Origin of the sequence: Lutimonas saemankumensis (assembly GCF_020171465.1) — a bacterium.
GTDB lineage: Bacteria > Bacteroidota > Bacteroidia > Flavobacteriales > Flavobacteriaceae > Lutimonas > Lutimonas saemankumensis.
This window is the reverse complement of sequence record NZ_JAIUZR010000004.1, coordinates 57,672-288,357: the sequence shown is the minus strand read 5'-3', so window position 1 is coordinate 288,357 and position 230,686 is coordinate 57,672. Positions and strand designations below refer to the sequence as shown.

Sequence of the window (230,686 nt, the reverse complement as noted above, 5' to 3'; positions counted from 1 at the left end):
GAATGAATTGAGAAGAGCAGAATTAAGTATTCTGGCCAGCCAGTATCAGTTGGACAAAATCAAGGATGATGTATCATTAAATGTTATTAATGCCTATCTGGAGGTATTGTTCAGTAAAGAAGCAGTTAATGTTGCAGTTCCGCAGGTAGAAATTACTCAGGAGCAGTTGGAACGAACCAAACAGCTGGTTGAAGCCGGAACACTGCCACGAGGAGATTTACTCGATGTTGAAGCTACACTTGCCAACGATGAGCAGAATCTTATTGTGACTGAAAACAGGGTACAGCTGGCCTTGATTGCCCTTGCGCAATTATTGCAATTGGAAGAATATGAAAACTTTGATATTGCCGATGAAGAAATAGAAACCTTGCCTTTGATCAATCTGGCTGATTATTCCGTGGATAAAATATATGCGAAAGCCCTGGAAACAAGAAATGAGATTAAGGTGGCTCAGGCCAATATAGAAATTGCCGAGAAAGATATCAAATTGGCAAAAGGAGCCATGCATCCAACATTATCGGGGTTCTTTAACTGGAATTCAAGATATTCCAACAGGGATATAATTACAGGCTCGGAAATTGACCCTAACAACCCGACACGTGTCATCGGGGTTGTTGAAACAACGGGTGATAATGTTATTGCTCCAAATTTTACTCCTGTTACTGGCCCTCCTCTTGATTTCTTCGATCAATTTGATCAAAATAAAGGTAGTTCTTTTGGATTGTCGTTGCAGATTCCGATTTTAAACGGCTTTAATGCTTCGAACAACGTTAGAAAAGCAAAAATCAATTACGATCAGCAAAAGTATCAACTTGAGCAGGAAGAACTTGATCTTGAAAGAATTATACATCAGGTATATGCGGATGCTGTTGGTGCCTTAAAATTGTATGAGGCCACAAAAAGATCCCTTGAAGCCAGAGAAATATCATTTACATATGCCCAGGAAAGGTTTGATGTGGGTGTTTTGAATTCATTTGATTTCAGTCAGATCAAAAACAGGCTGGTTACCGCAAATTCAGATTTTCTAAGAGCAAAATATGATTTTATCTTTAGGGTCAAGCTTCTTGAATATTATTACGGTATACCGGTTGAAAACTTATAATTAATTAGACGGAGCTTTATTGGAAACTATCCTCAACATAGAAACTGCAACCAAAAACTGTTCTGTAAGTTTATCACAAGGGGATAACATACTTGCAATAAAGGAATTAAATGAAGGAAAGTTTTCTCATTCTGAGAAATTACATTCCTTCATTTTGGATGTTATGCGCTCAATCGAAATCAGTATGAAGGATCTGGATGCCATTGCAATAAGCAAAGGGCCTGGTTCTTATACAGGTTTAAGAATTGGAGTTTCTGCCGCAAAAGGATTGTGTTACGCTTTGGATCTTCCCCTTATTTCAGTTCCAACCCTTGAAATTGTTGCCCGGCAGGTCAGTCTGGACCCGGATGAACTTGTGGTACCCTTGCTGGATGCCAGAAGGATGGAGGTTTACAGCGGTGTTTTTGACCATAATTACGATCAGATCCGTCAAACCGAAGCGGAGATCATCGATGCTTCCTCATTTGGTTCTTTTTTAGAAAAAGGAAAAGTCTATTTTGCCGGGGATGGTGCTGCTAAGTGCAAAAGCGTTTTAAAACACGTCAATGCCCGATTTGTGGATAGCATTTACCCGTCCGCTAAAGAAATGCCTCTTGTTTCCAGCAAAAAATTCCGGTCCCGTGAGTTTGAGGATCTTGCCTATTTTGAGCCTTTTTATCTCAAAGATTTTATTGCCGGAAAGCCTAAGCAGTATTTTAAATAATCAGAAAGAGCTATTGATTTGATCCAGGGCTTTTGCGGCTTCAGAAACGGGAAGTTTACAGGCACCGTTTATGCATACGTAAATAGTGGTTTCATTCTCATTGAACTTGTATTCCAAAAGCGGAAGTTTACTTTCGCCCTGACTGCCTATGATCATTTTATTTGGAATATATACCTGATTCAGGGCTTTTAGTTTATCAAGTGCCTTGGGCCCAACAATGGCTACTTCATAATATTCCCCGATATAATTACTGTAAAGATTCAACCAGTTCGAGGCTCCGGCACCATAATTAATTGTCATTTCTTTTACGTTGTTCAACATGGTCATGGCGTTATCCGAATAATATTTATTTGCATAATAATGCCCCAGCTTAAAAAGGTTATTCGCCATAATTGAATTCGAAGAAGGAATCACATTATCGTCTGTTTCCACTTTTCTTGTGATCAGGCCGGTCTCCAGGTCAGAAGTAAAAAAGAACATTTTACTCTCCTCATTATAAAAGTGGTCAAAGCTGTAATCGATAAGTTGTTTTGCATTGTGTAACCATTTCTCATCAAGGGTTACCTCATATAAGCTTATAAAAGCATCGGTAACAGTGGCGTAGTCTTCCAGGTAAGCCTCTATATTGCTCTGATCATTTTTATAATTTCTGTACAGTCCACCGTCTTCTTTTGTCATTTTAGTCTGCAGAAAACGAGCATTTTTAAGTGCAACCTCTAAGAATCGGTCTTCCTGAAAAACGCTGTAGGCGTCAATATATCCTTTGAGCATAAGAGCGTTCCATGAGGTAAGTGTTTTGTCATCAAGCCGGGGACGTTCTCTTTTATTTCGTTCCTCAGAAAGAATCTTCTGCCATTGCCTGAGTTTGATTTTAAGTTCATCTTCCTCAATTTCATTTTCCACACAAAATTCTGTGTTTGATATGGAACGGATCAAATGGTATTTATCATCTTCCCACTTTCCATAACCATTAATATTGTAGTATTTGGAAAACAGCTCAAAATCATCATTTAAAAGGTTTTGCAGATCAATTTTGTTCCAAACATAAAAGGCGCCTTCTTCCAATTCACCCATTTCATTGTAGCTGTCTGCATCAAGGGAAGAGTAAAATGCTCCAATATCTTTATATAACTCAGCCTCAACAAAATCAATGGTTCTGTATACAACCTCTTTGTATAACGGGTTTTTTGTAACCAGGAAGGCTTTTGAATAAAGGGAGACCATCTGGGCATTATCATAAAGCATTTTTTCAAAATGAGGTACATGCCAGTGGTCATCAACAGAATATCTTGCAAACCCTCCTCCCACGTGATCAAAAATTCCCCCATAGGCGATCTGGGTAAGTGAAGTGTTGACATAGTCCATCATTTCCTTATCATTGTTCTGAACGGCATATCGTAAAAGAAATGAAAGGTTCCCGGGCATAGGAAATTTGGGAGCGCCTTTCCGACCGCCATTTTTCTGGTCCATGGTTGGAAGCCAATTCTCTATGGCCAGTTCTAATCCTGATATATCAAAAACAGCTTCTTCCTCATTGAGTTCTATAAGTCCGGTTTGTTTTACTCCCTCGGTTAGTTTGGCTGCGTAATCTTCAGCTTTTTCAGGTTCATTTTTATAAAGATCGGCAAGCTGAGTCAAGGCATTGATCCAGTTTTCTTTCGGAAAATAAGTGCCTCCCCAAATAGGCCTGCCATCCGGTAAAGCCACACAATTTAAGGGCCAGCCCCCGCTACCTGTAAGTAATTGTACGGCATTCATATAAATTTGATCGACATCGGGTCTTTCCTCGCGATCTACTTTAATGTTGATAAAATTTTCGTTCATCAATGCAGCCACTTCGGGATCTTCAAAACTTTCTCTTTCCATGACATGGCACCAGTGACAGGCGGCGTACCCCACAGATATTAACAGTAATTTGTTTTCCTTTTTTGCCATCTCCAGGGTTTGATCGTTCCAGGGGTACCAGTCAACCGGATTATGGGCATGCTGCAACAAATAGGGGCTAGTCTCATTGACAAGAGCGTTGGTATATTGATAGTTGTTTTCCATGTTGGGTTCTTTTGTATTCTTACAGCCAGATAACAGTGTAAATACTGAAATTAAAGTAAACAGTGTCTTATACATAAAGCAAATTTTGACAAATATAAGACCATTTCAAGGATATTAATTGTTAAAGTTACAGGGTTATAGTAAGGGATGGGACTTTTGGAACCAACCTGTGCGGTTTAAGTGAACTAAAAGTTAAATAAAGGTTACGGATATTTTTAAAATGGTAACATTAAGTTAACATTGAAACCTCTTTTGTATTATAGCTTTGCAAAATAAAATTACATATTTAAGTATGGAAAATATCTATGTTTTAATGTTGTTTGCTTTGGTTGCACTTGCGGCCATTGACCTTGTTGTTGGGGTAAGTAATGATGCAGTAAATTTCCTTAATTCTGCCATCGGATCAAAGGTAGTTTCGATGAGAACCATTATGATCGTGGCCAGCATTGGTATTGCCGTTGGAGCCATTTTTTCCAGTGGTATGATGGAGGTGGCCCGTAAAGGAATTTTTAATCCGGGAGAGTTTTATTTTAATGAGATCATGATCATCTTTATGGCTGTAATGATCACAGATGTCCTGCTGCTGGATTTTTTCAATACCCTTGGAATGCCGACGTCCACAACGGTCTCCATTGTTTTTGAACTTTTAGGAGCGGCGGTTGCCATGGCCCTGATAAAAATAGCATTGGCCGATGATCAGACCGTTGCTAATCTTTCACAGTATATCAATACGGAAAAAGCGGTACTTATAATTTCTGGAATATTCCTGTCGGTAATTGTGGCTTTTTCTATAGGTGCCATTGTACAGTATTTGTCAAGATTGTTCCTCACTTTTAATTTTGAACAAAAGCCCAAAATGTACGGGGCATTGTTTAGCGGAATCGCCTTGACGTCAATTACCTATTTTATCTTTATGAAGGGACTAAAAGGAACTGCCTATTATAATGATATCAAGGGACTTCTGGAAGGAAACGAAATGTATATCATCGGTGTTGCCTTTATCATCTGGACCTCTTTGTCTTATATCCTGACAAAGTTTATGAATATCAATTTATACAAGATAATAATCACTGTTGGTACTTTTGCCCTTGCACTGGCCTTCGCCGGTAATGACCTTGTAAATTTCATTGGGGTTCCTATGGCGGCCTGGAACTCGTATGAGGCGTGGTCAGCTTCGGGAGTAACGGCAAATGAGTTTAGTATGGAAGTATTGGCCGGTAAGGTACCGACGCCTGCCTTGTTCTTATTTATTGCAGGAATGATCATGGTGGTAACGTTGTGGTTCTCTTCAAAAGCAAAGAAAGTAGCGGCAACCGAGGTAAATCTTGCGAGACAAAGTGAGGGCCATGAACGGTTCCAGCCCAATACGCTGTCAAGAATAATTGTACGTTCATCACTGGGAATGATCAGTGGACTAAGCTTTATTTTACCAAAATCTTTCCAGCAGGGTGTCGAGAACCGATTTGAAAAGCCGGTTGTGAACCTTCCAAAGAAGAAGGTTTATGAGTTACCTGCATTTGATGCTGTTCGAGCGTCCACCAACCTTATGGTTGCAGGTATCCTGATCTCCATTGCGACCTCTTATAAATTACCTCTTTCAACTACCTATGTTACTTTTATGGTAGCCATGGGTACCTCACTTGCCGACAGGGCCTGGGACAGAGAAAGTGCGGTGTATCGAGTGGCAGGGGTGTTAAATGTGATTGGAGGATGGTTCTTTACCGCTTTTATTGCTTTTGTGACTGCAGCGATTTTTACCTATCTGATCCACCTTGGAGGCATTACTGCTGTTAGCCTCTTATTGTTGCTTGTGTTGTTCATTTTGGTAAGAAATTTTTTGAGACACAAGAAAGAGGAGAAGGAAAAAGCCGAGCAAAGAGTGATCAAGAGAGAAGAGTTGATCACTGCAAAAGAAGTAATTGAAGAAACCTCGGACCATATATCGGAAGTGGTTACCAGGGTGGATAAACTATATACTAATGTTGTCAACAATCTTACTTTACAGGATCTTGGGAAATTAAAAAAGACGGATAAACATGTATTGAAACTAAACGGAGAGGTTGATTCGCTAAAGGATGAAGCTTTTTACTTTATAAAATCCCTTGACGATTCATCGGTTGAGGCCAGTAGATTTTATTTGTTGGTTCTGGGTTATTTGCAGGATATATCTCAATCCATAAGTTATATATCCAAGGCGAGTTACAAGCATGTGAACAATAACCACAAGAAGCTTAAAAAAGGTCAGATCAAGGACCTTAAAATCATTGATGAGCAGTTATCAACAATGCTGAAACAGATAGCGGTGATTTTCCACGAAAGAAAGTTTGATGATATTTTTGAGGTCATTGAAGAAAAGCATGAGCTTTTTGATCATGTTTCAAAATCAATTGAAAAGCAAATCAACAGAATTCGATCAGAGGAATCAAGTGCTAAGAATACAACCTTGTACTTTGGGAATTTACTTGAAACAAAAGATCTGATCACTGCAATTATGAATTTGCTGGAGCTTTATCAGGAATTCCACTTGAGCATGAAAAAAGCAAAAATCAAAATGTAAGTTTTCATTAAAAACCCGATCAAACGATCGGGTTTTTTGTTTTTATCAATGTAACATTAGTGACCGACATTATGTCAAAATATCCGTCACTTTGTACACGTTTAAGAAGCGGTACAGATATTGCTATTAAATTGAAAAACAATATTTAACATATAAAATATGTATTATGACTGAATTGTTGACCAAAGAAACATTTTTACAGAAAGTGTTCAATTTTGAAAATAATAAGGAATGGAAATTTGAAGGTGATAAGCCTTGTATTATAGATTTTTATGCGGATTGGTGTGGGCCTTGTAAAATGGTGGCCCCCATCTTGGAGGAATTGTCTGAGGAATACAAAGATAAAATTGATATTTATAAGGTTGATACGGAGGCAGAACAAGAACTTTCTGCTGCCTTTGGAATCAGAAGTATTCCATCAATGTTATTCTGTCCCTCAGATGAACAACCTCAAATGGCTCAGGGTGCTTTGCCAAAACATAATCTTGAGCAGATTATTCAAGAGGTATTGAAAGTTGAAAAATAAAATTTTTCGTAAGGGTGTAAAAAAAGCTGTTTTCAATGAAAACAGCTTTTTTTTGAGATTGAATTTGAAAAATCAAACAAGCTCTTCCTCAATAAGATATTCTGCTATTTGAATCGTATTTGTGGCTGCTCCTTTTCTTAGATTATCACTAACAACCCACATATTCAAGGAATTTGGCTGGGATTCATCTCTTCTGATTCTCCCTACGAAAACATCGTCCTTACCTTCCGCATAAATAGGCATAGGATAGGTATTGGTGTCCAGGTTGTCCTTAACCACGACTCCTTCTGTTTCATGCAATATCTGCCTTACTTCATCCACATCAAATTCCTTTTCAAATTCAATGTTGATGCTTTCTGAATGGCCTCCGGCAACAGGTATTCGCACTGCTGTTGCAGTTACGGCAATACTGTCATCACTTAGTATTTTTCTTGTTTCATTGACAAGTTTCATTTCTTCCTTTGTATATCCGTTTTCCTCGAAAACATCGCAATGAGGCAAAGCATTTCTGTGAATAGGATATGGATAAGCCATTTCTCCTTTAATACCCTGATATTCATTTTCCAGTTGCTGAACGGCTTTTACTCCCGTCCCTGATATAGACTGATAGGTTGAAATTACCAGTCTTTTTATTCCATATTTTTTATGCAAAGGAGCCAGGGCCACCACCATCTGAATGGTAGAACAATTTGGGTTGGCAATGATCTTATCGTCTGAGGTCAGATCACCGGCGTTAATTTCCGGAACAACTAATTTCTTATCAGGGTCCATTCGCCAGGCTGATGAATTATCCACTACCGTTGTTCCAACAGCAGCAAACTTTGGTGCCCATTCCAGAGAAGTGCCCCCTCCGGCTGAAAATAAAGCAATGTCCGGCCTTTGCGATACAGCTTCTTCAAGTCCGATTACGGTCAATTCCTCTCCCTTGTAAGTCATCTTTTTCCCAACTGATCTCTCAGAGGCCACTAATAACAATTCAGTTACAGGAAAATTTCTTTCTTCCAGAACTTCTAACATAACGTTTCCTACCATTCCGGTAGCTCCTACTAATGCAATTTTCATTTTCTTAATGTATAAATAATCAATTTTTAAAATGCAAAGATGCTAAATAATTACCGATGATTACAGTTCATTAATCACTTAAATAACAATTTGTTTAAATTCTATCAAATTTAGAGCCAGTCACTTAATTTTTAACAGATATTAATTGATTAAATAATAAATTGTAATTTTGCAGCGCTAAAAAACTAAGAAAATCGATATGGTATTGAACGGAAAGAATAAAATCGAATTGATGGCACCTGCGGGAAATTTTGAGTCTTTGCAAGCTGCCCTCGATAATGGAGCAGATTCTGTTTATTTTGGTGTAGAGCAGCTCAATATGAGGGCAAGAGCCTCTATCAATTTTACACTTGAAGACTTGGAAGAGATCTCTAAAAGGTGTAAGGAAAAAAATGTCAGGACCTACCTGACGCTGAATACCATAATTTATGATCACGATCTTAGTATTGTTAAAACATTACTGAAAAAAGCAAAAGAGGCTGATATTTCCGCCGTTATTGCCATGGATCAGGCTGTTATCGCCATGGCCAGGCAGGAGGGAATGGAAGTTCATATTTCTACCCAGATCAATATTACGAATATTGAAACCGTAAAATTCTATGCCATGTTCGCGGATACCATCGTGTTGAGCAGGGAACTTAGCTTGCGTCAGGTCAAGAAAATAACGGAGCAAATTCAAAAGGAAGAGATCAAAGGGCCGTCGGGACGTTTACTTGAGATTGAAATCTTTGGTCATGGGGCACTTTGTATGGCGGTATCAGGTAAATGTTATATGAGTCTGCACTCACATAATTCTTCTGCCAATCGTGGAGCCTGCAAGCAGAATTGCAGAAAAAAATATACGGTGATCGATCAGGAAACAGGTTTCGAGATGGAACTGGATAATGAGTATATCATGTCTCCCAAAGATCTTTGTACCATCGATTTTCTGGATCAGGTGGCTGATGCCGGAATAAGTGTGTTAAAAATTGAAGGAAGAGGGAGAGCTCCTGAATATGTTGCAAAAGTTATAAAGTCCTACCGACAGGCCATAGACTCCCTTACAGAGGGTACTTATGACAAGGAGAAAGTGATTGGCTGGATGCTTGAGCTGGAAAAGGTGTACAACAGAGGCTTCTGGAACGGATATTACCTGGGTCAGAAGCTGGGTGAATGGAGCAAAGGCTCAGGTTCTCATGCGACTCAAAAGAAAGTTTATATAGGGAAAGGTGTGCACTTTTTTCCAAAGGCAAATATTGGAGAATTCAAACTGGAGGCCTTTGATTTGAAAATTGGGGACCAGATTTTAATTACAGGGCCTACAACCGGCGCCAAGGAGTTGGTCATTAAAGAAATGTTTGTTAATGATGAAAAGGGTGATTTTGCGAAAAGAGGTGACAACATTACTATTCCTTTGGAATTTCGTATCAGGCCAAGTGACAAATTATACAAGATCGTTGCCGTTGAAAAACCCGTGGAGATCATTTAAGCAAGGCAGGACCATTGTTTTTAGTGAAGCCAAAAGGTAAGAGTAGCAAAAAGAGCTATTACAGCTATAATACCCAGGGCTACCAGCCATACCTTATTGTAATAGATCTTATGGAGTTTTATATCTTTTCTGTAACTCCAGATCATGATCAACACAAAAGAAAGGGCAAAAAAGGCGGCAAAAATAAGTTGTCCTCTGCTAAACATTTTATTTATATTTAAGGCTGCAAAGTTAAGATAATATGAGCAAACATGCGATCGTTTTTGGTGCCACTTCAGGTATTGGAAGGGCATTGACAAAAATCCTGGTCAATGACGGCTATTCAGTGCTGGTTACGGGAAGGCGCAAGGAGCGATTAGAATCATTAAAGAAAGAATACCCTGAATCCATATTCATCAGGCAGCATGACATAACGCATTTAGAAGATACGGATAGATTTTTTCATGAAATCCTTGATATTTTTGATCATGTGGACCTGATTATCCATAATTCAGGGATCGGAGAAAATAATTTTGACCTTGAGTGGGACAAAGATCATCCTACGCTGGAGACTAATGTTTTGGGTGCTGCTAAGGTGTACCAGCTCTCTTATAATTATTTTAAGAATCAGGGCAGGGGCCATCTTGTAAGCATCACTTCCATAGCTTCCCTTGTCGGTAACAGGCACGTTCCGGCTTACCATGCCTCAAAGGCGTTTCAGTCGAACTACATGGAGTCCTTATGGATGAAGGCAAGAAAGACAAAGAAGGCTAAAATTTCGATAACCAACATATTACCCGGATATGTGGATACAGACATCATAACGGGCCCTACTTTTTGGATGGCTCCTCTTGATAAAGCCTCCAAACAGATTTATTCCGCAATTAAAAGAAAAAAAAGAAAGGCATATATTACCAGAAGGTGGAGGCTGGTTGCCTTGATGATGAAAGTTGTTCCTCCCCATATTCTAATTAAATTTTTATAAATAAACATGAAGAGAAAAATTAAAGCGGTTCAGGAGTTCCATGAATCTTTTGGTCTGGGGGTTCAGCACAGCCCTGTTGCAAGGTTGTCAGCTGAAAAATTAAAGTTGAGATTTGACCTTATGGATGAAGAGAACAGGGAATATCTTGAAGCAGCAGAAAATGGAGATCTGGTTGAGGTTGCTGATGCACTTGGTGACATGCTTTATATTTTATGCGGAACCATTCTTGAGCATGGAATGCAATATAAAATAGAGGAAGTCTTTGAAGAAATTCAAAGAAGCAACATGAGCAAACTTGGTGAGGATGGCAAACCGATTTATCGTGAAGACGGAAAAGTTTTAAAGGGGCCTAATTATTTCAAGCCAGATATTGCCAATATTTTTGAAAAAGGGCCTCACGTTGAGTAAGGCCCTCATCGCTTTTATTTTACAAGCTGTCTCCAGCCGAACTTATCTTCCGATCTGTTGTATTGGATATCAGTAATCTGCTTCTTTAGATTAGCAGCATAAGTTTCTTCAAGTTTAGGAAGAATATAGTCTTTATCGTCGAAGCCAAATCCATCAATGGGAGAAATCACAGCAGCGGTACCGGCACCGAACATTTCCTTAAGGCTGCCATTTTTGGAAGCCTCCACCAGTTCTTTAACGGAAATTCTTCTTACTTCTACTGAAATTCCCTGATCACGGGCTATATCGATAATACTTTTTCTTGTGATACCGTCTAAAATCCGGTCGCTTGTCGGGGCGGTCACAAGGGTATCATTAATTCGGATAAATATATTCATTGCTCCTGCCTCCTCGATAAATTCATGTGAGGTATCGTCTGTCCAGATAACCTGTTGATATCCTTTTTCAATTGCCAGGTTGGTAGGGTAAAACTGACCGGCATAGTTACCACCTGCTTTTGCATATCCTACTCCGCCGTTGGCAGATCTGGAATATTTTTGTTCTATCAGAACTTTCAGTTCACCGCCAAAATAAGGGCCCGAAGGCGAGCAGGCAATGATAAACGTATATTTATCAGAAGGAGAGGCATGGAAGCCATTTCCCGAGGCAAACATAAATGGCCTGATGTATAGTGAGCTGTTCGGAGCAGTGGGAATCCAGTCCTTGTCCAATAACAACAGCGCTTCAAGGCCTTCCATAAAATAGGACTCGGGCAGTTCAGGCATAGCCAGTCTCTTTGCCGAAATATTCATTCTCTTTTGATTCTCGATTGGCCTGAAAAGAAAGACATCATTATTTTCATCTTTGTAAGCTTTCATACCTTCAAATACCGACTGTCCGTAATGAAAAATTTTGGCAGAAGGATCAAGATGCAGATTTTGATAAGGAACAATTTTGGGCAGTTCCCATTTTCCATTCTCGTACTCACAAATCAGCATATGATCGGTATAAACCTGACCAAAAGGAAGATTATTAAAATCGACCTGTTCAATTTTAGAATTCTTTGTTTTTTCAATCGTAATCTTTTGACTTACTTCTAAACTCATAGTTCTGATATTTTAAACAAAAGTAATTATTATCCCTTAAATAAGAGGCCCCAATGAGGTTTTTATCAAGAGGCACCCAAGGTTCTGAGAAATAATTTTTCATAATTATGTAAAGCATTTTAATTCTTTACCTTTGTCCCGATTTAGCAATATGGAAAGAAAGATCATTAAAACTTCTGACGGCTCCTACAGTGTTTATTTACCTGAATGGGATGAAAATTATCATTCCAGGCACGGTGCCATTCAAGAAGCTTATCATGTTTTTATCAAACATGGATTGGATTTGTTTCCGGATCATAGCAAGGTAAGGATCCTTGAAATGGGATTTGGCACCGGTTTAAATTGTATGATTACTTATCTTGAGGCAAAGAAGAGAAATTTGACGATAGATTATTTGGGATTGGAAGGTTTTCCGCTTGAGCCAGAGCTCATTTGGGAGTTGAATCATCTCGATCAGCTCGGTGCCGAAAACTTTAAGGATGACTATAAAAAACTCATTGCTTCCTCCTGGGAAATTCCGATTGATTTAAATGGCAAGTTCAAATTATTAAAACAAGAGTTAATGTTTGCAGATTTTACAGGGAAATCTGTTTCTGATCTCATTTATTTTGATGCGTTTGGAGCCAGGGTTCAACCGGAGTTATGGACAGAGGAAATTTTTAAGAAAATGTATGAAGCCCTGGATGCAAACGGGGTTCTTGTGACCTATTCGGCAAAGGGAAGTGTAAGGAGAGCCATGCAGGCTGTAGGGTTTACCGTAGAGCGTTTGCCGGGCCCTCCTGGAAAAAGGGAAATGCTGAGAGGAATAAAAGCGCAGAAATGAAGGAAAAAAGCCAAAAGTTTGAATTAATTTACATGATAAAAGAAGTTTGTAAATTTTAATCTATTTTGCCGGATAAGGTCTGTATAAAACATTTAAAAAATTGAAGTATTTAAAACAGTTATTAAAAGAAAAAAGTATTTGGTTCTTAATGATTCCGTTTTTGGCCTGGATGTTGTTTATGATCGTCAAATACGGAAAGGGGCCTTCGCACTTAATGGTGAATCAATGGCATTCGGAATGGGCAGATCAATTTTTTAAATATATCACTCATTTGGGTGATGGCGCTATTTTTGCCGTAGTCATAGTAATCCTGGCTTTTTACAGGCTAAGATGGTCCCTTTACCTGCTTTTTGCATCGTTATTTACACTTCTTTTCGTTTTTATAACCAAGCAAATTATTTTTAACGGAATGCCAAGACCGACAAAGTATTTTGAAAACCAGGAGGTATTGCATCTTGTAGCAGGTGTTAAAATGCATTCCTGGAATACTTTCCCATCAGGTCATACCATTACCGCTTTTGCTATTTTTATGATTCTGGTACTCGTAACAAAAAAGGAATATTTCAAATATGTTTTTGTTCTTGCGGCCATATTTGCGGGATATTCAAGAGTATATTTATCACAGCATTTTTTGGGGGATGTTCTTTCCGGTGCCATCATCGGGACCGCCATAGCGGTGATAAGTTGTGCTCTTGTTGATAACTGGTCCTTGTTAAATAAAGGGCAGTGGATGGACAAAGACATAACTCAACTATTTGCAAGGACAAATGAGCAATAAACAGAAACTCTTTTTACTCATTTCGGTCTCTACGCTGATAAGGCTTATTGCAGGAGGCAGTATACAATTGGGTAACGATGAGGTGTATTACTGGACATATGCCATGTATCCGGACTGGAGTCATTTTGACCATCCCCCTATGGTTGGTTTTTTTGAACAGATTTTTTCCCTTAACCTCTTTTTTGACTCGGAACTCGCCTTGCGTCTGGGGTTTATCGTTTCAGGTAGTTTGAGTACCTGGTTGTTGTTTCTGATTGGTAAAGAGGTGAAGGATGAAAGAACAGGACTTTTGGCTGCTATACTCTATAACACCAGTATTTATGGTTTCGTTATAGCAGGGCTTTTTATTATGCCTGATGGTCCCCTGGTTTTGTTTTGGATGATGTCTTTATTGTTCTTTATAAAATATCAGAAGGCCACAAATAAATTTCATGTGAACCTTTATCTGAGCCTTTCAATTTTGGCGGCATCCCTGGGTGTTTATTCAAAATACCAGGCCGCTTTTCTTATAGCTGGCTATGGTATGTATTGGTTATTTTACAAAAGGGATCAGCTTAGAAACCCTGTGTTATATCTCAACCTTGGCTTTACGGCTCTAATTGTTTTTATTATAGTATACTGGAATTACCTAAACAGTTTCAGCGGGGTAAGTTATCACTCTGAACGCGTCACGGTATTTGAACCTGCCTTTAATCCGGACTCTTTTCTAAGAGAAATTGTAGGACAGATTGCCTATAACAATCCCTATAATTATATAGTGATTCTGTTGGCCCTGGTAGGGTACAGAAAAAAAAGATTTATATCATCTGATTATTTTAATCTGATACTATTGATTAGCCTCCCACTGATTGGTATAACCCTATTTTTTTCCATCTTCAGGGACACACTGCCTCACTGGTCAGGGGTATCATTTTTGTCTCTGGCGATCATTGCGGCAGCCCGTTTAGCGGACCGTACTAAAAACAGGGGCATAACCATTACAATGATCATTATTTTTTCATTGATGCTGACTGGTATTGGGATTGTAAACAAAGGATGGGGGCAGGGCTCTGAACCCGGGCAATACGAAAATACCAAGTTGGGTAAAAATGACCCCACGCTGGATATGTATGGATGGGATCAGGTTTATGATCATTATCGATTTCTTGAAGAAAAGAATGAAAGGCTGAATGGTCTTCCTGTAGTTTCTAATAAATGGTACCCGGGTTCGCATTTATTTTATTACCTGGCCAATCCATTGGGGAAATCAGTCTATGTATTGGGTGAGATGAAAGATATGCACAAGTACTTTCTAATTAATCAATCCATGCCAGATCTTGTTGAGGGGCAGAGTGCTATTTATTTTACGCACAGCAGGAATTTTAAGGCACCGGAAATAACAATGCCGTCCTTTTTTAAGAAGTATACCTTACTGAGTGAATTTCCCATAATACGCGGTGGAATAACGGCAGAGTTTGGTTATTTTTATTTGCTTGAAGGATACAAAATCACTAACTTAGAGCAACAAGTTAAAGACCTCAGCAATGAGTGAAACAAAGTTTATCAAACGAAAAAAGCCAAATTACAAAAGAATCATTATCCTTCTTGTTATTTTGGTGATCGTTGCCTTTATTTTCTATAATATAGAAACCTTACTGACAGGATTGTTTGAAGTTAGAGATTAAAGTTTAGATAAAGGGAGTGTAGTGATCCCTGATTTTTTCTTTCTTTCCTTAAGGTTCTTTAGAGGGAGAATTGAGAGTTAAGGTCCTGATTTTATTTTGGATCAAGATGGGTATTTTCGTTTAACAAGGCCCATAATTTATCTTTCAGTTCCGTTATTCCTGTTTGTTCCAAAGAAGATATAAAAATGTGTGGCAGATCCTTAGGGATTTCTTTCTCGAGTTCAGATTTTAATTCTTCATCCAGCATATCGGATTTTGAAATTGCCAGTAGGCGGTCTTTGTCAAGTAACTCAGGGTTATGTTTACGAAGTTCATTGAGCAGAATATCATATTCCTTTTGAATATTGTCGCTATCGGCAGGTATCAGGAACAGAAGGCTCGAATTTCGTTCAATGTGCCTTAAAAATCGATGTCCTAACCCTTTTCCCTCAGCGGCACCTTCAATGATTCCGGGAATGTCTGCCATTACAAAACTTTTGAAGTCTCTGTACTCGACGATCCCTAGGTTTGGTTTCAGGGTTGTAAATTCGTAATCGGCTATTTTAGGCTTAGCTGAAGTCATAACAGACAACAAAGTTGATTTTCCCGCATTTGGAAATCCTACCAGTCCCACATCAGCTAAAAGCTTAAGTTCAAGCTGGAACCAGCCTTCAGTTCCTTCGAGCCCAGGCTGTGCATATCTTGGGGTTTGATTCGTGGCTGATTTGAAATGCCAGTTCCCCCGGCCACCTTTTCCTCCTTCACAAAGAATAATTTCTTGCCGGTCTTCAGTGATCTCAAAAAGAATTTCCTGGGTTTCACCATCTCTGACAACTGTACCCAAAGGAACATTGACATAGATGTCTTCTCCATCTTTTCCTGTGCTTCTGTTTTTACTTCCGGCACCACCATGTTCGGCCTTAAAATGTTTTTTGAACTTAAGGTGAAATAAGGTCCACATGTTCTTGTCCCCTCGGAGGATCACATGTCCCCCACGGCCGCCATCACCACCATCCGGACCTCCTTTTGAAATATACTTTTCTCTGTGCAAATGCACAGATCCCTTACCACCCTTGCCGGATGCCGCAAATATCTTAATATAATCTACAAAGTTTCCTTCCGTCATTTTTGGTGGAATAAGGGGATTAGTGTTTTTCTTGCAAATTAATAAGGTCTTTCTCCGATTTTTTACATGAGCAAAGCCTCATTATCATCATTTTAAAAATGAATCAATTTTTATAATGAATCGATTACCTTCTCCAGTTTTGAAGTAATTTCATCTATAGAACCCACTCCGTCAACTCCGTAGTATTTATCTTGTTTCTGGTAGTAGTCCTTTAGAATCGCTGTTTTAGATTCATATTCATTGAACCGGTTCCTGATCTTTGATTCATCCTGATCATCTGACCTGCCGCTTGTTTTTCCTCTGTTCAGTAATCGTTCAACCAAGAGGTCTTCTGGCACTTCCAGGGCAACCATTCCATCAATACCAGTATTTTTTTCCTTTAGAAAAGCATCCAGGGATGCTGCCTGGGACTCCGTTCTTGGGAAACCATCAAAAATAAACCCTTTGGCCTCCGGATTATTATTTACTTCTGCCTTTAACATATCAATCGTTACCTCATCGGGAACAAGGTCTCCTTGATCCATATACGATTTAGCCAGCATTCCCAGTTCTGTTTGGTTTTTGATATTGAACCTAAAGACATCTCCCGTTGAAATGTGTACAAGATCGTATTTACTTTTTAACAATTCAGCCTGAGTACCTTTTCCAGCACCCGGAGGTCCGAACAATACTATATTTTTCATTTCAATAATTTATTTTAGTTTTTCTGATTAAACTTTTAACTGATAAATATCGGGAAGATTTCTTCCCAGGCCATCATAATCGAGCCCGTATCCAACTACGAACTTATCTTCTATGGACTTGCCGATGTAGTCAATAGGCAATTCCTTTCTAAATACATCCGGTTTAAAGAACAAGGTGGCTATTTTAAGCGTCTTCACCTGTTTATCTCGAAAAATTTCATAGATCTCCGCCAGGGTATTACCGGTGTCAATAATATCCTCAAGAATAATTACCGTTTTACCTTTCAGGTCTTCATTTATTCCAACGAGATGCTTGATCTTCCCTGTTGAATTAACTCCTTCATAAGAGGCCATTTTGACAAAAGTTATATGGCAGTCTCCTTTAAATTTCTTTAAAAAATCAGCTGCAAACATAAAAGAACCGTTTAGGATTCCTATGAAAATAGGAACATCACCATCTTCAAGGTCAGCGGTAATTTGATTTGCAAGAAACTCAACGTATTTATCAATTCTTTCACTGCTTATGAAGGGAACAAAATGTTTATCGTGAATTTGAATACTGTCCATTTTTAACAAGCTGAGAATTACAGAATATTATTATTTCTTTCAATGCTTAAAAGAAAATGCAAAAATAGGTAAAAAGTAAAAACCTTTTAGGAAATATCTCCTAAAAGGTTTTTAAATTATTTATCAAAGATACCAGGGTTCTTAGCTCTTCTTTTTCTTGTTCAATTTTTCCGTTGTATCGTACATAATCGGTGATGCAATGAACAATGACGAGTAAGTACCAACGATGACCCCGACAATCAGTGCAAACATAAATCCTTTGATCGAGTCACCTCCAAAAATAAAGATGGCCATTAAAACAATAAGCGTCGTTAAAGACGTATTAACTGTACGTCCCAGGGTACTGCTCAAGGCCGTATTTACGGTTCTTGAATATTTCCACATCGGATGTTTGTTGTCAAATTCCCTGATACGGTCAAAAATAACCACAGTATCATTAAGCGAGTAACCTACCACGGTTAGTATGGCAGCAATAAAAGACTGTCCGATCTCCATGTCAAACGGAAGGATTTTGTAGAACAATGAAAAGATCGAAAGAACAATTAAAACATCATGGAACACCGCCGCAACTGCTCCAAGGCTGAACTGCCATTTTCTAAACCTGATCAGGATATAGATAAATACAACGATGAGGGAACCAATGATCGCCCAGAACGCTGCCTGTTTGATGTCATCGGCAATCGTCGGTCCAACCATATAGAATTCCATGATCCCTAAATTAACTTCTTTATCTCCGGGTTTGAATTGCTCATAACTCAAACTTTCAGGGAAATAAGCACCTAATCCATTATAAAGCAACTGCTGAATTTCGTCTTCAACTTCTACTCCGTAGTCATCTATTTTATATTTTGTTGTGATTTTCAACTGATTTGCCGATCCAAAAGTTTTCACCTCAGGAGAACTTTCAAAAGCATCTTTTAAACTGCTTGCAATTTCAGGTGGACTTACATTATCCTCGAAACGAACTGTATAAGTTCGGCCTCCTTTGAAGTCAACCCCGTAGTTTAATCCGTTGGTAAACAATGATCCCAGGCCAATAATAAGGATGATACCTGAAATGATAAAGGACATCTTTCTTTTTTGAAGGAAGTCAATATCAATTTCCTTAAACCAGTTTTTTGTAATATTTGTATTGAAGGTCAGTTTTCTGTCTTTGTTGTTTACGTACCATTCAATCAGCAATCTTGTTATGAATATTGCCGAGAACAGTGAAGTAACTATACCTATCATTAATGTAGTAGCGAATCCTTTTACAGGCCCCGTACCAAATACATATAATATGATACCCGTTAACAAGGTAGTTATATTCGCATCGAGAATTGATGATAACGCTCCTCCGAAACCATCATTTATGGATTCCTTGAGCCCTTTTCCCTTATTCAATTCTTCTTTGATTCTCTCGTAAATAAGCACGTTGGCATCAACCGACATACCAATGGTCAAAACGATACCAGCAATACCCGGTAAGGTCAGAACCGCACCAAACGAGGTTAGGACACCGAATATGAAAAGTATGTTAAGAGCCAGCGCAATATCCGAGAAAATACCTGCTTTTCCATAGTAAAATACCATCCAGATCAGAACAATGATCAAAGCTATGATAAATGAGTAGGTACCGCTGTCAATAGCTTCCTGACCAAGTGACGGGCCAACTACATCAGATTGGATTATTCTCGCCGCTGCCGGAAGTTTACCAGATTTCAAGGCGTTGGCAAGATCCTGGGCCTCATCAATCGTGAACTGGCCCATGATAGAAGTTCTTCCTGTGGTGATTGCATCATTGACACGAGGTGCTGAATAAACATAATCATCAAGCACAACAGCAACAAATTTTCCAACGTTGGCCGTGGTCATTTTGGCCCATTGTTTGGTCCCTTTACTGTTCATGGTCATACTCACCTCAGGATTAGCACCTAACTGGTCAAAAACCTGACTTGCATCAGAAATAACATCTCCCTGTATAGGAGCTTCGTCGTTTCTGTTTGATTTTAAAGCATATAAACTAATAAAGTCATTATTGGATTTAGCATCCCAGGCAAACTTCGCGTATTTCTGTTCAGCAGGCAACAAGGCTCTTATCTCTTTCATTGCCAGATACTGATTGATCTCAGCCGTATCTTTTACACTGGCCGTTGCAATTGCAGAGCTTATGTCATTTTGAGTCTGTGGAAAACGTGGGAAAAGTTTACTAAATAGTGGATTTGCAGTTTCGAAATCTACTGAATCCTTTACCTCTCCAAGCAGGTCATCTATTTCATCCTCTTCACTTTGGGCAGTATCCTTTGCTTCTTCAACGTCTTCTTCTACTTTTAGGATTTCAGCCAGTTTCGTATTGGCAGACAGGAAGAACTGAGAAAGTTCCTGATTGGTAAATACTTCCCAAAACTGCAATTCAGCAGTACTTTGCAATAGTTTTCTGACACGATCAATATCTTTTGCCCCGGGCAGTTCAATTAAGATTCTTCCCGATTCTCCTATTCTTTGAATATTTGGTTGCGTAACTCCAAAACGGTCAATACGACTTCTTAAAACCTCAAAGGCAGTGTTGATGGACCCTTTTACCTCTTCCTGAAGGATCGGCTTCACCTCATCGTCGGTCATTTTAAAGTTGATCTTATCTTTTAGGGATTTGTTTCCAAAGATTGATGGATCACTCAGCTTTACAGAACCCTGGCTTGCCTTATCGAACTCTTCGTAAAACAACTGTAAATAATCTTTATCACTGTTCTTCTGAGCCTTTGCAGCATTGTTCAATGCCTCATTGAAAACAGGATTTTTTGATTCATTGGAAAGACCGAAAAGAATATCTTTTACAGAAACCTCTAGGATCGCATTGATTCCTCCTTTAAGGTCAAGCCCCAGATTGATCTCTTTTTCTTTTACCTCGTTATAAGTAAATTCAGCAAAACCCAGATTCACAACAGGGGTATTTGCAACCGAATCCAAGTATTCTCTCTCCATTTTGACCAACCCTTCCGAATCAGTGCTTTCTGCTTTTGACTCTGCATAGATAACAGCATCTTTCTCAACATTTTTTGCAAACCATGTGAATGACAACTGGTACAAACATACCACACTCAAAATGACAGCAAATAATCTAATAAGTCCCTTGTTTTGCATTCCTTATTCTATTTAAATAATCTTATTTTTGATTTAATCGGGCAAATATACTCAAAAGATTTAGCTTTAAAAGAAATAAGCCCTATAATTTTCAGCCAATTGGGACATATGTCCAAGACATTTTTTTTGCTACCTTAGACAACCAAAAATCAGGAAAATGAAATACAAATCAGACATTGAAATTGCTCAGGAAGCATCATTGGTTCACATAAAAGAAATAGCAGCAAAACTTAACGTTGATGAGGATGATCTGGAGTTATTCGGAAAGTATAAAGCCAAACTGCCACTTGACCTGATTGACGAGGAAAAAGTGAATAAAAATAACCTGGTACTGGTAACAGCAATTACACCTACTCCTGCGGGAGAAGGTAAAACAACGGTTTCAATTGGTTTGACAGAAGGATTGAACAAGATAGGTGAAAAAGCAGCCGTTGTTTTGAGAGAGCCTTCACTGGGCCCGGTTTTCGGTATCAAGGGAGGTGCGGCTGGAGGGGGTTATTCTCAGGTTGTCCCCATGGAAGACATTAATCTGCATTTTACCGGGGACTTCAATGCTGTGGAGAAGGCAAATAATTTACTCTCGGCCCTAATCGATAACAACCTTCAGGCTCCAGATAATTTAAACCTGGATCCAAGGACCATATTTTGGAAAAGAGTCATCGATATGAATGACAGATCCCTAAGACAAATCACTATTGGCCTGGGCGGAACTGCCAACGGCGTGCCAAGAGAAGATGGTTTCAATATTACACCGGCATCAGAGGTCATGGCTATTCTCTGTATGGCGACAGGTTTTGAGGATCTGAAAAAAAGATTAGGCGACATTTTTGTAGGATTTACATATGACAAAAAACCGGTTTTTGCCAGGGATCTGAAGGCAGAAAATGCCATGGCGATACTTTTAAAGGACGCCATTAAACCGAACCTTGTTCAAACCCTGGAGCAAAACCCAGCGATTATCCATGGGGGCCCTTTTGCGAACATTGCTCAGGGGACAAATACTATTCTGGCGACGAAAATGGGTTTATCCCTGTCTGATTATGTTGTAACCGAGGCTGGTTTTGGAGCGGATCTTGGGGCAGAAAAGTTTTTAAATATCAAATGTGCAGCTTCAGGATTGAACCCTAAGTCCGTTGTTTTAGTGGCTACGATCAGAGCCCTTCGTCATCATGGAGGATCTGCCAAGGACAAGGTTAATGAACCAGACCCATCGCTGGTTTCCAAGGGGTTGGCAAATCTTGAAAAGCATATAGAAAATGTCAGAAAATTCAGAATTCAACCCGTGGTTGCCATCAATTCTTTCATGAACGACACAGAGGAAGAGATTAATCTGGTGATAGAAGCCTGTAAGGATTTGGGGGTCAAGGCCGTGGTTTCTAATGGATGGGCAAAAGGAGGAGAAGGAACAACCCAACTCGCAAAGGTGGTTAAGGAAACTGTTGAAAATGCAGATTCAGAGTTTCAGCCATTATATAACTGGAAGTCACCGGTAAAGGAGAAAATTGAAACCATTGCAAGAGAGATATACGGGGCGACAAGTGTTTCCTATGACAAAAAGGCTAAGCTCAATTTAAGAAGGATCGAACGATTGGGATTTAATGATTTTGCTGTTTGCATGGCCAAAACACAAAAGTCCTTTTCAGATGTTGAGAGTCTTGTGGGAAGACCCGAGGATTTCGAAATTACAGTTCGTGAGATCGAAATAGCAGCAGGTGCCGGATTTATCATTCCAATATTAGGAAAAATGATGCGAATGCCTGGTTTACCCTCCCGACCTGCTTCAGAAAATATGTCAATCGATGCTGAGGGTCTTATTTCAGGATTGTCCTGATGATGAATATTAACATTTTTTTAAGTATTAGAAATGTATCAATAGTTGATTTTTGGCACTTATAAGCAAATTATTAAACCAAAATCAAAGTATATGAAACATTTTTTACTTATTTGTTTTAGTATGGCCTTAGTGCTTGCAAGTTGCGGCCCTGCTAAATCAACAGGAAATGATCTCGCCGTTAACAATCCAATCGAAACCAGTATCAACTTAACAGAAGTTAAAGATGATAAAGTTCCTGTAATGATCAATCCGGGTAGAATTACCTTGGATACAGTGGTTTTCAGGCTTCCAAGAGTGGTACAGGGAACTTATGCAATAAGTGATTTCGGAAGTTTTATCGAGGACTTTCAAGCCATTGATTATGATGGAAAAGAACTGAGATCAAAAAAAATAGACACAAATACCTGGGTGATCTATGAAGCCGCGAATCTGGAAAAGATTCATTATTGGGTCAATGATACATTTGATGTTGAAAGTACTGGCCAGGCTGCACCATTTTCTCCCTCGGGCACCAATATAGAAGAAGACAATTATGTTTTAAACCTGCACGGATTCATTGGTTATTTTGATTCTCTAAAGTCAAATTCCTATGTTTTGGATGTTACCGCAGCAGCCGAATTTGATAGAACTTCTGCGCTTCAGCAAGTTGAGGAGGTAGTTTCAGAGGACGGTAAAGTGGTAACGACAAGATACCAGGCTACGAGGTATTTTGACATCACTGATAACCCTATGATGTATGGAAAACTGGATGTAGAAGAATTTATGGTGGGTGACATCAAAATAGTTCTAAGTGTTTATTCTCCTAACAAGATTCACTCCGCAACAAGTTTAAAAGAAACGATGTTTAAGATGATGGAGGCCCAAAAGAATTACCTGGGAGATCTAAACAGTACAGAACGCTATGACATTTATGTTTATCTCGCGGGGAAAAATGCAGGAGCACCAACTGGATTTGGGGCTTTGGAACATCATACTTCAACCGTTGTTGTCATGCCGGAATCTATGCCGAAAGAAGGGTTGGAAAAACAGCTGATCGATATTGTATCGCATGAATTCTTTCACATATTATCTCCACTTTCGGTTCATTCAGAAGATGTTCATTATTTTGACTATAATCAGCCAACTTTCTCTAAGCACTTATGGATGTATGAGGGCCTGACGGAATATTTTGCAAATATATTCCAGATCGATCAGGGACTTATATCTGAAGAGGAATTCTATAATAAGATGATGAATAAGATTAATACGGCCTCTTCTTTAGATGATACAATGAGCTTTACCGAAATGAGTGAAAACATTCTGGAACAGCCCTATGCCAGGAATTATTATAATGTTTATCAGAAAGGAGCCTTGATAGGCATGTGCCTTGATATAATTTTAAGAGAAGAAAGCAATGGTGAAGTCGGCATCCTTTCTGTAATGAAAGAATTATCAGCAAAGTACGGAACTGATCAGCCATTTGATGATGATAAAATTATAGAGGAGATCGTGGCCATGACCTACCCTTCCGTAGGAGAATTTTTTGATAATCACGTAATTGGTGGGACACCAATTAATTATTCAAAATACTTCGAGAAAGTAGGATTAGGGATCAATGAATCAAAGATCGAAACCAATTACGTGCAGAACGCGGGAAAAATGATTGTTCGAGGTGACCGTGAAGCAGGTGTAGTCAAGTTTAATGATCAGGTTGTCAATAACAGTTTCTGGAATGAGGCAGGTGCACAACCTAACGATATCATAAAGAATATAGATGGCGAAGAGGTAAGCATGGAAAATGCCAATGCTGTTTTTGGTCAGGTATTTGGATGGAAGCCAGGCCGTGATATACGTGTAATCCTGCTTCGTGATGGAGAAGAGGTGTTAATCGAGAAAACCTTGACTACATCGTATACCATGGGTGAGCTATTAGGAAGAAATTCCGATATAACTGAAGCTCAGCAGGCATTATTGGAAAAATGGCTCAAGGGATAAGATTAAAATCTCGTGTAAATTTTTAGTATATAAAAAAAGCCGTGTTTGTTAAAACACGGCTTTTTCTTTTAAAAGAACCTGAAGAAATTAGCTTACAACTTCTTCCAGTAAACTGTTCGTTTTACTTACGGCATCTGCACTTGACTGAAGTTTTTCTTTTTCAGCTTCATCAAGATCAAGCTCTACAATGGATTCAATGCCGTTTTTACCAATGATACATGGAACACCGATAGAAATATCATTAAGTCCGTACTCACCTTCTAATAAAGCTGAACATGGGAACATTTTTTTGTGATCGCATGCAATGGCTTGTACCAAAGCTGATACCGCTGCTCCAGGAGCGTACCACGCACTCGTTCCTAACATCTTGGTCAAAGTAGCTCCACCCACTTTGGTTGCTTCTGCAACTTCAGAGATTTTTTCTTCGGATAAGAATTTACTTACCGGAACACTGTTTCTTACAGCAAGCCTTGTTAGCGGGATCATACCTGTATCACTATGGCCTCCGATTACCATACCTTCCACGTCAGACGCCGGGCATTCCAAAGCTTCTGCAAGACGGTATTTGAATCGTGCACTGTCTAAAGCTCCACCCATACCAATGATTCTGTTCTTTGGTAACCCTAAAGCTTTATGTGTTAAGTAAGCCATAGTATCCATAGGGTTACTCACCACGATAAAGATCACATTAGGAGAGTGTTCAAGAACATTCTTTGCCACCGTTTTAACGATTCCTGCATTGATCCCGATCAATTCTTCTCTTGTCATACCCGGTTTACGCGGAATACCACTTGTGATAACAGCAATATCACTATTCGCTGTCTTGGAATAGTCATTTGTGCTTCCTGTTATCAAAGTGTCAAACCCGTTTAAGGATGCACATTGCATAAGATCCATAGCTTTACCTTCAGCATAATTTTCTTTAATGTCGACAATGACAACCTCTGAGGCGAAATCTTTAATTGCGATGTATTCGGCACAGCTTGCTCCAACCGCTCCTGCACCAACTATAGTTACTTTCATAATTCTAGAATTTATAATTAATTAATATGTTTGTTCAAAAATCTATAAGACCCAAGTTCCTGTGAGAATCTTGGGTCTTTCTGTTATATGTCAATATTGGCGTAAACAGCATGTTTTTCAATGAATTCACGACGGGGAGGAACATCATCTCCCATTAACATCGAAAACACTCTGTCCGCTTCCGTTCCGTTTTCAATTGACACCTGTCTCATGGTCCTGTACTCCGGATTCATGGTAGTGTCCCAAAGTTGTTCCGCGTTCATTTCTCCAAGACCTTTATACCTCTGGATACTCCCTCCTCCAAATTTCTCAATGATCGCATCTCTTTCCGCGTCGGACCAGGCATACTCTTTTTTTGCTCCTTTCTTTATGAGATAAAGTGGTGGAGCCGCAATATAAATATTGCCATTCTCCACAAGTTCTCTCATATAGCGAAAGAAAAATGTAAGTATAAGTGTAGCAATGTGGCTTCCATCGACATCCGCATCACACATGATCACAATTTTATGGTATCTTAACTTACTTAAGTTAAGTGCTCTTGGATCTTCTTCGGTTCCAATGGTTACTCCTAATGCAGTATACATGTTTTTGATCTCTTCATTCTCAAAAACCTTGTGCTGCATAGCTTTTTCAACATTAAGAATTTTACCTCTTAAAGGAAGTATAGCCTGAAAATTTCTGTCACGACCCTGTTTTGCAGTTCCGCCTGCAGAATCACCCTCAACCAGGAAGATCTCACATCTTTCAGGGTCATTCCAGGCACAGTCTGATAGTTTTCCCGGTAAACCACCACCTGACATTACAGTTTTCCGCTGAACCATTTCTCTGGCTTTGGTTGCCGCATGTCTGGCTTGAGCCGCCAGGATAACTTTTTGAACTATTGTTTTTGCGTCATCAGGATTTTCTTCAAGATAATTGGTAAGCATTTCAGAAACTGCCTGGCTAACTGCAGCACTCACTTCCCGGTTGCCCAGTTTTGTTTTGGTCTGTCCTTCAAACTGTGGTTCGGCAACTTTTACCGAGATAATGGCGGTTAGTCCTTCTCTGAAATCATCACCTGCTATATCAAACTTCAGCTTGCTTAACATACCTGAATTTTCGGCATATTTCTTTAAAGTATGTGTTAAACCTCTTCGGAACCCGGATAAATGGGTTCCACCTTCGTGCGTGTTGATGTTATTTACATAGGAGTGAAGATTTTCGGTATAAGAGGTGTTATAAACCATTGCCACTTCTACAGGTATACCATTTTTTTCACCTTCCATGCTTATCACATCTGCCGTAAGCTGCTCCCTGGTGGCATCCAGGTACTTTACAAACTCTCTTAAACCATCTTCACTGTAATACTCTTCATGGATATTGTTACCTTCTTCGTCCTTGGTTCTTCTATCTGTAATCGTAATTGTCACCCCCTGGTTCAAGTAGGCAAGTTCTCTTAACCTGGCTGAAAGAATCTCGTAACTGTAAACTATTTCAGTCTGAAAAATAGTATCATCAGCCAAAAAAGTAACTTCAGTACCATTTTCCGCTGAGTCCCCAACGGTTTTTACAGGATACAACGTTTTTCCTTTTTCATATTCCTGCTGCCAAATCTTGCCTTCTCTGAAAACGGTTGCCTTCAGATGATTGGAAAGGGCATTTACAACAGATACACCTACACCGTGCAGCCCTCCGGATACCTTGTACGAGTCTTTATCAAATTTTCCTCCCGCACCGATTTTGGTCATAACGACCTCCAAAGCTGAAACACCTTCTTTTTTATGAGTCCCAACAGGTATCCCACGGCCATTATCCCGAACAGTAATTGAATTATTTTCATTAATAAAAACATCTATTCGATCACAATGCCCTGCCATGGCCTCATCAATGGAATTGTCAACTACCTCATAGACCAAATGATGAAGGCCTCTCGAGCTGACGTCTCCGATGTACATGGAAGGCCTCATTCTGACGTGTTCCATGCCTTCTAAAGCCTGAATACTATCTGCTGAATATTGATTTTTGTTAGTTTCTTCACTCATATTTTTCAGTTCTCTTTTTGTGCTAAAATTTAAAACGTACAAATATAAGAAAACCCTGAATTTTAAGCCTGTTTTTTATGCTTTTTAAAGGGTCAAGTTATCAACATTCCGGTACTTTTTTAAAGCGAAGAAAAAAGAGTTTGAGAAGGAAACAAAATCATAAAAAAAACCTGTCTGAATAGCTCAAACAGGTTTCTTTTTTCGTGCAAATTAAAATAGCTTAATATTTGTTTATTTGCCCTCGTCAATCCTTTTTAATATCATTCCCCTCAGTCCAATATCAAAAATAAGATCAACTATATAATAAACTAAAAGTTTACTTTGTTACTATGAAATTAACTCAAGCTCAGAACTTGAGTTTAAAATCCTGGTAAAAATAGAAATCAATTCTGAAGAAAATCTGAAGTTTTGCTCAGAATTGAAGTAAATATTATGAAAGGCCCGTAAAATATAGCCTTTACAGGCCTTTTAAAGTTAATCAAAACAGCTTAATGTTTCAATTGAATGCTTTTATCTTTAAAAAGGGTCCTATTCCCCTCAAAATATATCCTTTTTAAAAGATAAAGCTGATATCTTCTTCATATTTCAGTATTCATAGCATGAATTTTTGAACGTTCCGAAATAGTTATAAATCTATAACAGTCAGATAACGCAGCAAATGTATGGGGTCATTCTAAAGAAAATCTGAAGAATCAGAAAAGAATTCCAATTATGAATTTTCCGCTAAAAGTATATTGAGATATTGTGCTGATCTTCAATGAAGGAGTGCGTTATTTTCCATCCATAATTATCGCATATTTTTTTTACAATAGCCAGACCCAGACCGAAAGAGTTTGAGGCCGAGCTTTCTTTTTTAAATCGTTCAAATAAAGATTCCGAAGATAATTTCGGGGGTTCTCCAGTATTTGAGACGCTGATGAATAAATCATTCGTTTGAATCACGATCTTTCCTTTTTCTTTATTGTGTTTGATTGCATTGGATATCAAGTTAGATATAACCATATCAAAAAGCAGCGGATTGGCCTCGATCTTTGTATCAGCTGTTGATTCAAATTCAACTTCCAGGTCTTTGTTTAGAATAAAATCATCGAAGATCTCAAGCTGCCTTTCAAGTACTTCTTTGATATAAATGACCTCAAGGTCCTTGAATTGCTGATTTTCAATTTTAGACAGTAAAAGAAGTGTTTTGTTGAGTTTGGAAAGTCTTTGAACGGACTGATATATGGCCTTGATCTGCGAAATCTGGTTATTGTTAAGGTTCTCAGATTGCAGCAACAATTCAGATTTGGACTGCATTATGGCCAGGGGAGTCTGCATTTCATGAGAAGCGTTTTCAGTGAATTCTTTAAGGTTGTTAAAATCAGCATGGATTTTACTTGTCAGTTTAGATAATGAACTGTTCAGCTGCTGGAACTCATCAATATCAGAATCTCTTAACTGAAGCGGTGTATTATTTTCAACTGAAAAGTTCTTTAGCAATTCAAGGTTTTTATAAAATGGAAGCCATACACTTCGCATTGATATTGTGTTTACAATATAAACCGCTATAATTAGCAACATAACAACGATACCAACTGAAACGGTAATCGCCAGAATAAAATCTTTACTTCGAACCAAAGAAGTCCTCGTTATGATCTTATAAGTTTTTCCCTGTAAAGTTTCAATGGAAGTAAGCTGCCTGTACAACTCATATTTTTCCTTGTTGTTGACAACATGATACATTAATGTATCTTTAAAGTAAAGTGTGTCTTTCGGGGGATTCTTGTACCTGAGATCCTCGACGTCAAAAATGGGTAAAGGGTTTTCGTATTTGATTTTTTTTTCGATCAGTTCCTTGTCCCAAAGAAGCTTCTCATCCTGTTTTTTTGAAACAACACGCATGAGGGTGTAGTAAATTACAATACTCGATATTACAAAAATAATAGCTGAGTAAATCAGGTAGGTCCTACGCGTTTTTTCAAATAACTTCATGTACTGGAAAATTCACTTTAAACTTTCTCAAAGGTATATTAATCAAAACAGATATTTGCAGAAAATGATTTGAGACTTATTCACCAAACTTATAACCAAGGCCGTAGATGGTTTGTAAATAGTCATTTGCTCCGCTTTTTTTGAGCTTTTTTCGTAAATTCCTCATATGGGTATAGATAAAGTCAAAATTATCAACCATATCTATATTATCACCCCAAAGATGCTCAGCAATTGCCTCTTTTGTGAGAACACGGTCCTTATTTGTGATAAAATACAACAATAAGAAATATTCCTTTTTAGTCAGGTCAAGGACAACCTCATTCGCTTTTGCCCTTTTAGCAACCGGATCAATTTCAATTTCCTTGAATATAATGTTCTTATTTCCTTTATATTTCTGTCTTCTTAAAAGAGAGTTTACCCGGGAATTGAGTTCTGCAAGATGAAAGGGTTTCGTAATGTAGTCATCGGCGCCAAGGTCAAGGCCTTTTAACTTATCATCCAGAGAATCTTTAGCCGAAACAATTAGAACTCCCGTTTCAGGGCTTTTCTCTTTTACGAATTTTAAGAGGTCCAAACCATTGCCATCCGGCAGATTGATGTCCAGTATGACTACATCGTAGTTATAAGAAATCAACTTGTCTTCAGCTTCAAAAAAATTTGGGGCCGTTTCGCAAACGAAATCCTCGTTCTCCAGATAATCGCTTGTGGCATTTAACAGCTCCAATTCATCTTCAACAATTAATAGTTTCATATTGAACTTTGTTTAAGTACAAAAATAATATTTAAATGACATATGAAACTAATAAAACCGGTTTTAACACATTCTTAGGAGAATAAATTTTAGTATTAAATCCCTGTGCTTAGATCTTGTTTTGAATTTCGGAATGAATTTTATGTCATTGATTATATAATAAATCTCTCGGATTTACGTTAGTATACCGAATGATTATTATTTAATTATTTGTTGCTATGAAAAATAAAATAATTACCTCAGTGATTTTCTGTGTATTGCTGTCAACAGGATTTGGTTATGCTCAAATCTTTGATAAACTCGATAAAGCACCTGTTGATATTTCCTATTTAACTCATAGAAAAGCTTCAAAACCTTTAGTCAAAGTTGTTTACGGGAGACCGCAAAAAGAAGCCGATCAGGTATTTGGAGATCAGGTTCCTTATGGAGAAATATGGCGTACCGGAGCTAATGAGGCTACAGAAGTGAAGTTTTTTACTGATATGTCTTTTGGCAGAAAACTGGTAAAAGCAGGAACCTATGTAATGCATACCATTCCCGGAGAAAAAGAATGGATCGTCATTTTAAACAGCAAAACTGATACCTGGGGGTCATTCTTCTATGACGCAACAAAAGATGTTGTCAGAATCAAGGTACCTTCCAGAGAATCAGAAGAGATTGATGTATTTTCCATCGGATTCAAAGAACAATTTAACAATACATTTATGGTCTTGGGATGGGACTCGACACGAGTTGATATTCCACTGGCAGCTCATGATGTTATTTTGGCTAAATTATAAATGCTATGAAAAGGATTAATATTTTGTTAACGATAGGGTGTTTTTTTACTTTATTCCTGATTCAGGAGAGTTATTCTCAGGAATTTAAAACCCTGGACGTAAGTCCTCATGACATTGTATATTTCAGGACAAATAAGGTGACACCACCTAAGATAAAGGTTCTCTACGGGCGACCAAAAAAAAATGGAAGGGAAATATTTGGAGAGGTCGTTCCCTATGGGAAAATTTGGAGAGTTGGAGCTAATGAGGCCACTGAAGTTGTTTTTTATAATGATGTAGTTTTTGGAGATTCAGAAGTGAAAGCGGGTACTTATGTGCTTTATGCAATACCTGATCAAGACCAATGGACTTTGATTCTAAGCTCAAATACAGATGTTTGGGGGACCTATGAATACGAAGAAAAATACGATGTAGCAAGAGCAACTGCAAAAGTCAGCAAAGCAGAATTCATGGAGTCTTTCTCAATTGGATTCAAGGACAAAGGCAAGCATGTTAATATGGTTCTCGCATGGGATACTACCCGTGTAACCACTCCTATTAAGATACTTTTATAATTAATACACTTTCTCCCCGTTTATATAAGTTCCATTTATCTTGATATTTGGAACTTCATCTATTTCAATGGTCATAATATCCTGATCCAGAATCACAAAGTCAGCTTTTTTACCAGTTTGGATGCTGCCTTTCTCATTTTCTTCAAAATTTGCATATGCGGGCCAGATCGTCATACCCTTAAGCGCTTCTTCCTTGTTTAGTTTATTTTCAATTTCAAATCCTTCCTCAGGGAAGCCGGAAAGATCTTTTCTTGCCACAGCGGCATAAAAAGTAAGCATGGGATTCACTTTTTCAACCGGGAAATCGGTTCCGAGAACAATTCTGCCATTGGTTTCTAAAAGGTTTTTGTATGCGTAGGCATAATTGATTCTTTCATCTCCTAACCTGTCTTTTGCCCAATACATGTCACTTGTTGCATGCGTGGGCTGAACGGAAGGAATGATTTCTCTGAAATAATCCCAGTCATCAGGATCCACAATCTGAGCATGCTCAATTCTCCATCGCCTGTTTGTCTGACTTTTCAACTCTTTTGCATAAGTTTTTAAAACATAGGAATTGGCTGAATCTCCAATGGCATGAGTGTTCATTTGAAATTTTGATTTGGCAAGTGTTCTCGCAATATCATCCAGATCTTTTAAGCTCGTTACCATAGCTCCAAAATGGTTCTCCCGGTCAGAATAGGGCTGTTTTAAAACGGCTCCTCTTGATCCTAAGGCGCCATCTGCATAAATTTTAAAAGACCTTACATTGAGCCGATCCGTTTTGTAGATCCCTTTTTTGAGATAGTGGCTCAGGTTTTCTTCACTCACAGAGATCATTGCATACACCTTCATTTTTAATTCGCCATTTTGCTGCAGGGTATCAATCAGATCGATTACATCCCTGCTCAGCCCGGCATCTGCTACAGTAGTCAAACCTAAAGCAAGACAATACTTGTCAGCATCTTTAAGGGCCTGTATTTTTTCCGAAACACTGGGTTCCGGCAAGGCATTTCTGACAAGGGACATTGCATTGTCAATTAAAACCCCGGTGATTTGACCATTTTCTTTGATGATCTCTCCTCCTTGGACAATGGTCATTCCGTCAATTTCTGCCAGATCAAGTGCAGCCTGATTGACCAGCATCGCGTGTCCGTCTATTCTCGAAAGTGCAACGGGTATTTTTGGAAACAGTATGTCCAGTTCTTTTTTTGTAGGATATGTTTTAACCTTCCAGTCATTTTGATCCCATCCTCTGCCAATTATAAAATTCAAATCTTTTCCATTTGCATATGTGGTAAGTCTCTGTAAGATTTCTTCATAACTATTCGTACCTACCAGATCCACATTTTGCATAGATATGCCAAGATTATAAAAGTGGCAGTGCCCGTCTATAAGACCTGGTAAGATGGTTTTTCCAGGAAGGTCAAGAATTTTTTCCGATTCAAATTGATCAAGAATTTCCTTGTTGCTTCCAACGGCAATAAAATTTCCATTCCTGACTGCAAAAGCTTCTGCAGAAGTAACTTTTTCATCTACAGTATAAATTTTGGCATTTGTAACAAGTAGATCTGCTTTTTGTTTCTGGGGAACACAGGTAATAAGCACCATGATGCTTATCAGGTATATGAGGGGTTTATACATGACGCTTTGGTTAAGTAGTAATTGGTTATAAAGATAAAAAAATTAAGATACAACGAGTTCTTTGCTCTTTCCTTCTTTAAATGTAACTTTGCAGGCTCGTAGATTTTTTTTTTAATCCCTGCTTGTTTTTTGAGGTTAATCAATTTATCTACAGTAATTTAAATTATTATAGAATCCTATATTTTTTAAGCTGAGACTTATTGAATTTGACTGGAAAAAATTTATAACGGAATATGAAATATTATTTTAACGAAATTGAGGCCAAATGGCAAAAATTTTGGAGTGAAAATCAAACATTCAGAGCGGAAAATGAAAGTGATAAAGAAAAATTTTATGTACTTGATATGTTTCCCTATCCATCAGGTGCCGGTTTGCATGTTGGACATCCGCTTGGATATATTGCCTCTGATATATACGCTCGTTATAAAAGGCATAAAGGGTTCAATGTTTTACACCCTCAGGGATATGATTCTTTTGGACTCCCTGCCGAGCAGTATGCCATTCAGACGGGTCAGCATCCGGCCAAAACAACAAAAGAAAATATTGAGACTTACCGAAGGCAGTTGGATCAGATCGGATTTAGTTTTGATTGGAGCCGTGAAGTAAGAACCTCAGACCCTTCATATTACAAATGGACACAATGGATCTTTATTCAGTTGTTCAATTCATATTACTCCTTGGATGAAAATAAGGCCAAAGATATTCAGGAACTCGAGGAAAGATTTGAAAAAGAAGGGAATGGCAATGTGAATGCCGCTTCTGATGAAAAGGTGGAATTATTCAGCTCGGAACAATGGAATGGATTTACGCGTAAAGAGAAAGATATTATCCTGTCTAAATATCGATTGACTTATTTGTCAGATACCGAGGTGAACTGGTGCCCTGAACTGGGAACGGTTCTCGCCAATGATGAAATTGTAAACGGGGTTTCAGAAAGGGGAGGTTTTCCTGTGGTCAGAAAAAAAATGAAACAATGGTCCATGAGGATCACGGCATATGCTCAAAGATTGTTGGATGGCCTTGATACAATAGATTGGCCGCAGCCATTAAAAGATTCACAGACCAACTGGATCGGAAGGTCAGAGGGAGCCATGGTGGAGTTTAAAGTTGAAGGACATGATGCGTTGATCGAGGTGTTCACAACAAGACCGGATACGATCTTTGGTGTGTCTTTTATGACTTTGGCTCCGGAGCATGAACTGGTTTCCAGAATAACTACCCAGGAACAGAAAACCTTGGTAGATGATTATGTTTTGTCGGCTTCGAAAAAAAGTGAGAGGGACAGGATGTCAGATGTCAAAAGTATATCGGGAGTATTTACCGGTGCATATGCGGTTCATCCTTTTAGCGGAGAGCAAATTCCTATCTGGATAGGCGATTATGTACTTGCAAGTTATGGAACTGGGGCCGTAATGGCCGTGCCTTGCGGTGATCAAAGAGACTATGATTTTGCAAAATACTTTGGTATTGAAATTCCGAATATTTTTAAGGATATTGATATTTCGGAAACAGCCTGCGAGGATAAGAATGCTGAAATTGCCAACTCAGATTTTATAAGCGGACTTGGGGTCAAAGAAGCGATTTCAAAGGTGATCACGGAGCTTGAAAACCGTGGAATAGGACAAGGTAAAATCAATTACAGATTAAGAGATGCCGTTTTTTCAAGGCAGCGTTACTGGGGAGAACCTTTTCCTGTTTATTACAAGGACGGAAATCCTCAAATGATTGATGAGCAGCACCTGCCTATAACCCTGCCTGAGGTGGAAAAATACCTTCCTACTTCAGATGGAAAACCACCACTGGGCAATGCAAACGTATGGGCCTGGGACACCAGAACCAATGCTATTGTTGCAAATGAACTCATCGATGAGGAGTATGTTTTTCCTCTGGAACTGAATACCATGCCGGGTTGGGCAGGGAGTTCCTGGTATTTCAACCGATATATGGACGCAGCAAATGACAAGGAGTTTTGCGGTAAATCCGCGATTAATTACTGGAAAGATGTTGATCTTTATATTGGAGGAAGTGAACATGCAACCGGTCATTTGCTTTATTCAAGGTTCTGGCAAAAGTTTTTATTTGACAAAGGGTATGTGCCTGTTGAGGAGTATGCCAAAAAGCTGATCAATCAGGGAATGATCCTGGGGACCTCTGCTTTTGTCTACAGGAAGGATGGAGAAAATGTTTTTATTTCCAAGGGTCTGATCAAAGATGAGAAAGTACAACCGATTCACGTGGATGTTTCTTTGGTAAACGCGTCCAATGAGCTGGATTTGGAAGCCTTTAAAAAGAATACTTTCCATAAGGATCTTAAAGATGCTGAATTTATACTTGAAGATGGGAAATATATCGTAGGCCGAGATGTCGAAAAAATGTCTAAGTCAAAATATAATGTCGTTAATCCGGATGATATCTGCAGGGATTATGGTGCCGATACCTTAAGGATGTATGAAATGTTTTTAGGTCCACTTGAGCAGGCTAAACCCTGGAATACAGCGGGTATTACAGGAGTTCACGGATTTTTAAAGCGATTTTGGAAATTGTTTCATGCCGGGGGTGATTTTGCCGTAAGTGATCAGGCTCCGAAACCTGAAGAATTAAAGGTCCTGCACAAAACGATTAAAAAAGTGGACGAAGACATTGCCAATTTTTCTTTTAATACTTCAGTAAGTTCATTTATGATCGCAGTTAATGAGTTGACGGCCTTAAAGTGTTCGAAAAGAAGCATTCTAGAGCCGCTAACTATATTGATTTCCCCGTATGCACCCCATATAGCAGAGGAGTTGTGGAGTAAGTTTGGTCATAAAGAATCTATCGCTACGGCAACTTATCCTGAGTTCGAGTCAAAATATTTGATCGAAAGCGTAAAGACCTACCCTATTTCATTCAATGGAAAGATGAGGTTTACCAAGGAACTTTCTCTTGATCTGGATAAGTCAGAAATTGAAAAAGCCGTTTTGGAGGATGAAAGGACTTTGAAGCAACTTGATGGGAGAACACCGAAAAAAGTGATTGTTGTCCCGGGTAAGATCGTCAATATTGTGGGTTGACAGATTTTGAATTAAAAGATAAATTTAAAAGCTTCTGATTAGGGCATTTGATTCATGAATTTGCTTAGAGTTGGTATTCACCAAGTATTTTAAATATACCAATGAAATACGGTTTCCCGTATTGATTATAAAATATTTTTAATAGTTTTATGCTAAATTTAAGCGTATGAAGTTAAAATTACGATTTCCTTTTATTTATCGATTTTTACTGGTGCAGCTGACAATGTTGATTTGTGTTCCATCCATTGAGGCACAACAATTATATGTCGGGTCCGAAGGTTTATTTTATCTTCCCAATAATGTAATTTTTACGACCAGCAACACCATTGTGGAGGTAGACGATAATGGCAATTTTATTGTAGGGGCTGGTTCCAACTGGGGATCATCCCTGCAATATGTTAACGGAAAGGTGAAGGCCTTAGGGTCGGGTACCAGTGTTCTTCCTGTAGGGGATAACGGAGTTTATGCCCCGGTTTCCATGGAGCACACAACAGACGTAACGGCTCGTTATTTTAATAGTGCTCCGACATCAGGGACCAATGGTACCGATGTTGATGCAGTTTCAGATGTAGAATACTGGAAACTCTCCGGAACAGCCGTTGTAACTCTTCCTTATAATGAAAATAGCGACATTACTTCTTTGGTTAATAACAACGGAGGATCTCTGAATTCACTTTCTATAGTTGGGATCAAGGATGGTATCTGGAATTTAATCAGTGACTCTAATACTTCGGTAGTTTCAGGTGACCTTTTAAACGGAGATGTATCGAGTGATGTGAGTGTCCCTGTGGTTTTAGAGGGCTTTGAAGAGTTTACATTCGGGATCGACCATCAAATTGTACTTGCCGTTGACGATCTGTTTGATACTACCGGAATCTCTATCCGATCTAACCCCATTTTATCGGGGAAAGAAGCCATTGAATTCACAACCTCGGGGGATCTGTTAAATCTTAAAGCCAGCATTTTTGACATTAACGGAAGGCTGTTGAAACATTACGATCAGATCGAATTGTTTGGCAATCAGGGAAGCCTGTCAAAGTCTGGACTTGGATCAGGGCTTTATTTCTTGAAGTTTGAACATGAGGGAAAACAGGGAGTTAAAAAAATAATCATAGAATAATATAAATTAATTATGAATAGAATTAAGACATTTTTAATAGCAGTAGTAGCAGGAATCTTCACAATTCAGGCTCAGGTGGGGATTGGAACGAATTCCCCGGAAGCCTCTTCGGCTTTGGAAATTTCCTCGTCAGATAAGGGATTGCTTATTCCAAGAATGACTACTGCACAAAGATCAGCTATTTCCAACCCTGCAAATAGTTTGATGGTTTTTGATACGGATACCAATTCATACTGGTCCTACATTGAAAACGTCTGGCAGGAGAGTAAGCCTGGGGTTGGCAAATTTGTCGATGGGGCCGCAGATGATATTGCTTATTATGAAGGAAGAGTAGGGATTGGTAAAAATGCATTCTCAACTGCACATCGACTTTATGTTGAAAATATAAAGAGTGATAATTCTACAAATACTTCAGGAGTTATCAGGGGAGTTTACGATGGAGATGGGGATGGAGGTGTTACTTATGGCCTGGTAGGGGTTTCCAGAAATAATTCATCGGGAACAGTCCCTTATGCTATTGGAGCTCAGGGAATTATAGAAAATCCCAATAATGGAGCATCCATTACTACTGCCGTTGGTTCATATCCTCAGGTTTATAACGGAGGAACAGTTAATTACGCTTCGAGTACAATCACAGAGATCTATAACAATGCAGGAACGGTGAACACTGCCAGAGGGATGGATGTTGGAGTGATTAATGCTGCCGGAGCCAACTTGGGAACAACTTCTTTAACATCATTTTATGCAACCAATAACGGGACTGTTACAAATGATGCTTATGGAATATTTATTGGGGGCCAGGGAGGTGGCACTGTTGGAGGAAATTCTTACGCTCTGTATATATCAACTCCCTATTCAAACGTTGCAGGTAATGCTTTTGCCCTGTATTCTGATAACCTTAATGACTCCTACATTGCGGGTGATGTTGGAATAGGCACCACGGATCCTGAGCAAAAGGTCCATATCAATGGTGTAATGCGTTTAGAACCTCAGGATTCTGCTCCTACCGGAGGTCTGGGAGATCTTTATGTAAATTCAGACGGGACCCTGTTTTTCCACGATGGTAATGATTGGAAAGCAGTGCAGTTGGCTCCTTAAGGTATTATGTTGAGATAAGTGCAGTTAAGATGAAAGTTTTTTAGAAATAAAGCATATTTTCTTTGAAAATTAAAAAAAGTTTATAAATTTGCTGGATCGAAATGAGAAATAATACAATTCATACATGGTGGTGGTCTTTACAAAACAAGAATTTGTGAAGGAATACCTAGTATGTAAAAGAAATATAAATCAGGCTTGTCTTCACGACAGGCCTTTTTTTTTAATAAGAATTGAATGAAGTATAAATTAAACACAAACTATAAAAAAATACTCGCTGATACCATTACACCAGTAAGTATTTATCTAAAGATCAGAGATACATTTCCTAACAGTATACTTTTGGAGAGTTCTGATTATCACGGGAACGAAAACAGTTTTTCTTATGTGTGCTGTAATCCTATCGCGCATATCAGCGTTAAGGATCAGGCTGTTTCAGAATTCTATCCGGACGGAAGCAGCACTGAAATATCCGTGGAAGAGGCTCATATGATTCCGGGAATGATTCATGACTTTAGTCAAAGGTTTGAAACAGAAAACCAGAAGTTTAAGTTTATTAACAACGGCCTTTTTGGTTATATTGGTTATGACGCGGTAAAATATTTTGAGGATATAGAAATCGATAAAAAGGAGGGCGACCTGGATATCCCGGACATTTATTATGCGGTTTATCAAAATATAATTGCCATAAATCATTTTAAGAATGAGGCTTATATTTTTTCTCATTCGTACGACCAGAAAAATAATATTGAAGAGATCCATCAATTGATCGGAAACCGAAATTTTGCTTCCTATTCCTATCGCAATGAACAGGATGAAACGTCTAGTCTCTCGGACGAGGAATTTATGGAGCATGTTGAGCTTGCAAAAAAGCACTGTTTCCGGGGAGATGTATTTCAACTGGTTTTGTCAAGAAGGTTTTCTCAGGGTTTTCAAGGCGATGAATTTAATGTTTACAGAGCTTTAAGGTCAGTGAACCCGTCACCTTATCTGTTTTATTTTGATTACGGAAACTTTAAAATTTTCGGTTCCTCGCCCGAGGCACAGTTGGTTGTTAACAAAGGCAAAGCAGAGATACACCCTATAGCAGGTACTTTTAAAAGGACCGGCGATGATGAAAAAGATCTTCAAGTTGCGAAATCCCTGGCCCAGGATGAAAAAGAAAATGCAGAACATGTGATGCTCGTGGATCTTGCACGCAATGATCTGAGTAGAAACGGAGAGCATGTTCAGGTTGAAAAGTATAAGGAAATTCAGTTCTTTTCCCATGTGATACATTTGGTGTCAAAAGTGGTCGGCCGTAAATATGAAGATGCCATTACTTTTCAGGTGGTTGCGGATACTTTCCCTGCAGGGACCTTGTCCGGGGCTCCAAAACACAAGGCCATGCAGTTAATTGAAAAATATGAAAAGGAAAACAGAACCTTTTATGGCGGAGCCATTGGTTTTATGGATTTTGAAGGAAACTTTAACCATGCTATCATTATCCGATCATTTTTAAGTAAGAATCACCGATTGCATTATCAGGCCGGAGCCGGGATAGTGTCAAAGTCAAGCGCAGAGGATGAATTGCAGGAAGTGTATAATAAGCTCGGGGCTCTAAAATCAGCCATGCAACTGGCGGAAAACATATAAGAAATGAAAAATATATTAGTCATAGATAATTACGATTCCTTTACCTACAACCTGGTTCATTATTTGCATGACCTGGATTGTGAGGTAACCGTTAAACGTAATGACAAACTTACCCTGGAGGAGGTGGAGGAATTTGATAAAATCCTTTTGTCTCCGGGCCCTGGTATTCCTGATGAAGCAGGTCTGTTGAAGCCAATCATAAAAAGATATGGCTCAAAAAAGAGTATACTGGGAATATGCCTTGGCCAGCAAGCCATAGCTGAAGTGTACGGGGGAAGTATCGAGAATTTGAACAAGGTATATCACGGGGTGTCTACCTCAATTCAAAGAGTAAACGAGGATGAGGTTTTGTACAAGGATATTCCGGAAGAACTTGAAGTAGGCAGGTATCATTCCTGGGTGGTTTCGAAGGATCTGCCCGAGGAATTGGTTGTTACTTCAGTTGACAAGAACGGGGAAATCATGTCATTAAGACATTTGAAAGACAATGTCAGGGGGGTGCAATATCATCCTGAATCCATTTTGACTCCGGAAGGAAAAAAGATGTTAAAAAACTGGGTCGAATCCTAAAGAATAAAAAGGAATGAAAGAAATTTTGAATCGTCTCATCAATCATGAGACCATATCTAAGAAAGAGGCAAAGGGCGTCTTGGTAAACATATCTAAAGGGATATACAATACCAGTCAGATTGCTTCATTTCTAACTGTTTATATGATGCGAAGCGTTTCCGTGGAGGAGCTTGATGGATTCAGAGAAGCATTGCTTGAATTGTGCCGTCCGGTAAATCTATCGGACTTTAACGCCATTGATCTTTGTGGAACCGGGGGTGATGGAAAGGATACCTTCAATATCTCTACACTTTCTTCCTTTGTCACTGCCGGTGCCGGAGTGAAAGTGGCGAAACATGGAAATTATGGGGTGTCATCTTCCTGTGGCTCTTCGAATGTTCTTGAACATTTAGGGATAAGATTTTCAAATGAGGAAGCATTTTTACAAAGATCGATCGATCAGGCAGGGATATGTATATTGCATGCACCTCTTTTTCATCCTGCTATGAAAAATGTTGCCCCGATTCGAAAAGAATTAGGAGTTAAAACATTTTTCAATATGCTGGGGCCAATGGTCAATCCTTCATTTCCGAAGAATCAGATGGTAGGGGTGTTTAGCCTTGAACTGGCAAGAATGTATGGATATTTGTATCAGACAACTGATAAAAATTATGCCATATTGCATGATCTGGCGGGTTATGATGAAATTTCGTTAACAAGCCGAACCAAGATGATCAGCAATAAAGAAGAAAGAATTATCAGCCCAACAGATCTGGGAATTTCTTCTTTGAATCAGGAGGATATTTATGGGGGAACAGGCGTAAGGGACAGTGCGGAAATATTTTTAAAAGTGTTAAACGGGGAAGGAACTGAGGCCCAGAATAATGTGGTCTGCGCGAATGCCGGGCTGGCAATATCGGTAGTAAACAAGGTAGGTCACAGGGAAGGATTTGAGATGGCGAAAGAATCCCTGCTTTCAAAAGAGGCTTTAAATTCTTTTAAGAAGCTTCATGATTTAAGTAAATTAAATTGAACAAGGTGAATATTCTGGATAAAATAGTCAAGGACAAGTTAATTGAGGTTGAGGCGAAAAAGAAGCTGCTGCCTTTATCATTTCTGGCCACATCTCCCTTAATGGAAAGAGATACTTATTCGATGTCGGAAAATATTGTTGAAGGAAGCGGTATAATTACAGAATTTAAAAGAAGAAGTCCTTCAAAACAGGTAATCAATCAAACCAGCGGAATTATAGATGTGGTGACCGGGTATCAAAAAGCAGGTGCTTCAGGAATTTCCGTGTTGACAGATACCAAGTATTTTGGAGGTTCCTTGGATGATCTGATCCAGGCAAGGTCGGCCTTGACAATTCCGGTTCTTCGAAAGGAGTTTATCATAGATCCTTATCAGGTTTATGAGGCCAAAGCGTTTGGCGCTGATACCATTCTGCTCATTGCAGCAATACTTACAACTGAAGAAATTGGTATACTTTCTCAATTGGCGTATCAGCTCGAACTCGAGGTTCTTCTCGAGGTACATAATCAGGAGGAGCTGGAAAAATCAGATCTTGCAAATGTGCAAATGGTAGGGGTGAACAACCGGAATCTAAAAACATTTGATGTCAGCCTCGAGACCAGTAAGAGCCTGGCTAAACTGATTCCCGAGGACAAAGTTAAAATTTCTGAAAGCGGGATAAGTTCAGTCGAAGCGATCAGCAGTTTAAAGAAATATGGATACAAGGGGTTTTTAATAGGTGAGAATTTTATGAAAACTTCGGATCCCGGAGCTGCGGCAAAACAGTTTTTAAAAGAGCTCAATAATGAAAGTTAAGGTTTGTGGAATGAAATATGAGGACAACATTATGTCGGTTTCAGGATTGAAGCCCGACTATATGGGCTTTATATTTTATCAGCGATCGAAAAGAAATTTTGACGGACCCTTGCCATTAATTGACAAAGGAATAAAAAAAGTTGGTGTTTTTGTCAATGAAGATTTTGAGACTTTAAGAGATTGCGTGCATAAATATCAGCTCGATGCCATACAATTGCATGGAGATGAATCTGCAGTTGAATGCGCTCGTATTAAGAGGGAAATGCCGGGTTTAGAATTAATTAAAGCCTTTGCCATGTCTGGTTCTTTTGAATTCGGTCAACTGGAAGCGTATCTGACAAATTGCGATTATTTTTTATTCGATACGAAAGGAAAAGAAAGAGGAGGCAACGGAACATTGTTTGATTGGTCGATTTTAGAGGATTACACATATCAAAAACCATTTTTTTTAAGTGGTGGGATTGGACTGGAGGAGATTGCTGCCTTGAAGAAATTCCTGAAATCAGATTCAGCAGTAAATTGTCAGGTAATTGATGTGAATAGTAAATTTGAAATCGAGCCTGGACTAAAAAATACCGAAGAGTTAAAGACATTTGTAGAATTTATAGAAAAAGAGAAATAGATGAAAAAGACGTATCACGCGGATGAAAAGGGTTATTATGGGAACTTTGGAGGCTCATTTGTACCTGAAATGCTTTACCCCAATATGGAAACACTTCAGAATTCCTATTTGGAGATCATGAATGAACCTTCTTTTAAAGAAGAGTTTAATGCGCTCTTAAAAGATTATGTGGGAAGGCCTTCTCCATTATATTTTGCCAAAAGATTATCCTCCAGATATGGGACCCGAATTTATTTAAAGCGGGAAGACCTGAACCATACAGGGGCCCATAAGATCAATAATACAATTGGTCAGATCCTTCTGGCGAAACGCCTGGGCAAGAAAAGAATAATTGCCGAAACCGGGGCAGGCCAGCATGGTGTTGCCACAGCTACGGTATGTGCTCTTGCAGGTATGGAGTGTACTGTATACATGGGTGAGATCGATATTGCAAGGCAGGCACCAAATGTTGCCAGAATGAAAATGCTGGGAGCCAAGGTGGTTGCTGCTACTTCCGGAAGTAAAACCCTGAAGGATGCTACCAATGAGGCCATCAGGGCATGGATCAATGACCCTGTAGAAATCCATTATATTATTGGTTCCGTTGTTGGTTTCCATCCCTACCCGGATATGGTCGCACGATTTCAGTCCGTGATATCCGAAGAAATGAAATGGCAGCTTATGGAAAAGGAAGGTACCGAGAATCCTGATTATATAATTGCCTGTGTAGGTGGGGGAAGTAATGCTGCAGGAGCTTTTTATCATTATTTAGATAACGAAGATGTGAAGCTGGTAGCCGTTGAGGCCTCAGGTAAAGGAATCGACTCAGGTGAGTCGGCCGCAACAAGTGTTTTGGGAAAAGAGGGAATTATTCATGGAAGTAAAACCTTGTTGATGCAAACCGAGGATGGACAGATCATTGAGCCTTATTCTATTTCGGCAGGATTGGATTACCCGGGAGTGGGTCCTCAGCACGCCTACCTTTTTACTTCTGGAAGAGCTGAATTCCTTAATGCTACGGATGATGAAGCCATGAAGGCTGGGTTAGAATTATCTGAACTTGAGGGAATTATCCCTGCAATAGAGACTTCTCATGCACTTGCAGTTCTCTCTAAAATGAACTTTAAGCCGGATGATATTGTCGTAGTGAACTTGTCAGGTAGAGGGGATAAGGACCTCAACACCTATATCAATTACTTTAATTTATAGAAAAAATACTATTATTTTCGGATTTCACACCGAAAGGAATTGATCCGGAAAATAAAAAGAATAAAATGAACAGAATAGAAGAGAAACTTTCAATTCATGCCAGCAGCGGGAAAGAACCGAAGAAGATGCTTTCCATATACTTTACAGCCGGTTATCCCCAACTTGATGACACCGTCAGTGTAATCAAAACACTTGAGGCGTCGGGTGTAGACATGATTGAGATCGGATTGCCATTTTCAGACCCCCTTGCTGACGGACCCACTATACAAGAGAGCAGTACTCAGGCTTTATCTAACGGAATGACTACAGAAAAGCTTTTTGAACAACTTACTTCGATCCGAAAAGAAGTAGAAATACCATTACTGATCATGGGATATTTTAATCCAATGCTGCAATATGGAATAGAGGAATTTTGTAAGAGGTGTGCAGAAATCGGAATTGACGGCCTTATCATTCCGGACCTTCCGGTTGACGTTTTTCATCGGGAGTACATGGAAACCTTTGATAAATACGGATTGTATAACGTATTCCTGATCACTCCTCAGACTTCTGATGAGAGAATTAAATATATCGACAGTATTTCTAACGGGTTTATTTACATGGTAAGTTCGGCGAGTACCACTGGGGCAAAAAATTCATTTGGTTCCCAACAAGATGCGTACTTTGAACGAATTAACAAACTTCAGCTTAAAACTCCTCAGATTGTTGGATTTGGAATCTCAAATTACGAGACTTTTGTCAAGGCAACAGCTTACGCAAATGGTGCCATTGTGGGATCCGCTTTTGTAAAATTCCTGAAGGAGAATTCCATAGCAAAGATTCCTGATTTTATTTACCAGCTCAAGGAGCCCTCGCATTTGCCGAAAAATTGAGCTCCCAGTTAACAGTTTGGTAATGTATTCTTAATCGTTGTTTAATTGTTTACAGGCATGATAAAATGATGTTTAGATTTAATTTTGCGGAATTAGAATCCCGTAAATTAAACTATCATTTTGATCCTCTTTGGAAAATTAGAATATCGCAAAAAGATCTTCATCTATCTATCACTGATATTCATTGTTTTTACAATTTTTGTATTGTTGTTTCAATACAAGAGGGAACGTGATTTCAAAAGAGATCAGATAGAAATAAGCTTAAACAACATAGCGGAGATCACATATAATTATATCGACAGGAAAGGATTATTTGAAACTGGAAATTATTCTGCTCTTGATTCTCTGTATCTCTATGTGTTAAAAGAGAATACAAGGGTAACGGTTCTTGACAACAAAGGAAAGGTTCTCTATGATTCTGAGGTTAGAGAAGTCTCTGAAATGGAGAATCACCTTCATCGGCCTGAAATCCAGAAGGCCCTGAAATCAGGACAAGGTTCGAATATCCGTGAATCGGCTACAACAGGTTATGAATACTATTATTATGCAAAGAACTACCGGGATTTGTTTGTGCGTGCGGCAGCACATTACGATGTGGAAGTAAAGGATTTCCTGGCTGTTGAAAAACTGTTTTTGTTTTACCTTATAACACTGTTTCTTGTCACATGGCTCTTAATGAGCTTAATTACTAAGAATTTAAGCAGTGCCTTATTTAAGTTAAAGGATTTTGCGACAAAACTGAGCCTTGGTGAGGCAGTCAAAGAAAAGATTGAGTTTCCAAAGGGAGAATTTGGCGAGATCAGTAAGCAGATAGCGGATATATACGACAAACTTACGATTGCAAAGGGTAAAATTGAAATCGAAAAAAACAAGCTGTATTCTCACCTTATTGCGCTCAATGAGGGAATTGCCTTTTTTACACCACAGAAGAAGAGGATTTTAAGAAATAATCATTTTATACAGTACCTGAATATTATCTCAGGCGACAAGAATATTACCGAGGAGGAACTATTTAAGGTTTCAGAGTTTAAAGGCGTCAACAAATTTTTAGAAAAACATCTCAAGTCAAAAACAAATATTGACCAGAATAATCTTCCTCAAATGGAAGAGGTTGTCAGGAAAGATAAAAGGACCTTTAACGTACATACGATTATTTTTTCAGATCGAAGTTTTGAAATAGTGATAAGAGACATCACAAAACTTGAAAAGCAGAAAAAGCTAAAAGAAGAGATTACTTCAAATATTGCCCATGAACTGAAGACTCCAATTACGATTATTTTAGGCTATCTGGAGCTGCTGAAAGAGAATAATATAAAAAAGGAGGATCAGGTCAAATATATTGAGAATGCTTACAGGCAGTCAGAAAGGCTTTCAGATCTCATTAAGGATATTTCCCTTCTGCAAAAAATGTCAGAAGCCAGGGATCTTTTTAAATTTGAAAAGCTGAATTTGAACGAACTGATCTATGAAGTAAAAGATTCCCTTGGATTAAACCTGACAGAGAAGGATATTAAAGTGAATATTCGAATGTCAAAGCCAATATTGATCAAAGGAAACCGTTCGCTTCTTATTTCGGTATTCTTCAATCTTTTTGACAATGCCATCAAATACGGAGGCAACGGCATTGAGATTACAATGAACAATTACCTTGAGGATTCAAACTTTTATTACTTTTCTTTTTCCAATACCGGAAACACCATAGATGAAAAACATTTTTTAAGGGTTTTTGAACGTTTCTACAGGGTAGATGAGGATCGTTCCCGGCCAAAGGGGGGTACGGGTTTAGGCCTTGCAATAGTTAAAAATGCCATTCAACTACATGGGGGTGAGATCACTGTAAGTAATCTGAGTCAAGGAGGAGTAGAGTTCCTTTTTACGCTTGCTAAATCTTCCTGATTTTGGCATAGAAATGCTTTTTTGAATTTACTATCTTTACCGAAAAAGCAATGACCCCAATCAATAAGTTATCACTAAGGACCAGGATCTTTATAGCAATGATCTTTATCGTTGTGATTGCTTCCATTCTCATTGCAGCCGTAACCATTTATCAATTCAATGAACAGGCTGAGGATTACCACATAAAAAGACTTGAACGCAAAGAAGAAGCCATAAAATCTGCAATAGCCTATGAGTTATTGAGAGACTCTATTGATGCTTTTGAAACGGTCTCACTTCCTATAATTCTGGAAAAGAAACTCAATGAAATTTCAGATATTCACAACCTGGATATCAATATTTATAATTTAAAAGGAGAGCTTCTAAAAAGCTCTTTTGGTGAAAATCCAACAGATACGACCGACGCCAACCTTTCCGGTGATATCATGAAGCGGATTATTTTTAATCCTGATCACAGGCTTGTTGTACAGAAGTCCTCGGCTGACGGAACCAAGTTTAAATCTTCCTTTTCTTATCTTATAGGTTCATATGATCAGGAAATTGGAATCATTGGAGTTCCTTATAAACAGGATAATACTTTTCAGGAAAGAGAACTGAAAGAGTTTCTGGAACGGCTTTCAGTAGTTTATCTCTTAATATTTTTAATAGGAATCGTTCTGGCTTATTTTCTGTCTAAATACATTACAAAATCCCTGGAAAACGTAAGTAGAAGGATGAGGCAGACTACTGTGGAAAAAACCAATGAAAAGATAATTCTGAATGATGCAAGTCAGGAGATTCTTAATCTTGTGGATTCCTACAATAGCATGATCGATGAAATTGAAGATTCAGCCGTGAAACTTGCTCAAAGTGAAAGGAAGCATGCCTGGAGGGAAATGGCGAAGCAGGTGGCTCACGAAATAAAGAACCCATTGACTCCTATGCGATTGACAGTGCAGAGTTTTGCCCATAGTTTTGATCCAAATGACCCTGATTTCAAATCCAAATTACAGGAATTCTGTGACACTTTGATCCAGCAGATCGATATCATGAGCGAAATAGCATCGGCTTTTTCAAATTTTGCTGAAATGCCTACGGCTAACAAAGAGAAGCTGAATATTGTGGAAGAGGTAAAAAAGGCCCTGGATATTTTTCATGAACCCTATATTCGTTATCATCCGGAGAAAAAAGAAATTACATCCCGAATGGATAAAATTCAGTTGACAAGAATAGTTACCAATCTGGTAACGAACGCGATACATGCTCTTGAAAATACAGAGGACCCAAAGATAGATGTGCGGGTTTACGAAAATGGTCAGGAAGTGTATATTGAGGTGGAGGACAATGGTAAGGGAATAGGAAAGGAAGATGCATCTAAGATCTTTGAGCCTAAATTCACAACTAAATCAAGTGGGATGGGACTGGGACTACCAATGGTAAAGAACATTGTCGAAGCGTATAATGGGCAAATTTCTTTTACATCGGGCAAAAAAGAAAGGACCGTATTTTCAGTATCTTTACCTAAGGATAATCAGATTTAATTACTTTTTATGGCGTATCAAAATATTACAGCGGAACACGAAGATCATCTTGGTTTTATAACTATTGAAAGACCTAAAAAACTCAATGCTTTGAACAAAGCTACAATTGAAGAATTGAGTGATGCTTTCAAGGTTCTGGAAGCGGATTCAGATATAAGGGCAATTATTATTACCGGAAGCGGAGAGAAAGCATTTGTTGCCGGGGCCGATATTTCAGAATTTTCAGATTTTGATATTGATGAAGGAAAAGAACTTGCTCAAAGAGGTCAAACCATGCTTTTTGACCTTGTTTCGGAACTTTCTACTCCGGTTATAGCTGCTGTAAACGGGTTTGCCCTGGGAGGAGGTCTTGAACTTGCCATGGCTTGTCATATAAGGGTTGGTAGTGAAAATGCAAGAATGGGTCTTCCAGAAGTTTCTCTGGGCCTTATTCCCGGATACGGAGGAACCCAAAGGCTTCCGCAACTCGTCGGTAAGGGAAAAGCCCTTGAGATGATCACTACAGGAGGTATGATTTCGGCCGATGAGGCCTTAAAATGGGGATTGTTAAATCATGTTGTAACCCAGGAAGATCTTATGGAATTTTGCGAAAATCTTGGTAATAAAATTGCCAGGAATTCACCCAATGCCATTAAGGCAGCTATTAAGGCGGTAAATGCCAATGATAAAGAATCTGTTGATGGTTTTAAGGTTGAAATCGAAGAATTTGGTAATTGTTTTGGAACCGAGGATTTTGAAGAAGGGACTACTGCATTTCTGGAAAAGCGAAAACCAAACTTCTGACTTACACAGGGTCAGGTCATTTAATTCCTTTCCATTCCTCATAGAACTGGTCAAGAAATAGTTCCATATACTTATGCCTTTCCCGGGCAAGTTTTCGACCGGATTCTGTATTCATCTTGTCTTTCAACAATAACAGTTTTTCATAAAAATGGTTGATCGTGGGAGCCTTGCTTTTTTTGTAGGTTTCCTTATCCATGTTTAGATTCGGATCTATATCAGGGTCGTAAAGAGGCCTGTTTTTGAACCCTCCATAATTAAATGCCCTTGCTATCCCTATAGCGCCGATTGCGTCAAGACGGTCTGCATCCTGAATGATTCTTAATTCGGGAGATTCGAAGACAGATTTATTTTTTTTATCAAGACTCGATTTGAAAGAGACAAATTTGATAATATTTTTGACATGTTCTATAAGTTCTCTTTCAGCCCCATGAGTTTTCAGGAATTCCTCTGCTTTTTTAGGGCCTACAGTCTCATCACCATCGTAAAATTTGGCATCAGCTATATCATGAAGTAAAGCTCCTAACTCCACAATAAACAGATCTGCATTTTCACCTTTTGCTATTTGCATGGCATTACGACGAACCCTTTCTATATGGAACCAGTCATGGCCGCCTTCAGCATCTTGTAGGGTTTTTTTGACAAAATCTTCTGCAAGCCTGATGAGTAATTTTTTATCCATAATGCAAAATAAAAAAACCTCTCGATTAAAAGAGGTTTTATTAAAAGCTTTTATCTAAATTAATTTTCAAAGACTCCTGTACACTTTCCGTCTATACATTCAATACGGCTTGGAGGCATCGCTAAAAAACAATCCGACTGTATGCTGTATTTCAAGTTGTAAGCTTTCTCCAGTTTATTCAATTCTTCGATTTTGGCCAGGAAATCAACTACGTCTATCGAATTTGAGTAGACAATATATTCCCAAAAACCACCACAGGGTTTGGCACCAATTCCCACACTATAGCATCTGTAATCTCCTGTACAAACTGAGGTATCAGCAAGGGTCTTTATTTGAGATTTTAAATTATCGATTTTTTCTTTTTCTATTTCCTGTTTTGTGATTGCATCAGAATCATCACAGTAAATAACGAAAAAGGCCAAAAATGAAAAAAGCAATTTCATCATCCAATTAACAGTATTCTTCGTAAGCTCCTGCCAAGTTCGCAGCAATCATTTCGGCAGATCTTCCTTCAATATGATGTCTTTCAAGCATGTGAACCAATTGTCCGTCTTTAAACAGTGCAATGGAAGGTGAGGAAGGAGGGAAAGGAACCATCATTTCTCTCGCTTTTTGTGTAGATTCTACATCAACTCCTGCAAATACTGTAGTTAAATGATCAGGACTTTTGTCTAATGCCAATGAAGCAATAGTTCCAGGTCTGGCTGTACCCGCTGCACATCCGCATACCGAGTTTACCATGACCAGTGTTGTTCCCTGTTTTTGTAAGGCCTCTTCAACGTCCTTAGCTGAATATAATTCCTGAAACCCTGCATTAACAAGTTCCTGTCGCATAGGTTTTACCAATTCTTCTGGATACATAGTTTTATTTTTTTTTGTTAAATAATTGTGAGTGCAAAGATAAGCATTGCAACGGAAATAATTTTCACAAAATATTAGGTATACAATATGCCGATTGTTTGACCAGAGATGTATATTTGTTTTTCTAATTGATGCATATGGCAAATTTTTCAAAGTGGCTTGGGGCCGGTCTTGGCTGGACGTTTGCCGGACCGATAGGAGGTATTCTTGGATTTGTCTTAGGGAGTTTTGTAGATGAATTTTCTGAGAGTGATCTGATGGACCTCAACAAGAAATCAGGGGGTCAGCAATCAACTCAGTCAGGAGATTTTGAGATCAGTCTTTTGGTGCTTGCCGCCATAGTGATCAAATCGGATGGAAGTGTCGATAAACGAGAGCTTGATTTTGTGAGATCGTCATTTATAGGGATGTATGGAAAAGAAAGGGCTAATCATGCCTTCAAACTCTTTAAGGGGATCATTCAAAATAATAAAATTTCAACCCGGCAGGTTTGCCTGCAGATCAATAGGCACATGAACCATGCCTCCAGGCTTCAGTTACTTCATTTCTTGTTTGGGGTTGCGAAATCCGACGGAATGGTTACCGAAAAGGAGTTAAATAAAATTAATACCATCGCAGGTTACCTGAATATCAATCAATATGATTTCAATTCGATCAAGGCCATGTTCTACAACGAGGTTGACAGCTCGTATAAGATCCTTGAGATTGATAAAACTGCTTCTGATCAAGAAATAAAAGCAGCTTACAGAAAAATGGTAAAGAAATACCACCCGGATAAATTAAGAAATCTTGGTGAAGAGCATGTCAAGGGTGGTGAAGAAAAATTCCGTCAGGTCCAGAAGGCTTATGAACATATTCAAAAGGAACGAGGCTTGTAATATTAGGCAGAGTCTTATTTTACAAAGTCATTCGAAATCGTATCCTTTTTAGAGAATCGTGGCATAATCACGTTGTCAAGAATGCTCCATTTTTTTGCCTTCTCCTGATGAGGATTCCCAAGTATCCATTGATCATATATCTTGTCAAAGGTTCCGTCCTTTTCCCTGAAGTCGATCCATTTGTCGATATATCCTTTCCATACATTATCCTTCGCAACTGGAAATACCAGTGCATTGTTGATGTGATAAGGCAATGGGTTTACAACCTTATATTCCGGGTTGATAACCGTCATGGAGGCGGCTCTTTCCGCACTTGTCAGATGGGCATCAATTTTGATCGAATCTACTCTTATGGAGTCCAATTGCACAGTATCCTTAACCTTCTCTTTTATTTTGTCCAATTCGAAATAGCTTTTTATATCCGGCACGGGATAGGCTCCTCCCTCCGGAAAATAGGAAAGGAATTCATTGGCAATATCCTTTCTTTCAATATAAGATATTGTAAAAGTGTCAAGCTTGGAAGCTGTTTCAAAACTGTTGAAAATTTTGTTATCCTGTTTGGTTAACAAGGCCAGGGAAACATTCAAATAGGGCTTGGACAGTTCAATATCTTCAGCATATCGACTCGATAAGAAAATATCCGACATCACTATATCATAATGATCCTTGTTCATCCCCTCAATGAGTTTTCCAGGATTTATAGGTACAAATTCAAGTTTTACCTCTAGGTCGGATGCCAGTTGATGGGCAAGGTCAATACCATAACCTACCAGTACACTATCCCTGTTGAAAAATGTAAAAGGCCTTGCATCTTCGTAATATCCTACTCTCAATTTCTTTCTCCTTTTTATCCGGCTCAGGGTGTTTTCTCCTCTCCATTTAGGATTTGGGTTCCTTTTTGACCTGTCAAGAAGGACAAATTCCTGCTGGGGGCTTATCAGTTTAAAAGAATTGACAATTTCCAGGTTTGTAGGAATATTTTTCATACTGGTTTCCAATACATACCTCAATCCAATGACCGACAACAAGGTAGATATTCCTATTACAATAAGACTTCTTGCAATTTTTCTTTTCTTAAACTGTAAAAATCCTCCACTAGCAGCTATGGTCAGGAGGGTCAGTGCAATGAGATGAAAAGCACCCAACACAACGCGGATTCGGTCCGTTAGAACGGTTGAAACAACAAACAGCTGAAAGGTCTCCTTTGGTATTTTAAGAAGGTCCAGACTAAAAGGAAGCCCTGTTATTGGGGCAACAAAACTACTTAGAAAAGTAGAACTGAGAAAAACAGGGTAGTCAGAAAGTTCCATGGACTTGCCTGTGAACCAAGCTGCAAAAGGAACAAAAATAAATATCATGAAGGTTCCAAGATTTGGAAACGGGTAGGCCAGAGGCATGATGATATCAACCCGGTCCTGATTCTCCTCGTTGGAATTCTCATCGGCTCTTATGATCTCCTTGATGTTCTCGATTAACTGAGGATAAACCACAATGATCTTTCCAGTAGCAAAAATTGTGATAAGTGTTGAACGCGTTATCTTAAAAATGGTTTTAGCACTGTAAGGAGTAAATATTGAGATAAGGCTGGGCAGAATCAGAAATGTAAAAAGAATCACCGCCAGAAGATAGACAAGCAAATAACCCTGCAATCGGCTTAGATCAGACCAGCTTAAGGTACTGACTACACCTGCAGCAATACTAAAAACACCTAAAGGTGTTATTTTAATGATCATTTTATTGACCTGATTAAGTCCGTCCGTTAGCACATCCAGAGGCTGTAGCAAAGCCTCTTTATTTGGTAGTTTCATCACTCCAAGGCCGATAAATATACTAAACAATACCACTGCAGGTACTACATTGTCGCTCATTGATTCAAATGGATTGGCCGGGATGTAAAGTTTTACAAAATCAAAGGGCACACTTGGCTGAACAAATTCTGAGCTGTAAAAATTCCCGCTGGACCAGGAAGGAAAACTAAAGGGCAGAATAATAAGGTACACGAGCCCCAAACTCAAGAGTAAAAAGAGGAAAATCAATCCATATCGAATTATTTTTTTTCCTGTATCCAAAGAAAGCCTTCCGATGTTCACAATCAGTGAGAACATGATGTATGGCAGAACCGTCATTTGAAGGAGTCCTATAAAAATATCTCCAATGATTCCCATCCATGCAACATCTTCGCCAAAAAACAATCCTGTCAATGTACCTAAAAGCACACCTAACAGGACCTTGGTTGAAAGTGAAAGGTTTTTCATGGAACAGAAGTAATTGTCTTTATTTTTTTAAGATAATTTTCAGGTTAAATGTAGGAATTTTTACAAGACGTAAAAGGGTGTGCCTCATTTTTATTGGGTATTATCTACTCAAAAAGATGATGAAAAATTTAAATATGAATTATCTTTGCCCCATGTTAGAAGATAAGAACCAAACAAGAACACCGCTTTCCGAGCTGGGAGAGTTTAAGTTAATAGATCGCCTTACCAAACATACCAAAATACATCATGACAGTACTGTGAAGGGAGTCGGGGATGACTGTGCGGTTATCGACACAGGCGATCAGCTGAGTCTGGTTACTACAGACCTGCTTGTTGAAGGCGTCCATTTTGACTTGTCATACATGCCTCTTAAGCATTTAGGGTACAAGGCGGTTATGGTAAACCTTTCAGATGTTTATTCCATGAATGGAAATGCAAAGCAGATCACGGTATCGATAGCAGTGTCGAATCGATTCCCGCTAGAGGCATTGGAAGAGTTGTATTCAGGAATTCACCTGGCTTGTAAAACCTATAATGTAGATCTTGTTGGAGGAGATACCACATCTTCAACCAAAGGGCTTCTGATTAGCATTACAGCCTTAGGTCAGGTAGAGAAGAAAAATATTGCTTATCGCAGCGGTGCAGGTTCTAATGACCTGTTGGTAGTAACCGGCGACCTCGGGGCAGCCTATTTAGGGTTACAGGTTCTGGAACGTGAAAAGCAAGTATTTGAAGTCGACCCAAATGCAGAGCACGAACTCGATAATTATACGTATTTGGTAGAGAGACAGTTAAAACCGGAAGCAAGGAAGGATATTGTAAAATTGCTTACTGATCTTGAAGTGGTGCCAACTTCGATGATTGATATTTCTGATGGACTTTCTTCGGAGACCCTTCATTTGTGCAAGGCTTCAAAAAAGGGTTGCCAACTTTATGAAGATAAGATTCCTTTGGATCAGCAGGTAATATCAACTTGCGAGGAATTCAATATTGACAGCACAATGGTTGCTCTTAGCGGGGGGGAGGATTACGAATTGCTTTTTACGGTTAAACAAGAAGATTTCCCTAAGATCAAAGGCAATCCGAATTTAAGTGTTATTGGTCATATGACCGACGAACCTGAATTGATTCAGTTGGTTACAAGGGGAGGGCAGAAAGTGGATATAACTGCCCAGGGATGGAATGCCCTGGACGATAACTAAGGACTATTCTGGTTTGGGTTTTCGAGTATTTCCTTCGTATTTAATACCTGTTCGATAATTACTGTTTACATTCATAATTGTATTTCCGGCTTTAAATACCGTCATATTGAACTGATATCTTTCATTCTTTGAATTCGCGTTAAACTGAACAACAATTTTTTGCTTTTTGTCGTCGTAAGAAACCTTATAATCTTGCATCAGGCCCGAAAATTCTATTCCGCCATTTGTGGTCATGGCGACCCCTCCTGAGGAGGACTGTCCAAAATAAGGAAGGTATATATTGGCGCTGTCTTTTCTTATCCTCATAAAATTGGCATTGGACGTGAGATTGATTCTTCTGCCTTGAAGCGTGGTTGCCCATTCAGCCTGAAAATCATAGGCCTCTCCAGAGATCACTTCTTTCATCTGTTCATATTCTTTTAATGATTTTGCAGCTTTTTTTTCTTTTTTGGTCTGTCCAAAAGAGATTGAGAATACCATAAAGAAAATTAAAGTTAGAGCAGTATATTTTTTCATGATGGGTCGATTTAAATCTATGGTAATTCTTATAAATTTAAGGATTATTTGGAAAAATTGATCACTCTTCCATCCACTTTAACATCTTTAAAATCCAAATTTTTTCTGATCCATTCAAAGGTTTCTTCCATATAAATAAAGACATGGGTGGGGTCGTTTTTGTAATACCAGCTCTCAAAATCTGTTTTTGAATCATAAACATCTGTTTTGCAGATAAGTTTTCCTTGTGGAGCCAGGATATTTTTTAAGCCTTGGAATTCGCGGTAAGGATAAAAAAAATGTTCTATTACTTCGCAACTTACGATAAAATCATATTGTTGGTTTAAGAGTTCCTTGTCATCCAGAAACAAAGGGTCATAACCAAACATTTTATAGCCATCCTCAGCGAGATATTTCATCAGAACCTGATGTTGCCCGCATCCGTAATCAAGGCCCTTGGACCCTTTAGCAGCAAAAGACCTGACCTCTTCAATGACAGGAAGTATAAATTGATAATATCCCTGGTCAAATTCAGGATTCTCATGTAAAAGGTATCGTCCTAACTCATCAGTTTCAGACAAACGCTGATCTTCAGATCTGAAGACGCCATGGCATTCCCTGCACTTATAAAACAGATGTTTTTCATCTTCAAAGAAAATAGTTGATTTTGCAGTGCATAATGGGCAGGTGGAAGATTGTTTTTTATCAGCCATAAGTTTAAGAAACCTTTTTTGAAAACCATTCCGAGAAGGCAGAGGTAAGATCTCGTTCATTTTCAATATGGCTCATATGGCCATCATCAAAAATAACTGCTGTTACGTTTTTGTGGCGGGATTGATCCAATAAGCTTTGATAGTCAAGAGCAGGATCTTTTTTCCCGATTATCATGAGTACAGGAAGGGATTCCTTAGATATGATATTTGTTCTGTCCGGCCTGACCTTCATACCCTCTAAGGAGGCGATGATTCCCTGAGCGGACATTTTGAGAGCCTGATCGGTGATTTCTTTAATTTCACCCAAAAAAACAGTACGGTTTTCTTCTGAAAACAGATTGGGAATCGCCAGCCTTACAAAAGTTTTATAATTCTGTTTGACTGCTGCAATTCCGCGATCCCTGTTAATTTTTTTTTCTTCAGTATCGGCAAGGGCCGTTGAGTTCATCAAACAGAGTCGATCAACACGTTTGGGAATCAATTCAGAAATAGCAAGTGAAATATATCCTCCCATGCTGTGACCTATCAAACTGAACCGTTCTATTCCTAAATGGCTCAACACAAAAATTACCAGTTTAGCCTGATCTTCCATGGAGTGGATATAACCCAGGTTCTGAGTTTTGCCGTGTCCGAGAAGGTCAATACAGATGATCCTGAAATTTTGCTTTAGAGGTAAAGTTACCTTTTCCCACATCGCAGCGTTTTCCAGAAAACCATGCAGAAAAACAAGTGCCTTGCCATGACCAGTATCAGAGTAGTGAACGTTTAAATTTTTATAAAGTATATCTGGCATATCAAAAGAGATCGTTGACTAAATTACTGTATATTTATCAATTTGAAGAAAAATGAACAGTATCAGGGAAAAATTTATCTTCGGTTTTGCCATCTTCGCATCCTTTTTTGGAGCAGGTAATCTGATACTGCCTCCAATGCTGGGTTTTAAGGCAGGTGAAGACTGGGGCTTGGTTGGGGCCGGCTTTCTCCTTTCCGCTACTGTTTTTCCTATGCTGGCCTTATTGGGTTATGCCAGATTACAAGGTACGATGATTGATTTTGGCAGAAAAGTCTCAACGAGGTTTGCTCTTGTATTCAGTGTGGGTATCTACCTGATGATTCCCATACTTCCCTGCCCGAGAACTGCTGCCGTTACACATGAAATAGCTATTAAACCCTATTTTGAAACCAGCCCCTTATTGACGAGTTTCGTATACTTTTCCTTGGTTTTTGTTTTTGTCATTAACAGAGGGAAAGTGATCGAATTTTTGGGAAAGTTTTTAACGCCTGTTATAGGGATGATTTTGCTGACCATTATTATCCTGGGAATTCTTGGTCCAGCCAATACAATGGTGATGAGTAGTTACGAAAAACCAATTATTAAGGGATTTCTCGAAGGGTATCAGACCTATGACGCCATTGCAGGACTTGTAATGGGAGGTGTAATGGTTGTTACCCTTAACAATTCCAGGGTAAAGATGAGCCTTAAGGAGAAACAAATCATGATCGGTCAGTCAGGACTTATAGCTATGGCCGGATTGTTTATAATTTATATTGGTCTGATTTTTATTGGATCCAAGTTGAATGCCGGCTTTGACCCGAATATCAGCAGGACAGCACTTCTTTCGGGTTTAAGCACTCAGATTATGGGAAGAACAGGTACTGCATTTTTAAGTATTTTGGTCGCCTTATCCTGTTTTACAACTGCAGTGAGTATAATAGTTGGGGTAGCGGACTTTTTTAAGGGAATGTTTGGGGATTCTAAAAAGGTCTATGTGGTTTCAGCCGCGCTTTCCTGTGTCACGGGTATCTTAATGGGGCAGTTTGAGGTAAAATTCATTATTGATATTGCCGTTTCGGTGCTGATGTTACTTTATCCTATTTCCATTGTACTGATCCTTCTGAATCTATTGCCGGAAAAATATGCCGGTCATCAGGTATATCGTGTGCTGGTGGTTCTTGCCATAGTTTTTAGCATACCGAATTTTTTGAGCAGCTTTCTTTCCGAGGAATCCCTAAATTCACTTTATATCATAATTCCATTATCCAGGGATGGACTAGGCTGGGTCATGCCATGTATATTGGCCTTTATCTTGATGAATTTGATTTCTAAGACGAGCAAGAAAGCAAACACCCAAAATTGATTTTACCTGTTGGCAATCCTTAACCTTGCATCAGCTTTTCGATGTCTTCGATTTCAATAGGGATGTTAGCCATTAAATTAATGGGTTCTCCGGATTCCTGTATAACATAATCATCCTCGAGCCTGATCCCCAGATTTTCATCAGGAATATAGATCCCGGGTTCAACCGTAAACACCATTCCGGGCTCCATGGGTTCGGTCAATATACCATAGTCATGCGTGTCAAGGCCCATATGGTGCGAAGTGCCATGCATAAAATACTTTTTATATGCCGGCCAGTCTGGATCTTCCTTATCAACATCTTCCTGACTGATAAGGCCAAGGTTTAAAAGCTCTTTGGTCATTAATTTTCCCACCTCCACATGATAATCTGCCCATATGGTTCCAGGAACCAGTAATTTTGCTGCCTCGTTCTTTACTCTTAAAACCGCATTATATACTTCCTTTTGCCTTTCCGAAAATTTTCCTGAAACCGGAATACAACGTGTCATATCACTTGAATAATTTGCATATTCCGCACCTACATCCATTAAAACCATGTCACCATCCTTACATTCCTGGTTGTTTTCAATATAATGCAATACACAGGCATTGTATCCTGATCCGATAATCGGAGTATAAGCAAATCCTGCAGATCTGTTTCTGATGAATTCATGGATGTATTCCGCTTCTATTTCATATTCCATAACACCCGGTTTCATAAAACCAAGAACTCTTCGAAATCCCTTTTCGGTGATATCACAGGCATTTTGTATCATTTCGATTTCCAGAGGCTCCTTAACCGACCTCAGCCTTTGCATAATTGGCTGACACCTTTTGTAGTTATGAGCAGGATATTTTTCCTTTATCCATTTTATAAATCGTGCATCCCTAGTTTCAGTTTCAACGCTGGCACGGTAGTGTTCATTTGTATTGACATAAACCGTTTCTGCCTGAGTCATTAACTCAAATAATACCTTTTCAAGGTCTTGCAACCAGTAAACTTTTGAAATCCCGGATGTTGTAAAAGCCTTATCTTTATCGAGTTTTTCGCCTTCCCAGACCGCGATATGATCGTTGGTCTCCCTTAAAAACAAAATCTCTCTGTTTTCCTCTTTTGGGCAATCGGGAAAGATCACAAGTACACTCTCTTCCTGATCCACTCCTGATAAATAAAAAATATCCCTTTGCTGAGCAAAAGGCAGGGTACTGTCAGCACTTATGGGATAAATATCATTGGAATTGAATATAGCCATGGAATTTGGCTCCATTTTTTCAACAAATTTTTTTCTGTTTTTTATAAATAGCTGGTTATCGATAGGAAGGTACTTCATCAGATTCTATTTTTAATGAGTTTCATATCAAAAGTAGCGATTTTAGTCAGAATTCCGTGGTGTTTGTAAAAATAAAACGATCTTCGTTTTTCAATTTTAGTAGTTGTGTTAAAGGGAGGAATTATACTTGTTTTTGGATTGTTTTTGAGTTTTGGTTCAGTGGCTCAGAAAAGGAATGGATTCTCGTCATTGAGCGGGCCAGAGAAGTGGTGGGTCATCGGTCATCCGTTCAAGGCAAAAAGGGCCCTGAGCATATCTTTGAGAACGATTGAGGTGAGAGATTCCATAAAAAGAACCGGAATCATTGGCACAGACGATAACGGTGGCAATCTGGATGCATTCAAGCACACACTTTGGATGGCAGCATTGACCCATAAAATAGGACCAAATTCTTCCCTCAAACTTGGGAAGGCCCATGAAAAAGGGAACTACAAATCTTATTTAAAAGGTGATCCTGAAGATGGGATTTTACCTGATAAAGTGGCTTCCGATATGGATTTGTACAATAACCGGCAAGGAATAAGAATTGCCCGTAACAATCCTGATGCGAATGAAACTGAACTTATTACCATCATTCTCAATGAACTGCGAACGGGAACTTTAAGGGTCATCAAAAAAGAAGGAGGAATATTTCTTAACTGTGACGGAAAGCCTATTGCCAAGGAGGATTTAATTGGTACCTGGGAAAACGACAAATGTCTTGTTCCCTCAAATTATTCGAAACCTTAAATAGAGCTGCCTATTAAATTTACTCCAGGGTATCGTAATCTTTGAAAACACTGATCTTGGCATTTTCAACCTCATTTCTATATGTTGTCCACTGTTTCCTGTAAAAATCATTGATGCGTTCAATGACCGGATCTAACTTCTTTTCAGCATTTTCGATCAGCTGTTTTTCTGTAATACCCGGGTAGCTCATCAAATTCCATACATAATTTATTGCATTGTTCAGATAGGAAATATTTGAAGGTTTTTCAGGTGATGTAATTCCCTGCCGTTTATCCTCTTTGCCAAGAACATCATCGATCAGAAGGTCAATGGATCTTTGAATACTGTCGCTGGATTTTATAAGATCCTTGAATTGGCCTCCATCCGTTTTCTTTACCTGCATTTTTATTCCTGAAGCTGTTTTTTTTGATTCTTTCAGTCTTTCTACGGCTCTGAAGGAGAGATCTCTTATTGCATAAAGAGATTGAAGCAACTCGTATTTTTGAACCAAAATATCCTGGGTTATTTCAATTCTTGGGTCATAGGCCACCTCGATTTGAGTAGAATCTGATTGTCCACGATAACTCATTTTAAGGGTATAGGTACCTGGAACAACATAAGCCCCGGCGGGATCATTTTTCGTATTAACCTCTTTTCTTGATGGTGAGAAGACACCTTTTTCCCTTAGATCCCAATACGTTCTGTGAATCCCGCTTTCTTTTGGAATTTTTGGTTTCAGAGTCCTGATTAATTTCTGATCGGAATTCAAAATCTCTAGAATCAGGCTATCTTTGGCTGATTCCTTCATTTCTTCAGAATCATCGTTAGTATCGGAGCTGTTGGAATTATCATTGCTGCCGGAGTCATTGGAATTTTCATCTTTTTTTATGGAATAGCTTATCATGGCCCCGCTTTTTCTGTTTTCTCCGTTAAAGATGGCATTGCCGGCAAACCTTGTACCATTCGCCTGCTGATATTTCGCTAAATAGGCTTTTGGAGGGTCAAAAATCGTTATAGGCCTTTCAAAAAGGCCTGTTCCCTCCGAGGCCAACTGACGAAGTGGACGTATATCGTCTATGATGAAAAATGACCTTCCAAATGTGGCAATGGCAAGGTCGTGTTCTGTAGGATGGATTATCATGTCCATAGTAGGCGTACTTGGATAATTCTCAGTCCATTTATTCCAGTTTTTGCCTTCATCCAGGCTTAGATATAATCCGTATTCGGTTCCCAGAAAAAGAAGGTTTTTATTCACCGGGTCCTGAACCATAGATAAGCTATAGCCAAACTCTTCACTCTTCCCCTGTACCAGATTTTGCCATGTTTTTCCATAGTCTCTTGTCCTAAGTAAATAAGGTTTGAAATCAAAATTCCGATAATTATTCATTACAACATAGGCTTCACCTTTGTTGAATTTCGACGTTTTTATTTGTGCAATCCAGCCATCTTTTGGGATGCCGGCAGCGGAAGGGCTGATATCGGTCCATGAATTTCCTCCATCTCTGGTCAATTGAACCCGGCCATCGTCGGTTCCAACCCATAATTCATCTTTCACCAGTGTACTTGGGCTAATTACTAAAATACTGCAATAATTCTCGGCCCCTGTGGCATCCATGGTCAATCCGCCACTATCGTATTGTTTTTGTTTTTCCGGGTCATTTGTTGTCAGATCAGGGGAGATAATTTCCCATTCATGGCCTTTATTTGAAGATTTATGTACGAACTGACTTCCAAAATAAATTGTTTTTTGATCAAACGGATCTATGGCAATTGCTGAATTCCAGTTAAATCTGAGTTTTATTTCCGGGTTGGGATGGACCGGCCTGATCGATTTGGCAGCCCCTGTTTCTCTGTCATATCGACTCACGTAACCCTGTTGTGACATTCCGTAGCCAAATCTTGTATTTTGTGGATCCGGTATCACATCAAAACCATCCCCGAACAGAATCTCCTGCCAGTAAGAATTTCTTATGCCTTGAGACCGAAGCGCATATGAAGGGCCTACCCAGCTTCCGTTGTCCTGCATTCCGCCATAAACATTATAGGGGAATTCGTTATCAATATTAATATGATAAAACTGCCCCACCGGAAGATTTTCCACAAATCTCCAGGTCTTTCCTTTATCTTTTGTAATATTTAATCCGCCGTCATTACCATCAATCATAAAATCAGGGTTCTCAGGATGTATCCACCAGGCATGATGGTCAGGGTGAATTCCCGAGTTACTGTTATAAGCCGGCATCAACTGCTTAAAACTTTGTCCTCCGTCAATGCTGTAGTTTACATAAGTAAAAATGGTATAAATACGATGTTCATTCTGAGGATCGACAAAAATATCAGAATAGTAAAATGGTCTGTTTCCTATTCCGCTGCTTCCTTCGGAAGTGTTACTGTTGATGAGTTTCCATTTGAAACCGCCATCATCTGATCTGTACAGACCATTTTTTTTAGACTCTATAAGGGCATAGACCACCTTTGGGTTACTCCTGGAAATTGCGAGTCCGATTCTTCCCAGGTCACCTTTTGGAAGACCGTCCTTATCCGTTTTTCGAGTCCAGTTTTCACCTCCGTCAAAACTAATGTACAATCCAGACCCTTTTCCGCCTGACTGAAAAGTATATGGTTTTCTCCTGTGTTCCCACATGGCGGCAATGAGTTTATTTGGGTTATTAGCATCCACCACGAGGTCAGCGGCTCCGGTTTTATTGTTGACAAAAAGAATCTTCTTCCAGGTTTTACCTCCATCTCTGGTTTTAAAAACACCTCTTTCCGGATGTTCACCCCAGGGAGACCCTATAGCAGCCACATATACAATATCAGGATTGTCCCTATCTACAATTATTCGATGAATATTTCTTGTTTTTTCCAGTCCCATCAAACTCCAGGTCACCCCGCCATCGAGGCTTTTGTAAATTCCATATCCTCCATTAGAACTATTCCTTGGATTTCCTTCTCCGGTTCCAACCCATATGACGTCAGGATTACTCTGTTGTATACAAATGGCTCCAATCGACTGTAAGTTTTCTTTGTCAAAAACCGGAGTCCAGTCAATTCCTTCGCTTTCGGACTTCCACACACCACCCGATGCCGATCCTGTATAAATTATATTGGGTTGGTTATTTACCACATCAATTGCGGTTATTCTCCCGCTCATACCGGCGGGCCCAATTGCTCTTGGATTTATACCTTTCAATTTTTGGACATCAAATTCTTGAGAATAACATAAGTTGCTGATAATAAGAAAAATAAATATAATTTTTTTCATATAATAATTGTTAGTACCCCTGGATGGCATTGCCGGTTTTTTGGTATATTGCATGTCAATATTACGAAGAACTTTTCATTAGAATGCAAACCAGAGTCATTAAATATTTTAGCCTGTTCATTTTTTTCTTTTTTGGTACTGTCCAAATATTTTGGGCTCAGGACTATTTACCGGATGTACCTAAAAATCAGACAAGTGTTTATGATCAGGCTCAAATGATGAGTAGTTCAGAAGCTAAGTCCCTTGAAAGAAAACTTATCAATTACAGTGATACCACTTCAACTCAGATCGTGGTCATCACCATCAATTCACTTGAAGGGAACGATATTGCCTTGTACGCCACTGAACTGGCCCACAAATGGGGTATAGGCCAAAAAGGGAAGGATAACGGAATTGTTTTGCTGGTGTCAAAAACCGATCGGAAAATGACGATCAGGACAGGTTACGGAGTTGAACATTTACTTACTGATGCGCTTTCGAAAAGGATCATTGAAAACATTATTACCCCAGAGTTTAAAAGAGGGAATTTTTACAAAGGACTGGATGAGGGAACTGACGCCATTATAACAATTATGAGAGGTGAATATCAAGGTGAAAGGCAATATGAGGAACCCAAAGGTAAATTTTCAGCATTTATAATAGTCATTATTTTTATTATCATCATGATAATACTTTCCAGAAGGAACCGAGGGGGTGGCAGAAACAGAGGAAGAAGATCCGGTGGATTTTCTTTACTTGATGCTATCATTCTTAGCAACGCAGGACGTGGTGGATTTGGCAGCCGAGGTGGATTTGGCGGAGGTTCTGGCGGAGGCTTTGGAGGCGGAGGCTTCGGTGGCGGTTTTGGAGGCGGAGGCTTTGGCGGTGGCGGAGCCAGTGGGGGCTGGTAATCCCGTTAAATATCTTTTTTTGCCAGTGTTGGATGTATTTTATTGATCCCCATTAAAGCTGCTGATCCATACCATTCTTTTAATTCCATAACAAGAACGCCTTCTTTTATTGAGGGATCAGTTGCTGTCAGTGCCCTGGCTTCTTCAATGGATTCAACATCAAAAATGTAAATTCCCCTGAGATCCTTGTTTCCAAAAAAAGGGCCTGCCAACACCAGTTTACCATCCTTGGCAAGTTTGTTGATATTATCCAGATGAGCCCTCTGAAGAATGCTCCTCTTTGCTGAATCGAGGCTTTTATTAGGACCTCTTTTTAAAAATGCAATGACATACTTTTTCATGCCGTATTCATCGGCTCCATACAAAGCGGCAGTTATAGAATCATATTCGGATATTACTTCAAGTTTCTTTTGATTTTCGTTTGATTCTTTTGTTTTATCCTGTATCCTACTCTGGCAATTCAGGAATAGTATTGAACAAGCCAGTGTTATGAACAGTCTCAAATCGAAATGTTTCATGATCAAAAAATTATTGTAAGAACTCAAAGATAATAAATACCACTTTATTCGTTTCGAGTTAGTTTATCACGTTTTTTTTTGATAAACGGCACAAAGAAATTCGCCTCTTTTACCACAGATAACTTTTTCATCACTCATCACTGATTTTAAGGCCACTGAGAGTTTTCTCACAGGAATCCAAAGCGCGTCAATTTTTTTAAGTGAATCTTTTATCCTTGAATTAGAACCAGATTTGCTCTTTCGAAGCAGTTTTCCGTCCTTATCCAGAATTGCAGCTCGTTTTCTTTGGCGCGCCCGCTGAATGTCATAAATCGTTGGTTTTTTCGCGTAGAACTCACTGAAATCAACGAATGAGGTAGAAAGATTCAATTGGTTACCTATACGTTCCATCGAGTTTTCACTCAACCACCAATGATGAACCGGGGGTGATTCTGTATCATAAATAACAGAATCCGGAGCTATTGATCTGTTAGGGGTTGTCACAATAATAAAGCCCGAATCATTTATAAGTTCTGAAATAGCCTTGATAAACTGAACGGGTAAGTTGACATGTTCTATCACCTCTGTGAGTATGGCAACGTCATATTGGCCCTTGTGACTTTTGGCATGATCAAAAAGATCCGCATCAAGATAAAGATTCCCAAAATTTTCTCTTGCTTTCTTTACTGCCTTGCTCGAGACATCCATTCCATGAATATCATATCCTTCCCTTTTCAAAGCGTAAGTCAGGTAGCCAAGGCCACTTCCAATCTCAAGTATTTTAACCTTTGATCTTTCGCTGACGATCCTTGACAATGCTTTTTTAACCGCCCAGTAAGCTTCATTGGACCTTGCAAGATAGTCCAATGGATCCTTTTTGTTTTTTATATTTGAAAAATATCTCCAATACCTGCTGTATCCGGGAACATTCTTTCCATTCATATAGATCGAATCATATATTTCCGAGGCATCCACCCTTGGCAGGCTAAAGGAAGTATTGCACTCCTGACAATGATATATTTTAAATGTTGTCCCCTGTTTATAGCCCTGTAATTTTTCATCTTTCAAGGTTGCTACGGCATCGCAGATATCGCAATGAATATTCCCTGGAATCATAATCTTCGAATTTATTTTTTTCGCATGTAAATAATAACGGGAACACCTGTAAAATTGTAAAGCTCCCTGAGCTTGTTTTCAAGAAAACGTTTATAGGGATCTTTTACATATTGTGGCAAATTGGCAAAAAAGGCGAACTGCGGGGTTGGGGTTGGCAATTGCATGCAATATTTGATTTTGATATACTTCCCTTTGTAAGCTGGCGGAGGGTTATGCTGAATAATTTCCAGCATGGCCTCATTCAGTTTACTTGTCGGAATTTTTTGTTTTCGGTTATTATAAACTTCCACAGCTGTTTCAATGGCCTTAAATATTCTTTGTTTGGTTAAAGCTGATATAAAAACTATTGGAACATCCGTAAAAGGAGCCGTTTCTTTCCTGATTCTTTCTTCGAACTGCTTGGTGGTATAATTATCTTTTTCAACCAGATCCCATTTGTTGACCAGTATGACGATACCTTTTTTATTTTTCTCAGCCAGCCAGAAGATATTTTGATCCTGTCCTTCAAACCCTCTCGTGGCATCAATTACAAGGATACATACGTCACTGTATTCAATGGCGCGAACCGAACGCATAACGGAATAGAATTCCAGATCATCCTTTACTTTGGACTTCTTTCTGATCCCTGCCGTATCCACTAAATTAAAATCAAACCCAAATCTGTTGTATTTGGTATCGTTCGAATCCCTCGTTGTTCCTGCTATATCAGTTACGATATAACGATCTTCCCCAATTAAAGCATTGATAAACGAAGACTTTCCGGCATTGGGCCTACCCACTACCGCAAACCTCGGCAAGTCATCTTCAATTTTATCCTCTTTTTCCGGAAGAGCTTCCACGACGGCATCAAGCAATTCTCCTGTTCCGCTCCCATTTGTACTGGCGATGGTATAATAATCACCGAGTCCTAAGGAATAAAATTCTACCGCATCTGCAGCCCTTTTTGAGTTGTCAACTTTATTAACTGCCAAAAACACCGGTTTTTTAACTTGTCTCAACAACTGTGCAACCTCTTCATCCATACCGGTAACCCCACTTTCCACATCTACCATAAAAATGATGGCGTCCGCTTCGTCTATGGCCAGTTCTACCTGCTTATCAATTTCAGCCTCGAAAATATCGTCACTTCCTACCACATAACCTCCTGTATCAATCACTGAAAACTCTCTTCCGTTCCAGTCCGTTTTTCCGTAATGCCTGTCTCTGGTCACACCACTAACAGCATCGACAATTGCCTCTCTTCTTTGGATCAATCGATTAAAGAGAGTTGATTTGCCCACATTTGGCCTTCCGACAATTGCAACAATGTTTCCCATGTTTTCTTAATGAAATCGCTGCAAAGATAAGCTTATAAACTTGAATCGTAAAACTCAGGCTGAGATAAGAAAAAAAGTATATATTTACTTTAAAACCCTACCAATGAACAATCCCATTCATGATGATGAAATAAACAGGATTCTTTTAAAGCCAAGATTCAGGATAGAATTAGATTCCTCTATGGAGGAGGTAATTCAGCGATTCCGGGACAAGCTGTCCGAAGAGAACTGTATTTATGGAAGCAAGATTGTTGATCATCATATCGTTATAGACGTCCCTTCAAATGAGGAGCATTTCTGGTCTCCACAGCTTCACGTGGAGGTAGAGAGTGAGAAGGAGAAAACCATAGTGAAGGGAATCCTGGGGCCTAAACCAAAAATCTGGACTTTTTTCATCTTTTTACACTTTGCCGTTGCAGTAACTTTTTTCGTTTTTTTTGTTATTTTTTATTCAAGGTGGAGCCTGGACCAGGACTATGAATTTTCTTTGGTCATGTGTTTACTTATGCCTGTATTATGGGTGGTTCTTTACTTTTTCGGCCAGTTGGGCAAGAAATTTGGTTATAAGCAAATGGTAGGGCTTCACAATTTTTTGATCAAGGCATTGCGAGATTCGAAATAAGAGACTGGAAGCAGGTATTTTGAATTAAGAAAACCTAATTAACCAGCTCGGAACCGTTTTTAAATGCTTTGTTAAATATCCTGTAGTAGATACTATTTTCAGTTGAACCTTTTCTCAAGAATTATTTGCATTTCTGACTGTAATTCTTTTGCTTTTTCTCTTGACTTTGATGCAAAGTCCATTTCAGAAGAAGCATAGATGATACCCCTGGAAGAATTGATCAAAAGGCCAATATCTTGATTCAACCCGAACTTACACACGCTTTGTAGATCTCCACCCTGGGCACCAACCCCGGGGACAAGCAAAAAGTGATCGGGAACAATTTTCCTGATTCTTTGAAAGTATTCCGGCCTTGTAGCACCAACAACATACATCAGCTGTTCACTGTTTTTCCATCCCAATGAGGTCTCCAGAACATTTTCATAAAGGGTACTGCCATTTTTATCCTTGTTCACCTGGAAATCCAGGCCTCCCTTATTCGAAGTCAGCGCAAGCATGATCGTGAATTTATTTTCAAAAGCCAGAAAGGGTTCAACGGAATCGCTGCCCATGTAAGGAGCAACCGTAACTGAGTCAAATTCCATGTCCTCAAAAAAAGCCTTGGCGTAGCGGGTCGAAGTATTTCCAATGTCTCCTCTTTTAGCGTCGGCAATGGTAAAGACTGACGGATAGTTTTGGTTTAAATAATCAATTGTTTTTGAAAGGCTTTCCCATCCTTTTAATCCGTATGCTTCATAAAAAGCAGTGTTGGGTTTATAAGCGACCGCCAGGTCATGCGTGGCATCAATAATAGCTTTATTGAATTCAAATATTGGGTCCTCAGTATCGAGTAAATGAGAGGGTATTTTATCGATATCAACATCAAGGCCTATACATAGAAATGATTTTTTAGCTTGGATCTGATAAATAAGCTCTTTTTTCGTCATTTTTTTGAAAATTGATTGCAGCAAAAGTAATCAATTTATCAGTTTAGGTTATCTTTGTGCTTCATTTTAATTTCAATCAAAAATTCAATTTAATGAGAACTAAAATTGTAGCAGGAAACTGGAAAATGAACAAGACCTATCAGGAAACGAAGGCCTTAGTCAAAGAATTAAAACATGCTGTCAAAGAAATTAGTTTAGACAACACACGTGTAATCATAGCACCTACTTTTGTCAATTTACAGAAGGCGTCAAAAATGACAAAGAACGCAGTAATTGAGGTAGCGGCACAAAACATGCATCAGGAATCCAGCGGAGCTTACACTGGAGAAATTTCTGCTCAGATGCTCAAAAGCATCTACGTGGATACCGTAATTTTAGGACACTCAGAAAGAAGAGAATATTTTGGTGAAACAGATGAATTACTTGCGTCCAAGGTAGACGCTGCTCTGGCAAATGATCTGGAAGTAATTTTTTGCTTTGGAGAAGTTCTCGAGGACAGAAAAAGTGGAAATCATTTTAAGGTCGTCGAAAGCCAGATCAAAAATGCGTTATTTCATTTGGAATCCGGGGCATGGTCCAAGATCATTTTGGCCTATGAACCGGTCTGGGCCATTGGAACCGGAGAAACAGCCACACCGGATCAGGCTCAGGAAATGCATGCATTTATCAGAGAACTGGTTGCGGAAAGGTATTTAAGTGATGTATCCGAAGAAGTTTCCATCCTTTACGGAGGTAGTGTTAAGCCTGGTAATGCTGAAGAGATATTTTCAAAGAATGACGTTGATGGAGGATTGATCGGAGGTGCAGCTCTGAATGTTGATGATTTTTCGGCCATCATCAAGGCAATTTAGAACGAATATTTTTATTATAATCAGATCTGTGATGTCTTTTTTAACAAAAGATGTCACAGATTTTTTAACTCCAGCCATATGAACTATATCGGATGCTTTTTTACAATTGAATCGGGTTCCTTAACTGCTGAGACTGCTATAGAAATCCTGATCGCCGAGTTGGGAGCGGTGGGATTTGAGAGCTTTACTGAAAAAAGCAACGGGCTTGTGGCTTATATTCAAAAAGAGCAGTGGGCCCCTGAATTATTAAACGATATTCAGATACTGGATTCAGAAGAGATCGAATTTTCTTATGTGGTCAAAGAAATTGAACAGGTCAATTGGAATGAGGAATGGGAAAAGAACTTTGATCCAATTGTGGTAGACGGGGAGGTTAGTATCAGAGCTCCTTTTCATGAAGATCCGGGATTGAAATATGATATTGTCATCGAACCAAAAATGAGTTTTGGTACGGGCCATCATGAAACGACACATTTAATGATCAAGTTTTTGATGCATCTTGACCTGGAAGGGAAAACTGTTCTGGATATGGGTTGCGGTACGGGAATTTTGGCCATTTTTTCGGAAATGCGTGGAGCAAAATCAGTGGATGCCATTGATATAGACTCATGGTGCTATGAAAATTCTCTGGAGAATACAGCACGTAATAAGTGCATATCTATCTCGGTTTTTGAAGGGGATTCCAGCCTGCTTAAGCCGAATAGTTATGAGGTGATCATCGCCAATATCAACAGGAATATTCTGCTTGAAGATATGAAGGTATACGCCCAAAGTTTGAAGGAAAATGGGGTTTTACTTTTAAGTGGTTTCTATACAGAAGACATAGAAATTATCGACTCGGAGGCTTCTTCTCACGGGCTGGAACTGGTCGAGAAGCTGGAAAGAAACAATTGGGTTGGATTAAAATATGTAAATTAGCGGCGGATTATAATACAAGCATCATGTTATTTTCATCAAAAGAGAAGGTCCAGGAAGCGCTGGACGTCAAAGAACAGGAAGCAAAAAAATATGAAATTGTTCTATTTAATGATGATGTCCATACGTTTGATTTCGTTATTGATTCATTGATAGAAATTTGCGAGCACAGCCTGGAACAGGCTGAACAATGTACTTATCTGGTACATTATAAAGGAAAGTGTGCCGTTAAAACCGGAGAATATGATGAATTAAAACCAAGGTGCACTCGATTACTCCAAAAAGGCTTAAGCGCAGAAATCGTATAATTTTAGCCTAACAGATTCCGATTATTTTAACACAGTTTCTATCTTAGATATACTGTCCTGCCCTATAAGGGTATATTACCGTGTTTCCTTTTCGGCCCTTCGGTTTTTTTGTTTTCCAGCATGGAAAATGCCTTGATCAGTTTTCGCCTGGATTCCTTTGGCAAAATCACCTCATCAATAAAGCCTCTTCTGGCGGCTCGGTAAGGATCGGCAAATTTAAAGGCATATTCGGCCTCTTTTTCTTTCCATTTGGCTTCCGGGTCATCAGCTTCAGCAATTTCTTTTTTAAAGATGATCTCACTTGCACCTTTTGCACCCATAACTGCTATTTCTGCCGTAGGCCATGCAAAATTCATATCTGCCCCTATATGTTTTGAATTCATCACATCATAGGCTCCTCCGTAAGCTTTTCTGGTGATCAGTGTTACACGAGGAACGGTGGCTTCGCTCAAGGCATAAAGAAGTTTGGCCCCATGAACAATAATGCCTCGCCATTCCTGATCAGTTCCGGGTAAAAAACCAGGAACATCTACCAGGACCAGAAGCGGGATATTAAAACAATCACAAAATCTGGTAAATCGAGCTGCCTTTTTTGAACTGTTGACATCCAGCACCCCGGCAAGGCTCATGGGCTGGTTAGCAATGATTCCTATACTTCTTCCGGCCAGCCTGGAAAATCCAACCACGATATTATCCGCATAGTCTTTATGGATCTCATAAAAGGTGTCCCGGTCACAAATACCATGAATTACCTTTCTGATATCGTAGGGTAAATGCGTATCATCCGGGATAATATCCTCGAGTTCCTCCCTTGTTTCATTTTTCAGTTCATAAGGAATCTTTGGGGTTTTCAGCTGGTTATTCTGCGGGATATAGCTCAGCAATTTTTTTATTTCATCTATGCAGGCCAGGTCATTGGGAGCGGTTATATGGGTGACACCCGATTTGGAGGAATGGGTCGAGGCACCGCCAAGTTCCTCGGAACTCACTTCCTCATTGGTTACCGTTTTTACCACGTTTGGACCGGTTACAAACATATAACTTGTTTCTTCCACCATGATGGTAAAATCGGTCATGGCAGGAGAGTAAACCGCACCCCCCGCACAGGGGCCCATGATTGCTGAAATCTGCGGAATCACGCCTGAGGACTGTACGTTGCGATAGAAAATATCGGCATATCCGCCCAAAGATCTTACGCCCTCCTGTATCCTGGCACCACCCGAATCATTTAGTCCGATAACGGGAGCCCCTACTTTTACTGCCAGATCCATGATCTTACATATTTTCTCGGCATGAGTTTCAGAAAGGGCACCGCCAAATACTGTGAAATCCTGGGCAAAAACATAGACCAGTCTTTCATTAACAGTACCGTATCCGGTTACCACCCCATCTCCAAAGAACATTTGCTTCTCCATCCCGAAATCAGTTGACCTGTGAGTGACCAGCATACCCACCTCTTCAAAAGAACCTTCATCTAAAAGCAGCATGATTCTCTCTCTTGCTGTAAGTTTTTTCTTAGCATGTTGTTTTTTAATTCTATGTTCTCCGCCTCCTAGTTTGGCTTCAGCCATTTTCTCAAGGAGATTTTTTTGTTTGTCTTTCATTTTGTGATCAATCAGGGATTCTTAAAATATTCTTTTCTTCATGGTGCAATTTCAAAGCGAGCAGAGCAGCCCATCTGGCCTCTTTATGATGAATTTCTTTTAAAACCTCAGTATTGAAATGTGTTTTTACAAAGTGTGTATCAAAGTTTCCCTGAAGAAAGGCCTCATGCTCACAAACAAATTTACCAAAAGAGAGTGTTGTTTCTACCCCTTCAATTCGATACATATCGATAGCCTTTATCATCAGCTGGATCGCCTCACTCCGGTCTTTTCCATAGGTTATGAGCTTTGAGATCATAGGATCGTAATAAATAGGAATTTCCATGCCTTCACGATAACCATCATCAAGCCGAATACCATCTCCTTCTGGTATTTGATAAACGGAAAGCTTCCCTACATTGGGCAGGAAATCATTTAACGGATCCTCCGCGTAAACTCTTAATTCAATAGAATGACCCTTGAACTCGATCTCGTTTTGGTTCCAGCCAAGTTTTTCTCCCCGGGCAATTTTGATCTGTTCTTTAACCAGGTCGAGCCCTGTAATAAATTCGGTAACCGGATGTTCCACCTGCAAACGCGTATTCATTTCGAGGAAATAAAAATTCTTTTCACCATCGAGAAGGAATTCAACTGTCCCGGCTCCTCTGTAATTACAGGATTTAGCCACCAGAGTTGCAGATTCTCCCATTTTTTTTCTCAAATCCGGGTCAAGAATACAGGACGGAGCTTCTTCAATAACCTTTTGGTGTCTTCTTTGAATACTGCATTCCCTTTCAAATAAGTGAACGATGTTGCCATGATTGTCGGCAAGAATCTGAAATTCAATATGCCTCGGTGAGGTGATGTATTTTTCAATAAATACCGAACCATCTCCAAATGCAGACAAAGCCTCACTGATGGCTCTTTCCATCTGCTCTTCAATGTGATCCTCGGAATCAACAATGCGCATTCCTTTTCCTCCTCCTCCCGCGGCTGCTTTGATTAGGATTGGAAAACCTATTTCCTTAGCGATTTTTTTTGCCTCTTCCACATCAGTAACCGCTTCATCGATTCCCGGAACCATGGGAATATCGTATCTCTTAACCGCCTCTTTTGCTGCGAGTTTATCTCCCATCGTACGTATAGCCTCGTAACCAGGACCTATAAAGATCATTCCGCTTTCTTCTACCGCTTTTGAAAATTCGTCATTCTCACTTAAGAATCCATATCCGGGATGAATACCATCTACATTAAGCTGAAGTGCCTTTTCAATAATTCTTTTACCAATGAGGTAACTTTGATTCGAAGGATTTTCACCTATGTGAACAGCTTCGTCGGCGAATGTGACATGCGGAGCATTTCTATCCACAGTTGAATAAACGGCAACCGTTTTAATTCCCATTTCTTTGACAGATTTCATGATCCGCAGTGCGATTTCACCACGATTGGCAATCAATATTTTTTTCATACTTAATAATTAAGAATACTTATTCGAAGTCAATTAAAAGTTTATTCTTGTCAACGGATTCACCCTCTTTAACAAACAGTTCCTTGATAACTGTATCTTTTGGTGAGGTGATGGCATTTTCCATTTTCATGGCCTCAAGGATAAGCAAGGTTTCCCCTTCCTTGACTTTTTGACCCTCTTTGACCTTAATCTCTATAATACTGCCTGGCATCGGTGCTTTAATGGAGTCAATGATTTTGGACGAACCTGAGGAATATCCCATTTCCTTTATCAGATCATCAAGGGGATGGGGAATTGTAATCTCGTAAAAATTCGAGTCAATCTGAATCTTATATTTTCGTTGTAGAAAATCTTTTTCTATAACTTTTGCAACAACAGATTCATTGTCAAAAATCAGATGGAGCTGGTTTTCTCCATGATCGAAAACATCAAGGTTCTCAATTTCTTTTTGATCAAAACAAAATTCCTGAGTATTGTTAACCAGAGCTTTAGAAGAATTATTCATAGTGGCACTGTTAAAGGAAGATTAAAGGTAATGAATAATTGAATCAAATGAAAAGCTAATAGAAAGATTTTTAGGAAGTTGAGGCTTAAAATCAAACAAAACCAGTAGCTTAGATTTTATGTAGAATTAACCTTCAATTAAATTTTTGCGAAAGGGAGAGTTAAAATAGTATATAAATTGATTAAAAAAGTTGTTCTTTTAATCAAATTCATGCTTTTATTTTGTATGCAAAATATAAAACTACTGTCATGAGTATTAAAAAACAATTTTTAAAAAGCAAACCAGTTTGTAAAGTGACCTTTTCTTTAACTAAAGAAGAAGCTTTAGATGCTGAAAAAGTTCAATTGTTGGGTGATTTTAATGATTGGAATGTTGCAGAGGCGATAGATTTGAAAAAATTCAAAAACGGAACCTATAAAACAACATTGGATCTTGAAACCTCAAAAAGTTATCAGTTTAAATATTTGATTGATGACACAAAATGGGAAAACGATCACGCGGCGGACAGCTACGTGAATAATGGTATAGATTCTCAGGACAACTTTGTTGTTGAGGTATAATAGAAAAACTTACCCCTTTCTTTAGTGAAGTAAGCAATCTAATGCTTAATATTTGCACGAGCGGATTAATGAAGCTTTTCATTGTCCGCTTTTTTTATTAAATAAAACAAAAAGGCCTCTTTTAAAAGAGACCTTTTGAATAACAAATTCATCATTTCCTAAACACTCAACTCAGGTATTTTTTGTCTTTCCTAATTAACCCCTCAATGGAAATTAACCTGACATCTACATTCATGATGAATTTTAAACACTGCCCTGACAATTAACTATCAGCAACTTTTCCTTTCAAAACTGATACTTACTAATTCTCTCAACCAGGTGATTTTCATTTTCGTTCAATGTTGTCCCTTTTAATGAAACCAACAACATGGATAATCTCTCTTTATCCTCAAAGGGAACAACTTCTGCTTCATAATCAATCTGATCTAGAAGAAGTTTCAGTTCTTTAACAGCCTTCAAATTCTTTTCCTCTATATTGATTCTATTCGTTACTTCAATTTCAATTTCATTTAGTACTTTTTGAATCATCTCCTAATTTTTTGACAAAGTTAAGGGGACAAGTAAGAACATCAGACGACATGGAATGTCCGAATTCCATTTGAACGCATTTTTTCATATTTTTACTTCATGCCACATCGAATGAAGAAATACAATACAGTTGGAGAATTGTTAATTGATTACAGAAAGATCAATAAATTATCACAGGCTGAATTTGCTGATAAACTCAATGTTGATATCAGGACGGTTCAGCGATGGGAAAATGGAGCAACTTTAATTAAGCCGGAAAAAGAAGAAGACATCATTAATGAAACCTTACTGCCTTACCAATTAGTGAGAAATTTAAATGCCTCAGTTCCGATCCCTACCTATTACGATTTTAATTTGAGGAAATATTCCTTATCACAACTTACCAACAGACTGCCTGACGCCAAGTGGTTTAAGAGCCATCTCGAAGTGGCTACAAAGAGGATACGCACGCTGGATTATGAGATCGATATAAATTATATCGTAAGATATATGCGATTTCATAAAGAAATAAGTAAATCTTTGAGAGAGGTCATAAGGGAGGCCGCAAGATTACTGCCCGAAATGAACCTCATCATCACCGATGATTCCGGTTATTATTCAGGTCATTCCCTGGTTTTTCCATTAAGACCGGAGGCCTATGAAAGATTAAGGTCACGTGAGATGAATGAACAGGACCTTACGGTTAAGGACCTGATCCATCACAAGAAGCTGGATCGTCCGATTTTTTTTGGTTTTGATATTACTGCAGACAGTAACGATAATATCTACTATATAAGCAGCCAGTTAATGCGGTATGTTCGGGATAAACCGAACCAGGAATATATATTTTGTTCCATCCCGTTCCGTTACGATAATCTGGAGTTAAATGAACAACTTGGCCTGAAGATTATCTGGGAGGGTGAAAGAGGGAAAAATGAATACGGTATTGAAGTTTATCCTCGTTTTCAGGAAGGAAGTTTCAGAAACTATTTGCATGAAGAATAAAGATACGGAAGCATAAAAATAGTCCCAACCTGCCATAATTTGAATGCACTTAACCTAATATCTAGTAAACCTTTTATCCCCCTGATTTACTATTAAACATCAAATCTGACGAGATTGGGACATCCTCAATTGATTACTCTAATTTAAAATGGTGTCTAACCTATTATTTTGGCAAATAAATACTAAATTATAATCAATCTTTGGTTAATATCAATAACTACTAATCTCACTACAAATTTACGCTGATCAGGTCTCAGGCCTTACGACACGGCATGTCTGTTAACAAAGTTTAAGATTCCTCTAACAATTTTTTGATCCTGTCAGCAGGAAAATTTTATCTTTTATTTCAATAACAGTTCAGTAACTTCGTGGTATGGAAAAAAAGACTTTGTCATCAATTGAAAAAGAGTTCAGAAACTATATGGATTTCTGGAGTAAAAATATGCTCAATAAGGAAGGCAGCCTGATCTGTCCAGAAATATCTTTATCAGGGATCTGCAATTGGAAAGCACAAATGGGCAGTATGTATTTGAGCAGGATACTTTATGGGAGCAGTAAGGCTTATCAGCTGCTGGGTAAACGTGAGTATAGGGACCTGGCAAAACTCTCTTTTCAGTTATTGATGGAGTTTAATAACCCGAATGGAGGATATTATTGGGCAAGATCATACAATATGCAATGGCAATCTGACAGGGAAAATGTGAATATGGCCCAGGCATTTGTTCTTTACGGACTTGCAGAATATGAGAAAATTAATAACTCGGCAGCGATCATACAGCTGGTGAATGAGCAGATTTCCTTTATGAATGATAAGTTAATTTCAGGGAATCTTAAGGGTTTTGTCGACGGGCTGAATGATAACTGGGAGAGAGAAGATTCCATCACCAGATCGTTCGCCACCCACTTTCATACGATGGAGGCACTGGTCAAGGTTTATGAAAACAGAAAGGATGAACAAATCAGGCGGCAAATAACAGAGATTTTGCACATCATTCTGGATCATTTTATTGATGATAAAGAGTATTTCTGTATACACCGTTTAAGTGAAGATTGGAAACCAATTCCTGATGAAAACTGGGCAGGACATAATGCGGAATGCAGTTGGGTTATTTGTGAGGCAGCAAAGGCAATCGGGAACAAAGAGTTGATAAAGCGAACTGAATCGATGGCACTTTTAATGATGGAAAGGGTTATTGAGCTGGCAAGAGATGAATTATACGGAGGATATTTTAATATTTTCGATGCTCAGGGAAATCATGAAAAGATGAAATCCTGGTGGCCTCAGGCGGAAGTGGCTCTCGGGCTGATGAATGCGTATAAAATCAGTTCGGATGACACGCACAAGGATCTTGCTGAAGAACAGTTAATATACATTCGATCAAATTTTATTGACAACAGCGGGGAGTGGATTGCATCACTGGATGAAAAAGGAGCGCCTGATCCGGGCACTCCTCTGATATTTTTTTGGAAATCGATGTATCATACCGTAAGATATTACGATTATCTGATGACTTAATGGATTGATAAAGCCTTTGTAATTATTAAGTAGTACTGTTAAATTAGAGGTGAGAGGGGCTTAAACCAGAAAACCCTACTGATTGTTAGGGTTGCTGATCTCGGGGATACCGAGTGATATATGTGGAAATCTGTTTCTGCTTAGAAGCATTTGCTGGGGCTGTAATTAAGATTTAACGGCATAATTTCTGTGCTCTGACCATCTTATTCTTTTGCTGTTTCTGAATATTGTAGTTCTCATGATTTTTGATTTTATATTTTTTTGTGATTAGGTTTTATTTTCAATTAAGATTTAACGGCATAGTTTCTGTGCTCTGACCATCTTATTCTTTTGCTGTTTCTGAATACTGTAGTTCTCATAATTTTTGATTTTATATTTTTTTGTGATTAGGTTTTTTTTTAATTAAGATTTAACGGCATAATTTCTGTGCTCTGACCATCTTATTCTTTTACTGTTTTTAAATATTGTAGTTCTCATAATTTTAATTTTTAAATCGTTGGTTATACTTATAAGACTGCATAACTTCAGAAAGGTTACAGTACTTTGTTTAACATAGTACTATTTTAACAAATTTTTGGCAGCTAAAAAATTTAAAACACAGAAAATCAAGTAGTTAAAAAATGTTAAAAATTTCAAAATATTTAGAATTTTTATAAAAGTTTAAGATTTTATTGATGAAAATCTCGAATTTCGGACCATTTTAGACATCATTTTTGGACCTTGCATAGGGCTTATCAGATTTAATTTTGAAGATTTATGGTTATCTTAATGGAGAAAAAATTTTAAATCTTTTATTGATGTGCCCGTTAAATATGTATAATGGGTTCGTTAATATGGACTATCAAATAAAAAAGACCGTAGAAGCTACGGTCTTTTTTTGATTGTATAACAGGGTCATTAGAATTCAAGGTCGGTAACCAGATCAAATTCATCATAGATGGCTTTGTCTTTCAGATCATCAAAGAAACTAGCCGATCCGTATTTTACGCCATAAAGGGTCCTGTCAATTTTAAGACTGGCCGTAGCCTTGTTCCCATAGACTGATATTTCAAAGGTGACAGGATTGGTTCTGTCCTTTATAGTAAGGTCACCTGTTACCTGATATGAATTTTTACCTGTGCTTTTGACTTTGTTAAATACAAGTTTCGCTGTAGGGTAGGTCGCCACTCCAAAGAAATCATCTGATTTCAAGTGCCCCTCAAGTTTTCCTTTGTATTCCCCTTCAAGATCTGTATTCACAATGGTTGTCATGTCCATGACAAATTCACCACCAATTAAAGCTCCTTCTTTAAATTCAAGTGATCCTTGTTTCAGGGCAATACTTCCTACATGTGAACCGGTTACTTTATATCCCTTCCAGGTCACTGAACTTGTTTCTGTATTGACTGCTTTTTTACCATCTTCGATTGTTGTAAATGCAAATGTGATCGTTGCAATTATAACTGTTGCTATGATTGTTTGTACTCTGTTTTTCATGATTATTAATTTAAAAGGTTACTATATTATTTTTTTTATTTCCGCAATACAATTTTTCTTTGATCACAAGTCCGTCATTCCAGTCATGAACAACTACCTGTGTGTAAATTCTTTCACCGAATTCTTTGTGTCTATCATTTAATTCCCATTCTACCATTGTTGTTTTCTCGCCTATGGTTACCTTTAAGGGTTTGGCACTTTTCAACTCAGTGATATTTTTCTGTTCAAGTTCAAGCAATTTCCTGTTGGCAACTTTACCTTTTACCGGATCCTCATCATTAAATTGCATGACCACTTCCTGATGATAAAATTTATCAAAAGCTTCCAGCTTTTCACCCTGCATGATCATATCGTTGAGATCACTCACTTTCTCGATCAACAAATTCATTTTTTTATATTTAAAAGAACACTACAAAGATCAGGCAGCCTGGTTTGATAGAAAATAAAACAGATTATCAAATCATGTTAAACTAGTTTAATATTCAGGCATAAAAAAACAGAGACTCAAAAGCCTCTGTATTTCAGATGAATTCATGACTGTTTTAGTGTTCAATTAAAATTCCGAATTTACCCATCTGGTAATCTCTCATAGCTTCCAGTATTTCGGTTTGGGAATTCATTACATAAGGCCCGCTTTGGGTAACTTTTTCATCGATAGGTACACCAGACAGTAAAATGAACTGTCCATTTTCCTTAAATGACATTTCTATATGGTCTCCCTCGTGTTCAAATACAGCCAAATGTTCCTCTTCAATCAAACCATATTTCTTCAGGGTCATTGTTCCCTTTACGAGATAGAGCATACTGCTGAAACCTTTCGGAACTTTAAGCTGTTGTGTTCCTCCGGCCTCACCATGCCCCCAGATGACCAACAGTTCCGATTGAGGAATTACCTTTCCTTTTAGATCCCCATAGTTTCCGGAAATCAGATTATTGCTGATCTTTTTATCTTCAGAAGAAAACCGGGTCATCGCCTCCTTAGAAATATAGGAATAGGAGGGCGGGATCATCTTCTTTGAGGCCGGGCTATTGATCCATAACTGCACGATTTCCTGATGTCCCTGTTTTTCGACCAGTGCTTCAGAGGGCCTTTCGCTGTGAACGATACCTGCCCCGGCATGCATCCATTGAACCTCTCCTTCCTTTGCTATCTGATTATTCCCCCAGCTATCTCTGTGATGTACCTCACCTTCGATCACAAAAGTGACAGGTGAAAACCCCCTGTGAGGATGAGGGCCTACCCCCTGGTGCCTGGCCAATCTTCTGTTACTGTATTTTACCCTCGCATGGTGCAATAACAAAAACGGATCCCATTGCTGCACTTTTTGAGTAGGCAAGGCCTGTTTAACAGGGAATCCATCCATATCAATTTGCACGGCAGGCAATAAGTATTTGACTTGTTTTAATTGGTTATTCATGATCAAAGGCTATGATTTAAATTCTTCTTTACCATCTGCATGCAGGGCAAAACGGCCTTTATCCCGGTCATGTACCTGTTCCTGATTGGGCCATGGCCATCCACCAAACTGGGTACGGCGATAGTCTGAAAAAGCCTCCTCAATCTCAGCCTGTGTATTCATAACAAACGGACCGTACTGCGCTACAGGTTCATTGATGGGTTTTCCTTCCAAAATCAATAAATAAGTATCTTCCGTTCCATTTTTCAGGCGGATATTTTCATCTGATTTTAATTTTACCAAATGATCAACTTTGACATCCTGGCCCTCTATGGACAGGGAATCACCCTTATAAAAGTATAAGGTTCTGTTTGTTCCCTGGACTTGAGAGGCAGGCAAGGTCCATACAGCTTCAGGTTCCATTTTTACAGTTAATATGGACACAGCGTTTGCCGGATTTGCTGCCCATGAATCAGGAGTAGGTTCCGGAGCATGGGTATCATTGAGTTGTCCTGCGATCAGATTTATTTCAGTCTTTTTGTTGTTTTCTGTATGTGTGATTACAGGAATCATATCTTCCCATAGCATTTTAAAATGCGGTTCAACAAACTTACTTGCTTTAGGTAAGTTTAGCCAAACCTGAAAAATTTCAAGCGGATTGCCACTGTCTTTATTGAGCAGAGGAAACATTTCAGAATGTTGAACCCCTTTGCCCGCTGTCATCCACTGCACATCTCCTTTCCCAAAACGGCCTGCCGCTCCCAGAGAATCAGTATGGTCCACAAAACCTTCTTTATTGATCGTAACCGTTTCAAAGCCTCTGTGCGGATGATACGGAAAACCAGGAATATGGCGGCCGTGATACATTCTGAATCCATCCTTGACCACAAAGTCCTGCCCTATATTTCTACCTGTTTTATCTTCAGGGCCCAGCCCCATGCTTTCATCACCTTTTGGATATTCATCCCTGTGATAGGCACAGAATAAAAAAGGATCCTGTGTTTCCCATGGAAAACCTAAAGGCTTGATCTGAATTATTTTATTTGCATCCATTTTTTGAGTTTTAGAAATTCTTGACAAAGTTCCGAAACCTATGCTTTCTATAAAATGAAGTAGCTTATCAATAGATGTTAAACTAGATTAACAAACTATTGCTCAAGAATGAGCTGGCTTTTGATTTTACTCAAAAATTCTTTGGTAATCCCTAAATAAGAAGCGATCAGGTATTGCGGTATTCTTTGCTCAATTTTTGGGTATTCATTTCTAAAAAAGAGATATCGATCTTTAGCGCTCATGCTCAGGTTTCTGACAATTCTTTTTTGAGAGGCAACAAGAGCCCTTTGTACGATGATTCTAAAAAACCGTTCCAGTTTTGGGATTTCTTTCATCATTTGTTGCTGGTTCTCATAGGAAAACTGAATCAATTCTGTATTTTCCAGGCACTGCACGTTGAAGTCAGCAGGTTTTTGGGATATATAGCTGCCCATATCTGAGGTCCACCAATCTTCAATAGAGAACATGACAACGTGTTCTTGCCCTTCGTCATCTACATAAAAGGTTTTGGTACAACCGGAAATCACAAACCCGCTAAATTTACAAACGTCACCTTGTTGAAGAAAATATTGGCCTTTAAGCAATTTCCGGGTGGAAATGAATGAAGCAAGGATACCTTCTTCTTCCTCGGTAAGATCAACTATGCGGTTGATATAATCCAGTAAAGGTTGAAATTTATCCATAAAAAGCAGCGTTTTGATCAACTGCTTTCAAAAATACAAATATTTTCCTCGAATTAATTCCTGACTTCTTCCAGGTAACCCAATACGTAAACTGCTGGTGCGTTCCAGTTGATACAAACTTCGTTCGAAGCGAAACTGGGCTCGACATCCATATAGGCCTTGGCAGGAAACTCAGAACTATAGTTTACATCGTGTGCATCCTGACGGTCATCATTGGGGCCTCCAATAATAAATCCAGGAACGGGATCGGCTATTGAGTCTGCCCCGCTCGGCCTGTGGTGGGGGAACATTACCTTTTTAGCGCCAAATCCGGTCATAAAAGAATATCCGGTTGCATTTTTTCCAAAAATATAATCTGTGATCTGTTCTGCACCCAAAAGATATTTCTCTTCTCCGGTCAATCTGTGAGCGACGCAAAGGATCAAGGCCTGATTCAGAATATCACTGTTAGATCCCCATTCAAAACTGTTTAAGCCAATACGGTAAGGATGCTCTTGTATTTTTTGAAGGATATCATCAGCCAGAGCCTTGTGTCCCTGAACAAGTTGATCTGCCATTGCCTGGTCGAGTTTGTCACGATTTTCAAGCAGGGAATGAAAGCCAACATTTCTGACAAAATTCTTCCAGCTGTCAGCGAGCTTGTGTTCATAGGCCGGCTGGTATTTGAGCATTGCTGTTTTATACTGATCTTCCTGGGTCGCCAGGTAAAGTTCCGTACTTGCCCAGAAAAAATCATCCGAAAATTCATCATCACCGTATTCTCCGGTACTTACATCTTCCGGATTTTTAAAGGGAATATTGTTATTTTCCTCAGCCCATTTAAAGGCCTTTTTAGAAGCCTCCAGGGCCTTGGAAGCCCATTTTTCATCGATGTTTTTGTACAACCTTGAAGCCTGGGCCAATACAGCAGCAAAGTCAAGTGTGGAAGCCGTTCCTTTACCAATAATATAGCGGTCAAGGTCATAATCTTCGGGCATCACAAATCCACTGAACCCTTTGGCCGTTAATTTAAAATAAACACCACCATCATCGTCCTGCATGGTTTGGATCCAGTCGAGCTCATACCTCAATTCATCCCAAAGATCGGTGATTCCATTGCCGGTTTCCGGAATATTAAGGCCGATATTGATCATCATTTCCGGGTATTGTTCAAGTATTAACAACATCTGGCCCACAGAAAGCGAAGCATTTACAATGTATTTTCCATAATCTCCGGCGTCGTACCAGCCTCCCGGAGAATTCAAAGTTCCTTCTGTTCTTCCTGATGAGGGATGATACAAACATTTATCATCCAAATGGCCTTCCGCTCTTTGGTAAATGCCACCATACTCTTCAGCAATAGGCATGGAAGCCCTTTGAAAATAATAACTTTTGATGGCCGCTTTTAAGGCAGAACCATAAAGTCCTTTTTTAATCTTGAAAGGGTAAGAAGCGATAGAATCGTTTACCACAATATAATAGGCCCCCGGAGCCGTAAATGAAGAGAAATCACCCAGCAACACCTTTTCCCCTGAAGCCTCCCATGTTCCCTGATCAACCAGTTCTCCGGCATAGACTTTGTTGTTATAAGCATCAACCAGCTTAAAGCTGCTCGCTTCGGTATCAACAACGGTAAATTGTTTGACCGAAGACGGATAAAATCCAATTTGGTTTATTCTGATCTGATCAGAAATTTTTGCTGATTCTTTTTTAGAATCACAACCATAAGTAATTAACAAAATTAAGGCACTCAGTACAATCAGTTTTTTCATTGTCAAAGATTTTTGTTCTATTATAGTCAATCAACCCTCAAATGTACTTGAATATGGGATCAAAACGTAATATTAATTTGTCACAAAACGATTCAAATTATTCAAAAAAATTCTCCATTTTATCCGGTAGCTAATTCGGTTCTTTTCTTATCGATCAAGAAGGGCTGCCATTTTAAATGGGTTCCGCATCGCCAAAGCCATTCCAGAGGACCATATCGGAACTTTTTTAACCAGTATTTGCTAAAAGCGGTTTGAAGGATGATTACTGCTATGGCAATAAGGAGCATATACAGATTCCTGAGCTGCCCGAGCATGCCCAGACCCCATCCAAATAAAATAAAAGTGCCGATCACCGATTGGAAGAAATAATTGGTAAGGGCCATTCTTCCGAAAGGAGCAAAATACAAAAGCCTTTTTTCCCATTTAACCTTCTTGTAGAGCAAAAGGAAACCGCATAGAATAATGGATGCCATGGCTATATTGACCCAATCCATAAAATTCATCCCCAGCATGAAAATAAAAGAACCGGGATCCACCTGCTGGCCGGCAGAAGCAAAAACAGCAAAGGTTATAACCACAGAAACCAGGGCGACCACTATCGACCAAAGCATAAAATCTTTGATTTTTTTTGCGTACTGCTCAATATGCTGAAAGATACCTGTTCTTCCCAGCCAAAGTCCGATCAAAAAGTAAGCAAAAGTGTAATAGAACCTTCCAAAAACAGAAAGCTGGAAATCAATTTTTGTAAGCATTCCGTATCCCGCATTGGCTCTGAATACTTCCCAGATCGTTCCGTTCTCAATGGTATTAAAATAAGCCTGAATTTGAGGATTTTCAGTATCCATCATCGGATGAATTCCGGTAACGCTTTCTCCACCAAAAACGTAAAAGGAAATGATCCGTGGAAATCCAAGAATGATAAATCCGGCTGTAATCAGAATCCATTTTGTGGGAACCCTGTAAAAAGGAATCAAAAAAGGAGCGAGCACGGCGTAAATAGTCAGGATATCACCCCGGTAAAAGAGTTGATGCACATAGCCTATCCCAAAAAGAAGAAGGGCTCTCCAGAGGAAACGACCTCCAAAATTTGTACCCTTTTTTTGTGCTGATTCCATCTGGATAAAAAAACTTAGCCCGAACAAAATGGAAAAGAGGGCAAAAAACTTTCCGGAGAAAAAGATCTGTATCAACCCTCGAAGAATGTTGTCCGGCAGGCTATTTACCCCTTCCATAAAACCAGGAGGAGGAGGCCCCGCTATGTATTGTTCGATCATGTGTACGATAACCACTCCGGCCAGGGCAAAACCTCGGAGTGCATCGATATTGTGAATTCTTTGGGAGCTTGCCTTGACTGTCATGGTCTGATGGAATTTTGGATACAATTACTTGACGCATTGAGTCGAGGAATGTTACGATTATTTTGGTGAAATTTTAGAATGTAATTGGTCATAAATGATTTGTGTTCTAAACGAATAGAACCTATCTTGCATATTGGATATTTGAACAGATTATTATGGCACAGTTTTCAAGATTGGAAGTAGCGGAAGTTATGAAGCAAACAGGATTGGTACCCTTGTTTTACCATCCTGATGTAGAAATTAGTAAAGAAGTGGTCAAAGCCTGTTATGATGGCGGGGCGAGATTGCTGGAATTTACCGCCCGCGGGGATTTTGCGCACGAAGTTTTTGGGGAGCTGGCTAAATATGTGAACCGCGAACTGCCGGGAATGATCTTAGGTGTTGGCTCGGTAACTGATGCCGCAGCTGCTTCTCGATTTATGTCTTTGGGAGCCAATTTTATTGTTACTCCCGTGTTACGCGAGGATATTGCCATTGTCTGTAACCGCAGAAAGGTTCTGTGGTCACCCGGATGCGGAACCCTGACTGAAATTGCACGGGCCGAAGAACTGGGTTGTGAGATCGTCAAACTTTTTCCGGGAGGAGTCTACGGGCCTGAATTTGTTAAAGCTGTAAAAGGCCCTCAACCCTGGACATGCATCATGCCAACAGGAGGGGTCTCTCCCAATGAAAAGAATCTTGGTGCATGGTTCAAAGCGGGGGTTACCTGTGTGGGAATGGGTTCTCAATTGATCAAGAAGAATGGTAAAGGGATCTATGACTTAGCTGAGATAAGCCGATTGGTAACACTTTCGCTGGCCATCATTAAAAGAACAAAAAAAGCTTAGTCCATTTAAAGAGGTTTCAGTTGATATACTCATCTTAAAGAGGTTTCAATTGATATACTCATCATAAGCCAGAATTTTTTCTTCAAGCCTTTTTTCGAGATAATTATTGCCACCTTTTAAGTGCATCAATATCATTCGGGCGGCAAGCTGATAGGCAATACGCTTGTTTTTATCCCAGTTTTCAGGTGGTTCCTGCATGTTTGAAATGCGGTCAGCCAGTTTAACGGCCCAGATCTCTTTGGGCTGAAGGCGTATACGGGCCAGGCTGTCTGGAATCTGTAGTTCCTTATCCAGATCTTCATTTTTTGATAAAGAAAGTACGGCATCAGCAACTTTGAAGCCGAAAACTTCTTTGAGTTCTTCAAAAGATGTGTCAGTATCCTCTAATGTGTCATGTAATATTGCTGCCTGAACCGCAAGTTCTGTATTAAATCCTTCCTCATGCTGACTGGCCAGAAGCACTTCCATGGCCACATTGGAAAGATGTACCAGGTAACTGGCCTGATTTCCCGGCATCTTTTGATCACCGTGTTTTTCACCTGCAAATTTGATAGCCTTTTGATACAGATCTTGTAGTTTCATAAGTTAGCTTGAATGATTAAAGATACCGAAATATCAAAACTTTCGATTTTAAAAAATATCTTTAGCCGATCAAAAAACAAATACAATGAAGCTTTTTAAAGAATTTAAGGATTTTGCGGTTAAGGGTAATATGATGGATATGGCCATTGGTATCATCATTGGAGCCGCGTTTAACAAAGTAATTGATGTTTTGGTGAAGCAGGTTATGTTGCCTCCTTTATCTCTTTTATCAGGGAACATGGATATTCAGGACATGCGTATTGTTTTGAAGAACGCCATTGTTGCAGAAGATGGTACCGTTGCTAAAGAAGAAGTAGCCATAGGTTACGGGGCTCTGATAGAAGCGGCCGTGGATTTTTTCATTATCGGGTTTACCATATTTGTGGTGGTCAAATTTATGAACCGACTGATAAAAAAAGCGGAGGACACCAAAGATAAAACTGTCACAACCCCAAAAAACATAGAACTGTTGACCAGCCTTAACGGGTTGATGAAAGAACAGAACGAATTGTTGAAATCACAAATTCAGGAATAAAAAGCACATGACCAACCTGAAACCATGAAGGCAATCATGAAACTGATGGCTTATCTGCCTCCCTTTCCTTGTGCAGTAAAGATAAGTCGAGCTTTTTGTAATGATCCATGACATGCTGCAAGCCGTCCAGCTTACAAAGATATGCCACAGCCGCATCAAGGCCTTTAAACATCATTTCAGATGTAATGACTTCGGCCGGTTTGAGCAGTTTTTTGGATTTTGTCAATGTATAACCACAGGCTTTTAAAAAAACCGCTTCCGTGATAATCAATTCAGACGGGCTATACCCATTGATCCTGCGGCCTAAATTTTCATTTAAAATACCCAGGTAGTTTAGCCTCATTGAACCATGAACATCTGTAAAATATTTCCAGGAGTCATAATTGTCACAAATATTTCCTACCGCACAATGCTTACAGTCTTCAGGGTTGAGCTCCCCTTTGTAAAATGCCGTGTACATCTTGTCCAGCGCCTTCTCTAATCTTTTTGGTAATAGCATTTTTTCAATTTTTAGTTGCCTTAAGATACAAAAAATTTAAAACTCTATCCAAAAAAGGAATATTTGTATAACCCTTGTGTAAAATAATCCATTAAGAGTTAAACAATCTTTTAAAATAGGGAATCATCAATGGTATACACCCTGATACGCCGGTCATGCTTCGATTTATAACTTGTAATAACGTTTCCGTCTTTACCCAGTAAAGTGGCAATCTTTAAATTGATATCCTTAATTTTCTGGATCTTGATGCGTTCATTGTGAGCAGGGCTGTATTGCTCTTTTTCTACGAGGTTCAGGATCTCACTTGACGGTACTTCTTTTTTCTCGAGAAGTAATTTCAAGATCTCCATTGAATCTGGTTTGAATTCCCGGAATTTATTTCTGTATTTCAAGCCATTGTCCAAGATCTGAAGCTTATTGATTTTTTTTAATCTACTTTTTCCAATCAGGAATACCGTGACAAGAAGCGCAATAGAAAGTACCAATATCAGTATTTGCCTGATCCAAAAGGAATTGTTCCTGTAAAACTTAGCCTGGCTTACAACAGGCCCTAAAAAATCTTCTTCATCAACAATATTCAGATAATGGTTTCCTGACGATCCCATGACCAGGTAAAATTTACCGCTCCAATAGGTACCGTACACAATAGCTCTAACTTGTGCAGACACCGGACCGTGTTTAAAGATGGTTTTGGTATTGTTTTCAATATCAATTTCGATGATCTCGTTCTTATCCACCAATAACAACTTGTTTTTAACCTTTATTTTAATATACCGGACGGTAATATCGAAAGGATCGTGCTTTCCCAGAAACTTCCATTTACCATTTCTAAAGTTATAGCTCCATGCCTCATAGTTCATAATCCTTTCCCTTCTATTCTTAGGATTCACAGATTCACCACCAAAAATATAAACCCTGTCAGATTGCTTGATACCAAAGAGATTCGAAATTCCCGGAGGAATTGGGCCACCCTGATCAGGCTGATATACATCCCATTCATCCTGATTTTTTAAATAATAAGTGAAAAAGTCACGGTCGGACCAAAAACCGTATCCACCATACTTGAATGCTGTTTCATCGTGTTCAAACAGAAAGGAACCATACTGCATTTGATGGTTAAAAGACTTATCAATTCTTTTAATCGTATCATTTTTGATCATGTATACCATTCCTCCTGAATTTGACACAAAATACAAGGTGTCATTCGCTGTGATAATCTGATTTTCAAGATAATTAACATCCTCAGAAAGCCCCTTCTGAAGTGTCAGAGGCCGAACATCCCTTTTAAAATCATTCAGGTTGACCGTTAGCACTCGATCTTTAAAAAATATATAAAATTCCTGTTTGAGAGTATCTAGAGATGAATTTTGATAATCCTTAACATATTCAAGTTTGATTTTCTGAGCATAGCTGCTAAGCCCTATAAATAAAATAAAAAATAATAATCTCATTATTATGCGAGTATCTTATAAGCCCAAATATACGCTTTAATTTTGCATTAAATGATCGATTTCATTTTATCGAAACTGAACAACATTTTTATTCAGCCACTTCCCCTCGAGTATGAATTGCTAATTGGATGTTGCATTCCAGGAATTAATTGATCCACTGCGGGAAACCGTAAAATCAGGAATGCAACATCGATTAGCTTTACGTAACATTTCTAATAGTAAAATGGTATGAAAGGATTTTTAGATATGATTCATACTTTGCTTGAGAATGATATTTCTTTGGAGCAGGAGATTTCTGGTTTTGAGGATCAGAAGATCTTGAGTAATGAATGTTTATACATTTTGGATTTTAATAAAAATGAACTAATCCATAAAAAAGGATTTCAAAGCCTGTTAGGTTATTCCGATGAAGAGATGAATGCTGAGCTGCTCTTTGAAGGATTTCATCCTCAGGATAAAGAAGTCATAATAAAGGTAATTCAGGAAGCCATACTTCATACCTTGAAAAATTCCAGGGAAGGAGACCAGAATTCATTGTTCCTGAAATACAGACGGCGCAAGAAGGACGGAACTTATATTACAGTACTGAGTCAATCATTTATTTACGATCTGGATAAAAACGGGAAGCGTATGAAATCTATTACCCGTATGACAGATGTGAGTTTTACCAGTGAGAAAGACATTGTTAGTTATTCTTTTAAGGCGAAGAATCTTGATCAGGAATCTTTTCAAAGAAAAATTTACGAAGCCTACCAGGATTTTTTTACTTCAAGAGAGGTTGAAGTTATCGTGGAAATGTTTAAGGGTATAACCAACCGTGAAATTGCTGAAAATCTTTTTATCAGTGAACATACAGTGGCTACACACAGGAAGAACATATATAAAAAATCTTCCTGTAGCAGCCCGTATGAACTCAAGGTTTTTTGCGAATCCAAAGGAATCCTCAACCATAATTATAAGCTGAGGTAAAACGTTTCGAGGATTTTAAAACTTATCCCTTATAACCAATACCCACTAAAGTAACTTCGATTCCTCTTTTATTGAATCGTTTGTCTTTGGATGCTTCTTCATCGATATAGATCACCGAGTAGCCTTTTTCAGCAGCCTGTTTTTTTAGTTCCTTCAAACAATTCTTTTTGACCTTTGACTTGGTGCCAAAATTAAGGCTGGTCTTGATGGTTTCTGTCATTTTACTTCCCTGGGTCATCTCTGCCACCTCATTAAGGTCATAGACCACCTGAACTTCTTCCCAATTTATTGTAGTCTTTTGTTCTTCTGAGGTTTGTGCCCATCCCATGCCAAACGTCAAAAACATCAATGCCAGTACCGCGAATTTTTTTGTCATAACCTTATTTTTAATTCTGTTGAAATATTTGATTTAATACAAAAATAATAAAATGTTTTATATATAAAGCAAATATGACAAAATATTAACATAATATTGAGAATATGATAAAAATCATGAAAATTGGTAAAAAGGGTGTAAAATTGCGAGTACAAAAAAAGACTACCATTTGTGTAGTCTTTTTTGATTTTATAGTTGAATGTTTTTATCTGTTTCCGAGGCGTGGAGGCGGGAAGTTAAAATATTTTCCTGATAACTCTCGGCAAGGATCCTGCCAGATCAGCTGGATCAACGCGAAATCTTCATAACCTTCATATTGAAGATCCAAGCCGATTTCATGACCATTTTCATCTAGAAAAACATTATGTCCATTAGGCCCTCCAGCGACACTTGTGGCATTTACTGGTACAGCTACGTATTTGATAACCTGTTTTACGTTACAAATATTCCCGTCTTTGTCTTCATGTGAACCCGTGTATTTGTTGATCAACCAGGCACCTGTTCCTCGGTAGTTATCCTGTCCAAGGGCATAATCCAATCGGTTGTCCCCGTCACAGTCTTTATTGGATAAAAATGCATCGTTCCAGATATCTTCTATAAACCATCCTTCATATAGAGGGTCATCAAAGGTTCCCCTGAAAATTCTTGCCTGATAATTGTATCCATCGGCATTAAACCCGGTTGTGATTACATTACCATCTGCATCGAGAATAGTTCCGTCCTGGATGGTAGCACAATCTTCATTGGCATTTTTCAAAGCGGACTTTCCAGATTTAAGAGAAGCCTCTGTCTCCAGTGCCATGTCCGTATCGATACCTTCTGAGTTATCACATGAGATAACAAGAAGAGAGATAAAAACAATGCATGCACTTAAACATTTGAAATTCTTCATAGCTTGAATTATTTAGATATTACCAGGCAAAACTACAGGATATCAGGATTTTAAGCAAATATTTCAAAAAAAATACCCTGTTCAGGGTACATCGAATTACATCCTATTTATTCGATAAAAATCATGTTTTATTAATCAGTAGCTTATTATATTAGCTTTGTTAAATGTGGGTATGTTGAAACCGATCAAGAGTCTTGTTTTTCTTTTCTTACTTTTTGGGTTGCAGTTTCTTGCGGCGCAGGATTCCCTTAAACTTGAACAAAAGGAGATTCACGTAAAGTGGATGAACAAATTGATCGATATAGACGGTTCTTTGGATGAAGATGTCTGGAATTTAGCTGAAGCGGCAGGAGATTTCTGGCAATATTTTCCAACCGATTCTCTCAAAAGCAGTGATCGGACAGAAATCAGGATGCTTTATGACAACAAATACCTCTATATAGCCATCAAGGTTTTTGCAAAGGGAGAAGATTTTATCGTTCCTTCATTAAAGAGGGATTTTGATGCCCGTGGCAATGATAATATCAACTTGCTTTTTGATACCTATAAAGACGGTGCCAATGCATTTTTCTTTGGCAGTAATTCCCAGGGAGTGCAAAGAGAGGCTTTGATATCCGGAGGTGGAGCCAATTACAGGGACTTTATTAATACCTGGGACGTGAAATGGGAAAATGCATCAAAAATCTACGGTGATTATTATATCGCTGAAATGAAGATTCCCCTGGCATCTTTTAAATTTAAGGATCAGGAAACGGTTTGGCGATTTAATTCTTACCGATTTGATACTCAATCAAATGAAATAAGTTCCTGGTCACGGATCCCCCAAAATCAGACCCTGACCAATCTTGCTTTTATGGGGGATATGATCTTTGAAAGGCCACTGGACAAGGTCAAAACCCAATTTGCCCTGATTCCCTATGTGTCAGGTAATGTGACTAAGGATTTTGATATTGATCAAACGACCACTGATTTTTCGATAGGAGGTGATGCTAAAATTCCTTTTGGGAACAGTTTGAACCTGGATCTTACGATCAATCCGGATTTTTCCCAGGTAGAGGTGGATGAGCTGGTCATTAATTTAACCCGTTTTGAGGTGTTTTTGCCTGAAAAAAGGCAGTTTTTTATCGATAATGCCGACCTGTTCTCTGATTTTGGGAATGCCAGGGCGGCCAATCCGTTTTTTTCGAGACGCATTGGTATTGCTGAGGATCTGGAAGGGGATAACATCGAAAACTCCATTATTGCCGGGGCAAGGTTAAGTGGAAAGATCAATGAGAATTTAAGAATCGGGGTGCTCAATATACAGACGGCTGAAGATGCTGCCAATGAGATTCCGACCAATAACAATACCGTGGTTGCCGTTCAGCAAAAAGTATTTAGCCGCTCAACAGTGGGGTTTATTTTCGTAAACCGGCAGGTGACCAAAATGTCCGATTTTGTTGAGGATGCCGAAGAATTTAACCGTGTGCTCGGACTGGATTTTAATTTAAGGACAGAAGACAATAAATGGATAGGAAGAGCCTATCTGCACAAATCCTTTGCACCAGAAACCGGAGATAAAGACTTTTCTTCAGGGGGCTATCTGGAATACAATACCCGGGAATGGAAGTTCAATCTCGGGAGCACTTATGTGGGAGAGGATTTTCAGGCAGACCTGGGTTTTGTAAGGCGTAATGATATCATCACCGTTGATCCGGTGGCAACCCGCGTTTTTTATCCTGTCGGGTCAAAAGTGAATACACATACCATAGAGGTCAGGGCAAATTCTACCTGGAGCCCGGACCTGGACTTCAAATATACCGATGGGATGGTTGACCTTGAATATCAGATACAACTGAGGAACCAAAGCAGTATAGAGATGGCCCTGAATCATCGTTATACTTATTTGCTCGAAGATTTTGATCCTACTGGTTCTGATGAAGGAGAACCCCTCCCGGCTTTCAGTGAATACAATTACAGCAAATTTGATTTTACCTATGAGTCGGATCGGAGGAAGGATTTTTCCTTTACCGCCCGAACCGACCTTGGTCAGTTTTTTAACGGATACAGATATTCCCTGACCAGCGATTTTAGATTAAGGTTGCAGCCTTATTTTACGGCTTCGTTCAGGTCCAGCTATAATTACATTGATCTGCCAGACCCATATTCCACCGCCTCTATCTGGTTCGTCGGCCCGAAATTTGAATTTACCTTTACAAAGAACCTTTTTTGGTCTACATTTATACAGTATAACAGCCAGGATGAGGATTTTAGTGTCAACTCAAGGCTTCAATGGAGGTTTAAACCTTTATCGGATCTTTATGTGGTTTACAATGACAATTACAAAACAACTCCATTCGCACCCGGAACCAGGGCGCTAATCCTGAAGTTTACCTACTGGATCAATATTTAAAGAAATTAAGAATAAATACTAATCACCATGAAAAAATACATTTTTACCCTACTGTTTATAGTCGCTGGCATGAAATTGACCTCGGCACAGGAACCAGTTTTTGAAGACCTGCTGTACCAGTTACCGGATGTGATTTTTACGGAAATTAAAACGGCCAAGGACTATGAAGCTTCTTATGAACTGAAGATCAAACAACCTTTGGATCATGACGATCCTTCTAAGGGGCACTTTTATCAGCGTGCCTTTTTATCACATAAGGGATATGATCGTCCCACCGTGATCATTACGCAGGGATATACCCGTACGAGAAACTATATCGGTGAGCTTGCTGATTTTCTGGGAGCCAATCAGATCGATGTAGAGCATCGTTTTTTTGGAGAAAGCATGCCTGACACCTTAGATTATAATTACCTGAATTTAAAACAGGCTACCGCTGACCTTCATCATATCCGACAACTTTTTGGAGCCATTTACCAGGCCAAATGGGTGAGCACCGGTATTTCCAAAGGAGGTGCCACCACCATCTATTACCGTTATTTCTATCCCGAGGATGTGGATGTCAGTGTACCTTATGTGGCACCTATCAACCGTGAAGTGGAAGATCAGAGATTATACAGTTTTCTGGAAACAGTCGGGTCGGATGAGTGTAGGCAAGATATCAGGTCATTTCAGGAAAGGATCCTGTCGGCAAGAGAAGAAGTATTACCCCTTATGAAATTTTACAGCCTGGGAGCCAAAGTGGATTTTACCTACCACAGTTTTGAGGAGGCTTTTGAATTTACGGTTTTGGAATATCCGTTTTCTTTTTGGCAGTATGGTCATGACTGCGGGGCTATTCCCGATGAAAGCGCCTCTGCTGAAGAAATGGCAAAATACTTATTGTCCATTTCGGATATCGCTTTTTTTGGCGATGAACAGATTAAGACATACGGGTCCCACTATTATCAGTCGGCTCAGGAAATGGGTTATTATGGTTATGAAACCAGTAAATTTGAAGGCTTTTTAGTGTCGCTGCCAAATGACGAGAACCCCCAGGCTACCTTTGTTCCGAATAAAATGGAGGTAACCTTTGACGGACAACTTTTAAAAGAAGTCAATGCCTGGCTCCAAAAAGGAGTCGACCGAATGGCTTACATCAATGGAGCCATAGACACCTGGTCGGCCACGGCTGTTCCTGAAAGTGAAAATGGAGACGCTGAATGGTTTTTTATGGAGGGAAAACATCATGGAAATGCCAGGATCAAAAACATGACCGAGGAAGAAAAACAGCGATTTACTGCCGCCATGGAGCGATGGCTTTCGATTGAGATTGAAGAATAAATTCATAGGAAAAGAACAAATTAGATTAAACCTTTTATATGGATTCAGGTCAAAGTTTTAATGATAAAGTTATGGCTATGAAAAGAAATCACATTCTTCACTTGTATTTAAGAGCTGGATTTGGAATCGGGTACAGCGATTTGAATGCCCTTGAGCAGCACTCAAAACCTGAGGTCGTATCGTCCCTGTTCAGGCATACTGACCAGTTCGACCCTTTGGTCCTCGATCTTACTGAACTTGAAGCCAAGGTCCAGGCAAATCGTAAGCAGGGTATGGCCAGGATGGATAAGTCAGATTTCAGGGATTTTCAAAAAAAGAGCATGGAAAAAATTAAGGAATTTAATGCTGCCTGGATCGATCGAATGAAAAAGCCGGAAGTTTTGCTTAATGAAAAGATGACTTTGTTCTGGGCCAACGTATTTGTTTGCAGAGACAATAATATCTTCTATGTCCAACATTACAACAATACCCTGAGAAAGTATGCACTTGGGGACTTTAAACAATTTGTCAAAGCAGTTTCCAGAGAAGCGGCCATGACAAAATACTTGAATAACAGGCAAAATGTCAAGGAGAGCCCAAATGAAAATTTCGCAAGAGAATTAATGGAATTGTTTACCCTTGGCGTGGGAAACTACACAGAACAGGACATTAAAGAGGCAGCCAGGGCTTTTACAGGCTGGTCATTTAAGAGAAATGGAGATTTTGTTCTGAGACAGCAACGGCATGACTACGGGAAAAAGACGTTTTTTGGTAAAACAGGAAATTTTGACGGGGATGACATCATTGATATAATCCTTGACCAGGAACAATGTGCACGATTTATTTGTAGCAAAATTTACCGCTACTTTGTAAATCCCGTTATTGATGAAGGGAATCTGGATGAGATCACGGCCGTATTTTATAAAGATTATGACATCAAAAACCTGATGGCACATATTTTCAGTTCTGAATGGTTTTATGACGAACGGAATATTGGTGTAAAGATCAAATCACCCATTGAGCTCCTTGTTGGCATTCAAACCTTTGTGCCTGTTGAATTTGAGCAGAAAAATCAATTGATGTATTTGCAGCGAATGATGGGACAGGTATTATTGTACCCCCCTAATGTTGCAGGATGGAAAGGCGATAGAAACTGGATCGATTCGAATACCTTGATGTTCAGGATGAAGTTGGCTTCCTTACTCTTGAGCAATACCGGTATTGACCTAGATGAAAAAGGAGAGTTTGAAGATTCGTTTGAAAAATACTACCAGAATCAAAACAACCGCAAGCGATTTTTAAAGGTGAGCAGATCATGGGAGGATTTTGACAGGCAGTATGACGACCTCGCTCCAGAGGAATTGAAACAGGCCCTTCTGATTGCTAAAATTGATTCGGATACGGAAAACTTCCTTTCAAAATTAAAAATAAATGACCATCGAATGTATTGTGTGCAATTGATGTCTGTTCCTGAATATCAACTCTGTTAACCTGAATCCAATGAAAAGAAGAGAATTTATAAGACAAAGCAGCTTGACGAGTAGCTTATTCATGGTCCCCGGTTTTTTAAAAGCCTTTGAAGGAATACCTAATGGATCTTTAGGGTTTAAAAAACTTGTGATCATACAGTTATCCGGCGGTAATGACGGGTTGAATACAATCGTTCCTTATCGCAATGATATCTATTATAAAAACAGGCCCGGGATCGCTATTTCAAAAGATGATCTGATCAGGATCAATGACGAAATGGGTTTTCATGCTCATCTGGGCCCCTTGAAAAACCTGTATGATCAGGGATATCTTTCAATAATCAACAATGTGGGGTATCCAAATCCAAACCGATCTCACTTCAGATCCACGGATATCTGGCATACGGCAAGCGACTCCAACGAATATTCAAATACGGGATGGATAGGACGATATATTGATACCTATGGCCAAAACCCGCATGCTGGGATTGAACTGGATGATAGTTTGTCTTTGATGATGAAAGGAGAAACAATTAACGGAATAGCTACCAAAAATCCAGCCGTGCTGTTCAGGAATATGCGAACCCCATACTTTAAAAAGGTTCTGGAACATCAAAGCGACGCCCATTTGAGCGAACATAATCTTGGATATTTGTATAAGACCATGATCGAAGCTGAGTCTTCGGCGAAATACATCTATGAAACCTCCAGGACCTTTACAAGCACAGAGACCTATCCGAACAATCCTTTTGCGAAACAGTTAAAAACAACGGCACAGTTTATCAATTCAGAAGTTGAAAGCAAGGTTTATTATGTGTCTATGCCGGGATTTGATACGCATGCCGGCCAGGAAAACAAGCAAAAAAGATTACTAAAAACCTATGCAGATGCAATGGAAGTCTTTATTAAGGACCTCGAGAAAAATGACAGCTTCAAAGACACCCTGGTGGTAACTTTTTCAGAATTTGGGCGCCGGGTAAAACAGAATGCGGCCGGAGGTACAGATCATGGAACGGCTAACAATCTGTTTATTATTGGAAAAAATCTGAAGAAAAGCGGATTTTATAATGCGGCACCAAACCTTTCAAAGCTTGATGCCAATGGTGATCTGATCTATAAGGTGGATTTCAGGTCAATTTATGCTACCATTCTGGATAAATGGCTCGAGGTAAATGACCAAAAGATCCTAAACAAAGGCTTTGATAAACTGAATTTTATCTAAGCCATGACTTTTTTATTTTCAGTCCTTCAAAAACGATCTTTGTTTGCGAAAGAATCTATTTCTTCTAAAGATCTATTTTTTTGACGGAACCATCCAGTAGGTGTAAAAATAATCCTGATAAGGTAGCATATACTCTTTTCGTGGCAGGGCTCCCCAGCTATTGACACACCCAACACCTGAGGTGTATCCGTCAATATTCAGGTATACTTCATCACGAGGGTTCAATAGCCTGCCGTGCGCTTGAGTGGTCGTTTTGTCTTTACCCGAATCCAGGTCCTCAATTTTAAAGTGAGAAGCCGAAAAATTCAATAATTCAGGTCCAAAAAATCGTACGGATAATCCATCAGCATTAGATAGTTCTACCCATCTGATATCCGTTCTGTTCCCATTTTCCTGAGGCCTGGCATACATGGTAAAAAGATCTTTTACTTCACTTGAATAAAGCCCGATATCGGTTGAGTTTTTACGGTCTATATAGGACTCATCCGGCCCTCTTCCATACCAGTCGGTTTGCGTAAACCCTTGAGGCAGAACAAATTCATTTCCAAATTTATATATATTGGCATGTTCATTCTTTTTATACTTCCCCTTAAATCCGCCAACTGAAATATTACTTTTTCCTTTAACAGCGTTGAGGTCATTTTCAATTTTGACGGCTCCGTTTGATAATACGGTATAGGTCTGGTTGAAAATGGCATCCCCTTCCAACATCTCCTGACTGAAGCGGATCTCTATCTGTTTTTTTGATTTTTTAATCTCGTGAGAAATAGCCTGAGGTTCCTTACCCTGAGCAAACCATTCTCTGTAATGGACAGGTGTTTTTGCACCGTAGTCGTTGTCTACCGGAGCTCTCCAGAAATTGACTTGTGCCCCCTTCGAAATGATGGTCTCTCCTTCAAACTCGAATGTATGGATCGTTCCTGAAGTTTTATTGAACGCAATGCTAAACTTGTCATTTGATACACTGATCAAAGCACCTGTTTCTGAAAGTTTCAGCTCTCCCGAGGTAACTGCTGGTTCAACTACTTTTACCTTACCTGAGTTCAACGGGAACTGTGCCTTTGCAATTTCAAAACCCGCAGCAATCAAGGGTTCCTCCTCAATGAGTTTGACCGAAAAATTGATAAAGTATTCTTTTGAATCATTGATCTGTGCCTTAAATGGAATTCCAACGATACCACTTTGTTGGGGCTCGATATCTAAATCGCTGATCGTACCACGCTCAATTGCTTTTCCATTTTCAACAAGGGTCCAGTCAATCTTATAATTTGAAAGATCTCTAAAGAAATACCAGTTTTTAACTTTGACTTCATTGATTTTGAGCCCCTCTTTATAAAACTTGACATTTTGCATGATCTTTTTAGCCTCAAGGATGTGCGGATTCAAACTTTTGTCTGCCTGAATCAATCCATTGTTCAGAAAATTATGATCACTCGGAGTTCCTTCGGGCCCAAAATCACCCCCGTAGGCAAAGAATTCTCTACCATCTTTTTCTGTTAACAGGCCCTGATCCTGGTAATCCCAGATAAAACCACCCTGTAGCTTGTCATATTTTTCAAACAGGTCCCAGTATTCCTTAAAACCACCTAAGCTATTTCCCATGGCATGGGCATATTCACATGGAATAAACGGCCTTTTTTTACTGTCGTCTTTTGCATATTTCTCAAGATGATCATACGAAGCATACATATGTCCGATCACATCGGTGTTCCACTCTTCAAGGGCACGCTCATAATGCACAAATCTTGTTGGGTCTAGTTCTTTGGCCCTTAAATAAGTCTGGTAAAAGTTGTAACCATTTCCGGCTTCATTACCCAAGGACCAGGCAATAATTGATGGATGGTTCTTGTCTCGGATGACCATGCGTTCAGTTCGCTGCATATGTGCCTCGAGCCAATCCGGATTATTTCCTAAGGTCTCATTTAAATTATACCCGATGCCGTGTGATTCAATATTGGCTTCGTCATAAACATAGATACCATACTGATCGCATAGTTCATACCAGTAAGGATCGTTTGGATAATGACAGGTTCTGACGGCATTGATATTATGGGCCTTAAAGATTCTTATGTCTTCGAGCATGCTTTCACGGCTGATAACGTGCCCTGTAATATGGTCGTGTTCATGTCTGTTGACACCTTTTATCAAGATGGGTTGCCCATTGATAAGCACCTGGCCTCCCTCAATTTTGATATTTCTGAAGCCAACTTTCCTCGATATCGCTTCAAGGGTATTTCCTTTATGATCTGAAAGTTCGATAGAGAGGGAGTAGAGATTTGGTGTTTCTGCGGTCCAGTGCAAAACATTGGCGATACTTCCTGATAAGGATTCTTTTAGCTGCTTGTTTTTGTCAAATACGATAGGTTTGGAGCTTTTAAAAACGGATTTACCTTCCTTTGATAATTCTACATTGAGGTTCCCTTTGAATTTATCCGCATTTACATTGGCAACCTTTAAATCGATCTCAAAAATGCCATTGACAAATTGATTATCGAGGTCTGCTAGAATGGTAAAGTCCTGAATATGTACTTTTGGAGTTGCATAGAGGTATACATCTCTTTCGATTCCTGAAAACCTCCAGAAGTCCTGATCTTCCAGATAACTGCCGTCAGACCATCTGTATACTTCCAAGGCAATAGAATTTTGTCCTGACTTTACATAGGGAGTCAGGTCGAATTCTGCCGGTAATTTTGACCCCTGGCTGTAACCCACTTTTTCGCCGTTGACCCAGATATAAAAGGCCGATTTTACGGCACCTAAATGAATGGTAATTTGCTTTTTGTCCCAGGACGCAGGAATTTCAAAGTTTCTCTTGTAGGATCCCACGGGATTGTAACCGTCCGGGATGTCCGGAGGGCTAGGTTTTTTATCAAAACTAAACGGATAAGGAATATTGGTATAGATCGGGATGCCATATCCTTCCAACTCCCAGTTAGCAGGTACCTTAATGTCATTCCAGTCAGACACATCAAAATCTTCTTTGAAAAAATCTACGGGCCTGTCTTCAGGTGTTCTTACCCAACTGAATTTCCATATCCCGTTCAGGGATTGATAGTTTTTAGAAGCACCTGGGTCATTACCTGATGCCAGTTCAGTTGATTCATAGGCAAAAAAGGTCGCTCGGGGTGGTAATTTATTAATTTCAACTACGGCAGGGTTTTCAATAACAGGGTCCAGAGTTTGTGCAGATCCTGTTAAGCAAACGATGACTATGGCGATATAACTTATGAGTTTTGAATTATTCATTATCTAATTTGATTTTTCCTGATTTTTCTGTGCTTTCTGGTATTCTTTATTCAACTTGCCATATCCGGGTTCTATTCCCTTCTTCATTTTGGCAATAACTTCAGGCCTTTCCTTGTTGAGCCATTCCATGATCTCAACCGATTTAGGAGGCGGGCAATTTTCCCAGATGATCTCTTCCAATCCATAGTCGTGATTTTCAGTGTTCCAATCCTCGTAATAACCCCTCATTTTGTCGGCAACGGCCTGATATTCTGGGTGATCTATCAAATTTACCGTTTCATAGGGGTCATTGATTCGATCATATAATTCTTCTTTGGGCTTGGTTGGTTCGAAAAATTTTGACTGTAACTCCGTCAGTTCGTTTTTCTCATTTAATCCTCTCATGACATGAACGGCGGGCCTGTAAAATTCCAGATAGGCCTGATGTGCGTCATAAGACTGATCTGTAATGTTGTTTTTAATATACCTGTATTCGGTTGTTGTAATCGCTCTGGATTGTTCCAGTATTTCATCCCATAGGTCCCTTGCCGAATAAACATACTCTCTCGGTTCGTTGTCTTCTTTGATAATAGACCTTGCTGTCATATAATCAGGAATTTCCACTCCTGCAGCATGAAGGATCGTTGCTGCCACATCGACTGAAGCGACAAGTCTTTCCTCTTTTTTACCACCTGTCAGGGCAGCCGGCCAGTTCACGATCAGAGGCAGATGTAACCCGGGCTCATACAAATAACCTTTACCTCTTACATTACATCGTCCGTTATCACCTATGAAAATGATGATGGTGTTGTCTCTCATACCTTTGGCTTCAAGATCTTTGAGCAGTAACCCAACTTCATTGTCCATATACTCCATCTGATCCAGGTATTTTGCCCAGTCTTCTCTGATTACAGGGGTATCTGCATAATAAGGTGGTAAGCTAACAGCAGCCGGGTCAACTTTGTGTTTTGACTGAGCCCTAACCCCGTTCCACCAGCCCCCGCGATGGGTTACGTGCAAGGTGACCTGCTGGAAAAAAGGTTGATCTTCCGGAAGGACCTCGTGTTTTTTATCAAACAGTCCAAAGTTGTTTTTACCATCCCATTCCCCAATCATCGTATGCTTGAAGTTGACATCAATCTTTTGACCGTTTTGCCTTACTAAATTACTTCCGATGATGCAGGTATAACCCGCATCTCTGAGATAAGAAGTGATCGGTTTATAGGGCTCCATCAAGGGGATATCACGGTTGGACCTGTGGTGCTGGGTATTGCTGATATTTTGATGGACCCCAACCATCATGTTTGATCGGCTCGGTGAGCAAATGGAATTGTTGCCATAGGCATTCATAAATTGAATACCATCGGAAGCCAACTGATTTAGGACAGGAGTTTTGACTCCCTGCATCCCATAGCACTCAAGATCCGTGCTAATGTCTTCAGCGAGAAGGAACAAAATGTTGGGTTTTATTTTAGCGCTTTGATCGTCTTGGCCTTTTTGACCCTTGGTTGAGCAAGTCGCAAAAAAAATCCCTATTAAAAGGAACGATAACATTGAATATTTTTTCATCAACTTAATTTGTTAGTGCATGTTAGGCTACCGGCAAATATAGGATAAAAATTATATAAACCATACCTGTCCGTACCAGTTTGAATAAAAATTTTTTTGTACAGGAATTTATACGTTTATTTGTCATGAAAATGGTTGTCGGTATTTATGTTCCTGTACTAAATTTTATCCAGTTTCAAATGAAATATATCAACACATTTCAGTTATTCAAGCTACTAATCCTTCTTCTTTTTCTGAGGGATTGCAAGGCACAGTCCGATAATTCTGTCAGGGATCATCCCAATGTGTTGTTTATCATGGTTGATGACCTGAATGATTACCAAGGGGTTTATGGAGGACATCCCCAGGCATTAACTCCAAGTATCGATAATTTTGCAAAATCGGCAACGGTATTCACCAATGCCCATACAAATTCTCCGGTGTGTCAACCTTCACGGAATAGTTTATTTACAGGTGTTTATCCGCATAATTCAAGAGATTTTGGGTGGACACCACACTTTCGACAAGCTGTTTTAAAGCATAATAAAACTTTTATTGAGCTCTTTAAGGAAAACGGTTATCAAACATTGGGAACTGGAAAATTATTACATAAAAATGTGAAGAAGTACTGGGATCAATGGGGAATTCCGGAAGGGATCAATTACGGACCGCATGCCTTTAGCGGTATTGATGAAAAAGGAAAGCGAATCATGGGGCATTCTTCAGTACCGGAACCTTTTAGAAGTATCAATGTGGTTGACGGATCATTTGCACCTTTATCTGATACTCCTGTCATTCCGGATGGAAAGGGAGGATTTAAGAAAACAGGCTGGACCTATGGCAACCGGCCATACCGATACAATAATGACGACGACAGGGATCTGTTACCTGACGAGCGGCATGCGCAGTGGATCTCAGGAAAAATAAAAGAACTTGATGATCAGGGTGGATCGGAACCGTTTTTTATGGGGGTAGGATTTGTGAATCCACACACCCCTTTATATGCACCTCAAAAATACTTTGATTTATTCCCTCTTGAATCGATCCAAATGCCTGTTGTACAAGATGGAGATGTTGATGATATTTTTTATCAGACGGTTTACGCGCAGACAGAAATGGGACTCGCATATTACAGAAAATTAAAACAATCTTATCCTAACGGGGATGAAGGCTTGAGAAGATTCTTGCAGGCTTACCTGGCATGTGTTGCCTTTGTAGATGATCAGATAGGAATCGTACTGGATGCGCTGAATCATAGTCGGTTTAGAGATAACACGATTGTGATTCTTGTCAGTGACCACGGATGGCAAATGGGTGAGAAAGCATATTTGTACAAAAACTCTCCCTGGGATGAGAGTACACGAATTCCTTTTATAATCAGAGACCCAAGGCTATCAGATCCAGTAGAGGAGATCGATCATGCGGTATCCTTGATCGATCTATACCCAACCCTCATAGAACTATGCGAGCTTCAGGCAAACGACAGTGCAGCGTCTCCGTTGCAAATGGACGGGTTCAGTTTAAAACCTTTTTTAGCTGATGCCAAAACTTCTGACTGGGAAGGGCCAAGGGGGGCTCTTACCGTTTTAGGGGCTGGGATCAATAAACCGATTGAGGGAATCGGGGTGAGCAAGAACCCAGGGGCCTTGTGGCATATTGAGATCATCAACGATCTGGATACGTCCTATGTAAAGAAACAGAATTATACCTATCGGACAAAAGACTGGAGGTATATCTTGTATCATAATGGAAAGGAGGAGATGTATTATCACCCGGATGATCCTTATGAATGGGTGAATCTGGCAGGTGAAGAGAAGTTTTCAGACATGAAAATCAGGCTGCGGTCAGAGATGATGGAAATGATAGACTCAGACGGGAGGTAATAAATGAACTATGATTGATAATTGCAAATATTATAGGTGCAAGCCTATGATCTACTTTTAGAATTGCTTAAAAAGCCGATCCCAGATTGGCTGAAAGAATAAAATTATGATCATAGAAAAGGTTGAAACCTTTGTTTTAAAGGACAAACTGTCAAAAAGTTTTTTCTTTTCCCAATGGGAATACTCAGAACGTTCAATATGTGTTGTAAAAATAACAGCATCTGACGGGACCTATGGATGGGGAGAAGGATATGGGCCGGCAAAAATTCTTGAAGAAGGGGTGAATTTTTTAAAACCAATTGTGATTGGTTCGGATCCTTTGAAAAATGAATTAGTATGGCATCAGATGTACAGAAAAACTTTGGATTATGCGAGGAGAGGAATTCTTGTATCCTCCATGAGTGCCATTGATATCGCCATCTGGGACCTGAAAGGTAAAATCCTGGGTGTAGCTGTGTCTGCCCTTTTGGGTGGTGCACATCGTGATAAAGTAAAGCCTTATGCCACTGGTCTTTATTTTAGGAATTATGAGGAGCCTTCAGTAGAATTTGGAGAGGAGATTGAGCGTTATGTAAAACAAGGATTTAAGGCGATTAAAATGAAGGTTGGCCTAGGTGTAGACGAAGATTATGAGAATGTAAAGAAAGTAAGATCCATGATTGGGGATGAGATTGAATTAATGATCGATTCCAATCATGCCTATAGTTTAAAAGAAGCAGTGAGTTTGGCCAGGAAACTTGAACCCTTGAACATATCGTGGTTTGAAGAACCACTGTCTCCTGAATTTTATGATCAGTACAGGGAATTAAGAGAGAAGACCACGATACCGATCGCAGCCGGGGAATGTGAGTATCTAAGGTATGGATTTCATCAGTTGCTCAGAAGTAAATCTGTTGATATCCTGCAACCTGATATTTGTTCAAGTGGCGGGTTAACAGAAGCGAAACGGATTTCAACTCTGGCATCGGTTTACGGGATAGACGTGATTCCGCATACCTGGGGAACTTCAATTGGAATGCACGTGGCGCTTCATTTTATTTCGAATCTTGAATTGATTCCGGGGCGAATGAAACAGCCTGATTTTTTAATGGAGTACGATCAGACCGAAAATGCACTTCGTGAAAAGCTAACCTTCCCAAAGGTTATCATGAAAGATGGGTTTATTAAGGTTCCAAAAGGGCCTGGACTTGGATTGGATGTTAACGAAGATGTGCTCAGGGAGTACGATATTTCTAAAATGAAAGATAAAAGTATCATATGATAAATCATGGTAAAATGGAAACAAAACATTTTGGATACAAGAAATTATATATCAACGGAAAGCTGATCGACGCTGAAGGCAATAAAAAAGCGGATGTGGTTTGCCCGGCAAATGGAGAAGTTATTGCTCAAATTGCAGAGGCAGGGATCTCTGATGCCGAAAAGGCACTTGAAGCTGCTCAGAATGGTTTTAAATACTGGTCCAAATTATCCCTGGCGAAAAGAACTGCCTGGATGATGAAACTGCGATCCGCGGTTCTCGAAAAGGAACATGAATTAAGGACTGCAATGGTTTACGAAATGGGTAAAAACTATGAGGGAGCCTATGAAGACATTGAAGCTGTGGTCAATGCTTTGGAATGGTACCCGGGTGCCATGAAAAATTTACGTGAAGAGCTGATACCTGATTACGAAAATACACATACACATAAGATGATTTCAAAACCTGCGGGGGTGGCTGTGGCGTATCTGGCCTGGAATTTTCCCTTACTTAATGTAGGCTTTAAACTGGGCCCGGCACTGGCGGCTGGATGTTCATTGATCATCAAACCTTCTTCTTTATCACCGTTGTCTGCCTATATCCTTGGTGAGATCCTTTACGAAATCGATTTTCCTGCAGGTGTCGTAAATATACTCACCGGGCCAAGTAAATATGTGGCAAGTACGATGACTAAAAGCAAGATTCCATCGGTATTGACCATGATTGGATCTACTGAAACAGGGAAAAGAGTTATTGCAGATAGTAACACCTCGATCAAGAAGTTGGGTATGGAACTTGGCGGGAATGCTCCTTTTATCATTTTCGATGATGCCGATTTTGAAAAAGCACTAAATTTGGCGGTGACTTTAAGTTTTTGGAATTCCGGTCAGATATGTGTTGCAGCGAATCGAATATTTGTACATAAAAAGATCTATCAGAAATTTTTAAAAGCTTTTGTAGAAAGGACTTCTGAATTGAAATTGGGCCTTGGAACAAAAGAACATCCTGAAGTATTTATGGGGCCCGTTGTGACCCGAGAGGATCGTGACAGGATGTTTGATCTGATCGATGATGCTCTGGACAAAGGAGGGAAATTAGAATACGGAGGGCAAATTCCAAGAGATTTACCTGAAAATGGAAACTGGATAGAACCCACGGTTATTTCGGGTATTACTTCTGAGATGGACCTGTTCCGTAAAGAGACTTTTGGGCCGATTGCGAGTATTTTGAGTTTTGAAACTGATGATGAGGTCCTGCAGTTGGCCAACGATACCGAATACGGATTAGCTTCCTATATTTTTACAAATAACCACAAAAGAATAGAACGTTTTTCAGAAGATCTTGAATTTGGAGAAATTCAGATCAATGGGGTGAAATATGCCATTTATCTCCCTCACGGAGGAATCAAGAATAGTGGTATAGGCTATGACTGTTCTCATCTGGCCCTGGATGATTATTTGGTTAAAAAAAGAATATCAACAGCAATAGATTAGGGTTGCTATTGGGAAAGAAATTATGAAAAGGAATCAATTAAAAGATCATCTTTCAAAGGGGAAAACTGTCTACGGGCCGTTCTGTAAAATCCAGGATGCGACCATGGTAGAAATTGCGGCGTTAAGCGGCTTTGACTTTATCATTTTGGATATGGAACACGGACCCTTTAGTATAGAAACAGTTCAAACCTTGATCCGGACAGCTGAGGCAAGGGGAATAACCCCTGTGGTACGTGTCACGGAGAATTCAGAGACCTTGATTTTGAGAACATTGGATGTTGGGGCCAGATGCATTCAGGTTCCTAAAATTTCCTCAAAATCAGATGCTCAGAAAGTTATTAAGGCCACTAAATTCTATCCACAAGGGGAAAGAGGTATGTGCCGCTATGTAAGGGCGGCCGATTATACTCATGAAGATAAAGCTAAATATTTTGGCAGTGCCAATGAGTCTATTCTCACAATTATCCATATTGAAGGACTTGAGGGACTTGATAATTTAGCTGAGATTCTCGAGGTGGAGGGTATTGATGTGATCTTTTTGGGGCCCTATGATTTGTCTCAATCTTGTGGGGTACCGGGAGAAGTAAATCATGAAAAGGTAGTTTCCAAAATGAAGGACGCCGTTATTTTAGCTCAAAAAAGGGGTAAAAAAATAGGGACCTTCACCGAGAATGTGGAAGATGCCGAAAAATGGAAACAAATAGGGGTTCAATACATAGCCTATTCCGTTGATGTTGGCCTGGTCTTGAATGCTTATCAGGAAATAAGTCACAAACTAAATAATTAACTAATCAGATCTGCATATTATGGATTCAATGTTTTTTCCTTTCTTATTAATCATATTTGCCAGTGTTTTTCAAGGATCTTTTGGACTCGGCATGAAGTATATGGCTCCCCTAAAATGGGAATCGTGGTGGCTGGTGCATGCAACGATCGCAATGCTTATTATTCCTGTCATTTGGGCTTACCTTGTAGTACCGGACCTGTTCGGGGTATTGGCTACGGCTTTTTCTGACCCGGCAATGAACGAAGTTGTTTTTATGGCAATGTTGTTCGGTTTTTTATGGGGTATCGGAGGTATTCTTTTTGGGGTGAGCGTTCCCTATATAGGCCTTTCACTGACCATGGGAATCGTGATGGGTCTTGCAGGATCTGTTGGAGCCCTAATTCCCCTGTTGCTCATGGATGACGCCAGTTCAACTCCTCAGTTTCCCTATGTTATAGCGGGTTTGATCGTTACCCTGTCAGGGGTAGCAATTACAGCAAAAGCTGGAATAAACAAGGATAAACTGGTAAAGGAAGAGGTGTCAGAAAAATCAAACATCGGAAAGGGAATTTTTATTGCTGTAGCCTGCGGGGTCTTATCCGCCTTACTCAATGTGGGATTCGTAAGCGCTGCTCCAATCGCTGAACTGGCTGAAAAGGCGGGTGCTTTGGATAGAAATGCGAGCCTGGCTGCCTGGGTGGTGGTACTCCTTGGAGCTTATATCATGAATGCAGGTTATGCGATATTTTTACTGATCAAAAATAATTCCTGGAACAATTTTAAAGTTGCTGGATCAGCCAAGGCCTATAAGTGGGCAATTATCGCAAGCATATTCTGGTTTGGTGCACTCGGTGTATACGGTCAGGGAGCAGCTTTGATCGGACCAATAGGAGGGGTAATAGGTTGGCCGATGTTACTGGGACTATCTTTGATTGTGAGTAATTTCTGGGCCTATAAAGCCGGAGAATGGAAAGGTGCTAAGAAGCCATTCAAACTCTTGTTGGTTGGTCTCGTGGTTTTGATCTTTGCCAGTATTTTGCTTGGATATTCGAACTCAGTATCCTGATATGCGGAAGCCATAATCATGAATCATCATCGGGGAATCTAATAATTAAGACTCATGTACTTATTTTTGTATTCACTGGCGGAAATACCTTTCATATTCTTGAAAATACGGTTAAAACTGGAAAAGGAATTAAACCCGGTATCATAGCAAATTTCTGCGATACTCTTTTCTCCATTAATAAGCATTTGACAAGCCTTGTTTATCCTGAATTCTCTGATGAACTGGAAGGCCGTCTTACCAGTTCTGTTCTTAAAGAACCTACAAAATGAATTTGTAGTCATATGGGCTACTTCGGCAAGATCTTCCAAGGAAATATCTTTGGTATAATGGTTTGAAATGTAATCAATTATTTTTTGCATCCTATCCTCACCTCTGTCAGAAATTCTGGAAGAAAAGTTTTCACTTGCCAAATACTGGTAGTTACTTTCCTGTGAGAGAATTTGAAGCACAGATATAAGATGAATAATCTTATCGGCGTCTTTGCATTTTGACAATTTGATTAATTCTTTACTTACCTTTTTAGCAGTTTCTTTGGAGAATATGAGCCCCCTGTGAGCAGATTTTAGGAAACGATCGATTTTTGAGAATTCCGGAAGAGAGAAGAGAGGGACATCATTAAATTTCTGACCAAATTTTACTACAATAAAATCAACAGATTTGGATTCGTCCTTTTCGTCATTTTTGAACAGGTGAGGCAATCCTGACCCGAGAAAGACCAATTCCTCACCTTTAAAATGATCCATATTATCTCCAACAATCCTTACTCCCTCGCCCTTGATGGTATACAGGATTTCGAATTCTTCATGATAATGCCAATGAAGCCCGTAATATGGAGACTTTTTTCTTTCTACATAAAAGGATTCAAAATTCGAAATTGTGGATGGATGATATTCTAGTTTCAATGTATACCCGATTTAAATATATCAATGGGGTGTAATTTAAACCATTTCTATCATTATCTGCGCTATTTTAACTGACTTTATGATAAATTACCCTATTTAATGGCAATAAGTGGTTATTCCTTGCCAATTTCCAGAAACAATTTCTTTTTAAGTGTTTGTTTTATTTCTGCATATTTGGGGTCATTAGCAATATTGTTCCATTCGTATTGATCAATCCTATGATCATAAAGCTCTTCGGCCCCGTTAAAATAATGGATGTATCTAAAGTCACGGGATCTAACTGACAAATGCTGGTCTTCCGGTTTATTAGATTTCCAGCTTGCAATAACGGATAGTGCAACATCAGGTCCGTCCCATTGTTCTGCCTCGGGATTTTCGATCAAGGGTTTTAAGCTAAACCCGTCCAATTCGCCCCCCCTTTCGTTTAGCAAAGTGGTACCTTTTAGATTACAAAGATCTTTTAAGGTAGGATATAGGTCTATCAGACTAACCGGAGATTGTACTTTTTTTCCGGCATTTTGCTCATTTTTTGGTATCCTCATGATCAAAGGTACTCGGGTTGACTCTTCCCATAATGAATACTTGAACAGGTAATCTTTTTGGCCCAAATTATAACCATGGTCGCTAAACAGAACAACTATGGTATTCTTTTTAAACCTGCTGTTGTCAAGAACTTTTAGAAGTTTCCCTACCATGTCATCGGCAAAGGCAACGCTTGCAAGATATGCCTGGGTGTATTTCCTTAGGCCCTCTTCCGGGTTTGAATACGATTCAGTTAGCGTTTTAAAAGCAGTCCTGCCTCTGGGTTCTTTTTTAGAATTTTCGGCAAGACGTGTGTCATTTTTGTCATCTTTTAACTGAACAGGTATTTGAATATCTTTAATAGGAAATTTGTCAAAATACTTTTGAGGAACCACAAGGGGTGTATGAGGCCTGATTAAACCGACACTTAAGAAAAAAGGATCTCCTTGTTCGTCCTTTTCCAGTGCTTTTATTTTTGTTTCAAACCATTGAACGCTTTTTTCATCAGTCATCAGATCTCTGTTGTTATTGTCCTCGTAATTGAAGTGGCTATTCGTTTTTCGATGTGTGTTTCTCCATCCCTTATAACCTGGAGAATCTGCATTTGGCTGTACCTCAGGAACATCTGCCAAAGATGCGAAAGTTGCATCCAGAGGCCCTAAGACTCCCATCGCCTCTGGACAGGAAGGGTGGACGACAGCCTTTATACCATTGAAGGCCATGGGCCCATAGTCTGCAACGGCACCCATTTCATCCCATACTCCTTTTTTAGCATTATGAAAAACCTTACCCGTCTGAAAAGTTTGGTAACCATTATCCCTGAAGTATTCGGGAAGTGATTTTGAATTTATCAGCGTTTCATTCTTAAGCCAATTCTCAAATCCCCAATTCCCTGATGATGTTGGCAGTATTCCATTCATAAAACTAGCTCTTGAAGGCATGCAAACCGGAACATTACTATGCGCATTCAGAAAGAGAACTCCCTGAGATGCAAATTTATCTATATGAGGAGTTCTCGCCTGAGGATGTCCTCCCATAACTCCAACAAAATCATTTAGATCATCAAGTACGATCATCAATACGTTTGGTTTTTCCTGAGCTGAATTAGTTTGACCCGTGAACAAAAGAAACAGAATCAAAATTTGGTAAAAAGCTGTTTTCATAGTTTTATGTTTTTTCAGGATCTAAATCGATTTCAAAACAATCAGTTAATCCGATAAGATGTGAAAATAAGGTATAGGAATAGTATTATTTCAAATAAATTATCCACATTTTATCATTAATTACCTTTTTTTTTATATCATGCCATTCCTGAGCGAAGAATTTATTAATTTACTCGATCTAAAAATTACCCGGGGGAGGGTAAATAGTCAGATTTTTTATGACCTTCAGACAAGTATTAACTCATTTTTATCTGCTGCTTGCAGTTTGTCTACATTGTACCAATGTATTGGCGCAAAACAATAATTATGTTATTGACCATTTAGAGCTTCCCGATGAGCTACAATCAGTTACCTCAACGAGTTTTGCTGAAGACGAAAACGGATTCCTTTATCTGGGAATGCGCAATGGTATTTACAGGTATGACGGCCATGAAATAAAAGCAATCACTTATAGAGATGAATTTGGAAGTGAAACCGATTTCTTCTTTGTTGAAAAACTGGCTTTGGATCATGATGGTGAAATTGTGATTGTTTCAAGAGCAGGGGTGTTTATTTATGATCCAAAATCGGATCAAACAAGAAGATTCATTCTTAATGAAAGCGTAGGGGTTGAATACCGAACACTTTATATTACGAGATATAATGAGATTGTTATAGGGACAAATAAAGGACTAAGAATCTATGATAAATATACAGGGAAGTTTGAGTCTTATATTCATGATTCATATAACGACAAATCCATTAGTCACAATGTCATCCGGGTTATTAATGAGGACCATGAAGGAAATCTATGGATCGGGACTTATAATGAACTGAACAAGTTCAACAGGGAGTCTAAAAGTTTTGAATCATTTAATATTAAACCAAAAGAAGCAGAACAGGGGCGAAATAATCTTATTCTAAGTATCCATCCGTTGGAAAACGAGGAGAATAATAAATTATTAATTGGCACGGAAACCGGATTGGTGATTTTTAATACTGATAATTATTCATTTAAGAATATTACAAAGAACAGTACCAAAGGCCAAATTAGCAATGATGTTATAAAGACGGTTTATCCTGTCAATTCAAATGAGATTTGGTTTGGTACTGATTTCGGGTTAAACAGGTACTCTATTGAAACCGGAGAAACATTAAGTTTTTTTCACAATTTTGGAAATATTAACTCAATCAGCCATGACGTAATAAACACGCTCTATCAAGATCGTCAGGGCAACCTTTGGATCGGAACCAATAATGGTGTAAATAAGATTCTTATTTCTGATAACAGTATCCTATTTAATCAAACAGGAAATAACGGAAAACAGCATGCTGAGAGTTTTGAGGTGAATTCGATTTTGGAAGACAGGAAAGGTAATTATTGGTTTGCGTCAAATGAAGGGTTGATCAAGTATGATCCTGATAAAAATAAGTATTCTGAGTTTCATCCTCCGCAAATTCTTCATACGAAAGTTTCGAAAATCTATATTGACGATGAGGATAATATCTGGTTAGCAACACCAGGAGGTATTAATAAATTTGATTCTAATCGAGACAAGTTTGTCAGTTATACGGCACAAGTTGGTAAAAAGGGGTATTTAGGAACAAATTATATGTCGGATATTGCTATCGAATTAAACGGAGATTTATGGGTTTCTACTCTCAATAAAGGACTTTACAAGTCAACAGGGGGTAAGAAGGACAGAAATTTTAACCCTTATCCGGTCCTAAATGAGAATAAGGTTCCTGTAACCCGAATAAAAGAAATTACCTTAGATAGTAGCAATAACCTTTGGATCGACACTTTTATAAGCCTGATCAAATTGAATGTGGAAACAGAGGAAATAATCTCCTTTGGTCCAGAGGAAGATGCTCCAAATGGGGTTGTTTATGATACCTACCTGAACGATAATGAATTTTGGGCTGCTGCCGAAAATGGATTATTTAAGTGGGATGGTGAAGCGAATAATTTTATTAGAATTACCGATCTCGATATGATTGTCAGAGGAATGATAGTAGATGACAATTTTATTTGGTTATCGGATTATTCAAATATCTATCAATTTGATGTAAGCCGTTCTGTTTTAAGAAAAGTTCCAAGTTATCTCATTCGGAATATTAAGTTTAGCCGAAAAGGATACAAGAATAAAGAAGGGAGAATATTCTTTAATAGTCTGGATGGTTATATAAGCTTCGATCCGAACCAAATTACTTTTAACGAATCAGCTCCGGATTTAAGATTTACAAATTTTGAGGTACTGGGCAAAGATGAATCTAAAGATGCTGAGTTTTATAAGGAGCTCTTTTCTGAAAAGCCCTTAAACCAAATTGAAAATATTAATTTATCCTACAACGACAATAGTTTTGATATTTCATTCTCTTCTTTAAACCTGATAGACAATAAAAATATAACCTATAGTTATATGCTCGAGGGATATGACGAAGTCTGGAATATTTTAAATAATGGGAACAATGTGGCTAAATATGTTAAAGTACAACCAGGAAAATATGTCTTTAAGGTTAAAGCGAGCAATGCTTTTGGAATCAGCAGTAACGAAGTAAGGAAGTTTGGAATTTCGATTAAACCACCATTCTATGCATCTAACCTGGCTTATGCGTTTTATGTTATTATTTTGGTTTTGTCTGTAATGATTGGATATCGAGTAATTCTTTCGAGGGAAAAATATAATAACAGAATAAAATTAGAAACATTTCAAAGAAAGAAGACAGAAGAACTAGCTGAGTTAAAAACTAAATTTTTCAGCACAATCACCCATGAGTTGAAAACACCCCTTACCCTTATTAAAGCTCCTCTTGAAAGAATCATTGAAGAGGAAGAAGATGTTGAAATGGTCAGAAAATTGAGCGTAATCGACAGAAATGCAGGCAGACTTATTAAACTTGTTAATCAGATTCTTGACCTGAGAAAATTTGAAAAGGGAGTGGAGAAACTTGAGATACAGGAATATGATATCGTAGAATTCTCCAAAAATATCTTTGACAGGTTTGAAAGCGAAGCCTTGCACAGAGAACTGGATATGACTTTCAAATCAAACAGGAAGTCATTGCATATGTGGTTTGATCTTGAAAAAATGGAAAAAACATTGTTGAATCTTTTGTCGAATGCCTATAAATTCACGCCAGATAGAGGTTCGATCAAACTAAAGCTGGAGTACAAAAAAAAGGTTTCCAAACTATTGATTTCTGTCAAAGATTCAGGAGTTGGTATTAATAATGAAGATCAGGATCAGGTCTTTGAGAGGTTTTCGAATATCGAATCAACAAATTACACAAATCAGGGTGGGAGCGGAATCGGTCTATCGCTCGTAAAGGAGTATGTAAAACTGCATAATGGATTTGTGGAATTTAAAAGTAAATTGAACAAAGGAAGTGAATTCATAATAGAGATACCAACAGAAAAGGAAGCTTTTACGGATTTTGTTGAAAAGACACAGATCAATGGTAGAATAAAGGAAATAGAATCGGTAAGAGGTGAATTTGAAATTCGGGAAAACGGAATTAATGATAAGAAAAGGAAATTACCGGTTTTGTTGATTGTTGAAGACGAAAAGGATATGCGGGAATTTCTTGAAGAAAGTTTCGATAAATTCTACAATGTTATCACGGCGGTTGATGGAGTAGAGGGCTTTGATTCAGCCACCAGAAGGATGCCTGATATCATTATTTCAGACGTCATGATGCCAAGAATGGATGGTTATGAATTATGCAATAAGCTAAAAACGGACATTAGAACCAGTCATATTCCCATAATTCTGTTATCTGCCAAGGGTGATTCAAAAAGTAAATTAACAGGTGTTGAGTACGGGGCTGATGACTATGTAGGAAAGCCTTTCCAGTTCGATTATCTGATAACTAAGTCAAAGAACCTGATCAAACAAAGGGAGAAGCTCAAGAAAACTTTTATCAACCAACGCAGTACAGAGATTAGTAATATTGAGCTAAGTTCTTTGGATGAAAACTTCCTGAGTAAGGTGGTACGAATAATCGAAAAAAATATTGATGACAGCAACTTAAATGTGAAGTCTTTAAGCGATCTTGCCGGAATGAATCATACTAATTTTTACAGAAAAATTAAAGGATTGACGGGTCAGACTGCAAATGATTTTATCCGTTCCATAAGATTAAAAAAGGCCGCTCAATTGATGGAAAGCGGAAAATATAATGTGAAGGAAGTAATGTATAAAGTAGGGTTTTCAAATAGCTCATATTTTAGTAAGAGCTTCAAAAAAATGTTTGGTGTAAGCCCAAAGGATTATGTTTGATTCTCAATCCTGTGTAGTCCACCATCTATCTTGAAGGGTCGGGAAAATCCGATCTTTCAATTCCTTGTTCCACTGATTCCAGTCTGATAGTAATTCTGAATAAACTTTGTCCTTGTTTTTTAGAATCTTGTCTTCAGATTCAGACAGATCCATTTGGTATAGATCAGGAATATATTTTTCTTTGTTTTGGTTGGCCACAAGTTTATAATTTCCTTTCCGGATCGCCATGGCGTTCTGTTCCCATTTTCTCCAAAACAAAATATCATGAGGAAGGCCTTTATTCTTACCTGTTAAAAACGGCATCAGATCTACTCCATCGAGAGTCCTTTTAGGGTTGATCTCAATTTGATTCAGACTTACTATAGTCGCCATGATATCAAGTGAGGATACAGGGTTTTTGTAATTTTGACCTTCAGGAATTGTTCCTTTCCATCGGATGGCAAAGGGCACCCTTATTCCTCCTTCGAAAAGGTCTCCTTTGAGGCCTCTTAAAGGACCGTTATTTGAGGCATTATTTTTTGCTCCTCCATTATCTGATAAAAACACGATGATGGTATTTTCATCCAGACCTTTTTCTTCCAGCTTTTGTAATACGCGACCCACTCCGTCATCAACCGCACTCACCATGGCGGCATAGGTTTTTCTTCTTTTATCCTTTATTTCAGGGAAACGAGATAAATATTTTTCTGTGGCCTGTAAGGGTGTATGAGGAGCATTATAGGCTAAATAAAGCATAAATCTCTGATCACTTTCGGCTTGTTTGTCTATGTATCGGACTGCGGCATCACTGAGTTCATCGGTAAGATAATCATCCGTCTCAATTTTTGTTCTGTTCTCAATGATCTTTGTTCTGTACCACTGCCATTTTTCGGTTACTTCTGAAAGATCATTTAAGGTAAGCTGGTCCGGAAAATAATTATGCCCTCCTGAAAGGAATCCGTAAAAATAATCAAAGCCCCGTTCCAAAGGATGAAAATCTGGGTGGGTCCCCATGTGCCATTTTCCTATGATCGCACTTTTATAATTGGCTTTTCTCAAAACTGTGGCAATCGTTTCTTCTGAAGTAGGAAGCCCTGCGACAGGATTGTTAGGATCAATTGAGGGGTTTGTTGTAAAGCCAAAACGGTCCTGGTACCTTCCTGTCAATAATCCGGCCCTGCTGGGTCCGCAAACAGGAAATGAAACATACCCCTCCTCAAAACGGACACCTTGATTGGCTATCATATCAATATTTGGTGTTGGAATGTCTTTACAACCATTGAATCCCACATCCGCCCATCCCATATCATCAGTCATGATGATGATAAGATTTGGATTTTGCTCAGTTCTGTTCTGGGCGTGAATTATATTCACAATAAACAGTAAAATAATCAATGTTTTTTTCATCATTGTTCGTTGTAATGCTTCAATGTTCAAATAACACGATTGTCATGGATAAAATAGCCATTTATTTTAACAAAATATACTCAGATATTATCCATGTCATGACCAGGCTTTTACTGAGTGTCAGGTTTTGGCATCTAGGAGTTGTTGAAAATTGAAATTTAAATACACTGAAACGGAATAAACTGTTAATGAATGCACTTTAATGGATAATAGTTGGTTCAAAAAGGATGGCTTTTTAAGCTACTTTGGTGTTTTGGTAAATGCCATTTCAAAAAATGAGAAAGAGCAGAAGTGTTTGCTTTTTATTAGGCTTGTTGTTAGTTTCATTTAGCCTTAAAGTGTATGGTCAGAACAGATCAATTAAGGGCCAGGTATTCGATTCCGGCACGAAAGAACCCTTGCCATTTGTTCATACGTTGCTTTTTGCTGCAGACACCACGAACGCAATAAAGGGCAGTACAACAAACCTGGAAGGTTCTTTTCATTTTGAAAATCTCGTCGAAGATTCTTATACGATTAAGTTATTATTTATTGGTTATTCCAGTATCAAAAAGAAAATAGAATTCTCTTCCGAAGAAACTATTAACCTGGGAATAATTTATATGAATGAGAGTGTACAGTCTTTACAGGATATTGAAGTAGTTATTGAAAGAAATACAATCGTACAAAAAAGTAATAAAACGATCTTGAACATCAACGAAGGCTTGAGTCAAAGTACTTCTGTAAGTGAATTATTGGAAAATATCCCGTCAGTTAATGTTGATGATGAGGGCATTGCCATTCAAGGACAAAAGCCAGTTTTATTAATTGACGGCATTGAAAGTACTCGGGACGAATTCAATTCTCTAAGCCCGCAGATTATTTCAAGTATTGAAGTTCAGACCAATGCTTCCGCAAAATATGCCGGCTCGAAAATCATCAATGTAAAGCTCAAATCAAAAGGTGTAAAGCAAAAAAGTTTAAAATTAAGTACACTTGGGGGAAACTACGATTTTTATAACCTACAACTTCATGGTAATTACCGCAAAAACAAGTGGAATTTTGGAGCAGGAGGGTTTATTCAAAATCAGAATTTTTACAGGGAACAAGAACTGGTGAGAACCTTTGATCTAAAAGAGCAGGTTTTATTACAGGAAAAGCTGGACAGCACCAATGTGAAACGAAAAAAGATATTTGCCAATGCCGCATATAAACTAAACAAAAAAAATGTGTTGATGCTTAAAGGTTTTTTGGTAAATAACCAACAGGAACCCGATATATTTCTTAAGAATCAGTATATCTCAAACCCACCTCGAGAAAATTATTCAACAAACGATAATGATTTCAATCAAAATATAAGTAACGTTGTAGCCATTTGGAGGAGAAAATCCGATAGAATAGGAAATTTTGAGTGGACGAATCAGTACCAGAACTTAAGTTCTGTAAGAACTAATAACTCAAATACGTTTGATTTGAGTGAAAATAATTTATGGGGCAATAAGGTAAGGACAGATGAAAGCCTGAATTTTGTTTTATCCAGAGTTGACTATGACAGAGATCTGAGTGAAGTTTTTCATTTGGAGGCAGGCGCTTCCTTTAAGCTTACGGATAACAGCATGGAGTCTTTGGTAGAAAAATTCAGTCAAAGTACGGGGGACTGGGAAATAGATCCCAAAAGAAGTTATACCTATGATTATCTTGAGAACAAGTTTGCAAGTTATCTTTCGGTAACATTTAATCGTAAAAAAGTAGCTGTAAGTTTAGGCTTGAGATTAGAAAACATTACATGGGTATCTTCTATAAAAGAAATAGATTCGAGTTATACAACTCATAATCTTATCCCTTCACCTGTACTGGATATAAATTACAAGGTAAATCAAAATCAAAATATGAGCCTGGGGTTTTCAAGGAGGATCATTGCGCCAAAATACCTTTACCTTAATCCACATGCTATTTATTCAAATCCTGATATTATTAGAAGTGGAAACCCATTTTTAGATATTCCTTCGATCTGGAATGCTGAATTGGTTCACAATTTAAATTCCGGAATATTAAATAATAAGTTTTCTGTTTTTATCAGGAAGGAAGAAAACAAAATTGCCAGAATCATTTCAGAATCCGAAGCAGATGCTGTTCTTTTGAGCAAACCTGAAAATATAGATGAAACCAACTCATATGGCCTCGATCTAACACAGAAATATAAGATCAATAAAAATTTTTCGATCAATACATATCTCTTGGCGTATCATTTAGAAATGAAAGATGACCTGCTGGATCCAAGAGCCAGTAACAAAGGAATATCCGGTTCTGCAAAGATAGGTCTGGCTTATAAAACAAGTTACAAACTGAGATTCAATATCAATTACAATTACCAGGGCAGGAGATATATTCCAAATGCTGAAATTTCTGATTATTCTTTTGTAGATGTGCGAGTCAATAAGTCCTTTTTGAAAAATAAATTTAGCATCAGCTTAAAGGCAAAAGATATTTTTATGGGTAGAAAAAGCATTTATCAAGGCTATTCCAACGCGACGTATAACAATTTCCATAGATCCTACAATTCAAGGAGCGTCATATTGGGAGCCGTTTACAATATTTAGAATACATGATGAACAGAATTCGGGTTAAAGAGATCCGACTATTCAAATTGCTCTAACCAATTCCTGGCAAGTGAGTTCCAATGAGGGGCATTTTCATTGTTTAGACCCAAACCATATCCATGACCTCCATCAGGGAATATATGCATCGTTGTAGCAACATTTTTATTCAGTAAAGCCTTATAATACCTAAGTGAATTTTCTATGGGTACCGCTTTGTCATTACCTGAGTGAATTATAAGACTTGCGGGGGTATTTTCAGTTACATGCAATTCATTGGAAAACTGACGAATCAATTCCTCCTCAGGATGATTACCTAAAAGGTTATTTCTTGAACCCATATGAGTCACACCTTTTTCCATACTTATTACAGGATAAATCAAGATTTGAAAATCAGGCCTTTTATCCTCCAAGTCGATTTCATCTTTCAATGTGTAATAATTTTCTTCGTGAGTTGAGAGGGTTGATGCCAAATGCCCTCCGGCGGACGAACCAAGAACGCCAACTTTATTCTTCTTAATAGTAAACTTTTTGGCATTGTCTCGTATATAGCGGATGGCACGCTGCGCATCCTGAATCGGAGCCTTGTGGGAGGTGATGACAGATTCAGACTGAGGCATTCTGTACTTTAGTACAAAAGCAGCAATACCAATAGAATTCAACCATTTCGCGTAGTCTGTTCCTTCCCAGTCATAGGCTACTCCTGAATATCCTCCTCCGGGAAGAATTAACACCCCGATATTTTTCGAATTCCTTTTCGATGGAAGAAAGATTTCCAGAGCCGGCCTTTGAACTTTTTCAATAAACAGGATGTTTCGGTCCTCCGCAATAAACTCTTGCTCATCACTTAGTTGAAAATTGGGGATGTCCTGATCGCTCCATAGCCTAACTGTTTCCTGCCCGTAGGAACTAACAATGATTAGTGTAAAAATGAGGAATGTTGATAATAATTTATTCATCACTTTAAATATAATTTAAGTCTACAAGGTATTCAAATCCTCGTCAAAACAGAGTTTTTCACCTTTTTTAATTTGAATCGATTTCTGATTTTTCCTGAATTTCAGCTTGATTTCAGCATCTTTTTGAGAAAGAATTTCGAGTTGTTGAAGTTTTCCATTTTTCCAGTCGAGAGCTACCTCAAATCCACCTCTCGCCCTTAAACCTTTCACATGTCCTTTCTCCCATGCAGAAGGAAGGGCCGGAAGTATTTCCAATACCCCGGTATGCGATTGAATCAACATTTCTGCCATTCCTGCTGTACCTCCCATATTGCCATCCAATTGAAAAGGGGGATGTGCACAAAACAGGTTGGGATAAGTTCCACTGCCTTGCCCCATTATCTTTTCACCCTCTATGGAAGCCGGAAATAACAACCTTCGATATAATTTATAAGCACGGTCCCCATCTTTAAACCTGGCCCAAAAGTTTACCTTCCATGCCAGTGACCATCCTGTTCCACCATCTCCACGTGCATTTAGACTTACTTTTGCAGCTTCTGCGAGATCAGGTGTTTTTTCCATGGAGATTTGTTTTCCCGGATGGAAAGCATATAAATGAGATACATGGCGGTGCTTGCTATTTGGGTCGTCCACATCTTCCTTCCATTCCTGGAGCTGTCCCCAGCTACCAATGGTTGGAGGAGAAATCCTGTCTCGAATTCTTTGTGCTTCTGTTTTAAATTCACCATCTATACCTAATATTTTACTGGCTGCAATACAATTGTTTAAAAGGTCCCATGCGATCTGATGATCCATTGACGAACCTCTTGAAATTCCGCCATGCTCAGGAGAATAAGAAGGAGAAGAAACCAAATATCCGTTCTCGTCTTCGATTAAATAATCGATCCAAAACAAGGCTGCTTCCTTCATCAATGGATAAGCGGTCTGTTCTAAGAAATTTCTGTCTTGCGTAAAATCATAATGCTCCCATAGATGCTGACATAACCATGCCGCACCACCCGGGAACGCTCCCCAGGGAAAATTCCAACCCGGTGAAGTATAACCAAATGGGTTGTTCATGGTATTGACCACCCAACCTCTTGTATTGTAAAATTCCTGCGCTGAAACCCTTCCAGGCTCAACCAGGCTCTCCATATGGTCAAATAAAGGTTCATGGCATTCACTAAGATTGGTTATTTCTGCCGGCCAGTACAACATTTGCTGATTGATGTTCATATGATAATCACAAGCCCATGCGGGATTGGTACTATTGTTCCATTTCCCCTGTAAATTCATGGGCATGGTTCCTGGGCGAGAGGATGAAATCATCATGTAACGGCCAAACTGAAAATAAAGTTCTTCCAGCCCTAGATCCGTGGCTCCATTGGCATATTCCAACAATCGCAGGTTGGTGGGAAGGCTGTCTTTTGTTTTATTTCCTAATTTAAAATGAACTCTGTCATAAAGTGATTTATAATCTTTTTGATGTTCGTCTAAAAGGTCGAGGTAGGATTTACCTTCAATGTTTTGAAAGGTTCTTTTGTTTTCAGCCTGATAGTCATTCCCCTTATAATTTGGGTATAGATTGGTATAATCTGTTGCTGCAACATGATAAATATTCAGGTATTTTGCCCCATTGATATTTATTTTTCCGTCTTTATAGTTTATGCTCCCATCAGTATCAACCTTGAAGCGTGTTTCAAACTCCATTCCGTTATCAGCAACTTCTCCCTGATAAGAATAAACAGAATTAGCAAAGGACTCATCGATCTTATTGTGAGGTGATTTAAAACGAAAAGTGTAATCAGTTAATTTATCTGATTCAAAGCGGTAGACGAAGGTATTAGCCGGATAAGAAGCAAAATAAGTACGTTTGTAACGGGTACCATCGATTTTATAGCTTACTCGTCCTTCTGCTTTTGAGATATCCAGCTCCCTTCTATAACCTGTTACTACTCCTTCATTGTGTATATCGATAAAAATATCACCCATGGTTTGCTGTGCTCCGTAGTTGCCAAATTGGGATGTTGATCCTTCAGCTTTATAAATGGACCCGGTTAATTCTCGGTTGGCTAATTCATGAGCTTCTTCCATTTTTCCTTCATCTAATAAACGACGTACTTCAGCAAGGTGTTTCCAGGCATCTTTTTTTATGCCGTAGTTATACTCCTTTCCTGATCCCGGCCCACCGCTCCAAAGGGTACCTTCTGAAAACTGGATCTGCTCATTTTCAATTCCACCAAAAAACATGGCTCCTGAATGGCCATTACCAATAGGAAGCCCTTCTGATTGCCAGTCGGTTGCCGGTTGCTCATACCACAGCTTCAAGGTTGATTCACTTTTGACCGTTGTTTTGTTACAGGCAGTGAACCCTAAAACTACGGATAGTGAAAGGAAGAGTATGTTTATTTTCTTCATATTTTATTTTTTGATTTTTACATCTTCCATTCATCCTGCCATTTAATAATGGGTTTATTGTTTTCAAATTCTATGGGTAACCAAATATATCTTCCGTCAATCGCATTTTCAGGAGTCCATCGATCCGCCATAAAAATATAAGTGTCTTGTTTTCCCTGAACAGGCAATACAAATGTGCTTTGTGAGTAAAATGTCTTAGTTACCTCTTCTTCGGTTCCTCGACAAGGATTACCCAGTTCTTTCCAGGGGCCTAACGGATGGTCAGCAACGGCAGATCTGGCTGCATTTGGTTTCCAACCTGATAGCCCTGAAGTAATCATAAAATATTTTTCGCCTTTCTTAAAAATGGCCGGAGCCTCATTACTCTTGTTGATTAGAACTCTTGTATACTTTCCTGTAAAGTCTAAATAATCATCCGTCAATTCTGCGATATGAAGTGTGGTGTTTTCTTCAGAGGAGTGGATATGATACGCCTTCCCGTCATCATCTACAAAAAGCGTCATATCACGGGCCATTTGTCCACGTTCAAAATCTCTTTTGAGAATTGCCCCATTGATCATTTCTTTGTTCCATTCTTCTGACCACCTTTTAAATCCGTCTAAATTTGGGCTTAACGATTTTAAACTATCGGGATAATTCAAGGGCCATTGACTTTTATTCGGGTTCATGCTTTTTACATAATTGTACGGACCTGTTATTTTATCACTTAATGCTACACCAGTCATAGCGGCATCATATCCCTTCCCTTTTAACTCGTGGTGAAACCACATGACAAATTGCTTGTTTTTGGTATTATAAATTACCTTGGGCCTCTCTACAATACAACCTTTTACGATCAAAGATGAAGAATCATTAGAGACTGATAAAGCAACACCTTCATCTTTCCAATTGTACAAATCCTTAGAGGAATAACAATGAACTCCCACATTGGCTTTATTTCCTGCTTCACCTTCCGTCTTATGCTCACCAAACCAATAATAAGTGTCATTAAAAAAGAGAATCCCACCACCATGGGCATTGATATGGACTCCATTATTATCTAACCAAACTTCTCCAGGTTTAAAAGTATTTTCAGGTATTTCACAAGAAAAGATCAGAAAAGAGCAAATTAGTATTAAAACATACTTTGACTTCATTTTTTAATAAGGTTTTGATATTTTGTTTTATGAGATACATGATTTGGTTTACTCTAAATCCATTATTGAATCATAATAGTTTTTAACTAGTTGACTTGATAAAAAACTAGTTTTTTGGTTGTTCCAATTGATATGATTTATCATAAAGGTCCAATTGATTTCTTCGCCATTTACTTCCTTCCAGAAATAAAATATGAGGCGTTGAAACGTCCCAGTTACCCAATTCCTTTAGCATGCTTTGTACAAGGTCATTATTCTCACTGGCCACATTGTTTTGTTCAGAAGGATCTTTGTCCAAATTATAAAGCAATGGTAAACGATCTGGTAAGCGTACCAGTTTCCAGTTTCCTTTTCTTATCCCGGCGCTAATGGTGAACCTCCACATCAAGGTTTCATGCGGATTTTCAGTTCCTTGATTGATGAGGTAGGGAAAAAGATTTACACCATCAAAATTGTCATTTTTTGTTATTTCACCACCTGCCAGGGCCACAAAAGTCGGAGCCAGGTCCAAAGAAGTAACTGCCTTATCATATACACCGCTTTTTAATTTTTCAGGATAGGACAATACGAAGGGAACCCTTATCCCTCCTTCTAATAAAATACCTTTACGGCCATTAAAAGGAGCATTTATTGAACCGTTGTTGGTATCTGGCCCTCCATTATCACTTAAAAACACGATAACCGTGTTATCATGAATATCCTGGGTTTTTAATTCTTTGATCATTCGTCCGATGTTGACATCCAAGCGGTGAACCATGGCTGCATAGGTACGTCTCTTTTCATCTTTGATATGTGCATACAATTTTAAGTCAGCCTCAGTTGCCTGCATGGGTGCATGAGGTGCATTAAAAGAAGCATATAAAAAGAAGGGTTCGTCTCTATGACGACGAATAAAATCAACACATTCATCTCCTTTGTCATCTGTTAGATAGGTGATGGACTGAGGTTTTTTATAGTTAGAGATAATGGGCCTGTCATATTTTGCACCTTTGAATTCGGTTTGAAAGTAGTTATGGCCTCCGCCGAGATACCCCCAAAATTCATCGAATCCTCTTTCAAGAGGGTGAAATTGTTCTTCTTCACCCAAATGCCACTTTCCTATAATACCATTCACATAGCCAAGCTCTGACAATCGGTCCGCGATGGTTTTTTCTTCTATGGGTAAACCCGAATATTCTTTGTTGAATTGAGGGAGCGGTTCACTAAGATTATTGTCATAACCAAAATTGACCTGGTTCCTTCCCGTAATTAAACCTGCTCTGGATGGTGCGCATACGGGTGCAGAAACATATCCATCAGAAAATACTACGCCACCTGAAGCCAAAGCATCAATATGTGGTGTTTTGATTTGTGTACTGCCTGTAAAACCCACATCTCCATACCCTAAATCGTCGGCCAAAATGATTATGAAATTGGGGTTTTCCGATTTCGATTGAGAATGACCATTTGCAAAGGTCAAAATCAAAAATGTGAATGCTATTGATACTTTTATTTTGTTCATTCCTCTCTATTTTTTTTCTTGTTGACATCACTTTTGACCCTCTTGGCCCAACCTCTTCCATCAAGTGGTAAAACATTATTTTCCTGGGCCCAGTCATCCCATTTTTGCTCAAGGTTAGCAGTAATTTCAGGATAGGTCTCGATGAGGTTATTTTCTTCCGATCGATCAGCGGATAAATCGTATAATTCCCATTTTCCTTTGTAAGGTTTCTTTCCAGCTTTTGTTGCCACCAGTTTCCATTTGCCATCAATTACCGCTCTGTCAGCTTCATGCTCAAAGAACATAGGTCCTCTTTCTGAAGAATTACCTTCTATGGCAGATAATATACTCTTGCCCTGATAGGCTTTGATCTTATTCCCGTTTAACTCTTCAGGATAATTTGCACCGGTAAGTTCCATCAATGTTGGCATCAAGTCAATGACATGCCCCTGCTGATTGGTTACAGAAGCCTCTTTGATTTTCTCGGGCCAATGCACGATTAGTGGGGTGCTGATTCCACCTTCATGATTTGAGCTTTTGTAGAGACGGAAAGGGGTATTGCTCATGTTTGCCCAGTGCCTTCGGTAACTTTGATTGAAATTATTGTCGCCGGGATTTTGAATGGTATCCGCATTAAAATCTTTTCCCTCAGGCTCGGCATTTCCGCCATTGTCTGATAAGAACATGATAATGGTATTATCTAGTTCATTTTTTTCTTCAAGAAGTTGTATGATCTTTCCTATGCCCTGATCCATTCTGTCTATTTGCGCCGCGTATACTTCCATTCGCATTTCCCACATGGCTTTTTCTTTATCAGATAAGCTGTTCCATTCCGGAATATTTGCAGGCCGCTGGCTTAGTGCCCAGGTATTGGCCAAACCATTTTCATTCATGGTCTTAAAACGTTGTTCTCTAAAGTGGTCCCAGCCTTTGCTGAACTTGCCTTTGTATTTCTTGATGTCATCTTCTAATGCATGTAATGGCCTGTGTGGAGCATAATGGGCAACATAGAAAAAGAAAGGCTTCTCCTCTTTGGTTTTAAAATGATCTTCTAATATTTCTATGGTGGAGTTGTTGATCGCTTCCGTAAGGTAGAAATCGTCTGAAGGCTCTATTCTTTCATTGTTTTTGGTAAGGGTAGAGGGGATATAATAACCTCCTCCTCCTGAAAGCACGCCATAGTATTTGTCAAATCCTCTTTGAATGGGCCAGTTGGAATTATCGGCCCCTGCTTCCATGTTAGGGTCATAGGTTAAATGCCATTTTCCGGTCATATAATTTTCATATCCCGCTGATTTGAGGACCTGGGCCAGGGTCACACTATTTTTACTGATAGTTCCTCTGTAACCCGGCCTGCCAAAATCGGAAGCGGTCATCCAGCCTAAGTCTGCATTATGAGCATAGAGACCCGTAAGTAATGAGGCACGGCTCGGGCAGCATCTGCCTGCATTATAGAACTGATTAAATACCATTCCTTTACCAGCCAATCGATCAATATTGGGAGTCTCTATCCCTGAACCCATAAAGCCCAGATCTGAAAAGCCCATATCATCGGCCATGATCAGGATGATGTTGGGTTGATTTTTCTTGATGTTCTTGTCTTGATTTGATGTACTGCATGAGAGCAGTAATAATGCAAAACAAAATGTTATAAGTCGAATCATAGTTATTTAAATAAATGTTTATTCTTTTAATTCTAGTTTATTGATCATTCCATTTTCATCAAATGTGATTTCATCGAAACAAATCGACCGTCGGTAATTGTTTTTAGACAATTCCATGTTGTGATAAAACACATACCACTTCCCTTTAAATTCAACGATAGATCCATGTGACGTCCATGAATCAACAACACTCATCACTTCCCCTTGAAAATCAAAAGGTCCCATAGGATCCTTTGCTGTGGCATATACCAAAGTACTTTCCTTTCCCCATCCATTGGAGTAAAGCAGGTAAAAAGTATCCTTACGTTTGAACACCCAAGGAGCCTCTCCGAAATAGCCTCCAAAATGCTCTTTATCATTTTCGATCCCATGTATCTTTAACACTTTTACTTCTCCCTTGAGGGTCATCATATCATTATTCAGTTTTACCACTTTTGGCTCACGGCATCCGAAATACATAAAAGCCTGACCATCCTCAATAAGTACAGAAGGATCTATAGGTTCCTTTCCAATTTTATCAATCTGACCCGTATTGTCAATAAGTGCTCTGCCCCGTTTGTCCACAAAGGGACCCGTGGGGGAATCACTTACTGCCACTCCTATTTTGGTTCTTTCTACCGGATAATAGAAATAGAACTTTCCATCTCTTTTAATGGCATCAGGGGCCCAGGCCCATTTATCGGCCCATTCAATATCCTCCAAACTTAAAACAGCTCCATGATCAATCCAGTCCACCAGATTATCGGTTGAAAAAACATGCCAGTCAAGCATATCAAAATAGGTTGCCTTATTTTCATCATGAGAGGTATAAACATATAATCTCCCATTAAAAACATGGGCAGAAGGGTCCGCAGTATACATGTGTTTGACCAAAGGGTTTCCTTCATTTTTAAAGTGAAATTCCTTTTGAGCGAAGCCATGAACGGACAGAAGCAATGCAAATACAAGGCAATAATTTTTCATAATTAGGTCATTTAATTTTTATCGCTAATATCAATTCTCAGTACATAGCTTTTATTACAGATGTCTGTAAAATATTTTTCCATCGGTATTGGCCCACAACTGCCATTCCCGAGCGCTCCATGATCAAAATCAACGTTGAGCACGTTAAAAGTATTTGCCTTGAGTTGATAAGGGTGTGTAGCTTCATTTAACTGGGCAGTGGTGTATTTTCTGAATGAGAAATTCAGGGCATTTTTACCGCTTATTTGAATACCATTCTTTGAGGAATCATAAAATCTTGCCCATCGTACCTCGGATTTATTTCCATTTTCCTGAGAACGCGCATAATTTACAAATTGCTCTTCTATTGCTGCTGAATATATTCCCATCTGCATTCCCGTATTTCGGTCTTTATAAGAACTTCCCGGGCCTTTACCATACCAGCTGCTTTGAGCAATGGCCTTATTCAGTTTAAATTCGTAGCCAATTCTGGGGAAGGTAAAGGGAGTTGTGCCACCCAAATAATCTACGTTTAAAGTGATGTCGATAATGCCGTCAGCGTGTACAGCATATCGTTCTGAAGTGATGAATCCATTTGAGCTATTTGCAGCCTGATATTTTTTCTTCACACCGATCAATATGTTTCTCTTTTCTTTTTTTATCTCAACGCTTTGAACCTCTTTTTGTAGATGATGCAGGTCAATCGCATCCCATAATTTTCGCACCTGAGGTTTTTTGTCATTGTCTATATAAGCCCTTACAAATGACAGTGCAACCTCGCCGTTTATAATTGTTTTTTCATCCTTGATGAGCTTTACAATGGCTCCTTTTTTTTTGTCGAATTCTAACACTCCAATTCCGAATTCTATGGCAACAATATTCTTCTTAGAATCCGTTAACTTAATCTTGTTTTTATTAATTATTTCCGGTAATTCATTGTTTCTTTCCTTTAAAACAAACTCTTCCCAGGCTACGAGATGCCCTTTTTTAGACCATTCATTGTCTTGTCTGGTTCTGGCTTTAATTTGTAGGATGTATTCAGAATTGGTTTTAAAGGTATTAAGGTACTCACCTAAGTTATAGGTCATGGAGCTTAATCCCGAAAGATCAATGTTAAATTGCCCCGCTTCTATTTCTTTTCCGTCTTCAAGTAAAGACCATTTAAAATCGAATTCCGAGAGATTTGTATAGAGGAGTTTGTTTTTTATTTCGACTTCATTTTCTGATATTTTTTTGAAGGCAATGTTTTGATAGGCCTTTTTAACTTCCACTGTTTTTGGAGTAGGAGTGAGGTCAGACATCATTATACCATTCATGCAAAAATTCCCATCATTCGGGGTATCACCAAAATCACCGCCATAAGCCCAGAAATAATCGGTTTCGGGCTGTAAACAGGCTGCATGTGCTTCGGCAACATCTTTTATTTTGTTTCCATACGAACCATCAACATGTTTTGTCAACCCTTGGTCCGACCAATCCCAGATGCAGCCACCAATAAGTCCATGATATTTTTCGAATACATCGACGTATTCCTGAAGGTTACCTACACCGTTTCCCATGGCATGGACATATTCGTTTAATAAAAATGGCTTGTCAAGATTCATTTTCCCGATATGTTCCATATCTTCAACGGATTGGTATCTTCCGAATTTGTGCCTTTTTCCACCTTTCCAAATTCCGCCACCGTAAGTGTCAAATGATACTGGCTCTTCAGATGAATGATAGTGCGTAGGTCTTGAATTGTCAATTTCTTTTGTTCGCTCTTGCATGGCCACCATATTAACACCGTTACCTGCTTCATTACCAAAAGACCACTTAATAACACTTGGGTGATTCTTGTCTCGATGAACCATGGCTTCCATACGTTCTACATGTGCTTTTTCCCAGCTTGGGTCTTTGGCTGGAGAAGCCGCACCATACTTCAGTCCATGCGATTCCACATTGGCCTCATCAATAACTAAAATCCCGTATTCATCACAGAGCTTATAAAAATAGGGTGAGGCAGGATAATGTGCGGTTCTGACTGTATTTATATTGTTTTGCTTGAGAAGTTCTATGGTTTTTTCTATTCGCTTTTTCGGGATATATTTTCCGTGAATTGGATCGTGTTCCACGATATTGACCCCTTTGATGATAATTGGTTTTCCGTTAAGCATTAACTCCTGCCTGTCAGAAATTTTGATCTCTCTAAAACCGATTTGTGAATCGATCTTATCTGCGATTTCATCATTCTTCAATAGATGTATTTGTAGATGATAAAGATTCGGATATTCGTGGGACCAAAGTTTTGCATGGTCAACCTTTTCGTAAATGGCCAGGTTTGATTCAGCCCTGAGGGTTTGCTGAATTATTTGATCTCCGTCATGATCCTTCAGTGAGATTTTAACCTGGTAGTCTTTTAAGTCTCGTTCTTTTTGGTTACTCAATTCTAACCGGAGATGGAATCCTGCCACAGATTCTGTGAGGGGTGTCGTAACGAAATAGTCCCTCAGGAAAACTTCATTTTTTTGCACCAGGAAAACATCTCTGAAAATACCACTCATACGCCACCCGTCCTGATCCTCCAAATAGCTGCCGTCACACCAGCGAATCACCTGCATTCGAAGGGTATTTTCTCCTTTTTTCAGATACTTAGTAATGTTGAATTCTGCTGGCGACCAGCTGTCCTGACTGTAGCCTACTTTTTGATTGTTCACCCATAAATAAAAAGCCGAGGAAACGCTTTCGAATCGAAGATATGTTTCCTTACCCTCAATAGTATCCACAACGAACTCTTTCTGATAAATTCCCACAGAATTACCATTATCACCAGAAATATAGGGAGGGTTTTTGTCAAAAGGGTAGATGATATTCGTGTAAATAGGCTTACCGTAGCCTTGCATTTGCCAGGCCCCTGGCACATTTATTTTATCCCAGGCTTGAGGTTTTGCATTTTCCGGAACTTCACTGATGTTTTTAAACCAGGCAAAATCCCAGATTCCATTTAATGAAGTAACATCAACAGAAGAATCATCGTAAAAAAGGGTGGCATGTGGTGACTCTTTATTGATTTGGGTAACATGTTGATTTTCCCAATCGTTCCGGAGGGCTTGGCCAAATCCAAAATTAAGAAACAGCAGGGCAAATAATATTGACATTTTCTTTATTGTCATGCTCTTGGTTTTTTCATTTCTTTAGGTTGTTTTTCCATTTATAATATTCATCGATCCGTTGTGTTTTAGGGCCACTATCATAAAATCGAGCACCATTACCTATAAGATCATGATCTCCTAGTTCGTATCGTCCTTCTTCCAATAACACCATCAATTCTTTTACTTTCTCAGGATACTTTTCAGCAAGGTTGTGTTGTTCTTCTTTGTCATTTTTTAGATTAAAAAGTTGTACTTCTTCAACAGCCTCTACTTTTCGCGCAGCCCATTTCATATATTTTGGCTTGGCTTTACGTGGTAATACCAATTTCCACTCCTTATCTCTTACGGCCTGAAGATGTGTATAGGAGTAATAATAAAAACGATCGTGCCGGCTTTGCTCATTATTCACGATCACTCCACTAAAATCTTTGCCATCAAGGGTAATATCCTGAACTAGTTTAGCATTTGATATTGCTGCAAATGTTGGAAGAAAATCCATTGTGTTGAGCAATTCATCACTAACAACATTCTCTGGGATATGGCCCTTCCATTGCATGATTGCCGGAACGCGTATCCCACCTTCCCAGGTTTGCGTTTTGTTTCCTCTTAGTGGAAAAGCACTTCCGCCATGATCTCCAATTTTTTCTTCAATCCAAGGGCCATTATCTGAAACAAATATTACCAGTGTATTTTCTTCCAGCCCTTCTTCCTTCAAAGTCTTTAGAACTTCTCCCATACTCCAATCCAATTCTTCGATAACGTCTCCATATAATCCTCCTTCAGATTTTTCTCTAAATTTATCTGAAGCGCCTATTGGGACATGTGGCATATTATGCGCCAGGTATAGAAAAAAAGGTTTTGTTTTATTTTGCCTGATGAAATTTGTAGCCTCTTTGGTGTATTTGTTTGTAAGTTGGCCCATTTCTTCAACAGTATTGATAATCATCAAAGTATCATTATTTCTCAATATCGGACTTCGATGAGCGGACTGTTCTATTAGTTTTGAGTTTCCGTTGTATTTAGGTGTCCCGTAATAATAATCAAATCCTTGTTTTAAGGGCATTTGTTCAGTTGTTTCGCCAGCATGCCATTTGCCAATACAGGCGGTTTTATATCCTTCAGATTTTAAAACTTCGGCGATGGTTATTTCTTTTGGGTGTAGTTTTGTATGCAATCCCTTTGTATTATTTGGCTCAGCGACTCTTATTGGATAACTTCCTGTTAATAATGCGGCTCTGGAAGGTCCACAAACGGGTTGTGCATAAAAACTGGTAAATCGAATTCCATTTTTAGCCATTTGATCGAGGTTAGGTGTTTTGATATTTGGGGAACCAAAGCAGCCAACGTCGTTATATCCCTGATCATCAGTTAAAAAAATGATGAAATTTGTTTTATCTGATTGCGAAAACACTTGGATTTGGAAGCCCAACAACCAAATAATAAGTATGGAAACCAGTTTGCTCGTCATTCGTTAAAATTTTATTTCTATCACTTCATGCAAGCCATCAGGACCTGCATCCGGATTCTGAATTTCAAGATTGCCATTTTTTAGGCTATAATCTATTCGCTCACCTGTGCGCAGTAATTTAACTGAAGTTACTTTTGGTACTTCTGTGACACGAATCGGTTTCCCGGGTTCCGTCCCTGTATAATAGATTTTCTTCCATTTCCCCCATGTATTGGCGTCTGATTGTTGTCCTGGACGCGCATGCAAGTACCAAACTTTGTTGTCTTGAGAAGTTGTAATTGGTACATTCGATTTTTCAGGAAAATGGGTTCCTTTTGTATTGTATACTGCTGCTTGTCCCCATTCCATCCATCGTGCCATTTTTTCGAAATCAGTATAAACCGCATCGGGAAGTGTTCCGTCTGCTCGTGGAGATATATTCAAGAGTAAGTTTCCTTGCCAGGATCGTACCCTTGCCAAGGCATACATGATATCTTCAAGCGCTGCAGTTTGATCACCCAATCCATTACGACCGTGGTAAAACCATCCCGAACGCTGAAAGGTCATACAAACTTCCCAGGGCGTATTTGTTTTGATCAATTGTTTTACATGCTTCCACTCCAAAGAATGAAACCCTTCCGGAGTAGCGAAATTTGAGCCCGGGTATTTCCCTTTTAGTTTTCCATCGTGATACCAGTTACCCCGGTTGTTAAAGATCATGTTAGGATTGTATTTCAGGGCCGTTTCTTCATACGTAACAGGTAAGCCTGAATCCCACCACCAAAGATCCGGACGATACCGTTCCATCACCTCAAAGGCCATCTGCTTCTTGTTCTCTACAATTTTCATCGGCAACGGTTTTACAGCATTTTGAGGATAAGGCTTTCCTTGAAAATCCCATCCTTCTTTACCGCGACTGAAATAGTAATTCATATAATCACGGTCCTGCCACCAATCTGCTCCTGAGAAATAGAATCCAACTTTCATATTATTGTCGCGCAAGGCATCCACATAGGGTTGTAACAGATCACGCCCTTGTAAATAGGTACTCACTCCCAGATCAGAAAGTTTGCTTGGCCATAATGCATAACCATCATGATGTTTTGAGGTTAAAACCGAATACTTGAATCCTGCTTTTGCAGCAGCTTCAATCCATTTTTTTGCATCATAATTCTCCGCAGTAAATCCTTCAGGTGCATGATCATAGTAATATTGAGGAGTAACCTTTGGACGCAATGGATCACTGTTTTTCACGGGCTGCCTGATGCGCCAGACATCTTCAATATCGGCAACAGATGCGGGACCCCAGTGAATAAATAATCCCAAACCAGCCTTTTTAAACCATTCTCCTCCTTTAGGAAAAGGGAGGGGTTTTTCTGTTTTATAACGAGTAGGAAGAGGACCGCTTTCATCTCCTCCGCTCATGGCCACGGCCGCTGCAGCAACTTCTTGTAATTCATTTCGTGGTTCATCCTCATCTTTTGATAATTTCAATCCCCAGACATATTGGCCAAATTTCTCATTTGGCAGTTCAACGATCAGGTTATCACCATTTTTGGAAAATTTTAAAGTTCCTTTCCCTCCTAATGGTACGATGTTTTTAGCATTATAATTTCCAGCTATGGGAAGTGTTACTTTTCCATTTTCAGGCCAGGTCACGAACCAGGCATACAGATTTCCGTTTTTTTGTGTGTATCGAACGGCATTTCGGTCATAGTCATTAAGATCCGAGCCTCCCCTTAAAGAATTTAATTTTCCTGCTCCCCAAGTGTTCCAGGGTGTAGATTTAGTAATTCCCTCACCATTTATTGCTAACCATTGACCAAGTTCCAATAACACATTTTCCTGATTTTTATCCAAGGTTCCATCTGGCCTTGGGCCAATATTCAGTAAGAGATTTCCATTGCGACTCACCAGGTCAACAAATGAACGAATGATAGCATTCATCGATGTTGCCGGTTTTTCTCCTACATAAGACCAGCTGCCGTTTACTGTGAAATGTGCCTGCCACGGGCGTTTGGGAATACCGTCTTCTAAAATACCTTCCGTATCATAAACCGCTTCCCCTTTAGTCATGGCATCACGTTTCCAGGAAAGCACTACATCTTGGTTCCATTCTTTACTTTTGTTGTAGTAGTGAGCCACAACCCGATACAAGGCATCTCTAAAATAAGGCTTTTTATATTCGGTATAGCCGTCACATATTCCTCCATCAACAAAAATATAGTCGGGTTGGTAATTATCGATTAATTCATTTAGAACGTGCTCCCACTTTAAAGCATCTTCCGGTCGGGGAGGATCGGTATCTCTACGACGCTTTCCGTAAAGACCTTCGTTCGCTTTATCCCATGTATCGAACTCTGGTCGGAAGGTGTAATACTTCCAGTGGCGCCCATAGTGTGTGGAAACACCGGTTTTAATTCCCTTGTTACGCATGGCATTGGTCAACTCACGAACAACATCGCGTTTTGGCCCCATTTTTTTTGCATTCCATTCTATGACTTTAGAATCCCACATGGCAAAGCCATCATGGTGTACTGCAGGAGCTGCGAAATAAGCCGCGCCAGATTTTTTTACCAAATCGGCATAGTAATCGGCATCGAACTTTTCCAAGGTGAACATGGGTATAAAGTCTTTATATCCAAACTCATTTAATGGGCCATAGGTTTTTTCATGATGATCCCTAAATGATTTAGTCCACTCCTTATGTCTAATATTAGGATTGTCTTCGGCATAGTACATACTTGTTGCGTACCATTCATTTTTAAAAGCTGGAACTGTAAATGCACTTAAATGCATAAATATTCCAAGTTTTCCTTCGCTGTACCAATTCGGAACATCATATGAGGCAATCGACTCATGGCTTGTGTCATACTGGGCAATACTTTTTACTGATACGATGAATAAGAATGTTATAAAAAGCGCTTTTTTCATTAACTGTTTTTTATGATGTTTGATTAATCGTCAAAGGATTTTCCATCCGTGATCCCTTCCCAATCATCTGTTCTAAACGGAGAAGCAGGTAATCCTTCTTTATTGTAAAGATTAAACTCATCAGGATTGCTTGCCCATCCAAACCGCACAGCCACAGGATTTTTTACCTGATCTGACCATACAATAATTTTATCACCATTTACTGTCGCCTTTGCCCAATAGAATTTTTTATCCTCCCCGGCAATTTCAAACTCATTGATATACCCGTGTTTATTCTTAATTAGAAGTCCAGATCCGATGTGGTCAAAACTTATAATGGCCTTCTTCCCTGATATTTGCATTGACTTATAAATCGGACCTGAATGTACAATGTCTTTATCGTATGCCACTTTTAGCGCAGATAGCATCAGCCTATTTCCGACATCCTGTTTGTTTTTTGGATGAATATCAGAGGCTTCACCTATATCAATGGCTACTGCCATACCTGTTTTAGGCAAGTTCAGGGTTTTGGTTTGAGATTCACGCAATTCAGCCCAGTCATCATCCCGAGGAACATTCTTAGCTTTCTTATAATTGGCCAATTGAACAAAAAGGAAAGGAAAATCATCTTGTTGCCAGTCTTTGCGCCAATTCCTAATCATATTTGGAAAGGTGATTTGGTACTCTTTGGAGCGAGATGTATTAGACTCTCCCTGATACCAGATCACACCTTTTATACCATAAGGTATTAGGGGGTTGATCATGGCATTATAAAGTAGGCTGGGTGCATCATTAGGAGACACTCTGAAATTGGCATAAACCGTATCTATTTTAAACTTCCATTCACCGCTAAGAGATATTTTTTTTTGACCGAGTTCAAGAAAGAGTTTTTCCGGTTTACTGCTAAAACCACCTTTATAATAAGTATCTTCAACCCGAATTGTAATGTTGTTTTTCCCTGGTTTCAATTTTTTTTCAGGTATCTTATATACCCGTTCAACGTCAGCTCCCCATTTCATTTTTCCAACTTCTTGCCCATTGAGCCAGGTCATATCATTGTCATCAATTTTACCCAAATGCAATTGTGAATTTTTGACTATTTCACTTTCAGTCAAATTGAAGTCGCGGCTAAACCAGACAACACCATTTAACAAACGGTATCCGGCATTTTCCCATAAAGTTGGTAATTCAATACTTTTCCAGGTACTTTTGTCGGTACTTGGGAGCATCCATTGATCTTCCATGCCATTTTCCTTTTCAGGAAAACCGCCCAAGGCTTTTTTTAGTTCATTCTTTTTCTGATCAATTATTTTTTCCGCATCGTAACGGTCGATTCTTTCTCCCATATTTTCATATTTGGGAACTTTGGTAATTGATGCTTTAGATGTCCAGGTTTCTACACATGTTCCTCCCCAGGAAGAATGTATAAGTCCGATAGGAACGCCAATCTCTTTTTGTAAATCTCTTCCAAAATAATAGCCTACGGCAGAGAAGTTTTTAATGGTTTCAGGGCTGCAGGCCTTCCACGAAGAATTCGGCATCGATTCAAGAGGTACGTTGCTAACCTTCCGTGGTACTTCAAAAAGCCTGATCTCAGGATAGCTGGCATTTTGAATTTCTTTTTCAGGATTCATTGATTTTGAAACCGGCCATTGCATATTGGACTGACCTGAACAAACCCATACGTCGCCGATTAAAATATTATTGAATACAATTTCATTTTTTCCTTGAATGATCATCGAGTAAGGCCCACCGAATTTCATTGGCTCAAGAACAATCAGCCAGTTGCCACTTGCATCTGCTCGGTCCTTCAGTTTTTGACCATTGAATCTGATTGTTATTTTTTCTCCGGGATCTGCTTTTCCCCAAACTTTTACATTCAGATTGCGCTGTAAAACCATATTGTCAGAAAATATATCTGCAACACTTACATCCGCTCTCATAACAAGGCCGGATAATCCTAGTAAAGCTGTGGTAAGTAATAGTCTTAAGTTTTTCATTTTGATATATTTAAAACCTTAGAGATGCACATTCACCTTCACTCAAAAGCTTCCCCCCTTTAAAATTATATGATTTATGTTCTCCCAATTGAAACTTTTTTAGCTCTATTTTACCATGGAGTACCTCAAAGTTAACACTAAAATCATCCCTATCTTTTGAAACCTCACACATTCCCCAAGCGGAACCATTTGACCAAAAATAGCTTCCAGGTTTGTCTTTGAATTTAATGGTTTTATCGACTCCAGAATACAAGAACCCGCCTGCTGCGATAACTGCAGCCCAGGAGGCCATTGCACGCGCATAATGATGTCCGCACTCTGCTTCGTCAAAGGGATTTCTCTTTAACCCGTCATATCGGTCTCTTATATTTTTTATAGTTTCCAGGCCTTCCTGTTCCATACCTTCATACAACATACCAATTCCGGCAGTGTATTCGAAGCCGGTCATCACTTCCGACCAATAGGGGAAAGGAATAGTTGGTCTTCCTCCATTGGGCCAGCTAGCCATTAATAGTGCTTTTTCATCACCCATGGCATAAGAACGCATATTGTTAAAATGCTCGAACATCGTTTCTCTTTTGTTGTATTTCTGTATACTCAACAAGGCTGTTTTGACATTATCTTCATTTACCAGATAGCCCAGTCCCAGAACATGAGCCATATATTGACCTACCAATTGATCAACCAAGCAGCCAGTTTCCAATTGATAATAAGGGTCATTTAAGTCCAATCCTTTTAATCTATGTTCTCCTACCAATCCTTTTGCAATGGCATCTTTGCTTTCTGGTACTTGAATTTTATGTACAAAATATTCGCCATTGAACAAATTATTATCTGTCCATTTAGACCCATAGCTAAATAATTTTTTACATTTTTTGGCAAAGGCCTTGTCATCCATAAAATCAGCCATCTTTTCAGCTGCTATTAAGGCACCTAAATACCATATTTGCATTTGAGGGTTTGGACCATAATATTCCACATCCATGGTATTGTGTTGTACCCCTTCCATAACGCCGTCAGCATCTGCATCCCAACCATTTTCTATCCAGGCATAGGCCAATACTGTTTTTATTTTTGGCCAGTGCTTTTTTAAGAATTCCGAGTCTCCTGAAAGCTGCCATTCACGATAAAATTTCATGATCGTTCCCATTTGTCCGTCTGCGGCTGCCAGATCTATACCTGAGGCTCCTTTTTCAAGAGGAAGTTTCGTCCTGAACCCCATGTGCCCATTTTCTCTTGTAGCATAGTCAAATTCCACTTCCCGCATGGTTTTTGCCAAATCGCTAAAGAGAAAAGGAGTGGCCTGTTCGTAATTCCAAACATGGGTACATGAACCAAAACAAGATCCAAATCGATCCATTACGCCTTCCCAGCCAAACATTTTACCGTCTTCAATTCGGAATACGGTTTGAGAGCGAAGCGTGCTGAGGTTAAATAAAGCAGCTTCCTTGATTTCCTCAGGATAAGAACTGCGGAGGAAATTATTTGAAAATTTTAGTGTCTTATCGGTCAGTTCAGGTAAACGATCTATTTGGTTTTCTATCACATCCCAGGCATCAGCATATTGGGTTGCATAGTAATTGGTTAATCTTTCAGCGGACCAGGCATAGCGATTCGGAAAGTGCCAAGTCAAATAAAAAGTAAAAGTCTTGGTTTCTCCGGGTTTCAGGGTTTTTAAAACAGCCAGTGAAGCCATTGGATCCACATCTTGCTGCTCATCTTTCTCAACCAGCAATCCATCCTCACTAAAATCATCCCAAAAATTTAGTGTTGCATTATACCAATCATTTTTTGTACTGCTTGTACGGTAGGTGATTTTACCTTCTTCACTTTTTGGAGTGGATATTGCAAAAGTACCCCAGGCTGCATCATCTTTGTCCACACTCTCAGAGTACATATAAATACCCTGTAACTTCTCTGTTGATCTGTATTGGTTGATATTACCTTTTTCACCAATCGGTATAAAATCTCCTTTCCAGTCAGATTTATGCTTACTTCCGTCTTTCCCAATAAAATTTCGAATATTTCCGGAGATTGAAACTTCAAGTTCTTGATCACTTGTATTTTTCACCTCATAGGTTAGAATAGCCATAGGTATACCTGAGGCATCCGCATCAGCCGGGATAAATGGGTTGTATCCAATCAGCTTAACCTTAACCGGCATCGTTTTGTCCGACAATTCCACGATTCCAAAAGGATAGGTAGCCTCAAAGAAAGCCTCCCTGAAACGCGGGAAACCATGATGATTTACAGACCTCCCTTCATAGTGCTGATAATCAGCCGGATGAATTGGCCCTAACAGGGCTTTTGTATTTGAAGTTCCATTTTTATTTTTGGTGTAGATGGCGAAGAAAGGAGCATCATTACCCGTTGTAACGGTACTGTATCCCTTTGCGGGAACATTCATTACCTCCCAGTCGCGTAGTTCTCCCGAACCCCCCAGAGAAACTGTTCCGGTTCCAATTCCTCCCAGTGGCAGGGCTATGCGATGCAAATGATCCTTATCGTATCTTTTTAGAATGTTTATTTTTTCACTCAATAACTCAGATTGAGCAAAATGACTTGAACTACTTAGAATGGCACAAAAAATTATTAGTTTTTTAAACATGTCTAATTAACTTTTCTGCTCATTGGATTGTTTTTGATCCTTTCAATCTCAGCTTGCATTTTCTTGACAAGTTTTTCGTTCTTTTCGACGATGTTATTACGTTCTTCAGGATCCTTTGAAAGGTCATAAAGTTGCGGTTTCAGAGAAATTCCAGATTCTATATTTTTTTGATCCTTGATCCAGGAAGCCTTTTTCTTTGTCGGATGTATATATTTGAAGTTTCCATGTCTGATCGATAGCGTTACAGATTCCTCTAGCAGAAATTCTCTTCCTTTTTTTGATTTTCCTGAAAAGGAATCCCACATGCCATAACTGTCTGGAGCTTCTTTTTCATTGAGTTCATGTCCAATCAATTGAGCAAACGAAGCATACAAATCGGTTTGAGTTAATAGCGCATCACTTTCAGTTGAAGCTATTTTTCCCGGCCAGTACACAATCGTAGGGACCCTGGTTCCCGCTTCATAGGCACTGTATTTATTTCCTCGATAAGGCCCGCCTGGTTGGTGAGTACCCAGTAATTCCACCGACTGGTCGGTGTAACCATCATTCAAAACAGGGCCATTGTCGCTTGTAAAAACAATGATGGTATTTTTACTTATTCCTCTTTTCTCAAGGTGATTAACCAGCTCACCGGTTATATAATCCATTTGAACTATGGCATCTCCGCGAACTCCCATCTTAGTGCTGCCAATAAATCTGTTATCAGGTAGTCTTGGAACATGAATATCATGAAAGGAAAAATAAAGGAAGAAGGGTTGTTCCATGTTGTTGTCAATAAATTTTCTGGCCTGATTCAACATTTGATAGGGTACTGTTTCGTCTTTAAATCTTGCAGAATTTCCCCCTGACATATAGCCAATGCGGCTAACACCATTGACTATGGTTTTTCCATGAAACTCATCTGAGGGATATCTTAAAAGCTCAGGATTTTCTATTCCTGTCGGATCATCTCCAATTTTTTTCTTGTAATTGATTTTAATTGGGTCTTCCGGATCGAGATTAAGAACGTAGTGATTTTCAAGCAATACCGACGGAACCCTATCACCTGTTGACGGAATCAAGTAACTGTAATCAAATCCGATTTCCAGGGGCCCGGGACTGACCTTGCCATTCCAGTCCACGTTACCGTTCCCTAGCCCAAGATGCCATTTTCCAACCACCGCAGTTTTATATCCGTTTTCTTGTAACATACCGGGGAGCGTAGGAGTCTTGGTATCTATCAATAGCGGTGCGTCACCAGGAAGTACAGAGGCATTTTTACGAAAGGCATACCTACCTGTTAATAAAGAATATCGAGATGGGGTACAAGTAGCCGCCGAACTATGGGCATCGGTAAATCTGACTCCGTGTGTAGCGAGTTTGTCTACATTTGGGGTTGATACTTCAGTAGCACCATAACAGCCTAAATCCCCATAACCCAGGTCATCAACATATACGATGATAATATTAGGTTTTTCATTTTGTCCTGTCATGATAAAACAGGCAAAGAATAGCATTATTGACAGTATCTTTTTTAGCTTAAAAAACTTCATGTAGTAACGTTTAATTAACGTTATAAAACTAATAAAGCCCTATTCATTAAAAGAACACAAATCGTACAAAGACTAACATAAAATAGACATTTATGCCCAGTTTTGGATATTCGGCACTTGCTATAAGCAATTGACTGAAATGAAAATTATTAATTCACTTCAATCGCGCCCATATCCGGTTTCCCATTAATTTCATTCCCTAAAATATCTTTTTCAACCTTTAATCCATAAATCAATCCTTTTTTATCTCCTGGAACCATAGGTATATCAATTCCTTTGTTTTTGATCAGATTAACATTGATTGGCGTATAATCAGTTATTTTACTTCCACCAGGGTTAAAAAATCCTGGGTTTCCAAAAACTGGGGCCTCATCCTGAATAAGTACACTTTTAGGCCAGTTACTTGCTTTAAGGAAAAGATTGTTTTGAAAAATCACGTTGGGTATATCTGCCTCTCCAGCTTCCTGAGGCTTGTACTGATCGCCCAATACGGCCTTACTATCTCCTTCAATATAAAAGATATTGTTGGTGATCAAAACACCTTCTGCCACTTTTGAAACAGCCATTTTTGCGATAATATCACTCTTTACATAAATGGTATTATTGTAAAAATAGGAGTTGTATGGTCCATGCCTTTGTCTGTCTTTACCAACAAAACCGCTTAACCAGAATATTTTTCCTTCCTGAAATGCAACTCCTTTCTTTTTAATACGATGGCCATCATTGATACTCACATTGTATCTGTAGGCGCAATTCCAGTTATTTCCTAAAATCTCTGCAAATCCACCGGCATTATTTTCACTAAGGTTGTATTGTACTACAATATTTTTGCAATTGAAATCAATATGACAGCCTGCCGAATCTGCAGGTCCATTTGCATTTCTAAATGAGTTATGTTCAATCAGTATACTATCACAACCCCAGGTCCACATACCGCTCCCTCGTCCCCATTTTCTGGTATCATCTTTAGATCCTGAGTAGTTAATGTCATTACCCTTGATATGGCCATTGGTGATACCGCTAAACTGCATGCCGGGACCACCTGTTTTGAAGATTTTGTTTCCAAAGATTCTAAGTTGGTCAATGTTTCCCTTCATTTTTATTCCTGTATGGCTCACATTTTCAATCTCATTCGATTCAATAAGTACATTTTTTAATTTGCTGTTCTTTGAAAGCAAAAAACGAATTCCCCACCCGTAGCTTTGGGTTCCATTTGCCGTTTTCACTTCATCCTTACCACGCTCAAAATTTTCGTTTTCAAAAAATACATCCTTCACCGTACAATTTTTAATGCTAATATCGTTGTAACTACCCCCAGTATTCGTGGTATACAAAATACCGCAGCGCATTCCTCTTTTTGGGTTATTGTTCCCCCCATCAGCTCTTATTGACAAGCCGTTTATTGTGATAAAACTGCAGTTTTCAAGTTTAATTCCATTCAAATGATTTTGAGCGTCGATAATGGGTTTAACATTGCTGTTGCCCACCGTATAGCTCGAAATAATAATTGGCTTTGATTTTTTTCCATATTGATTGTTCCATTGAATGGATCCAAAGAAAATCTGGCCGGTTGCCAGCAGGATTTGATCTCCCGGTTTGAAGTTTTTATCACTAACTTTTTTAAGCGATTTCCAGGCTGTGGCAGGACTGGTACCATTGTTTTTATCACTACCGGTTTCTGCATTCACATAATACTCCTTGGCAAAGGATGATATCGATAACAATACAAAAAAGGCAAAGGTATAAACGGTTTTAAGTGTATTCATTATAGTATACTTATTCATTACCGGTATGTTGGAAAATGAGTTTTAAATTTTAGGTCATCGTCCTGCAAATCTAGGATCCGGATGTGTCATTCTGTGTTTAATAAACTTATGTAATAACTCAAAATCTGAATTGTTCTTGAACATAGGGTGTTCCTTTAGCTGACCCAATACTTTTAATGGATTTTTCTCCTCATAATCAAAATCCGATTGTACATCATTGCCCTGCTCAATTAACCCTGAAGCCTGGTCTCTTTTTAAAATTCCAGAAGGTTCCTGACTACGGATAATATTGTTTGAAAATTGGGTATCAATGGGAAAGGTACCTCCCCAATCACCAAACTCAATCAAGGTATTTTCGATGTCATCAACAGGTTTTTTTGGCATAATGATAATGTTGTGATGAATGTCAGTATTCTCAACGGGTCCTGTAATATGGAATATGGGAGAGAAGAACCTCTTATTGTGCGCCTTGTAAGGACGTAAACCATCATTTATACTTAAATTATAATGAATTTTAGTGTCCTTGGTTCCTATATTATTCGGCTCACCTAATTTGTTGCCATTATTACAGATCAGCATAAATCCTCCCCAGTTGTCATAACTGTAGTTGTATTGAAAGGTTGTACCTATACAATTGAAATCGGCGTCATATGCCTGTCCGTCCCATTTAGCTCTATGGTCACTTACTTCATTAAACTGAATCAATGTGTTGTCTGAACTCCAGGGCCAGATTCCTGCGGCCGCGTCCCCAACGGACATAACATCCAGGCCCTTGCGAATGACATTGTATTCGATCAAAGCCCCGTCACATCCAAGGGGAACGATACCGTCTCCTGGAACGTTTTCTATCAGGTTTCCTCTAATCACAACTCCCAAACTAGGGTGCCAGGCCGTTCGCTGTATGTTTCCTTTTGAATTTATAGCGTTTCTGTCACAATGATGAATATAATTGTTCAGGATCTGTAGATCTATAAACCTGGTTTTTACTCTTTTTCCTTTATTTTCCCATAAAATTCCTGAACCGCCGCCTTTTTTCTTTTCCAATAAACCATTGACATGATGGATTTCGAGTCCTTCTAAAACAATATGATGACAATCACCAAAATCCACCGCTCTAATGATCACACCTCTTCTCCGTGCTTTTCTCTCGGGGCCTTGATTTGTGATCTCTAAGTTTCGGATTTCCCAATATTCAACGTTATAAAGTAGAAGGGTATGGTCCTTCCAGCCGGTGCCATGGATAGCAGGCTTTGGGCCACTTCCGTATTTATCGATAAGGATAGGGCTCTCTGCTGAACCTGATCCTTTTGGTTCCAATGTTCCAAAATAACTTGTCCCGGATGCAAACAAAATTATATCTCCTGGTTCAAACTTTTGTTTGTTAACCCTTGTAAGATCTTTCCAAGGCTTGGCTTCACTTATGCCACTATTACGATTATTTCCAAAACTGGAATTTACATAATAGGTTTCTGCCATCATGGAAAAACAGGTAAAAAAAGAAAGAAATAGAATTAATCTGTAGTTTTTCATTTATTTCGTTTTCTTGTGAGAAGTCCCTTTCTTCTTTTTATAAGCGGCCTTATCCGCTCCTTCAATACTCCATGGAGAAACAAAGTCGCTAACCATTGGTTCTTCAACTGAAGGTAAATAAGCTGAGAGTTCTTGTTTAACGACTTCAAACTTCTCATCTTTTGCAAGATTCTTCCATTCATTCGGATCGTTTTGATGATCGTACAATTCTTCTCCACCATCAAAATAACGAGTATATCGGTGTGTTTTTGATCTGACGGAATAGTTACCTCTTCCCCATGCGATAATGGTTGGGTTTTTCAATTTTTCCGAATGGCCTTTTACGATAGGCACCAAACTTTCGCCATCTACATAATCCGGGATTTGCACACCTGTGTAGTCGGCAATTGTTTTATATACATTGATCAGAGAAACTGCATCTGTATAGTTGTCAGCGTTTTCTTTCCCTTTGGTTCTTGTGTCATAAATGATAAACGGAACCCGAGTTGCTTCTTCCCAAAGTGTAAATTTCTTGAAGGTCTTTTTTTCTCCCAGATGATAACCATGGTCAGACCAAAGGACGACTACCGTATTGTCGGCATAGTCACTTTTTTCAAGAGCATCCAATACTCTGCCAATATTGTAATCTGCCCATGAAATACAGGCTAAATAAGACTTTCTTACCTCATTCCAAACCCCTTTGCTGAGGTAATGATTATATTCGCCTCTTTTTTGCAATGATCGGCCCACTGCAGGAATGTCATCAGAATCATTTTCAAGTACCTCCGGCGGAGTGACCTGATCCGGAAGCGCGTCAAAGAATCGGACAGGTGCATCGAATGGCAAATGAGGCTTTACAATTCCGACAGCTAAAAAGAAGGGCTTATCATGCTTTTCATTTAGTTTTTCAATTCCATACGATGCCACCTGATGGTCAATATGCTCTTCATCAGGGTTAATAGTGGGCCTGAATGAATATTTTTTATTGTTACCTTTAACATAACCTTCACCCTCTTTAAACCTTTTGGGGTTGGCCTTTGTTTTGTGAAATTCTGTCCATTCCCTCGTATCACTGAGATTGCCATGATGTATTTTACCCGCGCCAAAGGTGAGATAACCGTTTTCTTTAAGTAATCTTGGCAAGGAGGTGTATTTCTCCATCAATTCCCTATGAATGTCATGCTCGTAGAAGGGATATAGTCCTGACTTGAAAGGTTGAATACCGTATAACAATGCATTTCGGCTGGGGGAGCAACCCGGAGCCGAGGTATGTGCATTGGTAAAGTTTACTCCTTTTTTTGCCAACTTATCCATATTTGGTGTAATGGTTTCCGGATGCCCTCCCAAAAAGCCCGTCCAGTCATTCATATCGTCAATAGCTATGAATAAGATATTGGGTTGTTTTTCCTGAGCTGAAGTAAAACTTGTACCAAGGCCAAGGCAGATTAAAAGTATAAATGTGTAATCTCGTATTTTCATTTTCATAAATTATTTCGGTTTGTTCCAAACCACTTTTTCTATTCTGGTTTCAAATTCCTGAATTAGTTTTTTATATTTTTTGTTTGAGGCTAAATTGTTCCACTCATGAGGGTCATTTTTAAGATCGTATAATAAATAACCCCCTTTTTCCAATTTGGTAAATCGATAACGGTCTGTTACCAGGCCATAGTTTCCAACAGCGCAGGTAAATGCAATATCCTCCCAATCAACTTTTTTGTTATTCAAAAGAGGTACCAGGCTTTTTCCATGTAATATGACGTCTTCTGGTGCCTCAATGTTTAAAAGATCTAATATCGTTGGGTAAATATCTATATTCTGCACTACATTATTCACTATTTGTGCCTTATTGTTATGAGGTGTTTTAATGATCAAAGGACCCCTTAGTGAGATGTTGTATCCCGTGTTTTTGCGCCACTTACCATGGTCCGTAAGATGGTATCCATGGTCTCCCCAGACGATTATGATGGTGTTGTCATACAGGCCTTCATCTTTCAAGGCCTGAATTACTTTTCCCATCTGGGCATCTGCATATGTGGTGCTTGCCATATAACCCCTTATAAGTTTTTGAGCGGTTTTATCAGAGACACCTTCATTCCATCCGAAGGCCGTACCTCTTCCTTTGAAGGGATCTTTAGTGATATCTTTAACCGTTCCCGACGGTAAGTAGGCCATTTTGCCTGCATCTTCAGGATACATGTCAAAATACTTTTTAGGGGCCACCCATGGCATGTGGGGTCTTGCGAACCCGCAGGAAATCATAAATGGTTTTGATTTATCACGTTGGTTTTTTATAAAATCAATAACGTCCTTCGCGGTTTTCCCGTCATTTAAAATATCATCGGGTCCGTCAACTGCAGCATACATTAATGCGGCAGGTCCGGCATCTTTTTCAAAGTATTCATCAATCTGATCTTGTCTGCCCCCGATGTCAACTATTCTTTTTTCAATTTCGGGACCACCATCTCGGTGTTTAACCTTAGCTTTTCCTGGCACATCCCATGCACTGCTATCAAATTTTGGAACATTTCCGTGATAAATCTTGCCTCTGGTAGCTGTCCAGTATCCGTTCTCTCTTAATACCCTGGGCCAGGTGTCCTGTGTTTGAATCATTTTAGGAAAGGTCCAGACTTTTTTTCCATTTACCCAGTTCTGATTATCAAATCGTATACCCGTTAGCATCGCAGCCCTCGAGGGAGAACAAAGAGGATAACTCACATAGGCTTTTTCAAATATTGTGGCCTGATCGGCCAGAGCATCTATGTTTGGTGTGAGCGGTTCCGGCTCTCCATAGGCTCCTATTAAAGGCCTGAGGTCATCAAATGCTACAAACAATACATTGGGTCTATCCTGTGCATAAAGGGAACCTGCCATTAAAATAAACAGTAATATTAAAAGATGTTGGGCCCGCATCGAAATCATATTCTTTTATCTGATTAAATCCTTCTTCTTTAAAGGCTCTTTAAATTCTTCCATCTGGGCAAAAAGCTCCTCTTCCAGTTCTTGAGCTATCTTTTGATATTTGGGATTCGTGTAAAAGTTGATGAGTTCATCAGGATCTTTTTCCAGATCGAATAACCAGGGTTTACCTTTAGGAGACAAGACAAGTTTGTAGCGATTGTTCACTGCAGCTACCCACCTTTTATTGGCGTTTGTTATATACACGGTTCGGTCATCAATGATTGTCATTTTTTTACTCGTAAAGTCCTTGGAAGCATCTATGCCATGAAATTGATATGCAGAATGTTCAACATCCATCAAACCTAAAACGGTTGGGGCAAAATCCACCATTGTAAAAGCTTTTTGAATTTGTTTTTTAGCTTTTATTTTTTTTGGATATCTAATGAGAAAAGGGACCCTGGCGGACATCTCATAGGGATTCCCTTTGTTTAATTTTTGATGTTCATACAGTAGGTCTCCATGATCGGAGGTGAAGATTACTATTGTATTCTCATCAAGATTATTTTCTTTTAGAAAGGTTAATATTCTTCCCACATTATCATCGATACACTTAACCATTCCAAAATAGTGGGCCATGGCTCTTTGGTTTACTTTCCTTCCTGAATTCTTCTTTCCTGTAATGTTTAACCAACCCGGTGTCTGTTCCGGGGTAGGATGCATCGTTCTCGGATCTTCGAATTTAATATCAGTATACATGGTGTCATAAGGTGCCCTTACCTGATTAGGGCCATGAGGATCGGGTAATGAAAGCATCACGCAAAAAGGTTGCTCACGATCTCTTTTTATGATTTCCAGAGTTCTATCTGTCAGGAAATCTGTAGTAAAGGATTTCTCATTGGCATCTTCCTGTCTCCAGGTTATTTTTTTACCATCAAAATCTTGTCCAAGCTTTAGACCTTCTTCATCCTCTTTCAAAACTTTCCAGTGCCCCCGGTTAAACATGTATCTGTTATCTGAGAAACCAAAACTTCTGTCAGGATGAATCCCTGGCTTGTCATCGCCGTCCAGGTGCCACTTTCCGACATATGACGTGGCGTAACCGTTATCCTTTAATATTTGTGCAAAAGTGACTACATCATCATTCAAAGGCATGTCATTGACAGGAGAACCTGTCGCCACAGGATAGAGTCCACTGACCATAGAAGCCCTTGAAGGTGTGCAGACGGGTGAAGGGGCGTACCAGTTTGTACATAGAACACCTTGTTCTGCCAGCTTATCTATATTCGGGGTGTTAACAACCGCTTCCTTTCCCCACATATAAGCCTGTTCTTCAGACATTGTTTCTCGGTAAGCACCTATGGTTCTTAGGTTATGCTCGTCAGTATGTATGATGATAAGGTTAGGTTTATTTTGTTGCTGAGCATAAGCAAATTTCAAAAGGCTCATCAAACAAAGAGCGAATAATGTTATGGTTTTTTTTACCCTCATACTTCTTCTTATTGTTTTTATTTACTAATTCGATTGGTTCATGAATGTCAGGTAATTTTCCCGAAACTGATTTACGTTTGGAACCCCTGTTAGAAATCCCAGAGAAGTCAGAAAAATATCTGCATCTTTCATGGTTTGAAAATGCATCTCCTGGTTTCTATCCACGTTAAAAAAGGCATGATCCTGATCCTGATACAAAATGAGATCACAACGATCCCCAAAGCTCTCCATTTTTTCCTTGTAATGTTTAGCCTGATCCACTGTGAATAATTTGTCTTTGGTACCTAACATGATCAAAGTAGGGGAGGTGCCTTTCTCTAAATTGTGATAGGGTGAAAATTCTTTCCAATATTCTTTTATACGATCATATCCATAGCCGTCTGGCCCATTGTTAGCCACTGGATTGAATAAGACCAAGGCGTCAGGTTTGCAACTTACAGAAAGGTCTTCACCTGATTCATTAAATCCCTTTAAGACAGCTGTGGCTGCGGCTACATTTCCCCCTGCTGAACCACCTCCAGCAGCTATCTTGTTAGGGTTTATTCCATATATTGAGGCATTACTTCGAATCCATCGCATCGCAGACTTTCCGTCTTTGACGCATTCTGCCGGAGTTGTTTTGTTTGCTTTTTCAGTCCTGTATTGAACACTTACAGCAACCATTCCCCTTGAGGCAAAATACTCGGATTGGTTGTAGAAATGGTTTGGTGCGCCTCCTTTCCATCCTCCGCCATGAAAGAATACTATGGCAGGAACTTGATCCTGATCTGAATGATCCTTCGGGAAAAAGAAATGAAGTGATAATTCAACGCTGTCGATTTTTTTATAGACTACTTTCTCGTCCGGGCTAATCTGGGCGGATAAGGATGCAGTTGTTAAAAAAAACAGGGCATTAAGAATTATTTTTTTCATTGTCGACAACTTTTTCGAATCGATTTAGAGTAGTAGCGCTTCTATTATACTATTTGATTTTCGCCATTTCTTTTTGAACTTTTTCGTAAAATGGTTTTAGTTCCTGATAATTTTTACCAGTTAATTTACTAAAGTATTTTCCAAATTTTTTATTAGGAATTTTCAATTCCTCTTTGGTTATTTCACCTTTTTTGTATTTTTTCTTGGCTTCATACGATTCTTCATATTGCACAACTTTTTTCTCATAAACTTCTTGTTGCTGTTCTTTAGTTAAACCAAATTCCTCGGCTGCCAATTCAGCGTATACTTTTGACCTCTCAAACCTTCCTTCCTGCCAGTTGTTTTTTGATTGTGCGAAACTTGAAACAGAGAATGCCAACAGTGCGATAATTAGAGCTATTTTTTTCATAGTTTAATGGTGTTTTTTATGCTTAACATTGATTGTAAATTAATTACTCAATTTATCGGTATAAGACAAATTGACTTGTTTGGATAGCTTTGCCAGATGCCATTTTAAGAAAATATATGCCATTCTTAATAGAATCTGGTAAACTAATACTCGTATAATATTTGTTGGGAGAAATATCATGAATCAATTTTCCCTGTATGTCAAAAATTTCGATGATTTCAGGTTTAACCTCGGTGTTCATCTGGAAATTTATCTGCCGTGTAACCGGATTTGGATATATTTTAAATATGTTCTTTGTATCACTAACAGGATGCAGTCCCAGAACAAGATTTGAATTGTGCTCATTGCTGGCACCTATATTTGGTGCATACGCCTTAAGGTCAACCTCATTGTTGAAGGTGTCCGTTGAGGCAAATTCAGAAATATGTTCGAATATTCCAGAGCCTGCCATCGGAAACAAAGGCTCGGAAAACATCATACCCTTATTGATCACCGGGCTTTCCGGAAGTATTTTAAAAGCATTTTTATTTATTTCTGAATCTCCTTTAAAATAAGGATCCGCTAAAAGGGTATTTTCATCTAATAAGATGAACTGATCATTTATATTTCCGTGGTATAAATTGTTTGAAAGTGAAAGTTTACTTCCATTTTCAATGGTAATATCTGTATTGGCTGCAATTTCACCATTAAGGGCCGTAAAAATATTGTTGTAAATAAATGTATTTCGGGCCTTTATCTTAATATCAGGAGTGATATTTTTATCCAGGAAGATCGTGTTATTGTAGATGTAATTGTAATCTGATTTAATTCTTGCATTCTTTCCGGCAAAGTCAGAAACCCAGATAGAACTGCCATTTCTTCTGAACCCGTCGTTCACACTTACATTAAATCGATAAGTTGAATTAATATTGTCACCAAGAATTTCACAGAATCCCCCTTCAGTATCCTCGCTGTAGTTGTATTGAAAAATCACATTTTTATTTCCAAAATCAATATGCATACTGTAAGAGTCGGCATATCCTCTGACGCTGTATGACCTGTTGAACTGGGCAATGATATTCCGACAGCTCCATACCCAGGCGCCACTTCCTCTGCCAATTAGTCGAGGTTCTTCAATGTTACTGTATCCTGTATGGTCAAAATCATTGTTCTCAATCAGACCGTTATAGGTTTTCGATAGAATAACTCCTGACCCTCCTGTTTGATAGAAAGTATTGTTTCGTACCACGATATTTTGATTCCTGTTGACAGTGTCATCATCAGGATCTGTATTTCCTTTGTGCACCGCCCAAACGCCCGCTTTACTGATATGGGTAAAATAACAATCCTCAATTAGCACATCATGGATGCCCACCTCTTTCTGATCTTCGTTAGCCTCTGAACTGATGCGGATTCCCGTGACCTTTAAGTCATTAAAAACTTCCGGCAGATTAACACCATAAACGTCGGATACAATTAAGTTCCTGAAAGTTAGGTCTTTCATCACACCTCCCCATTTATTGGCTACCAAATGAATCCCATAACTGATTTCAGATCCCCAGGAATAGCGACTGGTGTTTTTTCTGTTGTTTTTAACGGAAAGATTGGTAACCAGTATATGACTGGCATTGGTAATTTTAATGGCCTCAAAATAATCTCCACCTTCAATATTTCCTGACCCTGAAATAACAGGTTTTTCACCAAGACTATAGCTTGATATTTCTATGGGTCGTTCCTTACTGCCTGATCTGTTGATAAGAAGGTTACCATGGAATTGATCACCTGCTTTAAACAGAATTTTGTCACCGGGAAGAAGGAATCCACCATTTGAGTCATTTGCAAGAGCCTTGTTTGCTTTCTCAATGGTTTTCCATGGAGCCAGCTTACTGCCATTATTTTCATCATTGCCTGAGTTACTCACATAGTAGATGTTTGATGTTTTTTTTGAAGTATTTACCTGTGAGAAACAAAGACTGCTGCTAATCACAAAAAAGATCAAAAAAAGAGTACACCTTTTCATTGTGTTTATTTTACCTTGATATTTGCACTTACAGGCTCTAATCCATTTGAAGTTGCCTTGATAATGATTTCACCAGCCTCATGTCCGGATTGAATCAAAAGGAGGCATTTTCCTTTGAACACTTTACGATGATTAACCTTATGTGGTGAAAGGTCCAGGATATCACCATTTTCTACTCCTATGATTTTACCCTGTCCGGATACTTCAAATTGAATAAGGTTATCGGCGTGAGGAATACAAGTCCCGTTTTTATCCACAACAGAATATTCCAAATAAATAACATCAGTTCCGTTTGCATCAACTTCTTTTCTGTCTATATCAACAGCTAGGGCATGTTCTTCTTCTGCAGTTACAAATTTTTTCTCACAGACTATTTGACCATCATTTTTCGCGACCACCTTGAGCTCCCCTTTTTGATAAGGAACATTCCAGACAAGTTGTCTGCCCTCACCCATTTCTTGTTCTCCCAGGGATTTATCGTTTAAAAAAAGTTCGGCAGTTTCACAGTTGGTATATGCAACCACCGGAATAATTTTTCCTTCTTTGCCAGGATGTGTCCAGTGAGGCAACAAATGGACCATAGGTTTGTCGCTCCAAAGGCTTTGATACAGGTAATAGTGATCTTTCGGGAATCCTGCGAGGTCGATAATGCCAAAATTCGCGGTTCTTGCAGGCCATCCAAAAGATTCTCCCAAATAATCGAAACCAGTCCATCTGAAATTACCGATATAATAGTCATATTTTTGAACACGGTTCCAGTCATGTCTGACACCGATTCTAACAATTGAATTATCATAAGAGGATTGATATTTTTTTGGGATTCCCGGAAATACCTCTTCTTCACTCAAATCAGGAATTTTATACACTTTAGGTTCCATTTTTTTGAATTGCCCTGGCTTTTCCCACGGTGCCGGGTTGTCTTTGGTTCGATACCAAGTTTTAGTTCTGTAAACCCCTCTTGTTTGCAAAGTATGAGTCATTTCAGTACCTATGATGAGTTTGTCAGGGTGAAGTTTATGATAGGATTCAAGACTTCCTTTGTACTCTCCATGACCATTGAAACCTGCTATGTCAATATGCGGTGCCGAGTAGCCCCTACCCTGTGTAAAAGGCCTGGTATTGTCTATTTTCTTTGCAAAAGAAAGAATCTCTTCCTGTTCATCAGATGTAAATCCATGAATTTCATTACCTATGCTCCAGATGACCACAGAAGGATGATTCCGGTCTCTTTTAATAAAATCTTTTAGATCCGTTTTCCACCATTCATTAAAATACAGGCCGTAATCAAAAGTTGCCTTGGTTTTCCACCAGCCATCAAAGGCTTCATTCATCACCATGATTCCTAACGTATCACAGATTTTGTAAAATTCTGGAGAAAAGGGATTATGGGTGGTACGAACCGCATTACATCCCATATCCTTTAATAATTTTAACCTTTTATAAAGAACATCATCGGGAACTGCCGATCCAACAGGACCCGCATCATGATGATTACTCAATCCCTTAAATTTTGTAGGCTCATTATTTAAATAGAATCCTTTACCTGCTTTGAGTTCAATTGATCTGATTCCAAATGGGGTGGTATAGCTGTCTTTTAATTCATTTTTTTCATATACGTTGGTAACGAGATTATACATTGCAGGATTTTCCGGGGACCATAAGTCAGGATTTTTAACTATAAATTCTTGTAGGAAAACACCATCTTTTAGATCGGGATTTGTACTTTTTGAAGTAGCAACCACATTATTCCCAGGATCAGTAATCGTACTTAAAATTTCCAACTGATACTCTTTGCTGGTTTCAAAAACAAGCTTCCCCTTAAGTGTAACCCTGGCTTTGGACTTACTTATATTGCTCGTTGTGACATAAGTTCCCCATTGCGGTATGTAAATATCAGATGTTTTCGTCAACCAAACATGACGGTAAATCCCTGAACCTGTATACCATCTGGCACTTGGACTTTTTGAGTTGTTAACCCTTACTGCTATCTGGTTCTTTCCTGGTTTTAAATAGGGTGTCAGATTGTATGAAAAGCTGATGTATCCATAAGGCCGGTTACCAAGTAACTTACCGTTTATATAAACATCCGAATTCATGTAAACGCCATCAAATTCTATGAAGTACCTTTCGTCCGGGCTTAAGCTTTCAATCACCAGATCTTTGCGGTACCACCCAATTCCTGTGGGCAGAAAACCACCATGAATACCAGATGGATTATTTTGATCATAGTTTCCTTCAATGCTCCAGTCATGAGGTAAATCGAGACTTCTCCAGTTTGAATCATCAAAAAATTCTGTTTCGGCCCCTTCAATGTCTCCCAAATGAAATTTCCAGTCAAAATCAATGGATTCTTTTTGACGTAATGAGGTTGCATTCCGATCTTCGGAATTTATAAACTGAAGACTAATTATTAGAATGAACAAACTACCAAAAAGCGTCAGGATCTTTTTATTTCTTATCATATTTTGCATAGGGCAGTTGTTTTTATTTTATCGCTTTTTTCCGTTCCAGTTTTTTGATGTAATCAGGGTTAGGAGTGACATATTGGGCTTTTACATCTTGCCTCCAAGCCTCTAATTTATCTTTCATTAATTCAAATTCTTCAGGGAATTCTTTGATCACATTAACAGATTCTCCAATATCATTTTGAAGATTGTACAACTCAAAGGTGTCATTCTCAAAGTTCTGAATCAGTTTAAAATCTTTGTATCGAATTGATGAATAAGGCACCCCGCCTTCCTGGTGATAATGAGGGTAGTGCCAATAAACGGCGTCCCGGTCCAAAGGGGTACTCTCATGAATTAAAGAAGCCAGGCTTTTGCCGTCAATGGTTTGTTTCCTGGTTTTATCAGAAGTTATTCCTGCCAGCTCCATTAGCGTAGGGTAATAGTCCATAGAGATGATTGGGTCATCGATCTTTATTCCTTTCACTGAACTATTTGGTGTGTAAATAATCGTAGGTATTCTTACTCCACCTTCATAAATATCTCCCTTTCCTGTTCTCAGTGGGTAATTATTGGTAACCGGATTTTTTGATCTTCCTATAAGCCCGCCATTATCTGAGGAAAATAGGATGATGGTGTTTTCATATAATCCTTTTTCTTTTAACTTATTGATGATTTTGCCCACGGCATCATCGGTATGTTCCACCATGGCAGCATATTTCACATTGCGATGTCTTGTTTCAGCTTTGACTAAATCTTTGTATTTATCAATTTTATCTTGTTTTGCCTGAAGTGGAGTATGTACATTGTACAACCAAAAATTAATAAAAAACGGCTTATCAGCATTTTGGTCTATAAAATTGATTACTTCATTGCTTAATCGTTCCGTCAGATATTCTCCTTCTGGGCCATCCTCAATCCTTGGGTTTCCATATGGAGAAAAATAACCCTTTGTACCTGTTTTCTTATTTAGGTTGGGAGAGCCTTTTTTCCAACCGGCGATATTGACATCAAAACCGTGATTTTCGGGCCAGTTTACTTCTTTTTCGCCAAGATGCCATTTACCAAAATGTGCCGTTTTATATCCTGCATCTTTAAAAGCTTCGGCCATTGTATACTCTTCTTCCGAAAGCGACATGTTCCAATCCGGGACATTAAACTTTGCCCATGGATATTTGTGGCCCTCGATCCAGTCGGTTACATTGTTTCTGGCAGGATATTTACCTGTTACGATCGAAGCTCGGGTAGGAGAACATACCGTACAGGAACTGTAGGAATTTGTAAAACGAACACCTTCGCTGGCCAGGTTATCAATATTGGGACTCTGGTATAGGTCACTGCCATATACACCCAGATCCGTCCATCCAAGATCGTCCACCAAGATGAGTACAACATTTGGTTTGCTCAATTCAGAATGAGATACTGTACTTTTACTACAACCCATCACTAGGACGGTGAGCACGAGTAATGTTATTTTATTGATCATCATCATTATTTGGAATCTAAATATGTAGGTGCTGCAAATTGAAATATGTCTGAAGGTGTTCTCGCCTCTTGCATCAGTGCTGTTAATTCCGCTACAATCTCAGGATGTAAAGAAGCCAAATTCTCGGTCTCCCCGGGGTCAGCTTTCAAGTCGTACAATTCAATGGTTTGTTTTGGTTTTTTCAAGACGTTGTATTTTACTCCTTTCCATTTTCCCTTTCGTATAGCAATTCTCCCCCCTTTTTCATGAAATTCCCAATAAAGGTATTCATGTTGAGCTTGTTTCCCTTGATTGGTCAACGTTGGGAGGAAGGAAATCCCATCAATATTTTCATCCAGATTTTTACCAATAATTTCGGCAAAAGTGGGCATGACATCCCAAAAAGCTGAAATGTGATTTGTAGAAGAACCGGCTTTGATTTTTTGTGGCCATCTAGCGATCATAGGGACGTGTACACCACCTTCATAAAGATCTCGCTTGTATCCTTTGTAAATTCCATTGCTGTCAAAATAATCCGGATCCGCTCCGCCTTCTCTGTGCGGCCCGTTGTCTGAGGTGAAAATCACGATGGTATTTTCCGCAATTCCGAGTTCTTCCAGTTTTTTCATAATTTCACCCACCTGATTATCCAGATGATTGATTATAGCCGCAAATGCAGCATGAGATTCTTTCTGTGAACCATATCCTCCTTTTTTGAAAGTGGGCCCTTCATCAACTCCTTTAAAGTTTAACTCTGGCAGAAGGTCTCCTCGGTATTTTTCCATGTATTTTTCCGGTATCAGTAATTCCGCGTGTGGAAGAGGAGTGGCATAAAGCATGAAGAAAGTAGAATCTTTATTTTGTTCAAGAAATTCCAGTGATTTTTCATGGATCATATCGGGGGCGTAGATTCCCTGTTTCTCATTTACGTTTTCATCAAGGATGATTTTTTCCTGATTGTGCCATAAATGATGAGGGTAATAATTATGAGCCAGTCGCTGGCAATTGTATCCAAAGAATTCATCAAATCCCTGCATGTTCGCATCTCCTTCCGAACCAGGAAAACCTAATCCCCATTTCCCAAATACGGATGTTTTGTACCCGACTTCCTTGAGCATTTCAGCAACAGTATAGGTGTCCGAAGGGATTGGATACTGACCTTCCGGTTGAATTTCTTTATTACCTCTAACAACAGTATGCCCAGTGTGCATGCCTGTTAACAATGCGGATCTGGAGGGTGCACAAACAGTGGCACCGGAGTAATGCTGTGTAAACACGATTCCTTCTGCAGCCAGTTTGTCAATATTTGGTGTCTCAAATTTTTTCTGACCATTTAGGGTCAGGTCACCATAACCAAGATCATCCGCAAGAATATAGATTATATTAGGATTTCTGTGAACAGAATTTGAAGATGCGCTGACAATATGCTTCTTCTTGTTGCATGAAAACAAGGTAAATACGATCAGTGAAAAAATATATAATCTTTTATTGATAGTCATGATTTATTTCGATTGTATAACTGTTTTGATTCCCTTCATATTTTCTGACGAAGCCTGAATCTCAATGCTTCCGTTCTCTCCTTTTTTACTTTTTACAATTAGCATGCACAGGCCATTAAAAGCTTTTCTGTAGTTTGCCTGAAATGGTTCAACTGAGGCCGCATTTCCATTGCCAACTGCTGCAATACTTCCCGGGCCCTCAATTTTGAAATTGATCAAGTTGTCTGCTAAAGGACAGAAATTACCGTCTTTGTCCTCTATTTTAACTGTTATAAAAGAGAGATCATTACCATCGGCATCAATTTCAGTTCTGTCCGGTATCAGTTTAATTTGATAGGGCTGGTTGGCGGTAACAATGGTTTTTTCTGCTATAATTTCACCTTGCTTATATGCCACGACTTTTAATTCTCCTGGTTCGTATTTTACGTTCCAGTTTAACCTGTAAGGTGAATCCCAGGTTGTTTCTGGTTTTTTCCACCAGGCAAACTCGGCAGGAATAGTTGTTTTGTCAATGCCCATTACTTTTTTGCCCAAGGATTTCCCATTGAGAAAAAGTTCAGCTTCATCACCGTTTGTATAGCAGTATACGGGAATCTCTTTATGTCCAGAGTTTTCCCAATTCCAATGTGGTAAAATATGGACCATAGGTTTTTCTGTCCATCTGCTTTGATAGTAATAGTACCTGTCTTTAGGAAACCCTGCCAGGTCCACAATTCCAAAATAAGAACTCCTTGCCGGCCAGTCGCCACCCCATTTGCCATGGGTTTCATTATCTCTTCCGTTGTAAGGCGTAGGTTCTCCCAAATAGTCAAATCCGGTCCATACAAATTCCCCGAGTGAATGCGGCATGGTTTCCTGAGCATAGGTTTCAAAATCTGGAGGATAGGCCCAAGGTGGACTTATGATATCATAGCTTGAAACCTGCAAAGATTCATGTTTATCGTAGTTCTGAACTGGTAGGTGGTAAACTCCCCTTGAGCTAACTGTGGAAGCGGTTTCGGCTCCGTAAACAATGAACTCAGGATTGTTTTTTATAACATTGTCATATTGGGTGGGTTTGTAGTTGAATCCTACTAAATCCAAAGCTCCTGCCAATCCATTTTTAACGGCCTGGGGATAGTTGTTAAATCCAGCTGTTACAGGCCTTGTGGGATCTTCATCGTGACAAATGTCAACCAGGTGCTGAGCCATTTCAGCTCCTTTTTTATTCCTTTGTTCTTTAATTTCATTTCCTATACTCCACATGACCACAGAAGGATGGTTACGATCTCTCCTGATCATATCCCTCAAGTCTTTTTCATGCCATTCGTCCCAGAATTTATGATAACCATTTTCAACTTTGCCATTTTTCCATTCATCAAAAGCCTCAACCTGAACCAGTATTCCCATCTTATCGCAAAGCTCTAATTGCTCCCGGGAAGGAGGATTATGACTTGTTCGAATGGCGTTTACACCAATTTCTTTCATGATTTCCAGCTGCCGCTCAGTAGCCCTGTAGTTTACTGCACTGCCTAAAGGCCCCAGATCATGATGCAGGCAAACTCCCTTAAATTTTATTTGTTTCCCATTTAATTCAAAACCATTTTCCTGGCTGTATGCAATCGATCTTATACCAAAGGTGGATGTATAGTTGTCTATTTGAGTTCCATTTTTCAATAAAGTTGAATTAGCTGTATAGATATGAGGGCTTTCAAGGCTCCATAGTTTTGGATTTTCTACAATGAATTCATTTTGTATGACCTGTTCTTTTTCTGGATCAAATTTCTGGTCGATGCTTGCTACAGTTTTACCCAGGTCGTTTTTAATATCCGTTCTTAAGACATAAGATCCCTTAAGTTGTTTTTTATTCTCAATTGTTGTTTCAATGACAACTTTTCCCTCTTCTGATGAAATTTCAGGAGTAGTAATGTAGGTGCCGTTATAGGCAATATTGACAGGATTTTTAATGTTCAGATATACATTTCTGTATATTCCTGCTCCTGGATACCATCTCGCGGATAATTCTTTAGGATCAACCCTTACGGCTACTACATTCTCTTCTCCAAATTTTATGTGTGGTGTCAAGTCGACTTCAAAGCTGATGTAGCCAAACGGTCTGCCACCAACTTTATGACCGTTTAAATAGATTTCAGCATTATTCATCACTCCGTCAAATTCCAGAGTCACTGTATTACCTTTTGCCGATTCCTCTATTTTAAAGTGTTTTCTGTACCATGCAGTTCCATAGATTGGCAATCCACCGGTTCTTGTGTCATAGTTTTTGTCAAAAGGCCCTTCTATTGCCCAGTCATGAGGCAAGTTTAATTGTCTCCATTGAGAATCGTCAAAATCAGAGGCATACTCATTTGATGTTTCACCTTTGGCAAATCGCCAGGAATCGTTGAATGATTCTCTTATCCTGGATTGAGATCCTGCTTTAGTACACGATCCTGAAAGACCTGACAACATCAAAAAAATAATCATAGTTGTGTAACTATATGAGAGTAGATATTTCATTATATATCAGAATATAAAATGGTCATGAGGACCTGAACTGTTATTGCAGAATATTAATTTGTAGAGCTACCAGCATTGCTCTCATGATCATTGGATCATGAGAACAATATGATAGACAGGTTAATCTGGTAATTTATATATTGAAAGTTATTACCATTCTGGTTTTTGTTCCAGCAAATTGTTGATCAACACTTCTTGTTGCGGATAAGGCAACGATAAATGTTTTGATGGATCAAAGTTTGTGTAACAACGATACCTAAAAGCACTCGCAGGTGTGTAATTAGGATGATAAATTATAGATTCATATAATTCCGTCAGTTTTTCCTCCAATAATCCCCAACGTATTAAATCCATTTTTCTGTGCCCTTCGAAACACAGTTCTCTTAATCGCTCATCAACAATTTCTTCAAAGAAGGCTCCCTTCCCCGCAATTGCATCAGGTTTTACAGAACCCAGGTTCTCTAATCCGGCTCTGTTTCTTACCAGATCCACTGCTGCGATAGCTTCTCCTGTTGGACCGTCTAATTCATTTGAAGCCTCTGCAAACATGAGCAGGACATCAGAAAATCGTAACACTGGGAAGTTAATACCGGTAATATTCTGATTAATTGGCTGAGGAGTTTCCAAAGTTATAATCGGAGTAGCTGATGCATTTGTTCTTTCAATGTCATCAGGGTAAATTGCATCCCATCTTCTAAATTTACCGATGGTATATCCCCATTGCAGGGCATGTAACTCATTTACTTTTCCATTTGGAAAATTTTTGTTTTTGGCTCCATTGTAACTTGGTGTATTCCATGTTTTTCTCTTGTCACCCTCTTCATAGATTTCATCGTGTATCGGAGAAGGAGAAATTTCAGGACTCGCAAAAGGTTCGCCAACTCTTGAACCATTTATCCCGATATGCAGTCCGTTGCTATAGCCAATTCTTCCACCAATATTCAAGCCCAGGTCTGTACCATTTCTATAAACGATTTCAAACAATGTCTCGCTTAAATCGAATCTGTTTTGGATATAATTTAAAAATAGTTCTTTATAATCGGCATTCAATCCATGATTTCCTTCATTCATGACCACGGCGCAATGTTCTTTAGCTGCCTCGTAAGGATTTCTTCCATTAATTTCTGTGGCTCGTAAAGGATATCCAGCCGCCTTTAAATAGGTTTTAGCCAACATGGCGTGGGCTGCCATACTATTGGCATGGCCTGCCACGTAATCACTATCAAATGATCCAGGCAAATGTTCCGCTGCAAAAGTCATATCCTCAATGATCTGTAAATAAATATCCTCTACCGGTGAGGGAGCTACGTGGTTCGAATTTTGATCCACTGAAGGTTCAAGTCTCAAAGGAACCTCGTTGTACCATATTGTTAAATGATAGTACATAAAGGCTCTGAGAAATTTTGCCTCACCCAGATATTTGTTGAATTCTTCTTCTTCCTCGAAGTTGTCTGGACTGATATATTTTATAAAGTTGTTACAATTGTTAATTCCCTGATAGAAATTTTGATACAAAAGTTGCACCTCTCCAGAAGCCGGATTATGTGCCATAATACTTGTTGGAATATTTTCATTCCAGCTTTTTAACTTGTAGTCCTCATCCGTTCCTGAAGACATCTGCTGAAGTACACCGCCAAAAGTATTGCCGGAAGATAATGAAGAGTGAATCCCGGCAAGGGCCGCATTGATCTCCGTTTTATTTTTGTAAAAATTCTCCGCTGCCCATGTAGTTTTTGGATCCAGTTCAAGGGCATCTGAACAACCCAGGGTAGCTACTAATAATCCGAGTATTAGCAACCCTTTTCTATATAATGATTTTATTTTTATTGACTTCATAATTATTAAAATTTAGCTGAAAATTGTAAACTATACGTTCTACTTTTTGGATATGCAGAATAATCCAGACTTGGCATTAAAGTGCCTCCAACATTTACTTCAGGATCATATCCGGAGTAGTTGGTCCAGGTGTATAAATTTTGACCTGAGAATGCAAGCCTTAATCCTTTGAAAACTTTTGAATTTTTTACTGGAATATTGTATCCTAACGTTACAGTTTGTAATCTTAAATAACTTCCGTCTTCAATGTATCTTGTATCTCCTTTAAAACCTGGTCGTGGAAAAGTAGCAATTCCGTTTGAATAATGAGAAACAACATCTGTGTCTGTATTCCATGGTGTCCATGCATTCGCCACATTGGCCAATCTGCTAAAACTTGAATTATGAGATGGATGGCCCCACAATGCATTATTGGCGTTGAAAACGTCAAAATCATAAGACCATCTCAAAAGTACGCCCAAATCAAAATTCTTGAATTTAAAGTTGTTATTGAATCCACCGAAGTGTTTAGGATAAGGATTACCAATAACAACACGGTCGTCTTGATCAATGATACCATTACCATCCTGATCTACGTATTTTGCGTGACCAGGACCGACTCCCGGAGGATATGAAGGTATACCATCTCTAAGAATATATGGTGAATTAGGATTTGATGAAGGGTCGTAAATAAAATCTTCCGCCTGGTACAAACCATCGTAAACAAGTCCGTACATCATTCCAACAGGTTCACCAACTTCTGATATATAGTAGTACTCACTATTCCAGTCCAGACCGGGATCAGACTTAATAAACTCCTGGCCATCATTTAAGCTTATGACCTTGTTTTCATTGGTGGAGATATTTATACTTGAGTTCCAGGTGAAATCATTCTTATTAATGATTAATCCTGACAACGTTACTTCAAAACCTTGATTGCTCACTGAACCAACATTTTGGGCTACTGCTCCAAATCCCGTACTCAAGGCCATATCGGCAAAAAGCAACAGGTCATCTGTTCTTTTGTGATAGTAATCCAAGGTTCCGGAGAATCTTGATTCAAACATTGAGAAATCAATACCAATATTCGTCTGTCCTGTTTTCTCCCATCTAAGGTCAGGCACCGCAAACACTGTTTGAATAGCACCTGGCTGGTATTCTTCGTCTAAGCCAAAAACATAAGGGTTCCAGATCCCAAAGCCAAATTGGTTTTGAGAAGCGTAGTCTCCAACCCTGTTGTTACCTGTCAATCCCCATCCTAACCTTAGCTTCAGGCTATTGACGGCATTTGCATTGCTCATAAAGTTTTCTTTTGCAATATTCCAGGCTGCTGAAACCGATGGGAAATAACCCCATCTGTTATCGCTTTGAAACTTGGACGAACCATCCGCTCTTATTGTTGCGGTAAATAAATATTTATTATTATTTAAATTATAGTTTACACGACCAAAAAACGACATCAATCTGTTTTCAGAGGCATCTGTCATAGCTATTGTTGGTTGTGTAGCAATGTCAAGGTTGTTTATACCAAATTCATCAGTAGGTAAATTTTTGTTCCATAGTCTTGACGTAAATTGAGTGTTCTGAACAAATTCAAAACCAGCCATGGCCCATAAATAATTCTTGTTTTTTGTTCTGCTGTACTGTATCGTATTTGAAGATGAAAAAGTGGAACGTTCATATCCATTTATTTGTCCGTTAATACCGTTCTCTGATCTGGCTCCTTGACGTGTATTAGCAGAATAGAACAATTCTTCCTGCCCCACAGTCGTATTGAAACCATTCACTGTTTTAAATTCAAAATCTTTACCTATTTTCCAGCTCAATCTCGTGTTGACACGAATATTATGTGATTTATCTTCACGAGTTGTTCCCAGCATATCTTCAATTGGATCATATAAATTGGCAAATTCAGCATCGTTGACACCTGGGATGAGACCACCTTCTTCTTCTCCAGAACTTGGGTTGAGAGGATCTACCGGTCTGTATAAAATAAGGTTCTTTAATAATTGATTCCCTCTTCCGTTTCTCAAACGGGCACCGTACCTGTTCGCTTTTGTGTAGTTCATACTACCCCATAGTTTAACACGATCACTCAAGCTGTGCTCAATGGTAAAGTTTGTATTCCATCTTTTAAATCCGGTTGTAATCAATACCCCTTCCTGATCTACAAAACCTGCAGAAAATGAAACATTGGTTTTTTGATCACCTCCTCTGATATTGACATTTCCCTGGGTCATCGGCGCTAATTGAAAAGCTTCGTTTTGGTAATCTGTACCTTCCATGCTTCTATACCTGTCCGGATCAACCCATCTCTCTATGAAATTTTGATAATTACTTCCGTCTGTATTAGGTAAATACTGGTAGCCATCACGCGCGATTGATTGAGTTTCCAGGTTCTTTACGTACTGGTAAGGACTCAAAACTTTCAATGTCTTGGTAACCTCCTGTAAAGAGGTTGAAAGGTTCACGGTAACTTCTGATTTTGAATTTGATCTACCTGACCTTGTTGTAATCACTACAACCCCGTTTGCACCTCTTGAACCATAGATAGCGGTTGCCGATGCATCTTTTAGTACCTGAAACGATTCAATGTCAGAAGTTGCAATAGTTGCAGGATCAAAGTCTTCTAAAGGTAAACCGTTAACAACGTATAAAGGATCATTAGAACTCGTTAGTGAGTTACCACCCCTTACGACGATCTTTAAAGCTTCACCCGGTGTACCTTCATTGGCACTAACGTTTACCCCGGCAATTCTTCCGCCCAGGGCCTGGTCAAAATTTGATACAACCGCTGATTCCAGTTCTTCGGTTTTAACCGTTGAAACAGCACCGGTAAGATCTTTTTTGGCTACGGAACCATAACCAATAAGTACAACTTCATCCAGGTTGGCGACATCTGTCTTTAATATAACATTAATCGTTGTCTGATTTCTAACAGGAACGTCCTGGTCAACCATTCCAAGCATCGAGAATACTAAGATATCATCCGGGTTCGCTTGAATTGAGTAATTTCCATCAAAGTCTGTTAATGTTCCTGAACTGGTACCCTTGATTTCGATGGCTACTCCAGGAAGTGGTTGATTTTCTTCATCTGTAACAACACCTGTTATAGTGCTTTGCGCAAAGCCTATAAAGGAAATAAAAAGTGTTACAATTAATATATATTTTTTGTTTATCATGATATTTTTATTTTTCTGAGGCTACAAAGTGAACATTCGATAGTCTTACAGAGCCATTAAGTACGTGCTCTCCGGTTTCAGGATCTACGTAAAATGGTTCTTCTTCATATTGGGTTTTAAATCTAAATGCAATGGTAAATGCTTCTTCCGATCTGTATTCATCGAGATCTAATTCAGCTCTCACCCATAAATCGTTTGGACTGTTGCTTGGATCTTTTACACCATTCGGAGGCTGAATTCCTGATTGATCTCCTGGATAAGGAGTTCCGGTAAAGACTGTTCCATTGTTATTGATCTCACATTCCAAAATGTCATTCACTTGTGTCCAGGAAGTTGTGGTAACATCTCCTGTGTAGTTGCTAGTAATGTGAACTTCTAATTCTATAGGTGTGCTTCCGTCTTCTTCATACCCTGAATTGTCGTTCATAAAAATTTTATACCAGAAAACTGCCTTAGAATCAAAACATCCTTTATACAATGCAAGATTCTGCGGGTCCATGATTATCCAAGATTCAGAAGGCCCTGTAATGGTCCACATTTGATGTTCCAGAGTTTGAGTGCCGTTAACACCGGCTTCTTCTCTTACTTCGATTGCATCAGGCGTGTCTACTACTGGTGAGTTTTTATGATTTCTCCATAAAGCTTTACTAATAAACCAGTTTGTAGTTTCTTCAGGATCTCCTGCTTTGATGTGGACATCGCCGGTTTTGTGCTCAACAAATACTCTTGAGTAACCATCACCGCCAAGCGCAGCATTCTGTTTTGAAGTCAATTTTAATTTAGGGAAGAAAAAATAGTCATTTTCCTTTTCAAGTTCTACAGGTGTCAAAGATGCAACTGCTGCAAAGGTTCCCTCGAAACTTGTCACTTCCTCGCTAACATTACTGACAACGTTGATAATTGGGTTTAGCGTTTCGGTTTCTACTGGAACATAAGATGTGTTCAATGAAAGCGCTCCCGTCACAGCATCGATAGATAACTTGTCTGATTCAGTGGCAAGTTCAAATCTAACATCTGGGTTTCCTCCAAAAAGTTCCGCAGGTCCTGAAGTTGTACCTTCTCCGCTGACAAAGTTCATTTTGAACGGACAATAACTCAGGCCTTCAACCAAACCAGGAGCAATATTTAAATGAAAGGCATCTTCAAACACTTCAGTGACTGTCTCACCAGCTTCATTGACCGTAGTAAGCCTTATTGTAAAATAATAGTCACCATATCCAAATGGATTCCCTTCTGCTATAATTATTGTCCCCATTGATCCCAGGTCTTCAATGTACATGGGCCCGTCATAGATAGGATTTGGAGTTTCAATGATTTCAGCATTCAAAATACTTACAAATTCCATGTAAGTTTCGTCGAGTTGTTGATCTCCTCTCCTCGCACTTACGATTTCAAATTCGACAGCATGACCGTTCGCATCTACAAAAGGTGCCGCAGATTGAATGTAACTAAACTCTCTTGAGTTTAAAATTTCGGGGTAATCGATACTCATGGGTAATTTACGAACTTGTAGATCTTCTCCAAACGATGTTTCTTCACAACTTTGGACAAGGAAAATCAAGAAACATATAACCACAAATGAGAGTCTTGGTAATGTTTTGTTTTTCATTTTAAATCTGATTAATTATTAAAAGTTATAAGCAATACTATATTAACATTTGACTGTACAATGTTAACTCAAAGCCCAATTAACACTTATATTTTTGTGGCTTTTGTGTTAGTTTTTGTTTGTTTTGTGTTACTCTTTTTTTCTTGATTTTGGATTAGGTGCAATTTTTTTTTTTGAAGTAATAAGAGATCTTATTTATTTTTTCGTTCCCTTTTCTTTTGCCAGCTTTTCGTATGAATCAGTCCTAAAAATAACGGGTCAATTAACTCGGTTTCCCAGGCGTTGAGAATTGCCGATAAACGTTCGACTTCATTTTGATTTTCACGGGCTATATTGCTTTTCTCACTGATATCATTATTTAAGTTGTATAATTCTTTAACATTGGTTTTCTTTTTTACAATAAGTTTAAGTGCTCCATCTCTAACGGAATACACTTTACTGTCAAATTTGCGAATGAATATATTTTGATGAGGTGCTCCTTTTTTACTTTCATTTAAATAGGGAATCAAATTCACCCCATCCAGTGGTTTTTCATTATTCATAGCCACCCCGGCTAATGGCGCTATTGTTCCCAGTATGTCAAGCGAAGAGACAGGATAATCATAAGTTCCTTCTTTTAGCTGTCCTTTCCATTGAATGGCAAAAGGAACTCTAAATCCACCTTCGTAAATAGAACCTTTCCCTTCACGAAGTACTCCGTTATTTGAAGCATTTTTTGATTCGGGACCTCCGTTATCAGATAAAAAGACAACAATGGTATTTTTATCAAGGTTCAGGGCTTCCAATTTGTCCAGAACTTTTCCTACCCCATCATCAACGGCGCTTACCATGGCCGCATAGGTTTTCCTTTTATCGTTTTCAATATGAGAAAATCGATCCAGATATTCCTGGGTTGCCTGTAATGGGTTATGTGGGGCGTTATATGATAAGAATAAGAAAAAAGGCTCCTTCTTGTTACGTTCAATAAAACGGACAGCCTCCTCAGAAAATTCATCTGTCAAATATTTAGTCGTTTTAACCGGATCGTGATTCCGCATGATCCAGGTTCTGTAACTTGCCATTTCTGCCGAACCTTTATAGGACTTAGAGGGATCATTTTCGGATGGAATCATAACTTCTTCTCCAGTAAAATAGCTGTCCTTGATAACAAGATTTTGAGGAAAATAGGTATGACCACCGCCCAAATGCCCGAAAAATTCATCAAATCCCCTGTTCAATGGATGATTGGATTTATGAGCACCCAAATGCCATTTTCCGATGATACCCGAAGTATATCCAACTGTTTTCAGATGTTCGGCAATCGTTTTTTCATTTTGAGGTAATCCCATAACGGGGTCATCTGTTTTGTACTGAGGATTTCTTTCAAATCCAAATCGTTGGCCGTAACGACCTGTTATAAAACCAGCCCTGCTTGGCCCGCAAACCGCGTATGAAGTATAACCATTTGTAAATTTCACCCCGTTTTTGGCTATTCTGTCAATGTTTGGGGTAGGGATATCCTGACACCCGTTAAAACCAACATCCTCATAACCCAGATCGTCAGTCATTATAACGATCAGATTTGGTTTTTCAGGATGAAGGCTGTTGTCTGAATTGCCCGATTGTGAACTGGAAGGAAGAGTTATAAAGAGAGATATTAAAACAAGAATATAAAGTGAGTTAGGCATGTGATGTTCATTAGATTATCGGGTTTCAATTATTTTCATCATTTCTGTCCTCAGATTTTTTCGGATCTTTTTATAGGATTTTTTCTGAGCAACATTTTTCCATTCGAAGGGATCTTTTTCGTGATCATACAGTTCTTCATTTCCATTACCATAAAGGATGTACCTGAAATTTTCGGTCCTGTAAGAAAAGTTTTGATTTTCTGTAGGGACTGATTTTCCGCAGTTCCCCACAATTGTCAAAGCTCCTGACGGCCCTTCCCAGCTTTTTTCATTGTCATCCAAAAGAAAAGGAACAAGACTGTAACCTCCAAGATCTCCCCCCTGATCATTTATTTTGTGATTTCCTTCAAGATTACAGAGTTCCATGAGCGTAGGGAAGAGGTCGATCAAAGAAACAGGCTGCTTTACTTTTGCAGCTTTGATCATTGATGGGGAGTGTATCACCAGAGGGATTCGAGCGCTTTCTTCCCATGGTGAGTTCTTAAACAGAAATTGCTTTTCTCCCATTTGCCATCCATGGTCACTTGTAACTATTACAATGGTGTTTTCTCTGAATTTACTTTTATCAAGGGCATCGAGAACAAAACCGATCTGATCATCCACAAAAGCCACACATGCCAGATAAGCCTGCAAAAAATGTTTTAAAGCCAATTCACGATTACCACCATACGAATCCAGAATGGTCTTGTAATAACGAGGCCCTTTTAAGGTTGATTTAAAATTTTCATCCCAAAAGGTGTCATTTTTATCCTCAGGAATCCAATCGCTTAATTCCAGTTCATCCATCGGAAACATGTCAAAATATTTATCGGGTGCGTGAAGGGGGGTGTGTGGCCTGACAAATCCAATTCCCATAAAGAAGGGTTGATTTATAGCTGTTTGTTCCATCTCTTTGATTTGTTGTACAGCCCATTTCGCATGAAGTTCATCCTGAAGTAAATCCCTGTCATTATCATGTATGTATCGAAAAGGTTTTTTGTCTCTTCCATACACCCAGCCTTTTTCTCCTTTTATTTTTCCTTCTGAGGTTCCTGCATCTGATAACCTGCCATAGGAACCGTCCACAGGGCCTATTTTACTATAGGGAAAGGGAACGGAAGGATTTGACCCCAGATTTTCACCATCAAAATACAGTGGCCCGTAATTGTGGTTGATCTGCAAACCCCACTTGTCCCAGTTCTTTATGGATTTACCATGAGTGAGCTTTCCGGTTCCCAAGGTGTAATAACCGTTTTCCTGAAACATCCTCATGATGGTTTTATTATTTTTTAGAACGGGTTGTTTTCTGTGATCCGTCCAGCCATAGTCCTTGGAACGATGCGGGTATACACCGGTGAAAAGGCTGTTTCTTGAAGGTTGACAGACGGGAACGTTGCTCTGGGCATTAATGAACTGAACCCCCGTTTTGGCCATTTTATCAATATTGGGTGTAATAGCCTGTTTATGTCCGCCAAAAACCTGCTGGTAGTCATTCAAGTCATCACACATAATTAATATCACATTAGGCCTTTCTTTGGCCTCTTGAGCCTCATTGACCTGAATGAAAAAGAAGAATAGAATTATTAGATATTCAGTGCTTATTTTTTTTATTTCCATAGTTACCAACCAGATATAATTATCTGGCAAAGATTATGAGATAAACTGCAGGTTAAGTACTAATAATTACCTTTTAAATGGTAGTTTTTATCAAAATTAGAATTGATAAAATGATTTTACATAAAAATCAAAAAGGGAGGATAATTTTTGATTTCTCAAAGGTAATTTAATTTATGAATTTTTGAGCTATTTTTTTTTATTTTACCGGCGGTCAGTGAATAATATCACCAGGCCGATTATCATCACAGGTTTTATCCTTATATGTATTCCCTAATTAAAAATCAGTTTATGAAAATTAGAATTGCCGCGGTTTTATTTGTTACAGGTATTTTATTGAGTTTTACGACATCATGTCAAAAGAAAAAGCAAAGTTCAATAACCGACGAAAAACCAATTTCAAAGCCAAATATTGTCATTATATACACAGATGATCTGGGCTATGGTGATATAAGCGCCAATGGCGCCACGGAGATCAATACGCCAAATATTGATCTGCTTGCAAATGAAGGGGTTCGTTTTACTAACGGATATGCCAGTTCAGCTACCTGCACCCCAAGTAGATATGCTCTTTTGACCGGGGTCTATCCTTGGAAAAATGAGCGGGCAAAGATTTTACCTGGAACTGCACCATTAATTATTGGTACAGACCAAATGACCATACCTCGTATGCTCAAAGGTGCAGGATACCATACAGGAATCGTTGGCAAATGGCACCTGGGATTGGGCAATGGAAACGTGAACTGGAATGAAACTGTGAAACCGGGACCTAATGAACTTGGCTTTGATTATTCTCATATAATGGCTGCAACCCAGGACCGTGTTCCCACTGTATATATTCAAGATGGTGATGTTGTTGGACTGGATCCGAAGGATCCTATTGAAGTAGATTATAAAAATAATTTTGAAGGACAGCCTACAGGAAAAGATAATCCTGAATTGCTCGAAATGAAATGGCATCATGGCCACAACAGCAGCATCGTTAATGGTATTCCAAGGATTGGTTATATGAAAGGCGGAGAGACGGCAAAATGGAGTGACATAGATATGGCCGACCATTTTTTAAAGGAAGCACAGAATTATGTAAGGGCACACAAGGAAGAACCCTTCTTTCTGTACTATGCGATGCAACAGCCACATGTACCAAGAACGCCTCACCCTCGATTTGCAGGTAAATCTGGAATGGGTCCAAGAGGAGATGTGATCTTAGAGGCCGACTGGATGGTGGGAGAATTCCTTCAAACATTAAGAGAAGAAGGATTATTGGAGAACACCTTGATTGTGTTCACAAGTGATAACGGACCGGTATTAAATGACGGTTACTATGATGACGCCGTTGAAAAATTAGGCATGCATACACCTGCTGGACCCTTTAGGGGAGGGAAATACAGTTTGTATGAAGCAGGAACCCATGTACCTTTCATTACCTACTGGAAAGGAAGAATTCAACCTGGTATATCGGACGCTCTGGTTTGTCAGATTGATCTTTTGTCATCCATTGCTAAATTGGTAGACAGCGATGTTCGTGCAGAAGACAGTAAGGAACTAGCCGATGTATTTTTAGGTCAGAGCGAGGAAGGTCGTGAGGATCTGATTCTGGAAGCTACTACCCGAACTGCTTACAGAAATGGAGATTGGGTACTTATTCCTCCGTATAAAGGAACCCCGGTAAACAAATTGGTAAATATTGAAACCGGCAACTCAAAGAAATATCAGCTCTTCGACCTGAGTAAAGACCTGGGTCAAGAAACAAATCTCGCTTCTTCCCGTCCTGATAAACTGAAAGAGATGATTGAGATGTATGAGTCGAAAAGAGGGGATGTAAACCGCAAGACGGAGCAGTTAGAGTTAAAATAAAAAAGTGCAGATTACAGGTTGTTGAGAATCATTGTTATTGTTCTTGAGAGGAATCAAAAGTTATCTTGTATTCCCCTTGGTGCAAAACAATGATTCCATCTGTTTCTACAAATTTTTTATCACCCTTCTTTTTCCAGCGTATCTCACCTTGCATTTCGTCAAATTTTGCAGAGGCTCCTTTTGGAATTGTCAAATCCAGTTGCCATTTTTCCTTTTTTTTCCATTTTAAGCCAATAGTTCCCATTGGGGAAGGGATTTTCCCACTGATATTTGTAATTGCTATTGTTGGTTTTGAAATTTTCACTTCTTTAAATCCTGGTTTTACAACTTCTAATCCCAAGACATATTTAGTGAACAGGGCAGGAGGAAATACACTTTCGGTTTGAGCATCGCTTCTTGTTCGTTTGTTGAACTTCCCCGTTCTTCCCGTTCCGTTTCTCCACCATTCTTCCCAAAGCGTTCCATTGGATTGAGGATCAAGCATTCTGATAAATCTGGAACGAAGCATTTCCAATGATTCAGCTTCAAAACCGTATTCAGCGAGTCCTTTATGCAGATAATAAGACATCGCGGGACTTACCATAATAAGCCCGTTTTCTCTTTTGATCAAGTTGTGTTTGTCTTTCTTTAAAAGTTCACCGGCAATTTGTTCGGCTTGCTTCGATGTCGCTATTTTGCAGGCCAATGCCATGGCATTTCCATGTTCGCTGAATTGATCTGAACGCTTTCCAAGAACATAAGCATCAGCAAATAATTGTTTGTTTTCATCCCAAAGAAATCTTCCAAGATTCGATCTGAGAACATCAGCTTTTTCAGCATAGAATTTGCTGAGTTCAGCTTCGTTCAACCATCCGAGTACTTTTGAGAAACCATCCAAGGCTCCTAAATAGTGGCCGTTAAGGGTTAGGTTTGCCCCGCGCCTGTCATTAAGGGTGTGGTCCAGCCAATACGAATAAGGCGGACTGTCTATCATTCCGTATTTATTGGTATACGAAGCTAAAAGTTGCATTAATTTATTTGCTGACGGAAGCAATTTTCGAACGGTTTCATGATCTCCGGAGTACAAAAGGTAGTTGTATAGGCTTTTAATATAAAAACAATTGGAATCGAGGATGATCATAAAATCATTTTCATTCAATGGGGCATAGGCCGGCATCAAGCCATCGGCCTGCTGTTCCTCAGCAATCTGAATCAAATACCTTCGTTGAAGCAGATAGTCTCCAAAAATAAAGTAGTTGCCAAGTGCAGCGTAATATCCGGTCTGGGCATATTGCCTTCGCTCCCTGTAATTATCGGTAAAGGCATCTGTGGTGCACAAGTCAATTGTTTTCGCCGAAGCCTGCCATAAGTCTTCGATCCAGGGGGCCTCAGGAGTAGTAATGCTGCCTTTTAATTCATAAGGATATTTAAGCTGATGAATTCCCAGGGAATGAATTTTTATGGGATCATTATTCTTTACGATAACCGCCATATAGCGAGTTGGTTTAAAGTACATGGCTCTCCAATGGTCTTTTTTACCCGATAATGTAATCACATCTTTATAAGATGACGCCACGATATCTGAACTGAATATGTTTTCAAGCATAAATGGAGCGGAAAGAACGCTTATTTCGGCTTCTTTTTGAGATTCAATAATAAATTCGGGCATTCCGTTGATGACCTTTCCATAATCAAATAACAGAAACCAGGCCCGGCCAGGATCTGCAGCCGGTAGTTGCAGAGGCCAGTTTTGAACTGATGCCTTGACAAGTTGTTTTTGAATGGAATGGTGAATCGATCCATTCAGGAGGATTGAATCTGATTTTATTTCGGAAACAGATAGTTCTCTTGCTTCGATCAAGGTTTTAGCTACTAGTTTATCCTCCTTCAAATAGGGAATATCCCTTTTTACCAAAGATGTCCAGGGTGTGGTCAGCGTAGTGGCTTTTTCATTTTTTTGGGGTGCCGGCCAGCCCGTATTTCTTTTGAGGGGCCGGGCCTGATACCAGTTTGAGTCGTCAAAATGAACAAATTCAAAATTCTGAATCTTCTTGTTCATGTCCATTCTATCATTAACTACAGATTGAAAACGATTCATTAGAGGGGAGTTGTTATCCCATGATAAGTCAGGAAATACCTTCCAGTTTTCATCACTGATAATCGACCAGGTTGAATCTCTATCCTTTTGGGTCAACTGAACCAGTAATCCTGCTCGTCCCTTTAAATGATATGATTTGACCCCTCTTTGACAATGCACACGCACACCAATGGTGTTTTTCCCTCTCCTCAGAGCGGAAGTAATCTTCAACACATCATAAGACTGATGATGAGGAGCAGAACGAGCCGGGCCCTGACACAGATATTTCCCGTTTATATAGAGTTCGTATTTAGAAGATGCCGTGATGCCCAATTCTGAATTCGATGGGATTTCATTCAGATTGAATGACCGCCTGGCGAGCATCACATCTGAGTCAATATGATGGGGTAACCAAATCCACCGGGCCCTCCAATCCTGATTTGTAAAATTGATACTGTCAGAAACACTCCAAATGCCCTGTACTTCTTGAGGTAATTCTGAAATTTGTGCCCATCCAAGATTCAGAAAGCCCAAAATCATGTAAAAATAAGTCCTTGTTTTAGTTTTGAACATTGGTGGGAACATGGTGTCTAATAAAAGAATCTTGTTTACAGATCTTATCTGGATACACGTCCGGAAGCGTCTCCTCCCATCAGTTTCTCAACCTCTTCTATGCTAACCAAATTGGCGTCTCCTTTAATAGTATGTTTCAAAGCAGAAGCTGCTACCGCAAAATCAAGTGCGCGCTGATCCTGACCGGGATAAGTGATCAGGCCGTAGATCAGCCCTCCCATAAATGAATCTCCTCCTCCAACGCGATCTACGATATCAGTAATGTCATACTGGCGGGTTTTATACATCTTAGTGCCATCATAAAGTACCCCGGCCCAGGTATTGTGTGATGCGGATATGGATCCTCTTAAGGTGGTGATTACTTTTTGAGATCTTGGGAATTTTTTCATCATTTGTTTACATACCGATAAAAAAGACTCGGCTTTTACCTCATGTCCTTGAGTTGTAACATCCAGGCCTTCAGGTTTTATATTGAAGTGTTTTTCGGCGTCTTCCTCATTGCCAAGGATGATGTCACAATAGGAGGTTAATTCAGTCATGATTGATTCTCTTTGATCATCATCACAATAGTTCCATAGTTTGGCCCTGTAATTAAGATCCGTTGAAACTGTAATTCCCTTTGAACTTGCCATCATTACAGCTTCGAGACAAACATCTGCTGCACCTTTAGAAATTGCCGGAGTGATCCCTGTCCAGTGAAACCATTCCACCCCTTCAAAAACAGAATCCCAGTCAATCATTTCTGATTGTATTTCTGACATGGCAGAATGAGCTCTGTCATATACTACTTTTGAACCGCGAGATACTGCGCCCGTTTCCAGGAAGTATATTCCCAAACGATCTCCACCCCATACAATTTTATCAACACCAACGCCTCGTTTACGCAGTTCCATCATGGCACATTTACCGATATCATTTTTTGGCAATCGCGTAACAAAATCAACAGGAACGCCATAATTTGCCAATGAAACAGCGACATTGGATTCTCCTCCTCCGTAAACTACATCAAATGAATTTGCCTGAGAAAACCTTAAAAATCCGGGTGGGGCCAATCGAAGCATAATTTCCCCAAAAGTGACTACTTTTTTCATTTATCTTATTCAATTAGTTTGCATCAGATGTATAATCAATAATATTGTATAATAATTTGTCTGCCACCGGGTCCTTGTCCAGAAATTCTATAATTCTTAAGGTCGATAACAACATTTTACCTTTTCCAAAAGGCGTCTCAACCACATCGCCGGCACACCAAACATCTCCGGGACCATTATAATGGCGTTTCAGGATCTCATTGTTAGGGAAATGATCATAACCTATTAAACCAGCTATATAATTTCCTTTTATTTTCGATAAAGATACATCAGGGTGAATATTCTCATATACTCCGTGCATGATCCTGTTTGTTGGGAGCCCCCTAAATACAGGGTGATCCGATACTATATGCGATTTTGCTGCCCATCCACCTCTTGTGGTCCATTTTTGATGTAACTCTGCCCCTAAAGGTAATACTTCAGGTTCAATTTCTTTTAATTCCCTTTCAAAGCCAGGTACATTTTTACCCAGGACCTGGAGAAATATAACATATCCACCGTTGGCCGCATACTTTCTAAGAACCTCTATCTTTTCTTTATACTTCTTGTCCTTTTTCTTTGCTTTCCCCACAAGGACTGGAATTTTTTTGTCATTATTGCTGTCAAACGGAATGTAATCGATATTCTTTTTTTCTAAGAAATCTGTTAATGAATTGTCAAAATCAACCACGGCAATTTTTGCCCGGGGAACAAGAAGCTGGTTTCCTTTGAATACATCGAAAGACTGAGAGTTTGAAGCGATCAAATCGCCCTTTGCACTTTCAACTTTTACCTGTACCGTATACTCCCCCTGAAACTCACTTGTATTGAGTTTTTCAGTGAAAAGTGATGATATGCCATTTGTAAGTTCCGTTTTGAATTGCTGGGAAAATACAATGTCTTTTTCTTCAGAAAGGATCTCAATTGAAACAAAAACAGTATCACTTTGCAATTCGTTTACTCCGAAAATTTCCAGACGGGCACCCTTTTCTGCATAAACATTTCTAGGAATAATTCTTATTGGAGCAATCTGCTTCTCATTGGCCTCTTTGGTCATTTCATAAACGAGGGTTTTCGGATTTCTCCATAAATCGAGAAGTCCTGCTCCAAGAACCCAGTCACCTCCAACCAAAGCATGTACGCAATACCCTTTGACCACTTCGTTGAGCCTAATGGCTTCCAACATTCGTTTATTGGCAATCCCATGCATTTTTTGCTGCTCCAAATAAAAATCGCTGATATTCGGATAGATCTTGTCAAAGCCTATTTTTTTCAGTGCCTCACTATAACCCTCGTTAAGTTCTTTATGGTAGACCGACGGAGCCAAGATGGGGTTTCCTTTGGTTTCAAATTCTTTTATATTCGATAACAGATCCGGTGTGCTTCCATAACCTACCTCTGAGATATAAGTCATCAAACCTGGGATTACATTTTTGCCATAGGATTTCACCCCTTCCAATCCAAGCTCTTTTTTCTCCTTATTTGTTCTTGCAGTAGCCAGATATCCGTTGAATTCTGATTCATCTACCTGTGAACCGCTATAGTGATGAATATCATTGAACTTTTTAGGGGTACGTTCATAGGGCAGGTAAATGTTGGCGCCTTCGCCCCAGCCTCCTGATTCATCCAGGATCATACGTGTAGGGTCGAGTTCCCTGGCCAGTACTGACATGGAATTCAGCATTTGGGTAAGTATGGGCCTGTTGATCTCATTGAACAGTTCCCATTGAACTATGGAGGCCCTGTTTCTGTTTGACAGGATTGTCTGGCGAAGCTCATTTTCAACCACAAACGATAATCTCGGTGTTGATATGGGCCTTTTCATGCATTCAACAACCAGGCTTCCTACCGTAAGGATCCCCATTTCATCGCAAAGGTCCAGCCACATTTTTGGAGCTGGTTTTCTCCAGGGGCGGATCATGTTAAATCCTGCTTCTTTGGCTAATTCAATTTCTTTAATTGCCATTTCTTTCGAATCGGGATAAGCCAGGCCCACGGGATATAATCCTTCGAAAAATGCTGCCTTGAGGTAAATGGGTTCTCCGTTCAGGAAAAATGAATCATCTTCAATAGTGAATTCACGCATGCCAAACCTGTGTTGCCAGTAGTCAGATAATTGATCATCTGTTTTAATCGATACAACCACTTCATATAAATAAGGGTTTTTTGTGGACCAATAAACGGCACCTGGGATTTTCAGATTCCAGTTTAATTTGTTGTTCCCGGGAAGGGCTTTAATTTTTTCTGATCTTTCTGATACGACCTTTCCATCCAATGATCTGATTTCAACTTTAAGGACAGCGTCTGTAATCTGAGTTTGGGTATTGTCAATGTCGATGTTTAAGGTAGCAGTGTTCGTATGAATATCTGGCTCTATAAATACATCTTGCACCCCAAGATTACCGGTAGCTTTAATGGATACGTTTTGCCAGATTCCACCGGTTATTGCACCACGCCACATAGGTACTTCCTGCCTTCCCAAACCATCTATATATTTATCAGTAAGGATGATCGGACTTACAACGCGTACCACAAGTGTATTCTCTTTGCCTTTCTGTATCAGCTCATCTACTCGAAAACTAAATGGGGTATAGCCCCCTTCATGAAATCCCACCACCTGATCATTCATCCAGATCTCAGCTTTATAGTTGACAGCCTCAAAATTCAAATGAATGATCCTGTCTTCCCAGGTTTCGGGAACATGAAATTTTGTACGGTAAATTCCCACCCCCTCATAATCCTTTTCAAATGATTCCCAGCAACTGGGGATATCAATTTTTTTATAATCCTGCCTGTCAAAGTTCTCATTCAAATACCATTGTTTTTTAACACCTTGGTCATGGTCATCATATATGATGTCCCAGCTCCCGTTCAAGGACAATTGATCAACTTCGCCAGATTGAGAAAAGGAATATAAATGAAAAATAGAAACGATGATAAAAAAGAGTAGTCTGTGAATAGTTTTCATTTATACATAGTGTTTAGCAACTGATTCCAGTTTCTTGGTTTTCGAATTTGAAAGATGCAATGATGCTTTTAATTGCCACAACAAATTTTGCAAATTCCGGGTTTATTTCGGAGGCTAATACTAACCTATTTAATTCAATAATTATCATTTTTAGCCGGACATGGAATGAAATATAATGTTCCATATTTTGAATTTTCCTGCTAATTAAATGAGTTATTTTAAGCAAATAAACGGATAATTTGGTATAAGAAAAAATTTTTTTTCAAACTGGTACGGACAGGTATGGTTTATTCAAATTTTATTCTATATTTGCTGCATGAGTATAGTTTCAATTAAAGATAATTCGGGAAAACCCAAGTACAAACAGATTATTGCTTCTATTGAAGAAGCCATTGTTAGTGGTGCATTAAAGAAGGGGGACAAGTTACCCTCGCTTAACAGTATCAAGTTAAGGCACAAGGTATCCAGAGACACCGTGTTTACTGCCTTTAATGAGCTAAGGAACAGGGGTATCATTCAATCGGTTGCCGGAAAAGGATTTTACGTAGCGAGTGAAGATATTATGGTGAATCAAAAAATATTTTTGCTTTTTGATGAACTGAACTCATTTAAGGAGGATCTTTACAATTCATTTTTGGCCCATCTGGGCGACCATATCCAGGTAGACATATTTTTCCATCATTTTAACAGTTCTATTTTTAGTAAACTGATCTACGATAATATTGGAGACTACAGTTACTATGTGATCATGCCCGCTAATTTGGAAAATACGGATAAGGTGATCGACAAGCTGCCGGATGATAAGGTCTATATTTTGGATCAGACACATAATGAATTGTCCAAGTACCCTGCCATCTATCAGAATTTTGAAAAGGATATTCATTCGGGTTTGAACGACGCTCTCAAGCATATTCAAAATTATGAAAGAATCATCCTCTTGTTTGACAAGAGCAAGCAGCCCGAGGGAATTCTAACAGGATTTAAAATTTTTTGTAAAGAAAATAAGATAGCGCATGAGGTGGTTGATTCTCTTGAATCCAGGACACCAAAATCGGGTGAGATATATGTGATACCTGATGACAGAAATTTGATAAAAATAATCAAAAGTATCCGAGAGCAGGGACTGGTACTCGCCAATGAAATCGGTATTATCTCATACAACGATACTCTGTTGAAAGAAATTGTTGAGGGAGGTATTACCACGATATCCACCGATTTTAATGAAATGGGTAAACGTCTGGCCGAAATGATCTTAAAGAATGAAAATTTAAAAATTGAAAACCCGAACCGCTTGATCCTGAGAAGATCGATCTGACGGGGAATTAGTAATAGAAATTAAGAAACGCATGTTAGATATCAATTCATTCAATTCCGATGTTATTATTGACTCTCCGGGTAGAATCAATTTAATAGGAGAACATATTGATTACAACGGAGGGCTCGTATTGCCAGCCGCAATCGATAAAAAAATAACCTTCAGATTCAGGAAGAATAATTCAGAAACCTGTGAAATTCTTTCAAGTAATTTCAAGAGTAGTTTTAAGCTGGACCTTAAGGATATTTCAAGGAGCGAAACGGAGTGGCAGAATTATATTTTGGGTGTCGTTTATCATATTAATGTTTTAAAGCCCGGATCAGTAAAAGGATTCGATTGTATCATTGAAAGTAATCTTCCGCTTGGTTCAGGAATAAGTTCATCTGCAGCCCTTGAATGCGGTATGGCCAAAGGATTAAACGAATTGTTTGACATTGGATTGACCGATCTGCAAATGATCAAATTGTCCCGTGATGCGGAACATACTTTTGTGGGAACCAAATGTGGCATTATGGACCAGTTTGCCGTGGTAAAGGGTAAGGAAAACAACCTTATTCTTTTAGATTGTGACACTCTTGAATACAAACTGATTCCTGCAGATTTTTCTCCTTATACCGTTGTCCTTCTCAATACCAATGTTTCGCATAGTCTGGCAAGCAGTGAATACAACGTAAGAAGGGATGAATGCAATACAGCACTCGCAGCGATTCAGAAAAAATATCCAAGATATAGCTCCCTGGCCGAGATCGAACCTTCCGTTATCGAGGAATTCAAACAGATCTTACCCGAGAAAGTATTCAACCGGGCCTTGTATGCATCCCAGGAACACAGAAGGACGCTGGAGGCTGTTCAATGTCTCGAGGCCAATGATCTGACAGGTTTTGGGGATTGTTTGTACAGGTCTCATAACGGGCTCCAGCATATGTACGAGGTCAGCTGTAAGGAGCTCGATTTTCTAGTAGATTTTTCTAAAAAATTTGATGATGTACTCGGCGCACGAATGATGGGAGGTGGATTCGGAGGATGTACGATCAATTTGATCCTGGAAGAAAAGGTTGAAGAATTTATTGAAAATGCTAAGGCCGCTTATCAGGAAAAGTTCGATCTGGATTTATCACCGATCATCATAAAAATAAGTAACGGAGTATCCAAAATCGAATCAGATGCTAGATAAATTCAACAGCGAACCACACCGTAGATATAATATACTCACTGATGAATGGGTGCTGGTTTCTCCTCACAGGACGAAACGCCCCTGGCAGGGAAAGACAGATAAGATCCCCAACCAGAAGAGGCCTTCTTATGATGAAAAATGTTATTTATGTCCAACCAATACAAGGGCCGGAGGTGAAATCAATCCTGAATATTCAGGCACTTACAGTTTTGTAAATGATTTTGCGGCCGTATTTCCAGGCAGTAATACATCAGAATATAAAAATGGCTTACTTCAAGCTTCCGGCGAAACCGGAATTTGTAAAGTGGTTTGTTTTTCTCCGGATCACTCCCTGACCCTTCCCTTAATGGAGGTAAATGAAATTCACGAAGTAATAAAATTATGGCAAAGAGAGTATGAAGAGCTGGGAGGGCTAACTGAAATTAACCACGTTCAGATCTTCGAAAATAAAGGTGATATCATGGGTTGCAGTAACCCTCATCCTCATGGACAGATCTGGTCACAAAGTTCAATTCCTGAAACTGTCTTAAAGAAGCAGAAACAGCAAAGAACCCATTGGGATCATCATAAAAGAAGCCTTTTAAAGGATTATATTGAGCAGGAGATCGAATTGAGCGAAAGGATCGTTTTGGAAAATGAGCATTTTGTTGCCCTGGTTCCTTACTGGGCTGTATGGCCGTATGAAACGATGATTGTTCCTAAAAAGCATTATCAGCATGTGGGTCAATTGAATTGGGAAGAACAAAAAGCTTTTGCCTCAATTCTTAAGGACCTGACAACGAAGTACGACAATCTGTTTGAAACTTCATTTCCTTACTCCTCAGGAATACATCAAAGCCCAACGGATACAAAACACCCTGAATGGCATTTTCATATGTCATTTTACCCCCCGTTACTGCGATCTGCAGAAGTGAAAAAATTTATGGTAGGATATGAAATGTTCGCTAATCCTCAAAGAGATATCACGGCGGAGCAGGCTGCCAAAACTCTAAAATCATTAAGTACAACCCATTATTCAAAAACTAATTAAAATCCGGAAAAATGACAGGGAATTTTGAACTATTCGATTATGTAATTTTTATATGTTATGCTATTTTAATTCTGGGAGTGGGATTATGGGTGTCACGAGATAAAAAAGGCCATCAAAAAAATGCAGAAGATTATTTTCTCGCAAGTAAATCCTTACCGTGGTGGGCCATTGGGGCCTCTTTGATCGCAGCAAATATCTCGGCAGAACAGTTTATCGGGATGTCAGGATCGGGCTATGCACTTGGGCTGGCCATAGCCTCCTATGAGTGGATGGGAGCCTTAACGCTGATCATCGTAGGGAAATATTTTCTGCCCATATTTATTGAAAAAGGACTTTATACGATCCCGGAATTTGTTGAGAAACGATTTTCGACAAATTTAAAAACCATATTGGCTGTTTTCTGGATCGGGTTGTATGTGTTTGTAAATCTGGCATCTGTGCTGTATCTGGGTTCACTTGCTCTGGAAACTATTATGGGGATCCCATTGATCTATGGCATTGTTGGACTGGCTCTGTTTGCGGCAGCCTATTCCTTATACGGAGGATTATCAGCTGTTGCCTGGACCGATGTGATTCAGGTAGTTTTTTTGATCCTTGGAGGTTTGGTAACTACCTATCTCGCGCTTGACACCGTATCTGGCGGTGAAGGTTTAATGGCCGGTTTTAAGACCATTTACGAAACAGCTCCTGATCGATTTGCCATGATCTTAGATGAATCAAATCCTGAATATAAAAACCTGCCCGGAATAGGGGTACTGGTAGGAGGGCTTTGGGTTGCCAACCTTTATTACTTTGGTTTCAACCAGTATATCATTCAGAGAACTTTGGCAGCAAAGTCTTTGAAAGAATCTCAAAATGGGATTTTGTTTGCGGGATTTCTAAAATTAATTCTGCCTGCAATCGTTGTGATTCCCGGAATCGCCGCTTATGTTATCGTAAATGATCCAAGTTTACTCTCCAGTTTGGGTGAAGTCGGAATGAAGAACTTACCTTCTACGGAACAGGCAGATAAAGCTTATCCATGGCTGTTGCAGCTGCTCCCAACGGGTATGAAGGGGCTTGCATTTGCCGCTCTTACCGCGGCGATCGTATCTTCTTTGGCATCCATGCTTAACTCAACCTCCACCATTTTTACCATGGATATTTACAAGCAGTATTTTAATGGAAATGCCACAGATAAAAAAATGGTTTCCGTAGGAAGAATATCAGCAGCTGTTGCATTGATCATTGCATCAGTTACGGCTCCTTTACTAGGTGGTATCGATCAGGCATTTCAATTTATCCAGGAATACACAGGTATTGTTAGTCCTGGAATCCTTGCGGTATTCTTATTAGGATTGTTCTGGAAGAAAACAACAAACAAAGGAGCTATTGTTGGGGCACTTGCTTCGATCCCAATTGCTTTATATTTCAAGGTAGCACCTAAAGGATGGAGTACGAGCCCATTTTTTATAGATGTTCCATGGATGGATCAGATGGGTTATACCTGCGTATTGACGATGCTTGTCATTGCTGCCGTGAGTTTGAGCCAAAACAAAGGAGCTAATGATGAAAAAGGAATTGATCTGTCAAACAAAATGTTTAGGACCACTCCGCTTTTCAATATTGGAGCGTTCGCCATAATGTTAGTTTTAGCAGCGCTGTACGCTGTATTCTGGAAATAGATTGCAAGATGGTTCTTAATTTAGAACTTAGATGATATGAATAGTTTTAACTATAAAAAATAGAAAAATGCCAGAACCTCAAACCTTTAAACTACAAAGCCAGAGTGGGCTTGAGCTGGAAGTCTCAACATTGGGAGCAACAATATTGAGCCTTAAAGTACCGGATAAAACAGGAAAACCCGTTAATGTTGTGGTGGGTCTGTCAAGTGCTTCAGATTATTGGTCAAAATTGTATCTGGCCCAAGGCCTTTACCTGGGGAGTACCATTGGCAGGCATGCCGGACGAATTTCCGGAGGAGGAATTGAAATAGATGGGAAAAGGTATTCGCTTTTCACTGAAAACGGTGTTCATTTGCATGGAGGTAAAGAAGCTTTTGACAAAAAAATATGGAAGGTAGAATCTATAGAATCAGGAAATAATCCCTCGATCACACTATCTTATTTTAGTGAGCATCTCGAAGAAGGATATCCCGGGAATCTAAAAATTTCCGTCAGATATTCCTTAACGAAAAACAATGCACTTAAAATATCCTTTAGAGCAACGACAGATCAAGCCACGGTGCTCAATGTAACGAATCATGCCTACTTTAATTTAAATGGTGAAGGTTCAGTTTTGGATCATGAGCTGGAGCTGAAAGCGGAGTCCTATCTGGATCTCGACCAGGATCTTATTCCCACGGGAAAATTTAATCCTGTAAAGGGGTCCTTGTATGATTACAGTAGAAAATCAAAGATCGGGAGAAGTGGGTTCAATGGCCTGGATGATATATTCATCAAACATGGAAAAGGGGAAAAGGCTATTATATCTTCACAACATTCTGGAATTAAAATGACGGTAGTATCCAATCAGCCTGCTATGGTTATTTATACACCGCCAAAATTTGCGAAGCTTCCCTTTAAAGACAAGGCGGTGTTTGACGCGTATCCGGCTATTTGCTTTGAGGCCCAGGGTTTTCCTGATGCACTTAACAACTGGAACTTTCCGTCTACTTTGTTAAAACCATCAGAGGTTTTTGAAAGTGAAACGAGCTATAAATTTTCAATTATTTAAAAGAGAAGCCAAAAATGAAAATAGTTGTAACAGGAGGTTTAGGGTATATAGGTTCACACGTTGTTGTTGAGCTTCAAAATGAAGGATTTGAAGTAGTTATTATCGATGATCTGTCAAATTCATCTGAGAGTGTTCTGGATGGAATATTTTCAATTACGGGGAAGAGGCCACTTTTTGAAAAAATTGACCTCAGAGAACGTTCCAGGGTAAAATCTTTTTTTAAAACACATAATGATCTAAAGGGAGTCATTCATTTTGCGGCTTCCAAAGCTGTTGGCGAAAGCGTGGCCAAGCCTTTACATTATTATGAAAACAATCTGCATACCTTAAATTATCTGCTTCAGGAAATGGAAAAGATGGAAGCGGCGAAATTTATTTTTAGTTCTTCGTGCACTGTATATGGCCAGGCAGATGAACTTCCCATTACAGAAGTTGCTCCGATCAAACCTGCAGAATCACCTTATGGAAATACCAAGCAGATTGGAGAAGAGATCATTGCAGATACCTGCCGTGTTTCAACTAATTTTCATGCAATCGCCCTACGGTATTTTAATCCTATCGGAGCGCACGAGTCTGTTCTTATTGGGGAATTACCTATTGGAATACCTCAAAACCTTGTCCCATTCATCACACAGACAGGGATTGGTCTTAGAGATCAGCTTTCCGTATTTGGAAATGATTATCCAACTGAGGATGGGACTTGTGTAAGAGACTATATTCATGTTTTAGACCTTGCGAAGGCCCATGTGGCAGCTTTAAAAAGGTTATTACAGGGGAACAACACAGAAAGCTTTGAAGTTTTTAATATTGGAACAGGAAAGGGATCAAGCGTTTTAGAGGTTATCAAGGCATTTGAGGAAGTTTCTGAAATGAAACTGAATTATGCCATAGCGGAAAGGAGAGAAGGAGATGTTGTAGCCGCCTATGCTGATACTGAAAAAGCAAACAGGGTTCTTGGATGGAAGGCGGAATTAAGTTTAAAAGATGCTTTGAAATCTGCCTGGAAATGGGAGAAAAAAGTCAGGAGTTGATTAAGAATAAATATGAAAAGATATGAAATATTCAAAGAGTAATAAATAAGAAATTAATTGTAATCTTGATTGTAAGCTGGATGGGCCTCAGGCCCATCTTTTTTTGGTAGATTCCTGCTATAGGTGCGAGATAATCTTTAAATTAAGGCCTAGAGTAAACTATTTAATGAAAATATGCGTTATTTGAATTATGGATCAAGAAACGATACACTTTTATGAAAATCTCCAAAGTCTTAATGATTCTGTTTTGAAAACATTAGGTGCCCAGGAGCTTTTTGACCTTAGACACGACATGCTGGCCCTTTTGGACAATTTGGGTGAGTTAATGAGTGAAATCTGATCATTGGATTCTTTATTATTTTAACCTTCCGCATTGGGTTACTTCAATCCCGGTTTTTCATTCTTTCAGATCATCTGAATGCCCTAAATTGAAGGGCAGGGGAAGGCATTTTCTGTAAACATTGAAATACTGTCTTTGAATCTGTAACTAAGCAGACCTCCTTATCGTCTCATAGTCATATCTAAAACTTATAATCATGAAATTATATCAGACTGACCTAAAGAAAATTATGATCCTGGGAGGATTGTTCCTCTTTACCGCCATTCAACTGACCTTTGGACAATCCAAAGTTGAAGAACTTGATAAATTGCTGCAACTCTACCATGAATACGGAAAGTTCAATGGCTCTGCTCTTGTTGCGGAACAAGGAAAAGTTGTATATAAAAATGGTCTTGGCATGGCCAATATGGAATGGGATATCGAAAATCAGGCCAATACAAAGCACAGACTGGGTTCCATAACCAAACAATTTACTGCAATGCTGATTTTGCAACTTGCCGAAGAAGGGAAGCTGGATCTGAACGCCCCAATTTCTGACTACCTTCCGGATTATCCAAATGATAGCGACCCTAAAATAACCACGCATCACTTGTTGACGCACACATCGGGGATTCCCAATTACACGGCTTTCCCCGGCTTTTTTAAGGACGAAAGCCGCGATCCTTACCAGCCAGATGATTTTATCAAGAAATTTGAAAATAAAGATTTGGAATTTACACCAGGTGAAAAGTTCAATTACAGTAATTCAGGGTATTTTCTGTTGGGGGTAATCATTGAGAAGGTTTCCGGAAAAACCTATGAGGAGATGCTTCAGGAGAAAATATTTAAACCTTTAAACATGAATGGTTCCGGTTACGATCATCACGATGAAATTTTGAAAAACAGAGCTACCGGTTATGAAAAACAAGGCAGAAATTTTATCAATTCCAGATACATAGATATGACGATTCCTTATGCAGCCGGATCCTTATATTCTACCGTTGAGGACCTGTATCTTTGGGATCAGGCATTATATACCAACAAACTACTTTCAAAGGAATATATGGAGCTTTATTTTAAGCCTTATGTAAAGGCCTTTGGTGAAACTCATTATGCCTATGGATGGGGTGTTGGCTATGACAGGATTGGAAATTCAAAAGACAGCGTTTATACGATTTCCCATGGAGGAGGAATCAATGGCTTTAACACCATTATTTCCAGGTCTCCTTCAGACAAGACTTTAGTTGTTTTGTTGAACAACACCGGCGGAGCACCGCTGAACCAGATGACCAGATCTATCAGGGGAGTTTTAAAGGGAAAGTCCTATGACCTTCCAAAGAAATCGGCGGCGTATGAAATGCAAGGTGTCATTGAAGAAGAAGGTATCGAGGCCGGAATAGCACACTTCAACAAGATCAAGGATAATGAAACCTATGATTTAAGTGAAAATGAGATGAATCAGATTGGGTATCAGCTTATGGGCAAAGAGATGGTAGAGGAAGCCAGTAAGGTATTTAAATTAAATATGGATGCTTTTCCAGAATCGTTCAATGTTTATGACAGTTATGCCGAAGCACAGATGAAGCTTGGTAACAATGAAGAAGCCATCAACTATTACAAGAAATCTGTTGAAATGAATCCTGGCAATCAAAATGGTATTGACATGCTTAAAAAGCTGGGTGTGGATATTGCCGACGAAACAGAAGAGGTTGTTGTACCTGATGAGATATTAGAATCTTATGTTGGAAAGTACGAACTGAGTCCAGGTTTTGTGTTGACCATTACAAAGGAAGGAAGTCAGTTGAGTGGTCAGGCCACTGGCCAGTCCAAGGTTGATATATTCCCCAAATCCGAAACTCTTTTTTACTTAAAAGTGGTGATGGCTCAGATTGAGTTTAACAAAGGCGACAACGGAAAAATTGAAAGTTTGACCTTGTATCAAAACGGACAGGAAATGACCGGAAAAAGACTGGCAGAGTAGTGGTCCAGGTCTATTCTGGCTCATAAGGATCCAGCTGGCCTTGCGGAATCGGGGGATTCTGCTTGAGTGAAATGACGTGTTCTTCCAATTGCTTCAGGGCAGCCTTTGGCACCCAGGTGTGAGGGAAAAGCACGTTATTTCTTTCTTGGGGGTCTTCATATAAATTATATACTTTAGGCATGGTATAGGTGTTTTTTACCGTATTCCATGCTTCTTGTTCGTTAAAGTGGAGTTTCCAATTTTTCCATTTTACGCCAAATATATCTTTGCCCATATAGACGATAAACCCTTCTCTGCCAGATTCTTTCTTTTTACCAAGCATAAAGTCACTCATATCAATCCCGTCAATGATCCTGTCATCGGGAACTTTGCTTTGTGTTAATGCGGAAAGGGTAGGGAACAGGTCCATGGCATGAACAATCTCGTCACTTACCGTAGCCGCTTTGATCTTTCCGGGCCATTTCATGACGAACGGCACTCTTAAAGCCCCTTCGAAACCTGTAAACAAAGTGCCCCTCCAGGGCCCCGCTGAGCCTTGAATGGAAGTTTCTACTGTCATGTTGGTACTGCCATGATTTAGTGATTCCGGCCCGTTATCAGCCGTAAAAATAAATATCGTGTTTTCGGATACACCCAGATCATCAATTTTATCCTGAAGTTCACCAAGATAGGAGTCAATTTGGAATAACAAATCTGCCCAGGGGCCATTTTTTGTTTTTCCTTTAAATTCAGGATGGGGCATTGTAGGAAAATGAGTTGCTGTGTAGGGCAGATATAAAAAGAATGGTTTATTGGATTCTACGCTTCTTTCCATAAAGTCCAGCGCCTTATCCGTAAGATCTCGATCAATAAGTGGACGATAATCCAGTCTGTAGGGCCTGACGTTTTCAGGTTTCATACCTTTTGTGGCTTCCATCACCATTGTCTCAGGAACTTGGCTTTCTGCAAAGCCATCCATTTCAGAATAAACGGATTCATCCGTTGAATTAGGAATTCCATACCATTCATCAAACCCCTGGTCCGTTGGAAATCTTCCTTCTGTCCTGCCCAAGTGCCATTTACCAAACATACCTGTTGCATATCCGTTATCAGACAACATTTCAGCCATGGTAACTTCCCAGCCAACGAGTCCGTATACTCCTTCTCCAATGGGTACAGTGGCATTTCCGCTTCGGATGGCATAACGCCCGGTCATTAAAGCCGAACGCGAAGGGGTACACTGGACTTCCACATTGAAGTTGGTGAGGCGGAAACCTTCTTCTGCCAATTTATCCATTCTGGGGGTGGGCGTTCCCCTTGTGATTCCTCCGCCATTGAATCCCGGTTCTCCCCAGCCAAAATTATCCAGAAAGACGATAACCACATTGGGTTTTTCCTGAGCGTCAACAGTTGAAATCAACAAGCAAAAAATAAGGCTTAATAAGAGTTTGGACCGAATCATTTTTAGAAATTTGGGTTTGAAACCTTGAAAATAAGTATTCCTTGCAACATTAACAACTATGCTATTTTACAATTTGAAGATCATCAATCCAGAAAATTCCGGGTTTTAGGATATTTACTTCGATTCGAATTTCATCAAAATTTTCAGCTACAGGAACTTTAAACTCAAATTGTTTCCAAGCCTTAATTTCTTCATTAGATTGTATAAGAATTTTCATTTCGCCAGTTTTTGGTGATACCCCGCCGGCCATTACCCTAAATTCTGATTGCTCATTTTTAACCCAGAAACTGAGCGTATAGGTGTTTCCCGGGTCTGCATTAAATTGATCTGCATCAAATTGATCTGTATGAAATTGATTAGTGAATCCAGGTGAAAACCGGCCCCCGGCAGAAGAACATGCGGTAACTTTAAATTTTAGCGATTGCTTTCCTTCCTTGAATTCTTCCGTATCAATAATGATTTCAAAATCTCCACTTGGGACCGTATTGGGTGTGTACATCAGCCAGTTCACCGGAATCCCTTTTTCAGACACTTCAAATCCACCATTTAATCCTGCGTAGGGATCGTTTACGTGTTCGCTAAATTGGATGCAGCTAAGCAGTGTTACTAATGAAATTGAAGTAATAATTAGTGCTAAAATGAATTTCCCGGCCCTTGATTTCATATTTAAAGATACAATAATCTTCAGGATCCTATTTCCAAAAACATAAAAGTGAACACCCGTCTGAATTTCTGTTTTCATCATCCTTAACTTCACAGGTACTCAAATCGTTTAAGTTTTGCTTTGATTTGAGGAAGTAAACCGTTTCTTCTTCCCATTCCGAAAGTTCGACATCTACCTGTAAGGTATTCCCTTCTAAATGAAAGGTCAGTTTGTTGCAATTTCCAAGAATGGCGTCGCATGAAACAACCAGTTGGTCTTCTGTATTTTCAATGATCTGGTAATCTCCTGGAATGAAAATGTTTGAATTGTACTCATAACATTTTAGTTCATCATCATATCTCCATTGCTCGATGAGATGGTCCTGTTCATTGTTGATTCTGATGTATACAGATAGTTCAGGATGAGAGAGTACCCACTCGGTATTGTGATTTTTCTCCAGAAATGTAAGAGATATTTCATCTGTGTCATCCGAGCAGGAAATTAAAAGGCTAAATAAAAGAAACGTTGAGATAAGATGAGATATAAGCTTGTTGATATTTTTAGTTTTGAAAATCCTTGATACTATCTTTGACGAGAAGGTTCTATTGATAAATTGCATGATAGGGCAGCTATGGGTTAAGTTTCTCTAAGTTGATCACATTCTATCAGATTTACAATGATATCAAGCACAGTTTGGATTGATTATGGTCAATATGCTCTCTGAACCTCAACAGAAGAAAATAGATTTCCTGGTAAGTGCCGAAGAATTAAGTAGGAGACTCCGGTTTAGGAGTGGGTGAATAAAAAAGAGGCTATAAATGTCAATTTACCAGAATGATATTCATCACACATGGAGGCTATTCTAATTGATAACCTTTTATCGTCATTGTATAAAAATGTACTCTTTTTGACTGATATGTGAAGACGCATAGGATCGAGAATATTTCTTTCCCTTCCATAATTTTGGGTCATTATTCAATATCTCTGACAGCTAATACAATCATCAAAATAAAACCAATCATTATTCCGATTACTAAACCACAAATTAATAATAATAATTCCATCATAACTATAAGTAAATTGGTTCACAGCATTTTATAATTTCAAAAATGTTGTGATATTGAAACCAGTGAAAAATACTCTTGCCTGCCATAGCAATTTAGTTTACAAAATTATGTATTTTGGATTAAATTAATGACTATAAATAGCACAATTTCAGCAAAATACCCTATAGAGGGTATACGAAGAAAAGCAAACTTAAATCTCAAGAATGTTAGCCTGGTTTATGTGTAAGATAGACCCAAATGAATGCTGGTGACAGAATCAAGATCCTCAAAGTGACGGAATCTTCCTCTTGGAATAAAAAAGGTAAAAAGATATATATCAGGCATCGGATTAACACCCTTGTCTTTTGAAATCAGTTTTCATTTTCGGATTCGTTTAAGGAGCAGCTAGAATTGTTCCTTGTTTCTTGTAATATCCAGTTTATCACCTTTTGATAAGTTTCCGGTTTCCAGGGAGGTAAAATACTTGTATGGGTTCAGATTAAGCGATTGTACTTCATCAATAATAGACGAAATTTGACTAAATTGAAGAATTATTAATAAAGGTGAATTAATAAAAAATCACAGCATAAATTCATGAATAAAGGACTAAGAATTTATATTTTAATTTTTTTCTTACTAATTGGTTGCGGATATCCAACATCTAAAAAACAACAGCTAATTCAAGATGTTAACGCAACGCATCAATTAGCACCAAATCAAATATGGTTATCACACGAACATATTTTAGTTGATTTTATTGGTGCAGACAGTATCCAACCGAACACATGGAACCATGATGTCATAATTAAGGAAGTAACGCCTTATCTGGAAGAGCTTCAAGAGTTTAATGTGAATTATTTTGTTGACGCAACACCGGGTTATTTGGGAAGAGATGTATTGCTTCTGGAGAAAATTGCTAATAAAACAAGTATTAGAATTGTTACAAATACAGGTCTTTATGGAGCTCGTGATAACAAATTTATTCCTGCATATGCTCATGAGATGACAGGAGAAGATCTAGCCGGGATGTGGGTTAATGAATATAAGAATGGTATTGATGGAACTTCAATAAGACCGGGATTTATTAAGATTGGTGTTGATGATTCTGATCCCTTACATGTAACGCATCAAAAGTTGGTAAAAGCCGCGGCTCTGACTCATTTGAAAACAGGTTTAACTATAGCATCACATACGGGAAGAGCTATAGGTTTGTGGCCGCAATTGAACATTTTAAAAAAAATGGGGGTATCACCAGAGGCTTTTATCTGGGTGCATGCCCAGTCAGAAGATGATCATGATAGTTATCTTAAAGCTGCAGAGATGGGATGCTGGATAAGCCTGGATGGAATGGGTTGGGAATTGGAAAAACATGTTGAAAAACTATTATTTGCAAAAGAAAATGGAATTTTAGATCGAGTTTTAATTTCACACGATTCAGGATGGTATGATCCTCAAAAAGAAAATCAAACGATAAAACCCTACACAAATATTTTTAAGAAACTCTATCCGGAGCTAAAATCACAGGGCTTTACAGACGATGAATTTAACTTATTGATCAGCGTCAATCCATCAAAAGCGTTCATGATCGAGGTCAGAAACTACAACTCGGGCAAAAATGATTAATAGTACATTGCTTAATAACGCAATTAACGGGCAAATCATGTCATGCCTCGCTTCGGTGGGGTTTTTTATAGATTGCGTTTTTGAACTTTTATAATTAAGTTTAGTTGCCAAAGACCTCTGTTAAATACTTCACCTTTGATACGTTGAAAATCAGAGACGAAGTATTCTAAGTCTATTATATCTTCATACAAAATCCTAATTTGTGTATCTTCTATGTAAATGAGTAGGCTGTCATCTCTTAATTCTGGTCGCTTGTTACTTTTCCACCAATTATATTTATAATCCTCAGGAACATCACCCTTAAAATTAAAATGATACTCCTCAAAATATTGGCTCCTCTTATAATCGTATTCTTTAAAAATATTCTCAAAATCTGTTTTAGTCCATTGAGCCTGAGCCTGAACTGAACTAACCAAAAGCACAAAAGCAAGTAGAAGGAGCTTTTTCATTGGGTCTAATTTACAACACTAAAGATATGAATTAATGTTTACTCCATTTAGAATCAGTTACTAATTGTAAGGTTTTTCCCTGCCTCAATTAGATAACTTCATTTAAGTTTTAAAATAATTAGGGTACTTATAGAAGATCGATATTGAATTTTATTTAAATTATAATCGATACAGGATTATTCCTATTTTAGAAGTGAATCATAATAATGGCGATTAGATTCGTTAAATTATGAGAAATCCGAGTTCAGCTCAGTTTGATTGATTCATACCAAATAATGTTTTAAAAATTATAGTAAAACGTTCGGCTGATTGTCTCATTAAAAGTAGGATCTAAATTATTAAAAATAAAATGATAAAAAAACATGTTAAAAAATTGATTAACGAATATAAAATTTCACAATATCATTTATGGCACAAAAAAACGGCAGGTAAGGTTTTAGAAAGTATTGAATTGGATAAAGGTAAAACGGATCCTAAATTAATAAATTTATCTAATGATTATGCTTTGGATGTTTTAGGATGGAAAGGTTATGCTCCCTGGCTCTATGTTTATAGTTCTATCGCCCAAACTTTTAAAAATGGATGGATTCCTGACAACTATTACGGTCATGTGGTAGTTCCGAAAATGAAAGGTAATTATGGAGAAATTTCAGAATATCGTGCTCTAACAAATTCTCTTTTCAAATCTTTGGATTTTCCCGACATCCTCTATAAAACAAACGGATTATACCTTTCACCAGAATATCAGGTTATTTCGGAAAAGAGTGTTATGGAATTTTTATTTAAAGACTCGGAGATTGTTGTATTTAAAAAGGATTGTGGAGGCCAGGGAAAAAATGTTATTATCCTCAAAAAAAAGGATTTTAATATCAGCAAATTAGAAAAATTGGATAACGGTGTATTTCAAAAGTATATTAATCAACATTCTTTTTTTAAGGAAATAATGCCTAACTCAGTTGCAACTATTCGTATAACAAGTGTTATAAACGATGAAGGAATTGTTTCAGTGAGAGCATGTTATCTTCGAGTTGGACGCATTTTGGACACTCATGTTAGATCTAATACTCATATTAGAATTCCAATTCATCCACTTACAGGGGCACTCGATAAATATGGATTCAGTACGGATTGGATTCATTCAGAAAATCATCCGGATACAGAGTTTGTATTTAATAATAAGAGGATTCCAAATTTTAAGAAATGTATAGACACAGCTATTAGTCTGCATAAAATGGTACCTTTTTCTAGAATAATAGGGTGGGATATGATAATTGATGAGTATAATAGTGTGAAAGTTATGGAGTGGAATGGCTCTTATAATGACATAAAATTTTCTGAAGCCACTCAGGGACCATGTTTTTCTGATTTGGGTTGGGAAAATTTATGGAAAGAGAATTAAACAATGATAATTTTCAGGGGATCATTCGATAATTTCAATCTGGATCGAGACTTAAGGTTTCAATTAATTCATTGGTCAGAATTAATAATTGTTCTGAATGCTCTTGAGCAGATCGTGATGCCTGTAAAAACCTATGAAGAGCTAAATCATACATTCTAATAAATTCTGCTTCGTTTACCTCTTTCCTCAAAATCTTATAAACGGGGCCATTTTTTTCATTTTTCCAAAGAAAACCAAACTTGTCATTTAATTCCTGGTATTTTTCATATGAATAATCATAACGATATTGAATTAAATGGTACCTCAGTTTTATATTGTCATAAAAGTTCATTAATTCTTGAATTTCATCTTCAGTAAATACCTTAATATTACCTGTAGACATGAGAGACTGAAACGTCGTTTTATTTGGAGGTAATATTCCCATTTTACTCATGCTTCCCGATGTATATAATTTAACTATTGTATCAAACGTAACATCTGGTTTTTCAAGTTTAGTTATTATTTCCCCAAAAACTTTTATATGAATTTCTGCCACTTGGATAACGTGATTTTGATTAGCGGTATCTTTTTGCAAATCTTCGATAAGAGCCCTCTTAAATAATTTTTTATTGATAATATCCTTCCTTTCTTCATTCCAGTTGTTAATCTGAAGCGCAATCAGAATCCCAATTACAACAAGCACAATCTCTCCAATGGCATATCTGCTGTATTTGAAGAATTGATTATTTGCGGCAAGACGCCATCGTATTTTTCGGAAGAATTTGAGCATCTGCTAAGTTTTATAACTAAATATAGCATCAGTGGTTCAGATGAAATAATGGATATGGACGAATGGCATCATTTCACTTCCGAAAGGGTTCGATTATTTATCGGGATGTGAATAACATTATCATCATCGGTGGTTGGGGAATTGCGTTATGGTCATTGACTAAGGGAATGATAAAACCCTAAAATGTCTTACAGTAGTCGTCGGAAAAATTATTCTATACTTCGGACATTTATAAGTGTACTTCGTCCTGATTGGTTTTAACCATAAGGATAGATTAGCTACATTGAGGAACGTATATTCAAAATTTACACAAGATTATAAAATCGATCAATCTCGTATCCGGTCGAAGATTAAAATAATTTAATATGCTTTTAGGAATTTAAAACACAAGAAATATGGAACAATCAATTCAAAATCAAGTTACCCCGTCAAAGATAATGCAGGTTGGGATGGGTTTTTGGGCATCAAAAACTTTATTGACAGCCGTAAACATGGGACTTTTCACAGAATTGTCTGCCGGAATGCTTTCGGGCTCAGAAATTCAAAACAAGCTGGGACTGCATGATCGATCACTTTATGATTTTTTAGATACACTTGTGGCTTTAGGATTTTTGAATCGCACAGGATTGAAGGAAAACGCCATGTATGGAAATTCAGATGATTCCGAAATGTTTTTAGACAAAAACAAACCGAGTTATATTGGTGGTATTCTGGAAATGTCTAATAACAGACTCTATCCATTTTGGAATGATTTAGAGGAATGCTTAAAAACCGGAGGCCCTCAAAACGAGTCAAAAAATGGTGGAAAACCTCTTTTTGAAGCCATTTATTCTGATGAGGACAGACTTAGGGAATTTATTCATGGTATGGGAGGTGTACAAGCCGGTAATTTTATGAAACTGGCTCGAGATTTTGATTTCTCAAATTACAGTACACTATGTGATGTGGGTGGTTCAGGTGCCAACCTTTCCATTATCGTAGCAAAAAACAATAATCACATGAATTGTATTTCATTTGATTTACCTCCTGTAGGCCCTATAGCAAAGGAAAACGTAAGTCAATTTGGTTTAACTGAACGAATAGATATTGTTTCGGGAGATTTTTTTATTGATGACTTCCCAAATGCAGATATTATAACGATGGGAAATATTCTTCACGATTGGGGTGCTCAGGACAAAGTTATGTTAGTTAGAAAGGCCTATCAAGCTTTACCTGAAGGAGGTGCACTTATTGTTATTGAAAATATTATTGATGATCAAAGGGAAAAAAATACTTTCGGATTGATGATGTCTTTGAATATGGCTATCGAAACGGATGAAGGATTTGATTTTTCATTATCCGAATTTAAATCGTGGTCTGAGATGGCAGGGTTTAAAGAAACAATATTGATGCCACTTGAAGGGCCTTCAAGCGCAATAATAGCGATTAAATAAATCTTGAGTGAACATACGAGATTAATTTGGATGCATCTCGAAGGGTTTTTAGTAAAATGCTCAATATTAGTATTGAACAATTCGTTGCTATTGAATGTATACTAGGCCATGAGTGAATTACTTGGGAATGCCTGGAGTAAGATGCCAGAAGTGAAGGACTAGCGGAGTTAATATGTAAAAATTGGGACTAATTAACTTTTATAAACTTCCAGGTACTACCACCATTATTTATAACGGATAGCGAGTCCCCCTCAACAATATATGTCATATAAACTGCGCCACTGTTTCGCAACATCGAAATGACGGATCTAGATTTTGTTTTTTTTAAATCTATAAACGTATTCTCCCACGCAATGTCAGGTTGTAGAGGTTTGTAAGTCATTATGAGGTTGTTTTCAAATTTATATTCTTCCGGATCATACACTCCATCTTCAGATATTAATTTATAAGTTCCAACTAGCAGATTCACAACTTCAGGATCAACTTTAAAGCTGTCATGAACTGTTGGCATATTTAATAACATCGCCAATTCTTGGTAAATCCGTACGGCACGATTTCGATAACTTAGGGTATTATTTAATTGGGCACGACTTAAATTCCACCAGCCTTGCACCTCATTTTTATAAAGATAATTATTCAGCATGTAATCAATCATTTCCCTATTTTGATTAGGACTAAATACATGATCGGAATACCAATTGTATTTTTTACGGTGCTCAGCCTTAATATCCTTCACAAAATCAATCATATTCTTATTAGCAATATCAATGGCTTTCTTATCCATGGAATACATAATATTTAATTCACTAACTACTTGGTCATATTTAGAAGGTATTAAATCCATATTTAAAACTAAATTGTCATAAGCACTTGTGTTTAAGAAAACCATATCATATTCATAATCGTATGGGAAATATAAATAGGTTAATACCCGAGCGCCATTTTTGTCATATTTAGGCATGGCATAATCATCGTAAGCTAAGTTGTTATATATTACCAAATAACCAAGAGTGTCCAGGTATTTAGAATTTTGAAATACTTTTTGTGTTTCATTGATATTGGCAACCAGTTCAATTAATACCTTTTCAAAAAGCACATCAATTTTCGCATCTGACTTATGTTGCTCATTCCAATTATTTATCTGAAGCGCAATCAAAATCCCAACAACAACAAGCACAATCTCTCCAATGGCATATCTGCTGTATTTAAAGAACTGATTGTCTTGGGCTAATCGCCAGCGTATTTTACGAAAAAATGGGATCATCATAAATTCTCTATAGTTTTGCCAATATTCTCTATTAGGTTGTTTCCGATCTCTATTTGCAAAATGGAGTTGGCGTAAATGAATTCCGCATTGGTTACTAGATTGCGTAATGCTGCAACAGCTTCGGGATCCTTTTGCAACCATTTCATGACATCATTGATGACCAAACCGGCATCAGGACTAAATCCATTCTCGGTTAACAGGGTGATCCAATACTGTTTATAGTAAATCAGACTTTGCCATTCCTTTTTACCCAGAAATCGCTCATGCCTTATGTAGTAATCGTCTATTTCTTCAATTATATTTTTATCGTCGATAAAAGATAACAAGCCAGAATTTTTTAATTGATCCAGTCCATTCATGGTAGCATCAAAATGCGAAATGTACCCAACAGCGGTAAATGCAAATTGCAAGAACGTCGAATCAATTTCATCAGGGATTGATTTATATCCAAAAAAATCGCCTTTAAACTTTGGAATATTATAGAATGCAACATTGTTCTCCTTGAAACCAGCTCTTTTCAAGATGACGTGCATTGAATGATACCTAAAAGATGCGTTATTCATTAAGAGTTCCAGATTCTTGATGTCACTCTCTAGATCTGATTTCAAGGTCTCCAAATGAGATTTTAGAATCAATTTTGACTTCCGATTCTCATTCCAGTTGTTAATCTGGAGAGCTATGAGAATCCCAATCACAACAAGCACTATCTCGCCAATGGCATATCTGCTATACTTAAAGAATTGGTTATTTGCGGCAAGGCGCCATCTAATTTTACGGAAAAAGGGGAGCATCTGCTAAGTTTTATAATTAAATATAGCATCGGTTAATCATTCACAATACTCATCATGGACGAACGGTATCAAATCACTTCCGAATGGGATAGATTATTTATCGAGATGTTTAAATGGGCATCAGATCCGGAGCCGTAACTAGAAAATAGAAGGCTGGGGTATTGGAAAAGGAAACCCGAATAATTGATCCTCATCAAGAAAACCCGATAGCATCTCACCACCGGGTTTTCATTTTCATGAGGGGAAGTTTAGTTGTCGCAGTCCAAAGAGAAGGTAACTCCTTCGTCTACAACCATGCAGGTGTCATAGGGTGAAGGTGGTAGATAAGGCGGAGGCGTACAATCATTTAGGGCGTTGGTCCATTGATCCTCATGGGCCTGGATACATTTTAATTTGTTATTATCAGCCCATAAATTTATCCATTCTGTCAAGTGCGAAATATCGAGCCTTTTGAGCTCATTGTTAGATAAAATTAAAACATAAAGATTCTTGTTATTGGTCAAGTCTATGTCTTCAAGTGAATTGTTTGACAGATCTAAGCTGGACAGTTTAATGTTTTTAGTAAGATCTAATGTGCTCAATTCATTGTTTGAGCAGTTCAAGCTTTCGAGGCGGATATTTTTAGTAAGATCTAATGTGCTCAATTCATTATTCGAGCAATTTAATTCTTTCAGATTGGTAAAGGCCTCGATGCCTGTAAGGTCTTTGATGCCTAAACCGGTTAGGTCCAATTCTTCGATGTAAGCCACGTAAAGATCAAACACATAGTCGTCCATCAGTCTGTCCAGTCCGAGGTCTACAAGTGCCTTTTCAAAGTTGTCGTCTGGAACATAGGTCTGTTTAGTTGGCTCGAAATAAGCGGTAATGGTCATGGACTTTGTCATTGTAATTTCCATGGGATTCTCCACGCCCTCAACATCACCTTCCCAAAATACGAATTGCCATCCGGGAAAAGGAGTAGCAATTAGCTTCAAATGTGTTCCGGATGGGAAAGTCGTTGTTTTGGATTGAAGGACTTCCTGCTTAACAGTACCCCCTCCATTGATAATGATGTCCAGGTTGTATTGTACTTTTTCAAAAACAGCCGTAATATTTTTATCTTCAAGCATGATAACTTTCAAAGGGTTTGCATTACCACTGGCATCGCCGGTCCAGTTTTTAAAAATATACTCATCTATAGGGGTTGCCTTGAGTTCAATTTCGCTTCCTTCATTATACATGCCGGGTAAAGGGGTTACCGTTCCTGTTTCTTTAGGGATACACGATGTTTCAAGCTGATACTGGATTGGGTCGTCATCTGCACAAAAAGTCAAAAGGGCCAAAAACATCACAGATACTGTAAGTTTAAGATTAATAGGATTCTTCATATCGTTAGATTTTTGAGTTATATTAATTTTAAAAATCTATGCCATTTGGCATTTATCACGCAGTATCCTATTATAAGAGATAAAATTAGTAGGGAATTATAAATTCAACAATGATACTAATCAATTTACAACTTGATTTTAATCAACGAAATATCTGATATACAGATATATATACCCTCCCGAGGGTATATAAAACCTCAAGAACAAACAACTAATGACTATAAGTTTTCGGGAAGAAAATTGATGCTGTTTCCGAAGCCGGACATACATCCTTAGGTCAGCGAATGGAAACGGAAAATATGGGGCTGGGGTATAGATATGGAATGGTGAATAAATCTAAGAATCACAATTTAAGGAATAGGAAGTAGTATCGTCTTTTGTCCAATATTGACTATTAATGTCTGTGTCCAATTGTTCCTGATTTACCTGTATACACTCCAATGGATTTGACTGACATTCTAACATCCACAGATTATAATTATTACTAATATTTAAACTCGTTAATTGATTATTATAACAAACCAATCGCCTTAATAAAGGCTTGTCACTTATATTGATACTTGTTATATTATTACTTTCAAAATATAATAAATCTAAAATTGGATTGTTACTAATATCCAAACTGGATAGTTGATTGGACCCACAATCAAGTTGTTTCAGGGACATATTATTACTAACATCTAAATTGGTCAAATTATTTTCTTGACAACTCAGTAAAACCAAAGATTTGAGGTTCTTTATGTTCAAGCTTTGCAATGAATTCCTCTGACATCTTATTATTGCTAAAGAAGGACAATCAACAATATTTAAATCAGTCAATTTATTTTCTGAACACCAAACCCCATTTAAGGATTCATTATTAGAAATGTCTACGTTTGATAGCTGGTTATTTTGACAATTAAGGTATTCTAAATTAGATTTATTTTTTACGTTCAAACTTGTTAATTGATTGTCAGAACAACGAAGTTGAGCTAAGTGCAAGTTGGAATCTACATCCAAACTTGTTAGGTGATTTTTCTGACAAGATAAATACTCTAAATTAATATTCTTGCTTACATCTAAACTTGATAGTTGATTATTGCCACATTCCAAATTGGTTAAAGAATTATTATTGCTTACATCTAAACTTGATAGTTGATTATTGCCACATTCCAAATTGGTTAAAGAATTATTATTGCTTATATCCAATCTTGATAGTTGATTTTCTCCACATACTAAATAATTTAAAGAGATATTCTTACTGACATCTAATTTTTCCAATTGGTTTCGATAACAGTACAATTTTTCTAATAAAGGGTTATTGCTTACATCCAAACTTATTATTTGATTTTCACCACATTCCAAATTGATTAAGGAATTATTCTTGCTTACATCTAAATTTACTAACTGATTTGCTTGACACGACAACCTAGATAAAGAAGTATTATTGCTTACATCTAAATTTGTTAATTGATTGTCATCACAGGCTAAATGCGTTAAATAAATATTTTCACTAACATCTAACTTTGATAGTTGATTTCCAATGCACCACAGTCCAGATAAATAAGTAAAATCTTCAATACCTGTTAAATCCTTAATTTCCAAATTACTCATATCCAATTTGTCGATGTTGTTAATTTTATCTGTCAAAACATAATTATCCAATACATCATCAAAACCTTTCCTTATAAGTTCTTTTTCAAAATTATCGTCTGGAACATAGGTGTAACCTTCCCTTTCAAATGGATCAACAGGATTAACAGGTTCATAGGGTTCATTTTCATCATTGTTATTGCAACCAACGATTGTAAAGGACAATAGCAAAGTGAAGAGTATATTTTTAATCATGAGATAAAGGAAGTTCTCAAAAACCCAATATCCAATGATTTAAATCATGTAATGAATTGATTGTAGTCAATGTGCTGGCTCCGGTGGTTGGGAAATTGCGTTATTAATATTTTCGGAATATGGAGTTAGATGAAATAATTGAGGGGTCGGGAAAACATGAATAATCAATCACATTCCAATGACCAGGTCGCATTAACATCTTTAGTCCATCGGATATCACTATTTGCTTTATCAATTTGATCTTGATTCATTTTAATGCACGATAGGTTGTTGTTTTCGCAGCGTAATAAATTAAAATTAGTAATAGGAATATGGCTTATGTCGAGTTCTTCCAATTGATTATTCTGACACCAAATTGTTCTTATATTAAAATTTTGGCTTAGATCAAGATCTATCAATTCATTTTCAGAACAGATCAATAGTTCTAATAAATTATTGTTACTAATATCAATTTCTTGTATGTTGTTTTGATCAAACACAAGTGTTTCCAATAATGGCATATTACTCACATTCAATGCTTTTATTCTGTTTTCGGTAACCCATAACTTTTCCATTGTACTATTTTGACTAAATTCAATATATTCAAGAATACCTCGAGGGGATTTAAAGTCACTCAGCAAGTGGTTATTTGTAAGATCCAAAGTTTTCATCAAAGTCCCACCAATATTTAGATATTGAAGAAGAGTGTTATTACTTAAATCTATCTGAGTAATAGGTAAAAGAGCACACATTAATCTTTTTAAAAGAATATTTTGAGTTACATCAAGATTCGAGATTTCATTGGTATGACATGAAAGTTCATTTAGCAGATTATTATTTCTTAAATCCAATTCAGATAATTGATTATTGTCACACCATAATTGTTCGAGATTTTTTTTGTCTTTGACATCCAGACCTTGAATTTTATTTCGAGAGCAATTCAAATAGGTTAATTCATTATTATTCCTCAGATTCAATTCTGTAATCTGGTTTATATCGCAATTGAGATGCTCAAGTAATGGATTTTGGCTTAGGTCTAACTCTGAAAGTTTATTCACTTGGCACTCCAGCTCGATTAATGATTTATTCTTGCTTATATCTAGGACTTCTAACTCGTTATCCGAGCAATTTAATTTTTGAAGAGCTGGATATAGTGTTAAATCCAACGAAGTGATTTTATTTCCGGCACATTCCAACCTTTTTAAATCCTTCAAATGACCTATTTCTAAATCATCGATATTTGTCTGGTTATAATTTAATTCTGAAATAAGTTTGTTATTGTTTAGGTTTAATCCCGATATCTGATTACCTGAAATATCTAATACTCTGAGATTTTCAAAATATTCGATACCTGTTAAATCAGTGATATCATAAGGATAGCCTTCCTTTACCTCAAGACGTTCTATATTTTTAATGTTTTCGATCAAAACATTATCATCCATAACATCGTCGTGACCTAATCTTATAAGCCAACTTTCAAACTTATCGTCAGGAATATATGCATAGCCCCAAGTTTCATAAGGATTATCTGGAAAGTAAGGTTCATCATCATCCTTACAACTAACCGTTAAAAGGATAAACAGTAAAGTGAAGAGTATATTTTTAACCATGAGATAAAGGAAGTTCTCAAAATCCTTATATCCAATGACATAAATCATGTAGGGAATTGATTGTGGTCAATTGACCCCTCCGTGGTTAGGAAATTTCGTTATGAGATTATTTGGAATATGGAGTTGGATGAGTTGATTGATGAGTGGTAAAACACGAATTATCATTCACATTCTAATGACCAAGTAGCGGTATCATCTTTTACCCAATCTGACACCTTATTTTTAAGCTGAGGTTCATTGACCTTTATACAGGTAATTTGATTCGAGGGACATCCCATTCTTTCTAGAGAGGTGTTAATACTTACATCCAAATTTGTTAATCTATTTCCACCACAAAATAAATAAAATAAATATTTGTTACTACTCACATCGAGGTCCTCAAGTTCATTATCATTACAAAAGATAATACCGAGGGATGGACTATTACTCAAATCCAAACTTGTTAGTTGATTTTGCTGACAATAAACATAATTCAATCCTGGTTTATTACTAACATCCAAACTTGTGAGCTTATTTCCCCAACATTCCAAATGATACAGGGCTGTGTTATTACTCAGGTCTAAAGTTGTTAGTTCATTGGAGGCACAATATAAAGTTTCTAATGATTTGTTATTACTTACATCAAGACTTGTTAGTTCATTGTCCCATAGCCATAACTTTTTTAAGAATTTATTCTGACTCACATCTAAACCAATGAGGTCATTAAAGTTACAATCTAAATATTCTAAATATGTAAAGTCTTCAATACCCATTAAACTTTTTATTCCTAATCCAGAAAGATCCAATTCAACTACATCTTTTATATTCTCTGATATTACCTGATTGTCTAATACGTCATCATATCCTAATTCAATTAAAGCTAGTTCGAAATTATCATCAGGAATAAATGTTTTTCTTAAATCAGGAACTGGTAATGTTTCATCATCGTTATTACAACCAATAATTGCAACAACAAGCAGCAAAGTGAAGAGTATATTTCTAACCATAAGATAAAGGAAAACTTCAAAAACCTAATATCCAATGATATAAATCAAGTGGGGTATTGATCGTGGTCAATGTAACGGCTCCGATGGTTAAGGAATTCCGTTATTATAATATTGGGAATCTGGAGTTAGATAGAATGATCGAGGAGTTGGGGGAATAATTAGCGGACCTTTTTAATCTTTAGGATAAAATTAGGCCCTTGACTGTATCTGATGCCCTCAATATTGCCTTGATCATCAAATTCTAAATAATATATTCCTGCAAACCGGTCATCTATAAAATGATACTTATCAAATGGTATTATTTCGGTTCTGGTATTTGGTCCATCGGGCCGGTAGCCATACCAAAATAGTTTATCTTCTTCAATAGTTATAGCTATTGAATCATCAAGAACATAATTCTTGACTGAACACCATTTTGCATCATATTTTCCTAGGTAGTGTTTATAATCATTGGGATTATATTCGTACAGTAAGGAATCTGAATGTTTAAATTTGATACTATTCAAATAATGAAAGATATCTTGATAAACTCTGGTGGCCATTAGAACATATTCTTGAAGCGCCCATCTGTAGCTACTAGACAAATCGAAATTTTCCGCTGCCATTTTTAAATATTCGGGATCATTTGAGAAGAAATTTATAATCCTTTCATCATCCAAATTATTGAAAACCCAGATATTATACCAATCGTAAGTTTTGAATTTTTCTAAGTTATTCTCCTTTTTCTCTATATATTCCTCCTCTAGATACTCAATGTTACCTTTAGAAACCCCATAAATCCATCTCAATTTATCCAAAATAGAATCTTGCTTACTTGTCAAATTAATGGTTTGATTAAGTTGCTCGTAAGATTTATTTCTTGCTGGCCAAACAGGATGAAACATTAATAATCGATTTAAACTGTTATAATTTTTAAATTTTAAACTATCGATAAAGAGTTTTTGATAGATTGAGTCCATTCTTATGAATTCACCAATAAAAAAGCGTGACATCCCAATATTAAACATAAGTTCCTGCTCAACTTCGGCCAGAGTCTGATTAAACTTTTTCTGTTCCTTTTTTTCCTGATTCCAGTTATTGATGTAAAGTGCAATTAAAATACCAACCACAACAAGCACAATCTCTCCAATGGCATATCTGCTATACTTGAAGAATTGATTATTTGCGGCAAGACGCCATCGTATTTTACGGAAAAATGGGATCACTTCTGTAATTTAGACTGAATTAAATTTACTACTTCGGTCATATCTTTAATCAACTGTTCTTTAATTCTAATGGACCAATCTGTATATGACAATCTTTGAGAAATAATATTTAGATAAACCTCATCTTGCATTATTGTGTTTTTATTTGTTGGGATTAACTTGTTTTTACCTGCCTCAAAATTTTGTAATTGATGACTCATCTGTGTCGGTCTCAAAGCTCCTTCAAGCCTGCTCAGGGTAACTATCATATCCTCAATTGAAACCTCGTATAGATCTATAATTTTTTTTTAAGCTCCGGTGATGATATGAAATCCAAACCCTTAATTTTTACTTCCTCATAGGCAGCGAAAGACAATCTCGGATCTGGAAATTTGCGTGCATTGTGAAAATGTTTTTGCAAAGAATCATGATAAGGAATGTTTTCTTTATGAACCTTTACTAAAATGTTTATTGAATTTACGGCATTTTTATGCCATATAATATCTCTGGTTAATAGCTCTTGGTTTCTAATCAAATCTGATGTTAGATTTTTTAAAAGAGCTGTTCCAATTTCTCTTCTCTTCCTTTCCTCGTTCCAATTGTTAATCTGAAGAGCAATGAGTATACCTGTCACAACAAGTACAATCTCCCCAATGGCATATCTTAAGTATTTCAAGAACTGATTATCTTGCGCTAACTGGTAGCGTATTTTACGGAAAAATGGTAGCATCTGCTAAGTTTGAAAACTAAATATAGTATCAGTGGTTCAGATGTAATAATGGTTAAGGACGAATGGCATCATTTCACTTCCGAATGGATTTGATTATTTATCGAGATGTCTAAACGATTTTCATTTCCCGCGGTAGGGAAATTCCGTTATTATAATTTTTGGAATATGGAGTTGGATGAAATGATTGAGGGGTTAAGCAAAAGTTTTGTATCCGGCTCCCGAAGACGACCTCAATGAGCTTTTGATTTAGTCATCAAGATTTTGATCAATGATAGCAATAACTCTCTCAACTTTTTCTTTCAGGATTTCTGATGAAAGCTGACCGCTTATAGCCCATAAATTTATGAGTGAAAGCAAACTTTCAAATTCTGGATCTTTCAACAATCTGTCATATTTTAATTCCGCTACGGATGAATTTCGATTGATTCTCCATGCCTTATCAAAATACGTATTGTTATCCCAAAGGGTTTCTACGATATAATTGTCGGATAACAGCAAAGTATGTTTTTTGGTTAAATAAGGATTTAACTGAAAAACTATGATATCCTGAAGCGCATCTTCCTTTCGCCGGAGATCATCTAATTCTCCGGTCCAATTTGAAAGGGACTTTCGGAGTGATCCATTCTGAATAATGCTCAGTTGCCCAGAGCTAATAATGTTTTCCAAAACTCCTGTCTTGGGTTCAAAATTCGGAATATATCTACTTAATCCGATCAGGCTGTCAATTTCAGAGTACTTGACCAGAAAGCGAGGGTCCATGATTAATGAGTCAAATCTCCTGAGCCCATTTAACTGAATCTGCCTTTTACTTATGACCGAATTAATCGTGTTTAAATTTTCTTCAAATTCTTGTTTGAGATTAAACAGCAATCTTTTCTCGAGTTCCCTTTCTTTTCTCTGCTCATTCCAATTATTGATTTGAAGTGCAATCAATATCCCAATTACAACAAGCACAATCTCCCCAATGGCATATCTGCTGTATTTGAAGAACTGATTGTCCTGGGCTAAACGCCAGCGTATTTTACGGAAGAAGGGGAGCATAATATTCAGGGTTTATTCAATTCATTTGAAATTTGATGAATTAATCTTTCGGTGCTTTTTTGGAGTGAATTTTCATTATAGATGAACAAGTTGAGAGTTGCTGCAGAAATATTCATGTAGTTCTCTATTGCCACGATCAAACCGGCAGAATCTGTGATTCTATCTTTTAAAAGGGAATAGGATTCATTGTTAATCGAGCTGATGTTATTCTTAATAAGAGCTTCTCGATAATTGTTTTGTATCTCCATTACAATACGGTCTTGAAAATTCTGATATTCGGTAACCAATAAGTAATGTTCTTGGATGGCGGATTTGAGATCCTGATTTTTAATGATGTCTATTTTACCTGTTGAAAGTAATTCTTGAAAAGCAATATCAGATTTGTAAAAAAGACTTATTACCAGAATATTGAAAAATTGCTCGCCCAATGTATTGGGATTATTGAATTGATTGGCTTTATGTTTTTTTAACGCATTTGAATATGCTTCGCCATCTTTTATGCGCCCGATGTTCGCCTTTCCCAGGGAATCCAAAACTTGCGTACATCTGATAAGTGTCTCCTCATGAACGCTGGTCGAGGCTTTAACATTGTAAAGATCTCTGTTTAAATTTTGAACCAACCTCTGGAGATATGTATTTTCTTCTATCCTGTTGATCCTTTCTTTATTCCAGTCATTGACCTGTAATGCTATTAGTATACCTATCACAACTAAAACTATCTCCCCAATGGCATATCGGGAATATTTCAAGAACTGATTATCTTGCGCTAACCGGAAGCGTATTTTACGGAAGAATGGGAGCATCTGCTGAGTTTGATAACTAAATATAGTATCCGGGATTCATTCATTATACTCATCAAGGACGAATGGTATCATTTCGCTTCCGAAAGGGTTCGATTACTTATCGAGATGTCTAAACGATTTTCATTTCCAGTGGTTGGGAAATTGCGTTATTTTTTTATTCACAATATGGAGTTAGATGAGTTGATTGAGTGGTTGACCGAATATCCATTTAGGGTTTGAGGAGAATGATCATCTTACTTTTTCAAGTGAATAAACCCATTCAGGACCGGCACTGAATGTTATGCCTGAAACCTCTCCGTGTTCGTTAATTTCTAAATGATAGATTCCCGCAAAAAAGGGAGTCCTAAAATGATATTTGTTTATTGGCGAGATCTCCATTTTTCTACCGTTTCCATCCTGCCGATAGGCTGTCCAAAACAACTTGCCTTTTTCAGTGGAAACAATAACAGAATCATCAAAAACAAAATCTTTATGAGAACACCATACTGCATTATATTTCCCAAGGTAATGTTTGTAATTTTTGGGATCATATTCAAATAACGAGGAATCATTATGTTCTAGTCCAAGGCTATCTAAGTATCTGCTAATACTTTTAAAAACTGGAATTGCGTGACTGTCGTAATGCTGTAAACTTTCTCTGTACTCTGTTACCCATGTAAAATTCTCTAAAACAAGATTCCTGCCTTCATCATTCATGGTAAAAAAATCTGCAAATCTGTCATCATATTTATAAAATTGCCAATTTTCACACCATTCGTGTTTCTTGAAAATTTCTAAACGGGCCTCTTTTAATTCGGTCATTTTCCTGCTGTGATCATCAATTTCAATTTCGCCGTTACCAAGTTTAAAATCAATCAGCTTATCCCTCATAGCTTCTTGCTCGGTGGATAAGCGAATCAACTGATTAAGTTTTTGAAAAGCATCATCTCGAATTAATGATTTGACAGAGCCCCCGAAAAGTCTTCTATACAAGTAAATATTATCGGCAAACCTAACCGAGTCAATGAAAAAATTCAGACACAATGAGTCATACTGCGCAAAACCATGGATCGTTTCTCTTGCAAAGGAAATGTTGTCAACTATCTCCTTCTCCACATCCACCAAGATCTGGTTGAATTTATCCTGTTCTTTACGCTCCTCATTCCTATTATTGATCTGCAGTGCAATCAATATCCCCAGGACAACCAACACAATCTCACCAATGGCATATTTCAAATACTTAAAAAATTGGCTATTGGCTAAAAGGTCTCGTCGGATTTTACGGAAGAAGTGAAGCATTTGAAGTGATCGTTTTGTTTTAATTAGGATTTGAATTTGGGATCGATGAAGGAAGAATCTACCTTAGTTAAGTTTTATAAATCTGGGCCGTTTCTCTTTGTTTGGACCAAAATCACCTATTAAAATTAGTTCAACCTTATCGGTCTTTTCATTGCGGATAAATTTGTTCAGGACGCCTTCAGTTTCTCCCTGGGCTTCATAAAAAGCTATATATGAATCCGTTGAATATGGACGTATTTCCATCGAATCAATTAAAAACTCATTCCAATAAATATTGAGCCTTAGTGAATCATTTTTACTTTTTATCACGGCGTTCACACGATCTTCATCGGATGCTAAGGTGATTTTTTCATTTGTATAGTTCCCCATGAAATGAGAATAATTGTCAATATTGTTTACTATTATTGGGTCTGGAGTTTCATTCAAGTAAAAGGCTATCTCTTTATAAATATCAACTGCTCTTGTTCTAAAACCCAGGATGCTCCTTAAATGATTTCGATACCCGACGTTAATAAAATCCCGCACTTCGTTCAGGTAAAAAGGATCATTCAGAAAGTAATAAATTATTTCTTCTGAAAAAACATGGTCAATATGACTGGCCGAAGATGGATCTCCTAAATCCGAGTACCACGACTTTTCATCTTTTAACTTTTGACGGAAATCGTTTGCCATTTGGGCAAGATTATTATTCTGGATCTTCACTTTTGACAAGTCAAGTCCATATAGGTTTCTTAATTGGTTCAATAGATCGTCCTGTTTTGAGTTAAAGGACTCGTTGCTTTCTATTAATTGCTTGAATGCACTCTCCTGAGCTTCCACATCAACATTGATATGTGTTATAAGTCGGCTATAACGGCTGTCAGACTCGTAGTCCCTGTACGTAGCTTTTCCCTTAATTACGTTGTAAAAGACCGAATCTAAATTAACATAGGAATCAATGGCATAATTAGTTCGGGAAATATTGTAGAGCAACTCCTTCTGAACCTGTGAGAACAGGAGTCTCACTCTTTCTTGAGACTTTCTATCCTCGTTCCAGGTATCGACCTGAAAGGCGATTAAAATACCAATCACGACGAGTATTATTTCACCAATGGCATATTTCAGATACTTAAAAAATTGGCTTTCTTGAATTAGTTTGTGCCTTATTCGCCTAAAGAAGTTGATCATAGTTTAATTGTTAAAGCCTCCGCGCTGCCTGGCCCTATCGCTAAAAATGTCTACCAGACATTTTCTTTACGCTCAGTCCTGGAAGAAGTGAAGCATACGATCTGGATTGACCTTTAAAGGTAACTACCTGATCTAAAAATTACTATGATAATTGTCAGGGGAGAGCTATAAGGTTATCAGCGCCGATGGTTGGGAAATTCCGATATGTAGAATGTCTCTTAATTCTTAGAAAGCAAATACATTTCTTTGATTAAATTCTCTGGATTTTGGTTGCCGGTAAGGTCAGTGAGTCGTTTCCGATACTTGAAGATTACCGTGTCATATTTATAGGGGTTTTTGGGGTCTAAAACACTTCTCAAACTGTGAATGCTCCCTTCAAGATAAACAATGTTCATCACTCGCCTCCACTGGTCAGAATTGAGATTCAATGAACCGTGTTCGTTTAGTATTCCGGCAAAGTATTTTGTATAAATCACCTTCCAAAATTACTAAGAAGGTACTGTAAGTGTTGATTAGGTTTGTACCATTATGGCAAGAAAAAAGAGCCAGTTGTTAGACTGACTCCTTTCGTTGCCCTAACGAGTATTTGATATCCTTCTGAACTTTAAATCGTAATTATCCTCCACAGCAACTTTAAAGTCTTTTGTGTCCTGCTCGCTAAGAGAATGAAACGTAAGCTCCCCTTTCCAAACTTTCAAAAATGGATGCATGAAAATATTCACTTGGCCAAGCGAGATTTGATCGACTCTACATCTTTAGTTATCCCTTTGATACTTCTCTTGATAGCTTTATCCTACGCCCATTGATTCCAAAACGAAGCTAATACTCACAAGATCACCGCTGCAAGTGCTGGTATGAAACCTTCCCAAAAATCTGTCAAAATCATAACTTAAAAGATTTAGACCCTAAAGTTCCAAATAATTATGGAGGCTTTACATGACTTCAGTCAGGTAAAAATTTGCCTTCGACAATGGAGGGGTTTTTATTGATAACAATCAATGAATTAATTGATTATGGTCATTTTTACTCCTTCTGATTCTGTGTAATTTGGAAGTTTAATTTCAAAACAATCTAAAATTAAACATTATGAAAAAAATATTTTTTTTAGTGGCCGGAGCATTCTTCCTTTTCGTTTCCTGCCAATCCGAAGACCTGCCAATTGACGAGGCGGCAAAAAGCGCCAAGGCCAAAAAAGTCACCAAAAACATCACCTTCAATTCTTACCAAGGATTGATCGAATATGTTCCGGACACATTAGGTTGTGATTTACTATTTTTGCAAACAGGATATGGCCAAGCCAGTCATATCGGAGCCTATACTTTCGTGAATACAGCTTGTTTTACTCCTTTAGGTTTGACAGGTTTTAAAGGCGTAATGATCGCCGCAAATGGAGATGAGATTCATTATACTACAGCCGATCCTTTTGTCGAATGTGAAAATGATGAAATCCCAATCCCTGGATATTGCCCAGGTGAACCGGCAACCTTTAACTATGACATCACAGGAGGAACCGGAAGATTTTTAGGAGCCACAGGATCGTTAGAATTTTACGGCATTTTTCAACCTATAGATGAGGGTTCCGGATTACCGGAAGGCGAATTCGAAATTTTCAAAAACGGATGGGGAGAAATCACCTATTAATTTGATCCTTTAAAAGATATTACAATTAACAAATCAAACTTTTTTAAGGCCTCTCCATCTCTGGAGGGGCTTTTTTTACATGGTTATGTTGTTTAATATTTGATACAATAATACCTTTCTAAATTCAACAACTAACCAACATTTCTTGTCATATGAGTAAGGTTCAAGATTATATCCAAGAGAATATCTGTCTGGCTTGTGAAGAAAAACCTTATTAATTTAAGCTTAATTTAGATTTAAAAACCCCTCCATTTCTGAAGGGGTAGTGAATACTCATCTTTGGAGGGAGGAAAAGGAAAGATCTATTATAAACAAATCAATGTCTTTATTACGGCTAAAGTACACCATCTTTAACAGTTGCCCAGGTTCCAATAGCAATCGCAGCACCAATACCTAATACTGGAATTGCTATTGAAAGTGCATTAGAAGCGCCTTTGTTTTTTAAATGAATATTACTGAGTTCTTCCTGAGATATTTGGACGTAAGTGAAATTCTTTATTCCAGCATCCATTTTTTTTCTATCTGAAAGTCTCCGATAGGTGTCTGATTTAATCTTTGTTAAACCATAACATTCAGTCCCAAAAATCTTGATCTTTTTGAATTTATAAGGATCGTCATTATTAATGTCCAGCTTGACTTTATCATTAGTTGCTATCGCCTCATCAACAGAGCTGGAATAATTATGATATACGGTACAACTTTGAAGCAGAATAAGAAAGGAAAGAATTTTAGCGGCCCACTCGATGCTTTTTTTGATTGTTTTCATGTCAAATTGTTTAATGGGTTGGAAAATCAAGTTAACACCATTTTAATCTTGTTACGATGATTTGGGACAATGGATAAATTGATTCTCATCAACAAAAACCCTTTTCATTTCTGGATAGTTTGAACGAAGTATGAGATTAATTAATGATCAATTCTCAAAGCTGTCGACACAGTTCCGCCAGATCCTGTTCCCTCTTGACTTTTTTAAAAGCGAAAGGACTTCCGTTTTTTATTGACGTGAATTTTAGGAGATTTTATCGAATTATGTCCTGGTGTGATTTTAATTCATTTTTTATTGATAATATCCTTCCTTTCCTCGTTCCAATTATTTATCTGAAGCGGAATCAATATCCCAATCACAACAAGGGCTATCTCTCCAATGGCATATCTACCATACTTGAAGAACTGATTATCTGGCGTTAGTCGCCAACGTATTTTACGGAAGAAGGGGAGCATTTGCTAAGTTTGATAACTAAATATAGCATCAGCTGATCAGATGAAATAATGGATGCTGGAATAAAGAATTTCGCTTCCGAATGGGATATATTATTTATCGAGATGAGTATAATTAACTTCATGTCTGATAAGAATCAAGAGCGGTATTGATCAAAATCAATGGGGTTATTACCGATAAATTCTAATTTTAGAGGAAAACCTATTTAAGGATGAGGAAGATCTGTTCCATATACTCTATTTTTCTTTTCGTTACTTTCTTGGGATTTGGTCAAAACAGCGAATTAAACAAAAAAAGATCGAAGCAATTTTAATGGTTCTCGGAAAGAGAAGATAAAGCATTTCTTAAAAGTGCCAAAAAGAATAAATCAATTAAGTATCAAAGAAGGCTCAACAAATACTACAAGGATAAGAACAAAGGTAAGTTTGAAGTACTCAATCCCAGGTGGTATATACAATCAGAAATAATGCTCCTCGAACTAATAGAGAATCAAAGTGAACAAACTTCTGAAGAACCCACTTCTAAAAAGTCTAAATCATATTAGACCCTGCCAATAGGTAAGGGAAACCCTACTTCAATTTTATATTGATTACTCCATTGGATCCACGAAGCCCATAACGGGCTAATTCATGAGGTTTTTTATACACCTCTACCGATTTAACATCTTGAGGATTTATACCGTTTTGGACGCTTTGAAAATCTTCCGAATAGGGAACTCCATTTAGTAAAAACAATGGTTCAGAAGATTGATTATTGAAATAATTATCAGGTTCCTCAACTGCATGAGTGAAAAAACTTCCGGTCATTACTATTACCTGGGTATTGTTACCTGACCCTTGAACAACAACTCCTGATAATTGTTGTATTATTTGGGCCATAGACGTCTCATATTTTGATTCCACAATTCTTGGATTTGAATTCTTATTTCCTTGAATATCGGGTTCAGAGTAACTTGAATCATTTGACGTTGCGCAACTGAAAAAGAGTATACTACAAAGAATTATGAATGATATTATTTTTTTGAAGACCATAATATTGTATTTGTGATAGTGAATTAACTTCGTTCGATAATCATAATACTTTTGATTGACTTGTCATTAAGGACCAAGAGCCAAGTGAAAAATATTTTTTATCATGACATAAAGGAACATCACAAAAAGCTAATATCCAATGATATAAATCAAGTGGGGTATTGATCGTGGTCAATTTAGACCCGGTGCCATAGTAAGAAAAGATAGCTGTCAATTTTTGGGAGTGGTGGTAGAAAAACCCGAATATAAAAAGCATATCCGGGTTTATTTACTTATCGAGAAAAGGAAAGTTTATTCGTCACAATCCATGGAAAATTCTACTCCTTCATCTCTAAGCCATATGGCCAATCCGGGGTTTTCTACTTGTTCTAATTGTGTTTCATTTACTTTAACACAAGAGAGAGGATTATTCCTAATGTCCAGTAAAAGAATGTTTCCCAATGACGTAAGGTCAAGATCATCTAATTCATTGTCTTTGACATCCAATAAGGATATATGAGGATTTTTAGATAGGTTTATATTCGTTATATTATTTTGATTGCAACGCAGTCTTTGTAAACTTATAAAATCTTCAATTCCATTGAGACTTTGGATGTTTCGGTTTGATACATCCAATTCTTCAATTCTGCTGATTACCTGAGTCAGTACGTAATTATCCAATTGATCATCGTATCCCAGATCAATAAGGGCTTGTTCAAAATCATTATCTGGAATGTAGGTTTTGTTTGTGAGTCCTTCCTGAAAGATTGCATAGAGAAAAAGGTGATCTGTATATTGTGCCCATAAAGCCTCACTTAGATTGAATTCAATTGGGTTTTCAGTAATAAGAAAATCTCCCATTTCATTATCCATGATACCATATAAATATACAAAGTATGAACCCTCTTTTGCATGAGCGGTCAGTCTCACATCTGAATCACCCGGTGAAGGGTTTTCAATCCATTCTTTTTCAACGGTTCCATTTCCGAATACCCAAATGCTTATCGGAATTTCAACAGTTATTTCAAATTTTGCTTTTATGGTCATGGCCTGATCCATTTTTAGTTGAATCGGATTTTCTGTTGTAGTAAGGTCGCCGCTCCAACCAACAAATATCCAGCCGGCATCCGGTATTGCGGTAAGTTGAACGGTTGTTCCTGGATCGTAATCTGTTGAGGAAGATTTAGCTTGAACTATTTCTTCCTTCACTGTTCCATTTCCTTCGATTTCTATTTCTAATGCATATGAAACCTTTTCGAATTTTGCTGTTATAGTCATGGCCTTATCCATTTCTATCTGTATAGGATTTTCCGTACCGCTAAGATCACCGCTCCAGCCAACAAACTCCCATTCATCTTCGGGTACCGCTATGAGCTTGACGATTGTTCCTGATTCATAATCAGTGGAGGAGGATTTGGCGAGTACGATTTCCTGATTAACTGTTCCCTGACCAATCACTTCAATGGTCAATGAATAATTAACTTTTTCAAAAACAGCAGTTATTGCCTTGTTCTTGGTCATGGTTATTTTCAAAGGGTTTTCATCACCAACCGCATCTCCTTCCCAATGTTTAAAAATGTACTCAGGGTTTGCAGTTGCTTTGAGTTCAATCTCAGATCCTTCTGTAAACATTCCGGATTCAGGTGAAACGGTTCCTGTTTTTTCGGGTACACAGTTAGTTGTTAGGCGAAATTCAATTGGGTCATCTTCAGTACAAAGTACCAGCAGTGTTAAAAGAAGTGTGTAGCTAAGGATTCTAAAGTTGATTCTTTTTTTCATGATCCATATATTTTAGAGAATCATAAAATTAAACTAGCATCCAATTAATATAAATGATTACAATCAAATAAAATGTTGATATTCATCATTAAATACCCTGATGAGGGTATATGAAAAATTCAAAAAAATATCCGTTAAAATATCAACCTGGTTTATGGAAAGAAAAACCCCTTCAGGTTTATAAGAGGAATATGGAGTTAGATGAAATGATTGAGATGGACAGGATTATTTCATGATCCTTAGGAGCTCCGAATTCCGAAAAGAAATCCCTCTCCTTCGTCGAATGGGCTTTTTGTTTATTCTTATCGTTCAAGTTGCACTTGACTCAACACCAAACAAAAAGCCCAGCGTTCCGCTGAGCTTTCTTTTCTTAGTGACCTCGACAGGATTCAAACCTGTAACCTTCTGAGCCGTAATCAGATGCGCTATTCAGTTGCGCCACGAGGCCTTAATTATTTGGGCTGCAAATATATTTCTTTTTTGTAAAACAGGAAAAAAAATCGTCTAAAAGTTATAGATTCATGGCTTCCTTAAAGGAGGCGAGTATTGGCTTGGCTTTTTCCATGTCTTCTTCGTAAATAAAGAGCTCTACCTGGGAAGGAGAACCTCCGTAAAAACCGGCCCTAAGCCCGGATTGAAAGTTATTTTTTACCATGGAGGGGATCCCGTTGTCATCCAGGTCCAGCTGTAGGCGTTGAATTTCAATTAATGATCCTGTAAAAAATTTGATGTGTCTTGATTGATCGTCCATAACAAAGCGTTTTCTTAAAGATACAAAAAAGCTTGCATTTTAGTCCAGGCTGTTTCGCGTTACATAGTATCGCCATCCTATCAGGGCCATCTGCCATTTTTTGGCTTTGCTCATATCCACCTCTCTTTTTCCAAGGCTGGGCAAAATGGCTTTATTCACTTTAGCCAATAGTTTGAATAGTTGTTTTTTCATAGGGTAAAAATAAAAAATCGCCTGGAAAAAGGCGATTTTTTTAGTTTATTATGTGTCAGCCCTATTTCTTGGTCTTGATGATAACAACACCATCTTTGGCTTTTTCACCGTATTTTTCAACGGCTTTATCTCCCTTTAAAACCTCAACGGTTTCAATATTTTTAGAATCGATATCCTTTAAGCTGCCTCCTTCAATTTCCTTTCCATCAACGATCATCAAAGGCTTTTCACCGTCTTCACTGATAAACATGGCATGGGTTCCGGATTTGTGCTTATCTCCAATTATTTTAACTTCTATTTCCTTATCATCTTCATGAATTCTTTCGATAATCACCTTTTTATCCGAATCGGTATCTTCGTCTATTTCAATGATCTTGATCTTCTTTATTTTCGTGGTGTCACCCTCTTTGGTAACCCAAACATTATGATCTCCGCCCCCGTGGACTTCTTCAATAATTTTTTTCCCGTTAACCATTTTAACGTGGGTAGTGCCTCCGTCTTCTGTTACATATACAAAGCTTTGTTCATCTTTTGTCATATCACCACTGGTGGTTACAATTACTTTTTTGTGAATTTCGTCGCCATTCGTGGTAACAAAAACATTATGATCTTTCATGCTTTCAAGATTTCCAACGGCAAGCGCCCCCTTGTCATCAAATTTGATACTGATAGGTTTTATTGGAGCCGATCCCATCTGTTCGATCTGGGTTTTATTATTTTGCTTGTTCGATAAAGAAATTTGAATACCTATGATTTCATTGTTGTCATTGTATCTTAATTTCTTGTAATTCATGGTAATTCCATCTTTTAAGAGTTCAGACTTTAAATTTTCAAGGTCACTTTTTTGAAAATCCTTGGTGATGATCTCTACCTCTAGTTTGGTCTTCCATTTTACTTTGTTCTCTGAAGTCCATTCCACATTCTTTTCTTTTTTCTGTTGGGCAATTACTTTAGTATTGAACGTGAATACGAATGCAAACAACAATGGAATGATAAACATGAATTTGATATACATGAATTTGTTTGATTTGTTTTGGTGTAACATTTTGATTCTTTTTTTAATGATTGAGTTATAAAAATTACTTGTTAATGCGAATGAATAGTTTGGTGTTACTGTTTTTAAGAGCAGGTATTGATAAGATTCCTGACAATTATCTTTTAACTGAGCCCCTTGATCGGCTATAAACTCCAGGTTTTTTTGGATTTCCTTTTGCAGCATCCAGGCAACCGGGTTCCACCAGTTGAAAATGATCAGCAACTGGGTCAAAAGGATATCAAAACTGTGATATTGTGAGGCGTGTACTTTTTCATGGGCTATGATCTGTTCTTTTTCATCCTTGTTAAAACCGTTTTTTGGATAAATAATATATTTAAAAAAGGAAAAAGGACTTGTCGAACCCGAGGATTCGATCAGTACAAAACCATCTTTTCTCTTTTTGGAATAACGGAATATAAACCTGAAAAGTGATCCGAGCTGAATCAGAAATCGAACCCCGAAGAACAGCACGCCCGTTCCATAGGCAACATAGATTAAATTCCAAAGGTCAAAGGGGCTGGAAGTGTCAGCGGGAATCACTTCCCGGGTATCGGTACTAACTGTATTCGAGATGATGGTATCAACATATACGTATTCAGGAATTACCACCAGGGGTAAAATAGCAGCCGCTGCAATGGCCACTAAAAAGTAGGCTCTAATAGCATTAAAAAATGTTTCTTTTTCAAGAAATAGTTTGTAAACTATATAGAACAAACCCAGTATGGCCGAAAATTTAACGAAATACTCCATGGTTTACGCTTTTTTATTTTGGTTCTTTTCGATGATCGAAATGATCTCCTTTAATTCACTGACACTTATTTTTTCTTCTTTGGCAAAAAAGGAAACCACATTTTTGTAGGAATTCTCAAAATAGTGCTGTATGGTTTTATGCATAAAGGTTTTTTTATAATCTTCCTGGCTGATCGCAGGATAGTACTGATGAGATTTTCCAAAAGCACTGTGATTTATAAAACCCTTTTCCTCCATATTTCTAACTATGGTTGAAATGGTATTGTAATGCGGTTTTGGTTCGGGTAATTCCGCCACAATTTCTTTGACAAAGGCCTTCTTTAAATTCCAGAGGACCCTCATGATTTCTTCTTCTTTGTTGGTGAGTTTTTCCATGTAATGATAATTCTGGACCAAATATAAACTAAAAAAGTAGTTATAAAACTAAAAAAGTAGTTATTTAACAAAAAATTAAGAGGAACATATTTTTGAATTCAATCATTTGTATCAACTATATTTGTCAAAATTTGCATTATGAATTATTTGATGATCCTTGGTGGATTTGCACTTTTGATCCTCGGGGGGAACTGGCTGCTTAAATCGGCAGTTTCGCTGTCTCTTAAATTGCAGATACCAAAGATTGTCATCGGAATGACGGTTGTTTCCTTTGCAACATCGGCTCCGGAATTAATTGTAAGCCTTAAAGCCGCTCTCGACGGCCATGCAGATATTGCTCTCGGAAATGTGATTGGATCAAATATTGCCAATTTAGGTTTTGTTCTTGCCATCGTAGTCATGGTCTCCACCATTCAGGTTCAAAAGAGTTTTTATATAACCGATTGGCCGGTAATGATGTTCTCCTCACTGGTCCTATATGGATTTTTTGCATTCGATGGCATAATTCAGCGATGGGAAGGCCTGATATTGTTCATTATGCTTACGGTGTTTTTGATATACCTTTTGAAATTTCAAAAAGCAGCCGTTATTGATGAGATGCCCGAGGATGATGAGGATTTTCCAATAGGCCCTACCTTGCTCTTTCTTCTTATAGGTTCTGTTGGATTATGGGCCGGGTCCGAATTGCTTATTGAAGGAGCCGTTAATCTTGCAAAACAATATGGAGTTACAAAACGTCTTATTGGAGTAACCATTATTTCAATTGGAACCAGTATCCCGGAACTGGCGGCCTCAATGGTGGCCGTGGTTAAAAAAGAAAAGGCAATTTCGCTTGGAAATTTACTGGGATCAAATGTCTTCAATATACTCGCTGTTTTGGGAATAACGGCAATGGTAACGCCAATTACTGCCAAGGATCAGGGCCTGATAGAATTCGATATACTTTGGATGCTTTATTTTTCTCTGGTTATCTTTCCTCTCGTGTTTGTTCCTGCTAAAATGAAATTGTCATGGAGAGAGGGGTTCATCCTTTTAGGAAGTTATATCATATTTATAAGTTTACTCGTTAAGTCACTTCAGTAGGGGTTTGAATGATATCTCCAGAGGCAGACAAAGCCTTGTAAAAAGAAAAAACCTTCTCAATTGAGAAGGCTTTTCCTTAACCAAAATTAAATATTTTAGATCTTGGCAGATTTTACTGTTTCGATAATTCTACCTGCAATCTTATATGGATCTCCGTTTGAAGCTGGTCTACGATCTTCTAACCATCCTTTCCATCCGTTCTCAACTGTGATAATCGGGATACGAATAGAAGCACCTCTGTCAGAAATTCCATAGCTGAAGTCAGAAACGTGAGCTGTTTCATGCAATCCTGTCAATCTTTCATCATTATAGGCACCGTATACTTCAATATGCTTATCTGCTACTGGTCTGAAAGCCTCACATATTTTTTCATACACTTCCTGAGAACCACAAGTTCTTAGTGTCGTGTTTGAGAAGTTGGCATGCATACCAGAACCGTTCCAGTCACCTTTTACAGGTTTTGGGTGTAATTCTATATAGTAACCATAGCTTTCAGTCAATCTGTTTAATAAGTAACGTGCTACCCAGATCTCATCACCGGCTTTTTTCGCACCTTTTGCAAACAACTGGAATTCCCATTGTCCCGGAGCAACTTCCTGATTGATACCTTCAAAGTTTAATCCTGCAGCGATACAAAGGTCAGCGTGTTCTTCAACAAATTCTCTACCCCAGGTATATCGACCACCAACTGAACAGTAGTACTTTCCTTGTGGGCCAGGGAAACCACCTCTTGGGAATCCTAATGGAAGATCAGTTTCAGTATCCATTAAGAAATATTCCTGTTCAAAACCAAACCAGAAATCGTTATCATCATCATCAATTCTCGCTCTTGCATTTGACGCATGAGGTGTTCCGTCTGCATTGAGTACCTCCGCCATTACCAACCATCCGTTGTCTCTTGCAGGATCAGGATAGATAGCAACAGGCTTTAATAAACAATCTGATGATCCTCCTTCTGCTTGCTCAGTTGAAGATCCATCAAAAGACCAAACTTTACAATCTTCTAATTTCCCGCTAAAATCATCTTCGATTTTAGTCTTACTTCTCAACTCTTGAGTAGGTTGGTGTCCGTCTAACCAAATGTACTCTAATTTCGATTTGCTCATAAATTTCTAGATTAATTAATTTTTCGTCGCAAATATAAATATAATAAACACACATCAAAAATATTGGGGGTAAATTAGTTCAACTAGATATTATTTTTATGAATACCCAATTTTTTGAGGGGTACATTTAAAAAATCAGTATTTTTAAACCCGAAATTTTTAATTTTTAATGTATGTCGACTTTCAGATCGAGAGCCTTGGCTCAAACCTTTAGCAGAAAACTCAGGCCCGTAACAGAAACACAGCACAGGTCTGAATATTTTGGAAGCCATGTTTTTAATGAGGAAACCATGAAACAATACCTTACAACTGAGGCTTTTAAGGGTGTTATGAATGCGGTGAGTCACGGATCCAACATTGACAGAAAGATAGCTGATCAGGTGGCCAACTCAATGAAAAACTGGGCCCTCGAAAAAGGAGCCACCCATTATACGCACTGGTTCCAGCCTTTGACAGGGGGAACGGCAGAAAAGCATGATGCTTTTTTTGAACTGGGAAAAGATGGAAAAGCCCTGGAAAGGTTTGGTGGGAATGAACTGGTTCAGCAAGAACCGGATGCATCGAGTTTTCCGAGTGGAGGAATTCGCAACACTTTCGAAGCAAGAGGATATACGGCATGGGATCCGACTTCTCCAGCTTTTATTTACGGAACAACACTCTGCGTACCTACAATTTTTGTTGCCTATACAGGAGAGGCACTTGATCATAAGACACCCTTGCTCAGGGCCTTGCATGCGGTTGATAAACAGGCCACAGGAGTTGCCAGGTATTTTGATAAAAATGTATCTAAAGTAAATGCCTCCCTTGGATGGGAACAGGAATATTTTTTGATCGACAAAGCTTTGGTCATGTCCAGGCCCGATATGGTTTTAACCGGGCGTACCTTATTGGGGCAGACATCGGCAAAGGGCCAGCAGCTCGATGATCATTATTTCGGCAGTATTCCTCAACGCGTAATAAATTTTATGATAGAACTGGAGACCGAATGCATAAAGCTTGGAATTCCGGTTAAGACAAGACACAATGAGGTGGCTCCAAATCAATTTGAAATAGCAGCCATACATGAAGAAGCCAATTTAGCAGTTGACCATAACGCGCTTTTAATGGATATCATGGGTAAGGTTGCCTCCAAACATGAGTTAAAGGTATTGCTTCATGAAAAACCTTTTAAAGGGATCAATGGATCAGGAAAACACAATAACTGGTCCCTGAATACGGATAGCGGCGTGAATCTTCTTAGTCCTGGGAAAACGCCGATGAGGAATCTTCAATTCCTGACCTTTTTCATTAATACGATCAAAGCAATTTATACCTATGAAGAGCTCATGCGCGCAGAGGTAGCATCGGCAAGTAATGATCACAGGCTGGGGTCCAATGAAGCACCGCCTGCCATTGTTTCCGTTTTTATTGGGGAACAATTGACAACGGTACTAAAAGAACTTGAAAACGTAACGGATGGTAAACTGTCACCTCAGGAGAAAACAGACCTGAAACTAAATGTAGTGGGTAAAATTCCTGAAATCCTTTTGGATAATACGGACCGCAACAGAACTTCTCCTTTTGCTTTTACGGGGAACAAATTTGAATTCAGGGCCGTTGGGTCCATGGCCAGTTGCGCCAATTCCATGACTGTATTGAACACAATCGTAGCCAAACAATTAAAGCGTTTCAGAGAAGAAGTTGACAAATTGATAGACAATAGATCCTTTAAAAAAGACGAAGCTATTTTCAATGTTTTAAGAGAATATATCAAGGATTCAAAAGACATTCTTTTTGAAGGCAACAGTTATGGGGAAGATTGGGAAAAGGAAGCGATGAAAAGGGGGTTGAGCAACCATAAAACTACTCCGGAAGCCATTAGGGCAAAGATCAGTGATAAAGCCATGAACCTTTACAAGGAGATGGAGGTAATGAATGAAACTGAAATTTTTGCACGCCATGAGATAGAATATGCGGCCTATTCATTAAGAATTCAACTTGAAGGCAGGGTACTTGGGGATATAGCCATGAATCATGTTATTCCCACGGCCGTGAATTATCAAAACACCCTGATCAGAAATGTTAAAGGGCTGAAGGAGGTTTTTGGCAAGGAATTTGAAAGCGTTGCTAAAGAGCAAATGGATTTGATCAAAAAGATTTCCGAACATATTTCGGGTATTACGCAAAAGACAAATGCAATGGTAGAGGAGCGCAAGAAGGCGAATATTGTGAAAGAAGAAGGTATAAAGGCCAGTTTGTATTGTAACAAGGTAAAGCCATATTTTGAGCAGATAAGAAATCACTGTGATAAACTTGAACTCATGATCGATGATGAATTATGGCCCTTGGTAAAGTACCGAGAAATGTTATTTACACGTTAATTGTAACGACCGTTACTTTTAATTGGGAGATTTTTCAGACATTTGCACAGAATTTTTTAATAAGAAGAAGAAATATGGGATTATTTAATTTATTTGGAGGAAGTACCAGTGTTGATTCAATTGAACAGTATTTGGAGAAAGGTGCTGTTGTTATCGATGTGAGGACAATTGAGGAATTTGAACAAGGTCATGTGCAAGGTTCAAAGAACATTCCTTTAAATACCATTGGAAGTCGTGTGGAAGAGATCAAAAAGCTCAACAAGCCTGTAATTACTTGTTGCAGAAGCGGAGCGAGGAGCGGTTCAGCCGCAACGATTTTGAAACAACATGGAGTGGATGCCATTAACGGCGGTCCTTGGGGTAATGTTGTGAACTGTATAAAATAAAGAAGACCAGGATATAAAAAAAAAGGGAAGCCAAACGGCTTCCCTTTTTTTATGTACTAGTTTGAAGTTTCAAAGTGTTCATCAAATTCTACCCCCGGAATTCTCTTTTTAAGATCCCGGATCCTGCCCTCCAGGTTTTTCAGAAATTTTTTATGAGGCTCCGAATCGGGGTCAAAAGGTTTGTGTGCAAGCGATTTCTGAACTTTCTCGATCTCAGTCATGTCATTTATGGACGAGTCATTGATCCAGGACCTTTTAAATAGGTCCCAGATATAGTCCACAGCCATTTCATTGGGATGAACCAGGTCCTGTTTATAAAACCTGTAGTCTCGCAGGTCGTCCATCATGATTTCGTAGGAAGGGAAATAACATATTTCTTCTTCTTTTTTTAGCTCATGGATTGCCTTATGAAGAAGGGCCTTACTCAAGGTGTTTTCAATGAATCCGTCCTTTATATGACGAACAGGACTCACTGTAAAGATGAATGTGCATCCATGATTTACTTCCCTGATCAGGGTAATGATGGTTTTCAAAGTAATGAGAATATCCTCTGAGCTCAATAGTTCCTTTGTAAACTCCTTTTGAGGAATTTTATGACAGTTACCTACAATCCTTTTGTCACTATGGAATCTATAAACCCAGGAGGTGCCCAAGGTTATGATTATATGAGTAGCTTTTTGAATGGCTTTTTGGCCGTCCAGAATGTTCTTGTTGATCCTGCCGAGTACCAGGTCAGGATCTGCGTGGTCAAAGCTCCCGTGATGATAAAGGCTCATCCATTTATTTTGATGAAAATGCAGGTCTTTGCGTTCAAAAGCTGTTCCAGGAACGCAATACTGTACAGCATTCTTTATGGATACGGGATTAAATAGGATTCCAAAGGGATTTGTAAAATTCCGGAATTTATAATAATCAAATTTAGCCGATATTTCTTCAGAAAAACAGGAGCCGATCAATACAATTTCAGACTGGTGATCGATCTGCACCGACCCTTCCGGAATATCTATCTCAGTTCTGAACTTCATAAATTCTTAAGCTAAGAGTTTTTCAGCTGCCTCAATAGCATCTTTTAATCCGGATGGATTTTTACCGCCGGCTGTTGCAAAGAAAGGCTGGCCACCGCCTCCACCTTGAATAAAACGTCCTAATTCCCGAACTATGGTACCCGCATTCAGATTCTTTGTTTCCACCAGATTTTTTGAGATATAGACCGTAAGAAGGGCTTTTCCGTTCAAATCAGATCCACCGATAAAGAATAAATCATCAACTTCTCCGGCTATTTCAAAGGCAATGTTCTTCATGGACGCCGCATCGGTATCCAGCAGGCTTCCAATAAAATTCACCCCGTTGATCATCTTTTTATTTTTGATGAGGTCATCCTTGAATGAAGCCGCTTTTAGTTTATTAAGCTGCTCAATCTCTTTTTTAAGTTTTACGTTTTCTTCCTGTAGGCTTTGAATTGACTTTACAGGGTCAGAAGGGTTTTTAAGTGCGGTTTTGATCTTGCCAAAAGTTTCCTCCTGATCAAAATAATAATCGCGTACAGCATCGTTGGTGATAGCCTCTATTCTTCGTATTCCGGAAGCAATTGCACTTTCACTCATGATCTTAAAATGCCATAGGTCACTTGTCTGATTCACATGAGTTCCGCCACAAAGTTCTGTTGATTGGCCAAATTTGACGGTTCTTACGGTGTCACCGTATTTTTCACCAAACAGCATGATGGCACCCGATTTTTGAGCCTCAGCCATGGGTACATTTCGGTTTTCCTCAAGTGAAATATTCTCTTGTATTCTGGAATTAACAAATTGTTCAATCTCTTTTAATTCTTCAGCGCTTACCTTTGAGAAATGAGAAAAGTCAAACCTCAGGTTCCTGGCATGGACCGCCGAGCCCTTTTGTTCAACATGGGTCCCCAGTATAGTTCTTAATGCCTGATGAAGAAGATGCGTTGCCGTATGGTTGCACATCGTTCTAAAGCGTTGTTCCTTATCCACTACTACCTTGAATATATGGCTGGTGTCATCCGGTAGATTCTTGGTGTAATGAAGAATGAGGTTGTTTTCTTTTTTTGTGTCAAGAATGTAGATCACGTCACCGTTTCTGCTTTCAAGATATCCTTTATCTCCTACCTGGCCTCCACCTTCGGGATAAAAGGGGGTCATGTTAAAAGCAAGCTGATACATCTCACCATCTTTCTTAGAGGTCACTTTACGATACCTTGTAATTTTAACTTCAGCCTCAAGGTAGTCATAGCCAATGAATTCCTGCTCTTTGTCATCAATGAGAATATTCCAGTCATCTGTATCCACAGCGGCGGCTGCTCTTGAACGAGATTTTTGCTTGGCCATTTCCTGGTCAAATTCAGACTCGTCAAATTCCATGCCTTTTTCACGTAAGATCAAAGAGGTCAGATCTTTTGGAAATCCATATGTATCATAAAGTTCAAAGGCTTTTTTTCCTGAGATCTTTTTCTTGTTCGAACCAGAGATAATCGTATCGAGCATGACCAGTCCCTGATCCAGCGTTCTCAGGAAGGATTGCTCTTCTTCCTTGATCACATTGTGAATAAGGTGTTTTTGGGCAACAATTTCAGGGAAATTATCTCCCATTTGCTTTTCAAGAATGTCTGCCAGCCTGAAAATGAAAGGTTCTTTTTTGTTTAAAAAAGTAAATCCATAACGTATGGCTCTTCTGAGGATCCTGCGAATAACATAACCTGCGCCGTTATTTGAAGGCAGCTGCCCGTCTGCTATTGCAAAAGCAACTGCTCTTACATGGTCGGCAATGACACGGATTGCCACATCCGTTTTTTCTTCTTTACCATAAACGGAATCTGTAATTGTTTCAATTTCTCTGATGATAGGCGTAAAAACATCAGTATCATAATTTGACTTTTGATTTTGTATGACCATACAGAGTCTTTCAAAACCCATCCCGGTGTCCACGTGTTTTTCAGGAAGCTTTTCAAGTGAACCGTTAGCTCGCCTGTTGAATTCCATAAACACAAGGTTCCATATCTCTATAACAAGAGGGTGGTCCTTATTGACAAGGTCCTTTCCCGGAACCTTTTTCTTTTCCTCTTCAGATCGTATATCTACATGGATCTCACTGCATGGGCCACAAGGGCCCTGCGCGCCCATTTCCCAAAAATTATCTTTTTTATTTCCCTTGAGAATTCTATCAGCGGGAATGTGTTTTAGCCAGTAGTTCTGAGCTTCTTCATCAAAGTCAAGTTGATCTTCCTTATCTCCTTCGAATACGGTTACGTACAAACTGTCTTTTTCAATTTTAAATACTTCTGTTAACAATTCCCAGGCCCATGCAATGGCTTCTTCTTTAAAATAGTCACCAAAACTCCAGTTTCCAAGCATCTCAAACATGGTATGGTGATAGGTGTCCATCCCAACTTCTTCCAGATCATTGTGTTTCCCGGATACACGTAAACACTTCTGCGTATCAGCTACTCTTGGTTTTTCAGGCTCCTTTTGTCCTAAAAAATATTCTTTAAAAGGGTTCATCCCAGCGTTAACAAACATAAGGCTGGGGTCGTTTTTATTGACAAGAGGTGCCGATGGAACTATTTTGTGCTGTTTTGAAGCAAAGAAGTCCAAAAATTGTTTTCTGATTTCCTGTGAAGTCATAAAGTATTATTAAAAGCCGTAACCACAGTTATATCATTGACAAAAAAAATGTAAATTTGTTTTTCATGCGACTGATACAGGGCTGTTTTAGTTGCAAAAATAGTATATTTCTAATTATGGCGAAGGTAAAATATTATTACGATGCAGATACCCTGTCCTACAGAAAAATAGAGCTTAGGAAGAGGGATAAATTCAGGCGTACCCTGGTATTTTTTACCGCAGCGGCAATTATGGGAGGCATCATGGTTTTTATCATGTACCAGTTTGTTGAATCTCCCCGGCAAAAAGTGCTGAAGCGTGAAGTAGAGAACATGAAGCTGCATTATGAATTGCTCGAAAAGAAAATGGCTCAGGCGGAGGAAGTTCTTGAAGGTATACAAACAAGAGACAACAATATCTATCGCACTTATTTTGAAGCAAATCCTATCCCCGATGAGCAAAGAAAAGCTGGTTTTGGTGGTGTGAACAGATATAAGTCAATGGAAGGGTTTGATAATTCCCAAATGATCATCGAAGCTTCGAGGAACCTGGATATATTATCCAAACAATTGTATGTACAGTCAAAATCACTTGATGAGATCATAAACCTTGCGGCTGACAAGGAGGAATTACTGGCATCGATTCCAGCCATTCAACCGGTCAGTAAAGAGGACCTTACCAGAATGGCTTCGGGTTTTGGCTGGAGGCTGGATCCATTTACAAAGGCACGTAAAAGACATAAAGGTATGGACTTTACTTCCCCAAGAGGAACTCCGGTCTATGCCACC

Annotated in this window: 179 protein-coding genes, 1 tRNA gene and 1 pseudogene (2 of these 181 only partly in view); 71 read left to right on the top strand and 110 right to left on the bottom strand. The window is 38.6% G+C overall.

From position 1 onward, the window contains the following. Positions 1-1,102: the 3' portion of a TolC family protein gene (locus LCM02_RS09025; RefSeq protein ID WP_224928355.1), read on the top strand. 347 nt of this gene lie to the left of the window's left edge; 1,102 of the gene's 1,449 nt are visible here — the last part of the coding sequence; the start codon falls outside the window, past its left edge; it ends in the stop codon at positions 1,100-1,102. 19 nt (positions 1,103-1,121) lie between these two features. Next, positions 1,122-1,805 (top strand): tRNA (adenosine(37)-N6)-threonylcarbamoyltransferase complex dimerization subunit type 1 TsaB, encoded by a 684-nt coding sequence (gene tsaB / locus LCM02_RS09020; protein WP_224928352.1) that lies wholly within the window; start codon positions 1,122-1,124, stop codon positions 1,803-1,805. Here tsaB and LCM02_RS09015 read toward each other — a convergent pair whose 3' ends face one another. After that, complete coding sequence (locus LCM02_RS09015; protein WP_224928349.1) at positions 1,806-3,929, bottom strand: thioredoxin domain-containing protein; 2,124 nt, start codon at positions 3,927-3,929, stop codon at positions 1,806-1,808. Between the two features lie 217 nt (positions 3,930-4,146). Here LCM02_RS09015 and LCM02_RS09010 point away from each other — a divergent pair, with 217 nt between their 5' ends. Then, positions 4,147-6,411, top strand: a complete 2,265-nt coding sequence (locus tag LCM02_RS09010; protein WP_224928346.1) for an inorganic phosphate transporter — start codon at positions 4,147-4,149, stop codon at positions 6,409-6,411. A gap of 166 nt (positions 6,412-6,577) precedes the next feature. Beyond that, positions 6,578-6,937: a thioredoxin gene (trxA, locus tag LCM02_RS09005; protein ID WP_224928343.1), complete on the top strand. Its 360-nt coding sequence runs from the start codon at positions 6,578-6,580 to the stop codon at positions 6,935-6,937. A gap of 72 nt (positions 6,938-7,009) precedes the next feature. On the opposite strand, the gene LCM02_RS09000 is transcribed toward trxA, so the two are convergent. Next, a complete protein-coding gene (locus LCM02_RS09000) occupies positions 7,010-7,999 on the bottom strand; it encodes an aspartate-semialdehyde dehydrogenase (protein ID WP_224928340.1) in 990 nt (329 codons plus the stop codon). A 199-nt stretch (positions 8,000-8,198) separates the two neighbouring features. On the opposite strand from LCM02_RS09000, the gene LCM02_RS08995 reads away from it, so the two are divergent. Further along, positions 8,199-9,467 (top strand): peptidase U32 family protein, encoded by a 1,269-nt coding sequence (locus tag LCM02_RS08995; protein WP_224928337.1) that lies wholly within the window; start codon positions 8,199-8,201, stop codon positions 9,465-9,467. A gap of 20 nt (positions 9,468-9,487) precedes the next feature. Here LCM02_RS08995 and LCM02_RS08990 read toward each other — a convergent pair whose 3' ends face one another. Further along, positions 9,488-9,673 (bottom strand): hypothetical protein, encoded by a 186-nt coding sequence (locus LCM02_RS08990; protein WP_224928334.1) that lies wholly within the window; start codon positions 9,671-9,673, stop codon positions 9,488-9,490. 35 nt (positions 9,674-9,708) lie between these two features. Between LCM02_RS08990 and LCM02_RS08985 the strand changes: the two genes are divergently transcribed. Together LCM02_RS08985 and LCM02_RS08980 are read left to right on the top strand one after the other, a co-directional pair. After that, the gene (locus LCM02_RS08985; protein ID WP_224928332.1) at positions 9,709-10,431 is read left to right on the top strand and encodes an SDR family NAD(P)-dependent oxidoreductase; all 723 of its coding nucleotides are present in this window, start codon (positions 9,709-9,711) and stop codon (positions 10,429-10,431) included. Positions 10,432-10,437: 6 nt separating this feature from the next. Beyond that, positions 10,438-10,839, top strand: coding sequence for a pyrophosphohydrolase domain-containing protein (locus LCM02_RS08980; RefSeq protein ID WP_224928330.1), 402 nt, complete (start codon positions 10,438-10,440; stop codon positions 10,837-10,839). A 14-nt stretch (positions 10,840-10,853) separates the two neighbouring features. Here LCM02_RS08980 and LCM02_RS08975 read toward each other — a convergent pair whose 3' ends face one another. Continuing rightward, a complete protein-coding gene (locus LCM02_RS08975; protein WP_224928326.1) occupies positions 10,854-11,924 on the bottom strand; it encodes a branched-chain amino acid aminotransferase in 1,071 nt (356 codons plus the stop codon). Positions 11,925-12,075: 151 nt separating this feature from the next. Here LCM02_RS08975 and mnmD point away from each other — a divergent pair, with 151 nt between their 5' ends. The 4 genes from mnmD (at position 12,076) to LCM02_RS08955 (ending at position 15,189) form a co-directional block, all read left to right on the top strand. Next, complete coding sequence (gene mnmD / locus LCM02_RS08970) at positions 12,076-12,747, top strand: tRNA (5-methylaminomethyl-2-thiouridine)(34)-methyltransferase MnmD (protein WP_224928323.1); 672 nt, start codon at positions 12,076-12,078, stop codon at positions 12,745-12,747. A gap of 100 nt (positions 12,748-12,847) precedes the next feature. Further along, entirely contained in the window at positions 12,848-13,525 is a 678-nt protein-coding gene (locus LCM02_RS08965; RefSeq protein WP_224928320.1) for a phosphatase PAP2 family protein, read from the top strand. Next, positions 13,515-15,056, top strand: a complete 1,542-nt coding sequence (locus tag LCM02_RS08960) for an ArnT family glycosyltransferase (protein WP_224928317.1) — start codon at positions 13,515-13,517, stop codon at positions 15,054-15,056. The genes LCM02_RS08965 and LCM02_RS08960 overlap by 11 nt, the downstream gene beginning before the upstream one ends. Further along, a complete protein-coding gene (locus LCM02_RS08955) occupies positions 15,049-15,189 on the top strand; it encodes a hypothetical protein (RefSeq protein ID WP_224928312.1) in 141 nt (46 codons plus the stop codon). Before LCM02_RS08960 ends, LCM02_RS08955 begins: the two co-directional genes overlap by 8 nt. A gap of 91 nt (positions 15,190-15,280) precedes the next feature. Here the strand turns inward: LCM02_RS08955 and obgE are convergent, their stop codons facing one another. The 4 genes from obgE to secDF all read right to left on the bottom strand — a co-directional run bounded on the left by obgE (position 15,281) and on the right by secDF (position 20,664). Next, positions 15,281-16,294, bottom strand: coding sequence for a GTPase ObgE (gene obgE, locus LCM02_RS08950; protein WP_224928309.1), 1,014 nt, complete (start codon positions 16,292-16,294; stop codon positions 15,281-15,283). A 110-nt stretch (positions 16,295-16,404) separates the two neighbouring features. Further along, positions 16,405-16,977, bottom strand: a complete 573-nt coding sequence (locus tag LCM02_RS15990; RefSeq protein WP_394369937.1) for an adenylate kinase — start codon at positions 16,975-16,977, stop codon at positions 16,405-16,407. Positions 16,978-17,004: 27 nt separating this feature from the next. Next, positions 17,005-17,544: a hypoxanthine phosphoribosyltransferase gene (gene hpt / locus LCM02_RS15985; RefSeq protein WP_394369936.1), complete on the bottom strand. Its 540-nt coding sequence runs from the start codon at positions 17,542-17,544 to the stop codon at positions 17,005-17,007. A 141-nt stretch (positions 17,545-17,685) separates the two neighbouring features. After that, on the bottom strand, positions 17,686-20,664 hold the full coding sequence (secDF, locus tag LCM02_RS08940; protein ID WP_224928306.1) for a protein translocase subunit SecDF: 2,979 nt from the start codon (positions 20,662-20,664) through the stop codon (positions 17,686-17,688). A 157-nt stretch (positions 20,665-20,821) separates the two neighbouring features. On the opposite strand from secDF, the gene LCM02_RS08935 reads away from it, so the two are divergent. Together LCM02_RS08935 and LCM02_RS08930 are read left to right on the top strand one after the other, a co-directional pair. Then, complete coding sequence (locus LCM02_RS08935) at positions 20,822-22,495, top strand: formate--tetrahydrofolate ligase (RefSeq protein ID WP_224928303.1); 1,674 nt, start codon at positions 20,822-20,824, stop codon at positions 22,493-22,495. 93 nt (positions 22,496-22,588) lie between these two features. Beyond that, entirely contained in the window at positions 22,589-24,472 is a 1,884-nt protein-coding gene (locus tag LCM02_RS08930; RefSeq protein WP_224928300.1) for a M61 family metallopeptidase, read from the top strand. An 87-nt stretch (positions 24,473-24,559) separates the two neighbouring features. Here the strand turns inward: LCM02_RS08930 and LCM02_RS08925 are convergent, their stop codons facing one another. The 4 genes from LCM02_RS08925 to LCM02_RS08910 form a co-directional block, all read right to left on the bottom strand. Next, entirely contained in the window at positions 24,560-25,495 is a 936-nt protein-coding gene (locus LCM02_RS08925; protein WP_224928296.1) for a malate dehydrogenase, read from the bottom strand. 83 nt (positions 25,496-25,578) lie between these two features. Then, on the bottom strand, positions 25,579-27,516 hold the full coding sequence (gene gyrB / locus LCM02_RS08920) for a DNA topoisomerase (ATP-hydrolyzing) subunit B (RefSeq protein ID WP_224928293.1): 1,938 nt from the start codon (positions 27,514-27,516) through the stop codon (positions 25,579-25,581). A 723-nt stretch (positions 27,517-28,239) separates the two neighbouring features. Continuing rightward, positions 28,240-29,487, bottom strand: coding sequence for a sensor histidine kinase (locus LCM02_RS08915; RefSeq protein ID WP_224928290.1), 1,248 nt, complete (start codon positions 29,485-29,487; stop codon positions 28,240-28,242). A 76-nt stretch (positions 29,488-29,563) separates the two neighbouring features. After that, positions 29,564-30,238 carry a response regulator transcription factor gene (locus LCM02_RS08910; RefSeq protein ID WP_224928288.1) on the bottom strand — a complete coding sequence of 225 codons (675 nt, stop codon included), beginning with the start codon at positions 30,236-30,238 and terminating at the stop codon, positions 29,564-29,566. 218 nt (positions 30,239-30,456) lie between these two features. On the opposite strand from LCM02_RS08910, the gene LCM02_RS08905 reads away from it, so the two are divergent. Beyond that, on the top strand, positions 30,457-31,017 hold the full coding sequence (locus tag LCM02_RS08905; RefSeq protein WP_224928284.1) for a DUF2911 domain-containing protein: 561 nt from the start codon (positions 30,457-30,459) through the stop codon (positions 31,015-31,017). A 5-nt stretch (positions 31,018-31,022) separates the two neighbouring features. Beyond that, positions 31,023-31,571, top strand: coding sequence for a DUF2911 domain-containing protein (locus LCM02_RS08900; RefSeq protein WP_224928281.1), 549 nt, complete (start codon positions 31,023-31,025; stop codon positions 31,569-31,571). Here LCM02_RS08900 and LCM02_RS08895 read toward each other — a convergent pair whose 3' ends face one another. Then, a complete protein-coding gene (locus LCM02_RS08895) occupies positions 31,572-33,194 on the bottom strand; it encodes an amidohydrolase (RefSeq protein WP_224928279.1) in 1,623 nt (540 codons plus the stop codon). 233 nt (positions 33,195-33,427) lie between these two features. On the opposite strand from LCM02_RS08895, the gene leuS reads away from it, so the two are divergent. The 13 genes from leuS to LCM02_RS08830 all read left to right on the top strand — a co-directional run bounded on the left by leuS (position 33,428) and on the right by LCM02_RS08830 (position 49,351). Then, on the top strand, positions 33,428-36,244 hold the full coding sequence (leuS, locus tag LCM02_RS08890; RefSeq protein WP_224928276.1) for a leucine--tRNA ligase: 2,817 nt from the start codon (positions 33,428-33,430) through the stop codon (positions 36,242-36,244). 166 nt (positions 36,245-36,410) lie between these two features. After that, the gene (locus LCM02_RS08885; protein ID WP_224928274.1) at positions 36,411-37,364 is read left to right on the top strand and encodes a T9SS type A sorting domain-containing protein; all 954 of its coding nucleotides are present in this window, start codon (positions 36,411-36,413) and stop codon (positions 37,362-37,364) included. Between the two features lie 12 nt (positions 37,365-37,376). Continuing rightward, entirely contained in the window at positions 37,377-38,462 is a 1,086-nt protein-coding gene (locus tag LCM02_RS08880; protein ID WP_224928271.1) for a hypothetical protein, read from the top strand. Positions 38,463-38,696: 234 nt separating this feature from the next. Then, positions 38,697-40,094 carry an anthranilate synthase component I family protein gene (locus LCM02_RS08875; protein ID WP_224928267.1) on the top strand — a complete coding sequence of 466 codons (1,398 nt, stop codon included), beginning with the start codon at positions 38,697-38,699 and terminating at the stop codon, positions 40,092-40,094. 3 nt (positions 40,095-40,097) lie between these two features. Then, entirely contained in the window at positions 40,098-40,664 is a 567-nt protein-coding gene (locus tag LCM02_RS08870; RefSeq protein WP_224928263.1) for an anthranilate synthase component II, read from the top strand. Between the two features lie 13 nt (positions 40,665-40,677). Beyond that, entirely contained in the window at positions 40,678-41,676 is a 999-nt protein-coding gene (trpD, locus tag LCM02_RS08865) for an anthranilate phosphoribosyltransferase (protein WP_224928260.1), read from the top strand. 5 nt (positions 41,677-41,681) lie between these two features. Further along, the gene (gene trpC / locus LCM02_RS08860) at positions 41,682-42,470 is read left to right on the top strand and encodes an indole-3-glycerol phosphate synthase TrpC (protein ID WP_224928257.1); all 789 of its coding nucleotides are present in this window, start codon (positions 41,682-41,684) and stop codon (positions 42,468-42,470) included. Next, positions 42,460-43,092 (top strand): phosphoribosylanthranilate isomerase, encoded by a 633-nt coding sequence (locus LCM02_RS08855; RefSeq protein ID WP_224928254.1) that lies wholly within the window; start codon positions 42,460-42,462, stop codon positions 43,090-43,092. Before trpC ends, LCM02_RS08855 begins: the two co-directional genes overlap by 11 nt. Then, positions 43,093-44,280 carry a tryptophan synthase subunit beta gene (gene trpB / locus LCM02_RS08850; RefSeq protein WP_224928251.1) on the top strand — a complete coding sequence of 396 codons (1,188 nt, stop codon included), beginning with the start codon at positions 43,093-43,095 and terminating at the stop codon, positions 44,278-44,280. It begins immediately after the preceding gene. A gap of 65 nt (positions 44,281-44,345) precedes the next feature. Beyond that, entirely contained in the window at positions 44,346-45,152 is an 807-nt protein-coding gene (trpA, locus tag LCM02_RS08845) for a tryptophan synthase subunit alpha (RefSeq protein ID WP_224928248.1), read from the top strand. Positions 45,153-45,359: 207 nt separating this feature from the next. Beyond that, positions 45,360-47,048: a sensor histidine kinase gene (locus LCM02_RS08840; protein WP_224928245.1), complete on the top strand. Its 1,689-nt coding sequence runs from the start codon at positions 45,360-45,362 to the stop codon at positions 47,046-47,048. 50 nt (positions 47,049-47,098) lie between these two features. Continuing rightward, positions 47,099-48,568 (top strand): sensor histidine kinase, encoded by a 1,470-nt coding sequence (locus LCM02_RS08835; protein ID WP_224928242.1) that lies wholly within the window; start codon positions 47,099-47,101, stop codon positions 48,566-48,568. A 9-nt stretch (positions 48,569-48,577) separates the two neighbouring features. Continuing rightward, positions 48,578-49,351, top strand: coding sequence for an enoyl-CoA hydratase/isomerase family protein (locus LCM02_RS08830; protein ID WP_224928239.1), 774 nt, complete (start codon positions 48,578-48,580; stop codon positions 49,349-49,351). Positions 49,352-49,367: 16 nt separating this feature from the next. On the opposite strand, the gene LCM02_RS08825 is transcribed toward LCM02_RS08830, so the two are convergent. From LCM02_RS08825 to LCM02_RS08815, 3 genes are read right to left on the bottom strand one after another with little or no spacing between them, the layout of a single operon-like run. Continuing rightward, positions 49,368-50,030, bottom strand: coding sequence for an HD domain-containing protein (locus LCM02_RS08825; RefSeq protein ID WP_224928234.1), 663 nt, complete (start codon positions 50,028-50,030; stop codon positions 49,368-49,370). A gap of 59 nt (positions 50,031-50,089) precedes the next feature. Beyond that, positions 50,090-50,476, bottom strand: a complete 387-nt coding sequence (locus tag LCM02_RS08820) for a hypothetical protein (protein WP_224928231.1) — start codon at positions 50,474-50,476, stop codon at positions 50,090-50,092. 4 nt (positions 50,477-50,480) lie between these two features. After that, positions 50,481-50,891, bottom strand: a complete 411-nt coding sequence (locus LCM02_RS08815) for a BrxA/BrxB family bacilliredoxin (protein ID WP_224928226.1) — start codon at positions 50,889-50,891, stop codon at positions 50,481-50,483. A 137-nt stretch (positions 50,892-51,028) separates the two neighbouring features. Here LCM02_RS08815 and LCM02_RS08810 point away from each other — a divergent pair, with 137 nt between their 5' ends. Continuing rightward, the gene (locus tag LCM02_RS08810) at positions 51,029-51,769 is read left to right on the top strand and encodes a TerB family tellurite resistance protein (protein WP_224928221.1); all 741 of its coding nucleotides are present in this window, start codon (positions 51,029-51,031) and stop codon (positions 51,767-51,769) included. A 14-nt stretch (positions 51,770-51,783) separates the two neighbouring features. Here the strand turns inward: LCM02_RS08810 and LCM02_RS08805 are convergent, their stop codons facing one another. Continuing rightward, a complete protein-coding gene (locus LCM02_RS08805) occupies positions 51,784-54,024 on the bottom strand; it encodes a cation:dicarboxylate symporter family transporter (RefSeq protein WP_224928218.1) in 2,241 nt (746 codons plus the stop codon). Between the two features lie 152 nt (positions 54,025-54,176). On the opposite strand from LCM02_RS08805, the gene thiL reads away from it, so the two are divergent. Continuing rightward, a complete protein-coding gene (gene thiL / locus LCM02_RS08800; RefSeq protein WP_224930194.1) occupies positions 54,177-55,226 on the top strand; it encodes a thiamine-phosphate kinase in 1,050 nt (349 codons plus the stop codon). 3 nt (positions 55,227-55,229) lie between these two features. Here thiL and LCM02_RS08795 read toward each other — a convergent pair whose 3' ends face one another. The 3 genes from LCM02_RS08795 to LCM02_RS08785 are packed head-to-tail and all read right to left on the bottom strand — an operon-like array spanning position 55,230 to position 57,227. After that, complete coding sequence (locus tag LCM02_RS08795) at positions 55,230-55,742, bottom strand: DUF4251 domain-containing protein (protein WP_224928215.1); 513 nt, start codon at positions 55,740-55,742, stop codon at positions 55,230-55,232. Positions 55,743-55,786: 44 nt separating this feature from the next. Further along, positions 55,787-56,434: a class I SAM-dependent methyltransferase gene (locus LCM02_RS08790; protein ID WP_224928212.1), complete on the bottom strand. Its 648-nt coding sequence runs from the start codon at positions 56,432-56,434 to the stop codon at positions 55,787-55,789. A gap of 4 nt (positions 56,435-56,438) precedes the next feature. Further along, positions 56,439-57,227, bottom strand: a complete 789-nt coding sequence (locus tag LCM02_RS08785; RefSeq protein WP_224928207.1) for an alpha/beta fold hydrolase — start codon at positions 57,225-57,227, stop codon at positions 56,439-56,441. 52 nt (positions 57,228-57,279) lie between these two features. Between LCM02_RS08785 and brnQ the strand changes: the two genes are divergently transcribed. Then, entirely contained in the window at positions 57,280-58,572 is a 1,293-nt protein-coding gene (brnQ, locus tag LCM02_RS08780) for a branched-chain amino acid transport system II carrier protein (RefSeq protein WP_224928204.1), read from the top strand. Between the two features lie 19 nt (positions 58,573-58,591). On the opposite strand, the gene LCM02_RS08775 is transcribed toward brnQ, so the two are convergent. Beyond that, positions 58,592-59,884 (bottom strand): aminopeptidase P family protein, encoded by a 1,293-nt coding sequence (locus tag LCM02_RS08775; RefSeq protein ID WP_224928201.1) that lies wholly within the window; start codon positions 59,882-59,884, stop codon positions 58,592-58,594. Between the two features lie 105 nt (positions 59,885-59,989). On the opposite strand from LCM02_RS08775, the gene LCM02_RS08770 reads away from it, so the two are divergent. Then, positions 59,990-60,613, top strand: coding sequence for a DUF6973 domain-containing protein (locus LCM02_RS08770; RefSeq protein ID WP_224928198.1), 624 nt, complete (start codon positions 59,990-59,992; stop codon positions 60,611-60,613). A gap of 19 nt (positions 60,614-60,632) precedes the next feature. On the opposite strand, the gene LCM02_RS08765 is transcribed toward LCM02_RS08770, so the two are convergent. Beyond that, positions 60,633-63,857, bottom strand: a complete 3,225-nt coding sequence (locus LCM02_RS08765; protein ID WP_224928195.1) for a WD40/YVTN/BNR-like repeat-containing protein — start codon at positions 63,855-63,857, stop codon at positions 60,633-60,635. Positions 63,858-63,940: 83 nt separating this feature from the next. On the opposite strand from LCM02_RS08765, the gene LCM02_RS08760 reads away from it, so the two are divergent. Next, positions 63,941-64,747 (top strand): TPM domain-containing protein, encoded by an 807-nt coding sequence (locus tag LCM02_RS08760; protein ID WP_224928191.1) that lies wholly within the window; start codon positions 63,941-63,943, stop codon positions 64,745-64,747. Positions 64,748-64,752: 5 nt separating this feature from the next. On the opposite strand, the gene LCM02_RS08755 is transcribed toward LCM02_RS08760, so the two are convergent. From LCM02_RS08755 to der, 3 genes are all read right to left on the bottom strand, one after another. Beyond that, on the bottom strand, positions 64,753-65,265 hold the full coding sequence (locus LCM02_RS08755) for a YciI family protein (RefSeq protein WP_224928187.1): 513 nt from the start codon (positions 65,263-65,265) through the stop codon (positions 64,753-64,755). Positions 65,266-65,331: 66 nt separating this feature from the next. After that, positions 65,332-66,360, bottom strand: coding sequence for a class I SAM-dependent methyltransferase (locus tag LCM02_RS08750; RefSeq protein ID WP_224928184.1), 1,029 nt, complete (start codon positions 66,358-66,360; stop codon positions 65,332-65,334). 11 nt (positions 66,361-66,371) lie between these two features. Further along, positions 66,372-67,676, bottom strand: coding sequence for a ribosome biogenesis GTPase Der (der, locus tag LCM02_RS08745; RefSeq protein ID WP_224928182.1), 1,305 nt, complete (start codon positions 67,674-67,676; stop codon positions 66,372-66,374). A gap of 103 nt (positions 67,677-67,779) precedes the next feature. On the opposite strand from der, the gene LCM02_RS08740 reads away from it, so the two are divergent. After that, entirely contained in the window at positions 67,780-68,298 is a 519-nt protein-coding gene (locus LCM02_RS08740) for a GTP-binding protein (RefSeq protein WP_224928179.1), read from the top strand. Positions 68,299-68,396: 98 nt separating this feature from the next. Here the strand turns inward: LCM02_RS08740 and pyrF are convergent, their stop codons facing one another. Then, entirely contained in the window at positions 68,397-69,224 is an 828-nt protein-coding gene (pyrF, locus tag LCM02_RS08735) for an orotidine-5'-phosphate decarboxylase (RefSeq protein ID WP_224928176.1), read from the bottom strand. A 92-nt stretch (positions 69,225-69,316) separates the two neighbouring features. Between pyrF and tpiA the strand changes: the two genes are divergently transcribed. The 3 genes from tpiA to LCM02_RS08720 all read left to right on the top strand — a co-directional run bounded on the left by tpiA (position 69,317) and on the right by LCM02_RS08720 (position 71,298). Next, positions 69,317-70,075 (top strand): triose-phosphate isomerase, encoded by a 759-nt coding sequence (gene tpiA, locus LCM02_RS08730; protein ID WP_224928173.1) that lies wholly within the window; start codon positions 69,317-69,319, stop codon positions 70,073-70,075. A gap of 78 nt (positions 70,076-70,153) precedes the next feature. Then, positions 70,154-70,993, top strand: a complete 840-nt coding sequence (gene prmA, locus LCM02_RS08725; RefSeq protein ID WP_224928170.1) for a 50S ribosomal protein L11 methyltransferase — start codon at positions 70,154-70,156, stop codon at positions 70,991-70,993. Positions 70,994-71,016: 23 nt separating this feature from the next. Next, positions 71,017-71,298: an ATP-dependent Clp protease adaptor ClpS gene (locus LCM02_RS08720; RefSeq protein WP_224928167.1), complete on the top strand. Its 282-nt coding sequence runs from the start codon at positions 71,017-71,019 to the stop codon at positions 71,296-71,298. 62 nt (positions 71,299-71,360) lie between these two features. Here the strand turns inward: LCM02_RS08720 and LCM02_RS08715 are convergent, their stop codons facing one another. From LCM02_RS08715 to LCM02_RS08705, 3 genes are read right to left on the bottom strand one after another with little or no spacing between them, the layout of a single operon-like run. Next, positions 71,361-72,902: an acyl-CoA carboxylase subunit beta gene (locus LCM02_RS08715; RefSeq protein ID WP_224928164.1), complete on the bottom strand. Its 1,542-nt coding sequence runs from the start codon at positions 72,900-72,902 to the stop codon at positions 71,361-71,363. A gap of 7 nt (positions 72,903-72,909) precedes the next feature. Further along, positions 72,910-74,349 carry an acetyl-CoA carboxylase biotin carboxylase subunit gene (accC, locus tag LCM02_RS08710; protein ID WP_224928161.1) on the bottom strand — a complete coding sequence of 480 codons (1,440 nt, stop codon included), beginning with the start codon at positions 74,347-74,349 and terminating at the stop codon, positions 72,910-72,912. A gap of 19 nt (positions 74,350-74,368) precedes the next feature. Next, on the bottom strand, positions 74,369-74,854 hold the full coding sequence (locus LCM02_RS08705) for an acetyl-CoA carboxylase biotin carboxyl carrier protein subunit (protein WP_224928158.1): 486 nt from the start codon (positions 74,852-74,854) through the stop codon (positions 74,369-74,371). 248 nt (positions 74,855-75,102) lie between these two features. Here LCM02_RS08705 and LCM02_RS08700 point away from each other — a divergent pair, with 248 nt between their 5' ends. Further along, positions 75,103-75,414 (top strand): isoamylase early set domain-containing protein, encoded by a 312-nt coding sequence (locus LCM02_RS08700; protein ID WP_224928155.1) that lies wholly within the window; start codon positions 75,103-75,105, stop codon positions 75,412-75,414. Between the two features lie 285 nt (positions 75,415-75,699). On the opposite strand, the gene LCM02_RS08695 is transcribed toward LCM02_RS08700, so the two are convergent. Continuing rightward, complete coding sequence (locus LCM02_RS08695; protein WP_224928152.1) at positions 75,700-75,942, bottom strand: hypothetical protein; 243 nt, start codon at positions 75,940-75,942, stop codon at positions 75,700-75,702. A gap of 99 nt (positions 75,943-76,041) precedes the next feature. On the opposite strand from LCM02_RS08695, the gene LCM02_RS08690 reads away from it, so the two are divergent. After that, entirely contained in the window at positions 76,042-76,926 is an 885-nt protein-coding gene (locus tag LCM02_RS08690; RefSeq protein WP_224928149.1) for a helix-turn-helix domain-containing protein, read from the top strand. Positions 76,927-77,299: 373 nt separating this feature from the next. Further along, on the top strand, positions 77,300-78,442 hold the full coding sequence (locus LCM02_RS08685; protein ID WP_224928146.1) for an AGE family epimerase/isomerase: 1,143 nt from the start codon (positions 77,300-77,302) through the stop codon (positions 78,440-78,442). A gap of 897 nt (positions 78,443-79,339) precedes the next feature. On the opposite strand, the gene LCM02_RS08680 is transcribed toward LCM02_RS08685, so the two are convergent. From LCM02_RS08680 to LCM02_RS08650, 7 genes are all read right to left on the bottom strand, one after another. Further along, positions 79,340-79,918 (bottom strand): YceI family protein, encoded by a 579-nt coding sequence (locus LCM02_RS08680; RefSeq protein WP_224928143.1) that lies wholly within the window; start codon positions 79,916-79,918, stop codon positions 79,340-79,342. Positions 79,919-79,928: 10 nt separating this feature from the next. Continuing rightward, on the bottom strand, positions 79,929-80,306 hold the full coding sequence (locus tag LCM02_RS08675) for a hypothetical protein (protein ID WP_224928141.1): 378 nt from the start codon (positions 80,304-80,306) through the stop codon (positions 79,929-79,931). Positions 80,307-80,460: 154 nt separating this feature from the next. Beyond that, positions 80,461-81,336, bottom strand: a complete 876-nt coding sequence (locus tag LCM02_RS08670) for a pirin family protein (RefSeq protein ID WP_224928136.1) — start codon at positions 81,334-81,336, stop codon at positions 80,461-80,463. Between the two features lie 9 nt (positions 81,337-81,345). Next, positions 81,346-82,368: a pirin family protein gene (locus LCM02_RS08665; protein WP_224928133.1), complete on the bottom strand. Its 1,023-nt coding sequence runs from the start codon at positions 82,366-82,368 to the stop codon at positions 81,346-81,348. A gap of 95 nt (positions 82,369-82,463) precedes the next feature. Next, entirely contained in the window at positions 82,464-83,051 is a 588-nt protein-coding gene (locus LCM02_RS08660) for a Crp/Fnr family transcriptional regulator (RefSeq protein ID WP_224928129.1), read from the bottom strand. 53 nt (positions 83,052-83,104) lie between these two features. Continuing rightward, positions 83,105-84,802, bottom strand: coding sequence for a glycoside hydrolase family 9 protein (locus LCM02_RS08655; protein ID WP_224928126.1), 1,698 nt, complete (start codon positions 84,800-84,802; stop codon positions 83,105-83,107). 119 nt (positions 84,803-84,921) lie between these two features. Continuing rightward, positions 84,922-86,160, bottom strand: a complete 1,239-nt coding sequence (locus LCM02_RS08650) for a DUF418 domain-containing protein (protein WP_224928123.1) — start codon at positions 86,158-86,160, stop codon at positions 84,922-84,924. A gap of 155 nt (positions 86,161-86,315) precedes the next feature. Here LCM02_RS08650 and LCM02_RS08645 point away from each other — a divergent pair, with 155 nt between their 5' ends. Further along, a complete protein-coding gene (locus tag LCM02_RS08645) occupies positions 86,316-86,987 on the top strand; it encodes a bifunctional 4-hydroxy-2-oxoglutarate aldolase/2-dehydro-3-deoxy-phosphogluconate aldolase (protein WP_224928120.1) in 672 nt (223 codons plus the stop codon). 45 nt (positions 86,988-87,032) lie between these two features. On the opposite strand, the gene LCM02_RS08640 is transcribed toward LCM02_RS08645, so the two are convergent. Then, positions 87,033-87,569: an HD domain-containing protein gene (locus LCM02_RS08640; RefSeq protein WP_224928117.1), complete on the bottom strand. Its 537-nt coding sequence runs from the start codon at positions 87,567-87,569 to the stop codon at positions 87,033-87,035. An 85-nt stretch (positions 87,570-87,654) separates the two neighbouring features. On the opposite strand from LCM02_RS08640, the gene mscL reads away from it, so the two are divergent. Continuing rightward, complete coding sequence (mscL, locus tag LCM02_RS08635) at positions 87,655-88,104, top strand: large conductance mechanosensitive channel protein MscL (RefSeq protein ID WP_224928114.1); 450 nt, start codon at positions 87,655-87,657, stop codon at positions 88,102-88,104. A 34-nt stretch (positions 88,105-88,138) separates the two neighbouring features. Here mscL and LCM02_RS08630 read toward each other — a convergent pair whose 3' ends face one another. Together LCM02_RS08630 and LCM02_RS08625 are read right to left on the bottom strand one after the other, a co-directional pair. Next, complete coding sequence (locus LCM02_RS08630) at positions 88,139-88,603, bottom strand: Na(+)-translocating NADH-quinone reductase subunit F (protein ID WP_224928111.1); 465 nt, start codon at positions 88,601-88,603, stop codon at positions 88,139-88,141. A 110-nt stretch (positions 88,604-88,713) separates the two neighbouring features. Beyond that, entirely contained in the window at positions 88,714-90,054 is a 1,341-nt protein-coding gene (locus LCM02_RS08625) for a hypothetical protein (protein ID WP_224928108.1), read from the bottom strand. Between the two features lie 228 nt (positions 90,055-90,282). Here LCM02_RS08625 and LCM02_RS08620 point away from each other — a divergent pair, with 228 nt between their 5' ends. Continuing rightward, positions 90,283-91,023, top strand: coding sequence for a LuxR C-terminal-related transcriptional regulator (locus tag LCM02_RS08620; protein ID WP_224928106.1), 741 nt, complete (start codon positions 90,283-90,285; stop codon positions 91,021-91,023). A 22-nt stretch (positions 91,024-91,045) separates the two neighbouring features. Here LCM02_RS08620 and LCM02_RS08615 read toward each other — a convergent pair whose 3' ends face one another. Both LCM02_RS08615 and LCM02_RS08610 read right to left on the bottom strand, forming a co-directional pair. Then, positions 91,046-91,399, bottom strand: a complete 354-nt coding sequence (locus tag LCM02_RS08615; protein ID WP_224928103.1) for a hypothetical protein — start codon at positions 91,397-91,399, stop codon at positions 91,046-91,048. A 205-nt stretch (positions 91,400-91,604) separates the two neighbouring features. Next, positions 91,605-92,291 (bottom strand): hypothetical protein, encoded by a 687-nt coding sequence (locus LCM02_RS08610; protein WP_224928100.1) that lies wholly within the window; start codon positions 92,289-92,291, stop codon positions 91,605-91,607. Positions 92,292-92,463: 172 nt separating this feature from the next. Here LCM02_RS08610 and LCM02_RS08605 point away from each other — a divergent pair, with 172 nt between their 5' ends. Genes LCM02_RS08605 through LCM02_RS08590 form a run of 4 tightly spaced genes read left to right on the top strand, consistent with a single transcriptional unit; the run spans position 92,464 to position 98,673 of the window. Further along, the gene (locus LCM02_RS08605) at positions 92,464-94,683 is read left to right on the top strand and encodes a DUF5916 domain-containing protein (RefSeq protein ID WP_224928096.1); all 2,220 of its coding nucleotides are present in this window, start codon (positions 92,464-92,466) and stop codon (positions 94,681-94,683) included. Between the two features lie 27 nt (positions 94,684-94,710). Further along, positions 94,711-96,003 carry a S28 family serine protease gene (locus LCM02_RS08600; RefSeq protein ID WP_224928092.1) on the top strand — a complete coding sequence of 431 codons (1,293 nt, stop codon included), beginning with the start codon at positions 94,711-94,713 and terminating at the stop codon, positions 96,001-96,003. A 38-nt stretch (positions 96,004-96,041) separates the two neighbouring features. Beyond that, positions 96,042-97,472, top strand: a complete 1,431-nt coding sequence (locus LCM02_RS08595) for a DUF1800 domain-containing protein (RefSeq protein ID WP_224928089.1) — start codon at positions 96,042-96,044, stop codon at positions 97,470-97,472. 10 nt (positions 97,473-97,482) lie between these two features. Continuing rightward, the gene (locus LCM02_RS08590) at positions 97,483-98,673 is read left to right on the top strand and encodes a DUF1501 domain-containing protein (protein ID WP_224928084.1); all 1,191 of its coding nucleotides are present in this window, start codon (positions 97,483-97,485) and stop codon (positions 98,671-98,673) included. A gap of 72 nt (positions 98,674-98,745) precedes the next feature. Here the strand turns inward: LCM02_RS08590 and LCM02_RS08585 are convergent, their stop codons facing one another. Together LCM02_RS08585 and LCM02_RS08580 are read right to left on the bottom strand one after the other, a co-directional pair. Further along, positions 98,746-101,919: a glycoside hydrolase family 2 TIM barrel-domain containing protein gene (locus LCM02_RS08585; RefSeq protein ID WP_224928080.1), complete on the bottom strand. Its 3,174-nt coding sequence runs from the start codon at positions 101,917-101,919 to the stop codon at positions 98,746-98,748. A 3-nt stretch (positions 101,920-101,922) separates the two neighbouring features. Further along, complete coding sequence (locus tag LCM02_RS08580) at positions 101,923-103,467, bottom strand: sulfatase family protein (protein ID WP_224928077.1); 1,545 nt, start codon at positions 103,465-103,467, stop codon at positions 101,923-101,925. A gap of 179 nt (positions 103,468-103,646) precedes the next feature. On the opposite strand from LCM02_RS08580, the gene LCM02_RS08575 reads away from it, so the two are divergent. From LCM02_RS08575 to LCM02_RS08555, 5 genes are all read left to right on the top strand, one after another. After that, the gene (locus LCM02_RS08575; RefSeq protein ID WP_224928073.1) at positions 103,647-105,329 is read left to right on the top strand and encodes a sulfatase; all 1,683 of its coding nucleotides are present in this window, start codon (positions 103,647-103,649) and stop codon (positions 105,327-105,329) included. A gap of 106 nt (positions 105,330-105,435) precedes the next feature. Further along, positions 105,436-106,590, top strand: coding sequence for a mandelate racemase/muconate lactonizing enzyme family protein (locus LCM02_RS08570; RefSeq protein ID WP_224928069.1), 1,155 nt, complete (start codon positions 105,436-105,438; stop codon positions 106,588-106,590). 14 nt (positions 106,591-106,604) lie between these two features. Next, positions 106,605-108,062 carry an aldehyde dehydrogenase family protein gene (locus LCM02_RS08565; RefSeq protein ID WP_224928066.1) on the top strand — a complete coding sequence of 486 codons (1,458 nt, stop codon included), beginning with the start codon at positions 106,605-106,607 and terminating at the stop codon, positions 108,060-108,062. A 22-nt stretch (positions 108,063-108,084) separates the two neighbouring features. Then, positions 108,085-108,849: an HpcH/HpaI aldolase family protein gene (locus tag LCM02_RS08560; protein ID WP_224928063.1), complete on the top strand. Its 765-nt coding sequence runs from the start codon at positions 108,085-108,087 to the stop codon at positions 108,847-108,849. A gap of 19 nt (positions 108,850-108,868) precedes the next feature. After that, a complete protein-coding gene (locus LCM02_RS08555) occupies positions 108,869-109,894 on the top strand; it encodes an L-rhamnose/proton symporter RhaT (RefSeq protein WP_224928060.1) in 1,026 nt (341 codons plus the stop codon). A 38-nt stretch (positions 109,895-109,932) separates the two neighbouring features. Here LCM02_RS08555 and LCM02_RS08550 read toward each other — a convergent pair whose 3' ends face one another. Both LCM02_RS08550 and LCM02_RS08545 read right to left on the bottom strand, forming a co-directional pair. Then, positions 109,933-110,796 carry an AraC family transcriptional regulator gene (locus LCM02_RS08550; protein ID WP_224928058.1) on the bottom strand — a complete coding sequence of 288 codons (864 nt, stop codon included), beginning with the start codon at positions 110,794-110,796 and terminating at the stop codon, positions 109,933-109,935. A 113-nt stretch (positions 110,797-110,909) separates the two neighbouring features. Then, complete coding sequence (locus LCM02_RS08545; RefSeq protein ID WP_224928055.1) at positions 110,910-112,481, bottom strand: sulfatase; 1,572 nt, start codon at positions 112,479-112,481, stop codon at positions 110,910-110,912. Positions 112,482-112,699: 218 nt separating this feature from the next. Here LCM02_RS08545 and LCM02_RS08540 point away from each other — a divergent pair, with 218 nt between their 5' ends. Next, entirely contained in the window at positions 112,700-116,743 is a 4,044-nt protein-coding gene (locus LCM02_RS08540) for a hybrid sensor histidine kinase/response regulator transcription factor (protein ID WP_224928052.1), read from the top strand. A 3-nt stretch (positions 116,744-116,746) separates the two neighbouring features. Here LCM02_RS08540 and LCM02_RS08535 read toward each other — a convergent pair whose 3' ends face one another. Continuing rightward, positions 116,747-118,129 carry a sulfatase-like hydrolase/transferase gene (locus LCM02_RS08535; protein ID WP_224928049.1) on the bottom strand — a complete coding sequence of 461 codons (1,383 nt, stop codon included), beginning with the start codon at positions 118,127-118,129 and terminating at the stop codon, positions 116,747-116,749. Positions 118,130-118,404: 275 nt separating this feature from the next. On the opposite strand from LCM02_RS08535, the gene LCM02_RS08530 reads away from it, so the two are divergent. After that, on the top strand, positions 118,405-120,708 hold the full coding sequence (locus LCM02_RS08530) for an outer membrane beta-barrel family protein (protein ID WP_224928047.1): 2,304 nt from the start codon (positions 118,405-118,407) through the stop codon (positions 120,706-120,708). Between the two features lie 38 nt (positions 120,709-120,746). On the opposite strand, the gene LCM02_RS08525 is transcribed toward LCM02_RS08530, so the two are convergent. From LCM02_RS08525 to LCM02_RS08385, 29 genes are all read right to left on the bottom strand, one after another. Next, positions 120,747-121,664, bottom strand: a complete 918-nt coding sequence (locus LCM02_RS08525; protein WP_224928044.1) for an alpha/beta hydrolase — start codon at positions 121,662-121,664, stop codon at positions 120,747-120,749. A gap of 21 nt (positions 121,665-121,685) precedes the next feature. Beyond that, on the bottom strand, positions 121,686-124,061 hold the full coding sequence (locus tag LCM02_RS08520; RefSeq protein ID WP_224928041.1) for a glycoside hydrolase family 95 protein: 2,376 nt from the start codon (positions 124,059-124,061) through the stop codon (positions 121,686-121,688). Positions 124,062-124,078: 17 nt separating this feature from the next. After that, positions 124,079-125,197: a glycoside hydrolase family 43 protein gene (locus LCM02_RS08515; RefSeq protein WP_224928038.1), complete on the bottom strand. Its 1,119-nt coding sequence runs from the start codon at positions 125,195-125,197 to the stop codon at positions 124,079-124,081. Positions 125,198-125,303: 106 nt separating this feature from the next. Continuing rightward, positions 125,304-126,698, bottom strand: a complete 1,395-nt coding sequence (locus tag LCM02_RS08510; protein WP_224928035.1) for a sulfatase-like hydrolase/transferase — start codon at positions 126,696-126,698, stop codon at positions 125,304-125,306. Continuing rightward, complete coding sequence (locus LCM02_RS08505) at positions 126,695-128,341, bottom strand: arylsulfatase (RefSeq protein ID WP_224928030.1); 1,647 nt, start codon at positions 128,339-128,341, stop codon at positions 126,695-126,697. Before LCM02_RS08505 ends, LCM02_RS08510 begins: the two co-directional genes overlap by 4 nt. A gap of 18 nt (positions 128,342-128,359) precedes the next feature. After that, positions 128,360-129,304, bottom strand: coding sequence for a family 43 glycosylhydrolase (locus tag LCM02_RS08500; protein WP_224928027.1), 945 nt, complete (start codon positions 129,302-129,304; stop codon positions 128,360-128,362). A gap of 11 nt (positions 129,305-129,315) precedes the next feature. Continuing rightward, entirely contained in the window at positions 129,316-132,435 is a 3,120-nt protein-coding gene (locus LCM02_RS08495) for a glycoside hydrolase family 2 TIM barrel-domain containing protein (RefSeq protein ID WP_224928024.1), read from the bottom strand. Positions 132,436-132,448: 13 nt separating this feature from the next. Next, entirely contained in the window at positions 132,449-133,882 is a 1,434-nt protein-coding gene (locus tag LCM02_RS08490) for a sulfatase family protein (protein WP_224928021.1), read from the bottom strand. A 3-nt stretch (positions 133,883-133,885) separates the two neighbouring features. Next, positions 133,886-136,795, bottom strand: coding sequence for an alpha-L-fucosidase (locus tag LCM02_RS08485; RefSeq protein WP_224928018.1), 2,910 nt, complete (start codon positions 136,793-136,795; stop codon positions 133,886-133,888). Between the two features lie 23 nt (positions 136,796-136,818). Continuing rightward, a complete protein-coding gene (locus LCM02_RS08480; protein WP_224928015.1) occupies positions 136,819-138,774 on the bottom strand; it encodes a sialate O-acetylesterase in 1,956 nt (651 codons plus the stop codon). A 10-nt stretch (positions 138,775-138,784) separates the two neighbouring features. Beyond that, positions 138,785-141,313: a GH116 family glycosyl-hydrolase gene (locus LCM02_RS08475; protein ID WP_224928012.1), complete on the bottom strand. Its 2,529-nt coding sequence runs from the start codon at positions 141,311-141,313 to the stop codon at positions 138,785-138,787. A gap of 71 nt (positions 141,314-141,384) precedes the next feature. Next, positions 141,385-142,914: a sulfatase family protein gene (locus tag LCM02_RS08470; RefSeq protein WP_224928009.1), complete on the bottom strand. Its 1,530-nt coding sequence runs from the start codon at positions 142,912-142,914 to the stop codon at positions 141,385-141,387. 149 nt (positions 142,915-143,063) lie between these two features. Next, complete coding sequence (locus LCM02_RS08465) at positions 143,064-144,680, bottom strand: right-handed parallel beta-helix repeat-containing protein (RefSeq protein ID WP_224928006.1); 1,617 nt, start codon at positions 144,678-144,680, stop codon at positions 143,064-143,066. A gap of 54 nt (positions 144,681-144,734) precedes the next feature. Next, complete coding sequence (locus LCM02_RS08460; RefSeq protein ID WP_224928002.1) at positions 144,735-146,210, bottom strand: right-handed parallel beta-helix repeat-containing protein; 1,476 nt, start codon at positions 146,208-146,210, stop codon at positions 144,735-144,737. After that, positions 146,211-147,668: a sulfatase gene (locus tag LCM02_RS08455; RefSeq protein ID WP_224927998.1), complete on the bottom strand. Its 1,458-nt coding sequence runs from the start codon at positions 147,666-147,668 to the stop codon at positions 146,211-146,213. Between the two features lie 9 nt (positions 147,669-147,677). After that, the gene (locus tag LCM02_RS08450) at positions 147,678-149,060 is read right to left on the bottom strand and encodes a sulfatase (RefSeq protein WP_224927995.1); all 1,383 of its coding nucleotides are present in this window, start codon (positions 149,058-149,060) and stop codon (positions 147,678-147,680) included. 54 nt (positions 149,061-149,114) lie between these two features. After that, positions 149,115-150,575 carry a sulfatase family protein gene (locus tag LCM02_RS08445; protein WP_224927993.1) on the bottom strand — a complete coding sequence of 487 codons (1,461 nt, stop codon included), beginning with the start codon at positions 150,573-150,575 and terminating at the stop codon, positions 149,115-149,117. 24 nt (positions 150,576-150,599) lie between these two features. Next, a complete protein-coding gene (locus tag LCM02_RS08440) occupies positions 150,600-151,487 on the bottom strand; it encodes an alpha/beta hydrolase (protein ID WP_224927991.1) in 888 nt (295 codons plus the stop codon). Between the two features lie 49 nt (positions 151,488-151,536). Beyond that, positions 151,537-151,896: a hypothetical protein gene (locus LCM02_RS08435; protein ID WP_224927989.1), complete on the bottom strand. Its 360-nt coding sequence runs from the start codon at positions 151,894-151,896 to the stop codon at positions 151,537-151,539. Positions 151,897-151,948: 52 nt separating this feature from the next. Continuing rightward, positions 151,949-153,895: a T9SS type A sorting domain-containing protein gene (locus tag LCM02_RS08430; RefSeq protein WP_224927987.1), complete on the bottom strand. Its 1,947-nt coding sequence runs from the start codon at positions 153,893-153,895 to the stop codon at positions 151,949-151,951. A gap of 5 nt (positions 153,896-153,900) precedes the next feature. Continuing rightward, positions 153,901-156,366, bottom strand: coding sequence for a sugar-binding domain-containing protein (locus tag LCM02_RS08425; protein WP_224927985.1), 2,466 nt, complete (start codon positions 156,364-156,366; stop codon positions 153,901-153,903). A 13-nt stretch (positions 156,367-156,379) separates the two neighbouring features. Beyond that, positions 156,380-157,825: a sulfatase gene (locus tag LCM02_RS08420; protein ID WP_224927983.1), complete on the bottom strand. Its 1,446-nt coding sequence runs from the start codon at positions 157,823-157,825 to the stop codon at positions 156,380-156,382. A gap of 5 nt (positions 157,826-157,830) precedes the next feature. Then, positions 157,831-159,303, bottom strand: a complete 1,473-nt coding sequence (locus tag LCM02_RS08415; RefSeq protein ID WP_224927981.1) for an arylsulfatase — start codon at positions 159,301-159,303, stop codon at positions 157,831-157,833. A 3-nt stretch (positions 159,304-159,306) separates the two neighbouring features. After that, positions 159,307-161,766 carry a beta-galactosidase GalB gene (galB, locus tag LCM02_RS08410; protein ID WP_224927979.1) on the bottom strand — a complete coding sequence of 820 codons (2,460 nt, stop codon included), beginning with the start codon at positions 161,764-161,766 and terminating at the stop codon, positions 159,307-159,309. Positions 161,767-161,949: 183 nt separating this feature from the next. Continuing rightward, positions 161,950-163,635 (bottom strand): RagB/SusD family nutrient uptake outer membrane protein, encoded by a 1,686-nt coding sequence (locus LCM02_RS08405; protein WP_224927977.1) that lies wholly within the window; start codon positions 163,633-163,635, stop codon positions 161,950-161,952. A gap of 5 nt (positions 163,636-163,640) precedes the next feature. After that, positions 163,641-166,796, bottom strand: a complete 3,156-nt coding sequence (locus tag LCM02_RS08400; RefSeq protein WP_224927975.1) for a SusC/RagA family TonB-linked outer membrane protein — start codon at positions 166,794-166,796, stop codon at positions 163,641-163,643. A 7-nt stretch (positions 166,797-166,803) separates the two neighbouring features. Continuing rightward, the gene (locus LCM02_RS08395; protein WP_224927973.1) at positions 166,804-168,405 is read right to left on the bottom strand and encodes a hypothetical protein; all 1,602 of its coding nucleotides are present in this window, start codon (positions 168,403-168,405) and stop codon (positions 166,804-166,806) included. 191 nt (positions 168,406-168,596) lie between these two features. Next, on the bottom strand, positions 168,597-170,072 hold the full coding sequence (locus tag LCM02_RS08390) for a sulfatase-like hydrolase/transferase (protein ID WP_224927971.1): 1,476 nt from the start codon (positions 170,070-170,072) through the stop codon (positions 168,597-168,599). Between the two features lie 15 nt (positions 170,073-170,087). Further along, positions 170,088-171,668, bottom strand: a complete 1,581-nt coding sequence (locus LCM02_RS08385; RefSeq protein ID WP_224927969.1) for a sulfatase — start codon at positions 171,666-171,668, stop codon at positions 170,088-170,090. Positions 171,669-171,956: 288 nt separating this feature from the next. Between LCM02_RS08385 and LCM02_RS08380 the strand changes: the two genes are divergently transcribed. Further along, on the top strand, positions 171,957-173,522 hold the full coding sequence (locus tag LCM02_RS08380; RefSeq protein WP_224927967.1) for a sulfatase family protein: 1,566 nt from the start codon (positions 171,957-171,959) through the stop codon (positions 173,520-173,522). A 34-nt stretch (positions 173,523-173,556) separates the two neighbouring features. On the opposite strand, the gene LCM02_RS08375 is transcribed toward LCM02_RS08380, so the two are convergent. From LCM02_RS08375 to LCM02_RS08365, 3 genes are read right to left on the bottom strand one after another with little or no spacing between them, the layout of a single operon-like run. Next, on the bottom strand, positions 173,557-176,151 hold the full coding sequence (locus tag LCM02_RS08375) for an alpha-L-rhamnosidase-related protein (protein ID WP_224927965.1): 2,595 nt from the start codon (positions 176,149-176,151) through the stop codon (positions 173,557-173,559). Positions 176,152-176,195: 44 nt separating this feature from the next. Further along, a complete protein-coding gene (locus LCM02_RS08370) occupies positions 176,196-177,242 on the bottom strand; it encodes a sugar kinase (RefSeq protein ID WP_224927963.1) in 1,047 nt (348 codons plus the stop codon). 13 nt (positions 177,243-177,255) lie between these two features. Then, positions 177,256-180,189, bottom strand: a complete 2,934-nt coding sequence (locus LCM02_RS08365) for a glycoside hydrolase family 2 protein (RefSeq protein WP_224927961.1) — start codon at positions 180,187-180,189, stop codon at positions 177,256-177,258. A gap of 316 nt (positions 180,190-180,505) precedes the next feature. On the opposite strand from LCM02_RS08365, the gene LCM02_RS08360 reads away from it, so the two are divergent. The 8 genes from LCM02_RS08360 (at position 180,506) to LCM02_RS08325 (ending at position 189,754) form a co-directional block, all read left to right on the top strand. After that, positions 180,506-181,504, top strand: a complete 999-nt coding sequence (locus LCM02_RS08360; protein WP_224927959.1) for a GntR family transcriptional regulator — start codon at positions 180,506-180,508, stop codon at positions 181,502-181,504. A 31-nt stretch (positions 181,505-181,535) separates the two neighbouring features. Further along, complete coding sequence (galK, locus tag LCM02_RS08355; RefSeq protein ID WP_224927957.1) at positions 181,536-182,678, top strand: galactokinase; 1,143 nt, start codon at positions 181,536-181,538, stop codon at positions 182,676-182,678. After that, a complete protein-coding gene (locus tag LCM02_RS08350) occupies positions 182,668-183,708 on the top strand; it encodes a UDP-glucose--hexose-1-phosphate uridylyltransferase (RefSeq protein ID WP_224927954.1) in 1,041 nt (346 codons plus the stop codon). The genes galK and LCM02_RS08350 overlap by 11 nt, the downstream gene beginning before the upstream one ends. 11 nt (positions 183,709-183,719) lie before the next feature. Further along, the gene (locus tag LCM02_RS08345) at positions 183,720-185,372 is read left to right on the top strand and encodes a sodium/sugar symporter (protein ID WP_224927952.1); all 1,653 of its coding nucleotides are present in this window, start codon (positions 183,720-183,722) and stop codon (positions 185,370-185,372) included. Positions 185,373-185,439: 67 nt separating this feature from the next. Then, on the top strand, positions 185,440-186,423 hold the full coding sequence (locus tag LCM02_RS08340) for an aldose epimerase family protein (protein ID WP_224927950.1): 984 nt from the start codon (positions 185,440-185,442) through the stop codon (positions 186,421-186,423). Positions 186,424-186,437: 14 nt separating this feature from the next. Further along, positions 186,438-187,454, top strand: a complete 1,017-nt coding sequence (gene galE, locus LCM02_RS08335) for a UDP-glucose 4-epimerase GalE (protein WP_224927948.1) — start codon at positions 186,438-186,440, stop codon at positions 187,452-187,454. A 190-nt stretch (positions 187,455-187,644) separates the two neighbouring features. Further along, on the top strand, positions 187,645-187,794 hold the full coding sequence (locus LCM02_RS08330) for a hypothetical protein (protein WP_224927946.1): 150 nt from the start codon (positions 187,645-187,647) through the stop codon (positions 187,792-187,794). Between the two features lie 196 nt (positions 187,795-187,990). Further along, positions 187,991-189,754, top strand: coding sequence for a serine hydrolase (locus LCM02_RS08325; protein WP_224927944.1), 1,764 nt, complete (start codon positions 187,991-187,993; stop codon positions 189,752-189,754). Positions 189,755-189,764: 10 nt separating this feature from the next. On the opposite strand, the gene LCM02_RS08320 is transcribed toward LCM02_RS08325, so the two are convergent. The 3 genes from LCM02_RS08320 to LCM02_RS08310 form a co-directional block, all read right to left on the bottom strand. Next, a complete protein-coding gene (locus LCM02_RS08320; RefSeq protein ID WP_224927942.1) occupies positions 189,765-191,195 on the bottom strand; it encodes an arylsulfatase in 1,431 nt (476 codons plus the stop codon). Between the two features lie 61 nt (positions 191,196-191,256). Beyond that, positions 191,257-191,937 (bottom strand): hypothetical protein, encoded by a 681-nt coding sequence (locus LCM02_RS08315; protein WP_224927940.1) that lies wholly within the window; start codon positions 191,935-191,937, stop codon positions 191,257-191,259. Then, positions 191,888-192,457: a hypothetical protein gene (locus tag LCM02_RS08310; protein WP_224927938.1), complete on the bottom strand. Its 570-nt coding sequence runs from the start codon at positions 192,455-192,457 to the stop codon at positions 191,888-191,890. Before LCM02_RS08310 ends, LCM02_RS08315 begins: the two co-directional genes overlap by 50 nt. Positions 192,458-193,478: 1,021 nt before the next feature. Between LCM02_RS08310 and LCM02_RS08305 the strand changes: the two genes are divergently transcribed. Beyond that, positions 193,479-194,507 carry a phosphotriesterase family protein gene (locus LCM02_RS08305; RefSeq protein WP_224927936.1) on the top strand — a complete coding sequence of 343 codons (1,029 nt, stop codon included), beginning with the start codon at positions 193,479-193,481 and terminating at the stop codon, positions 194,505-194,507. 65 nt (positions 194,508-194,572) lie between these two features. On the opposite strand, the gene LCM02_RS08300 is transcribed toward LCM02_RS08305, so the two are convergent. Then, the gene (locus LCM02_RS08300; RefSeq protein ID WP_224927934.1) at positions 194,573-194,956 is read right to left on the bottom strand and encodes a hypothetical protein; all 384 of its coding nucleotides are present in this window, start codon (positions 194,954-194,956) and stop codon (positions 194,573-194,575) included. Between the two features lie 349 nt (positions 194,957-195,305). Here LCM02_RS08300 and LCM02_RS08295 point away from each other — a divergent pair, with 349 nt between their 5' ends. Beyond that, complete coding sequence (locus LCM02_RS08295) at positions 195,306-196,355, top strand: sugar-transfer associated ATP-grasp domain-containing protein (RefSeq protein ID WP_224927932.1); 1,050 nt, start codon at positions 195,306-195,308, stop codon at positions 196,353-196,355. Positions 196,356-196,389: 34 nt separating this feature from the next. Here the strand turns inward: LCM02_RS08295 and LCM02_RS08290 are convergent, their stop codons facing one another. Continuing rightward, the gene (locus tag LCM02_RS08290) at positions 196,390-197,124 is read right to left on the bottom strand and encodes a DUF6090 family protein (protein ID WP_224927929.1); all 735 of its coding nucleotides are present in this window, start codon (positions 197,122-197,124) and stop codon (positions 196,390-196,392) included. A gap of 395 nt (positions 197,125-197,519) precedes the next feature. Between LCM02_RS08290 and LCM02_RS08285 the strand changes: the two genes are divergently transcribed. Next, entirely contained in the window at positions 197,520-198,557 is a 1,038-nt protein-coding gene (locus LCM02_RS08285; RefSeq protein WP_224927927.1) for an acetylserotonin O-methyltransferase, read from the top strand. Between the two features lie 187 nt (positions 198,558-198,744). Here the strand turns inward: LCM02_RS08285 and LCM02_RS08280 are convergent, their stop codons facing one another. From LCM02_RS08280 to LCM02_RS08215, 14 genes are all read right to left on the bottom strand, one after another. Further along, entirely contained in the window at positions 198,745-199,824 is a 1,080-nt protein-coding gene (locus LCM02_RS08280) for a hypothetical protein (protein ID WP_224927925.1), read from the bottom strand. Further along, positions 199,821-200,615, bottom strand: a complete 795-nt coding sequence (locus LCM02_RS08275; RefSeq protein ID WP_224927923.1) for a DUF6090 family protein — start codon at positions 200,613-200,615, stop codon at positions 199,821-199,823. The genes LCM02_RS08280 and LCM02_RS08275 overlap by 4 nt, the downstream gene beginning before the upstream one ends. A 248-nt stretch (positions 200,616-200,863) precedes the next feature. Next, on the bottom strand, positions 200,864-201,982 hold the full coding sequence (locus tag LCM02_RS08270; protein WP_224927921.1) for an InlB B-repeat-containing protein: 1,119 nt from the start codon (positions 201,980-201,982) through the stop codon (positions 200,864-200,866). Between the two features lie 336 nt (positions 201,983-202,318). Continuing rightward, entirely contained in the window at positions 202,319-203,809 is a 1,491-nt protein-coding gene (locus LCM02_RS08265) for a leucine-rich repeat domain-containing protein (RefSeq protein WP_224927919.1), read from the bottom strand. A gap of 164 nt (positions 203,810-203,973) precedes the next feature. Further along, positions 203,974-205,446, bottom strand: coding sequence for a leucine-rich repeat domain-containing protein (locus tag LCM02_RS08260; protein WP_224927917.1), 1,473 nt, complete (start codon positions 205,444-205,446; stop codon positions 203,974-203,976). 113 nt (positions 205,447-205,559) lie between these two features. After that, positions 205,560-206,384, bottom strand: a complete 825-nt coding sequence (locus LCM02_RS08255) for a leucine-rich repeat domain-containing protein (protein WP_224927915.1) — start codon at positions 206,382-206,384, stop codon at positions 205,560-205,562. Between the two features lie 158 nt (positions 206,385-206,542). Then, positions 206,543-207,589, bottom strand: coding sequence for a hypothetical protein (locus LCM02_RS15955; RefSeq protein WP_224927913.1), 1,047 nt, complete (start codon positions 207,587-207,589; stop codon positions 206,543-206,545). Continuing rightward, positions 207,586-207,837, bottom strand: a complete 252-nt coding sequence (locus LCM02_RS08245; RefSeq protein ID WP_224927912.1) for a hypothetical protein — start codon at positions 207,835-207,837, stop codon at positions 207,586-207,588. Before LCM02_RS08245 ends, LCM02_RS15955 begins: the two co-directional genes overlap by 4 nt. A gap of 26 nt (positions 207,838-207,863) precedes the next feature. Continuing rightward, complete coding sequence (locus LCM02_RS08240; protein ID WP_394369935.1) at positions 207,864-208,298, bottom strand: DUF6090 family protein; 435 nt, start codon at positions 208,296-208,298, stop codon at positions 207,864-207,866. Between the two features lie 246 nt (positions 208,299-208,544). After that, complete coding sequence (locus LCM02_RS08235) at positions 208,545-209,339, bottom strand: DUF6090 family protein (protein ID WP_224927908.1); 795 nt, start codon at positions 209,337-209,339, stop codon at positions 208,545-208,547. 5 nt (positions 209,340-209,344) lie between these two features. Continuing rightward, a complete protein-coding gene (locus LCM02_RS08230) occupies positions 209,345-210,142 on the bottom strand; it encodes a DUF6090 family protein (RefSeq protein ID WP_224927907.1) in 798 nt (265 codons plus the stop codon). 228 nt (positions 210,143-210,370) lie between these two features. Next, on the bottom strand, positions 210,371-211,420 hold the full coding sequence (locus LCM02_RS08225; RefSeq protein WP_224927905.1) for a hypothetical protein: 1,050 nt from the start codon (positions 211,418-211,420) through the stop codon (positions 210,371-210,373). Between the two features lie 63 nt (positions 211,421-211,483). Beyond that, complete coding sequence (locus tag LCM02_RS08220; protein ID WP_224927903.1) at positions 211,484-212,587, bottom strand: hypothetical protein; 1,104 nt, start codon at positions 212,585-212,587, stop codon at positions 211,484-211,486. Between the two features lie 218 nt (positions 212,588-212,805). Then, the gene (locus LCM02_RS08215) at positions 212,806-213,063 is read right to left on the bottom strand and encodes a hypothetical protein (RefSeq protein ID WP_224927901.1); all 258 of its coding nucleotides are present in this window, start codon (positions 213,061-213,063) and stop codon (positions 212,806-212,808) included. Between the two features lie 610 nt (positions 213,064-213,673). Between LCM02_RS08215 and LCM02_RS08210 the strand changes: the two genes are divergently transcribed. Beyond that, positions 213,674-214,228 (top strand): hypothetical protein, encoded by a 555-nt coding sequence (locus LCM02_RS08210; protein WP_224927899.1) that lies wholly within the window; start codon positions 213,674-213,676, stop codon positions 214,226-214,228. 334 nt (positions 214,229-214,562) lie between these two features. Here LCM02_RS08210 and LCM02_RS08205 read toward each other — a convergent pair whose 3' ends face one another. From LCM02_RS08205 to LCM02_RS08165, 9 genes and pseudogenes are all read right to left on the bottom strand, one after another. Then, positions 214,563-214,994, bottom strand: a complete 432-nt coding sequence (locus LCM02_RS08205) for a hypothetical protein (protein ID WP_224927897.1) — start codon at positions 214,992-214,994, stop codon at positions 214,563-214,565. 305 nt (positions 214,995-215,299) lie between these two features. Then, positions 215,300-215,449, bottom strand: a pseudogene (locus LCM02_RS08200) (DUF6090 family protein); the annotation flags it as partial. 567 nt (positions 215,450-216,016) lie between these two features. After that, positions 216,017-216,349, bottom strand: coding sequence for a TonB-dependent receptor plug domain-containing protein (locus LCM02_RS08195; RefSeq protein ID WP_224927893.1), 333 nt, complete (start codon positions 216,347-216,349; stop codon positions 216,017-216,019). Between the two features lie 420 nt (positions 216,350-216,769). Next, on the bottom strand, positions 216,770-218,236 hold the full coding sequence (locus LCM02_RS08190) for an InlB B-repeat-containing protein (RefSeq protein ID WP_224927891.1): 1,467 nt from the start codon (positions 218,234-218,236) through the stop codon (positions 216,770-216,772). 374 nt (positions 218,237-218,610) lie between these two features. Next, a tRNA-Arg gene (locus LCM02_RS08185) sits at positions 218,611-218,684 on the bottom strand. Positions 218,685-218,747: 63 nt separating this feature from the next. Further along, on the bottom strand, positions 218,748-218,987 hold the full coding sequence (locus LCM02_RS08180; RefSeq protein WP_224927889.1) for a putative signal transducing protein: 240 nt from the start codon (positions 218,985-218,987) through the stop codon (positions 218,748-218,750). A 39-nt stretch (positions 218,988-219,026) separates the two neighbouring features. After that, positions 219,027-219,179 (bottom strand): SsrA-binding protein, encoded by a 153-nt coding sequence (locus LCM02_RS08175; RefSeq protein WP_224927887.1) that lies wholly within the window; start codon positions 219,177-219,179, stop codon positions 219,027-219,029. A 61-nt stretch (positions 219,180-219,240) separates the two neighbouring features. Beyond that, entirely contained in the window at positions 219,241-220,965 is a 1,725-nt protein-coding gene (locus LCM02_RS08170) for a M56 family metallopeptidase (protein WP_224927884.1), read from the bottom strand. A gap of 3 nt (positions 220,966-220,968) precedes the next feature. Beyond that, positions 220,969-221,340: a BlaI/MecI/CopY family transcriptional regulator gene (locus LCM02_RS08165; protein WP_224927882.1), complete on the bottom strand. Its 372-nt coding sequence runs from the start codon at positions 221,338-221,340 to the stop codon at positions 220,969-220,971. A 135-nt stretch (positions 221,341-221,475) separates the two neighbouring features. Here LCM02_RS08165 and LCM02_RS08160 point away from each other — a divergent pair, with 135 nt between their 5' ends. Then, positions 221,476-222,423, top strand: coding sequence for a calcium/sodium antiporter (locus LCM02_RS08160; protein ID WP_394369942.1), 948 nt, complete (start codon positions 221,476-221,478; stop codon positions 222,421-222,423). Positions 222,424-222,518: 95 nt separating this feature from the next. Here LCM02_RS08160 and LCM02_RS08155 read toward each other — a convergent pair whose 3' ends face one another. After that, positions 222,519-223,529 carry a glutamine synthetase beta-grasp domain-containing protein gene (locus LCM02_RS08155; protein ID WP_224927878.1) on the bottom strand — a complete coding sequence of 337 codons (1,011 nt, stop codon included), beginning with the start codon at positions 223,527-223,529 and terminating at the stop codon, positions 222,519-222,521. Positions 223,530-223,702: 173 nt separating this feature from the next. Between LCM02_RS08155 and LCM02_RS08150 the strand changes: the two genes are divergently transcribed. Both LCM02_RS08150 and LCM02_RS08145 read left to right on the top strand, forming a co-directional pair. Continuing rightward, positions 223,703-225,889, top strand: a complete 2,187-nt coding sequence (locus LCM02_RS08150; protein WP_224927876.1) for a glutamine synthetase III family protein — start codon at positions 223,703-223,705, stop codon at positions 225,887-225,889. A gap of 74 nt (positions 225,890-225,963) precedes the next feature. After that, a complete protein-coding gene (locus tag LCM02_RS08145) occupies positions 225,964-226,275 on the top strand; it encodes a rhodanese-like domain-containing protein (protein WP_224927874.1) in 312 nt (103 codons plus the stop codon). 56 nt (positions 226,276-226,331) lie between these two features. Here LCM02_RS08145 and LCM02_RS08140 read toward each other — a convergent pair whose 3' ends face one another. Together LCM02_RS08140 and alaS are read right to left on the bottom strand one after the other, a co-directional pair. Beyond that, on the bottom strand, positions 226,332-227,300 hold the full coding sequence (locus tag LCM02_RS08140) for a GSCFA domain-containing protein (RefSeq protein ID WP_224927872.1): 969 nt from the start codon (positions 227,298-227,300) through the stop codon (positions 226,332-226,334). A 6-nt stretch (positions 227,301-227,306) separates the two neighbouring features. Beyond that, the gene (gene alaS / locus LCM02_RS08135; RefSeq protein WP_224927870.1) at positions 227,307-229,919 is read right to left on the bottom strand and encodes an alanine--tRNA ligase; all 2,613 of its coding nucleotides are present in this window, start codon (positions 229,917-229,919) and stop codon (positions 227,307-227,309) included. A gap of 116 nt (positions 229,920-230,035) precedes the next feature. Between alaS and LCM02_RS08130 the strand changes: the two genes are divergently transcribed. Next, positions 230,036-230,686: the 5' portion of a M23 family metallopeptidase gene (locus tag LCM02_RS08130; RefSeq protein ID WP_224927868.1), read on the top strand. The gene runs 321 nt beyond the window's last position; 651 of the gene's 972 nt are visible here — the first part of the coding sequence; its start codon is at positions 230,036-230,038; its stop codon lies beyond the right edge, outside the window.

What these genes read in the sequence shown, in the direction of transcription:
- trpD (WP_224928260.1), top strand. Translation starts at nt 40,678, where the DNA reads ATGAAAGAAATTTTGAATCGTCTCATCAATCATGAGACCATATCTAAG.
- leuS (WP_224928276.1), top strand. Translation starts at nt 33,428, where the DNA reads ATGAAATATTATTTTAACGAAATTGAGGCCAAATGGCAAAAATTTTGG.
- LCM02_RS08460 (WP_224928002.1), bottom strand. Translation starts at nt 146,210, where the DNA reads ATGAAAAACTACAGATTAATTCTATTTCTTTCTTTTTTTACCTGTTTT.
- LCM02_RS08830 (WP_224928239.1), top strand. Translation starts at nt 48,578, where the DNA reads ATGGCGTATCAAAATATTACAGCGGAACACGAAGATCATCTTGGTTTT.
- LCM02_RS08415 (WP_224927981.1), bottom strand. Translation starts at nt 159,303, where the DNA reads ATGACTATCAATAAAAGATTATATATTTTTTCACTGATCGTATTTACC.
- LCM02_RS08290 (WP_224927929.1), bottom strand. Translation starts at nt 197,124, where the DNA reads ATGCTCAAATTCTTCCGAAAAATACGATGGCGTCTTGCCGCAAATAAT.
- LCM02_RS08430 (WP_224927987.1), bottom strand. Translation starts at nt 153,895, where the DNA reads ATGAAAAGGTGTACTCTTTTTTTGATCTTTTTTGTGATTAGCAGCAGT.
- LCM02_RS08760 (WP_224928191.1), top strand. Translation starts at nt 63,941, where the DNA reads ATGCAAACCAGAGTCATTAAATATTTTAGCCTGTTCATTTTTTTCTTT.
- LCM02_RS08540 (WP_224928052.1), top strand. Translation starts at nt 112,700, where the DNA reads ATGACCTTCAGACAAGTATTAACTCATTTTTATCTGCTGCTTGCAGTT.
- LCM02_RS08590 (WP_224928084.1), top strand. Translation starts at nt 97,483, where the DNA reads ATGAAAAGAAGAGAATTTATAAGACAAAGCAGCTTGACGAGTAGCTTA.
- LCM02_RS08650 (WP_224928123.1), bottom strand. Translation starts at nt 86,160, where the DNA reads ATGACAGTCAAGGCAAGCTCCCAAAGAATTCACAATATCGATGCACTC.
- LCM02_RS08450 (WP_224927995.1), bottom strand. Translation starts at nt 149,060, where the DNA reads ATGGCAGGTTCCCTTTATGCACAGGATAGACCCAATGTATTGTTTGTA.
- LCM02_RS08595 (WP_224928089.1), top strand. Translation starts at nt 96,042, where the DNA reads ATGGATTCAGGTCAAAGTTTTAATGATAAAGTTATGGCTATGAAAAGA.
- LCM02_RS08210 (WP_224927899.1), top strand. Translation starts at nt 213,674, where the DNA reads ATGAAAAAAATATTTTTTTTAGTGGCCGGAGCATTCTTCCTTTTCGTT.
- LCM02_RS08285 (WP_224927927.1), top strand. Translation starts at nt 197,520, where the DNA reads ATGGAACAATCAATTCAAAATCAAGTTACCCCGTCAAAGATAATGCAG.
- LCM02_RS08225 (WP_224927905.1), bottom strand. Translation starts at nt 211,420, where the DNA reads ATGCTTCACTTCTTCCGTAAAATCCGACGAGACCTTTTAGCCAATAGC.
- LCM02_RS08620 (WP_224928106.1), top strand. Translation starts at nt 90,283, where the DNA reads ATGAAAGGATTTTTAGATATGATTCATACTTTGCTTGAGAATGATATT.
- LCM02_RS08325 (WP_224927944.1), top strand. Translation starts at nt 187,991, where the DNA reads ATGAAATTATATCAGACTGACCTAAAGAAAATTATGATCCTGGGAGGA.
- trpA (WP_224928248.1), top strand. Translation starts at nt 44,346, where the DNA reads ATGAACAGAATAGAAGAGAAACTTTCAATTCATGCCAGCAGCGGGAAA.
- LCM02_RS08350 (WP_224927954.1), top strand. Translation starts at nt 182,668, where the DNA reads ATGCTAGATAAATTCAACAGCGAACCACACCGTAGATATAATATACTC.
- LCM02_RS09000 (WP_224928340.1), bottom strand. Translation starts at nt 7,999, where the DNA reads ATGAAAATTGCATTAGTAGGAGCTACCGGAATGGTAGGAAACGTTATG.
- LCM02_RS08815 (WP_224928226.1), bottom strand. Translation starts at nt 50,891, where the DNA reads ATGTATCCAGAAGAATTGGTAAAACCTATGCGACAGGAACTTGTTAAT.
- brnQ (WP_224928204.1), top strand. Translation starts at nt 57,280, where the DNA reads ATGAACAGTATCAGGGAAAAATTTATCTTCGGTTTTGCCATCTTCGCA.
- tpiA (WP_224928173.1), top strand. Translation starts at nt 69,317, where the DNA reads ATGAGAACTAAAATTGTAGCAGGAAACTGGAAAATGAACAAGACCTAT.
- LCM02_RS08490 (WP_224928021.1), bottom strand. Translation starts at nt 133,882, where the DNA reads ATGACGAGCAAACTGGTTTCCATACTTATTATTTGGTTGTTGGGCTTC.
- LCM02_RS08645 (WP_224928120.1), top strand. Translation starts at nt 86,316, where the DNA reads ATGGCACAGTTTTCAAGATTGGAAGTAGCGGAAGTTATGAAGCAAACA.
- LCM02_RS08630 (WP_224928111.1), bottom strand. Translation starts at nt 88,603, where the DNA reads ATGCTATTACCAAAAAGATTAGAGAAGGCGCTGGACAAGATGTACACG.
- LCM02_RS08175 (WP_224927887.1), bottom strand. Translation starts at nt 219,179, where the DNA reads ATGAAAAAACAACTATTCAAACTATTGGCTAAAGTGAATAAAGCCATT.
- LCM02_RS08905 (WP_224928284.1), top strand. Translation starts at nt 30,457, where the DNA reads ATGAAAAATAAAATAATTACCTCAGTGATTTTCTGTGTATTGCTGTCA.
- LCM02_RS08980 (WP_224928330.1), top strand. Translation starts at nt 10,438, where the DNA reads ATGAAGAGAAAAATTAAAGCGGTTCAGGAGTTCCATGAATCTTTTGGT.
- LCM02_RS08755 (WP_224928187.1), bottom strand. Translation starts at nt 65,265, where the DNA reads ATGAAACATTTCGATTTGAGACTGTTCATAACACTGGCTTGTTCAATA.
- LCM02_RS08720 (WP_224928167.1), top strand. Translation starts at nt 71,017, where the DNA reads ATGTTATTTTCATCAAAAGAGAAGGTCCAGGAAGCGCTGGACGTCAAA.
- LCM02_RS08300 (WP_224927934.1), bottom strand. Translation starts at nt 194,956, where the DNA reads ATGAAAAAGCTCCTTCTACTTGCTTTTGTGCTTTTGGTTAGTTCAGTT.
- LCM02_RS08785 (WP_224928207.1), bottom strand. Translation starts at nt 57,227, where the DNA reads ATGCCAGATATACTTTATAAAAATTTAAACGTTCACTACTCTGATACT.
- LCM02_RS08680 (WP_224928143.1), bottom strand. Translation starts at nt 79,918, where the DNA reads ATGAAAAACAGAGTACAAACAATCATAGCAACAGTTATAATTGCAACG.
- LCM02_RS08485 (WP_224928018.1), bottom strand. Translation starts at nt 136,795, where the DNA reads ATGAAAAAAGCGCTTTTTATAACATTCTTATTCATCGTATCAGTAAAA.
- LCM02_RS08390 (WP_224927971.1), bottom strand. Translation starts at nt 170,072, where the DNA reads ATGCCTAACTCACTTTATATTCTTGTTTTAATATCTCTCTTTATAACT.
- LCM02_RS08310 (WP_224927938.1), bottom strand. Translation starts at nt 192,457, where the DNA reads ATGCAATTTATCAATAGAACCTTCTCGTCAAAGATAGTATCAAGGATT.
- der (WP_224928182.1), bottom strand. Translation starts at nt 67,676, where the DNA reads ATGGGAAACATTGTTGCAATTGTCGGAAGGCCAAATGTGGGCAAATCA.
- LCM02_RS08835 (WP_224928242.1), top strand. Translation starts at nt 47,099, where the DNA reads ATGACCCCAATCAATAAGTTATCACTAAGGACCAGGATCTTTATAGCA.
- LCM02_RS08740 (WP_224928179.1), top strand. Translation starts at nt 67,780, where the DNA reads ATGAACAATCCCATTCATGATGATGAAATAAACAGGATTCTTTTAAAG.
- LCM02_RS08900 (WP_224928281.1), top strand. Translation starts at nt 31,023, where the DNA reads ATGAAAAGGATTAATATTTTGTTAACGATAGGGTGTTTTTTTACTTTA.
- LCM02_RS08255 (WP_224927915.1), bottom strand. Translation starts at nt 206,384, where the DNA reads ATGGTTAGAAATATACTCTTCACTTTGCTGCTTGTTGTTGCAATTATT.
- LCM02_RS08765 (WP_224928195.1), bottom strand. Translation starts at nt 63,857, where the DNA reads ATGAAAAAAATTATATTTATTTTTCTTATTATCAGCAACTTATGTTAT.
- LCM02_RS08320 (WP_224927942.1), bottom strand. Translation starts at nt 191,195, where the DNA reads ATGATTCGGTCCAAACTCTTATTAAGCCTTATTTTTTGCTTGTTGATT.
- LCM02_RS08885 (WP_224928274.1), top strand. Translation starts at nt 36,411, where the DNA reads ATGAAGTTAAAATTACGATTTCCTTTTATTTATCGATTTTTACTGGTG.
- LCM02_RS08955 (WP_224928312.1), top strand. Translation starts at nt 15,049, where the DNA reads ATGAGTGAAACAAAGTTTATCAAACGAAAAAAGCCAAATTACAAAAGA.
- LCM02_RS08910 (WP_224928288.1), bottom strand. Translation starts at nt 30,238, where the DNA reads ATGAAACTATTAATTGTTGAAGATGAATTGGAGCTGTTAAATGCCACA.
- LCM02_RS08560 (WP_224928063.1), top strand. Translation starts at nt 108,085, where the DNA reads ATGAAAAGGAATCAATTAAAAGATCATCTTTCAAAGGGGAAAACTGTC.
- pyrF (WP_224928176.1), bottom strand. Translation starts at nt 69,224, where the DNA reads ATGACGAAAAAAGAGCTTATTTATCAGATCCAAGCTAAAAAATCATTT.
- LCM02_RS08280 (WP_224927925.1), bottom strand. Translation starts at nt 199,824, where the DNA reads ATGATGATCCCATTTTTTCGTAAAATACGCTGGCGATTAGCCCAAGAC.
- LCM02_RS09015 (WP_224928349.1), bottom strand. Translation starts at nt 3,929, where the DNA reads ATGTATAAGACACTGTTTACTTTAATTTCAGTATTTACACTGTTATCT.
- LCM02_RS08155 (WP_224927878.1), bottom strand. Translation starts at nt 223,529, where the DNA reads ATGAGCAAATCGAAATTAGAGTACATTTGGTTAGACGGACACCAACCT.
- LCM02_RS08380 (WP_224927967.1), top strand. Translation starts at nt 171,957, where the DNA reads ATGAAAATTAGAATTGCCGCGGTTTTATTTGTTACAGGTATTTTATTG.
- LCM02_RS08265 (WP_224927919.1), bottom strand. Translation starts at nt 203,809, where the DNA reads ATGATTAAAAATATACTCTTCACTTTGCTATTGTCCTTTACAATCGTT.
- LCM02_RS08995 (WP_224928337.1), top strand. Translation starts at nt 8,199, where the DNA reads ATGGTATTGAACGGAAAGAATAAAATCGAATTGATGGCACCTGCGGGA.
- LCM02_RS08520 (WP_224928041.1), bottom strand. Translation starts at nt 124,061, where the DNA reads ATGAAGAAAATAAACATACTCTTCCTTTCACTATCCGTAGTTTTAGGG.
- LCM02_RS08235 (WP_224927908.1), bottom strand. Translation starts at nt 209,339, where the DNA reads ATGCTCCCCTTCTTCCGTAAAATACGCTGGCGTTTAGCCCAGGACAAT.
- LCM02_RS08345 (WP_224927952.1), top strand. Translation starts at nt 183,720, where the DNA reads ATGACAGGGAATTTTGAACTATTCGATTATGTAATTTTTATATGTTAT.
- LCM02_RS08570 (WP_224928069.1), top strand. Translation starts at nt 105,436, where the DNA reads ATGATCATAGAAAAGGTTGAAACCTTTGTTTTAAAGGACAAACTGTCA.
- LCM02_RS08495 (WP_224928024.1), bottom strand. Translation starts at nt 132,435, where the DNA reads ATGACAATAAAGAAAATGTCAATATTATTTGCCCTGCTGTTTCTTAAT.
- LCM02_RS08165 (WP_224927882.1), bottom strand. Translation starts at nt 221,340, where the DNA reads ATGGAAAAACTCACCAACAAAGAAGAAGAAATCATGAGGGTCCTCTGG.
- LCM02_RS08975 (WP_224928326.1), bottom strand. Translation starts at nt 11,924, where the DNA reads ATGAGTTTAGAAGTAAGTCAAAAGATTACGATTGAAAAAACAAAGAAT.
- LCM02_RS08675 (WP_224928141.1), bottom strand. Translation starts at nt 80,306, where the DNA reads ATGAATTTGTTGATCGAGAAAGTGAGTGATCTCAACGATATGATCATG.
- mnmD (WP_224928323.1), top strand. Translation starts at nt 12,076, where the DNA reads ATGGAAAGAAAGATCATTAAAACTTCTGACGGCTCCTACAGTGTTTAT.
- LCM02_RS08575 (WP_224928073.1), top strand. Translation starts at nt 103,647, where the DNA reads ATGAAATATATCAACACATTTCAGTTATTCAAGCTACTAATCCTTCTT.
- LCM02_RS08400 (WP_224927975.1), bottom strand. Translation starts at nt 166,796, where the DNA reads ATGATAAACAAAAAATATATATTAATTGTAACACTTTTTATTTCCTTT.
- LCM02_RS15990 (WP_394369937.1), bottom strand. Translation starts at nt 16,977, where the DNA reads ATGAAAAATATAGTATTGTTCGGACCTCCGGGTGCTGGAAAAGGTACT.
- LCM02_RS08870 (WP_224928263.1), top strand. Translation starts at nt 40,098, where the DNA reads ATGAAAAATATATTAGTCATAGATAATTACGATTCCTTTACCTACAAC.
- LCM02_RS08305 (WP_224927936.1), top strand. Translation starts at nt 193,479, where the DNA reads ATGAATAAAGGACTAAGAATTTATATTTTAATTTTTTTCTTACTAATT.
- secDF (WP_224928306.1), bottom strand. Translation starts at nt 20,664, where the DNA reads ATGCAAAACAAGGGACTTATTAGATTATTTGCTGTCATTTTGAGTGTG.
- LCM02_RS08685 (WP_224928146.1), top strand. Translation starts at nt 77,300, where the DNA reads ATGGAAAAAAAGACTTTGTCATCAATTGAAAAAGAGTTCAGAAACTAT.
- LCM02_RS08990 (WP_224928334.1), bottom strand. Translation starts at nt 9,673, where the DNA reads ATGTTTAGCAGAGGACAACTTATTTTTGCCGCCTTTTTTGCCCTTTCT.
- LCM02_RS08465 (WP_224928006.1), bottom strand. Translation starts at nt 144,680, where the DNA reads ATGAATACACTTAAAACCGTTTATACCTTTGCCTTTTTTGTATTGTTA.
- LCM02_RS08405 (WP_224927977.1), bottom strand. Translation starts at nt 163,635, where the DNA reads ATGAAGTCAATAAAAATAAAATCATTATATAGAAAAGGGTTGCTAATA.
- LCM02_RS08145 (WP_224927874.1), top strand. Translation starts at nt 225,964, where the DNA reads ATGGGATTATTTAATTTATTTGGAGGAAGTACCAGTGTTGATTCAATT.
- LCM02_RS08445 (WP_224927993.1), bottom strand. Translation starts at nt 150,575, where the DNA reads ATGAGGGTAAAAAAAACCATAACATTATTCGCTCTTTGTTTGATGAGC.
- LCM02_RS08690 (WP_224928149.1), top strand. Translation starts at nt 76,042, where the DNA reads ATGCCACATCGAATGAAGAAATACAATACAGTTGGAGAATTGTTAATT.
- LCM02_RS08190 (WP_224927891.1), bottom strand. Translation starts at nt 218,236, where the DNA reads ATGAAAAAAAGAATCAACTTTAGAATCCTTAGCTACACACTTCTTTTA.
- LCM02_RS08715 (WP_224928164.1), bottom strand. Translation starts at nt 72,902, where the DNA reads ATGAAAGACAAACAAAAAAATCTCCTTGAGAAAATGGCTGAAGCCAAA.
- LCM02_RS08660 (WP_224928129.1), bottom strand. Translation starts at nt 83,051, where the DNA reads ATGGATAAATTTCAACCTTTACTGGATTATATCAACCGCATAGTTGAT.
- LCM02_RS08775 (WP_224928201.1), bottom strand. Translation starts at nt 59,884, where the DNA reads ATGAAGTACCTTCCTATCGATAACCAGCTATTTATAAAAAACAGAAAA.
- LCM02_RS08820 (WP_224928231.1), bottom strand. Translation starts at nt 50,476, where the DNA reads ATGATGAAATTGCTTTTTTCATTTTTGGCCTTTTTCGTTATTTACTGT.
- LCM02_RS08375 (WP_224927965.1), bottom strand. Translation starts at nt 176,151, where the DNA reads ATGTTCAAAACTAAAACAAGGACTTATTTTTACATGATTTTGGGCTTT.
- LCM02_RS08670 (WP_224928136.1), bottom strand. Translation starts at nt 81,336, where the DNA reads ATGAATAACCAATTAAAACAAGTCAAATACTTATTGCCTGCCGTGCAA.
- LCM02_RS08220 (WP_224927903.1), bottom strand. Translation starts at nt 212,587, where the DNA reads ATGATCAACTTCTTTAGGCGAATAAGGCACAAACTAATTCAAGAAAGC.
- LCM02_RS08525 (WP_224928044.1), bottom strand. Translation starts at nt 121,664, where the DNA reads ATGAATAAATTATTATCAACATTCCTCATTTTTACACTAATCATTGTT.
- LCM02_RS08875 (WP_224928267.1), top strand. Translation starts at nt 38,697, where the DNA reads ATGAAGTATAAATTAAACACAAACTATAAAAAAATACTCGCTGATACC.
- LCM02_RS08275 (WP_224927923.1), bottom strand. Translation starts at nt 200,615, where the DNA reads ATGCTCCCCTTTTTCCGTAAAATTAGATGGCGCCTTGCCGCAAATAAC.
- LCM02_RS08535 (WP_224928049.1), bottom strand. Translation starts at nt 118,129, where the DNA reads ATGAAAAAAACATTGATTATTTTACTGTTTATTGTGAATATAATTCAC.
- LCM02_RS08295 (WP_224927932.1), top strand. Translation starts at nt 195,306, where the DNA reads ATGATAAAAAAACATGTTAAAAAATTGATTAACGAATATAAAATTTCA.
- LCM02_RS08930 (WP_224928300.1), top strand. Translation starts at nt 22,589, where the DNA reads ATGAAACATTTTTTACTTATTTGTTTTAGTATGGCCTTAGTGCTTGCA.
- LCM02_RS08695 (WP_224928152.1), bottom strand. Translation starts at nt 75,942, where the DNA reads ATGATTCAAAAAGTACTAAATGAAATTGAAATTGAAGTAACGAATAGA.
- prmA (WP_224928170.1), top strand. Translation starts at nt 70,154, where the DNA reads ATGAACTATATCGGATGCTTTTTTACAATTGAATCGGGTTCCTTAACT.
- galK (WP_224927957.1), top strand. Translation starts at nt 181,536, where the DNA reads ATGTTAGATATCAATTCATTCAATTCCGATGTTATTATTGACTCTCCG.
- LCM02_RS08435 (WP_224927989.1), bottom strand. Translation starts at nt 151,896, where the DNA reads ATGAAAAAAATAGCTCTAATTATCGCACTGTTGGCATTCTCTGTTTCA.
- LCM02_RS08750 (WP_224928184.1), bottom strand. Translation starts at nt 66,360, where the DNA reads ATGATTCCAGGGAATATTCATTGCGATATCTGCGATGCCGTAGCAACC.
- LCM02_RS08700 (WP_224928155.1), top strand. Translation starts at nt 75,103, where the DNA reads ATGAGTATTAAAAAACAATTTTTAAAAAGCAAACCAGTTTGTAAAGTG.
- LCM02_RS08615 (WP_224928103.1), bottom strand. Translation starts at nt 91,399, where the DNA reads ATGACAAAAAAATTCGCGGTACTGGCATTGATGTTTTTGACGTTTGGC.
- obgE (WP_224928309.1), bottom strand. Translation starts at nt 16,294, where the DNA reads ATGACGGAAGGAAACTTTGTAGATTATATTAAGATATTTGCGGCATCC.
- LCM02_RS08505 (WP_224928030.1), bottom strand. Translation starts at nt 128,341, where the DNA reads ATGATTCGACTTATAACATTTTGTTTTGCATTATTACTGCTCTCATGC.
- LCM02_RS08895 (WP_224928279.1), bottom strand. Translation starts at nt 33,194, where the DNA reads ATGTATAAACCCCTCATATACCTGATAAGCATCATGGTGCTTATTACC.
- LCM02_RS08395 (WP_224927973.1), bottom strand. Translation starts at nt 168,405, where the DNA reads ATGAAAAACAAAACATTACCAAGACTCTCATTTGTGGTTATATGTTTC.
- LCM02_RS08600 (WP_224928092.1), top strand. Translation starts at nt 94,711, where the DNA reads ATGAAAAAATACATTTTTACCCTACTGTTTATAGTCGCTGGCATGAAA.
- LCM02_RS08340 (WP_224927950.1), top strand. Translation starts at nt 185,440, where the DNA reads ATGCCAGAACCTCAAACCTTTAAACTACAAAGCCAGAGTGGGCTTGAG.
- LCM02_RS09010 (WP_224928346.1), top strand. Translation starts at nt 4,147, where the DNA reads ATGGAAAATATCTATGTTTTAATGTTGTTTGCTTTGGTTGCACTTGCG.
- LCM02_RS08260 (WP_224927917.1), bottom strand. Translation starts at nt 205,446, where the DNA reads ATGATTTATGTCATTGGATATAAGGATTTTGAGAACTTCCTTTATCTC.
- LCM02_RS08795 (WP_224928215.1), bottom strand. Translation starts at nt 55,742, where the DNA reads ATGAAAAAATATACTGCTCTAACTTTAATTTTCTTTATGGTATTCTCA.
- LCM02_RS08825 (WP_224928234.1), bottom strand. Translation starts at nt 50,030, where the DNA reads ATGGATAAAAAATTACTCATCAGGCTTGCAGAAGATTTTGTCAAAAAA.
- LCM02_RS08705 (WP_224928158.1), bottom strand. Translation starts at nt 74,854, where the DNA reads ATGAATAATTCTTCTAAAGCTCTGGTTAACAATACTCAGGAATTTTGT.
- LCM02_RS08915 (WP_224928290.1), bottom strand. Translation starts at nt 29,487, where the DNA reads ATGAAGTTATTTGAAAAAACGCGTAGGACCTACCTGATTTACTCAGCT.
- accC (WP_224928161.1), bottom strand. Translation starts at nt 74,349, where the DNA reads ATGAAAAAAATATTGATTGCCAATCGTGGTGAAATCGCACTGCGGATC.
- galB (WP_224927979.1), bottom strand. Translation starts at nt 161,766, where the DNA reads ATGATTATTTTTTTGATGTTGTCAGGTCTTTCAGGATCGTGTACTAAA.
- LCM02_RS08480 (WP_224928015.1), bottom strand. Translation starts at nt 138,774, where the DNA reads ATGAAAAACTTAAGACTATTACTTACCACAGCTTTACTAGGATTATCC.
- LCM02_RS08805 (WP_224928218.1), bottom strand. Translation starts at nt 54,024, where the DNA reads ATGAAAAACCTTTCACTTTCAACCAAGGTCCTGTTAGGTGTGCTTTTA.
- LCM02_RS08205 (WP_224927897.1), bottom strand. Translation starts at nt 214,994, where the DNA reads ATGAAAACAATCAAAAAAAGCATCGAGTGGGCCGCTAAAATTCTTTCC.
- LCM02_RS08360 (WP_224927959.1), top strand. Translation starts at nt 180,506, where the DNA reads ATGAGTATAGTTTCAATTAAAGATAATTCGGGAAAACCCAAGTACAAA.
- LCM02_RS08150 (WP_224927876.1), top strand. Translation starts at nt 223,703, where the DNA reads ATGTCGACTTTCAGATCGAGAGCCTTGGCTCAAACCTTTAGCAGAAAA.
- LCM02_RS08315 (WP_224927940.1), bottom strand. Translation starts at nt 191,937, where the DNA reads ATGAAAACAGAAATTCAGACGGGTGTTCACTTTTATGTTTTTGGAAAT.
- mscL (WP_224928114.1), top strand. Translation starts at nt 87,655, where the DNA reads ATGAAGCTTTTTAAAGAATTTAAGGATTTTGCGGTTAAGGGTAATATG.
- LCM02_RS08270 (WP_224927921.1), bottom strand. Translation starts at nt 201,982, where the DNA reads ATGAAGAATCCTATTAATCTTAAACTTACAGTATCTGTGATGTTTTTG.
- LCM02_RS08655 (WP_224928126.1), bottom strand. Translation starts at nt 84,802, where the DNA reads ATGAAAAAACTGATTGTACTGAGTGCCTTAATTTTGTTAATTACTTAT.
- LCM02_RS08960 (WP_224928317.1), top strand. Translation starts at nt 13,515, where the DNA reads ATGAGCAATAAACAGAAACTCTTTTTACTCATTTCGGTCTCTACGCTG.
- LCM02_RS08470 (WP_224928009.1), bottom strand. Translation starts at nt 142,914, where the DNA reads ATGAAGTTTTTTAAGCTAAAAAAGATACTGTCAATAATGCTATTCTTT.
- LCM02_RS08555 (WP_224928060.1), top strand. Translation starts at nt 108,869, where the DNA reads ATGGATTCAATGTTTTTTCCTTTCTTATTAATCATATTTGCCAGTGTT.
- trpB (WP_224928251.1), top strand. Translation starts at nt 43,093, where the DNA reads ATGAAAAAGACGTATCACGCGGATGAAAAGGGTTATTATGGGAACTTT.
- thiL (WP_224930194.1), top strand. Translation starts at nt 54,177, where the DNA reads ATGTTAGAAGATAAGAACCAAACAAGAACACCGCTTTCCGAGCTGGGA.
- LCM02_RS08365 (WP_224927961.1), bottom strand. Translation starts at nt 180,189, where the DNA reads ATGAAAACTATTCACAGACTACTCTTTTTTATCATCGTTTCTATTTTT.
- LCM02_RS08170 (WP_224927884.1), bottom strand. Translation starts at nt 220,965, where the DNA reads ATGGAGTATTTCGTTAAATTTTCGGCCATACTGGGTTTGTTCTATATA.
- LCM02_RS08790 (WP_224928212.1), bottom strand. Translation starts at nt 56,434, where the DNA reads ATGGCTGATAAAAAACAATCTTCCACCTGCCCATTATGCACTGCAAAA.
- LCM02_RS08855 (WP_224928254.1), top strand. Translation starts at nt 42,460, where the DNA reads ATGAAAGTTAAGGTTTGTGGAATGAAATATGAGGACAACATTATGTCG.
- LCM02_RS08925 (WP_224928296.1), bottom strand. Translation starts at nt 25,495, where the DNA reads ATGAAAGTAACTATAGTTGGTGCAGGAGCGGTTGGAGCAAGCTGTGCC.
- LCM02_RS08515 (WP_224928038.1), bottom strand. Translation starts at nt 125,197, where the DNA reads ATGAAGTCAAAGTATGTTTTAATACTAATTTGCTCTTTTCTGATCTTT.
- LCM02_RS08420 (WP_224927983.1), bottom strand. Translation starts at nt 157,825, where the DNA reads ATGATCAATAAAATAACATTACTCGTGCTCACCGTCCTAGTGATGGGT.
- LCM02_RS08580 (WP_224928077.1), bottom strand. Translation starts at nt 103,467, where the DNA reads ATGAAAAAATATTCAATGTTATCGTTCCTTTTAATAGGGATTTTTTTT.
- LCM02_RS08240 (WP_394369935.1), bottom strand. Translation starts at nt 208,298, where the DNA reads ATGCTACCATTTTTCCGTAAAATACGCTACCAGTTAGCGCAAGATAAT.
- LCM02_RS08610 (WP_224928100.1), bottom strand. Translation starts at nt 92,291, where the DNA reads ATGAAGAATTTCAAATGTTTAAGTGCATGCATTGTTTTTATCTCTCTT.
- LCM02_RS08605 (WP_224928096.1), top strand. Translation starts at nt 92,464, where the DNA reads ATGTTGAAACCGATCAAGAGTCTTGTTTTTCTTTTCTTACTTTTTGGG.
- trxA (WP_224928343.1), top strand. Translation starts at nt 6,578, where the DNA reads ATGACTGAATTGTTGACCAAAGAAACATTTTTACAGAAAGTGTTCAAT.
- hpt (WP_394369936.1), bottom strand. Translation starts at nt 17,544, where the DNA reads ATGGACAGTATTCAAATTCACGATAAACATTTTGTTCCCTTCATAAGC.
- LCM02_RS08500 (WP_224928027.1), bottom strand. Translation starts at nt 129,304, where the DNA reads ATGAAAAATTATTGCCTTGTATTTGCATTGCTTCTGTCCGTTCATGGC.
- LCM02_RS08385 (WP_224927969.1), bottom strand. Translation starts at nt 171,668, where the DNA reads ATGGAAATAAAAAAAATAAGCACTGAATATCTAATAATTCTATTCTTC.
- galE (WP_224927948.1), top strand. Translation starts at nt 186,438, where the DNA reads ATGAAAATAGTTGTAACAGGAGGTTTAGGGTATATAGGTTCACACGTT.
- LCM02_RS08180 (WP_224927889.1), bottom strand. Translation starts at nt 218,987, where the DNA reads ATGGACGATCAATCAAGACACATCAAATTTTTTACAGGATCATTAATT.
- LCM02_RS08810 (WP_224928221.1), top strand. Translation starts at nt 51,029, where the DNA reads ATGGCAAATTTTTCAAAGTGGCTTGGGGCCGGTCTTGGCTGGACGTTT.
- LCM02_RS08530 (WP_224928047.1), top strand. Translation starts at nt 118,405, where the DNA reads ATGAGAAAGAGCAGAAGTGTTTGCTTTTTATTAGGCTTGTTGTTAGTT.
- gyrB (WP_224928293.1), bottom strand. Translation starts at nt 27,516, where the DNA reads ATGAGTGAAGAAACTAACAAAAATCAATATTCAGCAGATAGTATTCAG.
- LCM02_RS08455 (WP_224927998.1), bottom strand. Translation starts at nt 147,668, where the DNA reads ATGAAAATACGAGATTACACATTTATACTTTTAATCTGCCTTGGCCTT.
- LCM02_RS08245 (WP_224927912.1), bottom strand. Translation starts at nt 207,837, where the DNA reads ATGATAGTTACCCTGAGCAGGCTTGAAGGAGCTTTGAGACCGACACAG.
- LCM02_RS08440 (WP_224927991.1), bottom strand. Translation starts at nt 151,487, where the DNA reads ATGAAAAAAATAATTCTTAATGCCCTGTTTTTTTTAACAACTGCATCC.
- LCM02_RS08665 (WP_224928133.1), bottom strand. Translation starts at nt 82,368, where the DNA reads ATGGATGCAAATAAAATAATTCAGATCAAGCCTTTAGGTTTTCCATGG.
- LCM02_RS08370 (WP_224927963.1), bottom strand. Translation starts at nt 177,242, where the DNA reads ATGAAAAAAGTAGTCACTTTTGGGGAAATTATGCTTCGATTGGCCCCA.
- LCM02_RS08510 (WP_224928035.1), bottom strand. Translation starts at nt 126,698, where the DNA reads ATGAACAAAATAAAAGTATCAATAGCATTCACATTTTTGATTTTGACC.
- LCM02_RS08565 (WP_224928066.1), top strand. Translation starts at nt 106,605, where the DNA reads ATGGAAACAAAACATTTTGGATACAAGAAATTATATATCAACGGAAAG.
- LCM02_RS08935 (WP_224928303.1), top strand. Translation starts at nt 20,822, where the DNA reads ATGAAATACAAATCAGACATTGAAATTGCTCAGGAAGCATCATTGGTT.
- LCM02_RS08585 (WP_224928080.1), bottom strand. Translation starts at nt 101,919, where the DNA reads ATGAATAATTCAAAACTCATAAGTTATATCGCCATAGTCATCGTTTGC.
- LCM02_RS08330 (WP_224927946.1), top strand. Translation starts at nt 187,645, where the DNA reads ATGGATCAAGAAACGATACACTTTTATGAAAATCTCCAAAGTCTTAAT.
- LCM02_RS08425 (WP_224927985.1), bottom strand. Translation starts at nt 156,366, where the DNA reads ATGCAAAATATGATAAGAAATAAAAAGATCCTGACGCTTTTTGGTAGT.
- LCM02_RS08985 (WP_224928332.1), top strand. Translation starts at nt 9,709, where the DNA reads ATGAGCAAACATGCGATCGTTTTTGGTGCCACTTCAGGTATTGGAAGG.
- LCM02_RS08640 (WP_224928117.1), bottom strand. Translation starts at nt 87,569, where the DNA reads ATGAAACTACAAGATCTGTATCAAAAGGCTATCAAATTTGCAGGTGAA.
- LCM02_RS08230 (WP_224927907.1), bottom strand. Translation starts at nt 210,142, where the DNA reads ATGCTCCCATTCTTCCGTAAAATACGCTTCCGGTTAGCGCAAGATAAT.
- LCM02_RS08880 (WP_224928271.1), top strand. Translation starts at nt 37,377, where the DNA reads ATGAATAGAATTAAGACATTTTTAATAGCAGTAGTAGCAGGAATCTTC.
- LCM02_RS08140 (WP_224927872.1), bottom strand. Translation starts at nt 227,300, where the DNA reads ATGAAGTTCAGAACTGAGATAGATATTCCGGAAGGGTCGGTGCAGATC.
- alaS (WP_224927870.1), bottom strand. Translation starts at nt 229,919, where the DNA reads ATGACTTCACAGGAAATCAGAAAACAATTTTTGGACTTCTTTGCTTCA.
- LCM02_RS08545 (WP_224928055.1), bottom strand. Translation starts at nt 112,481, where the DNA reads ATGAAAACAGCTTTTTACCAAATTTTGATTCTGTTTCTTTTGTTCACG.
- LCM02_RS08625 (WP_224928108.1), bottom strand. Translation starts at nt 90,054, where the DNA reads ATGAGATTATTATTTTTTATTTTATTTATAGGGCTTAGCAGCTATGCT.